A 230,686-nucleotide genomic window follows, 5' to 3' on the forward strand; every position below is an offset into this window, starting at 1 on the left:
TCCGCAACACCTTCTATATAATCTTTGATATCCTGCACCGCAGCCTCATACACCGTTCGCTGCTCAGTACCCATTTCGCAATAAATCACCATTTCCGTTTTATCCGGCAATTCTTTTGCCACCTGCTCTTTAGTTCTGCGCAGAATAAAAGGGCTAATCCTTTGCTGTAATTCCTTTGCACGCTTTGTCTCCTTAAACTGATCAATAGGTACAGAGTACAATTCTTTAAACTGCTGCTTGCTCCCCAGTAATCCCGGACAGGCAAACGACATCTGTCCATACAAATCAAAAGTATTATTCTCTATCGGCGTACCCGTTAAAGCGACTTTGTTCCGAGACTGTAAAAGCCGTACTGCCTTGTAACGCTGAGAATCAGGGTTTTTAATCGTCTGCGACTCATCCAAAAACACATAATTAAACCTATAGGCTTTCAGAAAGTTGATATCAGCCAATAAAGTTCCGTAAGAAGTAAGAATAAGCTCGTATTGATCAAATTCATGACTATTTTTCAACCTGTCGGCACCATAAATGGTCCGTATTTTAATAGAAGGGGCAAATTTAGCAACCTCTGCCTGCCAGTTAAAAATTAAAGAAGCTGGCACCACAACCAGATTGGTGTTATGTGCCGATTTCTCCCTTTGAGTAAGTATAAAAGCAATGATTTGGATGGTTTTACCCAATCCCATATCATCAGCCAAACAGGCCCCGAAATTAAAATCATCCAGAAAGTTAAGCCAATTTACCCCATCGTGCTGGTATCCCCGCAACTCTGCATTTAAGGTATCTGGTATTTTTACCGGAATAATACTTTCCGGCCCAGATAATTTCCCACGATACATCGCCAGCTGATCTTTTACCGCTTCATCAAAAAGCTGCTCTTCATACAACTCCGCGATCATATTGTAATTGATCTTATGTGTATGAATAGTATCATCAACCACCTCTCCGGCACTAAAGTAACTGGTAAATTTCTCTACCCACTCATCCGGCAAAATCCCCATCGTTCCATCATCCAGCTTGATAAATTTACTCTTGTTGCGGATAGATTTGTGTAGGTGTTTTAAAGAGATGGCCTCACCATTATATTCAACTTTTGCAACCGTCTCAAACCAATCAATACCACTAATCACCTTAATCGATATATCAGCTTTAAACTGACTCAGGTTATTATTATTCAACTTATTGAAGCCCATAATGGTAATACCTTTACTTCGCCAAGCCTCAAAAGCATCTAAAAACCATCCTATATCCAGGAAATGTTTGCGGTGCATATAAAAGCAATCCATTTTCATTTCCTCATCCAATTGTTCTTCAAAAAAGGGATGTTGTTTCGCAATATTGGATACAAATTGCAGCTCTTGCTCTTCGTCTCTACGCAATTTAAATGTATTCCCATATTTATCCTTCCCAATGATTTGTTTTCTAGAAAGCACAGGGATTTCGGTATTGCTGTAACGCATTACAGGCGTAATCAGCACAAAATCTTCCGACTCGGATAAATAAATCAGTTGCTCATTTTCCAGGTCATACCCCTTTTCTTCGATCTGCGTTTTTGTAGCTGGTTTTAAATACGAATAATTGATTTTAACCTTCTCTTCCAACTTCGAAAGAATAGTTTCATAAAACTCATCAAACTTCGATTTATGAATCAGCATCTTATCATAATGCTTTTTAAAGAAATCAATTACCCGTAAAAAAGCAGGATTATCAATCAGGTATAAGTTGTTATCTAACCGAATAAAATAATGGTGCTTAATCACCAAATCCTCGATGGCTAGCGACTGTCCATCCAACATCAACCTACCCGACACCTCATAAAAATCCCCCTTTTCATTAACAGACAAAATCAGGTCGATACCGAGTACATTAAGTTTTACCCTAGTGATGGAACTAGCCGATATATTGGGCGACACCTTGCTGTCGTGCATGTAGATATCCAACCCTAGCGGATTTTTAGCCAAGGCCTTTAAGCCTTCCAAATCAGATTCAGAAGCCTCTGCATTATAATTGTTCTGAAACTTTAATATCCCGTTTAGGAATTTTAATTCGCTGCTATTTTCTGATCGCCAGATCATCTCTGATGGATCAAGGCTTTTTAAAGGGTTCTTTATCTTACCATCCTTGCTCGCCAAACCTTCGTAAAGGGATACAGTTAGGTGACTGTAAAAACGATGCTGACTAAAAACAACTATCGTTTTTACATCCTTCTTAATTAAACCGCCTGCTGATATTGGCCATTCTTTAGCTGGCAGCAGCGCCTCGCCGAGTTCCTGCTTCGTTTTTTTATTAATTGGAAATAAGGCTTTCACTTTGGGGCTGATCTCCAGCGCACCTTTTATATAATCGATCTGAAAATGATCATCCAGGTGCCCCTCATTTTCCAGTCCGTAATCAATTGCAAATTCTTTCAGCTTTTTAGACCGCAGAGTTTCATCAAAAAACAAGCGCAAGGGCTGCCGGTTCATGATGTTGTACAATACTTTGGCCTGGTACTCACACAATCCATTACTGCCCGACATACAGGTACATGACAACATTACCCGATCCCTGGTTTGGGTAATGGTTACCACCTGACTAGTCATCGAAACAGATGTATCATTAAAAACCGAGAAGTTTACCGCAATCTCCATTGGCGAAAGCTCATAAAACCCCTTCACTCCTGTATCCGCACCAACTTTACTATGTTTTAATATCTCCGATATGGTTAATGCCGAAATGTTAAAATTCGCTAAAGTATAATCATGTGTTAGGGCATTGATTTCTTTCTCCACCTGCAATTCTTAATGTAATCAATAAAAAAACTAAAATACGCTACGATACTTCTAAATCGATTTAATAATCTGTTTATTTGTATATACTAAACACACAAATATAAACTTCATTGTTATGCTACTGAGTATTTTAAACTCCATTTTTTGCATTGCCTTTATTTTATTCGCTTATGTAAACCTAAATGATAGTGATTCCTGGCTCTGGGTACCGATTTATATGATTGCATCCATCTGTTGTGGATTTGCCGTATTTAATCATTTTTACCCTACTGTGTACCTTGCGGCCATATCCTTCTATGTGATTTATGCTATAATCTTATTTTTTGTTAAAGATGGTGTACGAGACTGGATACTACGCTATAAAAGGCCTAGCCTGGTAGAAAGTATGCAGGCTACAAAACCTTATATAGAGAAAACCAGAGAATTTTTCGGCTTACTAATCATTAGCGGAGCGCTTGCAATTAACTATTTTGTAGCTGTTAACTAAGTAAAATGCCTGTAATAGATATAAATCTGTATAAACTTTTCCAGCAAATCATTAAACGAAACCTAAGCAGTGATGCCTGGGACTGGCTGGAAAAAAAGATCAATTTAGTAAAGGCTGAAGAAAGGTCAATGCAACTGAATCTTAGCTTTTCTCAGCTTTCAAGATTAACAGGAAGGAATATTGTTGAGCTAAATAGTAATGAAGTAACAGAGATCAACCTATCCATGTCCGGTCTGGAGCTTAATAACTGGACAATCGACAGGCTGTGTCGCGTTTGGCTTTTGATGCAAGTCCCGGCAGGAGACAAAGAAAACTATTTAAAAAAGATTAACGGCTTATTTGCGACTGCAGAGATGAATGAACAAGTAGCGTTATATTCTGCCCTACCCTTTTATTGTTACCCCGAAGAATGGATTGCAAGATGCGAAGAAGGGATAAGAAGTAACATAGGAACCGTATTAGAGGCCATTATGTACCACAATCCCTATCCCGCTAAATTCCTATCCACACCTTCATGGAACCAACTGGTGCTTAAAGCCTTTTTTACTGAAAAAGAGGTGGACAAAATCTACGGACTTTACGAAAGAATAAACCCTGCCCTGTCTGAAACCTTAATGGATTATATACAGGAACGTTTGGCTGCGCATAGAACTGTAGCACCAGAGATTTATCAATTGACACAACAAATGAACCCACAAATATAAAATGAACTATGTGCTGTAATGAGAATTTTGAGGAAAGAAACAAGGGCGAAAAAATACAAACTACCCTTGACCTGAACGATATCAGCGGAATGAAGTTCTTCGATCCGCATGTACACATGACCTCCCGAACTACGGATGATTATCAGGCCATGGCCGATGCCGGTATTGTAGCCCTGATAGAACCTGCCTTTTGGCTTGGACAACCGCGAACCGGTGTAGACAGCTTTACCGATTATTACAGTAGCCTGATTGGTTGGGAAAGATTTAGGTCATCGCAATTTGGCATTAAACACTACTGCACAATAGGACTAAACTCCCGTGAAGCCAACAATGAAAAACTGGCTGAGCAGGTCATGGAAATTTTGCCGCAGTTTATTTTTAAAGAAGGTGTAGTCGGAATCGGCGAAATTGGCTTTGATGATCAGACCGCAGCTGAAGAGAAATATTATCGACTGCAACTGGATCTTGCCCTTGAAGCTGGCCTTCCGGTACAAATTCATACCCCACACCGCGATAAGAAAAAAGGAACACAACGGAGCATGGACATAGCCATCGAACAGGGTTTGGCACCACATATGGTCATTGTAGACCATAACAATGAGGAAACGGTAAAAGAAGTACTCGATAGAGGCTTTTGGGCTGCCTTTACCATTTACCCTTTTACAAAAATGGGAAATGAACGTATGGTAGAAGTGGTTAAACAGTATGGATCGGAAAGAATCATGATCAATTCTGCTGCCGATTGGGGCATTAGCGATCCTTTGGCTATTCCTAAAACTGCCGCTTTAATGAAAAGATCGGGCATTAGCCTTGCCGATATTGAGCTAGTTACTTATCGCAATGCCATTACCGCATTTGCGCAAAGTGGACAAATCAATGAAGATGACTTTACTACGATTAAAAATATTGATCAAAGTCAGAAGTTTGCAAGCAACTCCATCCTACGTGGGGGGCAACAACCAAGAGTAGACAAGAATTCAATCATTATTTCATAATCTTATCATGAAAAAACTATTGGGATACCTGAGGCTAATGCGCCCAGCCAATGTGATTACAGCGGTTGCTGATGTAATGGCTGGAATGGCCATTGCAGGTTATTTTATACAACTGGCTCCTGGAACTTTCGGTTGGGGTACTGGGCCACAAATTTCTTTGCTCCCTGTTATCCTATTGTGTATATCTACGATAGGACTTTACAGTGGTGGAATTATCCTTAATGATGTTTTTGATGCAGATCTGGATGCCAAAGAACGTCCCGAACGCCCTATTCCGAGTGGACTAATCTCCAAAAAAGCGGCAACGATTTTTGGCGGCATCTTTTTCTTTATCGGCATTTTTGCAGCGGGCCTTTACAATTCAAATTCGCAATACCTGGCAGTGGCGATCATGGTAAGCTGCCTGATTTATAACAAATTCTTAAAACACAGTGCAATTTTCGGTCCCTTAAATATGGGGTTATGCCGTGGTTTAAATTTACTATTAGGCATAAGCATCATCCCTACAGCCATACAACAGTGGTGGTTTTTAGCCATTGTTCCAATCATTTATATCGCTGCAATCACCATGATTAGCAGAGGGGAAGTACATGGGGGCAGTAAAAAAACACTTTACTTTGCTTCAGTGCTTTATACTGTGGTTATTGCGGCTATTTTAGTCATTGCACAAACCAAGGGCAACCTCCTGTCTGCACTTATTTTTATAGTTCCATTTACCTTGATGATCTTTACGCCCCTACTCATCGCCATCCAGTTTCCAGTTGGTAAAAACATAGGAAAAGCCGTGAAATCAGGTGTTATTGCCCTAATTTTAATGAATGCATCCTGGGCCGCAGCCTTTGGTGTATGGAACGTTGCCATATTTATCGTCATTTTATTACCCATATCCATACTATTAGGCAAAGCATTTGCCGTTACTTAGTTCGCATTTTTATGAGTTTTTTAGAACAGTCTTTTAGTGTCAAATTTGACTACAAAATATATTTTACCAATTCCCTTTTCCAAAGCACCAATACTATCCTTGCTGACTTTTTTAAAGGAAGACCGGCAGAAGGAAGCCAAAAAATATTCTTTGTGATTGATGAAGGTGTAGCCATTGCACACCCAAATTTGACCAAGGATATCAAAGCGTATTTTGAACTGCATCGTCAAGTAAACCTGATCAACGATATCATGATCATTCCGGGTGGCGAAGCCTCAAAAAACGATCCCCAGTTATTTGAGCAACTGGTTGATGCGGTAGATGTTCATGGTATAGACCGGCACTCCTATATTGCTGCCATCGGTGGAGGTGCTGTACTTGATTTGGTCGGTTATGCCGCCGCAGTATCGCACAGAGGGATTAAACACATCCGTATCCCGACTACCGTATTGTCGCAAAACGACTCAGGAATCGGCGTTAAAAACGGCATCAATTACAAAGGGAAAAAGAACTTCCTAGGAACATTTTCCCCTCCTACCGCCGTATTTAACGACGAACAGTTTTTACAAACCCTAAGTGACAGAGATTACCGATCCGGAATTTCGGAAGCCATAAAAGTTGCCCTCATTAAAGATCCAGCGTTTTTTTACTGGATAGAAGATCATGCAAATGAGTTGGCTTCAAAGCATACAGACAGCATGAACTACCTGATTAAACATTGTGCAAAACTACATCTAGACCATATTGCCGGGGCGGATCCTTTTGAAACCGGATCTGCAAGGCCATTAGATTTTGGCCATTGGAGTGCACATAAACAGGAACAGCTGAGCCAATTTACGGTTTTACATGGCGAAGCTGTAGCAATGGGGATCGCACTTGACAGTACTTATTCCTTTTTTGCAGGTTTACTAACTGAGGATAAATTGCAGCGCATACTATCTGTAATGCTACAGCTGTCCTTCGAAATCACCGATCCTATCATCCAGATTAAGGATACTCAATCACCTATTTTAAAAGGATTAACAGAATTTCAGGAACATCTAGGCGGTAAACTAACGATTACACTGTTAACAGACCTGGGCACTGGAAAAGAAGTACATGAAATGGATCATCAACTCCTGATTAAAGCGAGTGATTATGTAGCCAATTTTGCGAAAAACAACCTGGTTTTAAACTCCATAAATCACTAACATGAAAGTAAACACAGGCCATTTAACCTATTGTACAAACATTCATGCAGGCAAAAACTGGGAGGAAGATTTTAATGCCTTAAAACAAAACTTCCCTGTTATAAAACAAACCATTGCCCCGAACGAACCATTAGGGCTCGGATTAAGACTTTCTAATGAAGCCAGTCTGGAATTGAGAAATGAGGAGACTTTATTGCAATTTAAGCAGTGGTTAACAGAAAATGACGCCTATGTTTTTACCATGAATGGTTTCCCTTATGGAGATTTTCATCATACCGTTGTGAAAGAGCATGTACATACACCGGACTGGACTACCGATGAGCGCAAGGATTATACCATACGGCTGTTTCATATCCTGAAAGCATTACTACCCCAAGGTATGGACGGCGGCATTTCTACCTCTCCTCTTAGTTACCGACATTGGTTCAGAAATGAGGCAGATTTTAACAATGCAAAAGAAGCGGCTACGCTAAATATCATAACCCTGATTGGCTTATTGATGACCATTCATCAGGAGACCGGACAGCTATTACATCTCGATATAGAACCTGAACCAGATGGGATACTGGAAACGGGAAGAGAGTTTATCGATTGGTTTGAAAACGACCTTCTGGTTTTGGGTGCTCCAATCCTGGCAGAACAATTCAACATTTCAACTCAGCATGCTACAGATCACATAAAAAAGCACCTATGCTTGTGTTATGATGTATGCCATTTCGCCATCGGTTACGAAAACCATGAAGCGGTGCTCGCAGAACTGGAACAAAAAGGAATTGGGGTTGGCAAGATCCAGATCAGCGCTGCACTAAAGGCCGATATAAAGGGATCAATAGCAGAAAAATTAGCTATAAAAACGAGTTTCTCTACATTTAATGAATCTACCTACTTACATCAGGTGGTGGCCCTAAAAAAAGATGGTTCCTTAATCCGATACCCCGACCTGCCACAGGCGCTTGAAGACTTTGACCGCGAAAATATTGAACAATGGCGCTCGCATTTTCATGTACCCATTTCAATTAAAGAAATCGGATTACTACAGTCTACACAGGATGACATTACCACCCTACTTCAGCTACAAAAAAACAAACCTTTTACCAACCACCTGGAAGTCGAAACCTACACTTGGGAGGTATTACCTGAACAAATAAAATTACCGATTGCCCAATCGATCAGCAATGAGCTAAACTGGGTGATTGATACCTTGGCATAGATACAATTTATTTAGATGAAGAAAACTGTAGTTATAGACGTTGTTGGACTGTCCGCAAACTTGATTGGAAAACATACGCCATTTTTAGAGCAGTATATTAAAAATAAAAAACTGAGTACCATAGCTCCTATGTTACCTGCAGTAACCACTGCAGTACAATCAACCTACTTAACAGGCAAGCAACCTACCGAACATGGTATAGTTGGCAATGGATGGTATGACGAAACCGATGCCGAGATTAAATTCTGGAAGCAATCAAACAAGCTCGTGCAAGTTGAAAAGATCTGGGATCAGGCGAAAAAGGAAAACCCAAACTTTACCTGCTCAAATATGTTTTGGTGGTACAATATGTACTCCAATGCAGACTATTCGGTAACACCACGTCCAAACTACCTGGCCGACGGCAGAAAAATGCCAGATTGCTACTCAGAACCAGCAGAACTACGCGATATTTTACAAGAAAAACTAGGTCAGTTTCCTTTGTTTCAGTTTTGGGGACCAGGAGCAAATATAAAATCATCGAAATGGATCGCCGATGCATCAATGCTAACCGATGAAATTTACGATCCCACTTTAACGCTAATCTATTTACCACATCTAGACTATTGTCTGCAAAAATTTGGCCCCGACTTTAATCATATTGGCAAAGAATTAAACGAAATAGATGCTATACTAAAAGAATTAATTGGCTTTTATGAAAGCAAGAATGCCAATGTGATCGTTCTTTCAGAATATGGCATTACACCTGTAAACAACCCTGTACATTTAAACCGTGCTTTTAGGGAACAAGGACTATTGCAAATCCGTACAGAACGTGGATTGGAATTGTTAGATGCCGGTGCTTCAAAAGCATTTGTTGTTGCCGATCATCAGATTGCCCACGTTTACATCAATGATAAATCTGTAACAGAACAGGTAAAAACTATACTCAATCAGAGTCCAGGTATTGCACTTGTTTTGGATGAAGAAGGTAAAAAAGCACATGGTATTAACCATGACCGGGCGGGAGATTTTGTATTGGTTGCCAAACCAGAAAGTTGGTTTACCTATTACTTTTGGCTCGACGATGCCAAAGCTCCCGATTATGCCAGATGCGTTGATATCCATAAAAAACCGGGTTATGACCCCGTTGAAATGTTCATGTCATCTAAACCAAGGGCTGCTTACAAACTGCTTAGAAAAAAAGCTGGCTTCAGATACATCATGGATGTGATCCCATTGGATGCAACACTGATAAAAGGCTCACATGGTAGCCTAAATACCCCTCCAGATTTCCATCCTGTTTTAATTACCGAGCCAGAGTTAAACTCGGAAAATAGAACTGCAACCCAAGTTTACGATGTCATTTGGAAGGCTTTGCAGGGTTGATCATCTAAACGAAAAGATCATATTTATATAATAAACACAGCATTTTTTTATATAAAGATTATTGTTAAGTTTGGTTTTGAACACCAAGCAAAACCAAATGAACTCAAGAAGGGATTTTCTTAAAAAGGCAGCAATATTATCAGGCGCAGCAGGTTTACCTAATGTAATTCCGATGTCCATTCAAAAAGCCATGGCGATTAGCGCCGATCCGGGGAGCACTTTTCAGGATGCAGAGCATATTGTGTTTCTAATGCAGGAAAATCGCTCTTTTGATCATATGTTTGGGAAGCTTAAAGGTATACGCGGCTTTAACGATCCTAGAACTTTTACCCTTCCTGATCAAAATAAAGTGTGGCTACAAAAGGATGATATAGGCAATACCTATGCACCTTTTCATGTTGATATTAATAAAACCAAAATCACCTGGCAAGGTGGATTACCGCACTCCTGGAACGACCAGTTAGCAGCACGTGACAGAGGTCGTTATGATAAATGGGTCCCTGTAAAAACTGTAATGTCACTGGCCTATTATGACCGGACTGACGTGCCTTTTTATTACGCCATGGCAGATGCCTTTACCATTTGCGATCATCACTTCTGTTCGTCATTAACAGGTACAACCCCTAACCGCTTATTTTTTTGGTCGGGCACCATCAGACCTGAGCAAAACGGAACAGCTACCGCAGCTGTAAACAATAGTCAGGCCGAATCAAGAAAAAATGTCTATGTAGACTGGCATACTTTTCCAGAACTTTTAGAAGACCATGACATCAGTTGGAAGATCTACCAAAATGAATTGTGGACTTCGGATCTGAAAGGCGAAGGTATAGACGACTGGCTAGGAAATTACGGCGATAACGCCCTTGAATATGTAAAACGTTACCACGTTAAACTATCTGCTTATTTTAGAAAAAACGGCGATGATACGGCAAATCCACCATTAACGTCCGAACAGGTTAGAGCCAAATACGATAACCTATCTTCCAAAGAGAAGAACCTGATCGATAAAGCATTTGCGACAAACATTAATGCTCCAGAGAATTACCTGGCGCTAACCCCTTTTACTTTTAAAGATGACAATGGTCAGGAACAAACCATTGCCATCCCTAAACACGATATATTTCATCAATTCAGATCTGATGTGGATCATGGGAAGCTACCCACAGTCTCCTGGTTGGTTGCTCCCGAAAAGTTCTCTGACCACACCAGCTCGCCTTTATATGGAACCTGGTACGTTTCTGAAGCAATAGATATCCTAACCAAAAATCCGGAGGTGTGGAAAAAGACCATTTTCATCCTCACTTATGATGAGAATGACGGTTATTTTGATCATGTACCTCCTTATGTGGTACCTAAACCAAATGCTGCCGATACTGGAAAAGTTTCTACTAAGATTGATGTTGCTGTAGATTATGAATTGAAAAAAGATAGTCCAATTGGACTGGGTTATAGAGTACCAATGCTCATTGCCTCTCCCTGGAGCAAAGGCGGATATGTAAATTCACAGGTGTTTGATCATACCTCATGCCTGATGTTTTTGGAGCAATTTTTAAGTAAAAAAACAGGAAAAACGATCAAAAGTAATAATATCAGCAGCTGGAGAAGAGCGATATGTGGTGATTTAACATCTGCTTTCAGGCCGGCTACTGGAAACCAATCAGGTGTACCGCCCCTATTAAATAAAGAAGAGGTTTTAATCAATATCACCAATGCAAGGAATAAACCGCCTCAGGTTAAACCCAATCCTTTATCACAACAAGACATAGAAAAGATCAACTCAAATCCTGCTTTCTCCCCTTTATCTTCATCCTTAATGCCACAACAGGAAAAAGGTACTAAACAGGCATGTGCACTTCCTTATGAGCTATTTGCAGCTTGCAGTCTGGATGCAAAAAAAGAAAACATAATGCTTCAGTTTGAAGCTGGGAAAGGAAATTTTGGTCAAAAAATTGTCCCTGTAGGCGCTCCATTTTTACTGCACACCTCAAATATTTATAACGGTATTGCAGGAAAAACCTGGAATTATGCGGTGCTGGCTGGCGACAAGGTCTCGGATAATTTAAAATTAGCGTCCTTTAATAACCATAACTACGACCTGAACGTTAATGGACCAAATGGCTTTTTCCGTCGCTTTAAAGGCAATGAAAATGATCCTGCCATAAATATCAATTGCCAGTATGAAAATGCCGGGACCTTAAGTAAAAAACCGACTGGCAACATCGAACTGTTTCTGGAAAACAAAGAAAACAAAGAGGTTAAACTAGAGATTGCCGACCAGGTTTACAAAAGCACCCATCCAAAGCACATTACCTTAGCACCTTTGCAGAAACTAAAGATCATAATCAATTTAAAAAACAGCAATTCATGGTACGATTTTACCGTAACAGCAGTCAAATACGAAGGCTATAGCAGACAATTTGCAGGGCATGTGGAGACCGGAGAAGTTTCTATTACCGACCCATTTATGGGCGGCTTGTTGTAACACTAGGGTCAGCATCTTCTTCATGCTTTTCAGGATCCAGCTGAACTTCTTCAGCATTTACCTTTTTAGCAAAAAAAATGGGGTATACCATCAATATTGCCCCTATTAAAAAGAGTAGACCAGAGAACTGAAGGATGTATACCGCCCAGTCTATTTTATTAGCCTCCATAATTTTATAGGCAATTAATCCTATAACACCCAAAATTATAAGGTATACAGCTTTTTGAAGTCTTAGAACTTTTATCATAATATGAGGGTTAAGTTAACTTAAAGATAATGAACAAAAATCAAACCACAATAAATAAAACCCTACAAGAAATATCCGATCATTACATTTACGCTCATATAGGTCATAACGAGTACGATCAATACACCAAATACCGTTAGCACAATCGGATGTTTGTAATCGCCAACAATTCTGGTTTTATAGGAAGCAAACAAAATTGTGGCCAGTGTAACCGGTAAAATGAAGCCATTTACTACCCCTGCCATAATCAACAAGCTAACCGGCTTACCTACAAATGCGAAAATGAGGGTAGAGACCATGATAAAAATAATGATGACCCTATTTTCATTTTTAGCGATTGCCGGACTAAAGGATTTTATAAACGAGACCGAAGTATAAGCTGAACCAATTACAGAAGTGATGGCTGCCGAGAACATCACCAGTCCAAATAACCTGTAGCCGATGTTGCCTGCTGCCAATTGAAATATAGATCCTGTAGGATTTCCCGCATCAATAACCAAACCTTTGCTGATTACACCCAGAGAAGCTAAAAATAGAAATATCCGCACCAATGAAGCTACAGAGACACCCATCACCGCACTGGTGCTTACCAGCGGCAAAACACCTTTACCTTTTATACCTGCATCAAGCAAACGGTGTCCACCAGAAAAAGTAATGTATCCACCTACCGTACCACCCACTAGCGTAATGATGGTCATGAGATCAATTTTTGCAGGAAGAATGGTTCGTAATGCCGCCTCAGCAACAGGCGGATTAGTGGTGATGGCGATATAGATAATTACAATGATCATGATAAAACCCATCACCTGTGCAAACCTATCCATTGCTTTTCCTGCTTCTTTAATCATAAAAATAGCAATAGCTATTGCCGCAGATATCAGAGCACCGGTTATGACCGGAATGCCAAACAGCGCATTTAGACCTAAGCCAGCCCCGGCAACATTCCCAATATTGAAGGCTAGTCCACCGAAAACAATAAGCAGGGAAATAAAGCTGCCTAAGCCCGGCAGCAACAAGTTTGCGATATCCTGAGCACGCTTTTCTGAAACAGCAATAACCCTCCAGATATTCAGCTGCACACCTATATCAATTAGTATAGAAGTAAGAATCACGAAACCAAAGCTGGCGCCCAGCGTTTGAGTAAATACAGTAGTTTGCGTTAAAAAACCTGGCCCAATGGCCGATGTAGCCATCAAAAAGGCTGCACCTGTTAAAACACTCCAGTCAATCTTTCCATTCATAGGACTATGGCGCTTGTAAAGCTATATTTTTCTCTTTAAACAATGTGTGGATTTTCGCTGCAAATGTAACCGCATGTGTGCCATCCCCATGCAAGCATATCGTGTCTGCCTGTATGGATATATTTCTACCACTAACCGCCGTCACTGCCCCCTCCCTTACCATTCGTAGGGACTGTGCGACTGCCCTGTCCTCATCGGTAATCACCGCGTCAGCAGATCTTCTTGATGTTAAGGTGCCATTATCCTGATAAGTCCTATCAGCAAACACTTCATTGGCTACACTCAAACCAATATGACTCCCGGCCTTTATCAGCTCACTACCAGACAAACCATACAAAACTAGCTGGGGATTTATTTTATAAACAGCCTCTACAATAGCTTCTGCCAGATTTTTATTGGTCGCTGCCATATTATAAAGCGCCCCATGGGGCTTTACATGGTGCAGCACCCCGCCTTCTGATTGAACAAAACCATTTAACGCTCCTATTTGATACATTACCATATCATAAGCTTCTTCGGCACTAATAGACATTTCCCTCCGGCCAAAACCTTGCAAATCCGGCAAGCCTGGGTGCGCACCTATTGCTACATTGTGTTTCAAAGCCAGTCTTACCGTCTTTTTCATTACAGCAGGGTCACCTGCATGAAAACCACAAGCAATATTCGCAGATGTGATATAAGGAAAAATAGCCTCATCATTACCAATCTGATAGGCACCATAGCTTTCACCCATATCACAGTTTAGATCTACTGTATACCAGCCGCTATCCATAAGCTTTATATCTGTTTTAGTGTTATCGTTTGTTTTAATTGTTTAAGCTGCATTTCTGTATGGAGCATAGCCTGGCGGGCTTCTGCTAAAGTAACTAATTTAAAGCGGATTTGTTGTCCGCTTCTCATTTGCGCAAGCTTGGTCAAGTCGGCCGTAATGACCTGTAATATCCGGGGATAGCCTCCCGTCGTTTGGTGATCGGCCATCAACAAGATCGCTGCACCATTAGAGGTAACCTGTATGGTTCCAAATGTAACTGCAGAAGAAAGCATCTCTTTAGGCTCAGTCAACAGTAAAGCTGCCCCCTCCAGTCTATAGCCCATCCGGTCGGCCTCCTTAGTAATCATATAATATTCATTGAACAAGGCGGCTATACTTTGCCCGGTAAACAATTCATATTCCGGACCTTTCATCACTCTGATTTCATTGTCGTTAAACTCAGGGTAAAGTTGCAAACCTACTGACCAGTTAAAAACGCCCCCCTTAGGTTCATATGCTTTTTTAAATGACAATTCATCTTCATTTTTCAGTGCGCGCCCCTTGTAACCGCCAAAACCTGCTTTCAAATAAGTGGAATAACTTCCTAAGACCTTTGGTAAATCAAAACCACCAGAAACAGTCAGGTAACTACGACAACCAGCTACTGCCGACCCAAAACTCAATACAGCACCTCCTGGTATAAAAACCGGACGCCACATTTTTACAGGTTTATCATCCACCATGGGGCTTAGGTTACCACCTGTAATGGCCACCAACTGATCTGTTTCAAAAAGCAATTTTGGTCCAAGTAATGTACACTCCAGACCGGCTTCAGCAGCATCATTTCCAAGCAATAAATTGCCAATTTCAAGTGCCAGCGTGTCCATAGCCCCACTTACAATGATACCGTCTTTCCGGTATCCTTTTCGGCCCAGATCCTGCACCGTCGTGAGTAACCCTCCTTTTATAACTTTAATCCCCATCCGATTGCCTTTTAATTTTTTCAAACTCAGCCGCACTAATGGCTACAAAACGCAATTTGTTTCCAGCCTTTAACAAGGCGGGAGGTTGTCGTTCTACATCAAACAGTTTTAAAGGAGTCTGCCCAATAATCTGCCATCCCCCGGGCGTCTCTATCGGATAAATTCCGGTTTGCGCACCGGCGATACCGACAGCACCCGCAGCAATTTTGCCTCGTGGCGTTTCCTTTCTTGGGACAGCAATTTTTTCATTCAAACCACCCAGATAAGGGAATCCGGGGGCAAAACCGATCATATATACCAGGTATTCACCAGCAGTATGTAAAGCGATCACTTCAGCTTCGGAAATTCCCGCATGATTAGCTACATAGGACAGATCCGGACCTTGTGTCCCACCATATAAAACAGGAATTTCTACTATTGGAGCTTCCTCTTCTTCAATCCCCTCCATAATTTCCTGCAACATCTCCTCTAAGAGGGATTGCACACCCCCATAATCCGTAACCAAGGCATCATAAAATATAGTTATCGATGTAAATGCAGGCACATATTCAATAAGCCCTTCGAAAGAGTAATCTTCCAGAAAGCTACAGATGGATGAGATGTGGTGTTGAATACTTTCAGAAATTTCATTGCCCAATTGTATCACAATGGCATTATCTCCCAGAGGATAGTACTGGATGGGTTCAACAGTTTTCATTCGATTATTTGGTTTGACACATTGTAAAGATATACAATAACCCTACACGAAAAGGACCACATCGTGATTAATGATGCAGTCCTTTTTTTTATAATATTAAACATTATTTTTCCATTACACGTATATCGATTCGACGATTTTGTGCCCTACCTTCGGGTGTCTCATTACTTGCAATTGGATGCTCCGCACCATAGCCTTCCGCATCTAAACGCTTCGCATCTACCCCCATTTTCACCAACTCGTTCTTTGCAACATTAGCTCTTTCATTAGATATCTTTTTGTTTACTGCAGCATCACCTGTATTATCCGTATAGCCTCCTATTTTTAGCTTTACATTTGGATAAGCAACTAAAATAGCATCTATATTAGCTATCTGCCCCTGTGATTCTGCTTTTAACACACTTTTCCCAGGTTCAAAATATAACCTATCAAAAGTAAACCAGGTGGTTTTATCAACAGGTTTATCCTTGTCCTCAATAAACATAATCAGTTTGTTTTCCACCGAATTTTCGGCGACTTTAATTTCTTTACCATCAGGTAGTTTTTTAACAATCACAACACCTAAATCACGTACAAAATCTCCAGCTTCATTTAATTTACCTACAATAGCAACTTGAGCGGCCTCCGCTTCCGTTTTCATGACATCTGTTGCTGAATCCATGGTGCTACCTAAAGAGTCAATATTAGCACCAACAGTATTTTCTACTTTCGGACCGTTACATCCCATTTTACCCATTAACCACCAACCTCCGAGCAGGATGATCAGCAGTGGTATCAACCATTTAAAGATGCTCCCAGACTTGGGCTCCTGAACAACGCCATAATTTACAGGCGGCACTTTCGGTAAGTCCACGTTTGGCACCTCAACCTTAGGTATATTTACACTTGGCATTTTAACATTCGCAAGTCCCAAAGAGTCACTTAAGCCTTGTGGCAGGGCTGCAGCGATATCGGCTTTGCTTTCAAAAATTTTGCCCACCAAATCAGAAATCCCCCATCCTTTACTCGCCATTAATTTTGAAATATAACCGGTAATTAATGGAACAATCATCGCCAATAACCCTGCAGATTTAGTACCACTTAATCCTGTTGATGAGGCAACAGCACCACTAACCGCTTCAGAATCATTACCAAATAAACCGCCCAACAATGACTTTCCTTTCTCTAATAAATCTCCTTGATCACCGTTTAGCACTTCTTCGGGCTTACTGCCCAAACTACTTGCTCCAGATAACATTTTGCCCAGAAAGCCCGAATCTCCGCCGACCCCATTCTTTAGAATACCAGCTAAAACCGCAGGGATACCAGCAGAAATACCAGTCTTTACCTGGTCTTCGCTTACACCTGCTTTCTGGCTTAAAGATGAAATGACATCACTGCCCATTTCATTCTTTATCATTTCAATTAAATTCATGTTTATAGTTTTAGGTTAGAAATCTCAAACAAAAGCCAATTATAAAGGACATAACAACCACGGCAACAAAAAGTTTACGGAGTATCCAAACTACTATAGGCCTGATAATTAAACATAAGCTGGAGCACATTTAAAAACACTTCAATCTTTCATTCTAAAACCTTAACTTTGCATCCTTAATTTTTGGAGATACTTGATTGATGTATAGGGAATTTAAACAACTAGAATTAGCTAAAATAGGTAAAGAGATACTTGATTTTTGGAAGGAAGAAAACATCTTTGAAAAAAGCATTTCAAGCCGTCCTGAATCAAACCCTTTTACTTTTTATGAAGGCCCACCTTCGGCAAACGGAATGCCGGGTATTCACCATGTGATGGCAAGGGCTATTAAAGATATTTTTTGCAGATACAAAACCCTTAAAGGTTACCAGGTAAAACGTAAAGCAGGCTGGGATACGCATGGCTTGCCAGTAGAACTTGGAACGGAGAAAGAACTGGGAATCACCAAAGAAGACATTGGCAAAACCATCTCTATTGAAGAATACAACGAAGCCTGCAAAAGAACGGTAATGCGTTATACTGATGTATGGAATGATCTGACTGAGAAAATGGGCTATTGGGTTGATATGGGAGATCCATATGTAACTTACAAACCAAAATACATGGAGTCGGTTTGGTGGTTATTAAAGCAAATTTACGACAAAGGCCTTCTTTACAAAGGCTATACCATACAACCTTATTCTCCAAAAGCGGGAACAGGATTAAGTTCACACGAAGTAAATCAACCAGGTGCTTACCGCGATGTGACCGACACCACGATTGTTGCCCAGTTTAAAGCATTGGCAGAAACATTGCCTGCATTTTTACAGGGATTTGGCGACATCCACCTGATGGCATGGACTACTACGCCATGGACCTTACCATCGAATACGGCATTAACTGTTGGTCCGAAAATCGACTATGTTTTAGTAAAAACTTTTAACCAATATACTTTCCTTCCAGTAAACGTGATTTTAGCGAAAAACCTGGTTGGAAAACAATTCAGCAAAGGATATTTTGAAAGCACTGATGTAGCAGATTTTGAAAACTTCGCTGCCGGTGATAAAAAGATTCCTTACCTGATATTAGCAGAATGCAAGGGCACAGACCTTGTTGGTATTAAATACGAACAACTTTTAGCCTATACCCTACCTTACCAAAATCCTGAAAATGCTTTCAGAGTAATTTCAGGAGACTTTGTTACCACCGAAGATGGTACAGGTATCGTTCACACTGCCCCAACTTTTGGTGCTGATGATGCCAGAGTTGCAAAAGAAGCAAGTCCTGAGGTTCCTCCAATGTTGGTACTGGATGAAAACGGAATTGCCGTACCTCTGGTAGATTTACAAGGTAAATTCACTTCACATATGGGCGACTTAGCCGGAAAATATGTGAAAAACGAATATTACAACGAAGATGAAGTTCCTGAGAAATCTGTCGACGTTGAAATCGCTATCCGCTTAAAAGAAGAAAATAAAGCTTTCAAAGTAGAGAAATATGTGCACAGTTACCCACACAGCTGGAGAACTGATGAGCCGCTGTTATACTATCCACTAGATTCTTGGTTCATTAAAGTTACGGACGTAAAAGACCGTATGTTCGACCTGAACGAGACCATTAACTGGAAACCAAAATCTACAGGCGAAGGTCGTTTCGGAAACTGGTTAAAAAATGCCAACGACTGGAACCTTTCCCGCTCAAGATATTGGGGAATTCCATTGCCAATATGGAGAACTGAAGACAAAAAAGAAGAAATGATCATCGGTTCTGTTGAAGAACTATATCAGGCCATCGAAAAATCCATTGAAGCCGGCTTCCAGAAAGAAAATCCATTTAAAGGATTTGAAATTGGAAACATGTCAGAAGAAAATTATGACCTGATTGATCTGCATAAAAACGTTGTGGATGGAATCACCTTAGTTTCTCCATCAGGAAAAGCAATGGTTCGCGAAAGTGACTTGATTGATGTATGGTTCGACTCAGGCGCAATGCCATATGCACAATTGCATTATCCTTTTGAAAACAAAGACAGAATTGACGGAAATAAGGATTTCCCTGCAGACTTTATTGCTGAAGGCGTTGACCAGACCCGTGGATGGTTCTATACCCTACATGCCATAGGCACACTTGTTTTTGATAAAGTAGCTTATAAAAACGTTGTTTCGAATGGTCTGGTGCTCGATAAAAACGGACAAAAGATGTCTAAGCGCTTAGGCAATGCTGCTGATCCATTTAAAACACTAGGAGAATATGGACCGGATGCAACGCGCTGGTACATGATATCGAATGCAAACCCATGGGATAATCTGAAATTTGATATTGAAGGAATTGCTGAGATCCGTCGTAAGTTCTTTGGCACACTTTACAACACCTATGCTTTCTTTGCCCTTTATGCAAACATAGATAAGTTCGTAATTGATGAGCAAAACCTTACGCCTGTTGCTGAGCGCAGCGAATTAGATCGTTGGATTTTATCTCTACTACAGACCTTAAATACTGAAGTTGATGAGAGTTACAATACTTACGAACCAACTAAAGCTGCAAGAGCAATCCAAACGTTTGTTGACGAACATTTAAGTAACTGGTATATCCGTCTATCTCGTCGCCGTTTCTGGAAAGGTGAAATGACAGCCGATAAAAAAGCAGCTTACGAAACATTATACACTTGTTTAATGAGTGTAGCACAAATGATGTCGCCAATAGCGCCTTTCTTTGCAGATTGGTTATTCCAAAACCTGGCTGTAGCAGATGATAATAATACTGCCGAATCTATCCACCTTACACACTGGAAAGTAGCTGATGCATCGTTAACTGATACAGAATTGAATGAGAGAATGCACCTTGCACAGGACATTTCATCCATGGTTTTATCCTTACGTAAAAAGACAAGCATCAATGTTCGTCAGCCTTTAGCTAAAATTTTAATTCCAGTACTGGATAATAAATTTGCAGAAAGAGTAGAACTGGTAAAAGAACTAATCTTATCAGAGACCAACATTAAAGCTATTGAGTACATCACTGATACAGCGGGATTTATCAAGAAAAAAATCAAACCAAATTTCAAAACCTTAGGTCCTAAAGTAGGAAAAGACATGAAATTGGTTGCAGAAGCGGTAAACAACATGACGCCAGAAGAACTAGCAAATTTTGAAAATATTGGAAAATTTGAGGTTAACGGCACGGATTATGTAATTGAGCTGAGCGATGTGGAAATTATGGCTGAGGACATTCCCGGATGGCAGGTAACCAGTATGGGGAACTTAACAGTGGCGCTTGATGTATCGATCACCGAAGAGCTTAAACAAGAAGGCTTATCACGTGAATTGATCAACAGGATCCAGAACTTAAGGAAAGAGCTTAATTTTGAAGTGACAGACAGAATAACGGTGGCTTTACAAAACCATAACCTGATCAGTCAAGCAGTGGCACAAAATAAAACATACATTTGCTCGGAAATTCTGGCAGATAACATTAACTTAACCGAAACTTTAGACAACGGATACACAATAGTAATCGACGATGTTGAACTACATATTTTGATTACAAAACAATAATTTTATTATGGAAAAAGAAAAAACAAGGTATTCAGACAATGAACTACAAGAATTTAAAGAACTAATTCTTGAAAAATTGAGAATGGCTAGACAAGAGTTTCTTGATCTGACCAATTCATTGAGCAGCCCTAACTCTAATGGAACTGAAGATACTTCTGGAACCTATAAAACATTAGAAGATGGTTCTGCAACATTAGAAAAAGAGCAATTGAACCAACTGGCAGCACGTCAGAAAAAGTTCATAGAGAATTTAGAAGCCGCATTGGTACGCATTGAGAACAAAACTTATGGCATTTGCAGAGAAACAGGCAAACTGATCCAAAAAGAGCGTTTACGTGCAGTTCCTCATGCTACTTTAAGTATGGAAGCTAAATTGAAGCAGTCGTAATGAAAGGCTTTACAAAACCTTTATTAGTTATATTCTTTGTTTTACTTGCTGATCAGCTTTTAAAAACCTGGATAAAAACCAATATGTACCTTGGTCAAGAATTCAAGATCATTGGCAATTGGTTTATTATCCATTTTACCGAGAACAATGGAATGGCCTTCGGGTTAGAGTTTGGTGGCGAATTTGGCAAACTGGCTTTATCTTTATTCAGAATTGCTGCTGTTGCCGGAATTGGCTATGGCTTATGCTACCTGATTAAGAGAAAGTATCATAGAGGTCTGATTCTGAATGTTGCTCTGATCTTTGCAGGTGCATTGGGAAATATTATCGACTCAGTCCTGTATGGTAAAATATATGGTTATGCAACCTTGTTCCATGGTCGTGTAGTAGACATGTTCTACTTCCCATTGGTACAAGGTGTGTTCCCTAAATGGGTACCGATATGGGGTGGTGAAGATTTTATCTTCTTCAGACCGGTGTTTAACATCGCTGATGCGGCAATATCTGTTGGCGTAATCCTGATCCTTGTTTTTCAAAAATCATACTTCAAAGAAGAAGTTGTTGAAGAAATAAGCCCTAATAATGAGATGGTTGAAGATTAATTGACCCCATTTTGAAATATTGATATGGAATTGATCTAAAAGTTTCATCTATATATCAAATACACAAATGAAAAACACCATATTATGAAAAAGTTATTAAGCCTTGCCATCGTTGCCTTATTTAGTGTTAGCGCTATGGCTCAACAAGTAGATTTACGTAAGAAAATCAATGTTAGCGGATCTGCCGAAACTGAAGTTACACCTGATATCATTTATATCAGCATCTCTTTAAAGGAATACCTAAAAGATGGCAACAGCAAGAAAAAAGTAGAAATTACAACCTTGGAGAACGAACTGTTTAAAGCAGTACAAAATGCAGGAATTGCAAAGGAGAATTTAACAATCACTAATTTATCCAGCTATACTGCAGTAGTTCAGAAAAAGAAAAATCCGGATTACCTGGCAAGCAAACAATATCGCTTAAAAGTAACCGATTTAAATAAATGGAATGCTATAATTGATGAGCTAGATCCAAAAGGTATTGCTTATACAAATATTGATAGCTACGATTATTCGAAAATTGAAAGCTTAAAAAAAGAGCTAAAAATTAAAGCACTTTTAGCAGCAAAAGAAAAAGCAACCTACCTGGTTCAAGCCCTTGGTGATAAACTAGGTAGTGCAATAGATATTCAGGAAATAAACAACGAATCTTTTCCTCAGCCAATGTATCGTGCTAATGTAATGATGATGAAAGCAGAGAGTGCGGATATGGCAGGTGCACCACCAGCTGAGATTGATTTTAAAAAGATAAAATTAAGCTACCAGATGAATGTAGTATTTGAAATCAAAGGATTCTAATTCTGAATTTGAGATCAAATAATTTTTAATCTGACCAGAACACTATACAGTTTTCTTTAAAACAATGTAAAAAACCTACCAAATCATTTTGGTAGGTTTTTTGTTTTATAACTAACTACAAAAACAGAACATTATGAAGAAGTTAATTTACTCGTTAATCTTAATATTTACACTTGGAATAAGTGCAAATACAGTTAGTGCAGCTGAAAACAATAAGGCAAAGACTGAAATGACTGCAGAACAGAAGCTTCAGGTTGAACGGATTACTAACCGTGTGCAAGAGATCAGAAATATGGATAAATCTGATTTATCCAGAGCAGAGAAAAAAGAGCTTCGTAAAGAGTTGAGAGAATTAAAATCACAAGCTCGTGCATTAGGTGCCGGCGGCGTTTACCTTTCAGTAGGTGCAATCATTATCATCATTTTATTATTAATCCTTATTTTATAATTATTATTAACTAACCCTAACATTTACCTGTTAAAAACAAAAGCTTCCCCTAGGGGAAGCTTTTTATGTTTGTATCCGTTTACATTCAGCATTAATCCTCATCTGCATGCAGTGTATTTTTATGATCTTCTGGCTTATAGGAAGCTTGTAATTCCGCCAATTTCTTTTTGCCATAGGCAAATCTGGTAATCAAGACAAACAATACAGGAACGATGAATATCGCAAGTAAGGTTGCCGATAGCATCCCTGCCGCTACAGTCCAGCCAATAGTCTGGCGGGAAACCGCACCAGCACCAGCAGACAGAATCAGCGGGATAACACCCAGTATAAAGGCCAATGAAGTCATGATGATTGGTCTAAGCCTTAACCTAACAGCTTCTATCGTAGCCGCAATAAGCTCCATTCCCCAGTCTACCCTTTCCTTCGCAAATTCGACAATCAGAATCGCATTCTTTGCAGATAAACCAATCAGGGTAATCAATCCCACCTGAGCATAAATGTTATTGTCTAGTTTTGGCAGGAAGCTTAAAGCCAGGATAGCTCCAAATAAACCTAGCGGTACCGAAAGTAATATCGAAAAAGGAACCGACCAGCTCTCATACAAGGCCGCAAGTAATAGAAAAACAAAGATGATAACCAAAGAGAAAATCATTGTAGTACTATTTCCAGCTTCCGTTTCTTCCAAACTCAAACCAGAAAAGTCATAAGCATAATTGGCAGGTAAAGTTTGGGCAGCCACTTCCTGTAACGCTTTGAGTGCATCACCCGAGCTACTCCCCGGCTTCGCTGCTCCCCCGACCTCTATAGAGCGGAAAAGGTTATAGTGACTAATGATAGATGCATTCTCTATCACCTTATAAGAAACCAATGAACTTAGTGGGACAGAAACACCCTGCGCATTCATTACCCGAAGATGTTTCAGGTTTTCAATATTTGTCCTATAATTGGTATCAGCCTGACTAACCACCCGGAAGTTCCTTCCATATTTAGTAAAATCATTGATGTAGCTACTGCCCAGATAAGTCGAAATCGTACTATATATTGCACCAATAGAAACACCCATTTTCTTCGCCTGTTCCCGATCCACCTGCACCTTATAGTTTGGTGTTCTGGAATTAAACAAGGTATAAGCCATGCCTATTTCGGGTCGTTGATTTGCCGCAGCGAGGAACTTCCCAACATTGGCTTCAAACATCTTAATGTCTCCACTCTGTTTCTCTTGAATCTGCAAACTAAAACCACCGCTAATTCCCAATCCCGGGATTGCCGGTGGCGAAACCACCAGAACGCTACCGTCCTTATCACCGGCAAACGATTTACTTACACCTGCCATGATTGTAGTCACATTCCTTTTACGCTGATCCCAATTTTTAAGCTGAACAAAGAAAGTAGCTGCATTTGATTTAAAGGACCTGTTCAGGATATTGATGCCACTTAAGGAGGTAATGTTGTGTACTTCAGGGTAATTGTTTCGGATACTGTCTGTAATTCGTTTAATAAACGCATCTGTACGAACCATAGCTGAACCTTCAGGTAAAGTTGCACCAACTAAAAAGATCCCGGCATCCTCATTAGGGATAAAACCAGTTGGTTTTTTCACAAACATAGCGCCAGTTCCCAAATAAATACAAAGCAGAATAATCATCACTAGTGGGATAGACTTTAAGCCTTTTTTAACCCCCATCGAGTAATTATGCGTAACCTTGGCAAACCACCTATTAAACTTAAAAAAGAACTTATTCAACCCTTTCGAGTCTTTATTTAAATTCATTGGGGTTAACAAGATCGAACACAAGGCCGGGGTGAGAGAAAGCGCTATAAAAGCGGAAATTAATACCGAAACAGCAATGGTAATGGCAAATTGCTGATACAGCTGTCCAACCATTCCCGGAATAAATCCAACCGGAATAAATACCGCAGCTAAAATCAAGGCAATGGCAATTACCGGTGCCGTAATGTCATTCATCGCTCTCCTGGTCGCTTCCGGAGCCGATAAGCCATCATGATCCATATAATGCTGCACCGCCTCTACCACAACAATCGCATCATCAACCACAATACCAATGGCGAGTACAAAACCAAACATGGTCAGTACGTTAATCGAGAAGCCGAAAAACGTGAAAAAGATAAAAGTACCTATGATTGAAACCGGAATGGCCAATACCGGAATCAGTGTAGCCCGCCAGCTTTGGAGGAAGAAAAACACCACTAGTGTAACCAGAACCAATGCTTCAATCAAAGTATGAACCACGCCTTCAATTGACAATTTCACCACAGTAACCGTTTCATAAGGAACGGTATAATCCAGATCTTTTGGAAAAGACTTCTTTAATTGCTCCAACGCTTTTTGAATCCCATCCGCAGTTTGTACAGCATTCCCACCCGGAGTCTGATTAATCATCATCAGGGACGCCACCTTTCCATTCACTTTTGAGTTAATAGAATAACTAAAGGCCCCCAATTCTATTCTAGCTACATCTTTCAGGAAAACGACGGAACCGTCCTGTCCGGTTTTGATCACAATGTTTTTAAACTGCTCTTCTGTATTCAAATCGCCATCAAGGAGTACAGAAAATTCAAATGTCTGATTGTTTCGTTGCGGAGGAGCACCTACACTTCCCCCGGGAACCCTAACATTTTGCTCCTGGACAGCTGCAGACACATTTGCTGGGGTAAGGCCATAATTCGCCAGTTTATTGGCATCAAGCCAAATCCGCATACTAAAAGGCTGTCCAAAAGCTTGAACATCACCAACCCCCTGAACACGTAATAAAGCATCTTTTACATACAGGTTGATATAATTTGAGATAAATTTATCATCGTAAGTCCCATTCGGCGAAAACAAACCTACCACCATCAAAATATCATTGTTCGCTTTTTTAGTCGTAACCCCCAAACGAGTAACAGCCTCTGGCAAGGATGGTTCGGCAATGCCTACCCTATTCTGCACATCTAATGCAGCGATATCAATATTGGTCCCCACCTCAAATGTAACAGTTATCGAGGACCGCCCATCAGAGGTACTGTTAGAAGATAAATACTTCATCCCAGGGGTACCGTTGATCTGACTCTCTATAGGGGTAGTCACGGTTTGCTCCACCGTTTGCGCATCAGCCCCGGTATAGGCTCCAGAAACGGTAACCGTTGGCGGTGCAATACTAGGATACTGACTGATTGGTAAGGTTGTGATGACAATAACGCCAATAACAACAATTATTATAGATATAACGATGGCCGTGACCGGGCGTCTGATAAATACTTCTGAGATCATAAGCTTAAAATTCTTTTAAAATTTTACCACGGCACCAGGCCTTACATTTTGGGATCCTTCATCGACAATCACCTCTCCAACCTTCAAACCTTCTTTCACGACTACACTTTTATCGAATTGTTTTCCAAGCTGAATGATGCGTTGTTCTGCCTTATTGCTATCAGCCACCACATAAACATTGTATGCACCCAACTGCTCTATTACTGCTTTATAAGGAATCACTACTTCGTTTTCTGTAGATTTGTTTAATACTTTCAGATTCACTGTCATCCCCGCAATCAGCTTTCCAGCTTCATTCGGATAGCTTACCCTAACCTTTATCGTTCCTGTTGCCGGATCCACTGCACGGTCTATCGTTATAATCCTACCTTGACGTGTATATAAGCTTCCATCCTGGAGTTGTATTGTTAAGAGCGAATCTTTTATCGCCCCGGGGTTGTCTTTCATTTTCTGGAAATGAGGAATATCCCCCTGATTTACAGAAATGTCTACTGCAATCGGATTGCCCTTAGACACGGTATTTAAAAGCGTGGTAGAAGGCGCAACCAAGGCCCCCACTTTCACCTGCGAGATTCCTATTGTGCCAGTTAGCGGGGCTACAATTACCGCATTCTGAAGGTCGTTATTTGCCGCAGAAAGCGTAGCTTTTGCCGAAGCCACCTGCGATTCCGCATTGGCGAGATCCGTTAAGGCGTAATCCACACGTTGCTTTGCGATCGCATCCTGAGCAGCCAGATTTTTATAACGCTCCGCATCCTTTTTAGCCTTATCACGATTAGCCTGTGCCATATTTACATTTGCTTTCGCAGAATTGTATGCAGCCAGGTATTTTGTCCGGTCAATTTCGTAAAGCTTCTGCCCCTTGCTCACTCTTTGTCCATCGCGCACGTAAATAGCAGTAATAAAACCACCAACCTGAGCTCGAATTTCCACTTCATCCAGAGCCACAACAACCCCGGGATAAGTATCCACCGTTGTAACCGGTTCAGAAACCACCTTATAAACAGATACCGGTGTTGCCGGAGGAGGCCCAGCCTGCTGTTGTGCAGCCTTATCTCCACCGCATGACGCTAAAGAAATGGACCCCAAAATAACAATGCCTAGTTTTACGTGATTAATCGTCTTCATTTCAGTACTTTATTGGTTTACGGTAATTGTGCCTAATGCTTGTTGTACATCCAATCTGGAAGAAAGAAGACTGTACAAAGAATTCAAATAATTGAGTTGAGCGGTACGCAGATCTGTTTCCGAAGTCATCAGATCCAGATAAGCTTTTATGCCCTCGTCGTATTGCAATTTGATGGTTTGATATACCTGCCGGGAAATCTCCACATTTGCCCCCGCCGTTTTCCAATCATTCAAATTGGCCTTATAAGTGGCCATCGCCTGCTCATACTGACTTTTAATCTGATTTCTGGCGTTTGCTAAATCAAGATCTATCCTTTGCTCCTGTAGCTGTGATTTTTTAAGCTCCTGAATTCTCTTTGTTCCCTGAAAAATAGGCAGACTCAATTTTAGTCCAAGTAAAGAACTCGGGTAATTTTTATCATAAAGATCGCCAAAATTATTGTTGAGGTAATTCCAATTGTAATTGATAAATCCAGAGATACTAGGCAGGAAAGACCATTTATTATAGCTGGTATTCAGGTGCTGCAATTGCTTTTGAGTTTGCAATAACCGATATTCCACTCTATTCTCATACGTCTCTCTTTGATTGGTATCGATCAGAATTTCATTTTCCATCTTTACCGCATCAAAGTTCAGGCTAAAATCTTTATCGCCCCCATACCCTATCAACTCTTTAAGATAGGTGTACTTGTATTTAATCAGTTCCTCAGCCCGCTTTTTATCCGCTTTAGAATTGCTCAGACTGATCTGCGCCCGTTGATAATCCGTTTTGTCAACCAATCCATTTTCATATTGCGCCTTCGCATCTTTGAGCTGTTTCTCTAATCGCGCAATATTTTCACCAATAATTTTTAATTGCTCCTTGCTGGTGAGCACATCAAAATATGCCTTACTTACACTAACTACGGTATTAATCTTTGCATTTTCTGTACTTTGCTTATACTGCTGTCTGTAATATTTCGAAGCTTTAGAAGCCTGAATTAGCCCAGCATCCAGAAATTTCTGATCGGCCTGTAGAGTAAATGCAGAGGTATGTTTTGTGCCGAGCACCAATAGCGAAGTCTCACCATTCATCGTCAACGTACTCACCTGTTGTTTCAGGTTGTAATTGTAGCTGGCATCACCATTAATTTGAGGAAACCAGCCCGACAGCGCAGACATAATATCCCGCTCTCCAATCTCTTCATCTATCAAAGATTGTTTAACTCCGGGCTTATTGACTAATGCATAATTTATAATCTCCTGAAGAGAGGCATTGCTGAGCACTTTATTATTATCTCCTGTTTGCCCATACGCGACAGAGCACAACATACATGGTAGACCAAGGAGAAACATTAAAATCAATTTATGTAGTCTCATATATAGAAAAATGATTAGGAGTATGCTCAGCTAGCTCACTATAAATACATTAACTACAAATAAGTTGAAATAAAGTTCTAAGGTTTTTAATAAATATAAATGGCATAAAAAAGAGGGCGATCATAAATTATGATCACCCTCTTTTTGTACATCCGTCATCCTGAATTTATTTCAGGACCACTCTTGAGTATATTTTTTTTGAATAATTGGGGCGAGATTCTGAAATAAATTCAGAATGACGACCGCCATATAAAAAAAATTAATCAATATATTCGAAGCCGGTATACTTTACCAAGGCTTCAGGAATTTTAATTCCTTTATCTGTTTGATTGTTTTCCAAAATAGCAGCAACAATACGAGGTAAAGCCAATGCACTTCCATTTAAAGTATGCGCAAGCTGTGTTTTCCCAGTCGCTCCTTTAAACCTTAACTTCAACCTGTTACTTTGATAAGTTTCAAAGTTAGACACTGAAGACACCTCTAACCAACGTTGTTGAGCAGCACTCCAAACCTCCATATCGTAAGTCATAGCAGCTGTAAAGCCCATATCTCCAGCACATAAGCGCAATACTCTATAGTGCAAACCTAGTTTTTGCAACAAAGTCTGAACATAAGCACTCATATCTTCCAGCACCTGGTAAGAAGATTCAGGATGAACAACCTGTACAATTTCTACTTTATCAAACTGATGAAGTCTGTTTAAACCACGAACATGTGCACCGTAAGAACCTGCTTCACGACGGAAACAAGGTGTATATGCTGTATTTTTCACAGGCAACTCTTCATCTTTTAAAATAACATCTCTATAAAGATTCGTAACCGGAACCTCTGCTGTAGGGATCAGATACAAACCGTCAATACCCACATGATACATTTGCCCCTCCTTATCCGGTAACTGACCAGTACCGAAACCAGAAGCTTCGTTTACAAGATGAGGCACTTGCATTTCTCTATAACCTTCTGCCGTAGCATGATCTAAAAAGAAATTAATCAGCGCGCGTTGTAAGCGAGCACCCTTGCCTTTATAAACTGGAAAACCAGCGCCGGCAATCTTTGTACCCAGTTCAAAATCTATAATATCATATTTAGCAGTTAATTCCCAGTGTGGTAATGCTTTTTCACCAACTGCAGCTGGCTCACCATGCAAATAAACAATCTCATTTTCTTCCGGTGTACTTCCAGCTTTAACCAAATGATGTGGCAGGTTAGGCAATTGTACAATCAGGTTATGCAATTTACTTTCAGCAGCAGCAAAATCCTCAGATAAATTCTTTATCTGCTCTTTATTAGATGTTGTTTCAGCTTTCAATGCTTCAGCTTCATCCTTTTTTCCGTTGCGCATCAACTCACCAATTTGTTTTGCGCTCGAATTTGCGATAGCAGAGAGATTATCTAATGAAGTTTGGATTTGTCTTCTTTCTTCATCGGTTTTAATAATTTCATCAACCAATTCTGGCTGTTTAAAGTTTCTAAGGGTTAAGCCTTCCAAAACTTTCGCTCTATTTTCACGGATATAGTTAACTTGCAGCATTATTTATTTTTTTAAACAAAGATAATAAGAGTTACGCGTTATTAGCAATGAGTTGCGAGTTTTATACAATGAAAGCAATGATAACGATAAGCGATGAGTAGTAACCTTGAACGCATAACATGACAACTGGTAAACTTTTTCTTGTTCCTACACCCATTGGTAATCTGGAGGATATGACCTTTAGAGCCATCCGGATCTTAAAAGAAGCTGATGTAATATTGGCAGAAGACACCCGCACAAGCGCCCCAATGTTAAAACATTTTGGCATTGATAAAAAAGCCTACTCCCATCACCAGCACAATGAACATCAGGCAACTACAGAAATCATCCGCTTTTTAAAAGAAGGAAAAAATGTAGCGCTCATATCAGATGCCGGAACACCTGCCATTTCTGATCCAGGTTTTTTTCTGGTAAGGGAGACCTTAAAACACGACTTACAAGTAGAATGTTTACCCGGTGCCACAGCCTTTGTACCCGCACTGGTAAATTCAGGCCTACCCTGCGATGCATTCGTCTTTGAAGGCTTTTTGCCAGTAAAAAAGGGCAGACAAACACGTTTTAAAAAGCTGGCCGACGAAGAACGGACCATGATATTTTATGAAAGTCCACACCGCTTACTAAAAACACTGGAAGAATTTGCACAGTATTTAGGAGCAGAAAGACAAGCTTCGGTGAGCCGCGAACTTACCAAACTATACGAAGAAACCGTTAGAGGCACATTAGCAGAAATTAAATCACATTTCGAAAACAATATATTAAAAGGAGAATTTGTAATTTGTATTGCCGGAGCCGAAGAGGTAAAGAAGAAATCAAAATACGATAAAGATTAATTGGGTTCAATTTTTGATACCCCTACATAAAAAAGAAACATCATGATTTTAATAGATAGATTTTTAAGTGACGAACAAGATCCAAAAGCCGTTGAGAAAGTATTAGGTAAACTGAACGACATGCTAACCAACAATGAGGAACTTATTTATATGGCAGTACAGAAAAAACCTGCCGTAAACTTGCTTCCTGATTGTATTGCCGTAAGTAACAAACGTATTTTCTATTGCGAACCCGGTAATTTTGGAATCACCATGAACTTCAAAGATATCTCCTGGAAAAGTGTGAAAGAGGTTTCCTTTAAAGAAGAAATCTTTGGTTCAAAATTTATCTGTGTACCCTTACACGGAGAGAACATCATTACAGAATACATTCCTAAAGTTCAAGCCCGCAAATTATACCAGGCAGCTTATGAGCAATTGGAAAATTTCAAAGAGCAACAAAGACAAACAGATCTAGAAGAAAGACGTTCTATCCCCTCACCAGTAACTGTAAATGCGGTTACGCCAGAACCAGCTTCAGAAGAGCCTGCAGCATTCTTCTCAGCACCAGCGGCAACGCCTAGCCATGTTGAAGAACCTGAAGATGAAACCACTTTAAAATTAAGAAAACTGAAAAGTTTGTACGACAAACACCTGATTACTCAGGAAGAATATGAAGCAAAAAAAGCAGATATATTAGATAGCTTATAAGCACCCATTAATGAATTTTAAAAATACTGCCCCTCTGGCCTTGTTAAGCTCATTTTTAATGTGGCTGGCTTGGCCACCAATCCCTTATACCACCCCAATCCTTCTTGTTGGTTTAGTCCCTTTGTTAATTGCACTGGACAAAATTCTGCTTAAAAAAGAAGGAAAAACAGGAAAAAAGGTCTTCCTTACTGCCGGTCTGACTTTCCTGGTTTGGAATACCGCCTCCATTTATTGGGTTTATAATGCCATCAGTGCGGTAAACAATCCGGTAGTATCCGCATTCGTATCCATCATCCCTTTTGGTTTAGGGGCTTTATTGATGACTTTTGCCTTCTGGTTGTATTACCGTTTACAAAGGGTAACCAATGCTAAAATTGCATACACTGGCCTGATCTCATTTTATGTAGCGATGGAATACCTGCACCAAAGCTGGGATTTAGCCTTCCCATGGATGACACTAGGAAATGGTTTATCGGGAATGCACCAATTGGCGCAATGGTATGAGTATACTGGCGTTTACGGTGGTTCAGTATGGATATTACTCAGCAATATTTTAGCTTTCGAAGCTTATAAACGTTTTAAATCCGATGCAAAAGGCTATTTAAAATTAAGACCTGCAATGCTTTGGGCTTTAGTAGTGATCCTACCAATCGGTCTTTCGCTAGCAAAATACTACCAATACGAAGAAAAAGTGGTTCCTGTAAATGTGGTCACCGTACAACCGAATATAGATCCTTATAAAAAATTCGGCAGTCTTTCTGCTGCAGATCAACTGAATATACTTACCCATCTATCTGACTCCATTGCACAGCCAAATACCGAATATTTTATCTGGCCAGAAACAGCAATCCCTAATTATGCAGACGAAGATAGAATCCGCAGTAACCCTGATTTCAATAACGTACAACAGTTTCTAGCAAAATACAAGAATGGAACTGTCATCACTGGCATAGAGAGCGTAAAATTGTACAACGATCGACAAACAGTATCCGCGAAACAAGATCAAAGTGGTGTGTTTTACGATAGCTTTAATACCGCTATGCAAGTCGAGAACTCAGCAAACGTACAATTCTACCATAAATCCAAACTAGTGCCAGGCGTAGAAAAGATGCCTTTCCCAGCTGCATTATCGATACTAGGACCTATTTTCGAAGGTTTCGGTGGTAGCGGAGGCGGATGGGGCTGGCAAGATAAACCCGGTGTATTTTATGCTTACAGCGGCATCGGTGTAGCCCCTGTCATTTGCTACGAATCTTTATGGGGCGAATGGATTGGAGAAGCTGTTAAAAATGGGGCTCAGTTCATCGCTATCATCACCAATGATGGTTGGTGGGGAAATACATCAGGCAAAGATCAACACTTAATGTATGCCCAATTAAGAGCCATAGAAAGTCGTCGTTATGTAGTCCGCTCAGCCAACACCGGGATTTCTTGCTTTATTAACCAAAAAGGTGATGTGATCCAACAAGCAAAGTGGTGGACAAGAACCGCATTAAAGACCGACATCAATCTAAATGATGAACTGACCTTATACGTTAAAACAGGCGACATCATCGCTAAGTTTTTATGCATAACAGCACTGCTATTGGCTCTAATTATCCCTTACAGAAAATGGTTTAAAAAAGCTTAGGAAAGGTACTTGCCTACAATAGGCATCCTTCTACCCATACCAAAAGCTTTAGGTGATACCCGCAGGATTGGAGGCGTTTGATAACGCTTAAATTCTGCGGAATTTACCAGCTTAATAATCCTTCTCACCAACGCCTCATCATAACCCTGTGCAATAATTCCCGATGAGCTCTTTTTTAATTCGATGTATTGGAATAAAATCTTATCCAGGACATCATAGTCAGGTAAAGAATCAGAGTCCTTCTGACCCGGTCTAAGCTCCGCAGAAGGTGGTTTAACAATAGAGTTTTCCGGAATCACAATCCCATCTTTATTGATATACTGCGCAAGTTGATATACCTGGGTTTTGTAAACATCCCCAATTACCCCTATCGCACCACACATATCGCCGTACAAAGTCCCATACCCCACTGCACACTCACTTTTGTTAGAGGTGTTTAGCAAAATGTAACCAAATTTATTAGACATCGCCATTACAATCACTCCCCTACAACGTGCCTGTATATTTTCTTCAGTAAGGTTAAAAGCAAGTCCTTCAAATGCAGGAGCCATCATACTATCAAATGCATCAGCAGCTTCCTTTATCGGAATAATTTGATGTTGACAACCAATATTATTAACCAAATCCAATGCATCCTGAATAGAATGATCTGAAGAATACTTAGAGGGCATCAAAACAGCCATTACATTTTCGGCACCCAATGCCCGACAAGCCAAGGCACAAACAACCGCCGAATCAATCCCACCAGATAAGCCCAGTACTGCCTTACTAAAACCAGACTTGCTAAAGTAATCCTTAATACCCAACACCAACGCCTCATAGATTTGATCTATATCAGGCATCGCCAGATGCTGCATCGGTTCATGCCCTTTGATGACATTGTCCTCAAATTCATAAATGCGCACCGCCTCCTCAAAATAAGGCATTTCATCAATCAGGTTACCTTTAGCATCAAAAGCCAAAGATCCACCATCAAAGATAATTTCCGTTTGCGCACCCACCTGATTTACATACAGCAGCGGCATATTATATCGCTTCGCATTATCAGAAAGCACCACCACACGCTCTTCATCGTGCAGATAAGAAAATGGAGAAGCTGCGATGTTGATCATCAATTTAGGCTTTTGCCTGATCAGCTCATCCATTGGAGAAGAGATATACAATGGGTTATTGTTGATGTTCCACAGATCCTCGCAAATGGTTACGGCGATCTTAATCCCTTTAAAATCGACACATTCAAAATGGCTTGCAGGCTCAAAATAACGATATTCATCAAATACATCATAATTAGGCAGCAAAGCCTTTTTAACTACCCTTTTTAATTGCCCATCCTCCAGAAAATAAGCTGCATTATACAAATCTTTACCCGCTAATATTTCATTCTTAACAGGTAGGCCGACAATACAAGCAATGCCTACACAATGTGTAGCGATCTCCAGGGCAGCCTTTTCGCAAAGGTCAATAAACTCATCAAACTCCAAAAAATCTCGTGGCGGATAACCACATATAGCCAGTTCCGCAAATACAACCAAATCCGCACCCTTGGCTTTAGCCAGTTCAATGTGCTCGATGATCTTATTTGTATTGTATTCGAAATTACCTATATGATAGTTAAGTTGTGCTAGCGCGATTTTCATCAGTATATAGTTTGCTTTTTAAAGGTGATGAAGCTATCAAAAATGATGGTTTCATTGAAGTATATATTTTTAGATCGGTAATAAAGAGCTGTATGAATTAGAAGAAAACACCAACATTCAGGCCAATATAATGATTTCGTACTTTACGATCATTATCATCCACAATATTGGTAAAACCATTGTTCAAGGTCAATCCAAGCGTAAGACTAGTATGGTCAGCAATGTCAATTTCACCCCCAGCACCCAATATCAGTCCAGCCCTATAAAAGTTGATCTGCTTAGAAATGTTCCGATCATCAATAGCAGGTTTTCCAACAGCCTCGGCAGATTGCTTCGCACCAATATTGAAATCATTAGATAAACCAAACTGTCCGTACCACTTTACATCACCCATCTTACCAGTTTTTAGCTTCACAGTAAGCGGAATTTCAATGTATTGAAGCTTATACTTCAAATCATAAGCTGTTTGTGTTGGCGAACCATCATAATAAGGAGCAACATTAATTTCAGTACTCTTGCCATTGATGGTAGTGATCGTTAATCCTGTTGCAAAAGCATAGTTTTCAGCAAAATTAAAATCAGCCAGCAAACCATAAGAAAAGCCTAAAGAAACACCCCTGCTTTTACCCGGTTCAGCTTTCATCCAACCAATGGTAGGATGTGCAGTCAATCCAAGTCTAAAATCATAATCGGGCACTGCAGGCATCTGCGCAAAAAGGTTACTGGTTAGAAATAAAAGCAGTAGGCCGACAAATGTTCTTTTCATAGTATTTTTATATTAAGGTGTTGAAGCTTGGATAAACTCGTTTATATTTGTTTATAATGAACTATAACGTAAAATTCAGCCAAAGCTATCTATTTTTTCTATTTATATTAACTTTTCTTTCCTGCAAACAAGGTACTAAACCTGACGTAACTGCAATACAGCTAGATGTAAAAATTGATCGTTTTGACAGAGACCTTTACCTTAGAAAAGACAAAGACATTAAACAAACAGACGAATTGCTGCAAAAGAAGTATGGTGCATTTTATGATGACTATATACACCGGATGGTAGGCAATGAAAGTTACAGCCCCGACGAAATCCTTGCTACCCTATTCAAAGATCAGGCTTACTATGATCTAAATAAAGAGGTCGATAGCATATTCCCTAACCTTGTTCCTATTGAAAAAGACCTCACACAAACATTTAAATACATAAAATATTATTACCCTAAATCCCAGGTCCCAAGGTTTATTTCCTTTGTTTCGGGCTTCTCTGTACAAACCCCTATCGGCAACGATTACATGGGTATCGGTTTAGATATGTTTTTAGGAAAAGATAGCAAATTCTATAGAGCCATTGTAGAGAGTGTGCCCCTTTACTTATCAAAACGCTTTAGCCCACAATACATCGTACCCAGGTTGACAGAAACCTATGCCAGAGAAGAACTTTTTGCCGAACGTGACCAAGACAGAACACTCCTTGCCAAAATGATCCACAACGGAAAAATCCTATATTTCATGGATAGGGTTTTGGCCGATAATGTTCCCGATTCAGTTAAAATAGGATATACTGCAAAGCAGCTAGAATGGTGTAAGACTTTTGAAAGCGACATTTGGGGCTACTACCTTCAAAATGATCTATTATTTGAAACAGATTACCAAAAAATACAAGTGTTTTTAAGTGAGGGCCCATTTACCCCCGGCTTGGGCGAAAGAAACGAGTCGGCCCCGAAATTAGGCATTTGGACCGGCTGGCAAATTGTTAGAAAATACATGGAAGAAAATCCATCAGTTACCTTACAGCAATTGATGGTCGAAAAGGATACACAAAAAGTCCTACAGGCTTCTAAATACAAACCCAAGTAAGGGGAACCAGTGCCTCACCTTCCAGAACAGGTATTGCGTTGCAGATATTAAGCTGTAAACAAAACTTCACATCCTCTTCAATATTCAATTCGGCCAGACGATGGCTATGTGATGATTTATGCAGATAGCCCCTCAAATCATCTTTAGCCAACAAATACAGATCTTCAGCAGCAACACAAGAATCACAAAAATGAGTAAAGTCTTTGCGCAGTTCGCTTACCACAGCACCAGCAAACAAGGTATCTTCCAGATTAAACTTATCTTTCCATCCGGCACAAAGCAACAAGACATCCCTTTCCTGACCTTTAAGCCAGTTGCATAAGGCTTTTAAATTTAGAAACGAACCAATCACCACCTGTGCAGACTGCGCATTAGCCATATGTAAGGCTTTAGTTCCATTTGTAGTGGTCAATACCACCGTTCTTCCTTTTACCTTATCACTGCTATAAGAAAATGGAGAATTGCCGAAGTCAAAACCTTCAACAACTTCTCCATTTCGCTCTGCTGCCAGCAAAAACCCTTTATCTGCATACCTCAAACAATCTTCTACATGAGCAACTGGTACAATTGCATCAGCACCATTATCAATGCCATATACAATGGACGATGTCGCCCTTAAAATATCGATAACAACAACAACACTTTCTTTAGTATCGTAAAGATTTAATAATGCTGGCGTTAAACAAACTTCTATGCTTTTTTTATAGTGCATCAGTTTCGATTGGGTATAAAACAGGAGGGTTTAAAATACTATTATTTATAAAAAGGGAACTTAGCTACCTTAGCCTTAATTTTTTGGTTACGGATGTTGATATAGATTTCAGTACCTTCTTTAGCCATAGCTTTATCAATATAGCCCATTCCAATCGCTTTTTGTAAAGATGGCGATTGCGTTCCAGAAGTAACCTTACCAATTACATTTCCTTCAGCATCAACAATCTCATAATCATGACGAGGAATGCCTCTGTCAATCATCTCAAATCCAATCAGCTTACGTGCTACACCAGCTTCCTTTTCAGCCAAAAGGGCCTCAGAATTGGTAAATACCTTAGAGAATTTAGTGATCCAACCTAATCCAGCAGCAATAGGAGAAGTCGTATCGTCAATATCATTTCCATATAAACAGAAACCCATTTCCAAACGCAAAGTATCCCTTGCACCTAAACCAATAGGTTTAATGCCAAAAGGTTTACCTGCTTCAAAAATAGCATCCCAAATCACATCAGCATGTTCATTGTCAAAATAAACTTCAAAACCACCAGCACCAGTATATCCAGTAGCAGAAATCACTACATTATCAACACCAGCAAATCTGCCTTTTACAAAATTGTAATATTCCATAGAAGCCAAATCAACATCAGTTAAACTCTGTAATGCCTCAGCAGCTTTAGGACCTTGAATAGCCAACAAAGAAGTTTTGTCAGAAATGTTGTGCATCTCTACACCCTTGGTATTGAATTTCTGGATCCAGTTCCAATCTTTTTCTATGTTCGAAGCATTCACCACCAACATATAAGTTAACTCATCAATGCGGTAAACCAAAAGATCGTCAACAATACCACCATCTTCATTTGGCAAACACGAATATTGAACTTTACCATCATATAGCTTTGAGGCATCATTACTCGTTACCCTTTGAATCAAATCCAAAGCTTGTTCACCTTTCAGGATAAATTCTCCCATATGACTCACGTCAAAAACGCCTACACTTGATCTAACTGTAGCGTGTTCAGCATTAATACCTTCGTATTGTACAGGCATATTGTATCCTGCGAAAGGCACCATTTTGGCGCCTAATGAAATGTGTTTATCGGTTAGTGCGGTATTCTTCATACGGTATAATATCTATAAAAACGTGGCAAAGGTATATAAATTTAGCCACTAATTAATTTTTGATAGACATTCAGCATTCTTTGAGAAATCACATTGATATCGTGATCTCTTTCTACCGTTTTGCGTGCATTCTCGCCTATTTCACGCCACTTATTGGGATTAGTGATACACTGTAAAATAGAGCGGTAAAATTCATCTGCAGTATCTGCAATCAATATATCTTTACCATGTTCGCAGCGGATACCTTCGGCAGCCATACTCGTTGCAATCACACATTTGCGCATAGCCATGCCCTCTATAATTTTAACGCGCATCCCACTTCCGGATAATAATGGAACGATCATAATGGCTTTGGAATTGATAAACTCCACCGCATCAAATATTTCACCTTCCACCACCAGGTTATCTGAGTCATATTCAAAAAACTCGTGTTGCATATTCTTTCCGGCAATATAAAAGCGCAACTCACTATTTAATTTTTCAATATCCGGCCATATTTCATCCAGAAACCAAGCCAGACCTTCCTTATTCGGCCTCCAGTCCATTGCGCCAAGGTGAAACAACGTAGGGAAACTGGTTTTAGATGGATCAGTAACGTATTTTTCAAAATCAAGTGCTACCGGAAAAACATCCAAGGCAGTTTCACAACCAAACTTTACAATATTTTGCCTATCGGGTTCACTAATCGCAAACACCTGGTGAAAGCGGTTGATCTGCTCCGTTTCATAATATTTTAAACGACGTGCTAAAAACTGAAGATACTTTCTTCTGGGCGTAAAAGGTTCTCTCAACGCGATCCGTTCCCAAACATCAAACTCAATATTGTGTGCCCGGTAAATTACTTTCGCATCACTATTGGCTTTCACTATATCCAGATAGGGTACCACAAATAACCCTTCAAATTGTATGATATCGAATGTGGTCTCTTTTAAAATGTCCTCTAACAAACGCGCAGCATCCTCATCAAAAAATCTGGAAACGTTGTACGACTCATCGGAGAAAATATTGCTGAGGGCTCCCCATACATTGACCTCAGTATCGAGGTCAAAAGAATGAAATTTGATCTGATCAAAAACAGGATCATAAATATCATCAATATCTACACGGTGCTTGTTGGTATTGAGACTGAACAACGTCACATCAACCCCAAGTTTTACCAAGCCCTTAATGGTGTTATAAACCACTATGGGATATCCGCTATTCGGCGGAAAGGGGACCCTATTTGTCAGGATGAGGACTTTCAATTCACGTGAAAATACGAATTATCCCTCTATTTCCGAAAATAGCTTTAGCTGTGGCGCACTAATATTAAAAGTTTTACGGTGGTATGGCGATAAACCATGCTCAAGAGCAGCCGTTCGATGAGCAATCGTTGGGTATCCTTTATTCTGTTTCCATTGATAATGAGGATATTCTGCCGAAATACGCTCCATAAATTCATCCCTATGGGTTTTAGCAAGAATAGAAGCAGCAGCAATATTTAAATATTTACCATCACCCTTCACAATACAAGCATGCGGGACATCCTTGTACTTTTTAAACCGATTACCATCTATACTTAAATATTGAGGCTTAATATTCAATTTGTCAAGTGCCCTGTGCATTGCTAAAAAAGAGGCATTCAAGATATTAATCTGATCAATTTCAATGTGATCAACCTCGCCAACAGCCCAGGCTATCGCTTCTTTTTCGATGATCAGTCTTAACTTATTACGCTGTTGATGGTTCAGCTGTTTCGAATCATTCAATTCTCCAGCGACAAAATCAGGTGGTAAAATTACGGCCGCGGCAAATACCGGTCCCGCCAAACAACCCCTTCCTGCTTCATCACATCCGGCTTCAATTAGTTCTTGCTGATAACAGTTTAATAACATACAGGTCAAAGTTAGTAATTAAGGGGCTAAGCTACACAGATATATTTTGTGATTTAACATCAAAAGCATCGCGCAAGCCAATAGCCAGTAAATTAAATGCATATACCGTAAGCATAATGGCCAATCCAGGCAAAAGCGCAAGATAAGCGGCATCCATAATGATATACCCATAATGCTCCTTAATCATACTCCCCCAGCTTGGCATTGGCGGTTGTGCCCCAAATCCCAAAAAGCTCAATCCAGTTTCGAGCAAAATAGCAGAAGCAAAATTGGCAGAGGCCACAACAAGTATAGGCCCCGCAATATTGGGAAGAATATGCCTGATAATCGTTCTTGAAGTGGAGAAGCCCAATGCTTTAGAAGCCTCCACAAATTCGACTTCTTTTAAAGCCATAACCTGTCCACGTACAAGCCGAGATACATCCACCCAGGTGGATAAACCAACCGCAATAAATATCTGCCAGAATCCTTTCCCCAATGCAAATGAAATCGCAATAACCAAAAGTAAAGAAGGCAAGGACCAGATCACATTCATAAACCAACTGATCAACGCATCCGTTTTCCCGCCAAAATAGCCAGCTAATGCGCCCAGACAGACGCCAATAAAAAGAGAAATAAGTACCGCCATTAGTCCCACGGACAAAGAAACCCTAATTCCTAAAATCAAACGGCTCAACATATCCCGGCCATAAGTATCTGTACCTAGCCAAAATGTTTGCTGATATTGTTGATTGGGTAACTTAGAAAATACAGACTCTTCTGCTTGTTCGTCATCACCAATATATTCCCGCACATAAACCTTATCCGCTACTTCGCGGTAAGCAGTAATGGGAACACTTTTAAAACCGGGCTCCTGACCGTGTAACATCAGTTCCAGAAAATTTACCTTTTCAACATTACTCTTCCTGCTAACGATTAAAAAGTCGAAAGTTCTGCCAGGCTTTTTATTGCTGAGCTGAAGGTGCATGGTATTCGCCATCGGACTTTTATCCGGTGTAATCAGATAGCCTAAAATCCCCATCAAGCTCATCGTTAAAATAAACAACAATCCCCCAAAAGCCATTTTATTTTTCTTAAAACGCTTCCATATTTTGCTTGAAGGACTATTATTGATCTCCATTATTTTACCATTCTATCTTTCCAATTATATTTTCCGCTGTTCCCTGCAATGCCGATATACACAATGTACAAGATATGCAACACATTCAACACCGGCAAAAGCACCAACAAACTCTTTCTTTTCGCAAATGCTGTCACATCATATAAAAACAGCCACTCCACCACCATTTTAGCCAATAACTGAACTAAGGCCAAATTGAAATAAAACGTATTGAATGCACCCAAACCAACATTTACAAGAATACTTAGGTTAAACAACCAGATGCAAACGCCCAATACAATGATCGATTTGTTTTTATACCGCGTACTTTTAGAAGCCCAACGTTTACGCTGCTGAATAAACTCTTTTAATGTCGCCTTCGCATGTGTATAAACTACAGCATCTGAATGCTTTAGAAAACCGATAGCATCACCAAAGCGCGCTGCCATTTTATGCAACAGCAACTCATCATCTCCCGAAGCCAAATCATCAATCCCCTTAAAACCGCCTACTTCATAAAAAGCATCCCGTTCATAAGCCAGGTTAGCGCCATTGCAAGTTGAGGGCTTTTTATTCCCTATTGTCGAGGCACCAAGGCCAATTAAATATAAAAACTCCAGCGTTTGCGCACGTTCAAAAAAACTCTTTTCTTCAAAGTAAGCCACAGGCGAAGAAATCATTTTATACTTCTTCTCCTCATAAAAACTGACAATGGTTTTAAGCCAACTCGTCCCCATTCTGCAATCAGCGTCAGTAGTAATGATCAAAGTCCCACTAGCCGCCGAAATCGCGGTCTGTATCGCCTTTTTCTTGTAAGAGTTAAGTGCCCGATCCTCATTCAAGCGGATTAATTTTACACCCCTGGAGGCATAAGAACTGATAATTTCGGCAGTTTGATCCGTAGAGTGGTCATCAATAAATATAATCTCGGTCAACTCCCGATCATAGTCCTGAGCAATCAGGTCTTCGATTGTTTTTGCGATATTTTTTGCCTCATTACGGGCAGCCACCAGGATAGAAACTTTAGTAGTTAAAACGGTGGCCTCAGGTTTAAAATGCACCAACTTATGCCAACCTTTGATAAAGGCAATGACCACGATGACATATAAAACCGTTAAAAAAGATGAGATATAATTAATTACGCTGAATACTTCCAAAAAAATTGAGTTTAAACACAAAATAAGAACCTAATATAGCAGGAATTATAATATTTATGAGCCATATGCTTGCAGTACACGCAATAACGGCTACCTGGTGACCTGTTATATAACTAAAAAAGTAAGAGGCGGTAACACTCCGAACGCCTATATCAAAAAGATCAAGAGAAGGAAGTGTGGATTGGACAAAAAATAGAATACTTACCATCATAAAAATGTCCAGGTAATGGATTTCTGGTATCAGCCAAAAGAAAAGAATAAAGTATTGCGTGCTAAATACAACATAGCGGGCCAGACAAAACAAGAGAATATTTAAGAGCTCCTTTTTGCTATACCTTGCAAGAATGCTATAAAACTTCTTGTACTTCCGGGTAAAACGCATGGAAAGCAAAATTCCATTTAACCATTTGATGTTAAAATAGAAGATGATAAAGAAAGCACAGAACATTGCGGCTAAGGCAATCAGCGCATAAAAAAGCCTATAATCAATAGGTTCAAAGCGGTAAATAAATACGCATAAAGCGATTGCCCCAAAAACATTGGTCAACACCATCTGGCCAATATTACCTACCGCCATAGCTACAACCCCCATAATCCGTCGTTTAGGAGAAAGAAAAAATACCCGACCACCATATTCACCAATCCGATTGGGCGTAAATACAGCCCAGGTCAAGCCACAAAAAACAGATTCAATAGCCCGCCATACACTAATCCTTTCCACTCGCGCAATCAGTCGCTTCCATTTCAAAGCTTCGAGGCCCCAGTTCAGTAGCATCAATAAACAAACCAGCCCAAGTACCGCGATAATTTCTTGCAAAGGGATCTGCTTTAGCAAATTATTAAACGCTGCTAAATTCTCATTGGAGGAAAGTTTCCTGTATACAAACCAAAATGCAAATATTACAATTGCGCCTTTTAGAACGTATGAAAGTACCTTTTTGTAATTGGATGTCAATATTTTTAATTTACTCTGTGCAAATATGCTTAATATTGTTCTATGTTGGCTGAAAAAAAGGAAAGGGTGATTATGGGGATTGATCCAGGTACCTCGATTATGGGGTACGGGGTGATTCTGGAGAAAGGAAGTAAAATTGAGCTAATCACCATGGGCATTGTAAGGATGGATCACTTGGATGATCATTTTTTAAAGCTACAACGCATCTTCGAAAAAACTACAAAACTAATCGACGAATATAAGCCTGATACTGTAGCACTGGAAGCTCCATTTTACGGGAAAAATATACAGGTGATGCTAAAACTTGGCCGCGCTCAGGGAATTGCAATGGCTGCTGCCCTGGCCCGAAATATTCCGATCAATGAATATGCGCCCAGAAAAATCAAACAATCCATTACCGGAAATGGAAATGCCGGAAAAGAACAAGTTGCAGCCATGCTGCAAAGATTACTGAATTTTAAAGAAACCCCGGAGTTTTTAGATGCCACAGACGGACTTGCAGTAGCTGTGTGCCATTCCTTTCAAAAAATACCAACCGGAGGAAAAGGAAAAACTTACTCCGGCTGGGAGTCATTTGTTAGTGACAATAAAAAGCGGATTAAATAAGCTTCCTTTGTCTTTTATAATATCTATAAGCAAAATATCCAGCGGCTATAAGCACAAGTATCGACCAGATATTTAAAAGCATTAAAATCAATTCTTTAAAGATAAACCAGCCACTCTGCAGATTGATCACTACACGCTGAAAAAAGGGCGGGCGATAATCAGAGAGGTTATCATTTCCAACAACAATTTGCTTCACCGTATGGTCCTGATAAAAGTTCAGCGTAACATCGCTGTATTGAACCCTGCTGTCAATCGACATATTTTTAACCTTCTGATCTACGTATTCATCTTTCAGCGCCAAACTTTTGCTGACATCCTTCGAAGCGATAGCTTCCTTCTTTTTATTGTCTTTCTTTTCTATTTGAGCTACGGCTTCAGCCCTGTTGATGCTCATTAATTCGCTGGTGAGGTAACTAAGACTCTGATCGTCGAACTTCAGCGATTGATGGTCCACAAAAACAGCCATTCTCGCCACCTGATTGGTAAAATCATCTAACTTTTCTGAAGGAACCCTGGCCATAATCAGTCCTTCTGTGCGATAAGCTGTAAGCTCCAACAGGGAATCTGCACTATACTTTACTTTTTCCGTATTTTGGATATTACTATTAATAGAAACCTCCCCTATCGCGCCTCCTTCTGTTTTTAATATTGCCGAAATCTTTTCTTTTGCACTTTGAACATCCTTCACCCTAAACTTCATATCAGCAGTCTTAATGATCTTCGATTCCATTACGGTATCCCCGTTCTCAATTTTGTTGAGGATATCAGCAGACTCACCCATTTTCGACGCATTGTTGCAGCCGAAAGCCGTCATTGCGAATACGCAATAAATTAAATATTTTTTCATATTGTTAAAGCTTGTATGTTTTACCTTAATACCAGATGCGATAATAAGTAACCTTCTAAAAATCGAATAACATAAATATTACAAAATCAGCATTCCATAATTTCTTTAAAAACCCGTTCATTGAGGTAAAAAATTTTACATAAAATAGGCGTTGTCAAAGCAAGTGAAAAAACAATGGGCATAATTATGTTATTCGTGTAGATGCCAAATCCACAAACCAGCATTACAAGAAACGCATAGTAAGAAAGTGATGTAAGATAAATTAATTCTACAGTTGTTTCACTATCGCTTGAGCAATTAAACACAAACTTACCTTCTCCTATTCGAGTGTGGAAGTCATACCTGGATTTCCTTCTATCACTAAATTCATCTTCAACAAAGATTATGTATCCTGAGCCTCTTTCGGTAATTCTATAAGAGTTTTTTATTAAGTAGGTGGTAATTTTCTCCTCCAAAACATCAGCTCGAACTTTGAGTATTCTTTTAATTTTATATTTAAATTTCATATCATTTAAAAGAAGATTTATTAATCCACTACTGTATTAATAAATCTGAATTGGCATAATAAGACATCACTTTTATATCCGAAGTTTCCAATTTTTCTAAACCAACCTGTTCATCAACAACGCCATCTTCATAGGTTACTTTTATTTTAAACCTATAAATTATTTTGTTACTACTCCCTGAAGTTCGAACGGTATTACTATCCACAATCAAATAGCTCTTATAATTACCAACCTTACGATTAATAAGTTTCACTATTTTACTTACTGCATTTTTTCCTGCTGTATTTACCAATGCACCACTAGTCATTAAATCTAAAGCAGCGTAATTTTTATTTGAGACACTATTGTAAAAATTATTGACACACTGTTTGCCCTCTTGAATATCATCAGCTCTATCCACGTAAGTACGACTAAAAGTGCAAGCGGAGATAATGAGTCCTGTTGCCATTATATATAAAAGTAATCCCCTTTGTATTTTTAAGTTCATCATATAACAAATCTATTATTAATTATCCTTCCCTTCAGTAGTCACCAAGACATTCCGTCTAAATAATCTAATTATCATCGAGTTTTTTCTCTTAACCAGTGAATCGCCTCTTTGAATTCTGCTATGATCAAAATCCCAGTTAGGATCGTCAAGATAATATTGAACACCGTTTATTGAAACATAGGCCTGTCTTTTGATATTAGTATTATCCGATTTCTCAGCGGATCCTACTTAGCAGCTATACAAAAACCAGCACAGTGGCTCCAGGTCTTGTTATTTAAAAGAGCATTGGGCACAAAAAGCATTTGCATACAGCTTGCCTCATTTTTGCGTCATTCTCTAAAACATATCCCACGATATGGGGTCTAAACAATAACTCTTGTAATCATTTCATTGCTTGATGCCTCTAGCGTATCAATTCTTATAAAAAGCTGTACTAATAGAGGCACTGCTATAATTACAACATAATAACTTTGAGTAATGCCTATAATTATTAAAATTAACGTTATTATAAATTCAGGAAGGAAGGAAACATAATAAATAAGAGTAATTCGCGAACCATCTTTTGAGGCGGCGATTTCAAATTTCCCTTGATCTACTTTACTTAATATTTTGTTTTTAGACCGAATTTGCCAATTGTCATCTTTAAAAGACAATGTACTTTCGGTTCTTTCTAAAATAACATAATCCTGATTAGTTAAAACGGAGACTGCTTTATCTAGTAATGCCTCTGGCTGTTTATTGGTTTCTCTGTCTATTTGATATTTTAGTTTCATTATTGTCCTCCAGAATAAGTTTGAGTCTTAATGTAAGTATTTGAATAATTCGGTTGATCTAAATGAAAAGGCGTCCCCATTAAAGTAGTATAACCAACGCTACCGGCCCCAAATAGTTTAAATGACAAGTCCAACGCCAACACCACCTCCCCAAGCATTATATGTTGATGAAGTACCGAACTGTCCTGAATAATTACCATAATTTACGGTCCCACCAAACACTGGGCCTGCCCAATCAGAAAAAGGGGTTTCTTTACTGCCCTTAATTTAAATAGCAACAAGTACAAGTATAAAAAAGAAAACTAATATTGGATATTTCATAACATCACTTATTTGCCAAATAAGGTTGTACTAGTTCTTGCTCATGGGTTACTTTCCCTCATTGGTATTTCAGTTTCTGCTTTAATCAATCAGTACATTTTCTACCCCAACCTTCGTTCGCAGTTAAATACTCAGAAACTCGACTTCCAAATGAGATTTTTAAACTACTAATTGAAAAATGCGTCATCACCTTAAAGGTTTTTGTTCACTATTTCATCTAAAAGAACTCTATTTAAACAATTTATTTTATAAATAAAATTAGCCACGAACACTATAGATAACATCAAAGCTTTATAATCTACAGTGACAGCAACAATGAAAATAATTAACAAAAAAACAAATTCTCTTAGAATAGAAACTCGGTAGACTAGGCTAACAATTGTTTCTTGGTCTAAAACAATAATCTCAAATTTACCATCAGCTACCCTTGTATAATAGTCAGATCGGGAACTTGTCCTATCACTATAAACATTTTCATCGAAAACCAATGATGCTTCGTCTCTTTCAACGACCTTATAATCAAATTTTTTCAGATATGACGTAATCTTTTCAATAATGATTTGCGGTTCGTCTTGAACGACTCTTTTTACTTTAAAGCTTAATTTCATATTAACGGCCTCCACTATAAGTTTGTGTCTTAATATATGAATTTGTGAAATCGGCTCCCATATGGAATGGCGCCCCTATGAGGGTCGTTTGCCCAATATTAAATGTCCCCGAATTGGAGATTTCCTTTGCAAAGGAAAAAGGTTTCCCGTAACTTAACGCAGCCCCAAAAGAAGTATATGTAGACGTGAACCCAACACTACCGCTTACATAACCAACACTGCCAGAAAGTCCGCCTATTGTTCCTTTCCAATCAGAAAATACTGGATGCGTATTTGGCTTAGGGGAAATATATGCGACTCCACCCGATATTGAGGGTGGATTAATACCATGAGCATAATATACCGTTGAATAACGTTGACCCCAATTTTTATTTGTCATAACTACACCATATTCTACAATAACCCCGCCAACAATTGAAACCCCAAATGAAACACTGCTCGCACTAGTGATCTCACCATACTTGGCCAACTCTTGCTCTTGGCTAAGACTACCGTCAAAAGCTACAAATTTATAAGTAGGTTTTGAATTACCCATTTTGTCATCACCATATTCATTAGTATGTTGAGCATTATGAAAAGCAATTCCATTTTGTTGATAAAAGCCCAAAACCCCATTTTCTGATTGTAGATGTCCCCCTAAAATAGCCTGCCCAGCCGCAGATCCAGGATCAATAGTTGTCCCATACTGCGCAAGAATTTGTTCTCGCTGAGCGTCAGTCGGCAGGTATTGGCCTAAATAAGAGCTCCAATCACCATGATCACCTCTAGACTCCAGCTTAGCCACCCATTTTTCATGAAAATAACGCCCATTCTTGGACAATCCACCTCCAGCACCACCATTACTAACGCCTTCGCCCATACCAACATCATTCATCATAGGCAAAGGCCTAGGTGAATCACCAAGCGGATCATTAAACATGATTGGGTTATTATTACCGTACTGATATCCTGTAACAGAAGGATAACTATCTGCTAAAGGATCAACACCTACAAACCTTCCCAATGCAGCATCATAATTTCGATAAAAAGTTTGTTGATAGTCAGGTAAATTTCCATAATCATTTTGCCATTCTGAACCACCATTATACAAATGTTTATTACCATCAGATAGCATTCCTACAGGACTATTAGCTAAAATCATCCCAAATCCATAATAACTATTCTCCTGACGTACAACTGCCATCCCATTACCATTATCTTCAATGCTAACACGTGCATTCCCCTGCTGATCAGTTATAACATATTCCAATTTCAATACCCCCTGATCATTTCTGACCCTTCCTTCCGGCATCCCAAAATAAGCCAGATTTTTAACGTTCCCGACAGAATTATTATTATAAACAAAGCCCTCAACATAATCTGTTACCAAAGTTGCCGAACCAGTCTTATAAACTTGCTTACGTAATAAACCGCCAGAGGCATCGTAAGTATAATCTATATACTGTCCACTTCCGGCATTTATGGTAATCCTATCGGTTTTATTGAGTGTATTATACTGTAGACTAAGCCCCTTATATGGATCACTCACCAGATTACCACTCACATCATAACCATAAGTACCAACACTATTACCTCCTGGGTAGATCATAAAGCCTGCCCCGCTAGCCGCTGCATCACTAACACTTTCTAGTTGATTTGGATGAGTACTGCTATAAGTATAACTTAAATTATCAATTTGAGTGTGAGAATTACTACCAGGTGTAGATGAATTACGTTGTAAAGTTAAGATGTTTCCATTCTCATCATAACTAATCCCATTTTCATTAAATCCACCTACATTATTATTAAAATTACCCGTTGCCCCGGTGCGTTCAGCATAAGCAGATGAGGTAAGTCTATTCAATACATCATAATTATATGAATAACTTCGTTCAACACTACTGATGTTATTGCCATCCTTACTCATCCATTTAACCGCTGATAACGCACCACTAAAGTACGGAGTATTTCCCAAATTTGAATCACTTTGATCATACAACAACTGCATCCCAAAAACGTCATAATTGTCGCTATTGGTAATGCCACCATCATTACTCAACGTACTGTTATTAATAGATTGCAATTGACCACGTATATTATAACGATAATCAAGAGATTGAAGCGTACTCTCTCCTATTGTGGCACTAAAAATTGCCCCATCCTGGGCATGAAATCCTGGGCCTAGTAAAATACTATTACTTGCTTTTACATGTAAAGTACTCCCATTGCTTACAACATTATTATCATCTAAGGTTAGATTTTGAGGAACTACACCTTGTCCTGGCTTAAGATCTTTCTTTATAAGTTGCCCAATTTCATTGTAATTATAAGCAGCCAAAGAAATTGCTGAAGCGCCATTATAACTCTGCTTAACTGCTACTAACCGATAAGCATGATCATAAACATAATCTGTTTGTACATTAGTTGTTGCCACTCCAGCAAGCTTGGAAACTTTAGTTAAAGTAGTTGCGCCATTAAAATCAAAGACACTGGTACTTACATCAGTTACAACTTCTGCTGTATAATTCAAATGATTATTACTTTGCTTCTGGATGGACTGACCATACTTATTATAAAACAACACATTTATTAACCAAATATTACTTAAACCATTCCCAACGGTTCTTTTTCTTAACATAGTAGGTAACCCCCTTAACAAATTCGTAGCGACAGATTCCCCGGTAAGCCCCTGAACAGCATAGCTATAATCAGGTACACCATTTTGATCTAAATCATAATCATCATAGTAACTGTAAGCGAGGGGTTCTATTGAAGTAGTAGGAAAAACTGCATTACTATAATATCCTGTTGCAGATACCGATGCTCGTTCCTCATAATAAACAGTACTGTAATCAAGTGAATTCACATAACTTTGCATATTAACAAGGCCAATATGCCCTGGATCAGTATCCGTATAAATACCCTGACTAATTGCATGTCCTTTACCATCATACTTGATATAATTCCATTGATTATTGGTCCTAAGATTTGCATCTTGCATCAAAACCGGTCTATTCACCGGATCGTAAACAATAAAAAGTGCTCCCTTAGAAGGTATAGTTTTCTGAGTTAAACGTCCACGTATATCATACTGATAATTAAATATCAGATTAACAATGGTAGTTTGAGAAAGACTCCAATTGCTGCTTTGTTGCATTAGAGAGATAGCCTTAGGCGGAACAATATATACTAATGCACCTGCTTCATTATAAAGATAGTAAGTATCAAAATACGTTTGAAAAACACCGTTAACTGTCTGATTTGCTTTCTTACGTTCTAAGATAGTTTTCCCATTTTTGTCTTTAAATACAACAACCTGCTTACCATCCTCATCAGTAGCATCTAACATCGACAATGTGGCTGCATCATAATAGCCTTGATTTACCGCATTAGTACCCCAGTCAATTACATAATCTGCATTTTGGTTAGAGCGATAGTTATATATTTTATGATGTTGATCTGGCTGAAACCCGGTTCCAATTGTCCCTTCTTTTAGTACCCTCTGTAAAGGACTATTCTCAAATATTTGCTGACTATAGGGCGCTGCATCTTGGGCTATCAATGGGTTTCCACTCTGATAAAAAGCAGGCTGTTCACTAGTAATTGCATTTGGATGATAGCTACCATCCGTTGCAGTGCTTGCATATGGTAAATAATTAGTAGTTTGCCTTCCCAAGTTGTCATAAACAACGGGTTGAACAATATCTTTTTGCGAGGGACTTGCCTGTACAGCAACCGACTGTACAATCCTACCCAAGCCATCGGTGTAAGATCTTGTGATTGTCTTTTGTGAAATGGGTAATAGAATCACTTGTTCCTCATTGGTAACACCCGCAACTTTAACCCTCTCGTTCTGTATATATCCGTTCTGGGCCAACACTCCAAGGTTAAACACCATAAACATCAGTAAAATGGAGCAATATTTTATATGATAAATCATTTTGCTTGATTCTATATAGTTATGAATTAGACCTAAGTTTTTAATTACAGTTCCCATCGCTAATTGTAATTGTCAGCGACCTGGGCTTGACTAAATTGGCAAAGAAAGTATAGCTATTACCCCCCCCATATTCCGAACAATAATTAAGATCCCCATCATTTAGATTCACACTTCCATAAGATCCAGAACAAAAAACTCTAACCCTATAAGATTGGGCTGGAACCATAACACCACCATCAAGCTCGTCGCCAGTAAAAGTATATTTTACCACTCCATTTTGAGATAGTTGGATACTGGTTATCACTCCTGAGCTATTATTTACATAAACTATAGGAATAACAAGCGGTGGTGGTGGTTCAACAGGTGGCGGGACAACTACGACGACGGCTTTTGTAGTTTTATTACTTTGACCCAAAGCACTAACAGTAAGCGTGACATTATATGTACCTGCAACAGCATATCTATGATCTAAACTAATCGTAGAACTGGTAACAAGCGGAGCGCTACCATCACCAAAATCCCAAGAGAAAGTTATCCCAGTAAACTGGCACGGATTATAATTAGTAGCATTATAAAAGCGGACATCTGTACCAGCTATAATATTATTAACCGGCGAAAAACTAAATGTAGGATCCGAAAAAGTTTGGTAAGTGTCCTGATACAAATAACTTGTACGTGCTTTAATTTGCTTATCCTGATCATAAACAAGACTTAACCTACCTAAATTATCAGACTCATAATATTCGGAAATGCCATTGGTATTAGTCTGAACAATTTTACTTAGTGTTGCCACTCTATAGTCGGAAGTGGTTATTTCAGAATTTTCCGGATAAAAAAGAACGTCAGTTAAAAACAATACCGAAGTGGTATTATGTTGAATGTCAATATTAAAAGTAGGAGATAAATTAACTACCGGTACTTTAATCTCATAATACTTCCAAGTCCCGCTATTTGCTGTAAAATTAAGCGGATAAACATGAGGTACATTATCTGTTCCAGTTAATGTTATTGAAAATGTACCACTTTCGTATGAATTGAGCCAAACGGAAAATATATAATTTTTGGCGTTTTTATTTTTCTTAATCGCTTTTGAAAAGGAAATACCTGGCTCAAGGCCACTACTTCCAGAACCAAGACCAGCGCGTCCTGCATATGGACCAGTAATGCCATTACCAATATTAAAAAATGAATTAGTAACCATATTATTAGGGTTGTAATATGCAATCTCATCCGCCGCTGCATTAGATATATTAGCTACAGGGAAATGGTGGACTGAACTAGAAAGAGAGGTTTGTACTTGTTTATGATTATCATCTTTAGTTTGAAGAAAACCACTCGAGTCGTAGATCAGATAGTTCTCAAGAGGAATATAATTAGAATCGTAAGTGAAAATTCCAGAAGAAATACTTGATGTTGTAAATCCTGTTATCCCATTTTGGCTTACAAACCCCAATTTTTGAGAAGGCATATACAATGAATAGGACCCAAAATTGAACGCTTTAAACTTCAACAAAGATCCTGAAGTAACCTTTAGGTCATTATTAGGCTTCTGAACTTGTCTATATTGTTCTATCGGTATATTCTGATTTTGCAATTTCAACTGATGTATTGCATTCACTTCAACATCGTTAATAGTTCCGGTATTATAATCCTTAACATATTTGACAAACGCCTTTTTAATCGTCCCATCACTATTTGTAACTTCTTGCCTTGTGGAAAGATGATGAAATGGGCTGTCATAAAAATAAGAACTCGAGGTTTGCTTAACCTGGCTATAAGGGGGTAAATCCGTCGTTTTCTTAACTACTTTTTTTGTTAATTCTCCGGTTGATGTAAGCACCGTATATTTTGAATAGACCTTAAATCCTGCGTTTTCATCCCACCTTAAACCAGTAATGGAGATTGGCATTCCAACGCGCTGATATAAATACTCAGTTTCGTCAACAATCCCACCTACTTCATTGTAGACTTTTACACTTTTTACCAATCCCCGTTCAAAATCATAATTTGTGGTGGGAGCAAATGGATAGGTGCTTTTATCATTAGTCATAAAACCTGCCGTACCACATCCAGGTCTGGCAATAAAAGTAATTGTCGGCGCCCAATCACTAGTGGTACAATCAAAACAGGAAGGGAAAGCACTTGTATCATAATTTGTTGCCGGGGTATAGTATTCATAAACCATATTTCCCGCACCATTTTTAGCTTCCTTAACATGGGAGTATACAATACTATGGTCATTTGGTGAGAGATCAAGTTCAGAACGAACTGTGGCATTTTTCCATAAATCCAAAGAACTACCGCTACCTGTATAAGGGCGGGTAAAACCATACACTGGCAAAGAAGTTGGTTTTCCACTCGTGATACCAGTAGAGGGGTTTGCATAGCTATAATTACTTACCATATTATGAGCTACATTGATTCCATCATAGTCAATAATTTGCTTAATGCGACCACCGCCTCCCTGTACAACAGTTCCAGCAGTGGGATCATAATAATCATGAGGTTCGTAAATCATCGTAGTTGTGCCATTATCAAGATAGGTGATCTTGCCTACCGATCCGGCAGCAGCCATAGTAGGGTCCAACCTCCTATCAGCTCCCGATAAATTAAATGAGTAAGAGGGTCTTGAAACATTATCAGCTACAATTTGATACCGTTGTAATGAACCATTTGAAGGATTAATACTCAATGCAGGCAATAGTGTACCAGATGGATTGGAATAACCATTCGCATGTCCCCAATAATCAATATTTTTTGAGGAGGAATCACCCAAAGATGTTGTATAACTATAATCGGAAAAGGTCTCGCCAATGTAAGAGAACTGATACTTTGCAGGTGAATTACATTGATCTGTTGTTATATCTCTTAGAAAGAATCGGGAATAATATCCAATTAAGGGCCTAACGCTACTATAATTTAAGAAATAATTAGCACCACTGCTTAATTTGATCGTGCTTAGTAATGGCTGAGAAGTATAATAGTTATTACTATAAATAAAAGAAGCACTAGTCCCCCCGCCCCAAACACTACTTAATAAGCTTGGAAATGACTCATCTTTAATCCAATATTGAGTTGCTTTGGCAGCAGTACCTATATACAATTCAATTGGAGTTACATTATATTTGGGTAGACCATCTTCATAAGAAAAAGTAATCTTATTATGATTTGCATCAGTAATGCTCGTCAGATACCAATTATTATATGAACTTATCCCCGATTTATATTGCAAAAACCTGGTTTTAAAATAAGAAATATTACTCTCACTAATCGTTTCCGAATTAAACGTAGATAGTGTTTGTTTTGTAGATTTAGCGCTGGATATGTTATCAAACTGATAAACCGCACCTTGATCATTCACTACTACAAATTTTTCTATCTCTCCAGAGATATTGGTAGTGTATGTAATTTTGAGATCCTGATAAGGTATAGTTTGAATTTGATGGTTTTTATCAAAAACAAAACTAATTGATAGACCTGGCGCATTGATCGAAAACAGGTCTGGTTCAGTATCAGACAGATCAGAGAAATTAGTATTTAAACTTGCTAAATCTGTAGTTTCATCTGTACATGTTGCCACATTACCATCATTTGCAATAGTAAAATTATCTATCTTAACTCCATTGTTATTATAAAGCCACCCTAAACGAATGTTGTTTGCATTATCCTGTTGACAGTCATCAGGTAAACTACGTATTTCCCTGATTATCATACCTCCACCTGACATTTGCCAGCCAATACCTCCGGTCCCTTCTACATCTTTTACCTTTACACCCACCCCCCGGTTAATAAGATTAATTTGAGTAGAAAGGGAGCCATTTTTTACCGAATAAATTGGAATAACAACACTTGCCGTACCAGAATATTGATCAACCTGTACTACATTTCTTTGCGCAACAAGTCGATTAGCTGATAGCAGTGAAATAAGAAGAATAAAAAAAGAGTAGACTTTTACCATGACGTGTTCCTGGATTTACTTGTATTATTTAACTTTCCGTTCCCTTATGCCAATTAAAATCTCGTCACAATGAGGATTAAAGGGCGGAACGATAGTAATACTAAGAAACCCCAGCGCAACAGGCATGCACTAAAGAAATATTTAACAATTTATTTTTAAGAAGCGATTTACATTAAAAAGCTACTTAAACAGATCATAAATAGCCTTAATTCATGAATGTGGTTCATAAATTTACTTTTAGTCCAAAACATCCAGTGCAAAAACAAGGCACATTAACACCTAGATTCATCTCTACTGTAGAGTACATATTACAAAAAAAACCTCACCAGCTTTAGCTGATGAGGTTTTCAATTTTAATAATATATTTTTACCGCTTAAGCGTCTAATATTTTAAATACACCTTTGCACGCTACGATTGTACCAACCGCTAAGATTGCCCAAGAAACAATTGACAATGTAGTTGAATCACCTGCAAAACGCAAATAAACACCTACTATACCGATTAGGACACCTAAAATTATCAATTTATAAATCGAAGTATCGTTAGCTCTTTTCATGCTAGGTGTATTGTGTAGTGGTCTCTCTTCCATGCTATTTATAATTATGGGACAAAAATAATATTTATTACCTAAAAAGCAGTATATAATCCATTACTTTTTAAATAAGTTATGGTGTCATAAAAAATAAAAGCTGAATTATGGATTATAGTTAGTGCTGGCATCTCTATTAAAAACAAAATCCATGAAAAGTATATATCTATTTTTGCTTATTGCTTTAAATACAAGCATCGTAAAAGCGCAACAACCACGTTTATTTCCTGCGGTATTAGAATCAGCAATCGTATATCGTGCTGGGGCAGAATTGAATCATAAAGCCCGGATTAACATCCCTACTGGCACAAGCGAAATTGTAATCACCAATATCGCCAATACACTAGATGAAAACAGTATTCAAATCAGCGTTCCTCCCAGTATTACGATACTATCCACCAGCTTTAGCAAAGATTATTTGAAGCAAGACAACAATAGTCCCGCCTATCGCATCATTGACGACAGCCTAACCTCAGCTAAAAGAGAATTGGTTAAAGTTCAAAATAAAAGCATTGTTGAAACGAACCTATTGGGTTTATTAGATAAAAACCAGACTGTAGGTGGTACTAATATTGGCGTAAATGTAAATGAATTGATCAAGGTTGCTGATTACTATAAAAGCAAACAGCTAGAACTCCGGAATAGCATAGCCACATTACAAGAAACAGAACAGCACTGGCAAAGAAAAATTGCTAAACTGCAAAAGCAACTACAGGAACTTAGTCAGGACAAATCTGGCACAACTGGACAAGTCATCATTAACGTTTTAGCCACACAACCTGTCAATGGCGATTTTAACATCAATTACTTATCGCCCAATGCCCACTGGCAGGCGCTTTATGACCTCAGAGCAGAGAACACAGCTTCACCCCTAAAGATCCTTTATAAAGCCAGCATAAGTCAGTATACAGGCATAGACTGGAAAAAGGTTAAGCTTAGTCTTTCTACAGGCAACCCTACACAGAATGGAACAGCCCCTTTACTATCTTCCTGGTTTCTTCAATTTGGGAACCCTCAATATCAACTTGCAAAACAATTAGAAGGAAGGATTGCCGGAATAATGGTTAAAGGTAAAAGCCTACAAGACCAGAATGAACTCAAAGAGGTTGCTTTTGCTGCTCCAAGTAATATCGGCAGTCATTTAACACAGGTAGAAAACCAATTAAATGTAGTATTTGATATCGATATCCCTTATGACATTGCTTCCAATAGCAAACCACATAGTGTAATGCTGAAAGAATCCGCTCAACCTGCCACATTTAAATATTACAGCATACCTAAGGTGGACAACGATGCTTTCTTAATGGCTGAGATTACAGATTACGAAAAGCTAAATCTTTTACCCGGAGAGGCAAACCTAATCTTCGAAAATAGCTACATCGGAAAATCTTATATCAATCCAAATGCTTTAACAGATACCTTAAAGTTGAGTATGGGGCGTGATAAAAAGATCATTATCAAACGCGAGAAAATAGCTGAGCAAACCGGAATAAAAACAATAGGAAGTAATAAGAAACAAACCTTCACTTACGAAATCACAATAAGAAATAGCAAGAAGGAAGCGATAAACCTACAGCTCAAAGATCAGTATCCAATATCGACTGATAAGGATATGGAAGTTGAATTACTTAGTTCAAATGGTGCTGAAGTAGATAAGGAAACAGGAATACTAACCTGGAATATAAATATGAAACCTGCCAGTTCACAAAAGATCAGAATCAGCTATTCAGTTAAATACCCGAAAGACAAGATCATCCCTAACTTATATTAATAATAAAATTCCATTGTGGTTGTTAGTACAGAAAGCCAAACAACCACAATGGAATTTTATTATTAACGCCACTTTCCAGGTCATCCATTGCTATGTATCCGTTATTAACACCTTCAATCTGCTTATTGGTCTTGCCTTTTCCACCGACTTCAAAGGTGTAAGTATCATCTACTAAGAAGTCGCCTTTTAAAGGCAAATTAATATTATGCTTGCTATTGCTAAGCTGGTTCATAAAAAATGATTCCCTTAATGATCCGGTATCAACATTTTCAGGAGCAAGTGCATAAAGCAAATTGGTGTTTTCCAGAAATATCTTATCAGGTTTTTGTAGGATACTGATACTTTTTCCATTAGCAGAAAGAGAATTGATTAGCCTGGCACTGTTTAGATAATACAGGTACTCGACAATCATATTTCTGTGAATTCCTGTTTTCTCACTTAGTTTCGTGATATTGGGTTTAAACGGGACATTGGTAGCTAGAATAGCCATTAGCTGATAGATTTTTCTAGAATGATGCGGGTTAAAGCCCGCAATAAACTGCAGATCTTCTTCAATGATTAAACGCACCACACGTTCTACACGAATCGCATAAGTATTGATATTTTCGATAAAAAATGGATAATAACCATGTTGTAAATAGTCATTAAAATGCTGGAGTGGCTTAAATTTTAAACTGAGCGCATTCGCAATTTCTACATGGTGGTCCAAGATATCGGTTAGTTTTAGTGCTTCAAATTGTCCGACTCCAATAAATTGCAAAAACTCCCGATAGGAAAGGCCAGTCATTTCATACTGCACAGCACGCCTGCTTAAGTCTGCATTTTGGCGATTAATATCTATAATGGAAGATCCTGTAAATACAATTTTAAGGTCTTTATAAAAATCATAAATGTTTTTTATTTCTTTGGCCCAGTTGGGATATTTATGCACTTCATCAATAAATAGTATTTTTCCACCCTGTTGTCTGAACTGTAGAGCCAGATCTGAAAGAAGGTGAGTAGTGAAATAAATATCATCCATTGTAATATATAAGGCTTCTTTACCTATTCCATATTTAGCCTTCAGCCTTTGTAACAATAAGGTCGTTTTTCCGGTACCTCGAGCCCCTAAAATGGCAATTAATCTATCCTGCCAGTCAATTGATTTTGCCAAAGGACGTACTATCTCCATGGATTGTTCTGAGATGACAATGTTGGATTTAATTTGAAGATTCTCCATTTTGCTATTTATTTACAGCAAAAATAGCGAAAATTGCTGCAAAAAAATAGCAATTTCAATATGAAGGGTATTTACCAAATCAAAAAAGCCCTTATCATTGCTGATAAGGGCTCTATATATTATGCTTACGCTTATTAACCGTTCAATGCAGCCGCACCACTTACAATCTCTGAAAGCTCTGTGGTAATCGCAGCCTGACGTGCCTGATTGTAAGAAAGCTTTAACGCTTTAATCAAATCACCAGCATTCTCAGTTGCTTTATCCATTGAAGTCATACGTGCTCCGTGTTCAGAAGCATGAGAATCCAATACTGCTTTATACAATTGCGTTTTAATTGATTTTGGAATCAACTGCTCAACGATCGCTTCCTGAGAAGGTTCAAAGATATAATCAGCTTTCATTGCATTTACAGCTGTAGCTTCGTGCGCTGCTTTAGGCAAAGGCAACAATTGCTCAGTTGTTAAAATCTGAACTGCAGCATTTTTAAACTTATTGTAAACCAATTCTACTTTATCAAACTCACCTTTTTCAAATCCAGCCATAATGCCTTCAGTGATTTTAGTTACATTTTCGAAAGTAAGTGCTGAGTATACTTCGTTATTGTTTCCTATAATATTGTAGTTGCGTTTCTCATAAAAATCCTGAGATTTCTTACCAATGGCTACGATACTTACATTACCTCTTTTCAACTGCTCGCTGTATTTCTCGGCAATTAAGTTGTTCGTAGTTTTAATTACGTTCATGTTGAACGCACCCGCTAAACCGCGGTTAGAAGAAACTACTACGATTAATACCTTATTAGGCTCACGTTCTTGTATAAAAGGTGATGATGATCCTTCTAAGCTACCAGAAAGATTTCCAAGGATCTCTTTCAATTTAGTAGCATAGGGACGTAATTGTACAATAGCATTGGTAGCACGTTTCAATTTAGCAGCCGAAACCATTTTCATGGCTTTGGTAATCTGCTGTGTAGATTGCACTGACGCTATACGAATTCTTACTTCTTTTAAATTAGCCATTCTTTTTTTATCTCAGATCTAATATTAATATTTACTTGAAAGCTCTTTAGCTACAGTTTCCAATACACCTGTGATCGTATCATCAAACTTACCAGCCTTTAAAGCTTTTAAAGTTTCGCCATGACGTTGCTCAAGTTGTTGTAAATATTCCGCTTCAAATTCCTTCACTTTATCGATAGGAACAGAACGCATTAAGTTTTTAGTACCTAGGTAAATGATGGCAACTTGTTTCTCAACAGTCATTGGAGAGAATTGACCTTGTTTCAAGATCTCAACGTTACGTGAACCTTTATCCAATACTGATTTAGTAGCTGCATCCAGGTCAGATCCGAATTTAGAGAAAGCCTCTAACTCACGGTATTGAGCCTGATCCAATTTCAATGTACCAGCAACTTTCTTCATCGACTTGATCTGAGCATTACCACCTACACGTGATACCGAGATACCTACGTTAATAGCCGGACGAATACCCGCGTTGAACAAGTTAGATTCTAAGAAGATCTGTCCGTCAGTAATCGAAATTACGTTAGTTGGGATATAAGCAGAAACGTCACCAGCCTGAGTTTCGATAATTGGAAGAGCAGTTAATGAACCACCACCTTTAACGATACCTTTTAATGATTCAGGTAAATCATTCATTGCCTGAGCGATCTCATCATTTGCGTTGATCTTTGCAGCACGCTCTAACAAACGACTGTGAAGATAAAACACGTCACCAGGATAAGCCTCACGGCCCGGTGGACGACGTAACAATAGAGAAACCTCACGGTAAGCTACAGCTTGTTTAGACAAATCATCATAAACAATTAAAGCTGGTCTACCCGTATCACGGAAGAACTCACCGATTGCTGCACCAGAGAATGGAGCATAAAATTGTAATGGAGCTGGCTCAGCAGCAGAAGCTGCAACAACTACAGTATAAGGCATGGCACCGTTTTCCTCTAAAGTACGAACGATGTTAGCTACTGTACTTGCTTTTTGTCCACAAGCTACATATATACAGTAAACAGGGTTACCTGCTTCGTAAAATTCTTTTTGGTTGATAATAGTATCAATACAAACCGCAGTTTTACCAATCTGACGGTCACCAATAACCAACTCACGTTGACCACGACCGATTGGAATCATACCATCGATAGCTTTGATACCAGTTTGTAAAGGCTCAGTTACCGGCTGACGATAGATTACACCAGGAGCTTTACGCTCGATTGGCATTTCATAAGTTTGGCCAATGATTGGTCCTTTACCATCAATTGGTTCACCCATTGTGTTTACAACACGACCTAACATACCTTCACCAACTTTGATAGAGGCGATTTTCTTAGTACGTTTAATAGTATCACCTTCTTTGATCTTGTCAGATGGGCCTAATAGTACCACACCAACATTATCTTCTTCAAGGTTTAAAACAATTCCTTGCAAGCCTGTTTCAAATTCAACTAACTCGCCCGATTGAACTTTAGTTAAACCATAAACACGGGCAATACCATCGCCCACTTGCAATACGGTACCAACTTCTTCAAGTTCTGCTTCTGATTTGAAGCCCGCCAATTGCTGCCTGATAATTGCCGATACTTCGTCTGGTCTTACCTCTACCATAATTTTATATTATTTCTTTTGTAAATTCAGTATTTGTTATCTCTATTTCGCTCTTGCTTAAACAATGCCTTGAGCAAATTCTTTTTTAAGTTTATTTAAACTGCTGGCAATACTAGCATCAAACTGCTTATCACCTACCTTTAAAATAAAACCACCTATTAGTTTGTCATTAACTTTTTCTTTAATCACAACCACATTGGCGCCAATTTCTTTTTTCACTATTGCTTCGATCTCTGCGCGGCTTTCAGCAGTAAGTTCAGTAGCTGAAGTTACATCTGCAGTAACAATACCTTTAATGGCATTGTATTGTGCAAGAAAAGCTTTTGCTGTATCAAATAGAATTGCAGAACGGCCTTTGTTTACCACCAACTTAAAAAAAGCACTGGTAACCTCATTAACCTTACCTACAAATAAACCATCCAGAATTCCTGTTTTCTTATTCAAAGGAACAATAGGGTTCTTAAGGATAGCTTCCAGTTCAGGGTTTTGATCTACCACCTGCACTAAAAGCACCATATCATTCTTAATTTCTTCCAAAGCATTACGCTCATTAGAAAGATCAATTAATGATTTAGCGTATCTCGATGCTGCTTTATTTTCTGCCATTTTTTCCGTTATATCTCGTTAACTAAACTATTGACTAGTTTAATTCAACATCTTTTAAAAGGTTAGCCACTAAATCTTCTTGTTTAGCTTTATCCTGAAGCTGGTTACGCAATACACGCTCAGCAATATCAAGAGATAAAGTTGAAACTTGATTTTTCAATTCAGCTAAAGCAGCTTTCTTTTGATTTTCAATTTCAATTTTAGCTTTCTCAATTAGTTTAGAACCTTCATTATGCGCTTGAGTTTTTGCCTCATTAAGGATGTTATCCTTTAAAGTTTTAGCTTCTTTCAAGATTAAATCACGCTCAGCACGTGCTTCTTTCATTAACTCCTCATTTTGTGAAGTCAAACGAGCCATTTCTTGTTTTGCTAATTCAGCTTTGTTTAAAGCTTCATCAATAGATTGCTCACGCTCTTTAATTGCCGCTAAAATTGGTTTCCATGCAAATTTTGCCAATAAAAACATTAGCAATAAGAAAGCAATGGATTGAAAGATAACTAGGCCGAATTCAGGTAATAATAATTCCATCTGTATATGTATAAAATATTTTGTTCTTTTTTAACAATAAATGGTACCAGATATCTCTACCTGGTACCGTTTAATTTCTAGCCATTACCCATTAGGGCAACAACTACTGCGAAAAGCGCAACAGCTTCAACGAAGGCAGCAGCGATTAACATTGCAGTTTGGATTTTAGATGCAGCTTCTGGTTGACGAGCAATACCGTCCATAGCTGAACCACCAATGCGTCCGATACCTAGACCAGCGCCAATCGCAGCTAATCCTGCACCAATTGCAGCAATACTTCCTGTAATCATGATTTTATATATTAATTGTTGTTAAAAAATAATTCTTATTAATGGTGTTCTTCAATTGCCATTCCGATAAACAGGGCCGACAAAATCGTAAATATAAACGCCTGGATAAATGCTACCAGTAGTTCGATCGCGCCAATGAATACTGCAAAAGCAATAGAGATCGGAGCTATATATAGACTGTTGAATACAAACACAAGACAGATCAACGACAACACCAAGATGTGTCCTGCAGTAATGTTAGCAAACAAACGAATCATTAAGGCAATAGGCTTAGTAAAGATACCGAACAACTCAACCGGAACCATAACGATATACATCCACCATGGTACGTCAGGCATAAAGATGTGTTTCCAGTAGTATTTATTACCATTGAATACAGTGATACCAAATGTTGCAATCGCAAGAATCATGGTTACCGCAATATTACCAGTTAAGTTTGCACCTCCAGGTAAAAATGGAACCAGACCCAACATATTATTGAACCAGATAAAGAAAAACACAGTTAACAAATAAGGCATGAAACGCTCGTATTTATGACCAAGATTTGGCTTAGCGATATCATCACGTACAAATAGAATAATCGGTTCCATCCATGATTGCAATCCTTTTGGAGATTTACCTTTACGTTTTCTATAACCACTAGCTACATTGAAGAACACAGCAAGCAAAACGATGATAGATAAAAACAAAGTACAAACGTTTTTGGTGATAGACAAATCAAGCGGACGTGCATTTAATGCATGATGTTTTTCATCTAATTCTACATACTGTCCGTGCGCATTCGCAATTTCAGAAGCATAGTAGATCTTCTCGTGCATTTTAACAAAACGCTGCCCTTTACGTTCCACTACTACAGTAGCTTCATCATCATGATTGAAATCTCCAGAACTGAAGGTAACTAAACCACTTGGGGTATACAAAATCACTGGTAGGTTGATATAGGTATGACCTATAACGTGCCAGCTATGAGAATCGGCAATGTGATGCAAAGCAAACTTACCGATATCAAACTTCTTCTCAGCCTTAGTCTCGGCATGAGTACTATCAGTTGTTACACTGTCAACCTGGGCAAAAGCCGCCGGTGTAGCAGAGAAAAGCGCTAAAAAAAGCGTAAAAACAACAATTAACCTATTAACTTTAAATTCAAAAACGTGGCTACAATCCATTTAGTCGCAGATTTTTACTATTTATTTTGGTGGCGCAAGTTACGTAACAAAGAGTATATTTCAAAGAAGCTGAACAATAAATATAAAGAAAAAAAATTCAGGACGAAAACCATCCCCTTTTCTTTACTGTTCACACTGTAAATCAGTACAAAAGCCATAGAGAAAATCATCTTCAGTGCAATTGATGCCATAATGGCCATTACACCCGCTTCAGGATTGCGCTTCATCCCCAGATCAGCTACTACATAAGCTATAAAAGTAATCCCAGCCAGGAATCCGAAGACCACCCAAAACTTGTTGGCCAGAATCTTAACGTCAGGAAAAACAGATGGTAATAAATAAGCGATGGCACCAAGTACCACCGTAAATAACAAATAAGAAAATGTAAATCGTGCTAAACTCAAATCAGTAAATTTTCACAAAAGTATATATTTAGCCCCGATTTATGTAATCATTTCTCTTTATTTAATTGTTTAACAACCTGATACAAGGAGATCACCACACCTAACAAGCTCAATACGGCAGTAAAAATCGGACTCTTGCTATTCCTATGGGCATCAATCTCATATCCTGCATAAGCGAACACACCAATCACAGCAATCATTTGAAAACTGATCGAGGAGTAACGGGCAAAGTTATTTACTTCCTTTTTCTTCTCATTAGGATCTATCATAGAGAAATGATTTATAAATAAAACAGGTTTTGTTAAGAAGTTAATGATGAATAAAATACTTTTGCATATATTTTGTTGTTTATAAGCACTAAACCACCCTATAATTGAAAAACTACGCTATTCACAATATAAAGGTAGTACTATTTAGTATATGCGTTTGTATAATCTACGCCTGCGGTTCACAAAAAGACAATGCAACAACCCGCAGTATGCAGAATTTGACTGCCCGTTATAATTATATATATAACTCCAATGTAATCCTTACTGCACATCAGCAAGAACTTGCCGAAAGCTTCCCGGAAAATTATGATCAGATTTTACCCGTTTACCTCGGACCAGAGATTGATGATAACTTTATGGTAAAGGAAGGTACAGGTGGTAAATCAATAGATGAAGTCATTAAAAAGGCCCAGGTCATCATCCTTGAAAAAAACTATAGCAACTACCTCGACGATGCCTATAACCTAATGGGAAAGGCTCAATTTTATAAAGGAAACTATTTTAATGCCACAGAGTATTTCGACTATACCACCAAAAACTTTAAAAAAAGTACCAATAGCTATATCGAAGCTTTAAACTGGAAAGCCAGAAGTTTAATGCAGGTAAAAAGACTTAGCGAAGCCAAACAAGAACTAGACACCTTGGCTTATGCCATTGCCGCTTCAAAGAAAAACAAAGCAGAACCTTTGGCAACCCTTGCCCAAATGGCTATTTATCAGCATAAGTACCCTGAGGCCATTTCATTTTTAAAAGAGGCCATCAAAGAGGGTAGCAATAGTCAAAACAAAATCAGGTGGACCTATATTCTGGCGCAATTGTCAGAACAACAGAAAAACTATAAAGAGGCTTTATTAAATTACAGAAGAGTCGAAAGAAGCAATGCTCCGTTCGAAATGTATTTTAATGCCAACCTAAACCAGATTAAGCTCAATGCCTTATTGAGCACTAAAAAAACCAATCGCCAGGATGAACTGCTTGCACTTCTAAAGGACGATAAAAACACAGACTATAATGACCAGGTGTATTATCAGATAGCCGAAAGTCTATCCGCAGATGGAGATTATGACAACGCGATAAAACAATACAAAAAGTCTATCCAAAAGAGTGCTAAGAACCAATATCAAAAAGGTCTTTCTTATTTAAAAATAGCCGACCTCAATTTTAAACAGTTGCATAATTATCTAAATGCCAAACTGTATTATGATAGCGCTGTAAATACACTACCCAAAAGCTACCCGGGCTACGACATTATTGTTAAAAAGACTCAAAATCTGGAATATCTAACCAGTCGTTACCAGATTATTTCAAAAGAAGACACGCTACAGGCGATCGCCAGATTACCAGAACAAGATCGCTTAGTTAAAATACAATCCCTATTCATCCCTGTGGCAAACAAACCACTAGTTATTGCTCAAAATAACGCGGTCCCATCACCATTTGGAGCTTACGAAGCTGGCAGTAAGAAAGCACCAGGTTCCAGCACCTTCTATTTTAATAATCCAGCTGCTTTAAGCACTGGTTATTCAGATTTTAAAAAGAAATGGGGAAACAGAAAATTAGAGAACAACTGGCGTCAAAGCATCCGTTCATCTGCACAAACTACCATTCAGGAGATCACAAATGTCATTAATAACCCTGCTGTTACAGATCCAGGTCAAAATGCATTGGCGCTTGCAGGTAAGGAAGCAGAAATCAAAGCCTATGCTGATGCTTTACCTGGTACTCCGGAGCTATTGGCTAAATCAGATCAAAAAATCATTGATGCCTATTACGATATTGCAAACTTCTATTTGCAGGAACTCAACGATCCCGAAGAAGCAGACGAAGTTTATCAAATTCTTTTAGCCCGTTTTCCAGCAAACAACCATTTATCGGCCACCTATTATAGCCTATTCCTCATCAATAAAAATAAAGATGAAGCCAAAGCCGAGCATTACAAGAAAAAAATATTAAAAGAGTTCCCCAACTCTGTATATGCAAAAACGATCCTTGATCCTTCTTTCTCTATCAAACAGACAGAAATGGAAACAGCGATCAATAAGCAGTATAACGACATCTTCGACCAATACCAAAAGAAAGAATTTAATAACGTTATTCAACGTGTTGATGAAGCTCAGCAAGCAAACGCAGCGAACTATCTGTCGCCACAGTATGCCTATTTGAAAGCCATTTCGATCGGACGAACCAATTCTATAGATCCGTTATTAACCGCATTGAATGGGATCACTACAGCATTCCCTGATGACAGGCTGATTACTCCGCTCGTAAAAGACCACATTGCTTATATCAATGCGCATCTGGCCGAATTCAAGAACAGAAGAATTGCATTACCTGATTTTGACCCCGGAGAATCTCCTTTCAAAACAGCACAAGTATACACACCAACGCCAACACCGGTACAGAAACCTGTCGCAACGGTAGTACCGATACCCGCGCCGACTGTAGCACCAAAACCTGTACCTGTTCAACCAGCCTTACCGGTAACCAAAACTGACACAATTGCAACCGTTAAACCAGCAGAAGAGGTCGCTGCTCCTGTAAAAGTAGAGAGCATCTTCAGTACCGCTACCTCTACAGTATACTATTATGTGATTGACGTAGCGGATGCGGCTTTAACGCTCAGCTCATCCCGATTTGGCATCGGACAATTCAATAGAGGGAACTATGCCGGATCCAACTTAAAACATCAACTGAAAGAATTTGACAATGATCAGCTGGTATATGTAGGGAACTTTAGTAATTTTGACGACGCGAAAGCTTACGCATCGGGAATTGCGCCTCAATTGAAACAGATCATGAAAGTCCCTGCTAACATCTACAGTAGCTTCATCATCAGTAAAGAAAACTTTGATAAATTAACCAGTAAAGATTTGTTAAACAAATACCTGGTATTTTATAAAAACAACTATTAGAATGAACAAACAACTTTCGAAAGAAGATATCAGGAAGTACAATTTTGGGTTATGGAAGCTATTAATAGGTGGGATCGTAGTATTTGCACTGTTCATTATGGCTATTGGATTTGGTGTATTTGGTACCCTTCCCTCTTTCAGAGACATAGAACATCCTAAAAGTAACCAAGCATCAGAAATTCTAGATGATGAGAACAAGGTATTGGGTACTTATTTTATACAAAACCGTTCCAATATCAACTATCAGGAAATTTCTCCGAATGTTATCAATGCCTTAATTGCTACAGAAGACATCCGGTTTAAAGAGCATTCTGGTATCGATTTCAAACGTACATTCACCATATTCCTATATGCCTTGGTTGGAAAAAAACAAGGTGGTAGTACCATTACGCAACAGCTTGCTTTGAACCTTTTCTCTGAAGAAGGCAGACAAAAAAACTTTGCCAAACGTCTCCTTCAAAAATTCCAGGAATGGGTGATTGCGGTGAAGTTAGAACGCAACTATACCAAAGAGGAAATTCTGGTGATGTACCTGAACACTGTTGATTTTGGTAATCAGGCGTACGGCATCAAATCGGCCGCCAGAGTTTATTTCGATACCACTCCAGATAAATTAACCGTTGCACAATCAGCTACCCTAATCGGTATTCTGAAAGGTATTAGCCGATACTCACCTACCCGCAACCCTGACCGTTCATTGGCGCGTAGAAATACGATTATGGGATTAATGGTAAAGAACGACTTATTGACTGAGCAACAATACGAGACTGAAAAAGAAAAACCACTTGGTCTTCACTTTAGTGCAGCAACCGTAAATGATGGCATTGCTCCTTATTTCAGAGCAGTCCTAAAAACCGACATCAAAAGAATCTTCCAGGAGCGTGACATCACCAATAATGGCGTGCCTTACGATTTGGATAGAGATGGGTTAAAGATCTACACCACCCTAAACTACGACATGCAGACCTATGCCGAGGAGGCACAGAGAGAATACATGAAGACACTGCAAGTTTCATTTGACAAGAGTTGGAAAGGCAGAAATCCTTTTAAAGGCAAAGAGCTGCAGATAGAACAAGGGATGAAAAGATCAGACCGTTACAAGATGCTTCAGTTGGAAGGTAAATCTGAAGAAGAGATCAAAAAAGACTTCAACACCCCTACCAGGCTAAACATCTTTACCTGGAGAGGAGACATTGATACGTTAATGAAACCGATCGACTCAGTAAAATACTATAAAATGCTACTTAGAAATGCCATGATGGCTATGGATCCTCAAACAGGATTTGTTAAAGCATGGGTTGGTGGCATCAATTATGAGCACTTTAAATACGATCAGGTAAAAATGGGAACAAGGCAAGTAGGCTCTACCGCTAAACCTTTCACCTATACCGTGGCTATAGAAAATGGTTATTCGCCATGTACTACCGTATTAAATGAGCCTGTAACCATCGAAGTTCCTGGAAGTCCGGCATGGACGCCAAAGTCTGGCGGAACAGTTCCGGGTTATATTACCCTACAAAAAGGACTGGCACTATCACAAAACTATATTGCAGCCTATTTAATGAAACAAGTGGGACCAAACGCAGTAGCTACATTGGCTAAAAAAATGGGTATTACCTCCGATGTGCCGGCTTACCCTTCTATCGCACTAGGTTCATTTGATGCTTCTGTGTACGATATGGTTGGTGCCTACAGTGTTTTTGCCAATAAAGGTGTATGGACTAAGCCTAGTTATATTGTAAGGATTGAAGATAGAAACGGTGTTGTCCTTTATAATGAAAAGCCCATTCCAAAACCGGTAATTAGTGAAGAACTTGCCTATGTGATGACCCGAATGCTTAGAGGTGTGATCACCCATGGTACCGGTTGGCGCTTGGCTGCTAAATACGGCGTTAAAGGAGCTATCGGCGGCAAAACAGGAACTACCCAAAACAACTCTGACGGTTGGTTTATGGGGATCAGTCCGCAATTAGTTGCTGGCGTTTGGACAGGCTGTGAAGACCGTGCGTTCCATTTCACCAGTACTGCTGGTGGTGATGGTGCAACAACCGCATTGCCAATCTTTGCCGGTTTCATGAGGCGCGTGTATGCCAATCCAAAGTTGAAAATTTCACAGGCAGATTTTGCTCCGCCTAAAAATGGAGAAACAATTGTTTACGACTGCGATAAATATCAACAACAGGAACAAAAGCCTGAATCAGAAGAAAAATTAGGTTTTTAATAAACCATAGCATATTATATTTCAATGAGTGCTTTCGATTATAAAAAGGCCCTGTCCGACATTCCAAATAATCCTGGTGTATACCAGTATTGGGACGTTGATGGCACGCTCATTTATATCGGTAAGGCCAAGAATTTAAGAAACAGGGTTGGCTCTTATTTTAATAAGGACAACCAGATGAACGGAAAAACCAAGGTACTGGTTTCTAAAATCCGTAACATCACGTTTACCATTGTCGACACTGAGATTGATGCCTGGCTTTTAGAGAACAGTCTGATTAAAAAGCACCAGCCGAGGTACAACATCATGCTTAAAGATGATAAGACCTATCCATGGATCATCATCAAAAAAGAGCCCTTTCCGCGTTTATACTGGACCAGGAAAATGATTAAGGATGGTTCTACCTACTTTGGCCCATACGCCTCTGTAGGGATGATGCACACCATCCTTGATTTAATTAAAGAAACTTATCCTTTACGTACTTGTAACCTTCCCCTTAATGCTAAAAACATTGATGACGGGAAGTTCAAAGTATGCCTTGAATACCAAATAGGAAACTGCAAAGGTCCTTGCCAGGCTTATCAAACAGCGGCAGACTACGACTCAAATATTGAAGAGATCAAGGATATCCTGAACGGGAAAATTGGTAACGTGATCAAAGACGTCAATCAGGTCATTAAAAAAGCCGTTGCCGATTTAAACTTCGAGCTTGCCCACCAATACCAGCGCAAATTGCTGGTGCTTGAAAAATACCAAAGCAAGTCGACCGTTGTAAACAGTGCCATTACCAATATAGATGTGGTCAGCATTGCTTCAGATGAACGCTATGCATTTGTAAATTACCTGAAAGTGATGAACGGTAGCATCATTCAAACCCAAACGATCGAGATCAAGAAGCGTTTGGATGAAACCGATGAGGAACTATTGACTATCGCCATTACGGAGTTCCGTAACCGATTTAACAGTACTTCAAAAGAGATCATCGTTCCTTTCGACATTACACTGATCGATAAGAACCTGAAATTTACCGTCCCAAAATTGGGCGAAAAGAAAAAGCTACTTGAGCTTTCACAGAAAAATGTACTCTTCTTCAAAAAGGAGAAACTGAACCAATACGAGAAGTTAAACCCAGATTTACGGACAGACAGGATCCTTACGCAAATGCAAAAAGATCTTGGGCTTACTAAATTGCCTCAACATATCGAATGCTTTGATAACTCCAACTTCCAGGGTGCCTATCCGGTTTCTGCAATTGTAGTGTTCAAAGATGCCAAACCTTCCAAAAAAGATTACAGACACTTTAACGTAAAAACCGTTGAGGGGCCTAACGATTTTGCGACAATGGAGGAAGCCGTTTACAGGCGATATAAGCGCATGCTTGAAGAAGAGGATCCGCTACCTCAACTGATCATCATTGATGGTGGTAAAGGCCAGCTTTCGTCTGCTATGACCAGTTTAAAAAAATTAGGCATCGAGAAGAAGGTAACAGTAATTGGAATTGCGAAACGACTGGAAGAATTATTCTTCCCTGGAGATCCTTATCCGCTGTATCTGGATAAGAAGTCTGAGACCTTAAAAATCATTCAGCAGTTACGTGATGAGGCCCACCGCTTCGGTATTACTTTTCACCGGAAAAAGAGAGATCAAGGCACACTCAAAACGGAACTTGAACAAATTCCCGGTATTGGAAAAACTACCGCAGATAAGTTGCTGCAACATTTCAAATCTGTAAAAAAGATCAAAGAGGCAAAGGAAGCGGAATTGGAAAAGGTGCTGAATAAAGCACAATTGAAAGCTTTGCAGGGTTATTTTGGCAGTGATGGAAAAATAAAAATGATTGACCCCACTCCACCAATTACTTAAGAAATACATTGTAAAGTTCTTTTACCTGACTAACTACACAGGCTCACTATCGAGAAATGGATGTTTTTGATTCTCAACCAAATTCTACACGAAACTTATGCTGTCATAAAATATTGTATATAGGTTATTACACAAAGTTACAATCTCCATTTCTTCCTTCTTTAAAGCGAAGCTATCTTTAGCTCCTCCCTTCCAAAAATGGTTATCGTAAATAAAGTCCTTTAAATTCACCATTGCCGGTTGATCGAAAATAGGTTGAAGTCTTGAATGATCAACCTGAATAGCAAAATCCTGGATAAGATTGATGTCAGCCAGTACTTCCAAAGAAGTAGATCTATCATTAAGAAAGCTGAATTTAAATTTAGACAACCAGGTTAGGTTATTTACGCTGTAAGCAGTACTTAAATCCTCATGCTCCACCCATTCCCTGAAGTTCATGTCATCGAGAAAAGGGGCATCAATGTCTTTAAAAGCAAGTTCAATCTGTTTTATTTCCTTAAAAGCCATTACTTTGGTGTTACTGACCAATAATTTATCGGTCTCCTTGTCGGCCATATCAGTCCCCCAAACAGTATACACATTCAACCCTCTAAATTGAAGTTCAATAAGATATTTCCTATACTTTTCTGACACATTAAAATTTTCCATTACTAGCTCATGAAAGTAGTCTTCTTTATCTGTTTGAAAGAATCAATTTGGTCCTAATCTAATATCTATAAATAATTTTATTTTTCTTTTAGGTAAATAAAATTATTTATTATAACGACCACCTTTAGCCATATCTTTAAGCATAATCTTATAATTCTTCTTACCAAGAACCGATCCTAGTCCCGCAGATTTTTTATAAAATTCCAAAGCCTTATCGTTGTTTTTTTCTACACCTCCCCCTCTTTCATAGATAACGGCAAGATTGTTATAAGCCTCAGGATGATCAACTTCAATAGCTTTATGATACCAAAAATTCCTCTTCTTTGGATTGAACAATGGATTTTCTACCCCTAAGAAACTCATGTCTTCAAATTGCTGTGCATAATCATACATAGCATCTTTATGCCCTAAGTAGGCAGCTTTTTTAAGCAATTTAAAATATTGATCATATAAATCTGTTTTGCCTTTCGTTGTTAAATTTGACTCTTCATAGAGTTTAGAATTTATCAGCACAGCTTTCGAATATATTCTTTGTCCTTTCATATTTTTTCAGCATGTGTATCATAATTGAATTCTCCAAGCTCATCCAGCAACTACTTACTCTTGGTTCAAGGACTTAAAAAGTCGGACCAAAAAACTATCATTCCGGGTATCATAAACCAGTGCCAATATTTTATTGCAGACTGAACCTCGCAACAAGGATTAAGAACGCATGCTATAGAATCTCACTAAGTTCTGATTCGCCGAGGGAAAAGATTCCACTAAATGCTCCAATTCTATCATCATTGTCATCTCTGCCCTTAAGGGTTTGCAAGCTATTAGCTATGTACTTATTTCCATTATAAAAAAATTCATTGCCTTTATTCCCTTTCTTTTCCATTGTCACCGGACTGGTTTGTCCATTGCCTCCAGATTTAAAAAATAAGTTGTTCCCATTCTTCTCTCTGTTATCTGTTGCTGAACATAGTCCCAACTTACAACACTCCCATTATCTTCGTATTCACCAGGGTTCCAATTATATTCCGCCAACATTCCATTTGGATCAGTTGCGTTTATTGGATTATTATAGCAATAATTACATGGTATATAATCTGGGATTATAGACGCCATCGGATCCACCATATACCGTCTCCAAATCACCGCGTCCCATAATCGAGCTAGTCCAAACTATTTCAAATTTTGAGAAATTAATAATTGCTGTATAAAATATGAAGATTTCGGGACAGACTTACCTTTTCCAAAAACATCATCAATCTCAAACTGAGCTTGAGTATACCCCAATTCTTTAGCTCTTAATAGATAATACAATGACATATTTCTTGTTGCCTCATCATTACTGTAAAGTTTCAGGCCATCAATAGAAACTTTATCGTTCATTATAGTAAATAAATGATAATATGCCTGTGGACAATTATATTTATTTGTCATGATTAGCGAATAATAATAAAGCTCATATATTTGAGTATTCATTAAATAAGCATTTGAGATATTAGCATATGCCTTAAAGTCTCCTTCATCAATCGCTTTCTTCCAAAGTTTAATAGTTTCTTCTTTATTTAATATCAACTTGGTGTGAGTAGGAATTTCAGGAACAAATTGTCTTTTTTTTTCGTTATTGCACGAAACCAAAAGTATCAGCATTAAACATATTAAAATAAAAGAGGTTGTTTTCATTTTAGTTTAGTTTTATGTAATTCTTTAGTTACACCCGGAGATATATAAGCTTGTTGTTTTTTAGCAACTTTCTCTCCATTCCTTATTGTAATATATCCTCCGTTGTTGTTGTTGTGATTTTGCACCCCTTTAATTTTAGCAGTTCCTTTATCCCACCCATATTGAACAAATCCATCAGCTGCTATAACGGTTACATTTGGATATGCTTCTGATATCTTCTGAGCTATTGACTTATTTCTTGTAATCTTTTTACCATTGTGCTCATAAAATTCGTTTGAACCCGCATTACAAGCATATATTGTAAGTGTTATTTCCTTGCCCTCGGCCATGGCTTTTTTCCATTCAGGGCTATTCTGAGCAAGTACAATGTTAACTTCATTGGCCGACTTTGCTAATTGCGGGACTCCATTTTCATCTACATATTGTATTCCGTCTGCATTGGCATGCCCATCTCCAACACTATACTCCCAATTCTTCGGAACTTGATGAAAAGCAGAACCTGGGTTTGCAGTGGATCCAAATAAATCTATTGGAGGTTCATCGTTATTTGTTCCTCCTGCATTGATACCATGACTAGCTAATGCTTGATCAAATGTAACTTCCTTTCCGTTATCGTAATATTTTCCATCAGCCCAATTATACTCCGCTGCCATTCCAGAAGGATCTATAAACACAATGGGATTATTCATTGTATAATTGTAAGGCGTCCACGAAATAAATTTTTCCGCTAGTGGGTCAGGCGTGTTCCACCTTCCAATTACAGGGTCATAAAACCTTGCCCCGTAATCAAACTAAGATCTTATTAACTCAATATTCCTTCCAATAACCGTATCTGTAAAAGCCATCTTCTACATTTTCGTAAAACAATGCAAGCCCTTCCCTTTTTACTTCTCCTGTTTTTGAATCATATTCCTTTCGATAAGACATAAATGTCGGTTTAACCATTACTCCATCCGCTCTTCTTACCTCTTTACTTTTATTAGATCCTTTAATATCCTCTATCAAATATATTCCTCCTTCCTGATTAAAAAAATACCAGCTTCCAACAGGTTCATCATCTTTGTAAAAGCCCAAGATATGCAGCTTACGATTCCTTTTAAAGTAATTCTTGAATACTCCATTCTTTTTCCCACCTTTATAGTAGTACTCAGTTAATCCATGGTCTTCCAAGATCAAACCATTTTTCTGGCGGCCATTCCGATCGGAAGATTCTGTATTATCCAACACTTCTCGATCCTCTAGAAAACATATAACATTATTGTTAGCTTCTCGCATTTTAAGAGGAATATTGTGATCAAATATTTGCATATAAAGATCTACGCTATCTAAAGTTGACTTTGTCAATTTTTTTGACAGAATTTCATCTCTTTTGTCTATAAAAAATATCCTATAGAATCGGTTTTTTTCTACCAATTCAGCGTGACAGATCGTACCTGCATAAATAGGCCGATTTTGAAAATCCTTTGCGTTCATACATTTACAATACTCTTCAGCAGCCTTTTTTGCATCCATCTGCTCTGTGCAGGAAAACTCTAGAATTGCTGAAATAAAAACAAGAATAATTAACGATTTTACATTCCACATAGTTTATTATCTTAAAGCATCAGGTTCTCGAGATTTTTCAGGGATTGGCTTAGGCGGCTTCCCCTCAATTAAGAACAGTCTATTAAAATTGAAACTACCCAAATTAGGGATAAGTGACATTCCTATCATTGAATCAGAAGACCTATTGGCGTCATAAAACGCCCTCATTCTACCAATGTCCATAGCTCCATTTTGAGTTGTACTGTAACTAAATTGTTCAAACGCAGCTTTCTCAAATTGAGCTCCTAATTCCACCTTACTTTCTACTTTTTCAGATTTAGCTAGCCCGTTCGTTTTAAAAAAACCATAATGTGTTGCTTCATGCATAACTGTTAAACTTGTTACAAACATCTGAAACCCTAACTCATTTCCATTTTGAGAAACAGAGGCTTTCTTGAAAGCAAGTTCTAAGGCTTCAAGTTTGCCTTGCGAAATAAATAAATCATCAGGATATCGATTAGGATCAAACTGACTATCGTCACCATATGCTGGATCATTCCAATTCCTAGAATTGGCCAATTCTGGACGCGTTGGTGTAATCCATGGTCCAGAACCATAAGTCACCATTTGATCAAACTCCGCATTTCCCATTCCTGTTGTTTTTATAAATGCATTTCTTACGACTTTATTATCTTTAAGCATTGGTAAATAATACTTCAACATTCTAGTTAGCGTAGGATATAATCTAGCAAACTGAGCATTTATCTTAAACAAACCTCCTTCGTCAACAAATGTAACAGGAGAATTACCAGCAAAAGCATACGGAGACTCCGACATATATAATCCACTCATCGGATCTATCACATTCCACCTTCCTATCACCGGGTCATAAAATCTTGCGCCGTAATCATACATCTTCTCCAGGTCCTGTTTCTCCTTGCCATTGTATTGATACTTATTTTCTGTACCAGACAAACTCCGTTGAATATCCAATCCGAACGCGTAATAATCTGTCTCCTGAATCTTCCTTGCTACCCCTCCACTAATATCAAAGTACACTCTTCCATTACCCAAGTGATCTGCCAATGTATATTCATAAGCATAATCAGTAGAACTGTTGCGAACAACTCGCCCAGCTTCCGTACTTATAAATTTTAATACACCACTCTCATATTGAATACCCCCAATATAATCATTATTTAAGCTTGTACCACCATTTACTAATTTTTTCAACTTATTACCAGAAGCATCATAAATATAACTAACCGCATTAGATCCTGCAGAAAATGCCGATGGAAGGTTCAGGTAATTGTAAGCAATCGAACTTAAATTATTGCCCGAATTTGTCGCATTTGTTCTCCCCGTCATGTTACCATTTAGGTCATAACTATAATCTGTAGTCCCAGGAAGCTGGAACAACGAATTGGTATTTCCATTCGCATCCACAACCGAACCCAACCTGTTACCGGTATTATTATAATTATACCCCAGAAGATCCACCACTACACCTGAAGATTGACGTTCCATGCTACTGATATTACCCATTACATCATAACCAATCCGCTCATCGTTAGCATCATTGCTACTGGCCACAGTTAACCTGTTTAGTTTATCATAAGTATAATTATAGTATTTACCAAGTCCCCATTCCTGTCTACTAATATTCCCATTATACTGGGAAACCACTCCATCAATTGGCTCATTATACCATAATTTTTGGGTAAATAAGCTCCCAAGCTGACTACTTAACCAGCCACGTGGATTGTAAGTATAGTTAACCGTCTCTGCAAAGGTCGGTGTTGCCGTATCAAAATTTGTACTGTGCAAACCCTTAGTTAACAGTTGGCCAACACCATTATAAGTATTCCTCGATAACAAAACCAATGGATTACCTATATTTGAATTTTCCCCAGTCCGTTGTTTGCTGTCTATCGTTCTCCCCATATGATCATAGGTATAAGCGTTCGTGATCACCAAGTCGGTTACCGTACTGCTATTGTGTGTTCGTACTGAATTCTCCAGTTCTCCCGTAAATTTATAGGTATTCACAAAACGATCCCTACCCTCCAGATGGTTCTGTGCCACACTTTCCCTTAATTCCCCTCTTTCATTGTAATAATTTACCGTCCAATACATCACCCCACTTTCCAGATTCCGCACCTTAGTCGCAGTCAACAGCCCTTTGGTCATCGTCATAGTCACATCACCAGCAGTGGAATAATAATTAGAGCCAAGATTATTAGGAATATCATAGTTATCATAATAGTTCACCGTATACAATTTGTTCCAGCTTTGCGGCCAGCTTTCCTGAGTATAACCTTCAGTAAGGGTAATGTCCCGAGACTCCCAGTTTGACAAAGCCCCAACTAAATGAGCCGCCAATGCAGCCTGATCACGGGTATCTGATACTTCTCCAGTTTGGATTATACGTCCAAACGCATCATATTTACTGAAAGTCCAAAGATTACCAACAGCCTGCATCGCATCCTGAGTTGCGACAACCTGATCCAGCTGATTGTAAACCATGCTTTCCCAGCCCTTTCCAGGGATTTTCTTTTTAATTAGCCGTTTCCTGCCATCATAATGATAACCATAAATGTAATTCAGAAAGATAGCATCACTTTCAGTAAAACTCGTAACACTTACCGCTGGTGGCAACACATACCTCAGGTTACCCAGATCATCATACACATAATAAGTAGAAACATAAGTTCCAACCCCATCCTGTACTTTCTTTAAAAGGACCTTTCCCTGCAAGTCTTTATATTCAATACTTTCATTACCATTCTCATCTTTACTCCCCATCTTATAAAGGGTTCCAGCATTGTAAGGAGATGTAACACTAGCCCCTCCAGTCCCAGAAACGGTCCAGATATTCACCTCTCCGGCGACATTTGTTTCATAACTCATTCCTATCGTATGCCCGCCACCGATCTGCCAGGATGCCCCCGGAGCCCCTTGCTCCAATACCCTGTTTAACGGAGAAGGCTCAAACCTCGACTCTGAAAAGGGTGTATTAAATCCCACAGTCTGCCCAGCTGGCATTGCTGCATAATAATCAATCACTTTAGTTAAACCATCAGCTTTATACGCCCCGTTATTATCTATACTGGCATATGGCAGGTACTTTTTGCTCTCCCTGCCAAAGGCATCATAAGCTATCGGTACAACAATATCCTTCTTATCCGGGCTACCCTTAACTTGTACAGTTTGCAATGGTCTGCCCAGACCATCAAAATACTGAATCCCAGTCTGCACCTTAGTTGGATCACAACTTGCCGCTGTTACCGCTGCTACTGTCATCAAACCCGCTTCCCTTGGAACATAAGTGGTAATGTAATTCTGATCCTGACTAGCCTCCACACAAGCCAAAGCTGCATTAACCGCAAAACTCAAGGTTGTACTATGACTCCCTGCACTGTTGTAAGCCGTAATGGTATAAGTCGTTAGTGGCGCCACAACTGTAGGGGTACCACTGATTGTTCCATCTGAATCGTTAAACACCAAACCTGCAGGTAAAGCAGGGCTGATCGTATAAGCCTTCATCAATGTCATTTTTCGGATCAGATTAGGCCCACTCTCGATCACATAAATTGCCCCATCACCACCCCTGGCAATTCCAAAAACAGAATTAAATCGCACCACAGCCCCAGTACCATTCACAGAACCAGCTGTAGTCGTGCCCGCAAAGGTACTGACCTCACCTGTTGGACTCACCTTACGAACCATATTGTTCGACTGATCCGCAACATAGATATTCCCATCCCCATCCAGCACCAAATCATTACTGGGATTAAATTTCGCAATATTACCTGGACCATCCACATAACCTCTTGGTAAACTACCCGCAAGCGTACTCACTACTCCAGCCGACGTAATCTTTCTGATCATAGCATTACCCCGGTCGGCCACATATAAATTACCCGCGGCATCAAAAGACAAACCCATAGGTAGGTTAAAACTTGCTATCCCTGCTGCTCCATTTGCTGCCCCAAGACTCCCAGAGCCAGCAAAATCACTCACCACTCCAGAAGGAGTAATCTTTCTTATTTTATGGTTACTGTAATCCGCTACATAAAGGTTCCCTGAACCATCAAAAGCTAAGCCTATTGGTGATTGGAAACTGGCAGCCGTTCCTGTTCCATTAGCAGATCCGGCAGTGCCACTCCCAGCAAAAGTACTCACCACTCCCGACGGGCTAATCTTCCTGATCCTATTGTTATGCTGATCCGAGACAAACAGGTTCCCAGAAGCATCTATTGCAATATAAGAAGGATGTTGAAAGGATGCCGAGGTACCAACACCATCCGCATACCCTGCAGAACCACTACCGGCAAAAGTCGTCACCACTCCCGAGGGAGTAATCTTACGGATACTGCTGTTACCAGCATCGGCCACATACACATTCCCAGCTGCATCTACCGCTGCATTCAGCGGATTATTAAAACTCGCTCCAGTGCCCGTTCCATTTGTTGAACCGGCAAAGCCACTCCCAGCAAGCGTTGTTGTACTTTGACCAGCCGATGAAACCGCACCACCAGTATTGCTGGGACCCACTGGACTAATGGCTGTTCCTACCGTAAAAGAAGCAGGATTGACATAAGCAATAACTGGTGCCAATCCCGAAGAAACTGGTGTCACATTGATGTTCGTGACAATATTACCCACATTTATACTGTATCCTTCCGAAACCACATAATAAGTACCCGCGGGAAGCGTCATCTGAATATAAGACTGTACCCCAGGACAAGGAGAATGCAAAGATTCATCATCATTGGTCGTAATCACTGAGCCTGAACCATCCAGCAAGAGCATATAAGTATCAAATCCACTCCCACAATGTGAGAGCGTCACTTCTGATTCAGCCCCTAGCGTAAACTGGTAGTAAATATCATTGCTGACTTGTCCGATGTTGTTTCCAAGACAATCATCCGCATTGCTGCGAGTATCTGTATAACTACCAGATCCACTAAAGCTACCAGCATAAACAGGGTTGTATATATCCGAGCCAACAGCAGGAGTACCACTGCCACTAATCACAAAGTCTAAAGCAAAATCTCCGGTATAGCTGCTGTATCCCTCCACAACAACATAATAAGTCCCTGCTCCAAGAGTTTGATTAATTGCAGAAGTATTTCCACAACCGCCATCATCATCCGAACTTACTAGATTCCCATTGAAGTCCAATAAATGCAAGTAAGTATCAAAATTACTGTTGCATAGAGAAATGCTAACATCAACAGTACTACCCAATGTAAAGCTATACCATACATCAGGGCTCGACTGCCCGTAATTGTTACTGAAACCAGAACCATTGTTTTGGTAATCCGTAAAGCTGGAATATCCGCAACCATTTACAGGAATTAAAAAAGCATCATACACCGATGTGCCACTCTGGGCCTGGGCATTCTGCCAGTTAAAATTTAACAATATAAAAAACAGGAATAACCAGTACCTGCATGAGGCTTTGGATATCGAGAAGTGCAGAACTTTCATATATGGGGCGTTAAGAGGGCCAATGGTGATTAAAGTTGTTTTATTGCTTTGGCGGGTAACCGCTCTGTACCCGGGATGATCTTCTCCTGCTGTGCAGGACTAAGCAACCCTCGAAGCTTCTGGTTCTTCACTTCCATCAATGCGCTGATCCTGGTCCGTCTTGCCGCTTCATTCAGACTGGTGTCGGCTACAATGATGTTTAGGGCAGCTTTATAAGCATTCTGGACCTGCGATACCTGTGCAGCCTTTACAGAATCTACACCAAGGCTTTTCCGATAGTAATTCCGCTCTTGCTTTTTTCGCTGCGCCGTTATTGAAACATCTTGTTTCGGATACTTTTGTTCTTGTCCATAACTGTTAAACACCATTCCGGTCAATATCAGGAAGGAAAAATAAAATAATAATTTCATGGCTTAATTCTTTTAAGGTTTATAATGGTAATCGTAGCTTTTCAAAATATTTCCTTGCTGATCTTTAATGCATTTTAACCGTTGAAAACCGTCATATTCATAATAAGTCGTCATTCCCTTAATATCTGTTTCACTGGCAATACCGATAAGCGGACTATATGTATAAGTACTGATGTGCGCCTGAGGTAAACCCACTTTCAAATCAGCTATAAATGCATCAACAGCAGTTTTATTGGGATAAGATTGCCCAAAGGCGTAGATCGCAGTCGAACCTTTAATCCCCTCAATTGCACTATAATCTGCATTCTTGATTTCTGCTACAGGGTATTGGTTGCCATAAGCCCACAAATAATTTATCTTGCTGCCCTTTTCATTAGAAAGACTTAGGGGATTGCCTAAACCATTGTACAAATGATACCTCAATCTGGTTTCATCTTCTCCTGTTGCTCGGTTCCTAACATCAAACGTTCCGGGCACAAAAAGACTATTGGACAATCGTATGTAATTGGTTCTGGTTAAAGAAACCTGCTCACTATCCTGGGCGGTAATTTCCTCAACGACGGGTGTTAAAACATGTGCAGTAATCATTTCCGAATATATTCCGTTAGGATCTTTATTCTGCGCAACCATCTCGGCCGGATAATTTTTAGTTATAGATTTACTTTTATTATTGCTTGTAACAGCAGTAATCTTATTTGGCAGCAAATGCTGGCTGTTGTTATAAACGTATAATGCTTTAGAGGTTATCGTATGGTCAGGGAGCGAAATTTCCTGCGTAATGGTAGAATCCAAAACTACCCATCTGGAATTATGTGTATACTTGTACATTTCATACCCTGCAAACTCTTCATCAATTGGCTGCGTATAATGGAGGTGAAAGCCATAATGTTTATCAACTACATAAGCAGGAATAGTATTACTGATAGCACTACTTACTGAATAATAATTTTTAACCTTCTTTATTTTAGTCAAGCCAGTTTGCCCATTTGCAAAATAGTTGGTTTCATTTTCCAATCCATTTAAATAACCTATATTCGAATACTTGTCTCCCAGTCTAAGCGTATTGCCAACTATACCTCGTGAAAACCGATCAGGAGCAATGGTAAAAACATGTTCTATTCCACCATTTTCAAAATTATCTCCCCCAAAACTTTCTATTACAGCCGAATATTGTACAGTAGACTGCCCATAGTTATAAATGCTTTTCTGCGAATGCGAGCCCAAAATTAGATTCTTGCAAATGAAATAACTCCCCCCAATGGTGCATGGGTTTAACAGACTATAGGAAGTTTTTAAATATACAGGATCTTGAAATTTTACGCCAGATGATTTGCTAAGATCATTCATCCTCGCATAGTGATACTTTTTAATTAAAGACTGTCCGTCTGTATAAGTAAGGAGCTTACTCAATCGTACCCCCCCAAGCAACTTATCTACCGGAATCTCCTCCGGATCCCCGATAGGATAAGTGAGATAAAATGTTCCAGGGATTCCTGGATACAGAGTCTCCATCCTCAAGTAATAATTGGTATTTAAAGGCAGCGTAGGCAAATTTTCGATAATCTGCTGCCCAAGCTTCAACATCCTACTAAATTCTACATAATCATCTGATGCCCTAACAATTTGCACTTCCATTAAATCCCAGTAGCGATCGATCCCCTCAGCATTTCCATCACCATCAGTAGGAATAAGCATTCCAGCAAAAACGTTGATCATCGAAGGATGATCGTAATTAATTTGAAAAACCGGTGATGTTTTAACATACGTCCCCCCTCCCGAAATTGTCCCCCTAAGAAAGGTTGTAGCCGTTGGGATGGGAGTAGTTTCTGTTGTAGCATAGGTATTCGGTTCATAAATTAAATCGTCCGTCCCTCCACCGGGATAAGAAATATGAGTCAAAATTCCCTTTTTAGCTGACTCACTGTCTATAGATCGATCAGCAGTTGCACTGCCAACAAAAATATCATGAACATATGGATTGTCTTCAATATTAGCAACAAAACTGGTATTGAATTTCCCATTATAAAAGCCATAATGATCCTGTGAAAAAGAGAGTCGTTGCGGCAACGCATCAATATCATTATAACCAAAGTAGTGTACTTTCTCCACATTTGTTGTCGCTCCTTTTTCTCTTAACAAAGCTAAAAATGGCCGGTATTTTAAAGTTTCATCCCAAGGTAAATATATGTTATTGCCGGTAGTAGCCACCGCATAGGTATACTCAAATAAGTATTTCTTAATTAGTACACCAGATGCTTTAATCTCCATGCTGCTCAACAACTTATCGCCAGCAATATCATTCCTATCTTGATAAATAAAATCAACAATGGTATTGGTATAATTAATCTGACTCAATCTTTTACCATTAGACACTGTAATATAATTAGCACAATAGGTAGTCTGGTTGGCCATACATTGACTGTTGCATAAAGTAGATCCCAGATTTGCTTTAGTATCTGATTTTAAAATAGATTGAGATATTCCTGTATAATAACCATAACTGCAATTGTCGTAAACAAAATTGATCGCCTCGCCATTGGACAAAGTAATATCTGTTAAATACCAAGAGGTTACAACAGCATTTGGATTCGGATTAGGGGCATTGATATAACAATAAGAGTCCGTAGAACTATACTCTTGATCAATAAACCTATAAACCACACCTTCAGGAGTGGTTATGATGATATTAGGGTTAAGCCCTCCTGAAAAGTTAATTTTTAAATTCGAATGTGGCATTATAACACACTGTCCAGCGTCATCAATAATAAATTTTCCAGAGTAACCGTTAAAATTAAAAATGTATTCATCCGGCTCCCCATCCCTATCGGTAAGGGTTGCCATATCGTTTAAATAATTTAACATATCGTTGTTTAAATCGGTACCATCATTTGGTGGATATTGCCTGGTTGCATACTCATCTGGCTTGCCATTGATGTTTCTGATAATCACTCCACCGGAATTTAGCACCCAACTTTGACCGGTTCGTGAAGCAACTTCATCCACCTTTAGCCCATTTGTAGAATACTTCAAGTTAATAGGAAGGGAAAAATTCTTCTTCTCTATTTTAAACAGGGGAATAGAAATCTGTACTGTACCCGTATTTAAGCCAACTTCAGGTGAGTTATAACTGATCAAGGCGTGTGACTGCGGCGATGGGGGCAAAATAACAGGTGGAGCTATCTGTCCAAAAGTGAAACTGGCCAGACATAACATACTGATGAACATAAGAATTCCTTTGCTCCTCTTCCTTGTTGCAAATATCCATTTAATCACATCTCTTTTTTTCATAATACATAAATCATCTTACAAGCTAAAAAAATCACATTCTATTATATCTGGGGCTCCCTTATAAAAGACTAACCAGATTCTCCCCATAAACTCCTAGTGATGTAGCATTTGGGGAGAAGGGGATTATTTGATTCGGATTGGAAAATCGACCCGGATCAATCTGTACAACTAAATAAAATGAATTTAACAACAGGATCGTTAAAACAGACATTTTAACTTTTGACAGATTTAATATCATTATTTATGGAGTTATATACGCTTTAGTTATTAATATTGTTTAATACTAACAAACTCCAGTGCAACTCATATGCACTAAAAAAAATAATTGAAAAAAAATCAAAGAATAGAAAACCTTGAAATCAGAGTCATAATCGCAGTATTAAGCCTGTTTTAAGAAAAAGTTCAATTAACCTCAGTGCACAAAACTGACAATCCAATTCTTAGAACTGTAGTATCCACCAGCTTAACCACCTGTATAAAGCCACCATAAAAACGCAACGATTGAGACCTTCCTACAGTTGCTGCTAAACAACCATTTCAAGATTGGAGTCCCAGAACCGCTTTCACTGCTTTCTGTACGTTCCAAACCGCCCAAAATAATCATGTCTTCATTTTTAGCTCTTACAATCGATTCGAACTTACTTGTTGAGGTTGGTGGTGGCGCATTTGCAGGTGGATCACCGATAAAGTCAGAAATATCAACCTTAATATTTAAAGTCACCTGACTATCGCCCGAAACTAAAGGCTAATCCGAATTTCCAGATTTGCATCCACCGGCGTAAACTGCTCTATTACCACAGTCTGGGCGGTGAGTGATGGGATTATATTCTGTGTTTTCGTACTGTAATATCTTTTACTACCAATACTTAAATTGGCCGTATGCCCGTTTAAAGTCGAAAGCTTAGGTACAGACCTGACTTCAACATTGCTGTTGTTTTCCAGTGCACTCAGCGTCACATAAAAATTAGGGATTACCCGCCCAATATTGATAGAATTGTTCCGCCCCAATCTGCCTAGCAGATCATTAATCGCACCCGAACCGAAGGTATAATTTAAACCAGGAAACACCGTTCCGCCCCCTTTTATACTGTCCGATACTCCAGCCATGATTCCCGTCTTAAAGGCAATAAGTAGCCTGTCTGCAACGTTGCATAAACACTTATGCAGCCTATCAGCTAATCAGCAAGCGTATACCAACGAGGGAACTTTACCTTTTCAGCTGCTTCCAATTTATTATTCAGTTACAAATCCAGAAACCCATTCATCTTGGTCTATCTTATTGTAAGAAATCTCAAAGCCCTCCTTAGAGTCTTTAAAGCCTTCTAATAATTCCGCTCTTGATTGCGCTGCTATTGCTTTATTCTCAGTACTATAAACACCCATCAACTTAACATCTTCACCACCAGGCAGTTTTTCATTAAAATGAGTATGCCACAACAAGTAAACGAATTCTATATCCATATATTTTTAATTTAAAGAATGAAAATATTCGGTTTATTTATTTCTAACCCCATTCTTTTTAAGCTTATTATACTCACTTCCTGGTCTTGTATTACTCCAGTTTCCTTTTCCATACTTTTGATCCACCCCCACAGCCGTTATCATCATCCATATCTACCAGACCCCCATTAACATCCAACAAATGAAGATAAGTATCAAAATTACTGTTGCAAAGAGAAATGCTAACATCAACAGTACTCCCCAATGTAAAACTATACCATACATCAGGGCTCGACTGCCCATAGTTGTCGCTGAAACCATAGCCATTCTTCTGTTAATCCGTAAAGCCATTATACCCGCAGCCATTTACAGGAATTAAAAAAGCATCATACATCGATGTGCCACTCTGGGCCTGGGCACTCTGCCTGTTAAAATTTAATAATATAAAAAAAAAGAATAACCAATACCTGCATGAGGCTTTGGATATCGAAAAATGCAGAACTTTCATATGGGGCGTTAAGAGGGCCAATCGTGATTAAAGTTGTTTTTTGGGTTTGGCGGGTACCCGCTCTGTACCCGGGATGATCTTCTCCTGCTGTGCAGGACTAAGCAGCCCTCTAAGCTTCTGGTTCTTCACTTCCATCAATGCGCTGATCCTGGCCCGTCTTGCAGCTTCATTCAGACTGGTATCGGCTATAATAATATTTAGGGCAGCTTTATAGCTACCTTGTACCTGAGTAACCTGTGCAGCCTTTACAGAATCTACACCAAGGCCTTTCCGATAGTAATTCCGTTCTTGTTTTTGTCGCTGCGCGGCTATTGAAGCTTCTTGTTTTGGATGCTTTTGTTCTTGTCCGTAACTGTTAAACACCATTCCGGTCAATATCAGGAAGGAAAAATAAAATAATAATTTCATGGCTTAGTTTGTTTGTGATTTGTAATGGTAATCATAGCTTTTAACAATATTTCCTTGCTGATCTTTAATGCATTTTAACCGTTGAAAATCATCGTACTCGTAATAAGAAGTCATTCCTTTAGGATCGGTAGCGCTGGTCATTCCAATCGAAGGTTTATAAGTATAAGACGTGATTTGAGCATGAACTAAAACCTGGCGCAACAAAGACATTTTTTGCTGAACAAATAAATCTGAAACATCATTGGAATTTAATTGATCGATGACCGTTGACCCTCCTAACGCATTCTTAACTTCTTCTGATCCGGCATTCACTATTTGAGCTAGAAGATACCGTCCATTGCAGCCCCATATGTAGCTTGTGGCAATCCCATTCTCCTGAGAGCTTTGCAAAGGATTGCCCCTAAGGTCGTAATCATTATATATTATTTTAGCTTTATATAAAGCTGAGGGTATAAAATTTGAAATGGCCCCTGTAAAAGGAAGCTGACCCAATGTTTTATTACTAAATTTAAATTGCTCTAATAATAAAGGTGAGCTTAGCTCTAAATTCATCATACTATTGATCTTTCCCTTACCATCAGATGAATAGTTTATAAGGTCACCTCCAACTAGTTTCCTTACGCCATTCTCTTCCGTGTATCTAGTAAGCTCTATAGGATATTCTTTCAGGTAATTCGTCTTCATGTTATTCAGAAATAAGTCCCCTAAAGCATAATCATCCGGATAGGTTATATTCATAAAAGTTTTTTTTCCATCGCTACCTGTTTTTTGGTGGCTTGTTGGAAGTAAATGGGATACATTCCCATAATCGTAAGCTTCTTTTTCCACCAGCTTAGCCACTTGTCCGTTTTTTTCTGAATAAATATTTGTAATTACTGAATCTAGTTTATTCCAGCTGGAAGCTAACTCAAACCTATTTATATCGACACCAATAATGGGTTGTCCAGGAATATCCGCCCGGTTTATTTGTGGGGAGCGGTTTCTAGCTATGTAATATTGCTTGCTCCTGCTTAATTCTGCCTTATCACTATAATACTTGCGGATCTCTTTCTTTAGTTTCCCTTCATTGTCCAGGAAGGATGTATAAAATTCCTGACCGGATTTTCTTGCACTATAGGATAATGGCGCCCCCGGGATTAGAAATTGTCGTATCACATCCGCAGTTCCATCTGTGAAATTGTTAAACTTGTGAGTAATAGAACCATTCTCTGCATTTCTTCCAAATCGTTCAACTACATCGTCATATCCAACACTATTGCCTGAGTACTGAGGAAAGTCGAAGAAACTAAATGACATATATTCCGTATACGTTGGAGTTACACCTGAAGCAAAAAAATATAAAAATGTGTTATTATAAAAAGGCATCGGGTCAGCTACAAGTGGGGACTCAATTCCATTAATTGTGTACACATAGGAAACAACCTCTTTCACCTCGTTTTTATCCATCTTCAAAATTTCCTTTACACGAAGTCCTCCAACTTCAATAAAAGGATTTGTACCGCCCGAAGGAAATTCGATTTCGAAATTACCTTGTGCAAGCCCCTTCACACCCATTACAACTGAATAGACCCCGGGGGACACACCTATATTAACATTTTTAACCTCATTTTTCCCCGCATAACCGCTATAAACCAATTGATTGCTGGCATTAAAGATATTAACTGAAACCATGTAATATTGGTCATCATATTCGATTCCTCCGATAGCCGTACAGGCAAAATGAAGCCTGACCTGCTCCGGACATGCTATCGTAAATGAATCACTGAAATCAGTATTTACTTTAAACGTAGATTCACCTGAAACGTAGACAGAGGGACGGCTACACGAGGCATTGGGGTTAGTTGCTATGTGCGGCTCAAATAAAATGCTATCTGCACCACCCGATGGAAAATGAATACCATTCAAAAGCCCTACCTGAGCATAAATACTACTTGGTGTTCTATCTCCAAAATTTGGAATACCCAATTGTACCGCTGTAACATCGCTGTTTCCCGGCTTGGGTATCAAACATAAATTATTTTTTCCATTAAAAAAACCAAACCGATCTTTCGCATATGATAATCTTGGGGGAAGTGAGTTCTTATCAATATAACTAAATGAATACGATTCTTTCCCACCACTTTCTCCAATAATATTTAATGAATCCAGAAATAACCTCTTTCCGCCGAAATCACAATATTCGCTATCATATAGGCTAGAAGTTGACTGAGAATAAGAATGATTGAATTTGATTGTTTTCAATATGTGATCTTCTTTTTCTTTAATGATCATATATTCGAGCTTTAACGAACCTGAAATATCCTCGCGATTTTGATATTGAAAAGTTACACTGCCACCTAAACTCGATGACATTTTTGCTAAGAATTTGCCCATGTTGTACTGTGTGGTTGCACAACTTCTATATGGGAAGCCCATTGGAGCACCTCCCATTGGAGCACCAGCCGCAGGATCATCGAGTCGAGACACTGTTTGAGTAACGGAGGATGAATGGCTGTATGTTTTTGAATAATATTCAAATGATATAGATTCGCCTAAAGGATGTTCAATTAGAGAGAGCAACCATGAATTAGGAATAAACACCCTATTTCCACCACCTGTTTCACAGTTATTCATTATTTTTACTTCCTCAACTTCATGAAATGAATAACGAACTCCTTTGGGGGTTGTTATCACAAAGCCACTTGCAGGATTCCCTTCTATTTTAAAATTATTTTCATCCAACTTTCGGATTGTTGTCAATGACTCTACTATAAAAGTACCTGTAGTTCCCTCCACAGAAAATGTAAACAGATCAGGCTGATTGTCAGCGTATGGCATAAGTAAATTTTCAACAAAATTATCCCAGGCCACTGGGTCAGAAAGATCATTCGGTGCCTCTATAAGACTTACATTTTCATCAGGTTGACCTAAAACTGTTCTTGAAATAAAACCTCCTGCATTCAAATTCCATCCCAAGCCGACTGTAGATGAAACCTGATCTACCTTAATCCCGTTAGAATTATAAGATATTGAAACAGGTACGTTGAGCCTTTTAGCGGTAAATGTCAATAATGGGATATTTTGAGATATAGCGCCCGTGTGCAATGATACCGAAGCATGGGCGTTTTTTGTTAGTCCTGCCACATCAGGGGTGTTGGGTAGTATTTCTATTGGCTTAAATACATTAATGTCTATTTGAGCAAGCGCCGACCTATTCCCAAGTAATCCGAGGATAATGAATAATACAATGCATTTATATTTTATTAATTGCTCCGTCGCCTTGACAAGCGATAACATACCTATCTCCTTCATTACTATTTTGTTTCATTACACTACTCGTTAATAATACAAACCTTCAGCGCAACCCACGTGCACTAAAGAAAATATTTGGAAATAATTTTTAAACTAAAAAATGGTTGCAAGCCACTAATTAAACCAGAAAAATAGGCTGTTCCGACAAACGGTATTTTTTTTCAGTGTAAAAAATCGACATAGCCGGCTGTAAAAAGTATGTGAATACTTTAAAAAAAATTCCAGTACCATAGAGAAGAAGATCAAAGAGGCACAAGAAATAGAATTGGAAAAGGTGCTGAATAAAGCACAATTGAAAACCTTGCAGGGTCATTTTGGACATGCATGGAAAAAATCAATGATTACCATTTAATATAGCACAAACCTTGTATGTTATCTGCATGATATAAATCATTTATTGAATCTCTTTCTAAGCATATTTTTGTTGAATCATCATAAGTATAACAATTTACATGAGGCAATTGCTTTGATGAGACTAACACACCCCCTATGTGAAAATCGGTTAGGCCCGAACGCAATTTAAAGGCATAACTAATATTTCTTTGAATTTTTTCACAATTTTTATTGAGAGTCTTTTTTGAAACTATTTTATAAAGAGAATCTCCTTTTTTAGCATAAATCAAATAATAAGTATTAATCGAATCAATTTTGTAAACTTTATAATTGTACAAGCCATTACTAAGTTTTTCATCTGCATTAATGTTTGCCGATTGAGTTAATTTCGATGATACACAAGCAATAAATACTAACGTTATCAATAAAAGAATATATTTCATAAATTCCTTACCTTCTATCTACATAGTTTATTAATTCGATAGATTCCCCAGAACGATTTGCCTCGACCATAAAAACTCCTTTTTATTATTCATTTCAAAGAAATTTCTTTCAAAAATTGATACCTAATAGAGTGGAGATTCACTTCGTTCTGATCAACAATTCCCACAAGAGCTTTAAACGACTCTAATCTATTTCGATAAATTGCACCTTCCGGATTAGGTAATTTTATACAACTACTCAAAGAAGATATAGTGGCTTTATTCCAGTCAATAAAGGTTTCTTTAATATTCGTGTCATTACTATTTCCAGTCATTTTTGTAAAATGACATATTACAAAAAGATATACTACAAATTTAGCCATATTGATAGTTTTAAGATTAAGTAATTAATAAGATTTGTTTTCTCTCTATAACGTTTTGTTCTCTACGTATTTGAGAATCTACTTTACGAGCCTCAATCTCATTTTTTGTTAGTACTCCTTTTCTTCCAGAATTCGGATCGGTCTTACCAGGGACAATCGCATTATTGGTTTCCCATCTACATATCTGGCGTTATGATCTCCCAACCTATTCACAATAGCTCCTGCAAAATCCTGACCAACAGCATCTCTTCTCCAATCCTCACCTGGAATATTTTCACGGTCAGATTGTTGCCAATATCTTTGAGTACCTCCAGATCCATCAGTATAATTGCCATTGCCACAATAAATGCGTACATAAAGGCTGCTAGCTGAAGAGCATTGCAGCAATGTAAAACAGCAAAGCTCAACATCTCTGTGCTTGGCATTAGTATACTCTTCACAACCCGCCGATACTATGCGCTAAAAATGGTAGACTATTTCAGGATTTTACATTATAATATCATTTATCCCTTAACAAACCACGCCCTTTTAGCTTAGAATCTATCAAACAGTATGTTTTTTAAAATATTTTTTTCTGATGTAAATAAAGAAAAATGAAAATATTAAAGCAGTAAAGTTGACACCAATAATTATCCCATTTGTAGGTCTGAAATTAAATACAGCTTCAAATGTCAGTCTTGGTGGAAACATTTTCGCTTCAATTTCATTCGTTATCTGATGAAGATGTAGAAACCCCACCCATTCAACACCTTGAGTATATTTAAAACAAAAACCATTCAAGAAAAAAGAAAATAACTGGATCAAACAAATAACCATATTAATATTTATCTCGCTTTTCCCTATTGACAATGGCCTGGATAATATGGCTGAATTTATCCATAAGGTAGTCCCAATAATAAATAAACTTACGATTAATGTGAGAATGATTAGAAATTCAAGATTCGCCACTTGATAAATTATTATAAATATAAACCATAGGCTTATTAGACTAGTTACAATCAAATAAATTGAAGTAAAAATCAAGAGTACTTTATCAAGAGTATTTAAGGCTATTTTGTTTATCATTTATTTTATTACTATTTAATTGAACATTATTTAACGTTCCTTTTGTGCATAGTCTTTCGCATTTTTAATTTGATCAACCTTAGTACGAATATACTCTTTTGCTTGATTCAAAGCGTCTATAAAAAGATTACTGGTTTCTTTAGGATTAACCGTAAGAGTAGCGGGTCCAACACTAACAGAAAGTTCTTCTGTGCTGGGCACTGCTATCCCGACTTCAGCAGTCGCCTTAACTTTTGAATCACCTTTAAAATCTGAATATGCCGTTGCTATTAGTGAAGCCTTCCCATATTTTGCCATTGCCGCAGATGCTTCAACTCCGACTGTAGGACCATTTTCTGTATTAAGAGCGACTTTAACTTCTGCTCCAACAGAGATCGGGGCTTTTTTCGCTCCAAACTCAATTCCCAAAGCCCCACTCATTGCATCATTTCCCGTACTCTTCGTAGCAATCGGTTTCATATCTTTTGCAGTGTTCGCTACAGACATAACTGTCTCCTTAATAACAGATCTAAGATTAAAAAAAGCTTTAGCTGCAATCCAAGCTGCACCCAAGGGACCGGGACCTGCTGGTGCCATTCCATCTGGATCAATGAATCTTATCGGATTATTAAATGCATAGTTATAAGGACTGTGCCTCCTCATCTGCTCAGCAAGCGGGTCTATGACGTTCCAACGTCCTATTACCGGGTCATAGAAACGTGCCCCGTAATCATACTGCCCTAACTCGTCCTGCTTCTCCTTCCCATTGTACTGGTATTTATTCTCATTACCTAAGATAGCAGCCGTCTGAACAGCCAGGCCAAAGGCATAATAATCAGTCGCCTGGATCTTTCTTGCTGCACCCTCACTGATATCAAAGTACATCCTGCCATTACCCAGATGATCACTCAAAACATACTCATACAAGTATACAGGATCCGATCCCGAACCATTCCGGGTTACCTTACCTACCTCTGTCTGAGCAAAAGCAAATGCACCGTTCTCGTAATGAATCCCAGCAATATAATCATTATTTACATTCCCGATACCGGTTACTTGTTTTCTCAATTTAGCACCATTTCCATCATAGGTATAACTCACAATGGCCCCATTAGCATTAATGTTCGTAGGCAGATTAAAATTATTGTAGACCACATCATGCATATTGTTCCCTGCACTTGTAGCGCTTATCCGACTGATCATATTCCCATTGGTATCATAACCATAATCCGTCATTCCTGAAGGTTGAAACCCCATAGATGTACTACCCGAGTTATCAAGTACAGAGGACAACCTGTTACCGGAACCATATGTATAACCCAATTGGTCTACAACATTCCCGTGCTGCTTACGTAGCAGGCTACTGATATTACCCATTACATCATAACTGATCTCTTCGTTGTTCCCCGTACTTGCGACAGCTGTTGTCAACCGATTTAATTGATCATAGCCGTAGTTATAATATTTATCTCCGCCCCATTCCTGCCTACTGATGTTTCCATTATATTGTGAAGATACTCCACTAATGGTCTCATTGTATTTCAGGGATTGGTTGAACGGCAGCGTCAACGCCTGTTGACTACTCAACCAACCACGTTCGTTATAAGCATAGCTCACATGTTCTACAAAACTGCCACCTAAATTCGTACTGTGCAGACTTTTAGTTCTTAATTGTCCAATCTCATTATAAACATGACGAGCAAGTAGTACAGGACTATTTGTAATTGTCGAACTTGTACTTGCCGTGGTCTGGTAAGTATCCGTCTTCCTTCCCATATGGTCATACTCATACTTGTTCAGCACATAAAGACTTTCAACACCACCCACATAATGTTTCCGCGTACTTTGCTTCAACCCACCCGTAAAAGTATATGCATTGGTTATTTCATCATAATTACCCGTACTGACAATCCCGTCTTTATAATGTTGCTGCCATACCTTTACGACCTCTCCACGGTCATTATAGTAGTTCACTGTCCACAGATAACTAGCGGTTCCCGATACCTTGATCTTAGTAGCAGTTAGCAGACCTTTAGTCAAATTACTATAACTTACGCTCTGGTTATTGGGAAGGTCAGGAATATTGTAGTCATCATAATAATTCACCACCTGTACATCCATATCTACCGCATTCTGCGGCATACTCAAATTACTGTATCCATGCATATGCCCCGTTGCAGTCGTCCTAACTTCCCAATTATTTTGCTGAACCTCAAACAAAGCTTCGATCTGGCCCCTGGTCAACATTCTGTTTCGCTCTTGGCCGCTAATCACTAAACGACCCAACACATCATATTTTTTGAAACTATGGTACTGCCCGGGCGTAAATCCCACAATAGTTTCGATTTGCTGTCTTGCATCCTGTGTATAAACTACCTGATCAACACTATTATAAATGATATTTTCCCAACCCTTACCAGGAACCTTCTTCTCTATCAATCTTTTCTTCCCATCATAATAATATTGATAACAATAACTATCCAATAAATTCTGATTTGGCAATCCACTATCAGGCAATGCTCCCGGCGATAACACAAAACTTAAATTGCCCACATCATCGTAAACGTAATAGGTAGAAAGCGCCTCAATCAGATTATCTTTTAGATTAAATGTTCTTTTCAAGATCATCCTTCCCTCCTTATCTTTAAATTCTTCTATTGTTCCTGCCATTCCATAAGATTCATTCCAGTTCTCATCCTTTATTGTTGTTTTATATAACTGATTGGCTTCATAATAATCTTCAAATTTTTGCGACAGGATTCTTTTGTACACTTGGCCAACTGTTTCTACAGAGATTGCATGATATTGTTTAACCTCAGAAGCCTTATTTGTTGAATAAGCTGTCCTTACTGTATGTCCCTGAGATAACTGCCAATCATCTCCAGGAGCTCCTTGTTCTTCTGAACGGTTTAAGGGGGAAGCCTCAAATCTGGTGTCTGCATAAGGAGTGGTTGTCCGAACAATTCCGTTCGGCAACTGTGTTCCTGTACTACCTAAAGGATTATAGAAATTGAATATCCCTGCTCCTACATTTAAAGCATCAGATTTATAACTACCATCATTACTGACAGAAGCGTAAGACAAATATTTTCGGGATTCCCTGCCAAATTCATCATAAGACATAGGAATTACAATATCTTTGGTGCCATCTCCGCTACCCTTGGCCTGTACAGTTTGCATAGGTCGACTCAACCCGTCAAAATACTGCACGTCTAGTCCCATCTGATAAATGCTGCCTATCTTCAATTGCTCTTCACTTAATACACCAGCTATTCTTGGTGTATAACTTTCTATATAATTTTGGTTTTGACTGGAAACGGGTGCAAGGGGAGGTTTTCCATCTGAGGGTAAAATCCAATATGTCTGGATGATCATAGTTAGGCTTCCAGCATTATTCTGATAGCCTTCTCCTACTGCGTAGTAGGTACCTGGAGGCAAAGTTAATCTAATATAGGATGTAGTAAATGGACAATTTACTCCACCAGCACTGCTATCGTCATTAGAAGCAACCAATGAAAGATCACTCCTTAACAGACTGAGATAGGTATCAAAAGTACTGTAGCATGTTGAAAGTTCGACATCTAGTGTGTCAGTAAGCGTGAACTTATACCAAACATCATTGCTAGGCTGACCATTATAATAACTCTTAATGCAATTAGATGTATTTGCACCGCCCGAAATTGCTCTACCACCAGTTAACACACCCCAGTTAAAGGCATTATCTGGTCCTGAAGCAAAAGCCCTTCCTTCTGGAGGATAAGCGACTATACTGATGTGGATATTGCCATAATTCGTATTGTAGCCTTCAGCAACCGCATAATAAGTACCTGCATTTAAAACTACCTCAATTGATGAAGAAAGTCCAGTACACGCCGGGCCGCTATCATCATTAGAAGTAATGAGGACTCCGCTACTATTCAACAAATGTAAATAAGTATCAAAGTCTGACCCACATAAAGATATATACACTTTACTACTCGCTGTTAACACAAACTTGTAGTAAATATCATGACTAGGCTGCCCGTAACTATTTCCATAACCATTTGCTGGATCATTATTCATCACTGCAATATAAGGCGGACCTGTACAGTTGTTATGGGTACCAGTATTGATAGAATTGCTCATAGAAGAACCTGCTGGCTGTGCATAGCAATATGAAACTTGTACAAAAAACAACAAGCTAAATATTATTTTATATAACCTCTCCATAAGGCTTAAGGTTTTAAGGTCTTAATATGGTCTGTAGGTAAAGCTGGCGGGATACGTTCGGTTGTTGGAATAATCTTTTGCTGCTGGTTTTTGTCCAATAGATTTTCTAACTGTCGATTCTTTTCTGAAATTAATCCAACAACCTTTAAATGTTTTTCTTCTTCTGTTAAGACCGTATCTGCCACAAGTTTTTTTATAGCAGACTTATAGGCACTCTGGATTCTACTTACTTTCTCGGCTTTGATGTCATCGATATTTAACCACTTACTAAAATGACTGATTTCTTTTTGCGGTATGGTATCCTGTGCCTGTGCCTTTCCGGAATTGCTCCCAATAAGGATTATTGAAATTGTGATGATTAAAGTGAATAAGGTTTTCATAGCGTTAAGATTATTGTTTATAATGGTACTTGTAACTTTTAATGATATTACGGTCTTGATCTCTAATATGTTGCAACCTCATAGAGTTGTCATATTCGTAATAGGTAATTTTTCCCTTAGGATCTGTCATACTCGTCATACCTACTAATTGATCGTAAGTATAAGTGGTCATTTGTGCATCTTTAGGATAGAAACGGATATCGTCTATATAATATCCGGGATTTGATATGGCAATTGCATAGCTACCATTTACATCAATATCATTAATCATTACATAATTCCATAAACCATCCGCAGAACTTTTCCAATAGCTGAGTGTATATTTTCCATTGGTCAAACCTGTAAGCGTTGTCGAAAATGCATCTTTCCTACTCCATTTTCCTGTTTTACTTTTGGCATTTGTGTAAGTGCCATAACCTTCTTCAAAACTCAGGTAAAATATGTCTTTACTCAAAGCATTAACTACCTCTGCCATCGGATACTGTTGATTATACCCCCATACATAGCTTGCTACGGGTTTATGTGCAGTATGTTGCTGTAATAAATTGGAGTACGCATCATAAACATCAAAATAGTGTCGGCTTTTATAACGATTGTCAATTGTCAGAACTTGAGACTCGATGTTTAATGGCGTAAAATTACTGATTGGTTCTTCTACGTCAATCGTCATCACACTATCCAGTAGGGGCTTAGTTGGATTATAAGCAAAGAATTGACTACTTACTAACCTTTTTTGAGTACCAGTTAAGGTACTTAGATAAAGGCTTTTCTCTAATGGTGCAAAAATATGCTTATTCTTCAAATTAGTAATCGCTTGCTGTATGGGGGTTTGACCAGGACTTAGAAAATCCATAGGATACTTTATTTCTTCAATTATTTTTTCTTTGTTACTGATTATTGTTTCTGTCCTGGTTGGCTGTAAATGCGCCAGGTTATCGTAAAAATAGGAGGTCTTTGTATCCATATACCCTCCTAAATCGTCATAAATCGTACTCGTCTGAGATTCAATTTTCTCAACTGCCGATTCTATTGGATTATTGATCAGCTCAAAAGGGAATCCATAATATTCGAAAGTACCATAGCCAATATTGGCATGGTTCATTTCCAATGGTCTGTAGTTAAAACTTGTGTTTTCATAGTCGAGACCCCAGATACGATGCATCCTTATTTGTGGGATTATTCTATAATTAAATGTATTATAAACATTTTGATCTCGCTGAATGAGTTTATAACTATTAGGAGTACTGCCCTTCTTATATACTTCTTTTGACAGCATCTTATTGCCCGTCCAATTCTTCATACGAAATGACCCCGCCGTTCCAATAAAAGCAGTTACAGTTTCAGGAATGGAATATTGATAAATCACTTTGCCATTATTTGTACCGGAAGCCGACTCCGTATATTCAGTAACAAAAGGATAATAAATCGGTTGACGATATCCTTCTGCTGCATTATCAACAGGCCTAAGAGCGTAAGAAATAATAGAATAGGCCCCAGAAAATATTACTCGGTTATCAGCAGAGAAATAGCATATATTGGATTGATAGGATCTAAAATCTCTTGCATTTGGCATATATATAAGTTTCCCCAATCCATCTTCATTAGTACCATATTTATAGGTTTTAACGATTTTATTTTCAGTACCACCATCACTAATAATTTTCCCTATTCGCAATCCTGGCCCCTCTGTTCCTGGTGTAGTTCCAGATAGGGAATATAGATTTGGCTCGTAAATAAACTCTGTATTCCCACCAGTTGGATACACAATCTTTTTCAACATGCCACTTATCTTACTAAAATAACCTGCTGATTTACAATCCACACATCCACGTTGCACCAAAGCTGGTGATTCATAAGATTCTACAGGAGTCCTATCCCCCGTACTATTAACATATCCCCACCAATCCGTTCTTTTATTAAATTCCTGTGTATCTGACGAATGAGGCAACTGATAGTTATAGTAATCAAATGTGTATTTATCTAAATCAGAACTTATATTACCCTTTAAAATGAGTGTAGACAAGGATGCACTATTGTTATTTGGCAATTCGCTTAATGTCCCAGGAGTTCGGATATAACTAAATTCAACAGACTTAACACGAACATTATTCAAATTAAAAACTTCCATACTTTGAAGCTTAAGGGTAGTGTCATCATAAGTAAAAAAAACCTTCCCATAACTAAATTCTATAGATTTTAAGTAAAGTATCGGATAATCTCTGCGAGAAGTGGTGATGTTAGATACGTTATATCCTCCCATTTCATATTCAAATTTCTGTATTGCAGGATCTACCAATGGATAGGTATTATCGAAACGAAATAAATTTCCGTAGGTTAGTACCCGGGTTGAAACAGGAGGAGATTCAATTCTATCCGTTGAAATAGTGGTCCACCTTGTGCCATAGGTAAAAGTAATCTCTTCTCCTGAAGGCAGGATTATCTTATTTAAGTGCCTGGCCATTTCAATGTTAGTTGCTTGACCATTGAAACGTATCTCTGTAAATTCAGTCTTATTAGTACCGCCGAACTCATATCGCACCCCTTTTTCATCTGTAATTCTAGCATATGAATTAATATAACAAGACGTAGATGTTAAAGGAACTGCATCTCTACCGTCATCCAGAATAAACTTTCCACTTATTCCATTCACACTGTAACTATATACATCGTGTTCTGCATCCTTTAAATATGTTGAACTCGCATTTGCAGGAATTGTTATATCTGCAGGTATCAGGTTATTATATGCTTTTAATGGATCCCAAAAACCATTTGTATTACCAATATCTGCTATAGATTTTTCCATACCCGGCGATGCAAGTTCATCAGGACGGTCTCTTATCTCTCTGGAAATGTATCCTGATGCATTTAACAGCCAACCAACACCTAACGTAGAAAACTCATAATCTGGCCTTCTGCCAGAAGCATGAAAACTGATGTCTATCGGAAACACAAAATCTTTAATCTTTATATCGTATAAAGGAATTTTTATGTCAGGCAAACCGGTCGAATAACTGACGGGATAGTCTCCATACTTCTGATAGGCCGCAATCGCAGGCGATGGTGGAATAACATGCTGTGTTTCTGAATACTGAGAGAACAGATTGGCTGAAATGCCAATATTGAGTAGTAAAATACCACACAAAGAGCGTCTAAACATAGTTTATTTGGTTATAGTTTTTAAAATACCTTCGTTTCCATAATTAATGAATAACAAAGGAAAATTAAAACTAACACCATAATAAAAGATTAATTTTAAATTAACAGATCACACTATTAAACGGATTTTCAGAGAAAATCCAATTCTTAGAACAGTAGCGTATCCATGAGGGGGCATGATACCCGCCTACGTCGGCATCACGAGTTCAGGATGACGACCACCCTTCTTTTGTGAGATCCTGAGATAAACTCAGGATGACGTAGTGCTTAAAATTGTGGCGCTTATAAAGGAACTAAAAAGGAAAGGCCCTGATGTGATACACCAGGGCCTTTTCGTTTGCCATCATTCAGAGTTTAAATTAATACTCCCACAAGCTTTGCTCGTAATCAGAAATAGATTTCTTAATCCTTTCCGACTCATGCAATTTCCTTGTGTCTTTAGGATCAGTCTGACCTAGTATATCGATAATGTTTTTATTAGCTGGGTTCGTTTCCTTCACTACATAGCTTGAGAACAAGCGTCTCACAAAGAAATCATCAAAGGTCAATTGTGATGCATCATTAAGCGGATTAGTCATACGCTTTTTGCTCAACAACTCTCTTGCATCATCATAATAGATCCAGAATACTGGTTGCCAGTTACCTTCTACCATTTTCATAGGTGCAAGACCTATAATTCTTGGTTCGAAAATAGAACGCTTGATATCCAGGATCCAGTCTTCCTTAATTCTGAATTTTAGAAACTCATCAGATCTTAGTCTTCTCAATTTTGGTTCAGCAATTTTACCAGTTGCCGAATCAGCTACCCCTTCCGTTACCCCTCTCGCGCTTTGTAAAGCCTCCTGAGCGGTTAACGCAATTCTAAATGAGTCATTGTCCTCCAAAAGCTTTCCTGCTGTTGTATCCTTAGAAGAATACACCGTCAGCTCTTCGTTACCAACTGCTTCAAGCAGAATATCGATTAGCTTTGCATTTTCCGCTTTCAATACAGAGTTGATGGTATCTCTTAAATCAATTTCACGCCAGATGCGTTTTGCATAAAAAACATCTTCTTCCCTTACATCAGCATACTGAACCATTACATTACTGTCAACGTCCGCTCTAACAGAGTAGCCATCTTTAGGAGGTGTTTTTATTTTTTTCTTCACCTTCGGTACAGTATCTACAGGTACAACCGGGGCTGTTACCACAGGAGCTGCAGTTGCAGCAGCTTTTACTGCTGGTTTAGTGGTTCGTTTCTTGTTGCTTTGCGCAAAAGAAGCCGAGCAAATAAACAGGAATAAGACTGTATACAAAACCTTTTTCATCATCTCTTCTATTTAGCAATAAATGTTATTCCATCTAAAACCTTTTGTCTACCATCAGGTCCTTCACAAACAATATCCTTAAAGATAATGGTTGCGCCTGGTTTAATAGAGTTTAAAGCTCCTTTTATTTGTCCACCAAAGCCGCCACCAGGATTTGTAATGGTAACCGCGTCAGAACGTGGGTTAATAAAAGTTGCAGCAAACCTAACTACCTTAAATTTAACATCAAAAACAAAGTCTTCCAGTTGGGTATCAATAGAACCCGCACCTTCCATCCATTCTAAAGGAACATTACCTCCAGATTTACCTTTGATGTATGCTTTTGGTGTAGGCAATGCTTTAACTCTGAATTGTTGAGCGCCCAGGTTCAATGTTTTACCTGCCTGACTTGCAGAAACATTGATACTTAATGTTTTTCCAACCTGATCACCACCAACACTTACAGCATATTTTCCGCTGCCCTCTTTTCTAATTGATCCACCAGAAATGGTAGCGTTTACACTTTCTAATGGGAAACCAGCAGCCGATACTGAGAACGGGTTTGGAATACCAGCATAAATTACATTCATTTTATCAGGAGAAACCGTTGCCGAAGGCTTGGCGACCTGATAGCTTTGTTCTGCAGTTGGATATTCTTTTACAGTACCGTCTGTTTGTTTCACACGGATTACACCTTTCCACTTAAACATACCTACCGCTCCAGTTCCGCCGGTATAAGTTCCTTTACCGTCTTTTACAGAAAGGCCACTTCCATTTACAGTGATCTGTGGGTTAGAACGGCTATCGCTAGCAGTTAAAAATACCTCAGCAGTGTAAGGCTGACCTTGTACCACATAAGAGCTTGGCGCTACAGCCACAGCCTCAAAATGATCCAAATTAACCAATGCTTTATCCATGTTACCGAATAATTTTTTAACTACTTCGGCTTCTGCATTTTTAACATCGGCTTGAATTTTACTTAAGATGGTATTGGCAGCCGTAAGTGGCGTACCCTCACCAAAATTAACGTCTACCCATTCTTTCTTACCATTTATGCCTTTTACGGCATCTTTAGCTTCTAAAGAAAAAGTTACACCAGCACGATCTTTTTCGTCCAACAGGTCGATCAATTTCTCACGGGTCTCGTTAATTTTAGCTTTTAACTTAAATCCTTCCTTACGGTTAACCATGATGCCTTGCGCAATATCCATGTTATCCCGAAGCTTGATATCGCCAGTTTCTTCATTGATACCTTCACCGGCTTTAAGGAACTCGTCTTTCAATTGTTGAACAAGATTGTTCAACTCATCAGCAAGCGCCTTTGCCTTGTTGGCTTTCTCCCAAATAGGTTGTGCTCGGGCTGGTTCGTCTTTTAATTTTGTATTTTCAAACGATGCAAATAACTGATCAATACTTGTATTTACGTTGGTTTTAGAAGAAACCAAACTGTCGTTTATATTTTTAAAGGCATTTAGTATGGTATCTGATACGTTTAAAGCGAGCATCGCTAACAATACCAAATACATGATATTGATCATCTTCTGCCTCGTTGTTTCTTTTCCTCCGGCCATTTTATAATTAGGTCTGTTTGGTTAAATAATAACTAATTGATTGCTAATTATACACGTGGCTGATTCATAGCAGACAGCATATTACCATAGATGGCATTTAATGAAGATAAGTTTTTGGCCAATTTACCAACCTCGTCTTTAAACTGTTTCGAATCTTCCATAGATTCATTAAAGTTGCCCATTGTTAATGATAGATTCTGATAGAATTTATTCATTGATTTAAGGTGTGCACTTGAATCTTGTAATTCCAATTCGTAAACTGCATTTAAAGCAGATAGATTTTTAGCTAAAGCGTTCACCTGATCATGGTATGCCGTAGCTGAAGTATTGCTTTCGCCCATTTCTGCTAACTGAGAAGTTGCTTTTTGGAAAGCACCATTCAATGAATCAAAACTTGCAGAAGCCGTTTTTACTTTAGCAGTAAATTCAGTTGTAGCGGCTGAAGTATCTGCAACGTTTGAGATTGCAGCAACTTTATCACCAAAAGTACGCAAACCGTTACCTAAGCTTTCGATCAATTCAGGACCGATTTTAGCGTTAATCATGTTGTCTAAGGCAGCAGTTGAAGAAGTGCCTGCTACAGCCACCTGAGCAACTGGAACTTGACGTTTCTCTCCATTATAATCAGCACTTAATTCAGGATATACTCTTTCCCAGGGAAGTTCTTGTTCTGGTTGTCTAAAGCCGGTTAAGAAGAATAAACAAGCTTCCACTCCCAAACCAATACCTATCGCATAGTTACCAAAGGCTCCACCAATATGTAATATTTTAAATAAGGCGCCAATAATTACAATACTGGCTCCCCAGGATATTGCAACGTGTAACCAATCGAATTTCTTTTTTGCTGCCATTTTGTTCGTTAATAAGGATGTTTGAGATTATTGAGTTTTTGGGTTTATTTTAGTTTTTATAGCTGATATCAGTACCAGGATATGCGGTTACACATCTGAAACCAATATATGATCTAGCTTGATCCTGGTACTCGTATGTACCCACAGAATTTTGAAGGAAAAAGCCAATATCTTTCCATGATCCACCCCTTACTACTTTACGTTTCATGTATTTACTGTCGCCAGTTTTAGCTACATAAGTAAAGTTAGGGTTAAAATCAAGCAGCATTGGGGCTGAAGATTGGTTATAAGCAGTTATTGTCCATTCCGCTACGTTACCAGCCATGTTATATAGCCCGTAATCATTAGGGAAATAAGATTTTACGTTTACAGTGTATAATCCACCGTCATCAGAATAATTTCCACGACCCACTTTAAAGTTTGCTTGCATGCAACCTTTTGTATTGCGCACATATGGGCCTCCCCATGGATACTTAGTCTTCACATTACCACCTCTGGCAGCATATTCAAACTGTGCATCACTTGGCAACTGATATTCAGGTCTTGAGTTTGCAGGTAATTTTCTTGAAGCGGCAACTGATTCGTAGAAACGGGTACGCCACACACAAAAAGCACTGGCTTGCTCCCATGTAACCCCTACCACAGGATACTCATCGTAAGAAGGGTGGTTAAAATAAGTTTTCACCATAGGATCATTCTGAGAATAAGAATAATCTACTTTCCAAACCAGTGTATCTGGATAAACAGGTACAGATGGGTGATGATTTGGATTAGAAGGATCAGGATTATCAGTATAAGTGATGATGAAATCCTGTCTTTTTTTAGATGGGTCTTTTCTACCTTCAACCGCTAAATCAGAGCTCACATAACTATAAGCATATTTGAGTTTTCTGATATCGATTTCATTTTTACCAGGTAAAGCATCAGCACCGCTATAATACATATCGGTTAACTTGTTGCCCATACCACCGTTCTTTTTACTCCAAAGTAAAGATCCCTTTCCAACTTTTCTCCAGTCAATATCTCTATTGGCACCTAAAGCACCTGCTCCATCTGCCCCTTTTGGTGCAGGCTTAAAGAAAGCCGGAGCTACCGTTGGACCTAAAGAGGTTACGGCAACAGAATCTCTAACCCAAGTCACAAACTGTCTGTATTCAGCGTTTGAGATTTCGGTTTGATCCATAAAAAAGGCACTGAATGAAGTCATCCTACTCGGAGAACTTTGCGAGTTATTGATGTCCTCATCAGACATCCCAATTAATGTCCTTCCAGGTGGGATATATACCATTCCCAATGGAATTTTATTGTTTCTGAATTTCCTATTATAAACTCCTACCAGTTCTCCCTGTCCCCCTTTTCCACAACTAGAAAATAATGCAGTGATAATAATAAAAGCAACGAAGTATAAGTTTCTCATAATAGCGCTAAGCAATTTTATAACAATTTTATCAATAATGATTGATATAAACAATTATTAGGTCATAAAAATGTGACCTATTGTAAAAAAGAAAGGGGTTTTGCTATTTATACCATCACCACTATAATTCACGAGAAACTTATTAAAGTAAAAGTAAATATCAAAGGCCTATTTGTTTGATTTCTTTATATAATTCTCAAGTGCCATAATCATAGATGGAGCCTCTGGTGAAGGTGCTGCTATATCTACAATCAAGTCTGCATCTTTAACAGCTTTATGTGTATTTACCCCAAAGGCGGCAATACGTGTATTGTTCTGTTTGAAGTCAGGGAAATTGGTAAATAACGACTGAATACTTGAAGGACTAAAGAAAGCGATGATATCATAAAAAACTTCTGCCAGATCAGATAAATCAGACACTACAGTTCTAAACAAAACTGCAGGTGTAACGTTGTATCCGTTCTTTTGCAAAAAGTTCATGGTATCTTCGGTAGCTACATCAGAACATGGATAAAGGAATTTCTCCTCCGCATGTTTCTTTAGTACTTCGGCCAGATCGGCTGCAGTTTGCTTGCCAAAAAAGATTTTTCGCTTCCTGTATTGGATGTATTTCTGCAGATATAATGCTGTAGACTCCGAAATACAGAAGTATTTCAAGTCTGCTGGCACATCGTATCTCATTTCTTCACAAATCCTAAAGAAGTGATCTACGGCATTTCTGCTTGTAAAAACTACTGCTGTAAAATCACCCAAGGTGATTTTATCTTTTCTGAAATCCCTGGCTGGAACACCTTCAACATGAATAAATGATCTAAAATCAATTTTCAAATTGTACTTCTTAGCCAAATCAAAATAAGGAGACTTCTCTGTTTCCGGTTTTGGTAAGGTTACCAATATACTTTTCACCTTACGTAGCCTATCTTCTGTCTGTTCTTGCATTTTACCTAATTACCGCGTTATAATCCTATTGCCTTGATTAATATTAATATAGGGCAGATTTCGAGGGCACAAAAGTACAAAAACAAATAGACTTTTGAAAACCGATAATGAGATAAAATATTAACTCCGGCTCTAATAAATTGAAATACAAAGACAATAGTTAATAGAATAAATGAAATGGCGATGTAATAAGGCCCATACTTTAAAGGAGATAGCGCAAAAGCGATCACCAAAGGGATGAACATTAATGCGATATTAAAATAACTTAAATATAATATCGACACATATTCACTTACAGCTTTTTGAACGTCAAAAAGGTAACCAAGCAGTCGCAATAAAACAATCTTTAACACATACAACACCACTATTAAAACAGAAATACTTAGATAGAAACGGAAACCACTATCGGCAAAAGACATGTGATAATATTGAGTAACCAGGTAAAAGAACATACCGATGGTAAAACCAAATTGTACAAATAGCAGCAGGAAGGGCCAGGATGTAAAAAGGTTATCTTCTTTATTGAGGTTATTCAGGATTCTGTTGCTAAAAAAAGATTGTACAATAGTCTGCAACTGCTTTGAAAAAGAGATTTTTAAGGACGCAAACAAGACCATCAATAGGGCAATTACACCTAATACCCAAAGGTTTCCTTTTGGCACAGGTGTCCCAGTACGGTATTGACTAACTTTTTCGGAGGTTTTATAATCTTTATAGCGGGTATATAAGCCCGAACGACCATATACCTGCGCTTTTAAAATACTATCGATAATTATGTTTTTATCGACTAAAGCTGGGGGCAAAATCCAGGTATGCGAAATGATAGAATCGGTTACAAATTTTTGCCTTGCATAGAAAGCAGAATCCCTTACCACACGCCTTGAATAGCTTTTTTTCACAGCAGCAGTAGTGTCTGTCAAAGGCAAAGGGCTTAGTACCTGGGCTTCTGCCCGGTTAATGCTTATTGCAAAAAACAGACAGGCTATTAAAATAATGCGGCTCCAATTCATTGCCGCAAATTTAGACAAAAACTATTTAGTTTTAGCTAAGCTTCTGCGGTACAATCAGCAGCGGGCAAGTTAAAGTATCCATCATACTTTTGCTGTGGTTCTCCAATAAAAACCTGGCAAAGCCCTTACGATGTGCACCGATTACAATCATGTAAAAATCTTCCTTTTGTCTTGCGCTTTCCACCACGTCGACAAGTCGGCCAAGTTTGCACTGGTAACTGATCTGCGGATGGAAGCCGGCATTGTGGTCTGTCTCTTCTAAATGTTTCATCAACTTTTTCAGTTCTTTGCCACTATCAGAGATCAGGGCATCATAAGCTTCAGCAGGCCATAACATATTTGCAGTTTCCGCGAAGTCAACCGCATTGCATAAGGTCACATTGGTCTCTAAATCTTTAGCGAGACGATATCCATACTCAACTGCATGGTTACCATTTTCAGAAAAATCGGTCAATAACAATAATGGTTTCATAACTAAAATCAATTAATACAAGGAATTAACACGATACAAATTTATCAGGATTGTCCCAACCAAATCATGACGCCGGTCAAAAATGGAACTGATTGTCATCAAGCTCAAAAGGGAGGCGAGTGGGGCTGGCTGTTCTATTTATGACTAAGGAATAAGTAGCTAATAAGTTTGGAATAAATATGGGGTTGCTTTACCCTTGCCTTACCCTTGCTTTAGGGTTGCTTTACCCATAGGGTAAGTCAAGGGTAAAGCAAGGGTAAGCCAACCCTAAAGCAAGGGTAAAGCAACCCTCTATTTAAACTCTATTTGTTCCCAACTTATTCGCTATTAATGTTACACTCTGTCTATTGCATTTCGGGCAGTTGTGTATTATATTTGTTTAAGCCTCAGGTAATGAGACCTATTATCTAACCAAATATTAACGCAATGGGAATTATCAACAACGGTCCGAATGGACCATTCATCGGAAGAATGGGCAACATGGTTTGTTACATGTTAAATGGTCAAAATGTATGTCGACAAATCGGATTGAATAACAAACCACCTTCGGAATTACAATTAAGAAACAGAGTGGCAACCAAACTATCTGGTGAGTTTACGTTAGTGATAAGAGATTTTATCGAAACAGGCTTTAGCATTGAGGCCAAATTAAGGAACGATAACGCTTATAATCAAACTATAAAGTACAACAAAAGTCGGATGATTGAGGGAACTTATCCAGCACTTAAGATTGCCTATTCTCAAATTTTATTAAGCAAAGGACTTTTAAAGCCTGCAGAAAATTGGAAGGTTACGCAATTCCCTATGGGACTACAGTTTACCTGGCACACAGACCCTAAGATGGCCTGGCCAGAAGCGGCTGAACAAGTGATGATACTGGCTTATTTCCCTAATGAAAAGCGGGCAGAATACCTATTGTTTGGTAATGACAGAATTTCTGGAAGCGCAACATTGGAACTTCCACCGAGCTTACAAGGGAAATATATGGAGACCTATTTATCTTTTATTGCCGCAGACAGAAAGCAAGTGGCTGACAGTGTATACACCGGCAGTTTTAACAAATCAGAAACAACGGATAACTTGTTATTAAATTCTTGACATGGGCATATTAAAATCGGGGATCATGGGTCCCATTCGCAATAAAACAGGTCCCTCAGTAGGCCGTATGCACAGAAGTATTAACGTGCTTACCGGCGCTTACCGGGCAAGTACTAAACCGCCAACAACTTCGCAATTGGATGCTCAAGGAAAATTTGGACTGCTAAGCGGCTTTTTGACCAATATTGATGATCTAATCAAGCTCGGGTTTAAGCAGTTTTCTAAAGGAAAGGACCCTGTAAATGTGGCGAGTGCTTACAACTATGACCATGCGTTTCTAGTCGATGAAACTGGTTTCACATTGAATTACCCAGAGTTGATGTACAGCAGAGGTTATATTCTCCCAGCCGAAAGTCCTGCTATGTTGGCTTTACCTGGACAAATAGAATTTAACTGGTTACCGCAACGACAATCTATGTACTGTCAATACACTGATATGGCCACTTTTCTGGTTTATAATCCAGCAAAAGGGTATTCTGTGAAAAAGGCATTAGCAACTGATCGTTATGCACAGGGATATATGCTCGACCTACGAGAAGATTTTGTTGGCGATACCGTCCATTGCTATATGAGTTTTGCTTCGAAAGATGGAAAGTTGCAGGGCAATAGCACTTACTTAGGGCAATTGAAATGCGTTTAGAAAAATAAAAGCATCGCTAAGGGCTTACCCTTAGCGGTACATTCGCTTGATTAAATTTCTTAAAAATTATGGATCAGAATAGAGATTATAGCTACGGGCACGAATTCACCATAAACAGCAATGGGATTTACTATCCAAGCACCATGCCTCTTATTGAATTACAAAAATTTGCCTCCAATTTTACGCATCAAATTATATCGGAAGTTTTTTATGCAGAAGTTAAAATAGTGCAGATAATGGACGGAAAGGGGCTAGAATGGGAAATTTCTGAATTTACAGAGGATTCGGGGAATAAGAAGATCGTATCGCTGTCTCGAAAATATACTTTTATAATTGATCCTTTTTGGAAAGTTAGTCTCTCCTATGATCACTGGTACAGTGGGGGAGTCAAAGAACGTTGTCAGCCTAACGAATATTTAGATAATATACTACAAGAAGTTGTAATAAAATTGCAGAGTGAAATTAAGACAGCGCATTGGTCACCCTCCTATTCTCCACGAATTGATAAGTATCTAAAAAATAGAAATTGGACGAATATCCTAAGTCTTAGCAAGAGAAGTTTTAGGGAGCAAACTGTTAAGAAAAACAATCTTACCGAAGGAGCCTTGAAGTTTGCTAAAAGGATCAGAAAAATCAAGAATGAGCAGAAGGATCTTTAAATTTCATCCCAAAACAAGGAATACCGGATCAATGAAAGCGAGGAATAGTTCAAAGAAAGCCAAGCTAGCTGCATTATGTGAATCATTTATTTTTCATAGATTTATGAAATATGAATAAGAATTATCAGGTTGTCCATCATGTATTTTTCTGGTTGAAAAATCCAAGTTCAAAAGAAGATCGTGATCAGTTGGTTGCGGGTGTAAAAACACTTGCAAAAATACCAACGGTACTCGAAATACATGTTGGCATTGTTGCAAGTACAGAAAAACGCGATGTTGTAGATAACAGTTGGGGCGTATCAGAGTTGATCTTTTTTAGTGATCTGGAGGGCCAGGAAACTTATCAAACACATCCCATTCACCTGGAATTTATAAAGAATCATAGTCATTTGTGGGAGAAAGTCATCGTTTATGATGCTGTCCAAGCCTAAAACTAAATCATGAAAAACTTTAATATACTACTATCTACCGCCGTTGTACTGGCACTTTCATCTTGCGGGATGAACAACAACGGTGCACAAAACAGTACTGATGCAGCGAATTCTTCGGCTACTGAAGTTGTAGACAGCACTGCTGAAAAAGGTCTATTTGCAAAGATATCGGTGAAAGACACCATTAAGCTTGGCGAATTGGTGGAACTGAAATTTACGGTGTACAACAATGCCGACACTGCACAACATTTTTGCAAATGGCACACTCCTTTTGAGCCTTTCATAAGCAAATATTTGGATGTAAAATCAGAGTCCGGCGAAGAAGTGAACTACAAAGGCGCGATGGCGAAACGAGTGATGCCACCACCGGCTAGCAGTTATATGGCTGTAAATTCTAAAGACAGTGTTTCTACTACCGTAGATCTTTTAAAAGGATATGACCTCACCAAACCGGCTAAGTATACCATTACTTACGTAGGCCAAAACATGAGCGGACTTATTGTTAAAGACAGTATTTCTTTCGTTTACGCCAAATAATCGACACTAAGCATTGATGAATGATGCTGAACATGAATATGGTGCAAAACCCAGGATACTAATTGTTGCTACTCATTATCATACAACAATTTAAATAATAAGGTGTTATTCTTTTACATACATGAATTTCAATGACATGAAACCAGTAAAAGAAAAAAAGCTAAGACCCAAACAACAACAAAGGAGTCAACCAGGTAAAGAGACTAAAATGGAACCAGCTCCTTTGTTTAGTCCAAAGGACCATTCCCTTAAATTGGCAGGAAAAGTAGCTTTAATCACTGGTGGAGACAGTGGAATAGGCAGAGCGGTTGCCCTTGCTTTTGCACAAGAGGGTGCAGATGTGATGATCAGTTATTTAAATGAGCATACAGATGCCAATGAAACATTAACTCACATTCAAAGTTACGGTAGACGCGGAGTTGCAATTGCCGGAGATATTTCTAATGAAAAGCACTGCATTAAGATTGTTCAGGAAACTATAAAAGAATTCGGTCATCTTGACATTTTGGTTAATAATGCAGCAATTCAGTTTCCAACCAGTAGCATAACAAAAATCACAGCAAAGCATTTAGAAAAAACCTTCAAGACTAATATATTTTCACACTTTTATACCACCAAGGCGGCATTAAAATATCTTAAAAAAGGAGCAAGTATTATCTGTACCACTTCTGTAACGGCTTATCGGGGCAGTGCTCATCTAATAGATTATTCGGCCACAAAAGGGGCAATTGTTTCTTTTGTAAGATCCTTATCAGCTTCTTTGGCTGACCAAAAAATCCGGGTAAACGGAGTAGCACCGGGTCCGGTATGGACACCACTTATTCCGGCAACCTTTACTCCGGAAGAAGTTTCAAAATTCGGATCAGATGTCCCTTTAAAACGAGCAGCACAACCAAATGAAATCGCACCTTGCTACGTTTTTTTAGCTTCTGAAGATGCTAGTTATATAACCGGGCAAATCCTTCATCCTAATGGCGGCGAAATCATTAATGGTTGACAAACCTATTTTTGTGTCGTTTTAAGAAAAGACAAAAGAACCTTCTCATCATTCTCTAACGCGCTTTTCATTGGCTTAATGGATGTATTTATCTTTTTCAACCACTTATTTAGCCCGTCGTTTTTATAGGCTTCCAACAGCAATGGATATACATAAGCACTTTTACAGACTGCTCTGGTGTTCCCCAATTTTTTAGCTACACAATCCAATACCTGAATCTCAACTTTCATTTTAGAAATTTCTTCAGATTGTTTTTCACAGATTGCAAATTGTCTTAAAGCTTCCAATGTACCACCCCAGGTCCTAAAATCTTTTGCTGTAAAATCACTTCCTGTTATTTCCTTAATGTAACTATTGATTTGACCTGAATCTATACTTTTATGAGTTCCGCCATCGGTATAAAATTGAAAAAGTTCCTGACCAGGAATATCTTTACATTTTTTTACAAGCGGCACTAAACGTCTATCCGTTAATGTTACCTCATGTTGAACTCCTTTTTTACCCACAAAAGATAAACGCATTGAATTCCCATTGATTTTAGCATGTTTACCCTTCAATGTACTTAAACCAATGGAGCCATATTGTTGCATATAACTTTTCCCACCTACCCTTAACAAGGTCTTCTGTAATAGATCAACACAAATCGCCAGTACTTTTTGCTCATCAAAATCCTTACGTTTTAGATCCTTTATTATCCTTTTTCTTGCTTCAGGCAATGTCTTTCCAAATTCCAGTAATCTGAAATATTTATAGTCAGATCGCCTACTTATCCATTTACCGTGGTACCGGTATTGTTTTCTATTAGCAGCGTCAATTCCCGTCGCTTGTAAATAAGCATTCGATTTAGGGGCTATCCAGACATTTTTCCATGCAGGAGGTAAAACAAGTAATTTTATCCGTTGCAAATGGTCTTCATCCGTTATTTTATTCCCCTCTTTATCATGATAATAAAATTTACCTGCTTCCCCTCTCCTATAAATTCCCGGCATAGCATCAGTAACATATGCTAAGCCACTCTCTTTAATTTCATCTCTAGTTTCTGGCATAGATCAATGTATTTTATTTAAAACAAGCACTTCCGAGAATGGTTTGCCCTCCTTGCCATGCCGGCCTTGAACTTTTTATGTTTTCCATCTCCCTGATAGTTATTAAAACTGTTTCGGCAGCTTACCTTCGTTTATAAACCTAATGATTTCAGCAAGTCGCCGATTTCTTGTCTCCTCCCTTTTGGCACTAGATAACCAGTAAAAAACAGTTTTCTTGACCGAATTGCTAAGGGCAGTAAAAAAAACTTCGCAATGGCTATGCTCCTTCAGCATTAAAGCCAGGTCTTTAGGCATTGTAAGGTTTTCGACGGCATCCAGCGCTTTCCAGGATCCATCGCGTTTTGCCGCGTTGATAGTCTTCAAACCAGCATCAGTCATTAATCCAAGATCAATTAAATTTTTAACCTTTTCCTTATTAATTCTCGACCAACCGCTTTTAGGTTTTCTTTTTGAAAAAAACTGCATAAATTTCATTTCATCGATAGGGAGTCTTTTACTATCTATCCAACCAAAACAAAGTGCTGTATCTACAGACTCGCTCCAGGATAACCCTGGTAATTCTTTTCCCTTAATCTTCTTGTTATAGATTAACCAGACGCCTTTACATTCTAAATGGTTTAACGCAAGCCATTCGCGCCATTCGATATTGTCTGTTGGATATATCATTAATCTATCTTCCATAGCTATTGTCCTCCGTATTTTTTGTAATAAGCGGCTTTAATATTAACAAATTTAAGACGACCAGTGACAACAGTATGTCATACCGATCGTCAAATCCAACTAATTATAGAATATATGTATTGTTATCTGATTCTTCCTTTAACAGCTTTCATTACGCTATAATCGCAAACTCTATTTTCAATATGTTCAATTTTATATTCTGATAGAAGTTGAGTGAGTATTTGTCTGGTCGTATTTTCATCTAGACCAAGTTTTTCTCCAAGCTCTATTTCATTACAACGGCCATTGCTTTCCTTGAAAGCATTAAAATATTTCTCTTTATTTGTCATAAATTGATTGTTTTTTTTACCGCTATCATCATATGCGGGCTAAATGGTAAAAGGTAGCTATCGTTTTCAGTGATCTGAATGAGTTCCATTAAGGTCTTTCTCTTTTTCATATCCAAAAGGTTCAAAAAGTAGTCTTTATCCAGCCAGGCCATCCCTTCAACTGCATAGGTATTTATATACGTCAAATCCAGTTTCACGAATTCATCTTTTAACTCTTTTGGTTTATGAAAATATGCTTCCGCCAGAAGCCAGGGAAAATCACTCGGGGGATTATGAACACCTGTTGTGAGTTCTTCTTTACACATTTTAAAGAAAGCACCTTTATGAATTAGTCCTTGTAAAAGCCCAACTAAAGTTGATGCAGTATAATTTATAGAAAACCCTAAAATGATACCGTCTCTTTTTACAACTCGTTTGGCTTCACGAATCGCTTTTTCTCTATCTTCTTTTTTTTGAAGATGATACAGCGGTCCGTGTAGAATTACTAAATCAGCAAAATTATCCGGGAAGTCTAAATTCCTGGCTTCTCCTAAAGAAACAAAATATTTATTTTTTAATTTACTAGCTCTATCCTTAGCTATTTGAATATGTTTAAGTACTGGCTCAATTAAGTATACCTCATGACCTTTTTTGGCAAGCCATTCTGAATATTTGCCTGTTCCTCCACCAACATCAATTATTTTAGCCGATGCGAATGGAATATATTTTTCTACGAGTGATTTGATTCTCTCAAATTCAAACACCCCCATACCTTTGTTCAGTCTGGTTTCTTCGGATGCTTTATTATAAAAGAGTTCTATATCTCTACTTATTAACTGTTTACTATTCATCTTGAATATTATTAACCCTTATCCAATTGCAGGAGATACTAATCATCTTGCAATGTGATAAAGCAATTGATTTGATAATCAATCTCTTTTGCTATTAAAAATTGTTGGAAAAAAAAGGTGTATATATTATCCGTTACATCCAGAACCAGATGGTTCCAATGCATTAGGCCTTCGATTTAAGGAGTGTATCTTACGAAGGATTGAATAATATATTAGATATAGTATAACAGATCACAAAGATAGAATTAATTAAAGAGTTTTTTTCCCTATAAACGGACTTTTACCCAACAAAAAATTAATAGCTCTTTCTATATTTCGAGTTCTACTTTCCTCTGTTTTTAAGGATGAAATATATCTTACCATCTCTTTTTGCATTGAAGGGGTAAGTTTATCAAATTTAGACTTTGCTTCTAGATTATTTTTTAATGCCTCTATTAATTTAGGGTGTGGTTTTATCGTTCTATCCGATGGGTCAAATTCAATAGTTACTTTAACGGTTTCTCCAATACGTTTGGGAGAATTTTTAAGCATTAAGGTATTAATATAAAGTAGCCAAAGACCCCTGTACTTTAGTAAGGTTTGTTGGTACGGTAGACTATTTACAGTTCCAGCAACAGGAATATGTCCTTTGTTTTTACCTGCTTGACTAAAAATTTCGGTCAAAATAATTTCCGGGACCTGGACGTATGGATTAATCCCTATTATTTCTATGGTTGCATGGAAGGAATAACTTTTCATTTTCTACTGGCAAATTTTTCGTTCGCGAACTGGAACGAGGTAAAACTACGCTTCGATTAGATAAAGTTAATCAAGTATTAAAACATTAGCTAGTTATCTTGATATCATGAGCGCTCTAGTTTTAAAAATCATTAAATTCATTTAGGTTCTGTTGAAAAGGCACAGTATGCCTTATTGCTGCGCAAAAATCTTCATATCTTGAAATCACCAAGGTCAGATTAAATTGATCGATCGGACAATTAAACCATAATATGAAAAAGCAGCTTTACCTGTGTGTGATTTTATTTGTTGTTGAACTTTGCGTTTTTTCAACAAAAGGTTATTCCCAAATCCAGGCCGATGTGGTTTGGAAAGATGTGGACGGCGTGTCAATGCCAGTCCCCCCAAAGGTTCATCCACGATTATATATTCGTGAACAACAAGTTCCTGATCTAAAAAACAGAATAAACGATCCCGAACTAAAAAAAGTTTGGAACGATATGGTCAAAATGCAGGAAGATTGGAAACCAGAGGAGATTCCGGCAGTCAAAGACTTTCGATTTTTTTTCAACCAGAAAGGACTTACGGTCAGAGCCGAATTAAAGGCCTTGAACTATCTGATGACCAAAAACCCAAAAGTAGGACGAGAAGCCATTACTATGATTATTGATACCCTCGAAACAGCAACCTTTAAGGAGGCTGGTGATATTTCGAGAGGAATTGGTCTGTTTATGGTAACAGGTGCCATTGTATATGACTGGTGCTACGACCAGCTGAAACCTGAAGAGAAAACGCGTTTTGTGAAAGCTTTTGTCCGGTTGGCCAAAATGCTTGAATGTGGTTACCCTCCGGTAAAAGACAAATCTATTGTAGGACATGCCTCAGAGTGGATGATTATGCGAGATCTGCTCTCCGTAGGAATTGCCATTTACGATGAGTTTCCTGAGATGTATAACCTTGCTGCTGGCCGTTTTTTCAGTGAACATCTGGTTGCCCGCAACTGGTTCTATCCTTCCCATAACTATCATCAAGGCATGTCATACCTGAATGTTAGGTTCACCAACGATCTTTTTGCCCTTTGGATATTAGACAGAATGGGAGCCGGAAATGTATTTCATCCTGGACAACAGTTTGTTCTTTATGATATGATCTACAAACGTCGCCCAGATGGACAGATTATGGCAAGTGGTGATGTAGATTACTCTAGAAAAAAGCCCAAATATTATTCCTTACCGACATTCCTTGCAGGTAGCTATTATAAAGATGAGTATTTGAATTACGAATTCCTGAAAGATCCTAAAGTTGAAGCCCATTGCAAATTATTCGAATTTTTATGGCGTGACACTAAACTAGGCAGTCGTAAACCGGATGATTTACCCTTATCCCGATACTCAGGTTCTCCTTTCGGATGGATGATTGCCCGCACTGGATGGGGTCCGGAAAGTGTGATTGCAGAGATGAAAATCAACGAATATTCCTTCCTAAACCATCAACATCAGGATGCCGGAGCATTCCAAATTTACTACAAAGGTCCGCTAGCTATTGATGCCGGATCATACACTGGCTCTTCGGGTGGCTATAACAGTCCACACAATAAAAACTTTTTTAAGCGAACGATCGCGCACAATAGTTTGTTGATTTACGACCCCAAAGAGATTTTCAACACCTCGGGATATGGCGGAGCAGACAAGACTGACTTTGCGGCTAATGATGGTGGACAACGTTTGCCGGGAAAAGGTTGGACCGCTCCACGTGACCTTAAAGAGATGTTGGCAGGCGATTTCAAAACAGGCCAAATTCTTGCCCAAGGCTTTGGTCCCGAAGCTCAAACTCCTGATTATACTTACTTGAAAGGTGATATTACCGCAGCTTATTCAACGAAGGTAAAAGAAGTAAAACGTTCGTTTCTATTCTTAAACCTTAAGGATGCCAAGGTTCCCGCAGCGATGATCGTTTTTGACAAAGTGGTTTCTTCCAGCCCTGATTTTAAAAAATTCTGGTTGTTACACAGTATCGAGCAACCCGAAATAAAGGGCAACCAAATTACTATAAAACGCACAAAAAATGGCGATAGCGGCATGTTGGTCAACACGGCTTTACTACCTGACCTGGCTAATTCTGACATTAAATCTGTGGGTGGCAAGGGTAAAGATTTCTGGGTGTTTGGCACCAATTACACCAATGATCCTAAGCCTGGTACCGACGAAGCATTGGAACGCGGTGCATGGCGTGTGGAAATAACACCAAAAAAGGCTGCATCAGAAGATTACTACCTAAATGTGATGCAAATTGCTGATAACACGCAGCAAAAATTACACGAGGTGAAGCGTATTGATGGCGACAAGGTAGTTGGTGTACAGCTTGCCGATAGAGTCGTTACTTTCGGTAGGACTTCGGAAACGGTAGACCGTCCTTTTAACTTTTCGGTTGTTGGGAAGGGGACATACAAATTCGTAATTACTGATCTTTTACCCGGTACCTGGCAGGTATGGAAAGATGGAAAAGTAGTTCATCCTGCGTTTTCTGTCAGAAGTGATGATGGAACCCTTTATTTCGTCGGAACTGAAGGATCGTATCGTTTTCTGAGATAAAAGACAAAAAGCCGTTTATCCTACATTACCCCCTATTCTGTTGTAAATATTTTCGAGTTTGAAGGACCTGATATTTCCTAGTCTCATATGTTTTGCAACATCATATTCCTTAAAGCCATTATTGTGCAAAAAATCTGTAGCCAACAGGTTATCTATAGGAAAAGATACTTTGTCATTAGATTTTAAATGAAGTTTTAAAAGTTCAAGGCCGGCTGATGAATTATTTGCAACAATTAACCCATCACCAAGAGCCGGCAAATAGAAACCTTCAATTGTATGATTATTAATATACACAAATCCATTTTCAAGAGAATTTTCAAGATGCATCATTCTTTCCTCTCCCGTAGTCATTTTATCAAGGATTGAAATTTCGTCTTTGAAATCTTGATTATAAGGTATTACCTGATCTGAGATCACCAATTCTTCATCAAATTTTACATCTTTAAAAAACAAGTATTCTGTATCAGTAACAAAACCCAGCTTTTCATATACTGGAGCACCGAGCTTAGTCGCGATTAAATAAATAGTCTCACATTTATTTTGCTTCGCAATATCAATCAGCGCTTGTGTAACACATTTTCCGATTCCATTACCTCTTTGATCAGGGTGGACTATAATGTGGCCAAGCCAAGCTACATCATTATGAATAATGGTTGCACCTAATCCAACAATTTTATCATCAACCACAACCTTAATTGGAAAGCAAAAGGATGATTGTACATAAAAACCGAAACTCGGTTTGATCTCATTCCACCCTTCAGGTGTTAAATCTGATATTAAATTTAATTCCTTGTATTCTAAAGCTAGTATTTTCATTGGTTTTTGGGCTATTTAATCTCAATGATTAAATAGAAATTAGATAATCTTCAAATTCTTAAACCGTAACTCATCCAGCTTGGGGTCATCACTTGGAAGTTCAGTTACTAAAACGTTAATTCCCTGCAAGCCGCAGACTACAAAAGGTTCGTTGGCACCTACTTTATTGCTATTGCTGAGCACAACTACCGTTTTCGAACCTTTTATCATTGCCTTCTTTACAGCGCCATCCTCTCTTATTGCCGAGGTGATGCCGAAATCCTTCGAGATTGCACAGGTGCCCATAAGATAAAGATCCACGACGAACTCAGCCGCCTCATCACACGTTCTGGCACCAGTATTTGTTTGTGTATCCCGGTCATAGTTCCCGCCAAGTACAATTACTTCTATGTCCCGGAACCGGGCCAACAAAGGAACCAGAGCCATATTATTGGTGATAACCCTTAATGAGGTATTAGTTGGTAAACATTCCGCAACCGCACATATCGTGGTTCCACCATCCATGAACACACTCATACCAGCCTTAAGTAATGGCTGAACCTTCATCCCGATTACCTCTTTTTCCGTAGACAGAAAATCAGTGCGGTCTTGAAAGGAAAGGGGATTTTTGTCACGCGATATCGCTCCGCCTCTAACTTTTGACAACAGACCATTTTCGTGTAGGTAGTCAATGTCTCTGCGAATAGTGTCCTCAGAAACTGACAGGTCTCTAGACATTCCGCTATAGGTGATCGTACCTGTAGTCTTTAAACTAGCGATTATATGCTCAAACCTTTTTTCTCTGATCATTTACCAACAAATGTAATTCTTTCAGTCCATTGCATAAAATCCTCCTATCATTAAAGCATTTTCTAATTCACACCAGATACAGTTATTTGCAAATTTGCAATATATTGCATTAATTTGCATGATGGATAATAACCAGATCACAACGAAAGCCAAAAAAGCGACACAATATATTTTCCTGGTATGCGGGTTTGCCCTCTCCAGCTGGGCACCCATGGTGCCTTTCGTAAAAGAAAGGCTACACTTAAATGATGCCAATCTTGGGCTACTGCTGCTGCTTTTAGGGGCTGGGGCGATTTCAATGATGCCGCTGAGTGGATATCTTTCTAAGCTTTATGGTACAAGGGTCGTCATATTGATTTCGGGACTGGTCGCTGCTATCTTCCTTCCCATATTGTTATTGATGCCAAATCCATGGATGATGGGGGCGGCACTCTTTGTTTTTGGAGCGGGGATCGGTGTCATTGATGTAGCGATGAATTCCCATGGTATCCATGTTCAGAACCAGTATCGTCGCCCCATCATGTCATCCCTTCATGGTCTTTTTAGTGTAGGTGGCCTGTGTGGCTCTCTGGGACTGGGATTATTGATGCGTGCAGGACTCAATCCATTAACTGCCGCAATTTCAATTTCGATACTACTTATAATCATCCTGCTATGGAAATATCAGTTTCTGTTCTCCAAAGAGCAAGAAGGTGATATGCAGGAAAATAATATACACCCAGAAAATAAAATAAAACCCAGATCGGGATGGCTCAGTTCCAGCGTAATTTTTCTTGGCGCAGCATGTTTTGCCGTATTTCTGTCCGAAGGAGCCATGTTGGATTGGAGTGCGCTTTTTTTAAAGGAGAGTAGAGGAATAGATGCAGAGCTTGCGGGAGTTGGGTATGCGACCTTTTCTATTGCAATGGCAATCATGCGGCTCTTAGGGGATCGCATAGTTGAGCGATTTAGTGGAAAAACAGTGGTGGTTGGTGGTGGCCTCATCGCTGCCATAGGAATCTTTATTGCTGTGGCAACGCCATGGATTCCGACTACCCTTCTTGGCTTTGCGCTCCTGGGCGTAGGTGCCGCAAACATAGTACCGGTATTCTTTAGCGAGGGCGGCAGACTTAAAGGAATACCCGCTTCAACCGCTATTCCGGCGATTAGCACCATGGGCTACGCAGGTCAGCTTGCGGGCCCTGCGCTTCTGGGATTTATCGCCTACCACTTTTCCTTAACTGCTGCACTGACCTTTACTGGGGCATTGCTTTTAAGTGTCGCTTTAACTTATGCATTCAGGAAACCTAATGTTTAATTTTTTTACATACGTCATGAAAGACGCTACTAATATTAATTGCAGCTTATTTCCCTCGTTTCAACCAGATCAAAAAACCAGTAACAGGCAAGCCAGCGGCAATCAGCCCAGCCAAAAACGTTAGTAATTTGCCACCAAGCCCCAATACACTACCCGTATGCAGGTCATAATTCATAGCGATCACCTTAGCTCCCAAAGAAAGTTGCCCAAAAGCATCTCCTTTTTGCAACAACTTTCCACTGTACCGATCAAACTTATATTGTACCCGATCATACAAACGCATATCACTCTGATAAGCTGAAACATTCACCGTTCCACTGTTGGCAGAAGGAAAATTATACAGGAAATAAGCGGTTCTGGGCGAAGCCTTTAAGGCCTGGCCAAGAATCAGGTCATTTGGCATGATCTCCGATACCTGTGTAGTATCAGACAATATCTTCGCCTTATTTTCCGTGGTCAGTTCAAAAGACCACCTCAGCCCAGTCAGCGCAATCACCATTAATGCCAGAAAACTATAGAAACCCAAGACATTATGCAGGTCGTAATTCAGTCTTTTAAATTTCGCGTTCCATTTTACCTTGAAACTTTTCTTCAATTGTTTAGGCTTCCAGTTCTTAGGCCACCATAACACTATCCCTGAAATCAACAAAATCACGAAACAAACCACCGACCAGCGCACAACGAAGTGTCCAACATTGTTTCCTAACAACAAATTCATGTGCAAAGCCAAAACCACTGTAAAAAATTCCCTTTTGGCATCCTCCTTAAATACCACTTGCCCAGTATAAGGATTCAGGTAAACCTTATCATAATACTGATAATAATTCCAATAGCCAAAAGCCTCCCTGTTTAGCTTCATTGCCCTGAACATGTACGTTCTTCCTGGTGATTGAGAAAGTTCCGCCCTCGATATCTTCCGATCTTTGCCTATCGCTTCTTCTGCGATTAATTTTAACTGGCTCAAAGGCAAACGTACTGACCCTTCAGAAACCCTTACCTGCAGCCGATCCTTATAAATCAGCTCCTTTATTTCATCTGAAAACGCATAAATCGCCCCCGTAATTCCCAAGATAAACACCACTAGCCCGGAAGCGAGTCCGAGCCAGAGGTGTATTTGTCCAATGATTTTTTTAAGGTTCAATATTAAAATTTAAATGTTAAGCTTGCTGCAATGGTTCTTGGCAGTTGCGGAGTCAATACACCCTGTCCTGCAAAATACTTTTCATCCGCTAAGTTATCAACTTTAACACCTAATCTGTATTGAGGCTTATCATAAAATATGGTTGCCGTTGCCATGATATAAGACGGTAAGGTAAATACGCCCGTAGTAAGTGTATTTGAAGTGCGGTGTTTGTCAATGAAATTAATTCCCGTACCAATCCCAAGTCCTTTTATGTTACCGCGCGGAATGGCGTAACTGATCCAGGAGTTGATTAATGTTGCCGGCCCTGCCGACGGAGGTCTGCGCCCTTCAGTTTGTACAGTTGATTTCACCAGTTTACTGTCATTATAGCTATAACCGGCAATGATATTTAATCCTTCAATCGGGTTGGCGATAAGTTCCAATTCAACTCCTTTGCTTTTTTGTGTACCATTCTGTACAGTGACCATATAATTTGTTCCAGCCACAGTTACCTGTTCTGAACGGGTCATGTCTTTCACAGAGATATCATAGGCACTGGCTGTAAAACTCAGTTTACCTTCAAATAATTCCATCTTTATTCCTGCTTCAAACTGATTGGCCTGCTGGGGTTTAAAAGTACCCGAAGCATTAGACCCCGCCGGCTGTGTAACCGGTGCTACGTAGCTAAAACCGTTCATGTAATTACCAAAAACAGACACCTTGTCTTTCAACAACTGGTACACCAGACCAAGCTTAGGAGAAACAGATGTTTGCAGATAACTACTGCTATCTGCAAGCTTAGCGATTGCCTGATTATAAGTGCCCCGGTTATGAAAGCGGTCAACACGCAGGCTTAACATGGCAGCCAGCCTATCAGTAACATTCAATACGTTGGACGCATAGGCGCTGTAAATATTGCTTTTGGTATTGTTCTTTGTTGGGGGATAGTTGTACTTCTTCGGATCCTGCTTGTACAGTCTTGCCAGGCTATCCAGTCCGGCTTCTATCGCCAAGCGCGAAATCCTTGTATAATTAGCGTCTGCTATTATACCACTTGTGTTGTCAAATACCAGGTAAGGTGAATTATTATTGTTGATCGTCTGGTTCAGATAATCAAGCCCCACAACCAACCTGTTACGCAGGCCTGCAATCTTAAAATCACCGATAAAATTTTGCTGAAGATCTGTAGCTGTATTTACAGAATTTTGCAGGGAGACGTTACGTTCCAGCATTTCATCAGATTTAGCCCCGCGAACAAACTGGTATTGATAAAACCCATCAGACTTGCGGGTGTTGCTTGAATAAATGGTCTGCGAAGTCCATTGATCCGACAGCTTATAAGTAATCTGAGCCCTTATATTTACTGTCGGATTTCTCATGATAATATCATTACTGGTGAACGAGCGTTTCCAGTCATAATTTAATTCCTTAGGTGTAGTCGCAATAAATCCACGAACGCGGTTTAAAAAAATAGAAGGAGAACTTGTCCCTTTCAGCTCGTAGAAACTGGCATTCAGATTCAGTGTTAACCTTTCAATTGCTCTATATTCAAATGCAGGGGCTATAAAAATTGACTTTTTGAATCCTGCATCCTGAAAGCTGTTCTGATTTTGGTACGCCGCATTCATCCGGAACAATAGTTTTTTGTCTTTATTCACCGGGCCATAAACATCGGCAGAAATGCGGTTCAGACCATAGCTCCCTGTGGTGTAATTCAACTCTCCCCCCAGTGTATCTACAGGCTTTTTGGTAGCAATGTTGATCAAACCACCAAAAGCTACCACGGCACCACCGTATAAAGTACCAGATGGCCCCTTAATCAGTTCCACACGTTCAATATTTACAGGATCAATCTCTCCATTGGTCTGTGAAGGCACTCCGTCTACCAGCGACGCTTCCGTACGGAAACCGCGCATAACATAAGAAGAGGCGCCATCGGTATTGATTCCTCTGGTACCTTGTATTTTATAGATCCCAGGGCTATTCTTTAATGACATACTGAACTCCGTAACCATTTGTTCTGTCAGCAAAGTCTTAGGAATGGTTGTATAGATCTGTGGATTCTCCAGGTTACCTAAAGGCATTTTAGCTGCCGTAGTTGTTCTCTTTACCGCGAACTTATTGGTGCTGCCACCGTTGATCACCACTTCTTCCAGCTGATCGTTGTTCTCTGCAAGCACAAAATCTACAGAAACCGCTTCTCCGGCAAGTACAGTTACTTCCTTTTGCTGGACACCAAGCCCTACAAAACTGGCCATAAGCTGATAAGTTCCAGCTTCCAGGTCTTTCAATGCATAATTACCACGGGCGTCAACCTGCGCGCTTCTTATCCCTTTAATACCTACCGTAACAAATTCTGCAGGCTTTCCGTCATTTGTTCTCACTTTACCTTTGATACTGCCCTTAACGCCTGAGGTCTGTATAGTTACCTGCGTACCATTTACACTTAAGCCTTTAAGCTGGGTACCGAGCAATTCCGCTAAGGCATCTTTCAGCGATTTACCTTTAAAATTCACATTCACACGCTTCTGCACATTCAGTTGTGTACTGCTGTATGAAAACCGCACTCCGGCAGCATCGCCAACAGCTTTGAGCACATCAGCCACACTAACGTTGCTCAGTTGAAGCGTTACCGGCTTTTCCAGAACGGGGTTTTGCTGTGCATCACTGCTAAGGGGCAGATACAGCACAAAGCAGATTAAAAGCAGAAATTTTACGAATTGTTTCTTTTGGGTACATCCTTTGTACATACTTTTGTTTGTTGTTAAATTAATGATGAATTGATTTTTCAATAGCCCGGTATGAAGTTTGGCGACCGAAACCGGGTTTATTTTTAGAATTGGATTGGAGTGATCAATAGATAATAAATGTCTGGCCATGCTGCTTATAATTGAACTTTACTGCGAAGCCCATACTTTCCAACACCACGCTTAGCGCCGGGTTGTTAAAACTACCTGTATAGCGCTCTTTGCGCAGTGCTTGCCTGTTAATCGTAATTTTCACATTATACCAGCGCTCGAGTACCTGTGCCACCTCTTGCATTGTTACATTGTCAAAAAGCAACTCGTTATTTCTCCAGGCAGTATATTTACCTGCATGCACCTCCTCGGTTTTCATAGATGAAACTCCTGAGCTGCCTATTTGAAACACACCGCGTTTATTGGCGGTCAGAATTTGATGCTGTTTACCCGAATCCCCACTAAACTGAACCTTGCCTTCTTCGACGACTACTGATGTCGCTGTTTCAGCTACCAGGGCCCTTAAGTTAAACCTGGTCCCCAACACTTGAACTTTGGTCTTTGCGGTATGGATCACAAAAGGTTTTGACCGATCTTTAGCTACATTGAAATAAGCTTCCCCGCTAAATTCCAGCTCCCTGAGATGGCCTTTAAAACTTACAGGAAACCTCAAAATGCTTTCTGCATTCATCCAGACGATTGTCCCATCAGGCAACGATACGCTTAGTTTCTGCCCTTTAAGTGTCTTTACTTCTTTATAAGCCAGCGTACGATTAGGATTCTCGCTTTTAAGTTTTGTATTTAGGTAAAAAAGAGTTGCCAGTACCAGCATAAGGCAAGCTGCAAGCTGCAAGATTATCCGGTAATTGAATTTAAAGCCCCTTCTTTGTTCCTGTACTTCAGGAATGTGGTAACGACTTGAAATTTTCTTCCAGCCTTTATCTTCTATAGCGTTTAAATCTATATTTTCTGGAAAGCTCATTTCCACCTCATCCGACTCCAGCCATTGTTGAACAATATCTTGTTCATCCGGACTGCATTGCCCCTGGTGGTAACGTTCAATAAGTTCCTTTGTAATCTGCATACATCCCAGGCACCACTGATGTGCCCATATACCTTAAGCCGGATAAATCGGCATTTCTCCTAGGCGGATTTGTAAAAAAAAATATTTGCGCTTTACATTATTTGACAACTACCTGAATTCCTTCAGATTATTTCTTAAAAAACTCATTGCCTTATAAAGGTGATATTCCACTGTTTTCTCTGAGATCAACAAGGCAGTAGCAATTGATTTATTGTTCATCCCCTGCTCCTGGCTTAAGCGATACACTTCCCGGCAACGGCATGGCAGCTCATCCACCAATACGTCCAGACTTCCTTTCAGTGCGTTGAAAAACACCTGTTCTTCTGTACAATTTCTGCTGCCACATAGATTTTGTAGCGCACAATTGATGTGCAGCCTGTGACTGTTACTGGTACGCAGATATTCAAAAGCTTCTAGTTTGGCTGCCCGATTTAAATACTGCTCAATGCTTGTTTTAATGATGAGCTTCTCCCGGCGCTCCCAGAGTGAGGCAAATAGATCCTGACTGATTTCTTCAGCAATTTCTTCATCATGTGTATAATGAAAAATTATACCAAATACACTTTTCCAACAACTCCGGTAGATATGCGCAAAGCCTTGCTCGTCCATTTGGTGAACAGCAAACCGAGGGTGTCGGTCTTGATTTGAAGGAGATCCAGGCACAATGATTAAATTTGCCCAAAGCTAAGTATTTAATTGGAATGAATCTAAATAATGGAGTGGTTTTATTTACTCCGAGTATTCATCTCCGTTAGGAGTTATTTTTTAACTTCGGGGCATAAACAAAATTGCAAATTAAGCTCCATTAAATGAACGCCAATCAATTACATATCAGAAGAGCTGAGCTGGAAGATGCCAACAAAATTTTTGACCTCTACAAAACCGTAAGTAAGATACTTGGAGGCCTTGCCCGGACTGAGACAGAGATCACAAAGGGCTATCAACTAGAACCTGCGGTTTTTAGACATGTTTTAAGCGAACTTACAATTGCAGTAGACCCCGACTATCAAGGTAAAGGTCTGGGGAAAAAGCTTTTTCAGACGTTGCTAGCTGATGTTCAATCCAATAGGACTGAAATTTTAAGGGTTGAACTGATTGCCAGAGAAACAAATTCAAGAGCTATTCAATTATATGAAAAACTTGGTTTTAAAATTGAAGGGAGATTTGAAAAAAGGATTAGCAATAACAGTATATCATTTGAGGCAGATATTCCAATGGCTTGGTTCCCAAATGCAATTTAGCATTAAATAGAACTAGGCGCAGAGATGTTCATCCATATCTCTTTCGTCATTTCAAATTTAATCTCTTTCTGCCCGTTGTTTCCATTTTCTACCCAACCAGATTTCCGGTAAAATTCCGCAGCCCTTGTTTTAGGACTGGTTCCTAACCAGACATTGTCTTTCTCATTAGAAAAATACCAGTTCAGCATTAAATCCTGCAATTGTCTTCCAATACCCTTTCCTTCAAACTCCGGCAATAGAAACAACGCCCAGATATTTTCTTCCTTTAAATCAGCGATAGAGAATCCAACGATTTGTCCATCAATTTCGCACACCCAGCCCTTCCCTCTTACAGTTAAAAATTCTACATAATCATGGTACGTAATCAAATCAGGATTTGACAATGCATTTTCGGTTACAGCATTTCTAACCAAATGAATTGGCGCTATGTCTTCAACTGTTGCTTCTCTAAAGTTCATAGGTTTAATAAAATTGGGACAAAATAAGTATCCATTTTCTTGATTGCAGCAAATTAGCAAAATAAAAATTAATTAAAAAAGGCTCCCTTCGGGAGCCTTTAGCTTTATATGCAATCAAAAAACTTATTTGTTATGGTTAATGCTTCCCTTTTCCATTACCCTTTCCGGCCCCATGGTCTTTCCCCTTGCCTGCATCATTCTTTTTTGAATACATTTTTTTTGCTTGTCCTGGCGGCATTCCATGAGGATGACCTTTAACTACATAGTAGCGTGGATCGTCACTATACTTGATCGCCTTTTGCCCTTTTACTTTTTTATATTTTGCATAGCGAACCCTATCATTATCAAAATTATGATAAGCGTCTCTCGAATTGATTACTACCTTATACCCATTATATAAATCATATCCGCTGTATCTGCTAGGCAGTGAAGCTGAAAAGTTCCATCTACCATTATCCAAATAGATAAACTGTTTTTTAGGTACATAATAGTAACTCTCAACATCTGGGAGATAGTAGTAATCTGCATGATCGTAACCTACAGGTCCCCATAAGGGCTGTGATCCGATATTTACGTTTATACTCACTTGCGCAGAAGCCCGGAACGAAACAAAGCCAATTGCAATAAGAAGAGTTAGAAATATTTTTTTCATAGTTGACTATTTTAGTAAGCAGTTGAGGAAGTTACGCAATTTATTGCTTAAGTGTAATCGTGCCTAAGCTGGTGTTTTGACCAAGAGCCACATTAACATTTGTAATGGTACTGTCTCTATAGCCAACAACGGGAACAAATTTTACTGAATAACTACCTGATCCTAGTCCACCAACAGTGAATTTACCAGTCAAAGGATCTGCAATTGTACCTACGGTATCAGTTCCTGCAATAACCAATACTTCGGGGTGGCTCAACAATGGCAATACAGTTCCTGATATTAAACCAGATGTCGCTGCTGTGATCCCTCTAACTACAGGTTTAAGCAAGTACTTACCATTTCCGGTACTAACGATCGATTTCGCTGCATCAAAATCAAGCAATAATGAATACGTTACCCCAGGAACCAATGATGGGTTTGCTTTAAGTTTAACTTTCCAGCCAGATGATTGTCCGCTTGGAGTAGTGAGTGCCTGTGAAACACCACCAACCACAATAGTATTTCCTGAATCGTTCAATACCAATCTTACTTCAGTGATTTCGCCACTTGGCATTTCTCCTGAAGCAACCAGAATATCAGGATTACTGCTCCCGATTCTAAAATCCAGGATATTAAAGATGTTCGTTGTGGAAGCGAACGTATAAGGCTTACCATCTGAAAATAGTACGATTTCTTTAACACTCAGGTTGATCTTGTCAAAGTTTCCAGGGGCATCAGTCATTCGGATCTCGACTTTAGTTGTTCCGCTCGCAGAACTGTTATTGTCTTTTTTGCATCCAATAAAGAGCGCAAGTCCTGCAAAAAAGCAGGCTAATCCAGAATACATGATTCTCTTTTTCATAAGTTTAGATTTTAGTGAATATTAACATTTTCGTTACTCAAAATTGAAGCACGAACATGAATTCAACATGAAATTCTGAGTTTATTTGACCCCAAAATTTCATCTTAAATTCATGTTCAGTGGAGACATTTGTTAGGGAGATAAAATCTTTATATTTACATAATGGACAGACCATTCATTTTCAAGGCATTATTAACTTGTATTTTTATTTTGGCCACTCCTTTTTTGCTTTGGGCGACTATACCAATGAAAGAAGGAAAAAAGGACCAACTACAGGATGAAGGCAAGCAAAAACCAGAGAACAAAGAAAAATCTAATCCTAAACAGGCACCTAATAAACCCGACATCAGAGAAGTACCTAAAGCCCGTAAGCAATCAAGACCACCCGTGGTTAAGCCAAATATTAAAGTAAAGCCTATTAAGGTTATCCGTCCAAAAATCAAAAGACCGTAGTATATACCCTATGAGATTCATATCCCTGCTAGTTTTGATTTTCATGGCATCCTTTAAGGTACAGGCGCAGCAAGACAGTATTGAAAAAACGACAGTCACTTTAGCCTCGCTTTACAGCAGTAACGCGAGTTATTATGGACAAGCCACCAATGAAAAACTTCCTTATATATTAGTTAATGCAACAGTCAGGTTCCCTATTGGCCTGTATTTTTCTGCAGGTTCTTATAAACTTTTAAATTACGGAGGAGGTTTATCAGAAACGGATCTGGGAGCTGGTTTTGATTATGACTTTAATGATAAGTTTAGCACGGGGATAGCTTATACGCGCTCTTTTTTCCCTTCAAACTCACCATTATTGCAGGCTGCGAATGAAAACAATGTGAATTTCTCGGCTAATTATAGTTGGCCCTGGCTCAAAAGCTCATTTAGTGCCGACTATGCTTTTGGGAAAGAGAATGATATTTTTCTCAGCCTTACTCATTCCAAAGAAATCAGTATCGGCAGCTTATTTAATGAGAAAAATGCGCTTTCATTAGCGCCTGCGATAGAATTGGTAGCAGGTACGCGGCATTTTTATGAAACCTATACCACAAAAAAGAACAATCGCGACAAATCTAATGGGAAAGGCAAAAGCCCTGTTTCACCTGGAAATTCCAATTCAACGATCACGACTACTGTGCCTGCTGATAGCTTTAATTTATTGTCTTACAATTTTAAATTACCACTTAGCTTAAGCCGGGCAAATTATATGGCGGAAATTAGTTACCTGTTATCTATTCTTGGACCTAAAGCCGAGGCTGAATTAAGACAACAGCAATCGTTTTTTGGTCTGGCTTTTTACTATCAGTTTTAATCCAAATTCCTATGAAAGTATTAATCGTTGAGGATGAAAAAACACTTGCTCATGAAATGGATTCCTTTCTAAAAAAAAGCTTTTATCTATGTGATATTGCGCATACCTTCAAAACCGGGCTGGAACAACTAGAACTGAATAAATACGACTTTATATTAATAGATTTAAGTTTACCGGATGGCGATGGACTGGAGATTTTAAAAAGAGCTAAAAAGAACAATCCTGACGCGGCTTATATCATTATTACCGCAAGAACTCAGCTAAAAGACAGAATTAGTGGACTGGATCTTGGTGCAGATGATTATCTGGCCAAACCATTTTACCTTTTAGAGCTGCAATCCAGAATGCAGGCCATTGCACGACGGAAATTCAGTATCACCGAAGAATTGTTATCTATTGGCGAATTCCATATAGATCTTCCCAAAAGAGTGGTCATGTTCGGGCAGGAAAAGATCGAACTTTCTCGCAAAGAATTTGACCTTCTGAGTTATCTCTTACTCCATAAAAATAGAGTCCTGACACGTGCTCAGTTAAGCGAACACATATGGGGTACTTTTGTCAATGATGATTATGACTCAAATTATATCGATGCTCATATTAAAAACATTCGTAAGAAATTAAATGTATGGGCTGACACCGAATGGCTGGAAACTGTCCGTGGTGTAGGCTACCGAATTAAGAAGTAACATGAAATTATCTACTAAACTTACCCTCTTCATTACCGGGTCAAAACTGGTGATTGTATTGTTGTTTGTGCTCGCGCTACCCTTCCTGGTGAAACAGATTGCTTCTGAGTACACCAATTATACTCTAAAGCAGCAGCGAAAGAAAGTCCTCGATATTGTAAAAAAGAATGGCACGGATTATTACTTTCAGGGTGAAGATAATTATGGTAGTTATACCATGCTTAAGGAAGAGTTTATTGCATTACTACCGGTAGAATCCAGTCTAAGCATGGATACCATTAAAAATTCTCAACGCCTTATAGAAAGGGATACGCTCAACTACAGAGTTCTGAGTTATACCTTTAAAGACAAGAACAAAAATTATCTGCTGGAGATCGGTAAGACAACCGCAAGTATCAACCAGTATAACAAACCCTTACAACGATTTGCCTTATATGTATTGATCATCCTGATTGGCCTGACCATACTAATTGACCTTACTTTTATCCGTGTATTGATCCGTCCGCTGGCAAAAATTATAAAGACAAAATTAATAAACCGAAAATTCCCCTTTAAAGATGGGCAGAAACGGGTTCAAACCAGTACGACTGATTTTAAATACCTGGATGAATCGCTAATCCTTTTAATGAGCCAGATCAATGAAGCCTTTTATAAAGAAAGGGAGTTTACTTCCAATGCTTCCCATGAACTGATGACGCCTATTAGCATTCTTCAGAATAAAATGGAAAATCTGCTTACGGACGAAACCCTTGATGAGCCATCTTCTATGGCTATTATAGAAATGATGAAAACAGTAGATAGATTAAAAAACATCACCAAATCTCTATTGTTGATTTCCCGAATTGAAAATGAGCAATACATTAGAAAGGAGCAGGTTAAACCGCTGCTACTGTTTAACGAGATTGTAGAGGAGATCAGTCATCGGCTCGAAGAAAAACATATCCAGATCTTTATAAATGTCTCAGCAGAGGCGATATTGGAAGGCGTTAACAAAGACTTGCTGTTTCAGTTATTTTTTAATCTGATTCATAATGCCATTAAGTTTAATCGGAACAATGGAGAGATTTTCATAACGGACAATTATTTAAACAACGGCACTTACGAGATTATGATTACTGATACCGGCATCGGAATTCCTAAAGCGGATTTACCATTTGTTTTTAACCGCTTCATGAAAACGAATCTGGAAGGGGATGTTGGATATGGCTTGGGGTTAGCCATCGTAAAAAGTATTGCGATGTACCATCAAATACAAATCAATGTTCAATCTGAGATTGGAGAAGGTACCACTTTTAAAATTGTGTTCCCAGCCATGTATTAAGCATGAAAGGCAAAATCGTAGTGTCTTTCATGCTGGTATATTCAATTACTTACTCGTTTTAATTTCAGGATACAAGACAAAAGCGATGTAATTTTCTAGGCTAAGGTAGCGCTTTGCTACGTTCTGAACGTCTATAGGTTTCAAATCTATAAGCAATTTATCATAATTAAAAAGCATTGTGGGATCCTTATGCTCCCGATAAACATCTACCAGGTAGCTATTCCAAAAAGCATTAGTTTTCAGTTGCGTTTCCATAGCTAATTTTTGTTCTGCTTTAAATTTCGCCAGTTCGTCCATAGTAATACCTTCTTTTACTAGTATTTTGATCTCCTCTTCAGCCGCTGCAATTAATGAATTAACCTTTTCAGGTGCACAGCCAAATGAGATGCCAACCCTAAATTCTGGAATAGGATACTTAGCATAGCTTACGGAAATATCAGGTGTGTAAACACCACTTTCTTTTTTCCTCAACCGCTCTAACAACCTGAAATCTAATACTTCCTGTAAAGCGTCCATTGCAATATTCTGCTGTACTCCATAATTATAATCACCGCTTAAGACCAATTGAACAGTAGCTTTATCTTCCGTGCCTTTATAAACATCCTTTCTGATGATTCCTTTTGGCGTTCTGACACCAACATCTTTCCAGCTTTCTTTTCGTTTTATGGAGGGTAAAGAAGCAATGTAGCGCTTCAGTAAAGGACGTATGGTACTATCCGTAAAATTGCCCGTAAAAATGAAGGTAAAATCAGATGCATCAGCAAACCTTTCCTTATAGATCTCGTAAGCCTTTTTAAAAGAAATTTGATTGGCTTTTGCTAAACTTGGTCCGGTTCTACGTGGATGGTAACTCCCCAACACCGCATTTGCAGTATCCGAAAATACCAGTCCCGGAATATTTTCACGATTGAGTAAACTACTTTTATAATTAGCTACTAAACCATTAAATATAGCTTCATCGGCCTTAGGCGCAGTAAAATAAAGGTAGAGTAATTGCATAGTAGTTTCAAAGTCTTTTGGAGCAGTGCTCCCTTTAAAACCTTCATAACGCTCGGAAAGGTATGGGGAGATATTCAGCAATTTACCAGACAGCATTTTTGGCAATTGTTTAGCATCAAATGGCCCCAGTCCGCTGCTTGCAACCAATGTAGTTGCATTAACTGCAGACTGATAATCATGATCTGGATAAAGGGAATTACCCCCAGGACTAAAAGCATAAAAAAGTACCTGGTCATTTTTAAAATTGGTAGGCTTTAAAACCACTTTGATTCCGTTGCCCAATACCAATTCAGTTATATCAAGCCCCTTAATTTTAGTTTCTTTAACAATCTTTCCTTCTTTTGGCACTTCTTGTAGAAGTGGTAAATCGACCAAATTATCAGAATAAGCTGAAACTTCAGTATTTTTAACTTCCGCTATCCATTTCAAAATGGTAGATTCTTCTGGGAGGGAGGCTTTTTCACTTTCAGGACCTAATACCATAATATCCCGATTGGCATCAACATAGTACTTAGCAACCAATGCATTGATATCCTCAAGAGAAATCTTCATTATTTCATCTCTATAAAAATGATATAAATATTCTTTCCCCGGACTAATTTCTCCGTTTAAAAAATGCTGCAAGTACTCCTTAACATACTGAACAGATGGCGTTTTATCTCTTTCTTTATAGACTGATTCCTGATAATTCAGCGTTTCATTTTTCACCCGATCGAGCTCAGATTGTATAAAACCATGACGTTTAACCCGTTCCAATTCTGTATAAACCGCCTTAAATCCACGTTCTAATTCATTTGGCTTTGCTGCAACGACTGTCGAGGCAACGTCTACTCCTTTGAAAAAATTGCCAATGCTGGTTCCCCCTTGCAAATAAGGGGGATTTGCTTGTTTACGCAGCTCACTAAATCGTGAGGAGATCAGTTCATTGTAGATCCCAGCAATCAGATTATCTCTCAGATCATTCCTTGTTCTCGTCACATCAGATCGGTGTTTGCTCATGATTTGGAGTACTCTTGAGGTATATTCCGGGTCTGTTACTTTTATAAACTGGTTTTTCCCATCAAGGTTAACACCATATTGAATTCTCTTTTCAACTTGGTCTGGCGCTTTAAAGTCAGAAAACTTCTCGATGATCATTTTTTCCATTACGGCAGGATCAAAATCTCCGACAACAATCAATGCTTCCAGATCCGGACGATACCAGCGCTGGTAAAAGTTTTTAATCATGCTGAGGCTTGCATTTTTAATCACTTGTTCTGTACCAATTGGCAGGCGATCTACATACCTGGAATGGTTTAGTAAGACTGGCCAATAGATTTCACGCATACGCTCCTCCGCACTCTTGCGGAGTCTTTTCTCTTCCAGGATAACACCCCTTTCCGGCTCCATTTCCTGAGCTTCTATCAATGCCGCACCTGCCCAGTCGCGCATAATTTGAATTCCTTGTTTAACCACTTCTGGGTTGTCTGTTGGAATCGGCAACTGATAAACCGTCTCATCAAAACTTGTATAGGCATTTAAGTCTGCCCCAAAACGAACACCTACACTTTGCAGGTAATCGATCATTTTATTTTTAGGAAAATGTGTCGTTCCTTTAAAACTCAAATGTTCTGTAAAATGAGCCAACCCACGTTCTTCCTCTGTTTCCACAATAGAACCAATCTTATTGGCTAGGTAAAATATGGCCCTATTTTTCGGCTCAATGTTCTTTCTGATGTAATAGGTAAATCCGTTAGGCAGTTTACCCACTTTTACACCAACATCCAGCATCAGTTGATCCTTAGCTCCTGCAGGGACCGTCTGTGCGCCTGCGCTATAAATGCAAAAAGCAGAAAGTAATACAATAGGTAATATTCTTAATAATCTCATTTTCGTTTTCTTCTAAATAAAATGGCTCCGCCCAAAACACCAATCAATAGTGGTATCAGCCCTAAAAACAAAGCTTTTTGAATGTTTATCTTATTTCTGTTCACCAAAATAGTCGTATCTACTGCTTTTGGTCTTGGATTAGAAATAGGATACTTACCATCACTAAACCATTTCATTGTTTTAATTACAAAACTTGCGTTAACGCCGTGGGTAAGACTTCTTGAAACTTCAATATTGGCCATAAAGTCGGCATCTCCCATCACCATAATCCGCTGCTCCTTCCCGGCAACTGTTCTGGTTACGGCCAGTGCTACGGGATAACTCTCCTTTTGCTCGCTTGAAGTGTCAAAAACGATCTTATCTTTAAGATCGAAAGCACCTAGCTTTCTCCAGCTTACCTGTCCGTTGCTAACGAGTATCGGTTGTTTTTTATAAGAACCCTCATTATGATAAACCAATCCTGCAACACCAGGCACACTCACTATCGCACCTTCATAAAATGACATCTTATAGGCTTCAGCTGCTGGCGTAAAAAATGACTGAACAAAATCAAGTTCGTTATTCTCACTTTCCTCCAGCAGTGTACCATCCAATATATTAACACCGAGTGTTGCCAGCAAAGGATTTAAAATCTGTTGACGGCCGGGCTCACCGGCAATCATCATATTACCACCAGCATCTAAAAACTGATTGATTTTTTGCAACTGTGCAGCAGTAAATGGAACAGTTGGGTCTGCAGCAATCAGTACAGTCAGACTATCTGGAATCTGATCGGTCTGATTCACATCAATGTCAACTACATTAAATCCCTGATTAATCAATGATGCCCTGACATTCAGCCCTTTTGTAATGGCCTGATATCCCCTGTCGCTGCTGTTATTCGCACTACGCTCATCATTTCCAATCAACATTCCAGCTGTTGCAGGTCCATCCAGCAATCTCTTAAGTGCGGCATTGATCTCCGACTCTCCTGGGTAAACAAACATGTCATGAAACATCCTCAATGGAGTCTGTTTGCCATCATATTCTATAAAACGGACAAAGCAATTCTCCTCCGGAATTAAATTAATCCGTTTTTTAATCTGCGCTGGCGTTAGCAACTCTGAAAAATTAAACCCTAATGCAGTAGCAGCCTGCTTCGTCTTTGCAATTAATGTTTTAGTAGTATCATTATAACGAACCAAAGAATCATAATAAGCTATATATTCCATCTTCATGTCAGGCTTAAAACGTTCGTACATTTCAAACCTCCCCATGTCTCCAATCCTATTATCTGGAGCACCAAACTGAGTGTTGGATTCGATAACATTACTATAAGAGACTATTTTCAGTGGTTTTGTAAAACGTTTAACGAGTTCCTGACTTTTTTCAGTAAGCGTGCGGTCTTTAAACCTTGTTGTATCAAAATAAGCCGTTAATGATGGCAGGGAACTGATGTACCCCAAGCCAATAAAGACCAGCAACACTACCGCATAGCGCATTATTTTAAATCCGGCACTTCTAATCTGTCGACCCGAATTTAGCTTGATGATGGTTAATAAAAGGAACAATGCGATGACTAGTATAAAATAAATTGTATCCTTAGTCGTGATCATTCCGTTGATCATGTTTTCCGTCCTGCCGGCCATAGAAAGCCAATGCGTAAGATCTCTAAGAAAATCAGTCCCCTTTCCTATTTCACCGATGAAATTTAAACATGCCAGTACAGCCAGTGTACTGATTGCTGCAACTACCTGATAAGCTGTTAAACCAGACATAAAGAGTCCGATGGCAGTATAGGCACAAATGAGCAGATAAATACCAAAAATACCTCCTATTACAAATGATACATCCAGTGCCTCAATAGAAGCATATCCGGCTAATGCAAAGCCCAGTAAAATAAATATCAGGATAAGGCCATAAGCCATCATGGCTAGAAATTTCCCTAAAACAATTTCAGTAACTGTAACTGGTGATGACAACAAGAGTTTAATGGAGCCACTACTGGTTTCTCTACTCAGCAATCCCATGGTCAACAATGGAATGTATAAATACAGATTTTCCAGTACGATCGTCAGCATTCCTTTTTCTCCTGCGAACAATACTTTCGACATTGGACCAAGGGCACGTTCCAGTTGCTGGTAAGTTTCCTGGCTATACAAGATGTCTGTAAAAGTGATGCCACTTTGTATAGTAAAAATGATGAGCACCAACCAGGCTATAGGAGAATAAAACAATATACTCAGCTCAAGTCGGGCTATCCTTATAATTTTTTGCATTTCCTGTTTTAATTAAATTTTAGCCGTTTTCTTAGATAACTGGGCAAAAATGCCATCCAATGAACTTTTTTCAAGATATATTTCTGCCAAAGCCCAATTTTTATCCTGACAAGTACGAATGATGGTCTTGGTTATTGTGGGACCGGTATTAAAATGCAACCTAAATTGATTGCTGTGCAGCAACTCGGCCTTAGTTATACCTGGTATTGCTTCCAATTCTGCTATTTCAGGTATAAAGTCTAATATCAGTATTAATGAATTCGGCTCTATATAGTTGTTAAAGGCATGCATAGAATCTGCAAATACAATATTTCCATGTTCTATCATGATGATGTTATCACATGTTGCCTGAACTTCTGATAAAATGTGAGTTGACAGGATCACTGATCGGTCTTGAGCAATCTCTTTGATCAATTTTCTTACTTCAAGAATCTGGTTAGGATCTAGTCCATTGGTAGGCTCATCCAATACCACCAACTTCGGATTGTGGATAATGGCCTGTGCAATACCAACCCGTTGCTGGTAGCCTCCAGAAAGGTTGCTCAACACTCTTTTGCTAAAATGAGAAATGCCACACTTAGCTTTGGCAGTTTCAAGACTGTTTTTTATTTCGTTAGCAGGTATAGAGCGCATGTATGCGCAATGTGTAAGGTACTCATCAACGGTCAGCTCCATATGCAGGGGTGCTTTTTGTGGCAGGAATCCAATCAGCTTTTTAGCTTCGACCGGATTATTACGTACATTGATGCCATCAATAAAAACATCGCCCTCAGTTTGGTTAATTACCCCGCATAGGATGTTCATTGTAGTTGATTTACCTGCACCATTGGATCCAAGTAAACCTAAAATTCCCTTTTCAGTAACTTCGAAACTGATGTCTTTAATGGCCCAGTCTCTACTGTAACGATGTGAAAGGTTTGCTATTTTAGCGATGCTTTGCTTCATATTCTATATTTTATATGTAGGTTGTATCAGTGATATATAATTGGTGCGAGATGCTGATACCGGCCTGCACCGGCATGACGAATCACCAATGCCCGAATTAATGATACAGCCTGATTTGTTATTTTCTTTTACGGTTAATTAAAATGTAGGCTGCTGATAATGCAAGTAATGCTGGTAAAATTCCCAAGAGGCCAATTTTAAGCCAGGAGATTTGCTCACGTGAAATCAGGATATGGTTGTCTGTTGATTTTGGACGGACAGTCGCAATTGGAAACTCGCCATTGCTAAACCATTTAAACAGATTTGTGGTAAATCCGGCGTTTACAATCACTTCATCCGATTTTGAAATGGTTGCATTGCTCATGAAGTCCGCATCGCCAGAAACGATAATTTTTTGTTCTTTTCCAGGCAATTTCCTCATCAGCGCCAATACCGTAGGCACGCTAGCTTTATGATCGACTGCAGGGTTAAAAGCTATTTTAACGCCAGTTGCATCAAAATCACCTAATTTATTCCATACCAACTGCGCATCAGTGGCAAGTAATGGCAGGTAAGTATATCCTTGAACGGGTTGATATTGAATCCCGACTACACCAGGCATGTTAACCACACTTTTTTTAGCATAATTAAACTTTAATGCATCCGATTCAGGCGTTAATTTAGCCTGCACCATGTTGACATCCAATTCTTTGCTTTCCTGCAATAAGGCACCTTGCATCAGCTCCACACCTAAGGGTCTCAATAATCCATTTAAGGCTGTTTGTCTGCCTGGCTCAGCGGCAATTAATACATTGCCACCATTCTGAATATAGGCCGCTATCTTTTCAAGATTTGCTGCCGTATAAGGGGTTTTAGGATCTGCAATAATCAGTACCGCAAGATCAGCAGGAATAGGCTCGGCTGCAGACAGATCTATACGTTTCATATCAAAGCCCTGGTTGATCAGCGACATCCTGCTTGACATGGTGTTCAATATGTTCTTGTAGGCCTTATCTCCTGTTTTGTCGATACTACGTTCATCATTCTGATTCAGCACTCCCACCACTGGCGGTTTTACCAGGAACCTCTTCAGGGCAGCAGAGATTTCTGCTTCTTCTGGATAAGCGATCATATCAAAATACATCCGTAGAAAAGTCCGTTTACCATCATAATTTACAGTGCGGACAAAGGAGTTGTCTTCCGGTGTAAGGTCGATTACCTTTTTAATTTCTACAGGGCTCAACAACTTGTCAAAGTCGTATCCCTGTGCCGTAGCCGCACGAAGGGCTTGCTCTTCAAGTGGCTTTGTTTTATTACGTATGTAAAGTGTAGTGTCATAATAAGGCACATAATTAAACTTCAAACCAGGTAAAAAACGCCTATATTTTTCAAATGCCCTTAATTCGAAATTTCTCATTTTTGGTGCCCCGATGTTTACAAAAGCGCCAAGTACGTTTGGATAAGTAGTAATACTTAAGGGTTTATCCAGCTGTTTGATAATCGCCAAACTTTCATCAGTTAAGGTATTGGTTTTTAATCGTGTGGTGTCATAATACCCAATAAATACAGGTAAGGATGTTACATAACCAATCATCAGTATAGCTGCGATCACCAGGGTATATCTGGTAGCGGTAGCAGCCTGACTTCTAATTTCCCTGCCAGCATTTAACCGCATAATACTCAAGGTAAGAAAGGCTGTAATCACCAAAAGGAAGTAAACGATATCATTACTGCCTATCATTCCATTAATGAAGTTGTCGGCTCTTCCAGATATAGAGATCCAATAAGTAATGTCTCTAACAAAATCATAAGCCTGACCAACGCTTCCTACAAAATTCAGTGCAGCCAGAATAGCCAGTGTGCTGATCGCGGCAACAACTTGATAAGCGGTTAGAGATGACATAAAGATACCAATTGCAGCGTATGCGCAAATGAGTAGGTATAAACCTAAAATTCCGCCCAGCACATGCATGATATCGAGGTGCTCAATCGCAAAAATGCTTGACACTGTTATTCCCAACAGTACCAGCATTAGCAAAGCACCATAACCCATCATGGCGACAAATTTCCCTAAGATAATCTGCATATTGGTTAATGGCGATGAGAGCAATAGTTTAATAGAGCCGCTACTGATTTCACGGCTCATGAGACCCATTGTTAATAATGGAATATATAAATACAATTTCTTCTGCACGGCGGCAAAGAAACCGTTTAGACCGCCAAAAATATCCGCAGTTAAAAATTCGAGATTATTTCCAAGCTGTTGTTTTGTTTCAACCTCATTGAGCATGGAAGTAAATGTGACGCCGCTTTGAATGATGAAGATAATCAGAATCAGCCATGCAATCGGGGAGTAAAACAGTATACTAAGCTCTAAACGGGCTATCTTTAATACTTTCTTCATTTGTGTGTGTTCGTTGTTTATATGAGGTTAAAAGAGGTTGTCTCATTAATCTGTATTATGCTATTTTTATACATTTCGTCATCCTAAAATAAATTCAGGATGACGATCGGATTAATGATACAACCTCTGGATGCTCATTTATTTTTGGGTGGTGATAGCAGTTATTTTACCAAAACCTCCATAGCTTTTTATGTTCGGTAGATCGATATTACCAATTCCTATATTTATCATCGGCATGATATATAACTTGCCCTCAGTTCCGTTATAGGTAGACATGATTAACTGCTTGTTATTAGTAGGCAGATATAATTCACCATATGGATAGTCACTTTGTCTATAAATCTGCAAAGTACCAATTGTCTCCCCCGCAGTCAATGTATAACGTTCCTGGAAAGTTGGGGTTGCATCACCATAAAGCATCGCATAAATCTTGTTAGCCGTTGCATAGTAAAGAACCTTTTGATTGTCTAGCAATACAAATTTCGTAGCCTCGTTAATACCAGGCGCGTTAGACATATCATAGAAAGCTTTAGGTGTCGGTGGTATGGTTACCCAGTCATCAGAATTAAAACCTCCTTTATCAAGAACATATAACTCTAACTTACCAGTAGTTTTGTCCTTAAGTACATGAAGAATATCTTCTCCTACTCCTACTCCAGCTGCAATATTCAATTTATTAGGTAAGTTACCAGGATTAAATGCCCCTCCAGATATAGATGGGTAAGGATACATTGTCCTGTCTCCATAAGTCGAAACGGAAGGCATGTAGACAAAATATCCATTCTTTTCATCGTAAAAATTAGCGGCAACCTTTACATCGTCACTGTACGCATTTATAGCTAATTGACCCGGTACCTGATATTTAAAATCGAATGGCAAACCAAATTTCTTTGTAATGCTTAGATATGAACCTGCCATCTTACCATTTTCTACATAAACTTCTGATTGCTTAACCTTATATATAGCTTCTGGTTTATAGGTTCCTACATGACCAAAGAAAAGATCATCGTTGGCGGCACTGAAAGTATAATCTAAAGTTCTAATGGTTGTGATACTCGTTGGTGTAGTTGCTATTATCGAATTTGCATTGGCCACGTTTGTATACAACATTTCCTTAATCAAACCAGGTATTGTTTTCCCATTTATGGCAGAATATACATGACGTTTAATGCTTTCAGAAGCATAATCAGGTGTAACTAAAGGGGACATTATATGACTAATATCACTTGAAATGCCGTCGGCTGAGGTCTCTGCGATTACCAATCCTTCTCCAATACTATTTCTCACATTTACTTTCCAGACTGTAATGTATTTAAGCCCAGTTGATTTATCCGTAATTATATATTTTAATTGATGGTAATCCAGGGAGTTATTTGGCTTTAACCTAATTTCAGCATCTAAATCTTTAGTTGTACCTAGTATTAAACTTGTAGTATCGCTGGGGATAATATTAATACGCCATTCATAAGTTAAATCCGTCTCCTTCAAAGATGTGGTTATTTTCGGTTTAACCACCAAATGGTCAAATTGAAAAACATTTAGAACATCCGTACCTGTAGCATCTACTACTACCCCATCAATTTTATTATTATCAAGAGAACTTAGATCCTTTTTACATGCTAAAAAACTTATAGCAATAAAAAGAAATAAGCATATTTTTTTTGTTATAGCTTTCATGTTCTTAGTCAAATTTAGAATGAGTATAATATAATGGTACTATCTCTTGTCCTGCAAGTGCGCCATCATCATGTTTCAAATGATCATTAGGATGATCCTTATTCCACTGTTTTACATAGTCCCCAAATTTAGTTCCCATAGCTTCTGCTCCAGCTGCCCCTACGACCCTATACTCCGTGATCGTAAATTTAGTTAAACCTGTGGTTTGCAAAATGATCCTATATGCGGCAGTACTTCCTTTACTTGTAAAATAGTATTGAAAATACGACCATGGATTAGGTACTAAAATCTGATTGGTCCATCCAATTATATATTCCGCAGATTCTTTATTGCCGACTTTGAAATCTTCAGAATCTACCAATCTTAATTTTAAAACTACTTTGCTGGTATTTAATTCTGCGGAGTTTTTAAGCTTTACGTTAAGCTTACCAATAAATTCGCCTGCTTTTACTTTACCCTCTAAAATTTCATACTGGCTATCTTGTGCAGTAGTTGTGGCATCTTTTACAGCCACGGCTTTTAAAATCCTGTCCCGCGGTTCAGTATTACCAATTATTATCACCTCAACTTCTTGTAAGTACTCAGGATTAGGATTAGTCATAAAAGAATACTCTGTAGAATATAAGGGCTTAGCAGGCGTAACCAGAAAATTTATAGCGGGCTCTGCTGTAAATGAACCAACCTCATCTTTCTTACAAGCGCTTAACATTAACGTCATTGCGATAATTAAGCTGAACTTATTTCTTAAATTTTTCATAATTTATATCGTTAAAATGTTAATTACTGTATCCTGTTACCAAATTCAATTTCACTTGCCGGATAAGGAAGTACGTAGATATTATCGTTAGCAGTAACAGCAGGGCCTAAACCAGGAAATGTAGTTTTTCCTAATCTTTTGTAGTAAAAGAATAATTGACCCTCCATAATAAATTCCTTACGATATTCTTTTTCCAACTCAACTTTTATGGTTTCTGCATTAGCCATTGTAGGTATATTTTGAATAATCCCTCTATTATTTCTTATGTTGTTGAGGTATTCTATTGACTTAGATGGATTAGTACTAACATATGCTTCGGCTGCTATATAATACATTTCAGGCAGTCTGATTAAAGGCATATTATTCCTGGAAGCTATAGATAATTTTTGCTGAAGTTTAACAATGGCAAAGCCTCTTGTTTGTTGAGATAATAAAGTGTTATAACGATAATCTACCAATCCTATTTCAGAATTTGCAGTTTCATATAATTCAGCTGCTCTTGCATTGGTTAAATAAAGTGCTTTTGCATTCGCTGCAGCTAGATCTAAGTAAGGATTTATAATATCTACAAATCCTAGTACATTCAACGTAAACAAGTGTTCTGGATATAATGCTGGGTCAGCGAGTGCTGCAGAAGCAGAATTTACTAACTTGGCAGAAGAATATTTAATTACTTCTTCAGCTGATAATGCTGCATTAGATAGATTTTCATTTCCGCCTTCCCATAATAAAATCCTAGCCTGAAGTGCTCTTGCAGCATAATAATTCATGCGCTGCTCTCTTTTATTGTAAAATCCGTCCCTGTTTATCTCGGCATAATACGTTGCCGGCTTTTTAGGATTATTATAAATAGGATCTTCTTTCAATAGCACAATGGCATCACTAATATCCTTGTTCAGTAATTCGAAGGTTTTAGCGTAAGAAAGCTGAGGAGTAATTTCTTTTTTAAATTCATTAACATAAGGAATCGCGAATTTACCGGCTAAATCAGATCGATTGGAAACATTGCCATAACCATATAAACGCATTAAATCAAAATGTAAAAAGGCCCGTAAACCAAGTAGTTCTCCCTTAATTATGGAATAGCTAATGGGATGGAGTACTACCTTATTTTTATCTATGTTTGAAAGTGCATTGTTAACATTTGCAATTGTATTATAGCTTTGATTCCATGCAGATTCTATAATTGGATCAACAACGATATTTTTGTAATTATAAGTCTGGAAATATGCATATGGAGCTGAACTACCTACTGGCAATGCTGCATATTGCTGCCCCATAAGATCAACCATATTCCAGGTCATATCCTGTGCATAAGCACTTTTCTTGGTCATACCCAGGTACACGCCCATCAGCGCATCCTTGAAACCACTTTCAGACTTAAACTGCTCCTCAGATCTAACCTCTGAGCCCGAAGTCACGTCCAGCCATCCTTTTTTGCAGGAGCTGGCAAACAGCACTAACATTAGTGCAAGAGTGATATTTTTTAGTGTTGCATTCATGTTCTATAAATTAAAAGGTTGCTGATAAATTGAATGACAATGTTTTAGCAAATGGATAAGAAGTTCCTCGTTCAAGCTTTATAGACGAAAAGGTAGCCACTTCGTTCATATTAAATCCAGCTTTGAGTCGCTGAAGACCAAGTCTATCGGTGAATTGCTTATTGAATAAATAATAGACATTTACAGCAGCAATTGTTAACTCATTTCTATCCTGTACAAAACGGGTTGTTGCACGTGTTTTTTCATCAAATGGGGTAAATGAACCATCTTCATTTCGTTTGTCATACTTGCCTAAACGTTTAAATAATGCATTCTGACCGGGTGTTGTCCATCTTCCTGTTAACACTCTTTTATCTACATTATAATTCATATCCACATTTTCAACACGGTCAACCAATGTTTGGTTATAAAGTTGTCCGCCCCCCAGATACCTTGCTGTAACACTCAAACCTATGCCTTTATGTTCAGCTGAAAATCCAAATGTCCCCTGGTAATCTGGCACTGAATTACCAGCAACTACCATATCGTTCGCATTCCAGATATAGGTTGTGTTCCCATTGCGGTCAACATAAATTTCTTTTCCAGTAGCAGGATCGATACCTAACGACGGAACTGCCCATATGGCATTCATAGACATGCCGTCGACATATTTTTTAACTGGTGCACTATTGCCCTGATCAGCTGCTTGTTTATCCATAATCTCATTATAAGATTTCATGGCATTAGATAATTCTACAATCTTGTTTTTATTGGTTTCTATCCCAAAATTTAAAGTAAAGAAGCTGCTTTTACGCGACCACACCATATAAGAGGCATAGAGTTCAAAGCCAGTATTTCGCACCTTTCCCAAATTGTCTTTTACGGAATTAAAACCTGTTGAACCGGGCGTGGTTACATTTGTAATCAGATTTTTAGTATCGGCCAGGTAGTAGTCAAATTTTAAGCTCAGATTATTTATATTCAAATCGAGACCAGCATTGTAATCAAATTTGGATTCCCACTGCAAACCTGAATTTGCGAGGTTAAGTAAATAGGAGCCAGGAAATCCCTGATAGGTAGTTTCTGTATAATAACCATAGGTCGCCACTGCCTGATTGGTCATGAAATTCGAATTACCTGTTGAGCCAAGAGAGCCTCTCAATTTCATTTGTTTAATTGCCCCCAAGTTCTTCATAAACGATTCGTTATGAATATTCCAGCCCAAGCCAAAACTCCAGAATTTAGCCCAGCGGTTATCGGTTCCAAATTGAGAAGATGCATTGGTGCGAACAGTTAAGTCCGACAAATACCGATTGTCATACATGTAAGAAAATGCGCCCAAGAAACCCAATTCACGAGTTATAGCAGAGCTCCCAGTAGGTTTAGAATCTATTGCATAGGCCCGTCCAGATATAATATTATCCATTCTGTCACTTGAAAATCCTTCAACTTTATGTAACACTTCGTTAAAATTATATTCACTAACGTTAAATCCTCCATTGGCAAACATCACGTGTTTATCAATCTGCTTAGAGTAATTAAGGTTAAAATCGCCAGAAAGATTCTGGCTTTTACCATTGTTTACCTGGTAGGATCCTTTTCTATTTGCATCATCAACATAATAACTATCAAACATGGTATGTCCTGCAGGATAAAACTCATCAGCATCGGAACTCTTGATATCGACTCCTAAACGTGTAATGGCTTTTAGTTCAGGAATTATTGCCCATTCCAGATAAAAATTATTTGTAAAATTAAAGTAGCTGGTAGCCACCTTAGAGTTTAACGTAGAATTGTATAATGGATTGGTATATTTGTAGTCACCAATAATTTCTGCATAGAAAGGGATTGTACCATCTGCATTAACTGCTCTCCAGTAAGGGTTCATTTTTGCATAGTCGGCAAAAGTGCCATAAGGAGATTCTTTGGCGTTATTTTGGTTAGCACTTGTTATATTCCTGAATAATAGATTCTTCAAGCGATATGACGTGGTAAAACTACCGGAAATATTTTTACGATCAGACCCAATCATTGCTCCTTTCACATCTCTATAAGATAGATCTGCCAAAACATTCAGTCCTGAACCACCAAGCTCTACCGTTATGCTGTGCTTTTGACCTATCCCAGTCTGAAGTGGTTTAGCTAACCAGTAAGTATCTAAACCTTCAAGCGCTAGCTTTCTTCTAGAATTATACAATTGTTCTAATGCAACAGAATTTTCCGGGAAACCAGAGTTTCCTTTTGGATATAGATAAAATCCATCTATCCTTTCAGCTTCTAATTTTTCTAAGGAATTGGTTAAGTTGTAACTGCTCAAATCAGGTAATTCCAAATCTAAACTAGCATTATAGGTCACCATTGGTTTAGAAGATATTAGCTTCTTTGTTTCAATAACCACAACCCCATTCGCCGCTTTTGAACCGTAAATGGCTTTTGATGCCGCATCTTTAAGGATCGTTACACTTTCAATGCGATTCATGTCGAGGTCAAAAATCCTTTCAATATTTGCTTCAAAGCCATCCAATATAAACAAAGGTTGATTTGGACTTCGCTCGTAGTTTCCTTTCAGTCCTACTGCAGTGTTATCTCCTGCCGGAAATGTAGAAGTACCTCTTAACTGAATATCAGGCAACGCGTTTGGATTTGATCCCATAGTAAAATTATCCAATACCATGGAAGGCGAGATGTTTTTCAGAGACTGGAAGAAGTTAGCATTCCCTACCTTTTTCAAATCTTCACCTTTAATAACCAAAGTAGAACCGGTGTAACTATTGGCCTTACGGGTATAGATACCTGTATTAATCGTCACTTCATTTAAACCTCGGACCTCCTCTTTCATGACTATATTGATGGTTTTTCTACCAGCCACAGGTACATTTTGCGTAATATAACCAAGCGAAGAAAAGCTAATCATGTCCTGATCAGAAACAGTAGAGAGTGTATATTTCCCGTCTTTATTGGTAGTGGTTACATGTTCTCTGGTCTCCAAAACCGGATTATCAGCTGGTTCTGTTGTATTGGCTTTTTTCATCTTAAAACTAATCGAATTGGAGACCAGTCTAACAGTTACACCTGGTATGGGTTTTCCAAGGGTATCCCTTACCGTTCCCTGTACATCAATAACACCCATATTACGAACAGTGCCCATCGCAATAACAATATCGTGTGTAGGCTTTAAGGTGATGTTTTTACCAATAATCTGGTATGCAATACCCATTGGCTTGAAGTATTTGTTCAATACTTCCGTAATTGTTGCATTATTGGTGGTGATACTGAGATTATTGACAGGAAAACTGCTCTCATTATATAAAAACACATATCCTGATTGTTTTTCAATAGCTTCCAGCACCTTGGTCAGAGGTGCATTTTTTTCGTTGAGCGTAATTTGACTATATCCCTTGGCACTGACCTGCACCAAGGAAATGAATAAAATTATCGTTGTTAACTTCATAACCTGGAAGAGTTGTTTTAGCGGCAAATCGACGCATAGCGGGATGCCCTTAGTATTGGAACTAAAATTCATTACATTTGTAAATGTTGGGTTAAAAACAAGGAAATAATCGCAAATTATTTATCTGTTAGGCTCTCGCCAATACAGAAGGGTTAACCCAATAAAATGATACGGAGGTGTTAGAAGCGCCTCCGTTTTTTTATGGCTAACCAAATGAATTTTAATTCTGCTGTCGTAGATTTTCGATCATAGTTGGTTGTTTAGGTTCTAGTTAATGGATTTATATATTATTGTTTTTCAGGTTCTATGATTACTTTATTATTTTCGACACGGTACTTAATGCCTATGTATCCGATGCTTTTCAGGGCTTCCTGCAGGTTTACATTTCTGTAGATTTTTCCTGTAAATGAGATTTCAGGAACCTCTCCTTCATAAGTAACTTCTACATTGTACCAACGGGAAATTTGCCGCATTACAGTTTCTAAATCAGCTCTTTTAAAACTAAACAAACCGTTTTTCCATGCTACAACCTGTTCTGTATTTACAGAAACGACTTCTATTTTATCCCCCGAACCAATTATCGACTGTTCTCCAGGCCTAATAATTTTGCTACTACCTTTGCTAGATACTTTTATGCTACCTTCAACCAACGTGGTTTTTACAAATGGTTCATCGGTATAATTGTTCACATTAAAATGCGTGCCCAACACTTCTATAAGCTGATGATCTGATAGGACACGAAAAGGTTTAACAGGGTTTTTAGCAACCTCGAAATAGGCCTCACCTTTTATCTCAACCGTACGCTCATTTCCTGCAAATCTTGTCGGGAACTTTAATTTGGATGCCGCATTGAGCCAAACAGAAGAACCGTCTGGAAGAATCACCTGATAAGTACCAGAACGTGGGGTTTCTATCGTATTGTAAGTAATTTCAGATCCTTTGGTAGCAGCAGTGCCGGAAAGATCATAAATCAATTGTCCGTCTTTAGATTTTTTGATTAAAACATTACCTTCTTTAGCCAATGCACCAGACTTGGCATCCTTTAGGTCTATCTTGCTCCCATCTGCCAAAATTAATACAGCTCTATTTCCTCCAGGGCTAACATCCGTGATATGAGATAGCTTCTGCTCTGCTTTTGGTTGAAGATAGAAAAAATAAAAAGCAACGCTTAAAAAGAATAAAACTGAAGCAGCAGCAGCGATCTTAGGCCACAACTTCAGAGTCGCCCTTTTTGTTAAGCCTAAAGCCTCGCTCATTTCTATTTCCACAGCTTTCAGTTCCAGTTCAGATAATTCTGGTTCGTTCTCTGCATTCCAGTTCATATACCAGCTTTCAAGCCAGGCTATTTCTTCTGGCGTACATTGATTGGCTTTAAATTTCGCTAATAACGCGCTGGCACTTTTCTTTTGTATTCTTTTAGACATTACTTATCCATTGTTACCTACTAGACGGGATGTGAGAGGTCAAGGGGGATAATTATTTCATTTTTTTTTTAAAACGAGAATAAAACTGGCAAAAAGAGGCTAAAACTTGTAATTGAGCAAGAATATTAAGTATATCACCAAGCCAAGTTTAGTTCTAAGAATTTTCAGGGCCTTTTTAATTTGATCTGTAACAGTTTGCTGTGAAATCCCCAATTCCTCTGCAATTTCTTTATGACTCATGTATTTTTTTCTGCTTAACTCAAAAACCAGACGCATCCGTGGTGGCAGTGCGGCAATCTCCTTTTCAATTATAGCGACGATCTGTTTTTCACGGATCACATGATCTGTTACAGCAGTTCCATTATCCAGAAAATTTTGTAATGAGCCTAAATATTTTGATTCAACGGTTTGATGCGAAATAAAATCAAAAATCTTATTTCGAACAGCCGTATATAAATAACCTGTCAAATTAGATTTAAAATCAATTTCATGCCTTTTAGTCCACAATAAAGCAAACACATCTTGAATTACATCCTTAGCTTCCTCTCGATTCCTAAGCTTTTTATATGCGTGACTATATAAAAGACCATTATACCGTATAAAAATCTGACTAAATGCACTTTCGTCACCCGAAAGAAGCAAACTAGCCAGTTCCCCATCAGTAAAGGAATCATATGAAGCCATTTTTTATTATATTATGTATTATTCAGCCAATTAACTTGCTAAAACTACAAGATTAATTCCATTTTTTAGCTAGCAACTACTAAAGTCATCGAAACTTGTAGCCCAATACGGGAGTATTGAGCTAAAATTTTATTCTCTTATCTGATCATATTACTAGCGACAGGATAACTCGGGTCTTCATAAATATTCACATCAATTACTTCATCTGCATTTTTCAATAGCAAACGGCAATCATCACTCAAATGTTTTAAATGGAGTTTTTTGCCGGCTTTCTTATAGCGCTCTGTTAATTTGTTCAAAGCCTCGATTGCGGACATATCAGCAACTTTACTATCCTTAAAATCGACGACGACTTCTTCTGGATCATTTAGTACATCGAATTTTTCGTTAAAAGTTGCGACCGAGCCAAAGAATAAGGGGCCATACATTTCATAATGTTTTACCCCATTTTCATCAATGTACTTCCTTGCTCTAACTCTTTTTGCGCTTTCCCAGGCAAATACCAACGCAGAAATAATAACACCAATTAAAACGGCTAAAGCAAGGTTATGAAGCCATACCGTAATAACGGCCACTAAGATTCCAACAAAAACGTCTTGCTTAGGCATCTTATTGAAAATTTTAAAGCTGATCCATTCAAAAGTACCTATAGCAACCATGATCATCACGCCTGTTAATGCCGCCATTGGTACCTGACCGATGATCGGTGCTCCAAATAGTATAATTAAGAGAATAGTTAAGGAAGCGATGATTCCCGATAGCCTTGCTCTTGCACCAGCAGATAGGTTTACTAAAGTCTGTGCAATCATAGGGCAGCCACCCATCCCAAAGAAAAAGCCATTTAAAATATTAGCGCTTCCCTGAGCAATACATTCTTTATTGCCATTGCCTCTTGTTCCGGTCATTTCATCTACCAGATTTAAGGTCAAAAGGCCTTCTGTTAAACCAACACCTGCCATAATCAAAGCGTAGGGAAAGATGATTTGTAAAGTATCAAGGTTAAGCGGGATATTCGGAATATGGAAAGGAGGAAAACCACCACTTACTGAGGCAATATCACTCACAGTTTTGGTGTGTATATCAAAGCCCAAGACAATAAGAAAAACTACAATAATGGCAACTAATGAAGGTGGTACTGCTTTAGTAATTTTAGGGAATAAGATCACAATAGCAATAGTTAAAGCGACTAAGCCTACCATGATCAACAGTGGCTCACCGGTTAACCAACTTATTTTCCCATCCACGATTGTTTTAAACTGTCCGAGTTGTGCCATAAATATAACAACGGCCAATCCATTCACAAACCCATACATTACGGATTGAGGTACTAATCTGACGAATTTCCCTAACTTGAAGAGGCCGACCAGAATTTGAATTATACCTGCTAATGCTACTGCAGCAAATACATATTCGATACCATTGGATTTCATCAGCGCAATCAAAACGATCACCGTAGCTCCTGCACCACCAGAAATCAGGCCTGGTCTACCTCCAAAAATAGAAGTAACGAGCCCCATTATAAAAGCTGCATATAAACCAACTAAAGGAGGAAAACCTGCTAAAATGGCAAAAGATAAAGATTCGGGCATCATGGTCATCGCCACAGTTATTCCCGCTAAAATTTCGGTTCTATAGTTTACTTTTTGCGAAAAGTCGAAAAAACGTGTGGCTGAAGGCATGCTTAAATTTAATAAGCATCAAAAGTATAAAGATTATATCTTCTTCGCTGTTAAACGTTCTAGAAAAGTTACTGATCGTTCCAGTGCAAGTTTACCTGCTGCCTCATCCAGATTAAACTGATATTCATGAGGCAAGGCTGGTTTATAGTCTGGTTTAAAAAACAATGAATCCAGGAGAACCTTCAATGCGGTTAATTTCTCTGCTAAAGCTTCAGAATGGGTCAGTAGCGGATCGTCATTTCCAACGGATATAAAACAGGGCGGATAATCCGCGGTGATGTAATTGATCACTGAAGCCGTTTTAAACAAAGGGGCATTCACAAAATCTTTTTCACCACTATAGGACCACAATACCGTCTTCAGGAAAACACCAAAACCACTATTCAGATCTATTCGTTCTGCATCATATGCGCCACAATATAATAGAAGTCCAGATAATTGATTACGGTTAATACCGGCTTTAACCCCAATCAATTTGGCATAGCTGGCACTACTGATCAGATTAGCTGTTTGCGCTGCAATGTGTGCTCCTCCAGAATCTCCGGCAAGAATAAAATGGGTAGTATCTGCATGAAATCGTATGGCATTTTTGCTGATGTACTCCAGTGCGCGGTTAGTTTGATTAAGCGGTATTGGATAATGCTTTTCTGGTGCTAACGAATAATCGATCGCAACCACTGCATAACCTTTCGAGGCCAGGATCTTGCAATAGTTGGCGACTTGAGCTTTACTCCCTGAAATCCATCCGCCTCCATGAATCCAAACCACCACAGGAAGCCGCTGACTGGTATTGGCTATTGCTTCGGGATAATAAACATCTAGTTTTGCATCTTTATCGCCGTCAATGTAGGACTGGTCTAATATTGCTGAAATACCATTAGGCACATGTTTTAATAGCGCCTGGTTAACCTTTCCTCCCTCTTTATTGAAATAAGACCTGATCAACATTGCAGTTGGCCAGGGGCTTAATTTATAGGCTATAAAGCTTGATAGGGCAAGAACGACAAGCGCAGTGCCGGTGATGACTAAAATTCTTCTTATCATAAGATTCGTTAAAGAAACTATAACAAGAATATGTAATTATTTTGGAAATATCCCTAACAAAAAAGAGCCTGTATCATAGATCCAGTCGTCATCCATACCAAAATGGCATCAGACAATCATCTTTCTTATCTTACATCAATGCCGGGCAAACTGGTCGTACCTATATTTGTTTCACACAATAAGAAAGGAAATTTATGGCACAGTTTGTTTTACATAAAGGGAGCACCAGAGGACACGCCAATCATGGCTGGCTGAACGCGCATCATACGTTTAGTTTTGCAAATTATTACGATCCGGAAAGAATGCACTTTGGTGTATTGCGGGTTTTAAATGATGACAGTATTGATGGGGGAATGGGATTTGGTACGCATCCACATGACAATATGGAAATCATTACCATCCCTCTAGAAGGTGCACTGGCACATAAAGATAGTTTAGGGACGTCCTCAGTCATACAACATGGAGACATACAAGTGATGAGTGCAGGCACAGGTGTACAACATAGTGAGTTTAACGCTAATGCCGACCAGGTAGTAAAACTACTCCAGATATGGCTGTTCCCCAATAAAAAAAATGTGACTCCCCGTTATGGACAGATTACGCTGGACATTGCCAAAAGACACAATAACTTCCAGCAGATTTTATCTCCGGAGCCGGATGATGCGGGAGTCTGGATACATCAGGATGCCTGGTTCTCTTTAGGCACTTTTGATGAGAATTTTGAAACCGACTACCAGATCAAAAAACAAGGAAATGGAGTTTATGCTTTCGTTATTAAAGGCAGTGTAACCATTGATGGACATGAATTGACTTCCCGTGATGGACTGGGTATATGGGATACGGATAAAATTAGCTTAAAGTTCAATACGCGAGATACAAAAGTCCTGTTAATGGATATACCCATGGAACTATAAATCCGCTATGAAAACCCTGACCATTTTATACATCGGCCGTAACCAGGAGATTACTGATACAATGAACCGCCTTTTAAATGCAAGAGAGGAGTGGAAAGGAATTACAACCTGCCTGGAAGAAGAAGCACTGGTAATGGTTAAGGATATCCCCATAGATCTGGTATTGCTGGGTAACGGGATCTCTGCTGCTGCAGAGGAAAAATTAAGGGCTGACCTGATACGCATCAGGCCAGCCCTTAAAATTATACAGCATTACGGAGGCGGCAGCGGATTGCTTTATAGCGAAATTATGACAGCAATTGCATGAAATATTTTATTCCACTCATCATATCTATTCAATCAACGAATAAAGCTATAGCTGCAGATGAACAATTAAGAGGGTTAAAAAGCAGTTTTGTTAGCAATAATATAGATTTCTTTCTTTTGCATATTGATGGTGAAGTTATATCTGCTAATGAGACCGACTCCTACAGAACCATCAAATCCCGGATTCCAGCTTTCGCTTTGTCCACCCCCGGCCATCAGGGTTACAGACATATTTTTAATAGGCCTTACCGTTGAAAAGGAAAATGCAGAGGCCATACCGGCAAAGGTTGGTGTGTTCATGCCCATACTTACAGTACTACCATGGCTATCGGCCTTGAAGCCACTAACCAGCAGTTTATGCTGTTTTACAAAAGGGCGGAAACAAATCAGGTTATAGGCAGCTCCTGTATCGAACACAAAATTGCCGGTATGGGGCTTGTCGGCCGTAATGCTCAACGTACCTGGAATGATGAATAAACCGGAAGGTATGCTGAACGGAATGGCTGTCCCCCCTTTTTCTTCATATTCGCCAAAATTGTACAATAGTAATTCTTTACGGTCATAATCCACTTTTACAATGTAATGTCGGGCAAGTGTGTTACCAATGATGCCATCTGTACCTTCCTTATTCATCTCTTTAAATATCGCGACGCTCTGGTTTTTGAAATTGAAATCCCCCATATGAACAGTGTTACCACCGGATACAGCTATGTCAACGGAACCACCCACTACGGACGCCTTTTGTGTCCGCGTTACTTTTAAACCTATGGAATCGGCAAGTCCCTGACCAACAGCCATGCCATCAGCTCCTGTATCAAACAACAGCTTTAACGGGCGAGGGAAATCGTTGAGCTTTACAGTAAGAATAATAGTGCCGTTACGACTTTCAAAGGGGATTCGTACAACTTCTTTTGCATTTGCAAATACACAAAAACACAAGGCGACCATTAAGGCGATAGCCTTTTTGTTCATTGACTTCATATTTGATTTGTTAACATTAAAAAGCCCGGTTAGAAATTATCAAAACCGGGCTCTCGCTTTATTTATTTTTCTGCCAGCGTTTTTTCGAGTAAAGCCTTAAGGGCCGGACTTGAAGGTCTTGGAGAATCAACTGTTACAATCTTTCCTTTACGGTCAAAAACCAGGAAACGCGGAATAGTATTGACTTTATAGTATTGTGAAAACTCATTGCCGGGGCCACCTGCAAATAATTGTGTACCACCTAAGTTTTCATCTTTGATCATCTTCAGCCATTTTTCTTTGTCTTTAGGGGCGTCGGTAGACAAGCTTATAATTTCGACATCCTTTCCCTTCATCTCCTCTTCCAACTTCTTAAGATGAGGAATTTCAGCTTTGCAAGGGCCGCACCAAGTGGCCCAAACATCTACCAGGACAACTTTACCTTTCAATGAAGCCATAGACACTGTGTTACTTTCTTTGTCTGGATAAGAAAATGCATAAGCATCATCACCAGGCTTTAGGGTAAGCAAGGGAGTAGCAATATCCAGGTTCCTTTTCTTCTGCCCTGCTGTAAGGATATATTTTCCGTAAGCATCCATCAGGTCTTTATAGTCAGTATAATTTTTATACCTCAAAGCAGTTTCCAATATAGCATCTCCTTTAAGCGTATCGTTGGGTATAAAAGAAAGTGTACTTTTAAGCCCTTCCAAACCAGGAGCATATTTTATATTCTGCTGTCTTAAGTTTACACTGATGGTCGCACTTAAAACCCTACTGCCCCATGGATAGCTATATAATAGGCTTGTATTTTTTGCCAGATCCTGTGCTTTAAGTCTAGCATAGTAAGGACTATACTCTTCAACAGACGGATGCGCAGAACGCGGCGTGTTCAGAAAATTAGTGGCATAGTTTACCATATCTAATTGGATGATGTTCTTCATCTGCTGATTGAACTTTCTATTTTTGGTAGCTTTTCCGTTTAAAAATGTTCTGGATTGGACAGCAATTGTTTCCAACTCGGGGAAAAAGTCTACGAATGTGCTGTTTACGCCCATAAAATTAATAGACTTCTGGTAAATGGGATCGCTAAGCTTATTCCATTGATCCAGCAAAACATTTTCCTCGCTATTGTTTTTTCCTGTAAGCTCATAATTTTTCTCATCAAGTATTAACGATAGCTTATCCCCAGCCTTCAGGTAAAATCTGTAATTTTCGTTAGGGCTTACTGCCGTTCCGGTGCCAATTACATACAAACCTTCATATCCTGGAAAAAACAAGAAGCCGAATTTGCCATCCTGTGTTGGTGCGGAACTGGCAATTTCTACTGTTTTACCTTCATCAACTTTAAATAATTTTACAGTAGGACGTTTCTTTTTTAACAAGCCGGTAACTTCAACCGGGGTTTGGGCAAGGGCAGTGACTGTTGCTAAAGACAACAACGCGATACCGCAGAGTTTTTTAATCATACTGGTTTAGTTTTATTTATATGTGAGTTATTTAAAGCCAGGCGCAAATAGGGCCTGGCTGTTGTGTTTTATCTTTCCCTGTAAGTCAGGCTCTGAACTTTTCCGAACCCACTAAAAGTCTTATACAATTGCAAATCGGCATTTAAAGGAGGAACGGTATACAAATCCATATTACCATTGCTTCCCTCAGGCAATACCGGATCATAACTGCAAACAATCAGTTTATTGCTTTCCGTATACTTAGTTGCCCTGAACACATGGAATTTGAGCATTGATATTTTACCTGCACCCTTATCTACAACCAATTTCGTCGTTTTAAGGAAAATGTCATATTCATAAACTTTTGAACCGACATTGTAGAAAATATATGCCAGATCAGGGCTGATTGCATACTGTTCGGCCTTGTCAAAATCAGTAGCCACAATTTCGGCGTAGTATGACTGCGCATTGGATGAATTTGCAAATCTGGCCAGGAATCTTTTGGTTCCGGTTGGTTGTTTCAAAATAGCGAATACCTCTGGGCCATTGTAACGGATACAGTCCATATAAAGCAAATCCATTCCGGTACTGAAGCTAAACATTTTCTTATCGTCAGAAGGGTCTGGCAAAGTCGTACAGGAAGCAGCCAATCCAGTATGTTTGACAAAACGTCTATTATCTGTATCATAGAAGATACCGGGCAAAGTTGAATTATACTCGTCAATACCTATGTAAGGTGCTACTGTAAAGGCTTTTTTCTCTGCATCGATATAATTAAGCGGGGTAGCATAATAAGCATTCTGAGGACGATCGTATACGTAAACATTTCCTTTACCTAGCATATAGGCACTGTTACTAGTACCTCCCCTGCTTTTCATTGCCTGCACATAAAAGTCTGCAGGAATTTCACCAAACATCTCATACGTAATGTCCATGGTCTTTGTCCATTTGTAGGTGTTTGGATCAATCTTCGTCGTCCCCTGGTCTGTTCCCAGGTAAAGCCCATAGGATATTGCATCAGGACCAATCAACAATCCAGTCGGATAAGTATACGCCATTACGGGCTTACCTTTTAATGTTAAACCTGATGCCGTTGTCTGCAGCAGATCGTTTACATTGACAAAACTACCATCCGCTTTTTTTGATAATACATCTAATCGTGCCGTACCATTTACATCACACATCAGAAACCAACCTTCATTGATTTCATTCTGTACTGTTATGGTAAACTTATGACGATATTTTACACCACTCACCTTGTCTGTAACACCATAGTAAAAGGTATAACCCCTGGCTACCAGTGTCATTTTTACATCGAGATTACGAGTGGTTGCCAGTATAAACATTTTCTCTCCTCCAAGCCCATTTGGTCCGATATAAGCCCATTCATAGCTGTACTTTGTGGTATCTGTGCCTTGATCTGAAGTAAAACTAAGTATTGGTTTAATGGTAAACCGACTGCCGTAAATTGCAACGGTGTCATTTACCCCCTTAAATTGTTCCACTTCATTAACAGAATTATAGTCATAATTCCCAAGATCTTTTTTACAGGAATACGCCAGCATTATCGTCAAAACGATTAAGTAAACATATATTTTAGTAAACATAAATTTCATTTTTTTTAATGGTTAACACTATTGAACTCCCGGCCCCATGATCATTTCCGTACCGTCATCTTCGAAAACGGTTTTACCTGCAGCCTTCTGGTCATTTAAATAACGTTGCATATATTTGCCATATGCACCAAGGATACCCAAAGACGGCTGTCCGACAAAAAAACTAGGTTGTACATTTAACACGTCGACCATCAAAAACAGTTTTTTACGACTGAATACCCCCAGATAAGTATCGAACCACCCGGAAGGTCTTTTTACGATGTCATTGATATAAACTTTATAGGTAATATAACTGTACTTTTTTCCTGTAGTTTTGTTAATGACTTTATCTGCCATCGAGGTTACAAAATTCTCGTTGGCCTGAAGATTCAGAATTAGGGTAGACTCCGTGGTCTGCAAATCAACTGTACGATGCATCTTCAATAGCACAGTATCTTTCAATTTGTTTTTCCTGATGGTAAAAGATGTCGGCAAAGCATCGTAGTGTTTTCCGGAAATCGCTGTCGACTTTGGGTCTATCTCCAGTTTATAAGTTCTGTCGTGATCTGCCTTTGCCCCCGTGACACCTATTATGATTTTTGAAATGGAGTCAGTAACCGTGGAATAGGCGAAAGAAACGATGGTTGAATCCAAAATAATATCACCTGGAAGGGTAGGTAATCTTGTTGCATCATCGAAATAAATATCAGGCTGCCCTTGATAGGTAATCAGGCTACTCTTTTTACAAGCTCCTACTACCAACAGTATCAATATGCTTAAACTATATACAATATTTTTCATATTTTTCTCCTTTTTTATTGACGGTATTGGGTTTCGGACAGCGGCAATGGCAGCACATATTTGCTTGCACTCATGGTCACATTACCACTGCCAGACGAGCCATTAGGTATGTTAATCAGATTTCTGCGTTTATAATAATAGAACAATTGTCCTTCGCCAAAGAACTCCTTCTGGTATTCCTTTTGCAATTCGGTAGTTAAATTTGCAGTAACAGCAAGACTTAACAATCCCCTGTTATTGCGCACGCTATTCAGATAACCTATTGCGGTAGCCGCAACCGGCTCGCATTCAGCCGCGATTAAAAACATCTCACTGATTTTGATCATGGGAATACTAAAACGGAAGGCCATCTTTTTATCAACGATATCAGCGTATTTATAGAATGTTCTGTAGGTTTTGCTTCCATTTCCCGGAACAACCCACTGTGGATTATACCTATAATCATTTTCGTTGGTTTCAAAGAGGGTGGTTAACCGGCCAGCGATAGGAGCAAGTATATTTTTTTCCTCTAGCTCAGGAGCGAAATATTTAAGGTAATTGTTATACAGCTGAGAATTTTGGATACCCAATATCATCTCCTGGGTGTAAACCCGATCAGGATTCGTTTTCTCACTCACCGCAGCTGCCAATGTTATCCAGGGAAATTTAGCTGCATTTTGTATCAATACCTTGGCTGCTTCCAATGCAGCCGATTTATTCCCCCTGTACATGTTGGCCCTTGCCTGAAGTGCCTTTACTGCATAATAATTTAAACGATAGTTCCTGTTGCGTAAAAAATTATTCGCCCCATCAATAAATTCGGGCATCACACCATTCGTAATTATCGGATCGTTTTTAAGCAATCCTTCCGCCTTTGCCAGGTCACCCATGATGAGCGACATCACTTTGTTTGCCGGCAAAAGCGGATTGGCCGAAGACTCGACCTTGGTATAATAGGGAATAGCCTCTTTAACTGAATCAGCCGAATTATACATTGGCCCAAACAAGCGTAGCAAATCCAGATGCAACATTGCCCTTATGGCGATTGCTTCTCCACGGTATATGGAATCAGTTTTGGCATCCAATACACCTGTATATTTAGCCAAATTGTTTTCTAATACATTGGCATTTAAAATACCAGTATATGCAGCACTCCACATGCCATCTATTTTCTCCACTGCAGGTTTTGTAGCATAATCATAAGTAGACAGCGTAAGTAATGTATGTGAGCTGGGTACATTGTAGCGTTGAGCAAGAATGTCAACTGTTGTCAATGTAAGGTTATCTCCATACAAATCATTTTTGGCCAGGTCAATGTACAAGCCATTCAGTGCTGTATTTATGCCCTTTACTGAAGCGAATGCATCTGCTTCAAGGATTTTATCTTCCGGTTTTACGTCCAGGAATTTTTTACAGGATGCCAATACCCCCAGGGTCATTAGCAGGGTCAATATTTTTATGTAATTTCTTTTCATGATTCGCTTCTGTTTAAAATGATGCCCTTAAACTCATTGAAACCGTTTTTGCAAAAGGATAATCTACGCCGCGTTCCCTTAATACACTTGATATCTGAAAGATATCATTGGCAATAGCAGTTAAAGTAAGCGTACTTAAACCTACACGTTTTAACCAGGCCTGTCGGTCAAACATATAACCAAAGCTGATCGATTCTCCGGTAATGGTATTGTTCCTTTGTACAAATCTTGATGACTGCGGAGTGATACTGGTTTGGGAAATGGCCTTGAAATACGAAATATCACCAGGATTCCTCCATCTATCATACAAAGCTCTCTTATCCTGATTGTTGGCTACTGAAGCATAGGTAATATTCTCTACTTTGTTGTAAAGCGCGGTGTTGAAGATGTCGCCACCAAACTGGTATCTAAGATTCACACCTACGTTAAAACCTTTATAAGAAAAATAGGTTGAAGCAACGCCTTCTACCACAGGATTGGTATTTCCTACTGCAGATAAAATTGCGGAATTGTAATCGAAAGTATATTGCCCGTCAGGCCTTAGAAACATTTCGCGTCCGGTACCTGGATCTATGCCCAATGATTTTGCGGCCCAGATATCATCAGGACTATACCCATCATTAAACTGAAGCAATTTGGTCGTAACTGTTTGGTTCTGCTGATTCTGGGTATTTAATCCTGCCAATGTCGAGCCCAATCCACTATATTTACTTTTATAGCTGCTGCCCGTTACATTAAAGGTCCAAACAATGCGATCTTCGAGTCTGAAAATAGGTGAATAACCAATTTTAATTTCCGCACCTAATGTATTCATTTTACCTACATTAAAGGGAAAGGCAACCAATCCTGTAGAGGAAGCCAGATCTACAGCAACAACCAATGGGTTGGTACGTTTGTTATAGGCATTTACGTAACCCGTTAAGCGGTCCTTAAAGAATGAAAAATCAATTCCTCCACTAATCTGGGTTGTTTTTTGAGGTGCTAGGTCTGGATTTCCATAAGTACTTAACGTTATTCCCTGTCCAAACTGGTTGTAGTTGGTATTGGAATTGTAATCGTAAGTAGAAGTAGAAGTAACTGAGCCATAATTCTGATTACCTGTAACCCCGATATTACCATATACTCTTAAACGATTTACCCAGTCTCGGTTTTTAAGAACCGCTTCATTATGAAGGTTCCAGCCCATACCTGCAGACCAGTAAGGAGAAAACTGCCTGTTACTACCAAAGGCGGTTGATCCGTCGAGACGATAAGAAGCGTCAAAAAGGAAGCGCTGGTCATAGGCATAGTTAACCGAAGCAGTAGCATTTGCTGTCCGGAATACACTTGAGGAGGCTGATGGGGCACCATTGGCCTCATAAGTATAAGCAAATCGTGGATTACCTGTTGCTCCTTCAGGAAAACCTTCTGCTATTGTTTGGAACGAACGGAATTCTCTGTTGTTGATTTCAACCCTTGCATTAGCAGTAAATGAATGTTTTTCTGCAAATACCTTTCCATACGTTAGTAAGGCATTGGCCTGATAAGAGAAATTATTACGTTCAGTCTTCGTATACTTTCCTTTTCTGAGTAATGGTGTTTCCTCAAAAGAGCTGTGTTCAGGGGCTAAAAACAATACATTATCTGTACCTCCTTTTATCAGTTGTACACCTCCGCTCAATCGAAACTCTGAGGTAATATCGTAATTAAGCTGTAGGTTGTTTTGTACCTCGAGATTGTTCTCTGAATTGATATTCGGTAATAACGCATTGTAAAGTGGATTTGAAACCCTTAGCACCGTTCCCCTTGCGGTATGTGTCTGCTCCAGGTAAGCTGAGGTTACATCCTTTTTAAAATATGGGTTTGCATTTACAAAATTTGAAAATGACCCATAAGGAGATTCATTTGCCCCATAGCCTCTAACAAACAAGTTGTTATTAATATTCAATTTATTTTTGCGGTAGGTCAGATTGATGTTTCCGCTCCAGGTATCCCTACCCGATCCTTTCATAGCTCCCGTCTGGTTCTTATAATTGACACCTACACCATATCTGAAACTATCATCACCGCCTTGTGCGAAGATGGAGTTGTTTTCGGAAAATCCGGTTCTTACCGGTTCATTTAACCAGTAAGTATCCACCCCTTCCTGCACTAGCTTTAAGTGGTTGTTGTACAATTGATCAAGCTCGATCTGAGCAGCCACTGACGCGGGAGTACTGATGTATCTCCCCGACAACACCTCAAACTCCAGTTTTTCCTTAGCATTCATCATGTTGTAAACTGACAGTATTGGCATTTCTACTCTAAAGTCATTTGAATAAGAAAATTGGAGTTTACCTGGTTTTGGTTTTATTGTTTCTACGACGATAACCCCATTTGATGCTCTTGCCCCATATAAAGCTGTAGAAGCAGCATCTTTCAATATGGTAACCGATCCGATCCGGTTAATATCCAGATCGACAATATTTTGCAAAGTAGTTTCAAAACCATCCAGAATAAACAGGGGTTGATTGGGATCTGCTCCAAACTGGTCTTTTAAAGTAGCGATAGGTACGCTTGTTTTACCACGAACCTCAATATTGGGCAAAATGTTGGGATTGGCTCCGGCAAAATTATTTTCCATCTGGATAAAAGACGGATCCAATGTCCGCAGACTCTGGATAAGGTTGTTGTTTCCGATACTTTTCAACTGATCGCCACTAAATGTAGCTGTCGCACCGGTAAAACTGTTTTTGTTACGGGTTATGCCGGTACCGGTAATTACCACGTCTATCATGTTATTCTCCTCAACTTTCAATTTAATAGTTAAAGGAGACTTAGCCCCTTTAACCTTAATTTCCTGGCTAACATAGCCGATATAGGAAATAACCAGAACATCATTTTCAGAAGCAGGTATAATTAAAAAACGCCCCTCCTTGTTACTAACAGTTCCTCTACTTAAATTACCTTTAATCTTAATCGAGGCCCCTGAGATAGGATTATTGCTTTCGTCAAGTATAACCCCACTTACAGAAAATTGCTGTATCAATATCAGTTCAGGTAGCTTATTTTTGATAATAATGGATTTATCTTTTATTTCAAAGGTCAGGTTCTGCCCATATAGGCAATTCATCAACGCATCTGCTAAGCGTGTATTCTTCAAATCGACATCAATCGGATGCACCGATTTCATAATTTCCGCATCATACAAGAAATCATAACCTGTTTGATTTCTGATTTCCTTAAACACTTTTTTAAGTGTAATATTCTTTTCAGAGAGCGTGACGCGTTGGCCGAAAGAAGCGGCATTGACCTGCAATAAAAACATGGTCATCATAATTATGATCATTTTCATAATCAATAATAATTTGGGCGGAAGCCAAAAATTCGGCATGCCTAGGTTAAAAGCATTTGATTTCATACTTTTGAAATGGTTTGAGTTGATATTGAATGGTTGGACTAATTATTCTTCTCTCCTTTAAGAAGAGAAAGGTTACCTCAAACTTTTGCCGGATTGTGCTTCCAACACTTTCCGGTTTTTTTATTTAAAGCCACCTCGTTTTTCAACTCTAACCTGGTTTGTGTAGTAGTTTCTTCATTCTTATTGGTTTTTATATTTAGGTATTTAGTTAATTACTATTTAGTTACGACAATCCTTCTTCCTTCTATGGTAAAGTGAACTTTGCCTGTTGATTGGATAAGTGATAAGACTTCTGAAATACTCTTAGTGCGTGAAACTAATCCTTCCAAGGCTACATTTTTCGGCACATCATCGCGATAAACAACATCGACATCATACCAGCGAGCTATTTTACGCATAATACTTTCGAGACTTTCTTCCTTAAAAACAAAATCTCCATTTTTCCAATCTATTTCGTCCTCTACCTCTACTGTAAGAACTTTCAGCCCACTGGGTTTCAATTCTGCCTGCAGCCCTGGCTTCAGTATGACTCCAGAAATGCTACTTGATTTAGGGCTCACTTGTACGCTACCTTCCAGTAAGGTAGTTTTCGTACTGTTGTCATCGGGATAACTTTTTACATTAAAGTGTGTGCCTAAGACTTCTACTTCCTGCTTATCTGTTGCGACAATAAATGGTTTTCGATTAGCTTTTTTTACCTCAAAATAAGCTTCGCCCTTTAGCTCAACTCTTCTTTCATTCATCGCAGTAAGATTAGCCGGGTACCTTAAAGATGAGGCTGCATTTAACCAGACTTTAGATCCATCCGGTAAAAGGATTTGATACTGACCTCCCTTTGGCGTTTCGATGGTATTGTATAATGATGACCCCGCAGCATTTTGAGAATCTTCGATGGTGTAAATCAATTGCCCATCTGCGGTTTTTGTAATTTGTATACCTGCTTGCTCTCCCAAATCACCAGTTTTTGCCTCTGTCAGGTTGATGACTTCACCGTTCGCCAGGGTTAAGGTTGCTTTATTGCCTCCAGGGGCGATATCATGCTTCGCTAATTTAGGCGCTAAGCCATTATCCTTAGTTACATAAAAAAACAATCCTGCAGATAAAGTAAATAATAAGATTGCCGCAGCTGCCATGCGCGACCAAAAATATGTTTTACCAGGTTTTTGCTGGCCTTTTTTGAGACGAGTCAATACAAGATCAAGATCCTTCGAACGTTCTTCCAATCCAAACTCATAAGGCTCAGGCTCCTGATATTTTAAATACCAACGCTCAAGCAATGCTTTTTCTGCTTCGCTTGCGGTCCCGTTTTTATAATTGTCCAGTAAGGCTTTAATTTCTTTTTCTTGCATAAACATATGAAGCCCCAATGTGGCTTATATTGAGTAAGACAAGATGATCGGCAGGAAGAGGTATTGGATTTAAAAAAAATAATAAAAATAAATTAGCGTGCCCAATTTCTTCCTCAGCACCTTCAAAGTATTGGTCATTTGCTTTTTAACGGTTTGTTCGGTAGTGCCCAAAAGTTCAGCAATCTCTTTATGACTTAGGTTTTCTCTACGGCTTAACAGGAATACTTCTTTCATTCGTGGTGGCAAAGCACCAATTTCTTTTTCAATCAGTGCTTTTAATTGATTTTCTCTGACCAGGTGATCTGCAATAACCGACTCCTGATCTACAAATGATTGAATAGAAGCAATGTATTTGTTTTGCACCTCTTTATGAACAATCTGGTTCAGAATATAGTTTCGCAAACTGGTATACAGATACCCAGATAGGTTGGTATTTACATCGAGTGTTTCGCGCTTAGCCCAGAGCATGGTAAATATCTCCTGAATAATATCCTGACTTTCTTCTCGATTACGGGTTTTGTTCCAGGCATGGTTATGCAGGACAAACTTATAGCGATGGTAAATTTGTTCGTACGCTGCCCTATCCCCTACCTTAAGCAGTAGTAGCAACTCCTGATCTGAAATATTTTTTAAATCTACGTCTTGCATTTATCCCCGGGAGATCGAAATGCGCACATTCCCAGTGCAATAATAGGAATTTATATGCTTAAGCGTATAAGATTTTATAGCCCTCCAAGTACTTCGTCAAGATTAGTTAAAAAAGATGCTGCATTTTCGATATTAAATACCATTGGCGGTTTAATTTTTAAAACATTATGAAATGGCCCATCTGTACTAATCAAGAAACCACGATCTCTCATTTGTTCTACAACGACATCAATCTCTGGCACTGCGGGCTCCAACGTTTCCCTGTTCCGTACCAGTTCGGCACCAACAAATAACCCTTTGCCTCTTACATCACCAATGATCACATGTTTCTCCATTAGCTTTTTAAGCCCCTCAATAAGATAATTGCCCGTTTCCAGTGCTCTTTGCTGCAACCCCTCCTCAGAGATCACATTCATCACTGCAATGCCTGTTTCCATAGATACCGGATTACCGCCATAGGTATTAAAGTACTCTAATCCATTATTAAATGCAGCAGCAATTTCTTCGGTCAATACAACCGCAGCAAGTGGATGACCATTTCCAATTGGTTTCCCGAGCACCACAATATCAGGTTCTACATCCTGCAATTCAAAGCCCCAGAACTTTTCACCCACTCTTCCAAAGCCAACCTGTACCTCATCGGCAATACATAAAGAAAGAACACGGCTATAAAACAATTTATTCTCGGCATTTATCCTTATTTTTCTTTCTTAAAACGAAATTACAATATAGACAAAATAGGTATTCAATCTTTTATTTCTCTTATAATTGCATTAACAATCAAAGAATTATGGATTTTTCCGGGTATGTAAATACTGTTCAATTAGATCTGCCTGAGGATATACCTACAGATTATCCTTTTAACATTCCAACCATACAGCATTTTAAAAAAATAATCTTTCATCCAAAAGTGACCTATTTAATTGGTGAAAATGGGATGGGTAAGTCGACATTATTGGAAGCAATAGCGGTTAATTTAGGTTTTAATGCAGAAGGTGGTAGTAAAAATTTCAACTTTGACACACAGGCTACTCACTCGAGCCTACATAATTATTTGAAAATTTCTAAGGGTGTTCATAGGATGCGCGACGGTTTCTTTTTAAGGAGTGAAAGCTTTTACAATCTGGCATCTGAAATAGATTCGAGAGACTCAGAACCAGGAGGAGGACGCATCATCGATTCCTATGGCGGCAAATCTCTGCATCAGCAATCTCATGGTGAGTCGTTCTGGGCATTGTTCATGAATCGTTTTGGGGGCTCGGGGCTTTATATTTTAGATGAACCGGAGTCTGCATTGTCCATTACACGCCAGATGGCCATGCTTTCGCAAATGGACAAATTGGTGAATAAACGTTCTCAATTCATTATTACCACACATTCACCAATTATATTGGCCTATCCAGATGCGACCATTTATCAGATGACACCGGACGGAATACATAAAGTGAAATATAAAGAGACTGATACTTATCAATTGTATAAAGGATTTCTAGATAACCCCGAACAAATGACATCGATCTTATTGGATGATTCAATATAAGTTCCCACTTTTGTTGGAATTCTGAGTGATACTCATATTGTAATTGAATAAACACCATACATATTGAAACCAACCAACGAAAAACCTGAGGATCAAAAACTCAAAAGAGGTTTGCAAAACAGGCACATTCAGTTAATAGCTCTTGGTGGAGCCATCGGGACAGGATTATTTCTTGGCATTGGTCCAGCCGCTGTATTGGCTGGTCCTTCAGTAATCTTAGGTTATGCACTGGCAGGCATTATTGCCTTTTTTATTATGCGTCAATTAGGTGAAATGGTGGTTGAAGAGCCTGTTTCAGGTAGTTTTAGCCACTTTGCCAATAAGTACTGGGGATCTTTTGCCGGCTTTGCTTCTGGTTGGAACTATTGGGTGTTATATATCCTGGTCAGCATGTCGGAGCTGACTGCCATTGGCATTTATGTACATTTCTGGTGGCCCGAAATCCCACTGTGGTCATCGAGTCTTTTCTTTTTTATAGCTATTAATGCCTTAAACCTCACTTCTGTTAAGGTGTATGGCGAGGTAGAATTCTGGTTTTCAATCATAAAGGTTGTAGCCATTATTGCCATGATCATTTTTGGTGTTTATTTACTTTTTAGTGGTAGCGGTGGCGAACAGGCAAGCATTCAAAACCTATGGAATGATGGTGGATTTTTTGCAAAGGGCTTGTTTAGTGGAGATGGAAAAGGGGGCTTTCAGGGATTATTTGCTGCAATTGCATTAATTATCTTTTCATTTGGTGGACTGGAATTAATAGGGATAACAGCAGCAGAGGCAGAAGCACCAGAAAAAACGATCCCAAAGGCTACCAATCAGGTGATTTACCGGATTCTGATTTTTTATGTAGGTGCACTCGTGATCCTGTTTTCACTATCCCCATGGAAAAACATTACGACTGACAGTAGTCCTTTTGTGATGGTTTTTGAAAGTTTAAAGGGCTTTCAGTTTACCCTTATGGGCAAAACTATCTTTTTTACAAGTGTGATCGCTAACGCGCTTAATGTGATTGTGTTGACAGCAGCTTTATCCGTTTACAACAGTTGTGTTTACAGTAACAGCAGGATGTTGTTTGGATTAGCACAACAAGGAAATGCACCTTCTTTTTTATCGAAGCTGAATAAAAATTCAGTACCGATAAATGCAATTCTAATATCAAGCCTATTTGCGGCGATTTGTATTATAGTCAACAAGCTCATGCCGGAGAAGGCATTGGAGATTTTGATGTCGCTGGTCGTATCCTCGCTAATTATCAATTGGTTGATGATCAGCATTACCCATTTAAAATTTAGAAGGAGTAAAGAAGCAGATCAGGTAAAAACCAAATTCCCTTCTTTTATCTATCCCCTATCAAACTATATATGCCTGATTTTCCTGGTAGGTATTTTAGTGATCATGTGGATAACAGGCTTGAAAATATCTGTCGAGTTGATTCCTGGATGGATTTTACTACTATACATTTGCTACTTGTTGGTTAGTAAAAAGAAAAGCAAAGAATACAGTAAAATACAATAAACGGGCTAAAGGAATTTAACTTCATTATCTTTGCCAAATGTCCGGAATTTATATCCACATCCCTTTCTGTAAAAAGGCCTGTACCTATTGCGATTTTCATTTCAGCACCTCGTTAAAGTATGTTGATGAAATGACTGATGCCATTTGTGCAGAGATCATTAAAAAAAAAGACAGGATAACCGACCAGGTGGGCAGCATTTATTTTGGTGGCGGAACACCCTCTGTACTGCCTTCAAAAAGCTTTGAAAAGATCTTTAATACACTAACACAACATTTCTCCATCTCATCGGATGCTGAAATTACGATAGAAGCTAATCCTGATGATCTGAATGCTAGGAAAATAGCAGAGCTTAGACGGCTGCCTGTAAACCGTTTTAGCATAGGTATACAATCTTTTTTTGAAGAAGACCTGATCTGGATGAACAGGGCCCACAATGCAAATGAAGCCGAAGATTGTATAAAACGTAGCCAGGATGCCGGATTTGAAAACCTAAGCATTGATCTCATTTACGGCTATCCCTTACTAACCGACAGTAAATGGCTTAGCAATATCAATAAAGCTATTGAATTTCAAACCCCTCATATCTCTGCCTATTCACTTACGGTTGAGCCCAAAACTGCTCTTGCAAGCGCAATTAAGAGAGGGCAACAGCCACCTATTAATGACGAGCAAAGTGCAGCCCAGTTTATCACGCTAATAGAGAAACTAAAAGAAGGCGGTTTTGAACAATATGAGATTTCTAATTTTAGCAAGCCTGGGAAATATGCGGTTCACAATACCAATTACTGGCGTGGCATCCCATATCTAGGCATAGGTCCTTCGGCTCATGGTTTTGATGGCCAAACCCGATACCTGAATGTTGCCAACAATGCACAGTACCTGCAGCATTTAGAAAAAGGCGAACTCGCAGAAACTATTGAAGAGCTTGACCAATATGACAGGTTTAATGAATACATCATGACTTCCTTGCGTACCATGTGGGGCACTGATTTAAATAAAATTGCTGCTGATTTTGGCCAATTGTTCTTGACAGATACATTAAAGGCAATAAAGCCATTTATAGAACGGGCCTGGCTAACAAAGCAAGACAACCATTTGGTTCTGACACAGGAAGGTAAATTATTTGCAGATTACATTGCTTCTGAATTATTTTTGATTCAGGATGACCATCTTTAACCATCAATATAATAAACATGAAGAATAAGGTTGTTTGGATTACCGGTGCATCATCCGGTATTGGTGAAGCACTAGTATATGCTTACGATAAAGCAGGTGCTAAACTTATCCTGTCATCTCGCAACAGGGATGAACTTTACAGAGTTAAAAGCAACTGTAAAAGCCCCGTTAACGTCCATGTACTGCCATTAGATCTTGAAAATACAGCATCTCTGACAGATAAAGCTGAAGAAGCAATTCGCATCTATGGTCATGTAGATATACTCATCAATAGTGGCGGGATCAGTCAACGCAGTCTTGCATTAGAAACGCCCCTTCAAACAGAGCAGCGTCTGATGAATGTGAACTTCTGGGGAACAGTTGCACTTAGTAAAGCTGTATTGCCAAATATGATTGCCAAAGGCGGTGGGAAAATTGTTTGTATCAGCAGCCTTGTAGGCAAATTCGGCACGCGCTTTCGTTCTTCGTATTCGGCTTCAAAACATGCTTTACATGGCTACTTTGATTCTTTGCGTTCGGAAGTATTTGATAAAAACATCCAGATCACATTGATTTGTCCAGGGTTTGTTAAAACAAATGTAACATTAAATGCTTTAACAGCTACCGGAGCTCCTTATGGTATAAATGATCATGGTGTGGAAACCGGGATCACAGCCGAAGATTGTGCTAAACAAATGATTAAAGCCATCAATATCAATAAGGAAGAGGTCTACATTGGCGGCAAAGAAGTCAAAGCTGTTCTGTTTAAACGCTTATTCCCTTTACGTTTCTCTAAATATCTAAGAACCGCTAAAGTAACTTAACGCAAACGTTTGTGTTTTTTTTATAACGATCAATTAGCAACACATCTAAAGCCTGTGTTTTCTAATCCTGTATCAACAGAAGACTTCATTTTAGAACTCACTCTGTAGCCTTTGCAGTAAGATGAATGGCACATAAATGATCCGCCCCGGATAATCTTTTTAGGGATAGTAGGCTCATCAGGGTCAAAACTTTCTGCGGATCCTTTAGGATTGCTTTGTTTACCTTTTTGAGTTTTATAGTAATCAGGCGTATACCAATCGGCAGTCCATTCCCAAACATTTCCAGACATATCATACAATCCGTATCCGTTTGCAGCAAATGACTTTACAGGGGCTACACTTGCAAACCCATCCGTTTTTAAATCTGTATAAGGAAATTCGCCCTGCCAGGTATTTGCTTTGACCTTACCCGTAGCTATATCCTCATCACCCCAAGGATACTTTTTACTTTTAAGTCCACCACGAGCTGCGTATTCCCACTCCGCTTCGGTAGGCAAGCGCTTACCGGCCCATTTGGCATAAGCCGCAGCATCTATCCAGGATACTTGCGTAACGGGGTAATTGTCTTTGCCGATAATATTGCTTTTAGGCCCTTGTGGATGCTTCCAACTAGCGCCTTCAGTCCAGCTCCACCATTGCGACACATCGTTAATATTTATACGTTTAACAGGCTTTTTAAATGTTAAAGAAGCTGGCTGCAACAATTCTTCAGCTGGTTTAGGTGTTCCCGGTGGCAACTGTTTTTTTAATTCCTCCCAATCTGGCTTCCGCTCGGCTTGAGTGACATAGCCTGTAGCTTTTACAAAACGTGCAAACTGCGCATTGGTAACTTCGCTTTCATCAATCCAAAAACCATTTACAGCCACTTCATGTGAAGGATATTCATCAGGTCGACCTTCGTTATCTGATGCTCCCATCGCAAAATCACCGGTAGGAATAAACTTCATTCCCTCATGCGAAGTCTTACCCTCAGCCTCTTTTGAGCCTAGGGAATCTATCCCCGTAATTGCTCCAAACCTTTTAGGTAGTTTCGCATCACAGCAACTTAAATCTTTCTTTTCAGCGGCAGCAGACTGCTCATTTGTTTTATTTTTTTGCTTACAGGAAACGATAGAAAGTACTGCAAACAAGGATAAAATAGCTATTCTCACAGCGCTAAATTAATGATAAAAAGGATAGTACGAAAATCGGCTACCTCATTACACCAATTTTGTTACCTTCCCAATCCGGAAACAGCACCTTATCGTTATTGATGTTCAGGTGCTTATCAGCCACCTCACTAAACACACTTCTAAAATCAGTAGTTACGGCAAGATCCCTACCATCTTCAAGGTTTTCGACAGCCAGTGGATTTACAAGACCATGTACCAAGCCGCCATTAACACCATTGCCCAAAATAAAGTTGCAAGATGCCCTTCCGTGATCCGTTCCACCAGTACCATTTTGTTTTACAGTACGACCAAATTCAGTCATTGTCATTACCGTTAAGTCATCCTGATAAGTCCCCATATCTGCCCAAAAGGCCATCATACTCTGGCTCAAATCATTTACATTCCTGGCAAAAATACCGGTGTCTGCACCCTGATTAAAGTGGGTATCCCAGCCTCCAGATTCAGCAAAGGCAACCTCCATTCCAACATCCATTTTTATTAACTGAGCGATCTGTTTCAACGAATTTCCCAGTGCCGAATTAGGATATACAGCATTGTTTGATGGTTTATAGTTTTTTGTATCTACCTTTTGAAGCATTTTCATGGCATCAAAGCTTTCCTTTCCTGTCTCTTTCAATAAGCCAGACGAGGTGGTATCATATAGATCTTCAAAACTTTTTGCAGCCATATTTGCACCTTTAACATTACCTCTTAATTGTATGTTAAAATCCTGCAGGTTGCTAATCGCCACTGCGGGGTTATCACCATAGAATGATCTTGGCAAGGATGAAGTTAAGCTAACGCCCTGGAATGGAGTTGCGGCTTCATGCCCCAACAATCCGACTGCACGGTTTAACCAGCCACTATCTGTTCCTTTTCTAAAAGGGGTACCAGATTCCATATAATCCTGTGCATCAAAATGCGAACGGGTATTATTTGGGGAGCCTATACCATGTACAATTGCCATTCTCTTTTCCCTAAACATACTTTCGAAAGCCGCCATTGAAGGATGCAAGCCAAAACGACCATCCAGATCTATCAACGGTGTTGTTTTGCCTCCTTTAGCAGCACTCATAAACAAGGTTGGTCGGGCAGCCTTTAAGTAATTATCAGTAAATGGAGTTACAGCCATTAAGCCGTCCATTGCCCCACGCTGAAAAATGCACACCATTATCTTTTTCCTTTTAAACAAGCCCGGAGCTTTTGTTCCGGCAACAGCTTCGGCTAAAAAGCCAGGAATACCACCCATTCCGATGCCAAATAAGGCCAATCCCCCTGCTTTTATAAATCCTCTTCTTGAAGTCATGATTATATATTTAAGGTTTATTTACGTTGAAATTCTGGAGAGCCAATAATTACACCTACTACCTGAGCCAACATGGTATTGTTACCTGTGGCGTAGGCAATTTTATTTGCTTTCTTACCCTTGCCTTTGTTGGCCACCTTGGCTTCCTTTTTATCCATTTGATCCATGCTTTGCATATCACTACCAGCCATCGTATCCACAGTTTGTGGTGGTGCAGCTTTTGCCGCAGCGCTTTCCACCTTATTTACCAGGTCGGGATCGTTTAACATAGGTTTTAACCGCTTAACCGTTTCCTGAACATCGCGTTCGGGCATAATCAGCTTGCAATAAATCAGCAATGCTGCATCTGCACTTTCCGGTTCATGGTTGTTGTTTAACGAAGCCAGATTTATCTTAACTCCGGGAATCCTTTGCGTAGCTAAAGCCAGCCCAAAATTCATCCTATTTAATAAAGAGCCTGTATTGATCCAATATTGCCCTTTATCTGGAAAACCTGTAGGAGCTTGATAATAATACATCTTTTGGCCCATTTTATTGATCCAGGTATACAACTGATAAGGTTGTGTAATCTCGGCATTCAAACTACGTACTGCACTAATGGCAAGCTCGAAAGGAGATTTTGTTTTTTCTCTTAAGGAATTCTTACTCCAAAATTCTGGGGAAGAAACCATGGCAATCATCACATCTTTAATATCTCCATTCGTTTTAAGGAAAGTTTTAGTCATCTTATCTACCAATGAAGATGCAGGATTGTCATTAACAAACCTTGTCGCAATCTTTTTTGAAATGAATTTTGCTGTTGAAGGATGATGTGCCAGCATGGTAAGTAGCTCTACGCCTTCATCGTACCCCTGACCTGCTGGAAAACGTTTACCCAATACTATTTTCTCACCATTATCGTGACGTGTTGGCATAAACAAAAAGTCGCCATCGTGTACAAAACCACGTTTCTCTAGCGTATTAGCATCCATTTTCTCTAAGATATTTCTCCCGGCAGAACCATAACCATTATCGCCCATAGGTGCAATACCCCAACCAGTTAATACTCTTGCTGCTTGGGTAACATCACTTTGAGAATACCCTCCATCTACACCCAAAGTATGTAGCTCCATTACCTCACGGGCATAGTTTTCATTCAACCCACCTTGTTTCTTTTTCTGTTGTTGCTTTTTAATAGCTGCAGCATTTGCAAAAGGTCTGCCATTTGGACGTTTATTTACTTGTCTGATAGCACCCATTTCCAGAGCCATATTCCCATCATTACTGGCTAACGGAGTTCCACTGCTGGAAGAATTGTCCAGATACATCAACATGGCTGGAGACTTTGCTGTAGCCAACAATAAAGTTTGAAACTTACCCGTCACATTGGGCCTGATGATATCCCGCTCATAAGCCGGAATAAATGATGCACTTTGATTTTTGGTTAGAGAAACATTGAAATGATTAAACCAGAAATCGGTTAGCAATTCATGTAGTTGATTATTGGTGTAGGCTGCCCTAAGTATTTTTTGATTAAAAAACTGACGAAAAAGCTCTTGTTGAGGCTTGTAACCTTTCGATTCCATAAAAGCTTTTACCTTTTGTCTGTATTCTTTTCCATCGGTTTTATTGACAGAATCCTTATCGATTACTCCTTCCTTAACAGCCATTCGTACAGCCAGTCCGTTACGAGGATATTTATTTTCGACCTCAGTATTACTCAAATTGATGTCATCGTATTGACTTAAAGATTTATTTAAAGCTTCGTCATCGATCTTTCCGTCTAACTGTTTCAAAAACCATTTTTCCAATCCCATCTTAACCACCTCATCAATATCTTCGGGTTTTGCTCCATAAGTAAACCTACTTAAAAGATGCGCTGCCGCTTGTCGCTCGTCCAAGCCAGCTTGTTTATAAGGGAATGCAAATTTTACCGCAGCTGCCTTTTCCTTTTGAAAGGCTGAACACAATACGGTGATAAAAAGCACAACTACAAATGAATAGATAACTTTTGTCGGTGTTTTCATACTAAGTTACAATTTGATTATAATGCTATGACAATAGAAATCCAATAAGGATTAAACTGAATGCAAAAAAAATATTACTATAACTAAAAATACAAAAAATAGACCGTAAAAAATCCACCGTAAAGCTTTCCTCGTATCTGCCTTTATAAAACAGAAACCATGAAACGAATATTTCTTTCAGTAATTGCCTTAGTAGCTATGGCATGCACGACACAAGTCTACGCTCAAAAAAATCCTACTGTTGGTGGAGCGGCCATGTATGCGACTAAAGACATTGTAGACAATGCAGTAAACTCTAAAGACCATACTACATTAGTTGCAGCGGTTAAAGCTGCAGGCCTGGTTGAAACCTTAAAATCAGCTGGACCATTTACAGTTTTTGCGCCAACAAACGAAGCATTTGATAAACTACCCGCCGGAACTATCGCGACCCTATTAAAACCTGAAAACAAAGCCACTTTAACAAAAATATTAACCTACCATGTAGTAGCAGGTACTTGGACTGCTGCTGAGATTGAAAAAGCCATCAAAAAAGGAAAGGGCAAAGCAGAATTAACCACCGTTAGCGGCGGTAAACTTTGGGCCTGGATGGAAGGTAAAAAGTTAATGATCAAAGACGAAAAAGGTGGTAGCACAACCATTACCATTGCCAACGTAATGCAAAAAAATGGTGTGATACATGTAGTAGACACCGTATTAATGCCTAAATAAAAAAGAAGTTGAGGGGGATTTGTGAAGGCCGGCCCTGGGGAGGTGCCGGCCATTTTTATTTAAAAAATATAGAGAAGATGAGCTCATTTGTCAAGTGTTTTTAATTTTTGAGCTAACAATTTCCTCCCAATTTCTGTTTATATAATTTTGCTTCATCTTAACATCTTATTTATATGAAGTTTGACTTAACTCCTATTGATATCGTTAATGATATCAACAAAACAGATTTTGAAAAACATTATTTAAATCCGCGCAAACCACTTATCATAAAAAATAGGTCTAAGACATGGCCAGCTTATGATAAATGGAATCTAGATTACATGAAAACAGTAGTGGGTGATCAAACCGTACCACTCTACGATAGCTCCAAAGCAGATCCATCTAAGCCGATTAATGCTTCGGCAGCAGAGATGAAGTTTGACGACTATATAGAACTGATAAAACATACACCAACAGACTTACGTATATTCCTTTTCGACCCAATTAAGCAAGCTCCCAAACTATTGGAAGACTACAGAGCCCCAAAGGATTTAATGGGCGGCTTTTTAGACAGCTACCCGAATATGTTTTTTGGCGGCAAAGGCTCCGTTACATTTTTACATTACGACATTGATATGGCCCATATTTTCCATACCCACTTTAACGGGCGTAAACATGTGATCTTGTTCGAAAACAAATGGAAAGAACGTCTATACCAAATACCTTACGCTACCTATGCACTGGAGGATTATGATGCAGAAAATCCCAATTTCGATAAATACCCTGCCTTAAAAGGCGTTAAAGGGGTAGAAGCATTTCTTGAACATGGCGACACGCTGTTTATGCCTACTGGATACTGGCATTGGATGAAATATCTGGATGGTTCCTTTTCTATCAGTTTAAGGGCATGGGACAAATCCTGGGCTGTAAAAGCAAGAAGTTTATACAACTTAACCCTCCAACGCAAGTTCGATGACTTTATGAAGGCCAATTTCAGAGAAAAATATATGGGCTGGAAAGAAGAACTGGCTATAAAAAGAGCCAACCGTGCACTAAAACGAAAAAAACCTAATGAATAGATTACAAAAAAAATCTCTAAGTTTGTTTTAAATAGGATCAGTAATCGGCATTAAGCCGCTAACAGGTATCGTATTATTAAACATATGAGCTTTATTTTAAAGCCGGTAGACACCGTTGAAAGCATCAGCCCTGCTGATTTTAAAAAAAATTATCTGGATGCCCGTCGTCCTTTAATCATTAAAGGCTTAACCAAGACCTGGCCTGCCAGAGAAAAATGGACAACCGACTACCTGAAGCAAATAGCAGGAGATGTGAACGTGAGTTTGATGGACAACTCCAAAGCCGACCCCTCTAAGCCCATCAATGCATCAGTTGCAGAAATGCGCTTTGGCGATTATCTGGACCTGATCAAGTCTAAACCAACCGAACTCCGAATCTTTTTCTTCAACCTATTTAAGCACGTGCCTAACCTTGTGGATGACATTGTTATTCCTAAAGACTTGATGGGGGGCTTTATTGAAAGTATGCCGGCCATGTTCTTTGGCGGTTCAAATTCTGTTACTTTTTTACATTACGATATTGATCTGCCCCACCTTTTCCATACCCACTTTGGCGGCAGAAAACACATTATATTGTTCGACAATAAATGGAAAAAACGCCTGTATTGCATCCCGAATGCAACTTACGCATTAGAGGATTATGATGTGGCCAATCCTGATTTCGAGAAATTCCCCGCTTTAAAAGGTGTAGAAGGATATGAAGTATTCCTTGAACATGGTGATACTTTATTTATGCCAACTGGCATGTGGCATTGGATGAAGTACCTGGATGGTTCTTTCTCCCTAAGCCTTAGGGCCTGGGATGCCTCTTTAACCAGAAAAGCACAAAGCGTTTTTAACCTTGCTATTAAAGGTGGACTAGACAGTGTATTAAAAATGGCTTTTAAGGCTCCGTACGCAAAATGGAGAGAACGTTTAGCAATAAAAAGGGCAGAAAAGGCTTCAGCTAACGGCGAACCGAAATAATTAACCGCCCGGTATTTTTACAACGACATAACATTACTGATACCAGAAACTTTTACCTTCGATAAATCGTTTATATCGAGAGTATGAGAGGGTACCATTTTTCTGACTATAAGCCTGATGACTCCCCAAGCGGAGAATTTAATGAGTTGCTAAATTTATTTACTCAACTGCTCAATTATACGTCAGGTGATGCCGGCGAAGCATTGGCATGGATGAATGAATTGGACAAGCAATACAAATTGACCAATAATGAGTATGCTATGGGTGATTTTATTGATGACCTGAAGGATAAAGGCTACATCACAGAATCTCCAACAAATGGAAAGATCAGCATCACCGCTAAAACGGAACAAACCATACGTAAGTCGGCCCTGGAAGAGATCTTCGGCAAACTAAAAAAAGCAGGAAGAGGGAATCACAATAGTAACCTGTCTGGTATTGGCGAAGAAAAAAATGCTGATAGAAGGGAATACACATTCGGGGATAGTCTGGATCAAATAGATATGACGGCCTCTATTCACAATGCACAGATCAATCATGGTATCGGTAACTTTACGTTAACAGAACGGGATCTTGAAGTAGAGGAAAAGGATTTCAAAACGCTAACTTCGACTGTGCTCATGATTGATATCTCTCATTCTATGATCTTATATGGTGAAGACAGAATAACGCCCGCCAAGAAGGTAGCCATGGCACTTGCTGAGTTAATTAGAACACGTTACCCGAAAGACACCTTGGATATTGTAGTTTTTGGTAACGATGCCTGGACCATTTCGGTTAAAGATCTGCCTTATTTACAAGTTGGCCCCTACCATACGAACACTTATGCGGGGCTTGAATTGGCAACAGACTTACTGCGCAGACGTAAAACACATAACAAACAGATTTTTATGATCACCGATGGTAAGCCTACTTGTTTAAAAGAAAACGGGCGTTACTATAAAAACAGCATGGGGCTGGACAGGAAAGTGATCAGTAAAACCCTAAATATGGCTGCGCAGTGTAAGCGGCTCGGCATCCCCATTACAACCTTTATGATTGCTCAGGATCCATACCTACAACAGTTTGTCCGGGAGTTTACACAAGTAAACGGCGGAAGGGCATTTTACAGTTCCCTAACTGGATTAGGAGAGTATATATTTGAGGATTATATTAAAAATAGAAGAAAAACTGTAAGATAAATAAGGATTAAAGAACAAAGATATAAATGGACCACAACACGATAAAAACGCTTGGCGACCTAAAAGCAGCCAAATATAAATCCTTATCCGTTAAAGATGAGCTCCGTAAAAACCTGATTAAGCAACTCAAAGCCAGATCGGATGGGTTTCAGGGCATTTTAGGTTATAACGACACTGTTATACCCGAACTGCACACTGCTATTTTATCCCGTCACAATATCCTGTTACTCGGTTTACGTGGACAGGCAAAAACCCGTATTGCTCGCTTAATGGTCGATTTATTAGATGAATATATCCCATATGTAGGTGGAAGCGAGATCTTTGATGATCCTCTTAACCCCATTTCATGGTATGCCAAGCATGAAATATTAATACATGGCGACAATACACCTATCGGCTGGCAACACCGTTCGGAACGTTATACTGAAAAGCTAGCTACGCCAGATGTTACAGTGGCCGATCTAATTGGCGATATAGATCCGATTAAAGCTGCTACGCTAAAACTTACTTATAATGATGAACGTGTAATCCATTTTGGATTGATACCAAGAGCCCATCGAAGCATCTTTGTAATTAATGAATTACCCGATCTCCAAGCCAGGATTCAGGTAGCACTGTTTAATATGCTACAGGAAAAAGATATCCAGATCAGGGGGTTCAAACTTCGTTTACCACTTGATGTTCAATTTGTGTTTACTGCAAATCCAGAGGATTATACCAATCGCGGTTCTATCGTTACCCCTTTAAAAGACCGTATTGAAAGCCAGATCCTTACCCATTATCCTAAAACAATAGAAATTGCTAGAGAGATCACCCGTCAGGAAACCAGGATAAGTCCAGAAAGGCTGAAACAAGTTCATTCCGACGGATTGATCAGAAACCTTATCGAACAAGTAGCTATTGAAGCTAGAAAAAGTGAGCTCATTGATCAGAAATCAGGTGTTTCTGCAAGACTTAGCATTGCTGCTTTTGAGAATCTAATCAGTACCGCAGAACGAAGAATGCTCCTTAAAAGAGAAAAAAACACTGAAGTCCGCTTATCAGATCTTACCGGAATCATTCCTGCTATAACCGGAAAAATCGAACTGGTTTATGAAGGTGAACTGGAAGGCCCCGCTAAAGTTGCCCACACACTTATCGGGAAGGCCATCAGAACGTTCTTTCCCAATTATTTCCCCGACCCGGAAAAAGTTAAGAAAGAGAAGCAAGGCAATCCTTATGAAAAGATTACACACTGGTTTACAGAAGGCAACACATTAGATCTAGCCGACAACTTAAACAACATTCAATACCAAAAGGAATTGATGAAAGTTGATGGACTATTTGAATTGGTAAAGTTTTATCATCCAAAAGCATATGAAAACCAAATATTCTTGCTGATGGAATTAGTCTTACATGGACTAGCCGAATACTCTCAACTCAATAAAAAATACCTGGTTGGAGGCTTTGGCTTTTCAGACATGTTCGACAGTCTGTTTAACATTAATATGCAAGACGAAGACTAACAAACAACAATTTCAATTAAAACAACATATTTAACTATGGGCCGATTACCCCTAATCATATTTTTATCCGTTTTCCTTTTAATATTCGACTATTACTGCTACCGTGCCATATTATCAGTTTTTAAAAGCTGGAAGCCAAGTACAAAAAAACTATTTACCATACTTTGGTGGACTTATACCATTGGCCTGGTAGTAGGTGTTTTTGCGGGGATTTATCTAAATCTATACCTTACCGTAAGAGCTGTTGTTCTGGTGGCCTTCTTTTTAACTGTCGCCTGCAAGGTAGTCATGTTACCCTTTTTATTGATTGACGACCTAAGAAGAGGTTTTATTAAGCTCATAAGATTAGCTAGAAAAGAAAAACAGACAAGTCCATCTACTACCGCTATAAATGCAGCTTCACCTATTAGCCGCTCGGCTTTTATTGTTAAAGCAGGAATGCTTACCGCTGCAGTACCGCTAGCCTCATTAAGCTGGGGAATTGTATCTGGCGCCTATGATTACAAAATAAAACGTAAAACCCTTATCCTTCCAAATTTACCAAAAGCTTTTGATGGTATAAAAATGGCCCAGATTTCCGACGTCCATTCGGGTAGCTTTTACAACCCTAAAGCGGTACTTGGTGGTGTTGAAATGTTGCTTGGAGAAAAGCCTGATTTTGTGTTCTTCACAGGTGATTTGGTCAATGATATGGCTTCAGAAATGCGCGGGTATCAGGATATCTTTTCAAAAATAAAAGCGCCACTAGGGGTATACTCAACACTGGGTAATCACGATTATGGAGATTACCACTTTGGCAAAGCTCCATCTGCTGCCAAGGCAAAGAACTTGCAGGATGTGATAAAAACACACGAAATAATGGGCTGGGATCTGTTGATGAACGAAAACAGAAGGCTAAAAGTCGATGGTGAAGAAATCGGTATCCTGGGCATCGAAAACTGGGGAATGGGCCGTTTTCCAAAATACGGACGCATGGACCTTGCAGTTAAAAATACCGACGATCTACCGGTTAAACTACTCCTTTCCCACGACCCTTCGCACTGGCGTGGACAGGTACTTGAAAAATACCCACAAATAGATGCCATGTTTAGTGGCCATACCCATGGGATGCAATTTGGAGTAAGAACTGAGAGGTTCCAATGGAGCCCGGTGCAGTATATTTATAAGGAATGGGCTGGCTTGTATCAGGAGCAAAAGCAGCAACTTTATGTAAATGTTGGCTACGGCTTTTTAGGCTACCCAGGAAGAGTTGGAATCTTGCCGGAAATAACGATATTTGAATTAAAGCGAGCCTAATTCAAACCAAATACCAAACATGATTAAAAAAGTGCTCTTGCCAATTCTTGACTTTTTGCTTTTCAGCAATTTGTTTATTGCCATTTGCGCTGTTGCTCAAGGGCTGATCACTTATCACTTATTAAATGTAGCGCCCGACAAGTACATTCTGGCTATTATATTTTTCGGCACTATCGGCATCTATAATTTCAGTATGCTGCTGTCTAAGCCTCAAGACCCCAAAAACTCACCATACGTAAGGGTACGATGGATATTTTCGCATCATAGGCTAATCATATCCATTACCCTCATATCGGTACTCTGTCTAATCCCATTAGGCCTGCTTTACCTCAGTATTGAGGCTCAACTACTCATGATATTTACTGCAGTACTTGCTTTAGGCTATAATATCCCCTTTTTAACGCTTAACAACCAAAAAATCGGTCTGCGGAATATTCCGGGTATCAAACTATTTTTAATCGCTCTGGTATGGTCTGTAAGCTGCGTACTGCTCCCCGTGGTAGAGCTGGAACATAATTATCAGATCAATATTTCAACAGCAGAAACCTTATTACTAGTTGCCAAGCGCTTCCTGTTTGTAGCCGCAATTACCATCCCATTTGACATCAGGGATTTATTTCAAGACAAACTTTATGCCTTGAAAACCATCCCTGTAATGCTAGGCGAAAAAAAAGCATATATCTTCTGCCAGTTCCTACTTGTAGGCTACTTAGCGTTATTATTGCTGTTTAGGCAAGCTTCTATTTCAGATATTATTGCACTAACCTTAACCCTCCTGCTTACAGGCTGGTTAATTTTCAAATCCAATATCAAAAAGAATGAATATTACTACTTCTTTTATATCGATGGAACCATGTTATTGCAATACGTGGTGCTGATACTAGCCAGTTACCTGGCGGCTTTAATTTAAGCCGGATTAAAACGGTATCCCACTCCCCTAACCGTTTGCAGCAATTGAGGGTTATCAGGGTTCAGTTCAATCTTTTTACGTAAACGTACAATATGCATATCAAGCGTACGTGTATTTACATCAGAATTGTATCCCCAAACTACCAACATCAATTCATCTCTGTTGATGACCTTATTCGGGTTGCGTAAAAAATAAAGCAATATCCTATTCTCCAGAATAGTCAACTCAATCTTTTTACCGTCTCTAAATAAAGTATGAATATTAGGATGATGTTCCATATCGCCAAAACGATGCACTTCAGAGCGGTCGTTGTGTAAAATAAACTTCACCTTACTATCAAGCATAGCAACCAACACATCCATATTAAATGGTTTTGTTACATAATCCGAAGCCCCAAAATTATAAGCATCAATCTTATCTACATCCTGCGCTTTTGCGGTCATCATAATAATCAAATTATCGAAACCTTGTTTCCGCACATCTTCACATATCTGGTCTCCCTGTTTGCCAGGCAACATCCAATCCAACAAAACGATATCCGGTTTTTCCGCTAATATGACCCGTTCTGCTTCTTCTCCATCTCCAACTTCAGAAACTTCATATCCTTCAGATTTTAAACGATGTACTACTAAGAAACGTAAGTTCTCATCATCTTCAACTATCAGTATTTTAACTCCTTTCGACATATCTTTAATCATTATATGGTAATACAATTTTAAATTCTGATCCTTTATTTACTTTGCTCTTCACCGTAATCTCCCCTTCCATAAAATTAACCAGTTCCTTACAAAAAGCCAGCCCCAATCCCACACTTCCATTTTGGTTGTATTGATTTTGAACACGGAAAAACTTCTTAAATATATTATTAATTTCCGACGCAGGTATACCTATACCATGATCCGTAAACCTAAACACCACTTTCCCTTTAATTAATCGGGCACTGATGTGCAATTTTTTACGCTCCGGTGGAGAATACTTATAGGCATTCTCGGCAAGGTTATCAAATAAGCTGCCAAGCAGTACTGGGTCAGTCACAAATGTGCTAAAACCACTCACCTCGTAAGTAAAATTAAAATCAGGATGCTTTAACCGATGGGACTCTACAGTGCTTTCAATAAAATCTACTATACGAATCCGATCCCGATTTAACTGTATCGATTTATTCTCTATCTGCGTAAACGCAAGTAGCTTATTCATCAATCCATTCAACTTATCCGCCTCTTCATCCAATATTTTACCATACAGCTTAAGTTCCCTTTCGGTAAGTGTAACGGCACTTTTAATGTTATTCCCTGCTATCTTTATCACGCTGACGGGCGTTTTAAACTCATGCGTCAGGTTATTTACAAAATCATACTGTAGTTTAAACATCTTCTGGTTAATGTTCAAGTTCCGGTAAATTAAAACAGCCACCAGTACCAATATGCCGTAAAAAAATAGGATCGCCAACGCAATAGGGAAAAAATAACTAAAGATCTCTTTATCAATAAAGGATTTTGAAGAAATAAAGAAAAGTTTATAATCAGAAAATGGTCCCGGCAAAGTAATCTCCGTACTTAAATACACCGCTGTGGTATCTAAAGGATCATAAGTAAGTGGAGTTATTTTAATATATTGGTACAACAACGGACGCGGGTTGATGATCTTTATCTTATAAGGATCTAGCTGAAAAGACAGCATGTCCTGCTGATAAACAGGACTGGGATCTAATGTTTTCCGCAACATGTCCTTATAGATCTTCAAATCCTCCAACCTTGGAATATTCAAGTAAGTGATCTTGTTGCTGCGAACATTGCTAAAATTACTAAACAGCTCATCCTGTGTAGGAATACGAGTCGTATCCAAGCTTTCAATATAAGACACCAGTTTTAGCGCCAGCGCATTAAAATCATCCCCAACAATAAAATTACGGGTATCATTTCTTGAAAACAGCCGAATAGAATCACTGGGAACAAGGCTTCCAAACTGGTAAATATTTTTTGGCCCAAAGGAGAATTTACCTGTATTTAATCCGTCATTAACCGGCGTATTACTCACCTCAGAATCATAAAAAATAACCTTTGATACGAAAGGATATTCCAACAAAACCGTATCTACAAACCTCGAAGCTGTTGCCGAATCGAGATATCCGTTATAGAAAGAAACTTCAGGTAGCTTTTTTTGAAAGAAATCATTATAAGGTTTAATACTTTGCTCGAGTACCTTTACCTTTTCGGAGACAAATTCGTTTTCGATATATTTAGTACTAAATCTATAGGCCAATCCCAAAGAGAGTAGAAACAGCACTGACATCAACACGATGAAAGTGAGTATCAACGAAAAATTCTTACGGTAACCGTCTTTCTTCTCTGAAGCCATAGGAGGGTGAATTTACTTCCTTTTCAGGTTAAATTCTAAAAACTCATCCAGCGTAGTGTAAAATTTATGCCTTAACGCTCCATTCTTGCCAGCAAACATATCACCTTGATTTTCGATATAAGTAACACTTATATCGCGTTTTTTTAGGTTCTTAACAAACTGCATAGTTTCACTCGAGTTGTTATTCGGATCTTTAATATTTTGAGCCAATAATACGGGTGCATTAATTTTATCCGTCTGGAACAATGGCGACACCTGCCTCATTTTATCTATATCTGTAAGCGGATTACCAATAATTTCGTAATACATCTGCAAAATAGGTTTTTGATAAGGCGGAATCGATTTTAAGTAAGTGAATAAATTAATTACACCGGCATTCGATGCTGCACAAGCATAAGTGTCGGGATGTAAGTACAAGCTATTTAAAGCAATATAGCCCCCAAAACCGGTACCATAAATGCCAACTCTTTTGGGATCGGCAATTTTATTGCGAACAAGCCATTTCACACCATCATCAATATCATCCTGTATTTTACTACCCCATTGCTTAAATCCTGCGGCTACAAAGTTTTTCCCATACCCAGAAGAGCCTCGGTAATTTACCTGGAATACGGCATAGCCTCTATTAGCCAAAAACTGAACTTCCGGATTATACCCCCATAAGTTCCTTTCCACGGGACCATCATGGGGCAGTACCACAACCGGCAAGTTTTCTGCTTTTTGATTGAGTGGAAGGGTCAAGTATCCATGAATCAATAAACCATCCCTTGATTGGTAGCTTACATGCTTCATTTCGCACATTTCCTCCTCCCGGATTGACGAATTAAAATCACTTAACTTCCTTACTTTACTTCTATTTGCAAAATAAAGATAATAAGAGCCTGGGTTTTTGTCAGTAAATGTCCTTAGTATAAATACATTTTCTGCTTCATCCCAGTCAAAAATCCTCGTTTCCGTTTTCGGCAAAAGCTTATCCAAATTAGCATACACCTGTCTCACCGAATCATCCAAAAAGTACTTTTCCTTCTTCCAGGTTTCGTAAACCACAAAAGACATTTTTTGCTTCCTTCTTGAATATTGTGCTTCAGTAATGTTTAAAGTATCATTGCAAAAAAGGTTCTTTACTTCTTTCCCTGTATTACAATCCACCTCAACCAAAGCTGTTTTATCTCTGTTAATGTCAGATATGGCATAGATGATATTGGGCCTATTGTGGCTAAAAGCGATGGGTCTAAACGTATCTTTAAAATTACTAGTCAATACGCGTTTAAAAGGTTGGGTTTCGCTAGCCCTGTAAAGAATAGTGCTATTAACGCCATCACTACTAATAGCCAGCCTCAGTTTCCCTTCCGCATCTGTTCTCCAGTCGATAATATTTCCTGGATTCTTAGCCGCCATTTCCATGGCTCCATTACGTACATTTAAACGATAAACATCAAATGCCGTCGAGTCTCTTTTATTAGAGGATACCAGCAAGTATTTATCATCCATCAGCTGATCATCAATAATTCTTAACCGACTCTTTTCATTTTTGACCAGTTGGCGTTCGTTTTTTCCTTCTTTGTCAATAATATACATATCAGACTGGTTGCTAGCTGCATCTGTCTCTTTATAATAGATCAGTTCATTATCGCTCACCCAGCAATAAAAAACAATATTTATCCCCTTAAATTGAGTAATAATCCGCCCCTCACCACTTTCAATATCTTCAATGTAAATGTTCCTGTCTGCTCCCTTTAATTTAAGGTAAGAAAGATTTTTCCCATCTGGAGACAATCTATATCCTACCTTATTTTGTGATTTAAAAAAATCATCAACAGGTATGGTTCGTGTCTCTTTCTGGCGCTGGCAAGCAAAGGCAAGGAGCACCAAAACAAGGAAAAAGTATTTTTTTAATCCAATCATATCATTAATTAGCTTACAAAGCTACACAACGCCAGCATTGTAAACAGGCAATACACCAATATTGTTACTTTAAAATCTTAATGTTACGTTTAATCATTTTGCGATCAATCTTAACATTTCTTCATACCGGGTTCACACCAAATCTACAATCAGGTACCTTTTTGTGAAGAATGTCTGTAGAATGTGTACATCATGTGAGGCTTTAGCCTTACCTATAACACAGATCACGAACGCTTCCTACAAGGATTTAGTTAAAAATCGTTAATTTTAAATCCCGGAACTTTAATCCACCAAATGAAAAAACTGGTCATAATCGTTGTATTTTGTTTTGTAAACCTCTTTTGCCTTGCACAAGACAATGTAGATGATGCGCTGGCCTACCAATATTATCAGCAAGGTCAATATCAACAAGCGGTGGTTTTGCTCGAAAAACTATTTAACAAGACAAAAAGCGACACGCATTTTGAGCTCTATTTTAACACCCTGCTTAAACTAAAAAAATATGATGATGCTGAAAAGCTAGTCAAAAAGCTAATCAGACAAGATTCAAAGAACTTAGAATATGGCATTGCATTAGCAAGAATTTATCAGGATAAAGGACAAACAGAAGCGGCCAATAAACTATACATGCAGGTGATCAACAACCTCCCTGCTGATGAATTTAAAATCAGAGAAATTGCCAACCATTTTTATGGTTTTCAGGCTTACGACCTGGCCATTTCAGCCTTTTTACAGGGACGTAAAATATTAAATGACGACAAACCCTTTACTTACGAGCTGCTGAGTATTTACCGTTACAAGAAAGACAAAAATATGCTGGTTCAAGAATACCTGAACGCGCTACCTGGAATGCCTCAATTACTCCCACAGGCAGAAAGTGTATTGTCAACCGTATTTGAAGACAACGACGACTATCAGATTTTACAATCAGCCTTACTCAAAAGAATACAAAAAGAACCACAAACAGAAATTTACGCAAAACTACTCATCTGGCAATACCTGCAACAACAGGAGTATGACATGGCCTTAAGGCAGCTTATTGCGCAAGATAAACGCATCAAGGATGATGGGTCCATCTTATTTAATACTACAGGCACATTTTTAGACAATAAAGCTTATCCGGTAGCCATCAAAGCCTATGAGTATTTGTTAACCAAGGGGAAGGAAAACCTGTACTATTTGCCTTCAAAGGTAGAGATGATCAATGCGAAATACCAACAGGTTATAGCCAGCCAGATTGATAAAAAGGCAATAACAGAACTAGCCGCGGAATATCAGGCTATAATTGATGAATATGGCAAAAATCAACAAACACTTTTTGCGCTAAAGAAGCTCGCCAACTTACAGGCTTACTATCTCAACGACCATAAAAAAGCGGAAGCTGCACTCGAAAACATATTAACCATCCCTGGTATTCCTGCAGCCGAAATCGGGCAAATAAAACTAGAACTCGGCGATGTTTACATATTAACGCAGCAGCCCTGGGAAGCATTTTTGATTTATGAACAAGTGGCCAAGCAATTCGAGAACCAAGATGTAGGTAATGAGGCTCGATACCGATCAGCCAGACTCTCCTTTTATCAAGGGAACTTTACTTATGCCAAATCGCAGGCTGACATATTAAAAGCCTCTACCTCGCAGTTAATCGCAAACGATGCGCTAAACCTTAGTTTACTGATCACAGACAACCTACAATCGACTCTAGATAGCAATGCGCTTAAAATGTATGCAGACGCTGAAATGCTTCAATTTAGTAACCGTCCTTCAAAAGCACTGGCAAAACTAGATAGCATCGCAATTGCCTTTCCCGGCAATAGTCTTGTTGATGATATCTTAATGGCCAAATCAAGGATATATATTAAAACCAACAACATCAGTAATGCGGTAATTACACTTAAAACACTGACGGAGCAGCAAGCGACCAGCATTTGGGCAGACGATGCCTTATTTACGCTGGCTGATCTTTACGAAACGAATCTGAAGGATATAGAACAGGCTAAAAAACTATACCAGAAATTAATTAATGATCATCCAGGCAGCATGTACACCAATGAAGCGCGCAAGCGTTTCCGAAAACTTCGCGGTGATAATATTGGCACATAGTGTTATCTTTGCACCATGCTATTATATAATGTAACTACAATAATTGAAGACGCAGCTGCGGATAGCTGGCTGAAATGGATGGAGGAGACACATATTCCTAATGTTATGGCATCGGGAAAGTTCGTTTCTTATCGTTTGCTAAGGGTCTTAGACTCACCTAATGAGGGGATAACCTATTGCGCCCAATATGTTGTTGACCACATGGCTGATTATCTTGATTACCAAACAAACTTCGCTCCAGCATTACAAGCCGAGGTGAAAGATCTTTTCGAAAATAAACTTGTCTCTTTCCACACTTTAATGGAATACATCGCTTAATTAATTATGCAAATTACTCAAACACCAATAGAAGGTCTATTAATTATCGAACCTAAAGTATGGAGAGATAACCGTGGTTACTTTTACGAAAGTTATAATGCTAAACTCTTTGCAGAGGCGGGTATAAATGTAAATTTTGTTCAGGATAACCAATCCTTTTCGCAAAAAGGAGCCCTGCGGGGATTACATGCACAAGCCCAACCTTTTGAACAAGGAAAATTAGTCCGCGTACTGCAAGGCGCAGTTATGGATGTTGCTGTCGACATTAGAAAAGATTCCCCTACATACGGACAACATTTCGACATTGAGTTAAGTGAAGAGAACCATAAACAACTTTGGGTTCCCGCAGGATTTCTACATGGATTCTTAACACTGGAAGATCATACTATTTTCACCTATAAAGTAAGTAACTACTACGATAAAAATTCGGAAATAGGTGTAATGTGGAACGATCCAGACTTAAATATTGAATGGAGCAGGGATATCCATGAATCTGAATTCTTATTATCAGATAAAGATCAGGTACTTTCTCAGTTTAAAGATTTTGAAAGCCCTTTTTAAATAAAAACGCTCTTAATAAAAAACGCCTGTATCACAAGAAATGATACAGGCATTTTTTATTTTATTGCTTAATTAAATTGTACAGCTCATCCAATTTTGGCGAAAGCACAATCTCAATTCTGCGGTTTTTACTTCTGCTCTCAGCCGAGGTATTTGGACCTAATGGTTGGAACTGGCCTTTACCAGTTGCCGTCATCCGCACCGCTTCAACCTTGCTTACTTCAGTTAAATACCTTACCACCGAGGTAGAGCGCAATACACTCAAATCCCAATTGTCTTTAATCTGACCAAGATTGGTTATTTTTTGAGAATCAGTATGACCTTCAACAGCTATATTAATTTCTGGTTGTTGTTTCAACACATCTGCCAATTGGCTCAATGCTTGTTTTCCCTTTTCATCAATAATAATACTGCCCGAAGGGAACAATAGTTTATCCATCAATGAAACGTATACTTTTCCATTACGAATTTCAACAGTTAAGCCATTTTGAGTAAAGCCCAATAGCGCTTGTTGTAGTTTTTCTTTTAACTGATTCGTAGCCTCATCACGCTTACGCAAAATCTCTTCTACCTCTTTAAGTCTTTGCTCCCGTTTCTTAAGGTCCGCAGAGAGCTTATTAATCTCATTAGAGCTGTTACTACGTAACTTTGTATAATTGTTATCCATCTCCGAGTACCTACCCTTTAAATCGCTTAATGAGCCGTTTAATCCACTAGTATCTTTTCGCAGTTTGGCAATTAGGCTTTCAAGGCTCTCGTTCATTAACTGTGACTCATTCCAGCCCTTGTTTAAGGAATCTTGTTTTGCCAATAACGTCTTATACTTCTGAGGCGACAGGACCACGCAGGAACTGAATGCACTGGCAAACAATCCGACAAATAAAAACAAACTGATTTTCTTCATTAGTGTATATTGAATGTTAAGGATTATACTCCGCTTAAGCCCAATTGAGCTTTAAAGAAGCAGAAATTATGGTTCATTTGGTTTTAGGACTTAATTTAATGGAGGCAAAAATTATTGCTCAACTGCTTTTCTCAAAAATAGAATAAAAGGATATACACTTTCAAAAGCATTTTTCAACTTATTAACGATCCCGGGTTTAAAAAACTCTTCGTCCTTAATAGGAAAGGTAGCAATAAAGCTTTTTAGCTTCAACAGTTCTATCTGAGCATGATCTGCTTCATAACCTTTAGGAGCCTTTTTCAATTTATCTTCCTGACTCAGTGTAAAGATCTTTTTGAAATCTGCTGCATTGATAATTTCCAAAAAATCACTGGTATTGTAATCGATCTCTTCTCTAATCTTTTTCAGATCCGACGCTTCCGGCATCCAGAATCCTGCCGCAAAAAAACAGCTTCCAGGTTGTATATGCAGATAATAGCCGGGTTCGTCTATCCCTCTACCTTTTACACCAAAAGATATACCGTAGTTGTTTTTATAAGGATCTTTATTTTTACTAAAACGTACATCTCTGTAAATACGCATCAAGCACTTTTTTGCCTGTGTTTCGATAGAAAATTCCGGGTCGGCAGCAGCAAGGACTGGGATGAGCTGATCAACAAAATTCAACACATCAGTTTTAGCAATTTCGTACCTTTCTTTATTTTCAGCAAACCATTCGCGGTTATTGTTTTCCGCAACGTCTGTTATAAAGGCAAGTGTTTCTGGCTTAATCATGGCTTATCGTAATACGCGTTATACTTTATTTTTGGAGATAGCCAATGTAATAAAATCACGCGGGAATAGCGATAATTGAAGGGGGATAAAAGTAAACATCCTGTAAAAATTACACCTAGATAGAGCCAGAATGAGTCGAAATCTAAACGACCACCAGATAAAACATAGGTCGCAACGCCGAGTGAAATCATTTCCGCACAGTTCATGGCATAACTTACATACATCGCTGCATAAAAATAGCCCGGTTCTATTTCAAACCGCTGTCCACAATGTGGGCAAACTGTATTTGTCCGTTGCACATTAAAGCCATATAAACTCCCGGTAAAAATATCGCCTCTACGACATTGTGGGCATTTACCATGTATGATTGCATAAAGCTTTGATGTTTTCTGCATAGGAGATCTGTAGGCTAAGAAATGCCTTGCGTTGTGTTTTTACGAAATTTCATATACCATAAAACACCAATACCAGTAAGCAAAACATATGGAATAGCCAAAAGATATAATATACCTGTATTTAGGCCTTTACCTTGAGTATTACCATTTTTTACACTTTGCTCTGCATTAACAGAACACATAGCACATTGCGCATTGGCCGTGTTACTTACACTAATGGCCGATAGCACGATAAAAACGAAGACAAATGCAATCCTTTTCATATTTACAAATATAGACAAACTATCTGATTAAGGGACGCTTAATAGCTATAATAAGGGGAAATCATCAGGTATACCACTACACCAGTAATGGCAACATATACCCATAGCGGGAAAGTAATTTTAGCAATCTTTTTATGCTTGTCAAAACGCTCAGCCAAAGCCCTCACGTAAGTAATCAATACCAAAGGTATAATCGCAATAGACAAGAGGATATGCGTAAGCAAGATAAAGAAGTAAACATATTTAATGGTTCCCTCACCACCAAATTTAGTAGATGGAGTGGTCATGTGATAGGCAATATACATCCCCAAAAATAACAAGGAACAACCAATTGCACATTTCATTAAATTCTCGTGCAATTTACGTTTCCCGTTCTTAACAGCGATTACCGCTATAATCAATAAAACTGCCGTTATACCATTTATAGTCGCATATATGGGCGGCAAAAACGGCAATGGTGTGGCATTGGGAATCTTAACGTAAAACAACACGGCTACGGCCAATGGAATAACGATGGAGAGCAAAATAATCCATTTATTATATTTTTGTTCAATTGGGGTGTTGTTATTCATAGCTCATATAACGGGTTATCGTCCGTCGTTATTGTTTCTTAATTCTTCGATGATCAATACTTTGATCTCATCATCTAATTTATTCAGGTCTTCCTTACTAGTGGCTTCGTAATAGCCTCTGATGCGATGTTTGTAATCCAACAATACGAACATATTGCTATAAACAAATTTCTTTTCGCCGTTAACTAGTTCCTGATGAGCATCTACAGATAGTCCCTTATTAATAAGGTTATAAATTTGCGTGCTGTCTCCAGTTAAAAGATCCCATTTACCAGGTTTAGCCGAAAGCTGTTCCGCATACGGTTTTAAGCGTGTTGGTGTATCGTATACAGGGTCTATACTTAAGCTGATTAGATTCACCTTCTTATTAGGTCTGTAAGTGAATTCAAAAGATTGCATTGCTTTATTTGCAATATCAACTGAAGCGGTATTTCCCTGAGTATAAAACAGGTTTACGACCAGTATTTTACCGTCATAATGTTTTTTGCTAACAGTATCCCCAGCCTGATTGACTAATTTAAAATCACCCAACTGGTGATAGATGGTATCTGGGATCTGTTTTCCACGAACCGAATGGAAGGTTGTGGCTACTTTTTTTGGACCAAAAAATGGCAATGGCTTATACCTGTTCTTGCCTTGTTCCTGTAGTAAATAATATAAAAATCCTGGTACCGCTAAAATGGTGACCAGGATTAAAACTTTTTTTATTGAAGTACCCTTCATTAAACCAGAGGCATATGTAAGTGTAAATATCCGCCTTCAATTAACATTAAAACGATAAAGTAAAATATGAAAATGAAAACAACAGATAAACAAACCTGAAGACCAACCTTCTCAAATTTAAGGTGCATAAAATAAGCAACAATGTAAAAGGCTTTCAATAACGTTAATGCGATGTAAACATAGTTCCCAATATGTTGAGTCATGTGTTTACCTGGGATAGCCCACAAAGCAATGATAAACTCAATTACTGTAATGGCTAACAGGATACCAAATACCTGCCAGATTTTCTTTTTGCTTAAAGCCGCATGCTCACCGTGTGCATGCTCATCATGCGTATGTTCTGTATGTTGTGACATAATATCTTACTTGAGAAAAATTAAACTAAATAGAAGAAGGTAAATACGAATACCCAAACAAGGTCTACAAAGTGCCAGTATAAACCAACCTTTTCAACCATTAGGTAATGTCCGCGTTTTTCAAAAGTACCATTAATCGTCATGCATAAAATGATGATGTTAATGATTACACCACTAAATACGTGGAATCCGTGGAATCCTGTAATGGTGAAAAACAAGTTCGAGAACTGCAAAGCAGATACTGTAGACACTTCCCCATCAAACAAATGATGTAAAGTTTCCATTGGAGGAATTTTACCCCATCCAAAACCTTCGTGGAATAAGTGAGTCCATTCTGCAGCCTGACAGCCAAGGAACATAAAACCACCAATGATGGTACCTACCATCCACCAGATCACTTCCTTTTTAGATCTTCTGTGTCCTGCCTCAACAGCCAATACCATTGTTACAGAGCTCATGATCAGGATAAAAGTCATGATACCAACAAATACCAGTGGGTATCCACCTTCTGCTATACCTGGAACCGATTGAAAAACCAAATCCGGATCTGGCCAGGTAAGTTTACTAAAGCGTTGCGCTCCGTAATAAATCAATAATGATGAAAAGGTAAATGCATCAGAAACTAGAAAAAACCACATCATTATTTTGCCGTACTCTACTGACCACGGCGAGCGGCCTCCGCTCCATGGAGTGGTTTTTACCTGATCTAATTGTGATAATGAACTCATTTTATAAATTGTAATAGTTTGTTAAAAAGTCTAACTGTTCAAAAGTAAAAAAACATACAGATATATCCATAATATATCTATAAAATGCCAAAATATAGAAGCAATATCCATTCGGAATTTGCTCTTCTCTGCCGAAATACCCATGTAAGCACCAACTAAGGTACTTGTCACGAAACATAAACCAGCAAAAATGTGTAACAGGTGAAGTCCTGATACCACGTAAATCATAGAAATTGCTGCATTGTTGTTTACAAAAGCCGCACCTGTATGGAACAAAGTCCCCCAGGCATCAACCTGTAGATAACCAAAAATACAGCCCAATACTAATGTCCCCCAAAGTAATAATTTTTGGCTACCAATATTACCATCCTTTAACGCCTTTGAGGCCAGAAATAAGCAAATGCTGCTGGCAATTAACACTGCCGTACTGTACATAAAAAGATCCGGCAATACCAAACCATGCCCTTTACCTTTTGATGCTGCAAAAACAATATAGTAGCTCGTAAAACCACCAAACATAATCGTTGATGAAACTACAAATAACCATACTACAAATTTCCTCGGCTTAGCATTAAAGGCCGCTTCCATCTTTAAATCCTCTTCTTTTAATGTGTGTACCATTTAAAATTTATTTAACTATAAAATCAAACAATAAAACCAGCTGAACCAAGGGTAAGTAGAAAAACGAACAGAACATTACTTTTCTGGCACTGTCCAAATCCATCTTTAACCACAACTTAAATCCAAGCCAGGCAAAGACAAGGCCCGCTAACAACGAAACCCCGCCAATATAATATCCCCCGAAACCATCTATGGTAGGCAACAAGCTTACCGGAATCAAGATCAATGTGCTTAAAAATGTAATAAAAGCACTTATTTTATCTCTTTTTGTCGTTGGCAAAAGTCTAAACCCTGCCTTCTTGTAATCATCATCCAAAACCCATGCAATAGCCCAGAAATGTGGGAACTGCCATACAAATTGGATCAAAAACAAGATCACCGCTATTTTATCAATCTTGCCATGCGCAGCTACATATCCAATTAGTGGAGGTAAAGCTCCTGGAATTGCACCAACAAATACAGCAATTGGAGATTTACGCTTTAAAGGCGTATAAGCAAAGGCATAAAGGAAAATAGAAAATACTGAAAGTAAACCCGTCTCGATATTTAATTTACCTAGTAAGTAAGTACCCAATAAGCCCATAACCAATCCTGAAACCAGTCCCTGACCAGTAGTCATATGACCAGCAGGCATAGGACGATCCTTAGTCCTGGTCATTAATTTATCAAGATCTACTTCGATGACCTCATTAAAACAATTCGCGGCAGAAGTAACCAAAAATCCCCCTATGATTAAAATCACCCAATTAGTCCAATTGATCCCAGGAATGACACCATCAATCGGCACTTGAGAACCAATTAAAAAAGTAACTGACGCAGAGAACACTACCAGGAACGTTAACCTGAATTTTATGAGCTTAGAGAAATCTGAGAAAAACCTTTTCAATTTGTATATAATTAATTCTGTTGATTGTAAGTACTAGTTCCGTAAACTAATAAGTACAGGTAATATTGTAAACTAAACAAGAGCGTTGAGAACAAAATATGCAATGCCTGTGCATAAGGTGGAAGCGCAAAGTTAGACAATAAAAGGCCGGTTACAATTTGAATGATCAAAACAATTCCAATTGAGCTACCTACCCTTAAAGCCGTAGTTTTACCGTTAAACTTATCCTTAACAATTTTATAAATGATGATATTTACAATCAACACCAACATGGCCAGATCACGGTGATAAGAAAATAGATCCCCTACCTTCGAAACCCAACTGTGTCTACCATTGTATAACATCGCTTTAGATATCGCATCTATGGCCTCTCTAACCTCCGTACCGATTACAATTTGTATCACACTCAATACCACAGATCCGATAGTTAAAATTTTAAGCCAACCTATCTTACCCATAATGATCGTAGTCTCTTTATGCAACTGTTGGGTATAATTATAAGTATAAACCAAAATACCCAAGATCACCAATGCCAATAACATATGTACGGTAACTATCCAAGGCATTAAATTAGTAGAGACAACAATTGAACCCAACCAAGCCTGAAAACCAACAATGATCAGATTTGAAAGACTAAGAATGATAATTCTATTTGCTTTACCCTTATAGGTAAATGAATATACTGCCAAGCCTAACAACAAGAATCCGGTAATTGCACCCATCAACCTGTTTATGTATTCTGTCCAGGTCTTCCCGGCATTAAATGTTTCTGGTTGAAGAATAGAGGTATCGTGTCTAATGCTGTCTGCCAGATGCCCCTTTCCCATTCTATCGAGGGTTTTCGCAAAACGTTCATTCTTAGCGACACGTTCAGCTACATATTTCTCTTTATAATTGGCAGGTAATTGCGAAACAGAAGTTGGTGGAACGTATTGATCAAAACACTTAGGCCAATCCGGACAGCCCATACCAGAACCCGTACTACGTACTATCCCACCCGCCAAAATTAGCAGTAAGGTTACAACTATTGTAATAAGGTTTAGCCTGATAAATCTCGTTTCAGATTTAGGAACCATGGTATGTGTTAGATTAAAAAAAATGAGGTATCTGTTGTAAGTATTTACTTACTGCAGATACCTCATCGTATTAGATACTACGTATTTTCTATTTTGACGAATCTACAGAAGGGTTTTCTTCTTCCCATTCTCTTTGTATACGTTCAGACTCGCTATTGCCTTCAAAATCATGAGGCATATTAGAACTCATTGTTTGTGAGAAAGGAACCGTTTGAGGGATAAAATCTGCCTCAGCTCCTGGCTTACTGTAATCATATGGCCAACGGTATACCGTAGGAATTTCTCCTGGCCAGTTACCATGTAAACGTTCAACTGGAGTTGTCCATTCTAAAGTATTTGCTTCCCAAGGATTTTGAGATGCTACCTTACCTTTAAAGATGGAGTAGAAGAAGTTGAATAAGAAAGCAACCTGAGCTAATGCAGCAATAATTGCAGACCAGGTAACTAAAATATTAACAGTAACCCACTTTTGCATAAACTCAAACTCAGTGAATGCATAATAACGACGTGGAACCCCATCTAATCCTAAGAAGTGTAAAGGGAAGAATACTAAATAAGCACAAGCAAAAGTAATCCAGAAGTGAAGGTAGCCTAACTTGCTGTTCATCATTCTTCCGAACATTTTAGGGAAGTAGTGATAAACACCAGCAAGCATACCAAATATCGCTGCAGAACCCATTACCAAGTGGAAGTGGGCAATTACAAAGTAAGTATCGTGTAAGTTGATATCCAATGAAGCATTACCCAAGAAAATACCAGTTAAACCACCAGAGATAAAGAATGAAACCATACCAATAGCGAACAACATTGCAGGAGTAAACCTGATGTTACCTCTCCATAATGTAGCTAACCAGTTAAAGGTCTTAACCGCTGAAGGTACCGCAATGATCAAAGTTGTGATCATAAATACACCACCCAATAACGGGTTCATTCCAGTTACAAACATATGGTGACCCCAAACGATAAACGAAAGGATAGTAATACCGATCAATGAATAGATCATCGCATGGTAACCGAAGATAGGTTTTCTTGCGTTTACAGACATAATCTCTGAAGACAAGCCCATCGCTGGCATAATTACGATATATACCTCTGGGTGTCCTAGGAACCAGAATAAATGTTGCCATAAAATTGGGGATCCACCTTCATTAGGAAGGATCTGAGTACCCATAACAATATCAGAAAGGTAGAAACTAGTACCGAAACTTCTATCGAATATCAATAATACAACACCTGCAACTAGAACAGGGAAAGATAAGATACCTAAAATTGCAGTTAAGAAAAACGCCCAGATTGTTAAAGGCATTTTCCAAAGGTCCATACCTTTAGTACGCATGTTTAAGATAGTACTTACGTAGTTGATACCACCCATTAAAGACGAAGCAACGAAAAGTACCATACTGATTAACCATAAAGTCATACCTAAACCAGAACCGCTAATCGCTGTAGGCAAAGCCGATAATGGCGGATAAACCGTCCAACCCGCACTCGCAGGTCCTGTTTGTATAAAGAATGAACCCATCATGATTACACAAGCAGTAAAGAAGAACCAGTAAGAAAGCATGTTCAGGAATGGAGAAGCCATATCCCTTGCACCAATCTGAAGTGGTATCAGTAAATTACTAAAAGTACCACTCAATCCTGCTGTCAATACAAAGAATACCATGATGGTACCATGTATAGTTACTAGAGCAAGGTAAAAATCAGGTTTAATACGACCACCTTCAGCCCACTTTCCTAAGAAAGTCTCTAAAATAGGGAAGTCTTTATCTGGCCATGCAAGTTGTAAACGAAACAATATCGACAGTCCCATTGCAATAACAGCCATAATAATACCTGTTATCAGGAACTGCTTGGCAATCATCTTGTGATCCTGACTAAAGACATACTTCGTTAAGAAGGTCTCTTTGTGATGCCCATGATCATCATGGTTATCGTGGTTATGTGTATCGTGTAATGATATAGTTGACATAATGTGCTATTCCAGTATTATTAATTTTTTAAAGCTAATTGTTTTGTTTTAACTGCTGAAGTGTCCTTTGCTGTTGTATCAGCTACTACAGTAGTTGCAGCAGGGGTTACAGGAATGTTAAATTCTTTTCTCAAATCGTCAGTTAAATAAGCTGGTTGTTCTTTTACCCAAGCTTCATACTCAGCCATAGAAACAACTTTAACCTCTTTTTGCATTTTATAGTGACCATCACCACAGATCTTGTTACATAAGAACAAATATTTGAATGTAGGGTCATTTGTTTTAGCCTTCATTTCTTCAGTAGTAATGGTTGGCGTAAATTCAAAGTAAGAAGTCATACCCGGTACAGTGTTCAATTGAACCCTGAAGTGTGGCATATAAAAACTGTGAATTACATCTTTACTGGTCAAGATTAAACGTACTGGTTTGTTAACCGGAATAACCATTTCATCTGCCGACTGATCATCAAGTGTATTTTTATCTTTAAAGTCAATACCTAAAGCATTAACAGAAGTGATCAGTTTGTAATTTTTAGTACCTACTACACCATCAGCACCTGCATAACGGATTGCCCATGCAAATTGAGATGAAGTAATCTCGATGCTGATAGGCTTGTTATTAGGATCTTCGATTTTGTAGAAAATTGATCTCCAGGTAAGGAAACCCATCAATACCAATATCGTTAAAACGAATGCAGGAACAATTGTCCAGATACGCTCAATGGTATTGTTGTGTGGTAAGTAATACGCTTTTCTTTTGTTCGTGTATCTATAGATATAAGCGAAAGCAAATAAAAGAATGTGAGTAATAACGAAAACTATAGTAGTAAGAATCAACGTAATGTTAAACATCTGGTCAATTTTCTTACCGTGCTCTGATGCCGCTTCAGGTAGGATCATGTTTCCATGAACCGTATACTCCCAGTATACACCATATAAACCTACAATAAGGAACAATGCAAAAAGCACTCCGTTAACTGTATTCCAGTCAATTCCTTTTGGTTTATCCTGAGCCTCACGGGTCAATTCATATACCTTTAATGCTTTCCCGATGATTGCTATGAATAAGCAGACCAATAAAAAGGCCATGGCATAAAATATCACCGATTTATAAATCGGCCCCATATCAATGGGCTTTTTAGCGGTCTCAGCGGCTGCAGCTTGTGCAAAAGCGCTGGTGTTTGCAAATGCAGTTAAAATCACTGCTAGTGCCGCTATCGTTTTGTTACTTATAAATTTTCTTAAACTCATTTCCTTAAAAGTAGTAACGCTGTACTTCTATTATACTATTATTTTTTATTCTCTATTAAGACCACCAATTACAACTGGTGATGTAAACTTTCTTGTAAAAACGGGTGGTTTTTAGCGATCAATGCTTTTTTGCTTAATGCACTTAATACGGTAAAAGTAAACAAACCTACAAAACCTAATGCAATACCAACCTCAATAAAACCAAATGCATGGTGTTCTTCTACTGTTCCTGGCATAATCATTTGGTAATAATCTACCCAGTGACCACATAAAACAACTATAGATACCGTCAATAATATATTTTCATGTCTCTTGTTATCTCTGTCCATTAGCAGTAGTACAGGAGCTAAAAAGTTTAATACTAAATTCAGGTAGAACCAGAACTCATAGTGCTCAAACCTTTTGTAAAAATATACAGTCTCTTCTGGCATGTTTGCATAGTAAATCAAAAGAAACTGACAAAACCATACATAAGTCCAGAAGATAGAGAATCCGAAGATAAACTGTCCTAAGTTGTGTAAGTGACTATTATTTACCCAGCTCATGTAACCTGCTTTTCTCAGAAGGATAATGATAATGGCCATAGTAGCCAAACTGCTTACCCACATTGCAGCGAAATTGTACCAGCCAAACATGGTTGAGAACCAATGTGCTTCCAATGACATCACAGTATCAAAAGCAAAGATTGGCGTAGTAAATCCATAAATAACAAGGAATATACATGAATATTTAAAACTCTTTGTATAAGAATTTAAACCACCCTGTAAATCTTCGTTGTTAGATAGTTTAGACAGATACACAGCGAAAAAGCTATATATTGCTAAAAAGACAACCTGACGTCCCATAAAGAAAGGTACATTCAGGAACGCTGACTTACCAGCGATTAACTTATCATAGTTTGCACTGTTTGGATCAGTTAATCCATCTGCATGCCAGTGATGATATAAGTTATGAGTATATAAACCTGCACCCATTACAACAATTAAAATGACTACCGCAATTGGTAACACTTTAGCCATTGCCTGAGGCACACGTAGTATAGAAGCAGACCAACCAGCCTGTGCTACGAATTGAACTGCCAAGAAGAATGCTCCTGACATACAAACACAAGCGAAGTAATAAGCCATTAGCAACAGGTTTGCAAAAGTACGCTCATGAAGCGCCTCAGCAGAAAAACCGTAACCTATAGCCGCTATTCCTATTACAATAGCGATTATACTTAAAGTTTTAGCCTTGCCTGTAAACTCAAACTGCTCAGTTAAATTATAATTGTGAGTTCCCATCTATATTGTGCTTATTGTATTTTTTGTAATTGTTGAACATACATCACTACTTTCCATCTTTCTTCTGGAGATAGCTGAGAGGCATGTGATCCCATATTATTTAAACCATACTCAATAGTATGATAAATTTTGCCCGCCGTTAAATCTTTCATCAGACCGCCACGTGAAGAAGCTGCATCACCATGATAAGAAGGCACACCGTTGAATTTTTCAATTTTAACCAGGTGACCTTGTCCATCGCCCTTTTCGCCATGACATGGAGCACAAAATACAGTGAAATAATGCTTCCCTGATTCTAGGTTTGCTTCAGTTAAAGCAAGTGGATTAACTAAACTTACACCTGCTGCTTCATATCCTTCTTTAGTGTTAGGATAATTATCAAACTTATCAAATCCTACTGGAGTAGTATTTGCTGGTGGAACCTGTGCAGTTGCTCCATTCTTAAAATTCTTGTTCGGTTGATCTGGATTGTATGCAATCGGATCATACATATTCCTGGCGTATTCTAAACCTGTACTTCTTTTATCCTTACATGCCGTGAATAAAACAGCTCCTGTAAGTATACAAAACGAGGCTAAAACTACTTTACTTTTATTCATAGCTAATATACTTCCTTTCATTATGCTTTACTTCCAAAGCACCAGCTTCCTTTAATAAATCATCAATCTTATTGTGATCAGTATTCTCTTTTGCATCAATTGCAATGATAAACCTGTCATCTGTAGCTCTTAAGTCCATTACTCTTGGTGCTCTTCCCGGAAATAAGTGGGTTGATGCATAATAAGAACCAACTAAACCAAAAGCACAAAACAAAATGGTCAACTCAAAGGTAATTGGAATAAAATCCGGTAAAGCGAAGTGTGGCTTACCCCCGATATTAATTGGCCAGTCATATGCTGCTGCAAGATATACAAACGTAAGCATCGTACATGTTCCTGTTATTCCAAAAAAGAAAGCCGCAATATCTAATCTTGAACGCTTAACCCCTAATTTAGCTTCTATGCCGTGAATAGGCATTGGTGTATAAACATCATGTATCTTAATGTTGTTCTCCTGCAATTTATCGATGCCATGCATCATTTCATCAGGGTCACCAAAACTGCCTAAAATATATTTGATATTGTTCATTGTTATATTTTTGCGTATTCTTCTTGTTTAACACTATCAAATTTATCCAAAGACTCCACGTATTCTGATACATGTGTCGGATCCAAATGACCTTCCTTAATTTGCTCTAACTTAGCTTGCTCACTTGCACTTTTCAGTAGCAATTTAACCTCTGCAATTGCAATTGAAGGTAGTACCCTTAAGAACAATAAGAACAAAGTAAAGAACAAACCTATCGATCCCACAAACACACTCACATCAACCCAGCTTGGATAGAACATCGCCCAACTTGAAGGAATATAATCACGGTGTAATGAAGTTACGATAATTACGAAACGCTCAAACCACATACCGATGTTTACTACAATAGATAAAATCCAGGTAGCAGCGATGCTGGTACGGATCTTCTTGAACCATAACAACTGTGGAGAGATTACGTTACAAGTCATCATCATCCAGTAAGCCCACCAGTATGGACCAGTTGAACGGTTGATGAAAGCATACTGCTCATATTCAGAACCTGAATACCATGCGATAAAGAACTCAGTGATGTAAGCCACACCCACGATAGATCCTGTCAAGATGATAATCTTGTTCATCGATTCAATGTGGAACATGGTGATATAGTTCTCAAGACCTAATACTTTACGTGCTACCAATAACAAGGTTAACACCATCGCAAATCCTGAGAAGATCGCCCCAGCCACAAAATATGGAGGGAAGATCGTAGTGTGCCATCCCGGAATTACCGAGGTAGCAAAGTCCATGGATACAATCGTGTGTACCGAAAGTACTAGGGGTGTAGAGATACCCGCCAAAATGATAGATACAGCCTCAAAACGTTGCCATGTCTTCACATTTCCAGCCCATCCAAATGATAGTATAGTATAAACTCTACGTTTAACACCTGTTGCACGGTCACGAATAGTTGCGATATCAGGCAGTAGACCTGTATACCAGAATAATAGTGATACCGAGAAGTAAGTTGAGATCGCAAACATATCCCAAACTAGCGGCGAGTTAAAGTTTACCCATAATGATCCGAATTGATTTGGTAATGGAAGCACCCAGTAAGCCAACCATGGTCTACCCATGTGAGATACTACATACGTTGCCGCACAAATAACGGCGAAGATTGTCATCGCCTCTGCCGAACGGTTAATCGAGTTACGCCAGTTCTGACGGAAAAGTAATAGTACTGCAGAAATCAGTGTTCCTGCGTGACCAATACCTACCCACCATACGAAACCGGTGATATCCCAAGCCCATCCTACTGTTTTATTTAATCCCCATGCACCGATACCAAACCAGAAGGTATAACTAACTGCTACTACCCATAGTAAAGCTCCGCATAGTGCGACGATAAATCCTATCCACCAAGCCCTATTTGGCTTGTTCTCTACCGGCAGTAAAATATCATTCGTAATCTTTGCATACGTGATATCCGTGCCGGTGATTAGTGGTTCTCTTAATATTGATTCGTTATGTCCTGACATAATTTATTTTCTTTTAATATCAGCTATCCGCTTACGCTTGTACTGTTGTATCTGTATTTCTAATTTTCGTCATATAACCTATACCCGGTTGTACGTTAATTTCTTCCAACACATAGTAAATACGCTCACTACGTAATGCTTTAGAAACTTCCGATTCAGGATCATTTGCATCACCAAAGATGATTGCATTTGCAGAACAAGCTTGTTGACATGCCATTTTGATATCACCATCTTTCAATGGACGTTTTTCAATTTTAGCTTGCAATTTACCTGCCTGGATACGCTGAATACACATCGAGCATTTTTCCATTACACCTCTTGAACGAGTAGTTACATCAGGGTTAAGTACCAACTGAGTAAATTCATTATTCAAATAGTTGTCAAAACGTGAATCATTCCAGTAGTTGAACCAGTTGAAACGACGTACTTTATAGGGACAGTTGTTTGCGCAATAACGAGTACCTACACAACGGTTATAAGCCATATGGTTTAAGCCGTCTGATGAATGCACAGTCGCCAATACTGGACAAACAGTCTCACATGGAGCGTGATCACAATGTTGACAAAGCATAGGTTGGTGTACAACCGATACATTGTTCATTTGATCTTCGTTCAAATGAGCGATCTCTTTCTCTTTCGTTACAGCGTTAATCGCGCTATGACCATGAGCACCTTCTGCATGAGCTTCACCTTCCTGGTTAAAGCTGTAGTAACGGTCAATACGGATCCAGTGCATCTCTCTGCGTCTGCGTACTTCGTCTTTACCTACAACAGGAATGTTATTCTCTACGTTACAAGCAACAATACAAGAACCACAACCAGTACAAGCATTCAAATCGATTGCCATTACCCAGTTGTTACCTGGTTTTTCGTATTTATCCCATAAATCGTAAGTTTTATGTTTAGCATGGTCGTTACCCGAACCAGCAGCAGGATTCTTTTTGTATTCCGTAAATGTAGCCTCACGGATAACATTTCTACCTTCAAAAGAATAATGCGTTTGTGTTTGAGCAAGTTCTTCTCTTCTGCCAGTACCTGCTAATTTAACAGTTGTAGCATACTTTAAAGTACCATTGCTAAAGCTTACAAATGGATAAGCATTTTTACCTACATTATCTCCAGCTTTACCAACTTTGGTACGGCCATAACCTAATGCAATGGATACAGTACCTATCGCTTGCCCCGGTTGAATCAACAAAGGAAGCTCAATAGTGTAACCATTATCTGCTTTCACAGAAACGATATCAAATTCTTTAAATCCTAATTTCTCAGCATACTTAGGCGCAATAGCTACATAGTTGTCCCAGGTTACTTTCGAAACCGGATCAGGAAGCTCTTGCAAGAATGCATTGTTAGCATGTTTACCATCACGCATCGGAATACTTTCATATACCTGAAGCTGGATGTCTTTTGCTAATGCCTTGCTGTTGTTTAAAATAGATGGAGCTACAGCAGCTAAAGAAAGATTGAAAGTATATGCACCAGCCGGTTTTTCAGCAGCTGCAAATACACCCTTTTGTAAAGCTTCTTTCCAGTTTGAACCTACTGCAGGTAATATATTTTTCTCCCAGTTGTTACGAACATACTGGTAGTATTCTTTAACAGCATTGTCAGACCAAATCAATAAACTCTCTTCTGCCTGACGTGAGTTAAATACAGGGTTAATTGTTGGCTGTACAATAGAGTAAACTCCTTCGTACGAACTTGCATCACCCCATGCTTCTAAATAGTTATGGTTAATTGCAATCACATCACACAAAGTAGAAGTCTCATCCTTACGGTCAGAAAACGACACTTTCAAGGCAACTTTCGCTAAAGCATCTGTAAACGCTTTAGTGTTTGCTACATCATAAGCCGGATTGCTATCTAAGATGAAAACAGCAGCAACTTCGCCTCTGTTCATCTCATTGATCAATTCAGCAAATTCCGCATCATTACCTGCATAAAGTTTACAAGGATTATCCAAATCAATAGTAGCACCATAACTGCCGATAGCAGAGTTAATGGCATTTACTAAAATTTGAGTAGAAACATCATTTGATCCTGAAACTACAAGTGCTTTACCTTTATTTTGTAAAAGCTCCTTACCAACTAATTTCAATGCCTTATCAGCATTAACGTTATCTGGTAAAGTACCACCAGCTAAGCCAGCACCTGTAATTGCATTATATAAGGCAATCAAAGCGGGACCTTCTTCCGATAATTTTACTGGAATACGGGTATCTGCATTTGTACCTGTTAAGCTCATGCCTGCCTCAAATTGGAAGTGACGGGACATTTTGCCGTTTTTCAACGATTTATGATTTCTGTTAGAAACATATTGAGCAGTAAACTCTTCACCACTAATCCAAGTACCTAAAAAGTCAGCTCCGAAACTTACAATCAGATCTGCTTTATCAAACTTGTACTTAGGAACAACAGCTTTACCGAAACTATTCTCATTCGCTTTAATGATACCAGTATAAGAAACCGCATCGTATTGAACGTGTTTAGTATTAGGATATGCAGCGGTGAAATCAGCAATAACTGCTTTTGTAGAAGGACTGTTTACAGAAGAAGAAATCACGCGGATTTTCTTTCCTGATGCTTGAGCTTTGTTCAACTCCCCTTTTACAAACTCATCTACCTTAGTCCAGGTACTTTCGTTTTCTTTTAATAAAGGCGATTTTAACTTAGATACATCATACAGATCCAACACTGAAGCCTGTGCCTGCGCATCAGTACCACAGTTAAATGCACCAGCATTTGTATTTGCTTCTATTTTAATTGGTCTACCTTCTCTGGTTTTAACCAAAACCGGATGACCGTTAAAACTTGAAACATAGTAGTTAGGGATACCCGGAACAACCTCTTCAGGTTTAATTACATAAGGAATTGCCTTATGAACAGGGGCTGTTTGACAAGCCGCAAGTGTCACCGCACCTAATCCAAAGCCTAAAGCCTTTAAAAAGTCACGGCGAGGAGTTACGGTACTTAACCCCGCTTCATTTAAAACATCTTCTATTGGAAGTGGCTCAGCAAATTCGTTCTTGTTGTTTTCAACAAAATCCGGAGTGTTATTATACTCTTCTAAGCCTTTCCAGTATTTTTTATTGCTTTCCATTTAAGCTATATTACTGTTATCGAACGTTCTTTGTTATTAAACTCTATTAATAGTGACATTTACCACACTCTAAACCACCTAGCAATGCAGGAGTGATTTTCTCGCCTTTTTTGATTTTCTCATGGGCTTCGATCACTTTAGTATAGAATGCGTTGTCTTTACCTGAAACCTCTGCATCTTTATGACAGTTGATACACCATTTCATGGTTAGTGGAGAAAATTGATAAATTTCTTCCATTGTATCTACCGGACCGTGACATGCAAAACATACAGGCTCGTTAGGTTTTAAACCTCTTTCTTTTCTGATGGCTTCTTCACCAACTACAACGTGTTGTGAGTGATTGAAGTAAGCAAAATCAGGCAAGTTGTGTACACGTACCCACTCAACCGGTTTTTCTTTCGATTTATCGTAAGTAAGCGTATTCGGATCATAACCGATAGCGGTGTAGATTTTTTGAATCTCTGGAGAAATCTCTCCATTATACTTTTCAGTAGCTTGTACAGATTTGTGACAGTTCATACAAACGTTAACTGATGGAATAGAAGCATTTTTAGATTTAAATGCACCAGAGTGACAATATTGACAATCAATCTGATTAACCCCAGCGTGTAACTCGTGAGAGAACTTGATAGGTTGTACCGGCTGGTAACCAGTATGTACACCTGTATCCCACATTCCCATCCAGCCAAATGAACCTAAGGTTACAATTAAACATAGGATGAAGAAGAATACAAACTTCTTGTTCTTAAACATTTTACGTGTGCCGTCTGCAAAAGAAACTGGTTCTTCTTCAACAACCTCAACGCCTTGTTTCTTAAGAATCAAACGCTCTAACATTTTCACTGCACGGCCTAAAACAACCAATACAACGATAGAGATGATGATAATTAAGGCAACCCCTGCGATAGAGAATGACGAAACTTCGTCAGAACCCGCTGCTACAGCTGCACCCGCCGCCGCTTCTTTTTTCGGCTCGCCTGCTTTTGCGTAAGCAATTACACTTTTAATCTGCTCGTCAGTCAACGTTGGAAACGTTGTCATTTCAGCAGGAGAGAATTTCGCTGCCTCGATTGCAGTTTTATCACCGGCGTCAACTAATGACTTCCAGTTTCTAATCCACTTGATGGCGAAAGCTTCATCCAGCTCGGTCAGCTTTGGTGTTAATGCTGGACCAGTACTGTTACGGTCCAATTGGTGACAAGAAGCACATTTATCTTTAAATATTTTTCTTCCCTCCACTACATCTTGTGCTTGTGTTGCAGAAACGATTAAAACAGATAGAGCCGTAAACATGAACGCCGACTTCCAAACTCTTCTAATGATCAATGAGATATCCCTCATAATGAGTATTTTATGCTATTTTTTAAAAAACTTTATAACCGTTATTGATGTTTAAACCCAAGGCCTTCACCAAAACGTCCACAAAAGTAAAATTTATTAACGTACCAATGACAAAGAAATGACAGTAAATACAATTTATAATCAATCTAAATAATGCCCTTTTAATGCTTTAAACAAAGAAAATCACCAATTTCTTGCAAAAATTGGTGATCATCCAAAGGCAACAGAATATTACCTCATTTGTTATTTTGAATTACATTTTTAATATCCATGCAAATATCAGTGGAGCCACTATAGTTGCATCAGACTCCACAATAAATTTAGGCGTATCGATATCTAACTTACCCCAGGTAATCTTTTCATTAGGCACTGCACCAGAATAAGAACCATATGAAGTAGTCGAATCCGAAATCTGGCAGAAGTAGCTCCAGAACGGAATATTAGGCATTTCCATATCCTGATATAGCATCGGTACTACACAGATTGGGAAATCACCAGCAATACCACCACCAATCTGGAAGAAGCCAATTCCTTTACCTTCACTGTTCTTAATATACCAATCAGCTAAATAACCCATATACTCAATACCACCTTTTACAGTCGTCGCTTTTACTTCACCTTTCATTACATAAGAAGCAAAAATATTACCCATTGTCGAATCTTCCCATCCTGGTACTACAATTGGCAAGTTCTTTTCTGCTGCTGCAAGCATCCATGAGTTTTTAGGATCAATCTCATAGTACTGCTCCAAATCACCACTTAACAACATCTTATACATAAACTCATGCGGGAAATAACGCTCTCCAGCTTCTTCTGCATCTTTCCAGATTTTATTGATGTGTTTTTGCAACCTTCTAAATGCCTCCTCTTCCGGAATACAAGTATCCGTAACACGGTTGTAGTGGTTCTCTAATAGATCCCATTCATCCTGTGGACTTAAATCACGATAGTTAGGTACACGTTTATAATGTGAATGTGCAACAAGGTTCATGATATCCTCTTCCAGGTTAGCACCTGTACATGAAATGATGGAAACTTTATCCTGACGGATCATCTCTGCCAGTGAAATACCCAATTCCGCAGTACTCATTGCACCTGCAAGGGTAATCATCATTTTTCCACCTTCATCTAAATGTGTTTCGTATCCTTTAGCCGCATCCATCATAGCTGCTGCATTAAAATGGAGGTAATTACGCTCCATAAATTGAGATATCGGTCCTCTCGTTGTACTCATCTTAATCTATTTTGTTATGGCGGCAAAAATAGCTAAATATTATTACTTAAAACTATTTGGCGTTAAACTTGCTCTGCAGACAACGATATTTAAATCCTTTCCACTATTTTAGGCCGATGAAAAGACTTTCCATTTGCACCATATTCGTTTTAATCACTGTAAACGCGATAGGGCAAAAGAAACTGATAGAAAAATACTTATCTAACAAAACTGATACCACCCGCAAAGCGAGCTTTATGCCACTTCCTGTATTCAGGTACAGTCAGGAAATAGGTTTAGAACTCGGATTAGGTTCCCTTTATTCTGTTTATCTGGATAAAAATGATCCTACTAACAGAAGCTCCAACTTCACGGGAATACTCTCCGCCTCTACTAAGGGGCAATACAATGTGTCGTTAAAAAGCGACATCTGGACAAAAAAAAACAAATACCATTACATTGCTGAAGCTAAACTCAGACGTATGCCCTTTAATTTTTACGGCATTGGTAACGAAACTTTGCATACAGATGAAGACCGTTTGGTTCAGGACCAGCTAAAGCTGGTTTTAGAAGCAGCCAAAAAGCTCGCTCCAAATCTGTATACAGGATTTTTACTCGGATTTGAGCATTACAGCTTTAAAGATAAAGAAGTAGGAGGAATCTTCAACACCGACCCACACTTAATTGGTATAGCAGGTGGTAACGTTGTTTATGCTGGCCTTTCTCAAAGTTACGACACCCGAAATTCCAACAACTACCCTACGAAAGGATTTGTAGGAAAAGTAAGTTATCAATATGCGCCCGACTTCTGGGGCGGAGAAAATTTCACAGGAAGTCTCATAAAAGTAAACGCGAGCAGTTTCTGGTCCCTATCCCCTAAGTTGGTCTTTGGTTTAAACGGACTGTTCCATACCATACAAGGTAAAAACACCCCATTCTATTTATTACCTCAAATGGGCAATGACGAGATGATGAGAGGATATTATACGGGTCGTTATCGTGATAAAAATCTATTAGCTGCACAAGCAGAGCTCAGATACCGATACAACAACCGTCTTGGCGTTGTGATATTTGGTGGCGCCGGACAGGTCTTTGATAATGGCGGATTGGCGATTAAAAGTTTCAAACCTTCCTATGGTGCTGGCGGAAGGTATTTCTTCGATCCCGAAAAGGGTTTAAGTATGCGTTTAGATTATGGCATCGGTGAGAAACGTCCAAATGAAAAACGTCAAACCGGTTTTTACATCAGTCTGGCAGAAGCATTTTAAGCCATTGCAATTTTAAAACTTAATCTTAAAATGCTCTTTTACCTGCCCTTTTCTAAAGTAAACCAATCCTATCCAGAATAAATCAATGGTTACCGTTACATCAGGGTGGTTCTTTATTTCCGTCCAAGCCTCTTTCATGCCCTTGCTCCAGTAAATGTCATCAAAGATCAGTAAGGATCCTTCATGCACCTTAGGCAGACACCATTTAAAATAGTTAAGCGTAGCATCTTTTCTATGGTTGCCATCAATATAAACAAAGTCCAGTTTTTCCCGACCTGCGATAACTTCTGGTAGCAATACATCAAAATTACCGACTTGCAATTCAACATTCTCCAAACCTAACTCCTGGAAATTACGATAAGCGACCTTTGCAGTTTCAGGGCAGCCCTCAATGGTCACCACATCAGCATCTGGACAAGCCTTAGACAAGTAAGCGGTGGTAATACCCAGACAGGTCCCCAACTCTATAATACTCGAAGGGCGACAATCCTTTGCAAGACGATAAATCAGCTGAGCCAAAGCCGGACTTTTCAATGCATTTTTTGCGATCTGTTTTACCTTTTTAGTTCGGTCTTTATTTAAGTGAGACCCTGCCCCAAGGTCTGTAACCGTGATTAATGAATCGTCATTGAAAAGTTTTTTTCGCTGCGCTTCAATATTTTTGTAGTCTATTTTGGAGTTAAAATCGTAAATTACCTCATCAGTAAGTTTATATACAAATGGGGAATGCGTACCGTGTCTGCTTTTAGCAGTCAAGCGATGCTTTAGAAAATCACCGATAAAATTAAAAACCATAGCCGCAAAAATAGGCATTCAAAGTTGCATGTTGTAATGGAAAATAGTAAAGAAATAAATGCATTAATAAAACTGCTTGACGACCCCGATCAGGAGGTTTTCGAGCATGTTGAAAAACGCCTGATCGAATATGGAACTCAAGTAGTTGATTATTTAGAAAATCAATGGGAGCATTCTCTAGATACGACACTTCAGGAACGCATAGAAAATATAGTACACAAGATACAATTCAACAGTGTAAAAGAAGACCTTAATTTGTGGTACCATAGCGGGGCATTCGATCTTTTGCAAGGCGCTCTTGCCATTAACCGTTATCAATATCCTGATCTCGACGAACAAAAGCTTATCATTCAGATAGAAGACATAAAAAGAGAGATATGGTTAGGACTACAATACGAAATGAGCTCCATTGAGAAGATAAAGCTCATTAACCATGTATTTTACAACGTGTACGGCTTTAGCGGAAACACCAAAAATCATAACGATCCTCAAAACTCCTATATCAGCCAGGTGCTGGAAAGTAAAAAAGGAAACCAGATATCTCTGGCCATTATCTATTCCACCCTTGCTCAGAAACTGGACATCCCGGTATATGGGGTAAACCTACCTCAGCATTTCATTCTAGGTTATATCGATGAGAGTAAACGTGATGAACAAGAGTTTGGCGTGCTATTTTACATCAATGCTTTTAACAAAGGTGCTATTTTTGGCAAACACGATGTGGATCAGTTCCTTCGCCAGCTAAATCTTGACCCGCTGCCCGGATTTTATGCGCCATGCAGCAATGTCGAGATCATTAGAAGGATCATTCGCAATCTTATTTCAGCCTACGAAAACCTGGGATCAACAGAAAAAGTTGAGGAGTTGAAACAGCTTCAAGAAATCCTGAACAGTGATAACCTATAAAAACTTATTGACCTTCATCCAATTCTCCAGACTGCTAAACCACTCTTCTTTAGTGGTTTTATTTTTCAGCCCAAAACCATGTCCACCGGCCTGGTAGATATGCAATTCACCCTTAACGTTTGCGTTTACCAAAGCCTGGTTAAATAGAATGCTATTTTGTACCGGAACCGTACGGTCATCATTCGCATGAACCATAAAAGTTGGCGGAGTTTCTGCATTTACATGCTTATCATTAGAAAAATATACTTTCAGCGCTTCATCATTACCAACCAAATTCTTAGCAGAGCCAGCATGGGCAGATTCAGTAAATGAAATGACCGGATACATTAAAATTGAAAAATCAGGACGAAGACTAACACCCTCCTTATCTTCAATTTTAACATCTTTATAATGTACGGTTAAACTTGAGGCAAGATGTCCACCTGCCGAAAAACCCATTATACCTATTTTTGATGGATCGACACCCCATTTACCTGCATCTTTTCTTACCCGGTACATGGCCTGTTCCACATCCTGCAGCGGCCCTATAGATCTATTCTCCATAATTGCGTCACTAGGCAAACGATATTTAAGTACAAAAGCGGTTACTCCTATTGACGCGAACTTTTCCCCAATCTGATAGCCCTCATGGCCCATAGCCAATCCTGAATAACCACCACCGGGACAAACGATCACAGCAGTTCCATTCGCCTTCCCTTTTTCAGGCCGATATACCGTAAGTGTCGGTACTGACACCTTTGTGATGCCAGCTCCTCTTTCCCCCCGATCCACGGTCAGCTCCTGATAATCCGCTGGTGTTGGCTTCGCTCCAGGAATTTTCCCAGAATAAAGTGGTAATACCTCCTGGGCCAACAGCCCATTTACAGATAACATTAACGTCATGAATAGTCCGCTTAAATACTTCATTTTTAAAACTCCATTAAATATGCTTTCAAAAAGTCATTCAACTCCCCATCTAGCACAGCTTGAGGGTTTGAAGATTGGAAATTTGTTCGGTGATCTTTTACCCGTCTATCATCCAGCACATAGCTTCTAATTTGCGAGCCCCACTCTATTTTCTTTTTATTGCCCTCAATTAATGCCGTTGCCTCCATGCGCTTACGCATTTCAGCTTCATATAACTGAGATTTCAATAAACGAATTGCATTCTCTTTGTTTTGTAGTTGAGACCTCGACTCCTGGTTCTTAATAATAATGCCCGAAGGTTTGTGGTGCAAGCGCACGGCAGTCTCCACTTTATTTACATTTTGTCCACCCGCTCCACCAGAACGGAATGTTTCAAACTCGATCTCTGAGTCTTTTACTTCAATCTCAATTGTATCATCCACCAAAGGATAGACATAAACAGAGGCAAAAGAAGTATGCCTACGGGCATTCGAATCAAAAGGAGAAATTCTTACCAAACGATGAACACCGTTCTCCCCCTTTAGGTAGCCATAAGCAAACTCACCAGAGAACTGTAACGTTACAGATTTAATACCTGCAACCTCACCCTCCTGAGAATCTTGTTCCGTAATTTTATAGCCGTTCTTTTCACCCCACATCATATACATACGCATCAGCATATAGGCCCAGTCGCAGCTTTCGGTTCCACCTGCTCCCGCAGTAATTTGCATTACGGCAGGCAACTGATCCTCCTTACTTTTTAACATATTTTTGAGTTCCAGATCCTCGATGGCTTTTAAACAGAGCTGATATTGCTCATCCATCTCTTCCTCCGTTGCGTCTCCACTTTGAAGGAAATCAAAAAGCACCTGTGTATCTTCCAGCAAGGCGTTTGCCTTTTGCCAGGCATCGGTCCATACCTTTTTAGCATTAATCTCTGCTATATGCCTTTCCGCTTTCTTAGGATCATCCCAAAAATTCGGCTGCAAGGTAAGCTCCTGTTCAATACGAATGTCTTCTAGTCGATTATCAACGTCAAAGATACCTCCTCAGCGACGTTACCCTGTCCCTTAAATCCTGAATTTGTTCTTTTGTCATAAAGACAAATATATAATATTTATCATACAAAAAGGGTTGAATCAAAAGTACTTTCAATCCAACCCTCTTGCAATTTTATGTTGTTACCTTAGCTAAAAAGGCCCTTCAATTTATCAACGACACCCCCTCCAGCTTCACCTTCCTTACCCCCACTGAAAAGATCGGTAATGTCCGACAACTGGAACTTACCATCAGGTCCTGATATTTTACTAATCACATCCTGAATATCAAATGAACTATCATTCGGGTCATTAGTCTTATTTACAAACTTCCCAACAATAGAAGGGATTACTGACGCTGCAATATTTTTAGCCGACTCCAAATTGATCCCCATTCCGGCCAACTTCTCGGTAAAACCAGTTGTAGCATCCTGCGCAACCGAACTGCCTTCTGCATTTCCGCCCTTAAAAGCATCAACAAGGCTGCTTAGGTTACCAGAAGATAGATGTTGCTTAATTGCATCAACAATTGACCCCGAAGCAGCAGAAATAGCAGCTTCATTTTGCTCGTTAGGCACATCACTATTGTTCACAATAGCGTCCTGAACATTTTCCTTAACCAATTGATTTAAATTCTCTAACATAGATATTTTTTTAAAGGTTTTTATAATCTAATATACCATTAATAATCCGTCCTTTATAGCAAACGTAACAGCAGCCTATTCTGTTTTAGAATATTGACTAAATAAGTAGATAGGACTTTATGAAATAAAATAAACTATTACATTTACAAAAACATTAACATTATGCTACCTACAGTAAACTTCACAGAAACCGCTGCGTATAAATACCTTGCCGATCATTTCATCGACATCAACAAGAAAAGTATTAAAGACCTTTTCACAGAAGATGAAGCTCGATTTGACAAATTCTCTCTTTTATTTGAAGACATCCTGGTAGATTATTCTAAAAATAGAATAGACGACACCACCATTGCATTGCTCATCCAACTGGCTAGAGAATGCAAGCTAGACGAAGCCATTAAAGCGATGTTTAGCGGCGAAAAGATCAACCAAACAGAAGGCAGACAGGTACTTCACATCGCCTTACGCGATCAAAGTAACGATGAAATTTTGGTAGAAGGTAAAAACGTAATACCTGAAGTATATAAGGTTCTTGATAAAATGGAGAAGTTCAGCCAGCAGATCATCTCCGGAAGCTGGAAAGGATATACCGGAAAAGCCATTACTGATGTAGTAAATATTGGTATCGGAGGTTCTGATTTAGGTCCTGTTATGGTTACCGAAGCCTTAAAAGCATACAAGAATCACCTCAATATGCATTTCGTATCCAATATCGATGGTACGCACATTGCAGAAACACTTAAAAAGGTAGATCCTGAAACAACATTGTTCCTAATCGCCTCTAAAACTTTCACTACACAGGAAACCATGACTAACGCCAATACTGCGCGCGACTGGTTCCTTGAAAATGGTGCAAAAAAGGAAGATATAGCCAAACATTTCGCTGCATTATCTACCAATGCAAAAGATGTATCGGCATTTGGTATTGATACCGAAAACATGTTCGAATTCTGGGACTGGGTAGGCGGTAGATATTCTTTGTGGAGCGCTATCGGCCTTCCCATTGCCTTAAGCATCGGTTACGACAACTTTAAACAGTTGCTTGCTGGCGCGCATGCTGCAGATCAACATTTTGAAAGCGCCGAGTTCGAGATCAATGTACCGGTAATATTGGCACTAATTGGTGTATGGTACGTCAACTTCTTTGATGCAGAAACACAGGCCATTTTACCTTACGATCAATACATGCATCGTTTTGCAGCTTATTTCCAACAGGGAGATATGGAAAGCAATGGCAAACATGTAGACCGTAATGGAAATGATGTGACTTATGAAACTGGCCCAATTATATGGGGCGAGCCTGGAACAAACGGACAACACGCGTTCTATCAGCTCATTCATCAGGGTACACGCATTATTCCATGCGATTTTATTGCCCCAGCGCAAAGCTTAAACCCCATAGGAAATCATCACCCTATCCTACTTTCAAACTTCTTTGCACAAACGGAAGCATTAATGAATGGTAAAACTAAAGAAGAAGTCGTTGCCGAACTAAAGAAAGAGGGTAAATCTGATGCAGAAATAGACAAACTGGCTCCATTCAAGGTATTTGAAGGAAACAGACCAACCAACTCTATCCTATTGAAAAAAGTCACCCCTTACAGCCTTGGAACCCTGATTGCCATATATGAACATAAGATATTTGTACAGGGCATCATCTGGAATATATTCAGTTTCGATCAATGGGGTGTGGAATTGGGCAAGCAACTTGCCAAAAGCATCCTACCAGAACTAGCTAGCGATGCGGCTATTACCTCTCATGATGGATCTACCAATGGTCTCATCAATCAGTATAAAAGCTGGAGATAAAATCATTAAACTTTTTTAATGATTTTTTGTTCTATTACAATATATTACCTAATACAACATTAAGAATAAATGCCTGCACGATTTATGGAAAATAGCTTGTGCAGGCATCCTAATTAAAAGGAAACAGTTAATCTGTACTTATAATATTGTAAAATCATTAAAAAACATAAGATGAAAGCAATTAAAAACATTTTAGTAGCAGCCACATTGCTGATTGCGGTGCAGGCAAATGCACAAACAGACAAAGAAACTACGATTAAGGTAATTAACAACCAGCATTACGTTTTCAATGCTACGTCTGCAATGCCAATGGCTAATAATGATGTTAATCGAGTGCTTAGCAGAATGCCAGGGGGCGCAGGCGGTGGAATGATCCAGCTTAGCGGATCGCAATACCAGCTTATTGTGACTAAGGATAGCGTAGAATCTTACTTACCCTATTACGGAAGGGCTTATACCGCAACCATGAACCCTGATGATGCTGGTATTAAATTCAAGTCTAAAAAATTCACCTATAAAGCTGAAAAAAAGAAAAAAGGTTCGTGGTTAATCAGCATGAACTTTAAGGACACCAAAGACACCCAATCTATGATCTTAAATGTGTCTGAGAATGGCTATGCAACACTTAGTGTGAATAGCAATAATAGGCAGTCAATAACCTTTAACGGCTTCATAAGCGAACCTAAGGAGAAAAAGAAATAATACCGATATAAGGATGACGATGGAGTATACAAAAATGGCCTTGCAAATCTGCAAGGCCATTTTTGTATCCCTTATTTTTTAGCTACCAGCTTTACTTCAAACATCTTTGGCCATTTCTTTCCGGTTACAAACAACCTTTTCCCTGCACTATCCCAAGCTATACCGTTCAATACGTTATTTGCGCGATCATTGTCGGTCTTAAAGTAATCAACTGGGAGCAAGCCCGAAAAATCAATCTGCTGCTCTATAACACCTGTTTTAGGATCAATTACGACAATAATATTCTTGGTATACACATTGGCGTAAATCTTACCATCAATGTACTCTAACTCATTCAGCGAATCCATCGGTCCGTTGTTATCATACACCTCAATAGCGGATTCTTCCCTATATGTATCCTTGTTCAGGAACCAGAGCTTATTTGTTCCATCTGACTTGATCAATTGAGTCCCGTCAAAACAAAGACCCCAGCCCTCCGCACTTGACTGATACGGAAACGTAGACAGCTGCTTAAGTGACTTCGCATCAAATACCAATCCCAAATGGCTTTCCCAAGTCAACATAATCACTTTATCACCGACCAGACTTGATCCTTCGCCAAAATACTGGTCATCCAATTTAATCTGTTGCAATACTTTTCCAGATTTCACATCCACCCAACGCAATGTCGAATGTTTCTCCTGTCCGGTACTTTCCAAAAACCTTCCATTATGATATTCCAGCCCCTGTATGTAGGCCGAAGTATCGTGCGGCATCGTATTCACAATCTGATAGCCATAAAGTGCGGGTTTAACCGCCGATTTAAGCTCTATGTTAATCGTTAAGGTATCTTTTGCGGCCCCATCATCTACAATCGCAGTAACCAGTTTATAACCTAAAGAAAGGTCCGTAGTACTTACAGAAATCGCTTCTGCATTATTTTTTACACCTACCTCTTTACCATCTAATAAATAGGTTGCAGAACTAAGTTTTGTCCCTTCAGGAACATCTAATTCAATCTTTACCTGATCTCCAAGTCCAAAAGACTGACCTTGCTCGGGCAGCTTAAATGAAAAAGTCGGAGTCGATGATCTCTCCTTACAAGAAACTGTAAACAATAAACTAAACGATAAGCAACTCAACATTGCTCTACTAAATATACTTTTAACTTGGCCAGAATGCATCTTCAATATGATTAATTTTATAAAGGTCTTTATTTTCAAAAACAATTGCAATAACGTCAAAACGAATCTCCCCCTCATGCTGCTTCATCTCTATATAGGCTGATGAGGCAAACTCAAGTTGCTTTTCTTTTTTATAATCCACAAACTCTTCCGGATGCCCATAATCCACAGAACTTCTTGTTTTCACTTCTACAAAAACTAGCGTCCCCTGTTGGTCTGCAATCACATCAACCTCTGCCCTTGCACATTTCCAGTTCGTATTTAAAATCTTGTACCCAGAGTCTTCCAAATAAGCTATTGCGATTTCTTCGCCCCGTTTGCCAAGATCATTGTGTGTTGCCATTCCTATTTTAAGATCGTAATTCCTAAATGCTTAGAGATTTCCTTTTCCACACCTTTCATTGCCATAAACTTATGCATTAAGATTTCTAAGTTCGCCGGATCTGCTTCCGTTTTAATTTCGTTGGCAATATCGGAAAGAATTCCAGCTATTTTTGCTTTTTTCAGGTGAAATAAACCACCCAAAATAGTCGATTTTAGATTTACACTTTCATCTTTAACATAAATATCATGCTTGTGCTCCCAATTCTCACTTAAAGAATAAGGCGATGTAGAAAGTGTAATCGCCAGGTCAGCAACATCACGGTCCTTACTCTGTATAAATTGACTGGCAACAGGCAAGTGTCCATTCTCAATTTCGGCTCTATACGTCTCAATGATAAGACCACAAAGCTTATCTTGAAAAACTACATCCGTTAAATTCTGGATAATGAACGATCCGATATACATATTATCAATACCGCCCCAGGTAACCAGTTCGTGTCCAAAAGCCAACAATAACCGTACAATTTCCTTTTCCTGAACCTCATCAATACTTGTCTCCACGGTTGGAGCAGGGGCTTCATAAGGCCCTGAGGTTTCAAATAAGTTATCTGGCGGCCCATCTTCATAAGGCTGATAAGCGTTGCTTTGATGTTGCTGAAAAGATTGCGTCTGTGGACTTGGCGAATTCCCCGAAGCTTTCTTAAACTTTGCAACCCGCATCTTATTGAGTTCAGAAAGTAAGGTCCTTTCCTCAACCTGCAATAAGCTACTACATTCTCTTATAAAAACCGCAGCCTTAATCTCATCAGGGATCTTGGCAATACTTTCTATAATATCTCTGATGATCCCAGCCCTTTTTATCGGGTCGGTACCAGCCTCCTTCATCAAGATGGTGGCTTTATATAGAATAAAGTCCCTACGAGTGGTTTCTATGTACTTTTTAAACTCTCCCGCCCCTACATGGTGCATGTAAGAATCAGGATCATGACCATCCGGGAAAAGTACCACTTTAACATTCAGGCCTTCTTCCAGGATCATATCCAATCCACGCAAAGAAGCTTTGATCCCCGCAGCATCCCCATCGTAAAGAATGGTTACATTTTGCGTAAACCTTCCAATCAGTCGGATTTGTTCGGTAGTTAAAGACGTTCCTGATGAGGCCACTACGTTCTCTATTCCTGCCTGATGGACAGCAAGTACATCCGCATAACCTTCCACCAAGTAACAATTGTCAAACTCCCTAATGGACTTCTTCGCATGATACAAACCATACAGCACATTAGATTTATGGTAAATATCGCTCTCCGGAGAGTTTACGTACTTTGGAACATTCTTATCTGTCTTTAAGGTCCGACCTCCAAAACCGATTACCCTACCGGTAAAGTTATGGATCGGAAACAATACACGACCTCTAAAGCGGTCGTACAACTTGCCTTTATCATTTCTGATGGCCAGTCCTGTTTTCTCCAGGTATTCTTCTCTATGCCCAGCACCAACAGCACTGTTAATCAGCGCATCCCAGGAATCAGGCGAATAGCCCACCTGGAACTTCTTAAGAATATCCTCCCTAAAACCACGCTCTTTGAAATAGCTTAAGCCTATTGCACGGCCATCACTACCTGTCCATAACTCATTAGAGAAATAGTTAGCAGCATACTCCGAAACAATGTAAAGGCTTTCCCGTGCGTTTTGGGCTTCAATATTTTGGGGCGACTGTACCGTCTCCTCTACTTCAATATTGTATTTCTGTGCAAGGTACTTTAGCGCTTCCGGGTAAGAATACTTCTCGTGGTCCATAATAAAATGGACAGAGTCTCCCCCTTTACCGCAACCAAAGCACTTATAAATCCCTTTAGTAACCGAAACGTTAAAAGAGGGTGTTTTCTCATTATGAAAAGGGCAGTTTCCAATTAAACTGGTACCCCGCTTTTTTAGCGCAACAAAGTCACCCACCACTTCTTCAATACGGGCGGTGTCCATTATTTTGCTTATGGTATCCTGGTTAATCATTCTCGCTTAAATCTCTGTTCTATTTACCATTTTTCATTTTATAGCGGCTGTCTTTCCCAACAGCCGCTGCAATAACTTATTTCACTAAAGGCAGTAAAGCGTCTGCTAAAGTCCGGTTTCCTTTATCATTCAAATGTACCCCGTCAGAAGTTAAAATACCTTTTGCCAAATCCTCTGGATTGTTTGCCATATCGTAATCCGTAAACAGCTTTCTCAAATCAGCAATTGGAAGATTATTCTTTGCCGCTAACTCTCTTACTGCGGCCGAGTATTTATCCAACTCCGTATCCATTACATTTGCGCCGTTCTTTTTCTCGCCGATCACAGCGGGTGTGCAAAGCACAACCTTAGCGCCGCCAGCCTGTATTTTATTAATCAGACCTTGATAAAATTTAACAAACTTATCATAGTCAGTACCCGTTTTAGAGGTCAACTTATGCCAAACATCATTCACTCCGATGTAAATCACCACCAGGTCTGGCTTTTTATTCAGTACATCATCCTCCATTCTCAGGTATAGATCATATACTTTATTACCGCCAATACCGGCACCAATAATTTCATATTTAGCAGGATCTAAATCCTTTTTTATCAAATCAACATAACCGCCCGGCTTTATTCCAGCCGCGGTAATGGAGTCGCCAAAGAAAATAATTTTTTTAGACTTACTTTTCATCGCAGAGAAAAGCACCGCCAAGATTAGTGCAGGCAACAACAACAATAATTTAAAAGAAGATTTCATCATTAGGTTCATTATATATGGTTTAGGGGTTAAATAACTACGACTAAGTTAAAAAATTACTTCCCTTTTCCAAGACGGTAATCTCTTTGCAATACCAGCACACTTGCTTTTTCCGGCTTCTTCATTGGAACATTCCAATTGCCTTGATAGCTCACCTTAGCCGGCAACTTCTCCTCCCCAAAATAACCCATTTCAATATTCATTTGTACATTAAAATCAAAAAGCATATTGCTGTATTTCATATCTACATAACGACCTAAAATTTCAAAGTTGCGTTTATCAAAAATCGTTGTTAGCTCTTTAATCATCAGCCCATCCTTAGTCCAATTGCTTAGATCAGGCTTTACTGTAACCTTAAAACGGTAGACAGGAATAGAATCCAGATAGGTCCCGCTGAAAAAGCTATAATCATAATACTGCCGCATATTGGCTGTAAAGATCTCTGTTTTGCTTCCTATAAAAGGCAAACCCTTAACCGGTCGACCGGGAGAAAAGATCAACGTTTTCAGTTTATCCTTATATCCGGCAATGGCCCCGTCAGACTTTCCCACAGCAGATTCTGAAGAATAGGAAGACTGATAAGCATTCATAAAAATGTAGTCAAACATCTCAACCGTATAAAGATTGTATTTCCCGTTTTTCTTAAAAAGCTTACCGGTGTCTTGCTTTACCAGGTATTCCAACCATGGAGCGGCATTGTTCCGTTTCACCTTACGGTATAAACGTCCGGTTACCTTATTCTTTTTGTCATAGGTATAAATACTATTTTCGGCTACAAAGGAGTACTTCTTCATATTGCGAAAAGCCTGATAGAAGCTCGTATCAGTGGTTACAGCCCTAATAAAAGTCTCCACGCTTAAACGCTCCGAAGTAATGTTTACCGCAGAATCCAGCTGAATGGTTTTAATTGTATCCGGATTAAAGCGGGGAATAACCTGCCCAAAACCATTAAAACACAACATCACAAATGCCGTAAACAAAACTATTTTCTTCATTAATTACCCAGCTGTTTCACTGCCATATAAGCCATTAAGCCTGTCGACAACTTCAAAGCATCCTCGTCAATGTCAAAATTAGGTGTATGTACAGAATAATAGGTATCCTTGGCCTTATTACCGGTACCCAACCTATAGAAACAAGCATCCGTAATTTGCGAGTAATACGCAAAATCTTCCGCAGCCATCCAGATATCCAGATCAAGTACATTTTCCTTACCTAAATAATCTTCAGCACAAGCGCGGGCATTTGCCGTTACCTGCTCTTCATTGATCAAATAAGGATAGCCATCCATGATGGTAAACTCACAACTACCGCCCATGCTTTCGGCAATACCTTCTGCCATTTTCTTCATCAGGCGTTTAGCCTCTTTACGCCATTCTTCATTCAATGTTCTGAAAGTACCTTCCAGTTTTACTTCATTAGGAATGATATTCGTTGCACCATTGGCAATGACTTTACCAAAAGAAAGTACAGATGGCAAACGTGGATCCGCATTTCTGCTCACGATCTGTTGTAAAGCCACAATAATATGCGAAGTAATCAATACAGGATCTATATTTTGGTGTGGTTGTGCACCATGTCCGCCTTTACCGCGAACCGTCACATACAATTCATCTGTAGAAGCCATATAAATACCTGAGCGGAAACCAACCTTACCAGACTCAATCAAAGGCATCACATGCTGCCCTATGATATGCTGAGGCTTAGGATTCTCCAATACGCCTTCTTTAATCATAATGCTTGCCCCACCAGGCAACATCTCTTCTGCAGGTTGAAATATTAGTTTTACTACCCCTCCAAACTCTGCTTTCAGGCTATTCAAAATATAAGCCGTACCCAGCAAAGAAGAGCTATGCACATCATGCCCACAGGCGTGCATAACACCTGGGTTTTTAGAAGTATAAGGCTTATCATTAGCCTCCAATATCGGCAATGCGTCCATATCTGCACGCAAGGCGATGACCTTATCCGAAGGGAGCTCACCCGTAATCAATCCTACAACACCAGTATTGGCCATTTCAGTAAAAGGAATACCCCAGTCTGTCAAAATACCTTTAATAAATGCCGAAGTCTGAAATTCCTTGAAAGAAAGCTCCGGATTAGCATGCAAATGCTGACGGTAACCAACTATCTGCTCAAAAATATCACCGGAAAGTGCCTGAATCTTATCTTTAATTATCATTGCTGTAATTTAAATTAGGTGCATTAATCTTTTCCCTAAAAATAAATAAGGTAGGGAACATCGGTCTAAGTTCATTCAATAAACGCTGTGCTTCCAGCCGCGTCCTGAAATCGCCAACCCGTAAATAATAATTTGGTTGCTTATAAGTAATGTAGGTATTTAACTCAGGGTAGCTTGCATTGAACTTACTCTGCTCGTTAAAAACCTCACGCCTGTCAGATCCATAAAAGATCTGAACCCGGTATCCCATTTGCGAAACAATTGTTGTTCCCGGCTTAGCACCCACCGCGCCCGAAGGGCTAGTAGCTGTAGACTTTAGGCTCAACTCTATGCGTTTGGCAATTAAACTGTCTATCATAGGGTCCTTTACTACCGAAACCACCCCCCTTGTTTGGGCAAATGCCATAGTAGAAAAACAACACAATAAACCAGTTAACAATTTCTTCATGAAAGGATATAAAAAAAGAATGCCGAATTCTTTACAAAACTCGGCATTCTATATGTTTAATACAAATTACAATCCTGCACCGTGGCAGTTTTTGTATTTCTTACCGCTACCACAAGGGCAAAGGTCGTTTCTACCTACAGTAACTTCTTTACGTATTGGTTGTTGAGGGGCTAGTTCACGGGTATCATCCATGACATCAGCAGTGCTACTTGACTGTCCAAACTCAGGCTTAGACATTTTCAATTTGCTTGGTGCAGGTCTTGGCGCCTGTGCTTCTCTGATATCATTAGGGTCTGCCTGTACAGGAATTCCGCCTTTGTATAAGAAGCTTACTACCTCTTTGTTCACCGCATTCAGCATGTTTTTGAACAAGTTAAAGGCTTCCATTTTATAAATGATCAATGGATCTTTCTGCTCGTAAACTGCATTTTGTACCGACTGCTTCAACTCATCCATCTCACGTAAATGCTCTTTCCATGATTCGTCGATCAAGGCCAACACAATCGTTTTTTCAAACGACTTGGTAATCTCACGACCACCATTGTCTATCGCCTTTTTAAGGCTAACAGGCACTTGGATGCTACGTAGTCCATCTGTAAATGGAACAACGATTTGTTCAATCTGCTCACCACGTTCAGCAAATACCTGGTTCAATACCGGCATCGCCTGACTGATAATTGCATCTGATTTCCTTGCATAGAAAGCCGTAACCTCTTCAAACAATCTATCCGTTAAATGATGAATACCTTTAGAGGTGAATTCTCCTTCATCAATAGCTGTATCAGCAGAGAAGTTTTTAATTACTTCCAGTTTAAACCCTTCGTAATTGCCTTCTTCTTTATATTCAGTAACGATATCTTCAGCAACATCAAATGTCATATTGCTCATATCTACGTCCAAACGATCGCCAAACAAGGCATTTCTACGTTTTGAATAGATCACCGTACGTTGTGAGTTCATTACATCATCATACTCTAACAAACGCTTACGAATACCAAAGTTGTTCTCTTCAACTTTCTTCTGTGCACGTTCAATAGATTTGGTAATCATCGAATGCTGAATCACTTCACCGTCCTCAATACCCATCTTCACCATGATGCTAGAGATCCTTTCAGATCCGAATAATCGCATTAAGTTATCTTCAAGAGATACGAAGAATTGAGATGAACCTGGATCACCCTGACGACCAGCACGACCACGCAACTGTCTGTCTACACGACGAGACTCATGACGCTCAGTACCTACAATCGCTAAACCACCAGCATCTTTAACGCCTGGGCCTAATTTAATATCCGTACCACGACCAGCCATATTGGTTGCAATCGTAACCTGACCTGCCTGACCAGCTTCAGCAACAATATCAGCCTCTTTCTGGTGCATTTTCGCGTTCAACACATTGTGCTTAATTCCACGAAGTTTTAACATTCTACTTAGTAATTCCGAAATCTCTACCGAAGTCGTACCCACCAATACCGGACGGCCTGCTTGCGTTAGTTTTACAATTTCTTCTGCCACTGCATTGTATTTTTCGCGTACTGTACGGTACACGTAATCTTGATGGTCTTTTCTTGAAATTACTCTGTTAGTAGGAATCTCTACTACATCTAATTTATAGATGGACCAGAACTCACCTGCTTCCGTAGTTGCAGTACCCGTCATACCGCAAAGCTTGTGGTACATTCTAAAGAAGTTCTGTAAAGTAACCGTAGCATAAGTTTGTGAAGCATCTTCTACTTTCACATTCTCTTTAGCCTCAATTGCCTGATGTAAACCATCAGAATAACGACGACCATCCATAATACGGCCAGTCTGCTCATCAACAATCTTGATCTTTCCTTCGTCAATGATGTATTCTACATCAATCTCAAACAAAGTATAAGCTTTCAACAACTGGTTTACAGAGTGAATACGCTCCGCCTTGATTGAATAATCGCGCATCAAAGCATCTTTCTTTGCAATTTTCTCTTCGCTGCTTAATGATGATTTCTCGATCTCAGCAATCTCAGTACCTACATCAGGCAATACAAAGAAATGTGCATCCTCACCAGATTTGGTGATCAGCTCAATACCTTTTTCAGTCAATTCAACCTGATTATTTTTCTCATCAATATAGAAGAACAGCTCCGAATCTACCTTAGGCATATTCTTAGACTGATCAGCCATGTAATGATTCTCAGTTTTCAATAAGGTTTGTTTTACACTACCCTCACTCAAAAACTTAATCAAGGCTTTATTTTTAGGCAAACCACGGTGCGCACGCAAAAGCGCTAAACCACCTTCACCTTCTTCGGTTCCGGCTTTACCATCATTAATTAATTTCTTAGCTTCATTTAAAGCTCTGGTTACATATTCTTTCTGAGCATTTACCAGGCGTTCAATCCTCGGTTTTAACTCATGAAACTCATGCTGATCACCAAAAGGAACTGGTCCAGAAATGATCAAAGGCGTACGGGCATCATCAATCAATACTGAATCGACCTCATCCACCATGGCAAAATGCAATTTACGTTGTACCAGTTGGTCCGGAGTCTGCGACATGTTGTCACGGAGGTAATCAAAACCAAATTCGTTGTTTGTACCATAAGTAATATCAGCCAGGTAAGCATTTCTACGCTCTTGTGAGTTCGGCTCATGCTTATCAATACAATCTACCGAGATACCGTGGAACTCAAATAAAGGACCGTTCCACTCCGAGTCACGACGAGCAAGGTAATCATTCACCGTTACGATGTGTACACCTTGTCCAGCTAATGCGTTCAGGTATGCAGGCAATGTACTTACTAAGGTTTTACCCTCACCAGTAGCCATCTCGGCAATTTTACCGCTATGCAACACCATACCACCGATCAACTGTACATCATAATGTACCATGTTCCAAATCACCTCTACACCGGCAGCTTCCCAACGGTTTGACCAAAGTGCTTTATCACCTTGAATTACTACATTTTTCTTACGCGCAGCATAATCACGGTCAAACTGTGTAGCAGTAACCTCTAATGTTTCATTTTCAGACAGACGTCTCGAAGTTTCTTTAACTACAGCAAAGGCTTCTGGCAAGATTTCCTGCAAAACCACCTCTAGTTCTTTATCACGGTCTTTAATCAAAGCATCAATCTGATCGTACAAAGCTGTTTTTTCAGCTAATGACAATGTCTGACTTTCGCCATCGGCTTTTAAACCCGCAATTTTACCATCAATTCCCGCTAATGTTTTAGCAATAACATCTTTAAAGTATACTGTTTTATTACGCAGCTCATCATTACTTAATGACGACAGCTTTGCATATTCTTCGTTTATTTTTACGACAATCGGCTGTAATGCCTTTATATCTCTTTCTGATTTGCTTCCAAAAATCTTGGTTAAAAATCCTAACATATTATGTTTTGTGTTTATATTTCTTTTAAAATGATCAAATTACAACAACCAAGCCATGTAGCCAAATGAGCCACAATGTCAGTTGCAGGGTACGAAAAGTACAGCATACACTATACTTGGGGCGGTTAGCCCGTATTTTATTTAAGAGGGAGGGGATTAGGGACTGTTATTTTTAGTCTGCTCTTTTATGGTCAGATCGACTATAACATAATTATTGATCCTTTGTTTTTCAATCTTTTTCTCAGGCAACAAACCTATTGAGGTCAATTCACTGGCAGACAAAAAGAAAGGATGTCTCTGGTCATCAGGTAAATTCAACCTGACAGATGCTGCATCTTTATCTACCTGCTGACTGTTACAAAATTTTGTTACGAGGCGCAATCCTTCAATCCGATCAGCCTTTGCGAGGTTGGTCAGACTAAAAAAGACTAACGAAAGAGTAACAATATGTTTCATGTTGGCGGCAAAAAATTAGTTAATATGCAATGCTCCAGCCCTCAAATCTAATTTTAATCTTTTAAATAATGAAATTCAGGACTCACAAATTACATTACCAGCCCTATAAATTCCATCATTTATTGAGGATTTAGCTCTTTCAATTCCTCAAGATCTGCTCTGAAGCCTTTTTCTTCTTCTCCCAAATTAGGCCATTCCGGTTTCTTTCCGGCGTAATAATAGGAAAAAACCATCACCGCAGCCAAACAGAGTATGGAAATAATTGCTCCCGATATTCCTGATTTCGGTATGTGGATTATAATCCGCCCAAAAGAGAG

Annotated in this window: 195 protein-coding genes and 1 pseudogene (2 of these 196 running past the window's edge); 56 read left to right on the forward strand and 140 right to left on the reverse strand. The window is 38.9% G+C overall.

Annotated elements, in window-relative coordinates; genetic code table 11:
• Positions 1 to 2,771 carry the 5' portion of a DEAD/DEAH box helicase gene (locus FBD94_RS14360; RefSeq protein WP_235884480.1) on the reverse strand. The gene continues 610 nt to the left of window position 1, outside the view, so only the first 2,771 of its 3,381 coding nucleotides appear in the window; its start codon is at positions 2,769 to 2,771; its stop codon lies off the left edge, out of view.
• 115 nt (positions 2,772 to 2,886) lie between these two features.
• On the opposite strand from FBD94_RS14360, the gene FBD94_RS14365 reads away from it, so the two are divergent.
• From FBD94_RS14365 to FBD94_RS14400, 8 genes are all read left to right on the forward strand, one after another.
• Positions 2,887 to 3,258: a transmembrane 220 family protein gene (locus FBD94_RS14365; RefSeq protein WP_131608257.1), complete on the forward strand. Its 372-nt coding sequence runs from the start codon at positions 2,887 to 2,889 to the stop codon at positions 3,256 to 3,258.
• Positions 3,259 to 3,263: 5 nt separating this feature from the next.
• Complete coding sequence (locus FBD94_RS14370; RefSeq protein WP_136880680.1) at positions 3,264 to 3,962, forward strand: EboA domain-containing protein; 699 nt, start codon at positions 3,264 to 3,266, stop codon at positions 3,960 to 3,962.
• An 8-nt stretch (positions 3,963 to 3,970) separates the two neighbouring features.
• Positions 3,971 to 4,957: a TatD family hydrolase gene (locus tag FBD94_RS14375; protein ID WP_136880681.1), complete on the forward strand. Its 987-nt coding sequence runs from the start codon at positions 3,971 to 3,973 to the stop codon at positions 4,955 to 4,957.
• Between the two features lie 7 nt (positions 4,958 to 4,964).
• Complete coding sequence (gene eboC / locus FBD94_RS14380) at positions 4,965 to 5,879, forward strand: UbiA-like protein EboC (protein WP_131608254.1); 915 nt, start codon at positions 4,965 to 4,967, stop codon at positions 5,877 to 5,879.
• 11 nt (positions 5,880 to 5,890) lie between these two features.
• Complete coding sequence (locus FBD94_RS14385; protein ID WP_136880682.1) at positions 5,891 to 7,069, forward strand: 3-dehydroquinate synthase; 1,179 nt, start codon at positions 5,891 to 5,893, stop codon at positions 7,067 to 7,069.
• Position 7,070: 1 nt separating this feature from the next.
• Positions 7,071 to 8,279, forward strand: a complete 1,209-nt coding sequence (gene eboE, locus FBD94_RS14390) for a metabolite traffic protein EboE (protein ID WP_136880683.1) — start codon at positions 7,071 to 7,073, stop codon at positions 8,277 to 8,279.
• A gap of 15 nt (positions 8,280 to 8,294) precedes the next feature.
• On the forward strand, positions 8,295 to 9,647 hold the full coding sequence (locus tag FBD94_RS14395) for an alkaline phosphatase family protein (protein ID WP_136880684.1): 1,353 nt from the start codon (positions 8,295 to 8,297) through the stop codon (positions 9,645 to 9,647).
• 97 nt (positions 9,648 to 9,744) lie between these two features.
• Positions 9,745 to 12,129 carry a phosphocholine-specific phospholipase C gene (locus tag FBD94_RS14400; protein ID WP_136880685.1) on the forward strand — a complete coding sequence of 795 codons (2,385 nt, stop codon included), beginning with the start codon at positions 9,745 to 9,747 and terminating at the stop codon, positions 12,127 to 12,129.
• On the opposite strand, the gene FBD94_RS14405 is transcribed toward FBD94_RS14400, so the two are convergent.
• The 6 genes from FBD94_RS14405 to FBD94_RS14430 form a co-directional block, all read right to left on the reverse strand.
• Complete coding sequence (locus tag FBD94_RS14405) at positions 12,110 to 12,376, reverse strand: isoleucyl-tRNA synthetase (RefSeq protein WP_136880686.1); 267 nt, start codon at positions 12,374 to 12,376, stop codon at positions 12,110 to 12,112. The two genes, FBD94_RS14400 and FBD94_RS14405, sit on opposite strands and share 20 nt — an antisense overlap.
• Before the next feature lie 62 nt (positions 12,377 to 12,438).
• The gene (locus FBD94_RS14410) at positions 12,439 to 13,617 is read right to left on the reverse strand and encodes an NRAMP family divalent metal transporter (protein ID WP_136880687.1); all 1,179 of its coding nucleotides are present in this window, start codon (positions 13,615 to 13,617) and stop codon (positions 12,439 to 12,441) included.
• A gap of 4 nt (positions 13,618 to 13,621) precedes the next feature.
• Positions 13,622 to 14,389, reverse strand: coding sequence for a 5-oxoprolinase subunit PxpA (gene pxpA, locus FBD94_RS14415; RefSeq protein ID WP_136880688.1), 768 nt, complete (start codon positions 14,387 to 14,389; stop codon positions 13,622 to 13,624).
• A 5-nt stretch (positions 14,390 to 14,394) separates the two neighbouring features.
• On the reverse strand, positions 14,395 to 15,351 hold the full coding sequence (locus FBD94_RS14420) for a 5-oxoprolinase subunit C family protein (protein WP_136880689.1): 957 nt from the start codon (positions 15,349 to 15,351) through the stop codon (positions 14,395 to 14,397).
• Complete coding sequence (gene pxpB / locus FBD94_RS14425; protein WP_131608245.1) at positions 15,341 to 16,048, reverse strand: 5-oxoprolinase subunit PxpB; 708 nt, start codon at positions 16,046 to 16,048, stop codon at positions 15,341 to 15,343. Before pxpB ends, FBD94_RS14420 begins: the two co-directional genes overlap by 11 nt.
• 103 nt (positions 16,049 to 16,151) lie before the next feature.
• Complete coding sequence (locus tag FBD94_RS14430) at positions 16,152 to 17,462, reverse strand: OmpA family protein (RefSeq protein ID WP_169472312.1); 1,311 nt, start codon at positions 17,460 to 17,462, stop codon at positions 16,152 to 16,154.
• A 200-nt stretch (positions 17,463 to 17,662) separates the two neighbouring features.
• Between FBD94_RS14430 and ileS the strand changes: the two genes are divergently transcribed.
• From ileS to FBD94_RS14455, 5 genes are all read left to right on the forward strand, one after another.
• On the forward strand, positions 17,663 to 21,055 hold the full coding sequence (gene ileS / locus FBD94_RS14435; RefSeq protein WP_136880690.1) for an isoleucine--tRNA ligase: 3,393 nt from the start codon (positions 17,663 to 17,665) through the stop codon (positions 21,053 to 21,055).
• 7 nt (positions 21,056 to 21,062) lie between these two features.
• Entirely contained in the window at positions 21,063 to 21,443 is a 381-nt protein-coding gene (locus tag FBD94_RS14440; RefSeq protein WP_090785375.1) for a TraR/DksA family transcriptional regulator, read from the forward strand.
• On the forward strand, positions 21,443 to 22,045 hold the full coding sequence (locus FBD94_RS14445; RefSeq protein WP_131608242.1) for a lipoprotein signal peptidase: 603 nt from the start codon (positions 21,443 to 21,445) through the stop codon (positions 22,043 to 22,045). The genes FBD94_RS14440 and FBD94_RS14445 overlap by 1 nt, the downstream gene beginning before the upstream one ends.
• 84 nt (positions 22,046 to 22,129) lie before the next feature.
• On the forward strand, positions 22,130 to 22,843 hold the full coding sequence (locus tag FBD94_RS14450) for an SIMPL domain-containing protein (protein ID WP_131608241.1): 714 nt from the start codon (positions 22,130 to 22,132) through the stop codon (positions 22,841 to 22,843).
• Positions 22,844 to 22,976: 133 nt separating this feature from the next.
• On the forward strand, positions 22,977 to 23,291 hold the full coding sequence (locus FBD94_RS14455; RefSeq protein WP_136880691.1) for a hypothetical protein: 315 nt from the start codon (positions 22,977 to 22,979) through the stop codon (positions 23,289 to 23,291).
• A 91-nt stretch (positions 23,292 to 23,382) separates the two neighbouring features.
• Here FBD94_RS14455 and FBD94_RS14460 read toward each other — a convergent pair whose 3' ends face one another.
• The 4 genes from FBD94_RS14460 to serS form a co-directional block, all read right to left on the reverse strand.
• Positions 23,383 to 26,562 carry an efflux RND transporter permease subunit gene (locus FBD94_RS14460; protein ID WP_136880692.1) on the reverse strand — a complete coding sequence of 1,060 codons (3,180 nt, stop codon included), beginning with the start codon at positions 26,560 to 26,562 and terminating at the stop codon, positions 23,383 to 23,385.
• 15 nt (positions 26,563 to 26,577) lie between these two features.
• A complete protein-coding gene (locus FBD94_RS14465; protein ID WP_131608238.1) occupies positions 26,578 to 27,690 on the reverse strand; it encodes an efflux RND transporter periplasmic adaptor subunit in 1,113 nt (370 codons plus the stop codon).
• A 9-nt stretch (positions 27,691 to 27,699) separates the two neighbouring features.
• Positions 27,700 to 29,049: a TolC family protein gene (locus tag FBD94_RS14470; RefSeq protein WP_136880693.1), complete on the reverse strand. Its 1,350-nt coding sequence runs from the start codon at positions 29,047 to 29,049 to the stop codon at positions 27,700 to 27,702.
• Positions 29,050 to 29,308: 259 nt separating this feature from the next.
• The gene (serS, locus tag FBD94_RS14475; protein ID WP_136880694.1) at positions 29,309 to 30,580 is read right to left on the reverse strand and encodes a serine--tRNA ligase; all 1,272 of its coding nucleotides are present in this window, start codon (positions 30,578 to 30,580) and stop codon (positions 29,309 to 29,311) included.
• Positions 30,581 to 30,699: 119 nt separating this feature from the next.
• Between serS and rsmI the strand changes: the two genes are divergently transcribed.
• The 3 genes from rsmI to lnt are packed head-to-tail and all read left to right on the forward strand — an operon-like array spanning position 30,700 to position 33,730.
• Positions 30,700 to 31,410 (forward strand): 16S rRNA (cytidine(1402)-2'-O)-methyltransferase, encoded by a 711-nt coding sequence (rsmI, locus tag FBD94_RS14480; RefSeq protein WP_090785400.1) that lies wholly within the window; start codon positions 30,700 to 30,702, stop codon positions 31,408 to 31,410.
• 42 nt (positions 31,411 to 31,452) lie between these two features.
• On the forward strand, positions 31,453 to 32,100 hold the full coding sequence (locus FBD94_RS14485; protein WP_136880695.1) for a PH domain-containing protein: 648 nt from the start codon (positions 31,453 to 31,455) through the stop codon (positions 32,098 to 32,100).
• 10 nt (positions 32,101 to 32,110) lie between these two features.
• Entirely contained in the window at positions 32,111 to 33,730 is a 1,620-nt protein-coding gene (gene lnt, locus FBD94_RS14490; RefSeq protein ID WP_136880696.1) for an apolipoprotein N-acyltransferase, read from the forward strand.
• Here the strand turns inward: lnt and FBD94_RS14495 are convergent.
• Together FBD94_RS14495 and FBD94_RS14500 are read right to left on the reverse strand one after the other, a co-directional pair.
• Positions 33,727 to 35,367: an NAD+ synthase gene (locus FBD94_RS14495; protein WP_136880697.1), complete on the reverse strand. Its 1,641-nt coding sequence runs from the start codon at positions 35,365 to 35,367 to the stop codon at positions 33,727 to 33,729. The genes lnt and FBD94_RS14495 overlap by 4 nt on opposite strands.
• 97 nt (positions 35,368 to 35,464) lie before the next feature.
• Positions 35,465 to 36,133, reverse strand: a complete 669-nt coding sequence (locus FBD94_RS14500; RefSeq protein ID WP_131608232.1) for a porin family protein — start codon at positions 36,131 to 36,133, stop codon at positions 35,465 to 35,467.
• A gap of 56 nt (positions 36,134 to 36,189) precedes the next feature.
• On the opposite strand from FBD94_RS14500, the gene gldB reads away from it, so the two are divergent.
• Positions 36,190 to 37,218 carry a gliding motility lipoprotein GldB gene (gldB, locus tag FBD94_RS14505; protein ID WP_136880698.1) on the forward strand — a complete coding sequence of 343 codons (1,029 nt, stop codon included), beginning with the start codon at positions 36,190 to 36,192 and terminating at the stop codon, positions 37,216 to 37,218.
• On the opposite strand, the gene FBD94_RS14510 is transcribed toward gldB, so the two are convergent.
• The 7 genes from FBD94_RS14510 to FBD94_RS14540 are packed head-to-tail and all read right to left on the reverse strand — an operon-like array spanning position 37,199 to position 44,136.
• Positions 37,199 to 37,930 (reverse strand): 2-phosphosulfolactate phosphatase, encoded by a 732-nt coding sequence (locus tag FBD94_RS14510; RefSeq protein WP_136880699.1) that lies wholly within the window; start codon positions 37,928 to 37,930, stop codon positions 37,199 to 37,201. The genes gldB and FBD94_RS14510 overlap by 20 nt on opposite strands.
• Before the next feature lie 41 nt (positions 37,931 to 37,971).
• Positions 37,972 to 39,051, reverse strand: coding sequence for a glycine cleavage system aminomethyltransferase GcvT (gcvT, locus tag FBD94_RS14515; RefSeq protein WP_131608229.1), 1,080 nt, complete (start codon positions 39,049 to 39,051; stop codon positions 37,972 to 37,974).
• A 41-nt stretch (positions 39,052 to 39,092) separates the two neighbouring features.
• The gene (locus tag FBD94_RS14520; RefSeq protein WP_131608228.1) at positions 39,093 to 40,295 is read right to left on the reverse strand and encodes a glycosyltransferase; all 1,203 of its coding nucleotides are present in this window, start codon (positions 40,293 to 40,295) and stop codon (positions 39,093 to 39,095) included.
• A gap of 18 nt (positions 40,296 to 40,313) precedes the next feature.
• A complete protein-coding gene (locus FBD94_RS14525; protein ID WP_136880700.1) occupies positions 40,314 to 40,925 on the reverse strand; it encodes a ribonuclease HII in 612 nt (203 codons plus the stop codon).
• A 31-nt stretch (positions 40,926 to 40,956) separates the two neighbouring features.
• Entirely contained in the window at positions 40,957 to 42,045 is a 1,089-nt protein-coding gene (locus FBD94_RS14530) for an ABC transporter permease (RefSeq protein ID WP_131608226.1), read from the reverse strand.
• On the reverse strand, positions 42,045 to 43,181 hold the full coding sequence (locus FBD94_RS14535; protein WP_169472313.1) for a glycosyltransferase family 2 protein: 1,137 nt from the start codon (positions 43,179 to 43,181) through the stop codon (positions 42,045 to 42,047). Before FBD94_RS14535 ends, FBD94_RS14530 begins: the two co-directional genes overlap by 1 nt.
• Complete coding sequence (locus tag FBD94_RS14540; RefSeq protein ID WP_136880701.1) at positions 43,159 to 44,136, reverse strand: lysylphosphatidylglycerol synthase domain-containing protein; 978 nt, start codon at positions 44,134 to 44,136, stop codon at positions 43,159 to 43,161. The genes FBD94_RS14535 and FBD94_RS14540 overlap by 23 nt, the downstream gene beginning before the upstream one ends.
• A gap of 42 nt (positions 44,137 to 44,178) precedes the next feature.
• Between FBD94_RS14540 and ruvC the strand changes: the two genes are divergently transcribed.
• Positions 44,179 to 44,742 (forward strand): crossover junction endodeoxyribonuclease RuvC, encoded by a 564-nt coding sequence (gene ruvC, locus FBD94_RS14545; RefSeq protein WP_131608224.1) that lies wholly within the window; start codon positions 44,179 to 44,181, stop codon positions 44,740 to 44,742.
• On the opposite strand, the gene FBD94_RS14550 is transcribed toward ruvC, so the two are convergent.
• The 9 genes from FBD94_RS14550 to FBD94_RS14590 form a co-directional block, all read right to left on the reverse strand.
• Positions 44,735 to 45,589, reverse strand: coding sequence for a DUF4349 domain-containing protein (locus tag FBD94_RS14550; protein ID WP_136880702.1), 855 nt, complete (start codon positions 45,587 to 45,589; stop codon positions 44,735 to 44,737). The two genes, ruvC and FBD94_RS14550, sit on opposite strands and share 8 nt — an antisense overlap.
• An 86-nt stretch (positions 45,590 to 45,675) precedes the next feature.
• On the reverse strand, positions 45,676 to 46,095 hold the full coding sequence (locus FBD94_RS14555) for a hypothetical protein (RefSeq protein ID WP_136880703.1): 420 nt from the start codon (positions 46,093 to 46,095) through the stop codon (positions 45,676 to 45,678).
• Between the two features lie 28 nt (positions 46,096 to 46,123).
• Positions 46,124 to 46,585 carry a hypothetical protein gene (locus tag FBD94_RS14560; RefSeq protein ID WP_136880704.1) on the reverse strand — a complete coding sequence of 154 codons (462 nt, stop codon included), beginning with the start codon at positions 46,583 to 46,585 and terminating at the stop codon, positions 46,124 to 46,126.
• A 362-nt stretch (positions 46,586 to 46,947) separates the two neighbouring features.
• On the reverse strand, positions 46,948 to 47,358 hold the full coding sequence (locus FBD94_RS14565; protein ID WP_136880705.1) for a hypothetical protein: 411 nt from the start codon (positions 47,356 to 47,358) through the stop codon (positions 46,948 to 46,950).
• On the reverse strand, positions 47,358 to 47,558 hold the full coding sequence (locus FBD94_RS14570; RefSeq protein WP_136880706.1) for a hypothetical protein: 201 nt from the start codon (positions 47,556 to 47,558) through the stop codon (positions 47,358 to 47,360). The genes FBD94_RS14565 and FBD94_RS14570 overlap by 1 nt, the downstream gene beginning before the upstream one ends.
• 312 nt (positions 47,559 to 47,870) lie before the next feature.
• A complete protein-coding gene (locus tag FBD94_RS14575; RefSeq protein ID WP_136880707.1) occupies positions 47,871 to 48,287 on the reverse strand; it encodes a hypothetical protein in 417 nt (138 codons plus the stop codon).
• Position 48,288: 1 nt separating this feature from the next.
• Positions 48,289 to 52,206 carry a DUF6443 domain-containing protein gene (locus FBD94_RS14580; protein WP_136880708.1) on the reverse strand — a complete coding sequence of 1,306 codons (3,918 nt, stop codon included), beginning with the start codon at positions 52,204 to 52,206 and terminating at the stop codon, positions 48,289 to 48,291.
• A 40-nt stretch (positions 52,207 to 52,246) separates the two neighbouring features.
• Positions 52,247 to 56,164: a PKD domain-containing protein gene (locus FBD94_RS25945; RefSeq protein ID WP_169472314.1), complete on the reverse strand. Its 3,918-nt coding sequence runs from the start codon at positions 56,162 to 56,164 to the stop codon at positions 52,247 to 52,249.
• A 374-nt stretch (positions 56,165 to 56,538) separates the two neighbouring features.
• Positions 56,539 to 56,721, reverse strand: coding sequence for a hypothetical protein (locus tag FBD94_RS14590; protein ID WP_235884482.1), 183 nt, complete (start codon positions 56,719 to 56,721; stop codon positions 56,539 to 56,541).
• Between the two features lie 184 nt (positions 56,722 to 56,905).
• Between FBD94_RS14590 and FBD94_RS14595 the strand changes: the two genes are divergently transcribed.
• The gene (locus FBD94_RS14595) at positions 56,906 to 58,525 is read left to right on the forward strand and encodes a DUF4139 domain-containing protein (RefSeq protein WP_136880710.1); all 1,620 of its coding nucleotides are present in this window, start codon (positions 56,906 to 56,908) and stop codon (positions 58,523 to 58,525) included.
• Between the two features lie 22 nt (positions 58,526 to 58,547).
• On the opposite strand, the gene FBD94_RS14600 is transcribed toward FBD94_RS14595, so the two are convergent.
• The 9 genes from FBD94_RS14600 to FBD94_RS14640 form a co-directional block, all read right to left on the reverse strand.
• Positions 58,548 to 59,744, reverse strand: a complete 1,197-nt coding sequence (locus FBD94_RS14600; RefSeq protein WP_136880711.1) for an ATP-binding protein — start codon at positions 59,742 to 59,744, stop codon at positions 58,548 to 58,550.
• A 134-nt stretch (positions 59,745 to 59,878) separates the two neighbouring features.
• Positions 59,879 to 60,763 carry an ATP synthase F1 subunit gamma gene (atpG, locus tag FBD94_RS14605; protein ID WP_136880712.1) on the reverse strand — a complete coding sequence of 295 codons (885 nt, stop codon included), beginning with the start codon at positions 60,761 to 60,763 and terminating at the stop codon, positions 59,879 to 59,881.
• A gap of 24 nt (positions 60,764 to 60,787) precedes the next feature.
• Positions 60,788 to 62,362 (reverse strand): F0F1 ATP synthase subunit alpha, encoded by a 1,575-nt coding sequence (gene atpA / locus FBD94_RS14610; protein WP_136880713.1) that lies wholly within the window; start codon positions 62,360 to 62,362, stop codon positions 60,788 to 60,790.
• A 57-nt stretch (positions 62,363 to 62,419) separates the two neighbouring features.
• Positions 62,420 to 62,968 (reverse strand): ATP synthase F1 subunit delta, encoded by a 549-nt coding sequence (gene atpH, locus FBD94_RS14615; protein WP_131608218.1) that lies wholly within the window; start codon positions 62,966 to 62,968, stop codon positions 62,420 to 62,422.
• 34 nt (positions 62,969 to 63,002) lie between these two features.
• The gene (locus FBD94_RS14620) at positions 63,003 to 63,497 is read right to left on the reverse strand and encodes a F0F1 ATP synthase subunit B (protein ID WP_131608217.1); all 495 of its coding nucleotides are present in this window, start codon (positions 63,495 to 63,497) and stop codon (positions 63,003 to 63,005) included.
• Positions 63,498 to 63,574: 77 nt separating this feature from the next.
• Positions 63,575 to 63,784, reverse strand: a complete 210-nt coding sequence (atpE, locus tag FBD94_RS14625) for an ATP synthase F0 subunit C (RefSeq protein WP_062551197.1) — start codon at positions 63,782 to 63,784, stop codon at positions 63,575 to 63,577.
• 41 nt (positions 63,785 to 63,825) lie between these two features.
• Complete coding sequence (gene atpB, locus FBD94_RS14630; protein ID WP_131608216.1) at positions 63,826 to 64,953, reverse strand: F0F1 ATP synthase subunit A; 1,128 nt, start codon at positions 64,951 to 64,953, stop codon at positions 63,826 to 63,828.
• A 17-nt stretch (positions 64,954 to 64,970) separates the two neighbouring features.
• On the reverse strand, positions 64,971 to 65,357 hold the full coding sequence (locus FBD94_RS14635) for a hypothetical protein (RefSeq protein ID WP_131608215.1): 387 nt from the start codon (positions 65,355 to 65,357) through the stop codon (positions 64,971 to 64,973).
• Between the two features lie 47 nt (positions 65,358 to 65,404).
• Positions 65,405 to 65,626: an AtpZ/AtpI family protein gene (locus tag FBD94_RS14640; protein ID WP_136880714.1), complete on the reverse strand. Its 222-nt coding sequence runs from the start codon at positions 65,624 to 65,626 to the stop codon at positions 65,405 to 65,407.
• Between the two features lie 104 nt (positions 65,627 to 65,730).
• Between FBD94_RS14640 and porW the strand changes: the two genes are divergently transcribed.
• The 3 genes from porW to uvrC are packed head-to-tail and all read left to right on the forward strand — an operon-like array spanning position 65,731 to position 72,622.
• The gene (gene porW / locus FBD94_RS14645) at positions 65,731 to 68,538 is read left to right on the forward strand and encodes a type IX secretion system periplasmic lipoprotein PorW/SprE (protein ID WP_136880715.1); all 2,808 of its coding nucleotides are present in this window, start codon (positions 65,731 to 65,733) and stop codon (positions 68,536 to 68,538) included.
• A 1-nt stretch (position 68,539) separates the two neighbouring features.
• Entirely contained in the window at positions 68,540 to 70,759 is a 2,220-nt protein-coding gene (locus FBD94_RS14650; RefSeq protein ID WP_136880716.1) for a penicillin-binding protein 1A, read from the forward strand.
• Between the two features lie 24 nt (positions 70,760 to 70,783).
• Positions 70,784 to 72,622, forward strand: a complete 1,839-nt coding sequence (gene uvrC, locus FBD94_RS14655) for an excinuclease ABC subunit UvrC (RefSeq protein ID WP_136880717.1) — start codon at positions 70,784 to 70,786, stop codon at positions 72,620 to 72,622.
• Positions 72,623 to 72,706: 84 nt separating this feature from the next.
• On the opposite strand, the gene FBD94_RS14660 is transcribed toward uvrC, so the two are convergent.
• From FBD94_RS14660 to FBD94_RS14710, 12 genes and pseudogenes are all read right to left on the reverse strand, one after another.
• A complete protein-coding gene (locus tag FBD94_RS14660) occupies positions 72,707 to 73,270 on the reverse strand; it encodes a hypothetical protein (protein WP_136880718.1) in 564 nt (187 codons plus the stop codon).
• Between the two features lie 102 nt (positions 73,271 to 73,372).
• Entirely contained in the window at positions 73,373 to 73,813 is a 441-nt protein-coding gene (locus tag FBD94_RS14665; RefSeq protein WP_136880719.1) for a tetratricopeptide repeat protein, read from the reverse strand.
• Between the two features lie 172 nt (positions 73,814 to 73,985).
• Positions 73,986 to 74,243 (reverse strand): hypothetical protein, encoded by a 258-nt coding sequence (locus FBD94_RS26120; RefSeq protein ID WP_205945886.1) that lies wholly within the window; start codon positions 74,241 to 74,243, stop codon positions 73,986 to 73,988.
• Between the two features lie 194 nt (positions 74,244 to 74,437).
• Positions 74,438 to 74,944: a hypothetical protein gene (locus FBD94_RS14675; RefSeq protein ID WP_136880721.1), complete on the reverse strand. Its 507-nt coding sequence runs from the start codon at positions 74,942 to 74,944 to the stop codon at positions 74,438 to 74,440.
• A pseudogene (locus FBD94_RS14680) lies at positions 74,941 to 75,720 on the reverse strand (RHS repeat domain-containing protein); the annotation flags it as partial. The pseudogene FBD94_RS14680 and the gene FBD94_RS14675, both read right to left, overlap by 4 nt.
• Before the next feature lie 31 nt (positions 75,721 to 75,751).
• Complete coding sequence (locus FBD94_RS14685) at positions 75,752 to 76,528, reverse strand: toxin-antitoxin system YwqK family antitoxin (protein ID WP_136880723.1); 777 nt, start codon at positions 76,526 to 76,528, stop codon at positions 75,752 to 75,754.
• A 6-nt stretch (positions 76,529 to 76,534) separates the two neighbouring features.
• The gene (locus tag FBD94_RS14690) at positions 76,535 to 81,964 is read right to left on the reverse strand and encodes a DUF6443 domain-containing protein (RefSeq protein WP_136880724.1); all 5,430 of its coding nucleotides are present in this window, start codon (positions 81,962 to 81,964) and stop codon (positions 76,535 to 76,537) included.
• A 29-nt stretch (positions 81,965 to 81,993) separates the two neighbouring features.
• Complete coding sequence (locus FBD94_RS14695; RefSeq protein WP_136880725.1) at positions 81,994 to 82,374, reverse strand: hypothetical protein; 381 nt, start codon at positions 82,372 to 82,374, stop codon at positions 81,994 to 81,996.
• A gap of 12 nt (positions 82,375 to 82,386) precedes the next feature.
• A complete protein-coding gene (locus FBD94_RS14700; RefSeq protein WP_136880726.1) occupies positions 82,387 to 85,662 on the reverse strand; it encodes a hypothetical protein in 3,276 nt (1,091 codons plus the stop codon).
• A 463-nt stretch (positions 85,663 to 86,125) separates the two neighbouring features.
• Complete coding sequence (locus FBD94_RS26280) at positions 86,126 to 86,383, reverse strand: type II and III secretion system protein (protein WP_235884487.1); 258 nt, start codon at positions 86,381 to 86,383, stop codon at positions 86,126 to 86,128.
• Between the two features lie 17 nt (positions 86,384 to 86,400).
• Positions 86,401 to 86,769 (reverse strand): hypothetical protein, encoded by a 369-nt coding sequence (locus FBD94_RS26285; protein ID WP_235884489.1) that lies wholly within the window; start codon positions 86,767 to 86,769, stop codon positions 86,401 to 86,403.
• Positions 86,770 to 86,895: 126 nt separating this feature from the next.
• Positions 86,896 to 87,123, reverse strand: coding sequence for a hypothetical protein (locus FBD94_RS14710; RefSeq protein WP_136880727.1), 228 nt, complete (start codon positions 87,121 to 87,123; stop codon positions 86,896 to 86,898).
• Between the two features lie 181 nt (positions 87,124 to 87,304).
• Here FBD94_RS14710 and FBD94_RS25950 point away from each other — a divergent pair, with 181 nt between their 5' ends.
• Positions 87,305 to 87,481: a hypothetical protein gene (locus FBD94_RS25950; protein WP_169472315.1), complete on the forward strand. Its 177-nt coding sequence runs from the start codon at positions 87,305 to 87,307 to the stop codon at positions 87,479 to 87,481.
• 156 nt (positions 87,482 to 87,637) lie between these two features.
• Here the strand turns inward: FBD94_RS25950 and FBD94_RS14715 are convergent, their stop codons facing one another.
• The 15 genes from FBD94_RS14715 to FBD94_RS14785 form a co-directional block, all read right to left on the reverse strand.
• Positions 87,638 to 88,018 carry a hypothetical protein gene (locus FBD94_RS14715; protein ID WP_136880728.1) on the reverse strand — a complete coding sequence of 127 codons (381 nt, stop codon included), beginning with the start codon at positions 88,016 to 88,018 and terminating at the stop codon, positions 87,638 to 87,640.
• Positions 88,019 to 88,021: 3 nt separating this feature from the next.
• Positions 88,022 to 91,309, reverse strand: coding sequence for a hypothetical protein (locus FBD94_RS14720; RefSeq protein WP_136880729.1), 3,288 nt, complete (start codon positions 91,307 to 91,309; stop codon positions 88,022 to 88,024).
• A 341-nt stretch (positions 91,310 to 91,650) separates the two neighbouring features.
• Positions 91,651 to 92,085: a hypothetical protein gene (locus tag FBD94_RS14725; protein ID WP_136880730.1), complete on the reverse strand. Its 435-nt coding sequence runs from the start codon at positions 92,083 to 92,085 to the stop codon at positions 91,651 to 91,653.
• An 89-nt stretch (positions 92,086 to 92,174) separates the two neighbouring features.
• The gene (locus tag FBD94_RS14730; protein WP_136880731.1) at positions 92,175 to 92,447 is read right to left on the reverse strand and encodes a hypothetical protein; all 273 of its coding nucleotides are present in this window, start codon (positions 92,445 to 92,447) and stop codon (positions 92,175 to 92,177) included.
• A 108-nt stretch (positions 92,448 to 92,555) separates the two neighbouring features.
• On the reverse strand, positions 92,556 to 92,834 hold the full coding sequence (locus tag FBD94_RS14735) for a hypothetical protein (RefSeq protein ID WP_136880732.1): 279 nt from the start codon (positions 92,832 to 92,834) through the stop codon (positions 92,556 to 92,558).
• A gap of 708 nt (positions 92,835 to 93,542) precedes the next feature.
• The gene (locus FBD94_RS14740) at positions 93,543 to 97,700 is read right to left on the reverse strand and encodes a DUF6443 domain-containing protein (RefSeq protein ID WP_136880733.1); all 4,158 of its coding nucleotides are present in this window, start codon (positions 97,698 to 97,700) and stop codon (positions 93,543 to 93,545) included.
• 5 nt (positions 97,701 to 97,705) lie between these two features.
• Positions 97,706 to 98,080: a hypothetical protein gene (locus FBD94_RS14745; protein ID WP_136880734.1), complete on the reverse strand. Its 375-nt coding sequence runs from the start codon at positions 98,078 to 98,080 to the stop codon at positions 97,706 to 97,708.
• Between the two features lie 10 nt (positions 98,081 to 98,090).
• Positions 98,091 to 101,237: a hypothetical protein gene (locus FBD94_RS14750; RefSeq protein ID WP_136880735.1), complete on the reverse strand. Its 3,147-nt coding sequence runs from the start codon at positions 101,235 to 101,237 to the stop codon at positions 98,091 to 98,093.
• A gap of 358 nt (positions 101,238 to 101,595) precedes the next feature.
• Positions 101,596 to 102,546, reverse strand: coding sequence for a type IX secretion system ring subunit PorN/GldN (gene porN, locus FBD94_RS14755; RefSeq protein ID WP_235884490.1), 951 nt, complete (start codon positions 102,544 to 102,546; stop codon positions 101,596 to 101,598).
• Positions 102,547 to 102,551: 5 nt separating this feature from the next.
• Positions 102,552 to 104,093, reverse strand: a complete 1,542-nt coding sequence (gene porM, locus FBD94_RS14760; protein ID WP_136880736.1) for a type IX secretion system motor protein PorM/GldM — start codon at positions 104,091 to 104,093, stop codon at positions 102,552 to 102,554.
• Between the two features lie 47 nt (positions 104,094 to 104,140).
• On the reverse strand, positions 104,141 to 104,944 hold the full coding sequence (gene porL, locus FBD94_RS14765; protein ID WP_136880737.1) for a type IX secretion system motor protein PorL/GldL: 804 nt from the start codon (positions 104,942 to 104,944) through the stop codon (positions 104,141 to 104,143).
• Between the two features lie 49 nt (positions 104,945 to 104,993).
• On the reverse strand, positions 104,994 to 106,361 hold the full coding sequence (gene porK / locus FBD94_RS14770; RefSeq protein WP_136880738.1) for a T9SS ring complex lipoprotein PorK/GldK: 1,368 nt from the start codon (positions 106,359 to 106,361) through the stop codon (positions 104,994 to 104,996).
• 168 nt (positions 106,362 to 106,529) lie between these two features.
• Entirely contained in the window at positions 106,530 to 107,300 is a 771-nt protein-coding gene (locus tag FBD94_RS14775) for a uroporphyrinogen-III synthase (protein ID WP_131608202.1), read from the reverse strand.
• 17 nt (positions 107,301 to 107,317) lie between these two features.
• The gene (locus FBD94_RS14780) at positions 107,318 to 108,310 is read right to left on the reverse strand and encodes a DUF4271 domain-containing protein (protein WP_131608201.1); all 993 of its coding nucleotides are present in this window, start codon (positions 108,308 to 108,310) and stop codon (positions 107,318 to 107,320) included.
• Between the two features lie 31 nt (positions 108,311 to 108,341).
• Positions 108,342 to 108,782: a universal stress protein gene (locus tag FBD94_RS14785; protein ID WP_136880739.1), complete on the reverse strand. Its 441-nt coding sequence runs from the start codon at positions 108,780 to 108,782 to the stop codon at positions 108,342 to 108,344.
• A 426-nt stretch (positions 108,783 to 109,208) separates the two neighbouring features.
• Here FBD94_RS14785 and FBD94_RS14790 point away from each other — a divergent pair, with 426 nt between their 5' ends.
• The 6 genes from FBD94_RS14790 (at position 109,209) to FBD94_RS14815 (ending at position 113,144) form a co-directional block, all read left to right on the forward strand.
• On the forward strand, positions 109,209 to 109,880 hold the full coding sequence (locus FBD94_RS14790) for a DUF6266 family protein (protein WP_136880740.1): 672 nt from the start codon (positions 109,209 to 109,211) through the stop codon (positions 109,878 to 109,880).
• Between the two features lies 1 nt (position 109,881).
• Positions 109,882 to 110,520: a DUF6266 family protein gene (locus FBD94_RS14795; protein WP_136880741.1), complete on the forward strand. Its 639-nt coding sequence runs from the start codon at positions 109,882 to 109,884 to the stop codon at positions 110,518 to 110,520.
• A gap of 68 nt (positions 110,521 to 110,588) precedes the next feature.
• Entirely contained in the window at positions 110,589 to 111,179 is a 591-nt protein-coding gene (locus FBD94_RS14800; protein WP_136880742.1) for a hypothetical protein, read from the forward strand.
• A 110-nt stretch (positions 111,180 to 111,289) separates the two neighbouring features.
• Positions 111,290 to 111,610 (forward strand): Dabb family protein, encoded by a 321-nt coding sequence (locus FBD94_RS14805; RefSeq protein WP_136880743.1) that lies wholly within the window; start codon positions 111,290 to 111,292, stop codon positions 111,608 to 111,610.
• Between the two features lie 9 nt (positions 111,611 to 111,619).
• A complete protein-coding gene (locus FBD94_RS14810) occupies positions 111,620 to 112,147 on the forward strand; it encodes a protease (RefSeq protein ID WP_136880744.1) in 528 nt (175 codons plus the stop codon).
• A gap of 136 nt (positions 112,148 to 112,283) precedes the next feature.
• A complete protein-coding gene (locus FBD94_RS14815; protein ID WP_136880745.1) occupies positions 112,284 to 113,144 on the forward strand; it encodes an SDR family oxidoreductase in 861 nt (286 codons plus the stop codon).
• Positions 113,145 to 113,149: 5 nt separating this feature from the next.
• Here FBD94_RS14815 and FBD94_RS14820 read toward each other — a convergent pair whose 3' ends face one another.
• From FBD94_RS14820 to FBD94_RS14840, 5 genes are all read right to left on the reverse strand, one after another.
• Positions 113,150 to 114,190, reverse strand: coding sequence for a DNA topoisomerase IB (locus FBD94_RS14820; RefSeq protein WP_131608193.1), 1,041 nt, complete (start codon positions 114,188 to 114,190; stop codon positions 113,150 to 113,152).
• Positions 114,191 to 114,292: 102 nt separating this feature from the next.
• Positions 114,293 to 114,871 (reverse strand): YdeI/OmpD-associated family protein, encoded by a 579-nt coding sequence (locus FBD94_RS14825; RefSeq protein ID WP_136880746.1) that lies wholly within the window; start codon positions 114,869 to 114,871, stop codon positions 114,293 to 114,295.
• 122 nt (positions 114,872 to 114,993) lie between these two features.
• Positions 114,994 to 115,200 (reverse strand): hypothetical protein, encoded by a 207-nt coding sequence (locus tag FBD94_RS14830; protein WP_136880747.1) that lies wholly within the window; start codon positions 115,198 to 115,200, stop codon positions 114,994 to 114,996.
• Positions 115,197 to 116,030, reverse strand: a complete 834-nt coding sequence (locus tag FBD94_RS14835; protein ID WP_136880748.1) for a class I SAM-dependent methyltransferase — start codon at positions 116,028 to 116,030, stop codon at positions 115,197 to 115,199. The genes FBD94_RS14830 and FBD94_RS14835 overlap by 4 nt, the downstream gene beginning before the upstream one ends.
• 249 nt (positions 116,031 to 116,279) lie before the next feature.
• Positions 116,280 to 116,768 carry a YdeI/OmpD-associated family protein gene (locus FBD94_RS14840; RefSeq protein WP_136880749.1) on the reverse strand — a complete coding sequence of 163 codons (489 nt, stop codon included), beginning with the start codon at positions 116,766 to 116,768 and terminating at the stop codon, positions 116,280 to 116,282.
• Between the two features lie 251 nt (positions 116,769 to 117,019).
• Here FBD94_RS14840 and hepB point away from each other — a divergent pair, with 251 nt between their 5' ends.
• The gene (gene hepB / locus FBD94_RS14845; RefSeq protein ID WP_136880750.1) at positions 117,020 to 119,338 is read left to right on the forward strand and encodes a heparin/heparin-sulfate lyase HepB; all 2,319 of its coding nucleotides are present in this window, start codon (positions 117,020 to 117,022) and stop codon (positions 119,336 to 119,338) included.
• A gap of 15 nt (positions 119,339 to 119,353) precedes the next feature.
• Here the strand turns inward: hepB and FBD94_RS14850 are convergent, their stop codons facing one another.
• Positions 119,354 to 120,154 (reverse strand): GNAT family N-acetyltransferase, encoded by an 801-nt coding sequence (locus FBD94_RS14850; RefSeq protein WP_136880751.1) that lies wholly within the window; start codon positions 120,152 to 120,154, stop codon positions 119,354 to 119,356.
• Positions 120,155 to 120,193: 39 nt separating this feature from the next.
• Positions 120,194 to 120,943 (reverse strand): DeoR/GlpR family DNA-binding transcription regulator, encoded by a 750-nt coding sequence (locus FBD94_RS26455; protein WP_136880752.1) that lies wholly within the window; start codon positions 120,941 to 120,943, stop codon positions 120,194 to 120,196.
• Between the two features lie 121 nt (positions 120,944 to 121,064).
• Between FBD94_RS26455 and FBD94_RS14860 the strand changes: the two genes are divergently transcribed.
• The gene (locus FBD94_RS14860) at positions 121,065 to 122,240 is read left to right on the forward strand and encodes an MFS transporter (protein WP_136880915.1); all 1,176 of its coding nucleotides are present in this window, start codon (positions 121,065 to 121,067) and stop codon (positions 122,238 to 122,240) included.
• A gap of 46 nt (positions 122,241 to 122,286) precedes the next feature.
• Here FBD94_RS14860 and FBD94_RS14865 read toward each other — a convergent pair whose 3' ends face one another.
• The 4 genes from FBD94_RS14865 to FBD94_RS14880 form a co-directional block, all read right to left on the reverse strand.
• Positions 122,287 to 123,381: a PepSY-associated TM helix domain-containing protein gene (locus FBD94_RS14865; RefSeq protein WP_169472316.1), complete on the reverse strand. Its 1,095-nt coding sequence runs from the start codon at positions 123,379 to 123,381 to the stop codon at positions 122,287 to 122,289.
• A gap of 2 nt (positions 123,382 to 123,383) precedes the next feature.
• On the reverse strand, positions 123,384 to 126,242 hold the full coding sequence (locus FBD94_RS14870) for a TonB-dependent siderophore receptor (RefSeq protein WP_235884494.1): 2,859 nt from the start codon (positions 126,240 to 126,242) through the stop codon (positions 123,384 to 123,386).
• On the reverse strand, positions 126,217 to 127,185 hold the full coding sequence (locus FBD94_RS14875; protein ID WP_136880754.1) for a FecR family protein: 969 nt from the start codon (positions 127,183 to 127,185) through the stop codon (positions 126,217 to 126,219). The genes FBD94_RS14870 and FBD94_RS14875 overlap by 26 nt, the downstream gene beginning before the upstream one ends.
• Positions 127,186 to 127,293: 108 nt before the next feature.
• Positions 127,294 to 127,794, reverse strand: a complete 501-nt coding sequence (locus tag FBD94_RS14880; protein WP_136880755.1) for an RNA polymerase sigma-70 factor — start codon at positions 127,792 to 127,794, stop codon at positions 127,294 to 127,296.
• 200 nt (positions 127,795 to 127,994) lie between these two features.
• Between FBD94_RS14880 and FBD94_RS14885 the strand changes: the two genes are divergently transcribed.
• Positions 127,995 to 128,426 (forward strand): GNAT family N-acetyltransferase, encoded by a 432-nt coding sequence (locus FBD94_RS14885; RefSeq protein ID WP_136880756.1) that lies wholly within the window; start codon positions 127,995 to 127,997, stop codon positions 128,424 to 128,426.
• A gap of 2 nt (positions 128,427 to 128,428) precedes the next feature.
• On the opposite strand, the gene FBD94_RS14890 is transcribed toward FBD94_RS14885, so the two are convergent.
• From FBD94_RS14890 to FBD94_RS14900, 3 genes are all read right to left on the reverse strand, one after another.
• A complete protein-coding gene (locus FBD94_RS14890; RefSeq protein ID WP_136880757.1) occupies positions 128,429 to 128,884 on the reverse strand; it encodes a GNAT family N-acetyltransferase in 456 nt (151 codons plus the stop codon).
• Positions 128,885 to 129,020: 136 nt separating this feature from the next.
• The gene (locus tag FBD94_RS14895; protein ID WP_136880758.1) at positions 129,021 to 129,536 is read right to left on the reverse strand and encodes a hypothetical protein; all 516 of its coding nucleotides are present in this window, start codon (positions 129,534 to 129,536) and stop codon (positions 129,021 to 129,023) included.
• A 40-nt stretch (positions 129,537 to 129,576) separates the two neighbouring features.
• Positions 129,577 to 130,377 carry a DUF4382 domain-containing protein gene (locus FBD94_RS14900; protein ID WP_136880759.1) on the reverse strand — a complete coding sequence of 267 codons (801 nt, stop codon included), beginning with the start codon at positions 130,375 to 130,377 and terminating at the stop codon, positions 129,577 to 129,579.
• A gap of 246 nt (positions 130,378 to 130,623) precedes the next feature.
• Between FBD94_RS14900 and FBD94_RS14905 the strand changes: the two genes are divergently transcribed.
• From FBD94_RS14905 to FBD94_RS14920, 4 genes are read left to right on the forward strand one after another with little or no spacing between them, the layout of a single operon-like run.
• Entirely contained in the window at positions 130,624 to 130,830 is a 207-nt protein-coding gene (locus FBD94_RS14905) for a hypothetical protein (protein WP_136880760.1), read from the forward strand.
• 10 nt (positions 130,831 to 130,840) lie between these two features.
• Positions 130,841 to 131,683 (forward strand): hypothetical protein, encoded by an 843-nt coding sequence (locus FBD94_RS14910; RefSeq protein ID WP_136880761.1) that lies wholly within the window; start codon positions 130,841 to 130,843, stop codon positions 131,681 to 131,683.
• An 11-nt stretch (positions 131,684 to 131,694) separates the two neighbouring features.
• On the forward strand, positions 131,695 to 132,369 hold the full coding sequence (locus tag FBD94_RS14915; protein WP_136880762.1) for a response regulator transcription factor: 675 nt from the start codon (positions 131,695 to 131,697) through the stop codon (positions 132,367 to 132,369).
• Position 132,370: 1 nt separating this feature from the next.
• Positions 132,371 to 133,690: a sensor histidine kinase gene (locus tag FBD94_RS14920; RefSeq protein WP_136880763.1), complete on the forward strand. Its 1,320-nt coding sequence runs from the start codon at positions 132,371 to 132,373 to the stop codon at positions 133,688 to 133,690.
• A gap of 45 nt (positions 133,691 to 133,735) precedes the next feature.
• On the opposite strand, the gene FBD94_RS14925 is transcribed toward FBD94_RS14920, so the two are convergent.
• From FBD94_RS14925 to FBD94_RS14980, 12 genes are all read right to left on the reverse strand, one after another.
• The gene (locus tag FBD94_RS14925) at positions 133,736 to 136,558 is read right to left on the reverse strand and encodes a M16 family metallopeptidase (protein WP_136880764.1); all 2,823 of its coding nucleotides are present in this window, start codon (positions 136,556 to 136,558) and stop codon (positions 133,736 to 133,738) included.
• A complete protein-coding gene (locus tag FBD94_RS14930; protein ID WP_136880765.1) occupies positions 136,555 to 138,816 on the reverse strand; it encodes a Gldg family protein in 2,262 nt (753 codons plus the stop codon). Before FBD94_RS14930 ends, FBD94_RS14925 begins: the two co-directional genes overlap by 4 nt.
• A 12-nt stretch (positions 138,817 to 138,828) precedes the next feature.
• A complete protein-coding gene (locus FBD94_RS14935) occupies positions 138,829 to 139,761 on the reverse strand; it encodes an ABC transporter ATP-binding protein (RefSeq protein WP_136880766.1) in 933 nt (310 codons plus the stop codon).
• A 118-nt stretch (positions 139,762 to 139,879) separates the two neighbouring features.
• Positions 139,880 to 142,144 (reverse strand): Gldg family protein, encoded by a 2,265-nt coding sequence (locus tag FBD94_RS14940; RefSeq protein WP_136880767.1) that lies wholly within the window; start codon positions 142,142 to 142,144, stop codon positions 139,880 to 139,882.
• Positions 142,145 to 142,282: 138 nt separating this feature from the next.
• Positions 142,283 to 143,821 carry a PKD-like family lipoprotein gene (locus FBD94_RS14945; RefSeq protein WP_136880768.1) on the reverse strand — a complete coding sequence of 513 codons (1,539 nt, stop codon included), beginning with the start codon at positions 143,819 to 143,821 and terminating at the stop codon, positions 142,283 to 142,285.
• 4 nt (positions 143,822 to 143,825) lie between these two features.
• Positions 143,826 to 144,578: a DUF4843 domain-containing protein gene (locus FBD94_RS14950; RefSeq protein ID WP_136880769.1), complete on the reverse strand. Its 753-nt coding sequence runs from the start codon at positions 144,576 to 144,578 to the stop codon at positions 143,826 to 143,828.
• A gap of 23 nt (positions 144,579 to 144,601) precedes the next feature.
• On the reverse strand, positions 144,602 to 146,080 hold the full coding sequence (locus FBD94_RS14955; RefSeq protein WP_136880770.1) for a RagB/SusD family nutrient uptake outer membrane protein: 1,479 nt from the start codon (positions 146,078 to 146,080) through the stop codon (positions 144,602 to 144,604).
• 10 nt (positions 146,081 to 146,090) lie between these two features.
• Positions 146,091 to 149,510 carry a SusC/RagA family TonB-linked outer membrane protein gene (locus tag FBD94_RS14960; protein ID WP_136880771.1) on the reverse strand — a complete coding sequence of 1,140 codons (3,420 nt, stop codon included), beginning with the start codon at positions 149,508 to 149,510 and terminating at the stop codon, positions 146,091 to 146,093.
• Between the two features lie 287 nt (positions 149,511 to 149,797).
• Entirely contained in the window at positions 149,798 to 150,934 is a 1,137-nt protein-coding gene (locus tag FBD94_RS14965) for a FecR family protein (RefSeq protein WP_136880772.1), read from the reverse strand.
• A gap of 99 nt (positions 150,935 to 151,033) precedes the next feature.
• The gene (locus tag FBD94_RS14970) at positions 151,034 to 151,618 is read right to left on the reverse strand and encodes an RNA polymerase sigma-70 factor (protein WP_131608155.1); all 585 of its coding nucleotides are present in this window, start codon (positions 151,616 to 151,618) and stop codon (positions 151,034 to 151,036) included.
• Positions 151,619 to 151,755: 137 nt separating this feature from the next.
• Positions 151,756 to 153,297 carry a SulP family inorganic anion transporter gene (locus FBD94_RS14975; protein WP_136880773.1) on the reverse strand — a complete coding sequence of 514 codons (1,542 nt, stop codon included), beginning with the start codon at positions 153,295 to 153,297 and terminating at the stop codon, positions 151,756 to 151,758.
• 33 nt (positions 153,298 to 153,330) lie between these two features.
• On the reverse strand, positions 153,331 to 154,341 hold the full coding sequence (locus FBD94_RS14980; RefSeq protein ID WP_136880774.1) for an alpha/beta hydrolase: 1,011 nt from the start codon (positions 154,339 to 154,341) through the stop codon (positions 153,331 to 153,333).
• Between the two features lie 194 nt (positions 154,342 to 154,535).
• Here FBD94_RS14980 and FBD94_RS14985 point away from each other — a divergent pair, with 194 nt between their 5' ends.
• Together FBD94_RS14985 and FBD94_RS14990 are read left to right on the forward strand one after the other, a co-directional pair.
• Entirely contained in the window at positions 154,536 to 155,255 is a 720-nt protein-coding gene (locus tag FBD94_RS14985; RefSeq protein ID WP_136880775.1) for a pirin family protein, read from the forward strand.
• Between the two features lie 7 nt (positions 155,256 to 155,262).
• Positions 155,263 to 155,562 carry a hypothetical protein gene (locus FBD94_RS14990; protein WP_136880776.1) on the forward strand — a complete coding sequence of 100 codons (300 nt, stop codon included), beginning with the start codon at positions 155,263 to 155,265 and terminating at the stop codon, positions 155,560 to 155,562.
• A gap of 74 nt (positions 155,563 to 155,636) precedes the next feature.
• Here the strand turns inward: FBD94_RS14990 and FBD94_RS14995 are convergent, their stop codons facing one another.
• From FBD94_RS14995 to FBD94_RS15035, 9 genes are all read right to left on the reverse strand, one after another.
• The gene (locus tag FBD94_RS14995; RefSeq protein WP_136880777.1) at positions 155,637 to 156,542 is read right to left on the reverse strand and encodes a retropepsin-like aspartic protease; all 906 of its coding nucleotides are present in this window, start codon (positions 156,540 to 156,542) and stop codon (positions 155,637 to 155,639) included.
• A 62-nt stretch (positions 156,543 to 156,604) separates the two neighbouring features.
• Positions 156,605 to 157,987 carry a TlpA family protein disulfide reductase gene (locus FBD94_RS15000; protein ID WP_169472317.1) on the reverse strand — a complete coding sequence of 461 codons (1,383 nt, stop codon included), beginning with the start codon at positions 157,985 to 157,987 and terminating at the stop codon, positions 156,605 to 156,607.
• A gap of 68 nt (positions 157,988 to 158,055) precedes the next feature.
• The gene (locus FBD94_RS15005) at positions 158,056 to 159,582 is read right to left on the reverse strand and encodes a PKD-like family lipoprotein (RefSeq protein WP_136880778.1); all 1,527 of its coding nucleotides are present in this window, start codon (positions 159,580 to 159,582) and stop codon (positions 158,056 to 158,058) included.
• Positions 159,583 to 159,600: 18 nt separating this feature from the next.
• Positions 159,601 to 160,362 carry a DUF4843 domain-containing protein gene (locus FBD94_RS15010; protein ID WP_136880779.1) on the reverse strand — a complete coding sequence of 254 codons (762 nt, stop codon included), beginning with the start codon at positions 160,360 to 160,362 and terminating at the stop codon, positions 159,601 to 159,603.
• Between the two features lie 14 nt (positions 160,363 to 160,376).
• Positions 160,377 to 161,816, reverse strand: coding sequence for a RagB/SusD family nutrient uptake outer membrane protein (locus FBD94_RS15015; protein ID WP_136880780.1), 1,440 nt, complete (start codon positions 161,814 to 161,816; stop codon positions 160,377 to 160,379).
• 13 nt (positions 161,817 to 161,829) lie between these two features.
• Positions 161,830 to 165,129, reverse strand: a complete 3,300-nt coding sequence (locus tag FBD94_RS15020) for a SusC/RagA family TonB-linked outer membrane protein (protein ID WP_169472318.1) — start codon at positions 165,127 to 165,129, stop codon at positions 161,830 to 161,832.
• Positions 165,130 to 165,410: 281 nt separating this feature from the next.
• Complete coding sequence (locus FBD94_RS15025) at positions 165,411 to 166,544, reverse strand: FecR family protein (protein WP_136880782.1); 1,134 nt, start codon at positions 166,542 to 166,544, stop codon at positions 165,411 to 165,413.
• A gap of 69 nt (positions 166,545 to 166,613) precedes the next feature.
• The gene (locus FBD94_RS15030) at positions 166,614 to 167,192 is read right to left on the reverse strand and encodes an RNA polymerase sigma factor (protein ID WP_136880783.1); all 579 of its coding nucleotides are present in this window, start codon (positions 167,190 to 167,192) and stop codon (positions 166,614 to 166,616) included.
• Positions 167,193 to 167,266: 74 nt separating this feature from the next.
• Positions 167,267 to 167,869 (reverse strand): aminotransferase class III-fold pyridoxal phosphate-dependent enzyme, encoded by a 603-nt coding sequence (locus tag FBD94_RS15035; protein WP_235884495.1) that lies wholly within the window; start codon positions 167,867 to 167,869, stop codon positions 167,267 to 167,269.
• 113 nt (positions 167,870 to 167,982) lie between these two features.
• Between FBD94_RS15035 and FBD94_RS15040 the strand changes: the two genes are divergently transcribed.
• The 4 genes from FBD94_RS15040 to FBD94_RS15055 all read left to right on the forward strand — a co-directional run bounded on the left by FBD94_RS15040 (position 167,983) and on the right by FBD94_RS15055 (position 172,224).
• Positions 167,983 to 168,732 carry an AAA family ATPase gene (locus tag FBD94_RS15040; protein ID WP_131608133.1) on the forward strand — a complete coding sequence of 250 codons (750 nt, stop codon included), beginning with the start codon at positions 167,983 to 167,985 and terminating at the stop codon, positions 168,730 to 168,732.
• 63 nt (positions 168,733 to 168,795) lie between these two features.
• Complete coding sequence (locus tag FBD94_RS15045; protein WP_136880785.1) at positions 168,796 to 170,244, forward strand: amino acid permease; 1,449 nt, start codon at positions 168,796 to 168,798, stop codon at positions 170,242 to 170,244.
• Positions 170,245 to 170,281: 37 nt separating this feature from the next.
• On the forward strand, positions 170,282 to 171,421 hold the full coding sequence (gene hemW / locus FBD94_RS15050) for a radical SAM family heme chaperone HemW (RefSeq protein WP_136880786.1): 1,140 nt from the start codon (positions 170,282 to 170,284) through the stop codon (positions 171,419 to 171,421).
• A gap of 17 nt (positions 171,422 to 171,438) precedes the next feature.
• Entirely contained in the window at positions 171,439 to 172,224 is a 786-nt protein-coding gene (locus FBD94_RS15055; protein WP_136880787.1) for an SDR family oxidoreductase, read from the forward strand.
• Positions 172,225 to 172,253: 29 nt separating this feature from the next.
• Here the strand turns inward: FBD94_RS15055 and FBD94_RS15060 are convergent, their stop codons facing one another.
• The 3 genes from FBD94_RS15060 to FBD94_RS15070 are packed head-to-tail and all read right to left on the reverse strand — an operon-like array spanning position 172,254 to position 176,687.
• On the reverse strand, positions 172,254 to 173,375 hold the full coding sequence (locus FBD94_RS15060; RefSeq protein ID WP_235884496.1) for a formylglycine-generating enzyme family protein: 1,122 nt from the start codon (positions 173,373 to 173,375) through the stop codon (positions 172,254 to 172,256).
• Between the two features lie 40 nt (positions 173,376 to 173,415).
• On the reverse strand, positions 173,416 to 174,681 hold the full coding sequence (locus FBD94_RS15065; RefSeq protein ID WP_136880788.1) for a DUF1501 domain-containing protein: 1,266 nt from the start codon (positions 174,679 to 174,681) through the stop codon (positions 173,416 to 173,418).
• A gap of 17 nt (positions 174,682 to 174,698) precedes the next feature.
• The gene (locus FBD94_RS15070; RefSeq protein ID WP_136880789.1) at positions 174,699 to 176,687 is read right to left on the reverse strand and encodes a DUF1800 domain-containing protein; all 1,989 of its coding nucleotides are present in this window, start codon (positions 176,685 to 176,687) and stop codon (positions 174,699 to 174,701) included.
• Positions 176,688 to 176,846: 159 nt separating this feature from the next.
• On the opposite strand from FBD94_RS15070, the gene FBD94_RS15075 reads away from it, so the two are divergent.
• The 7 genes from FBD94_RS15075 (at position 176,847) to FBD94_RS15105 (ending at position 184,314) form a co-directional block, all read left to right on the forward strand.
• Positions 176,847 to 177,398: a fasciclin domain-containing protein gene (locus FBD94_RS15075; RefSeq protein ID WP_131608127.1), complete on the forward strand. Its 552-nt coding sequence runs from the start codon at positions 176,847 to 176,849 to the stop codon at positions 177,396 to 177,398.
• Positions 177,399 to 177,571: 173 nt separating this feature from the next.
• Positions 177,572 to 178,456: a cupin-like domain-containing protein gene (locus FBD94_RS15080; RefSeq protein ID WP_136880790.1), complete on the forward strand. Its 885-nt coding sequence runs from the start codon at positions 177,572 to 177,574 to the stop codon at positions 178,454 to 178,456.
• An 84-nt stretch (positions 178,457 to 178,540) separates the two neighbouring features.
• On the forward strand, positions 178,541 to 179,422 hold the full coding sequence (locus FBD94_RS15085) for a cupin-like domain-containing protein (protein WP_136880791.1): 882 nt from the start codon (positions 178,541 to 178,543) through the stop codon (positions 179,420 to 179,422).
• An 83-nt stretch (positions 179,423 to 179,505) separates the two neighbouring features.
• Positions 179,506 to 180,603 carry a vWA domain-containing protein gene (locus FBD94_RS15090; RefSeq protein WP_136880792.1) on the forward strand — a complete coding sequence of 366 codons (1,098 nt, stop codon included), beginning with the start codon at positions 179,506 to 179,508 and terminating at the stop codon, positions 180,601 to 180,603.
• 26 nt (positions 180,604 to 180,629) lie between these two features.
• Positions 180,630 to 182,108: a sigma 54-interacting transcriptional regulator gene (locus tag FBD94_RS15095; protein ID WP_136880793.1), complete on the forward strand. Its 1,479-nt coding sequence runs from the start codon at positions 180,630 to 180,632 to the stop codon at positions 182,106 to 182,108.
• Between the two features lie 36 nt (positions 182,109 to 182,144).
• Positions 182,145 to 183,404, forward strand: coding sequence for a metallophosphoesterase (locus FBD94_RS15100; protein ID WP_136880794.1), 1,260 nt, complete (start codon positions 182,145 to 182,147; stop codon positions 183,402 to 183,404).
• A 19-nt stretch (positions 183,405 to 183,423) separates the two neighbouring features.
• On the forward strand, positions 183,424 to 184,314 hold the full coding sequence (locus tag FBD94_RS15105) for a UbiA prenyltransferase family protein (RefSeq protein ID WP_136880795.1): 891 nt from the start codon (positions 183,424 to 183,426) through the stop codon (positions 184,312 to 184,314).
• Here the strand turns inward: FBD94_RS15105 and FBD94_RS15110 are convergent.
• Genes FBD94_RS15110 through FBD94_RS15120 form a run of 3 tightly spaced genes read right to left on the reverse strand, consistent with a single transcriptional unit; the run spans position 184,311 to position 188,577 of the window.
• A complete protein-coding gene (locus tag FBD94_RS15110) occupies positions 184,311 to 185,000 on the reverse strand; it encodes a response regulator transcription factor (protein ID WP_136880796.1) in 690 nt (229 codons plus the stop codon). The genes FBD94_RS15105 and FBD94_RS15110 overlap by 4 nt on opposite strands.
• A gap of 4 nt (positions 185,001 to 185,004) precedes the next feature.
• A complete protein-coding gene (locus FBD94_RS15115) occupies positions 185,005 to 186,672 on the reverse strand; it encodes a sensor histidine kinase (protein WP_136880797.1) in 1,668 nt (555 codons plus the stop codon).
• 12 nt (positions 186,673 to 186,684) lie between these two features.
• Positions 186,685 to 188,577 (reverse strand): S9 family peptidase, encoded by a 1,893-nt coding sequence (locus tag FBD94_RS15120; protein WP_131608118.1) that lies wholly within the window; start codon positions 188,575 to 188,577, stop codon positions 186,685 to 186,687.
• Between the two features lie 294 nt (positions 188,578 to 188,871).
• Between FBD94_RS15120 and FBD94_RS15125 the strand changes: the two genes are divergently transcribed.
• Genes FBD94_RS15125 through rfbC form a run of 3 tightly spaced genes read left to right on the forward strand, consistent with a single transcriptional unit; the run spans position 188,872 to position 191,559 of the window.
• Positions 188,872 to 190,680: a tetratricopeptide repeat protein gene (locus tag FBD94_RS15125; protein WP_136880798.1), complete on the forward strand. Its 1,809-nt coding sequence runs from the start codon at positions 188,872 to 188,874 to the stop codon at positions 190,678 to 190,680.
• A gap of 15 nt (positions 190,681 to 190,695) precedes the next feature.
• Positions 190,696 to 190,998 carry a DUF4286 family protein gene (locus FBD94_RS15130; protein WP_131608116.1) on the forward strand — a complete coding sequence of 101 codons (303 nt, stop codon included), beginning with the start codon at positions 190,696 to 190,698 and terminating at the stop codon, positions 190,996 to 190,998.
• 6 nt (positions 190,999 to 191,004) lie between these two features.
• Positions 191,005 to 191,559, forward strand: coding sequence for a dTDP-4-dehydrorhamnose 3,5-epimerase (rfbC, locus tag FBD94_RS15135; protein ID WP_136880799.1), 555 nt, complete (start codon positions 191,005 to 191,007; stop codon positions 191,557 to 191,559).
• Positions 191,560 to 191,620: 61 nt separating this feature from the next.
• On the opposite strand, the gene FBD94_RS15140 is transcribed toward rfbC, so the two are convergent.
• The 20 genes from FBD94_RS15140 to FBD94_RS15235 all read right to left on the reverse strand — a co-directional run bounded on the left by FBD94_RS15140 (position 191,621) and on the right by FBD94_RS15235 (position 211,644).
• Positions 191,621 to 192,463, reverse strand: a complete 843-nt coding sequence (locus FBD94_RS15140; RefSeq protein ID WP_131608114.1) for an OmpA/MotB family protein — start codon at positions 192,461 to 192,463, stop codon at positions 191,621 to 191,623.
• A 111-nt stretch (positions 192,464 to 192,574) separates the two neighbouring features.
• Positions 192,575 to 193,237, reverse strand: coding sequence for a DUF2461 domain-containing protein (locus tag FBD94_RS15145; RefSeq protein ID WP_136880800.1), 663 nt, complete (start codon positions 193,235 to 193,237; stop codon positions 192,575 to 192,577).
• Complete coding sequence (locus FBD94_RS15150) at positions 193,234 to 193,632, reverse strand: DUF983 domain-containing protein (protein WP_131608112.1); 399 nt, start codon at positions 193,630 to 193,632, stop codon at positions 193,234 to 193,236. Before FBD94_RS15150 ends, FBD94_RS15145 begins: the two co-directional genes overlap by 4 nt.
• Before the next feature lie 14 nt (positions 193,633 to 193,646).
• Entirely contained in the window at positions 193,647 to 193,895 is a 249-nt protein-coding gene (locus FBD94_RS15155) for a hypothetical protein (protein WP_131608111.1), read from the reverse strand.
• A 38-nt stretch (positions 193,896 to 193,933) separates the two neighbouring features.
• Entirely contained in the window at positions 193,934 to 194,467 is a 534-nt protein-coding gene (locus tag FBD94_RS15160) for a DUF420 domain-containing protein (protein ID WP_136880801.1), read from the reverse strand.
• Between the two features lie 15 nt (positions 194,468 to 194,482).
• Complete coding sequence (locus FBD94_RS15165) at positions 194,483 to 195,190, reverse strand: SCO family protein (protein ID WP_136880802.1); 708 nt, start codon at positions 195,188 to 195,190, stop codon at positions 194,483 to 194,485.
• Positions 195,190 to 195,546 carry a cytochrome C oxidase subunit IV family protein gene (locus FBD94_RS15170; protein ID WP_136880803.1) on the reverse strand — a complete coding sequence of 119 codons (357 nt, stop codon included), beginning with the start codon at positions 195,544 to 195,546 and terminating at the stop codon, positions 195,190 to 195,192. The genes FBD94_RS15165 and FBD94_RS15170 overlap by 1 nt, the downstream gene beginning before the upstream one ends.
• A gap of 20 nt (positions 195,547 to 195,566) precedes the next feature.
• Positions 195,567 to 196,274, reverse strand: coding sequence for a cytochrome c oxidase subunit 3 (locus FBD94_RS15175; RefSeq protein WP_090781179.1), 708 nt, complete (start codon positions 196,272 to 196,274; stop codon positions 195,567 to 195,569).
• A gap of 30 nt (positions 196,275 to 196,304) precedes the next feature.
• On the reverse strand, positions 196,305 to 196,895 hold the full coding sequence (locus FBD94_RS15180; protein WP_136880804.1) for a cytochrome c oxidase subunit 3: 591 nt from the start codon (positions 196,893 to 196,895) through the stop codon (positions 196,305 to 196,307).
• Between the two features lie 7 nt (positions 196,896 to 196,902).
• Positions 196,903 to 197,781: a heme o synthase gene (cyoE, locus tag FBD94_RS15185; protein WP_131608106.1), complete on the reverse strand. Its 879-nt coding sequence runs from the start codon at positions 197,779 to 197,781 to the stop codon at positions 196,903 to 196,905.
• Positions 197,782 to 197,792: 11 nt separating this feature from the next.
• Positions 197,793 to 198,857, reverse strand: a complete 1,065-nt coding sequence (locus FBD94_RS15190; RefSeq protein WP_136880805.1) for a COX15/CtaA family protein — start codon at positions 198,855 to 198,857, stop codon at positions 197,793 to 197,795.
• An 88-nt stretch (positions 198,858 to 198,945) separates the two neighbouring features.
• Entirely contained in the window at positions 198,946 to 200,829 is a 1,884-nt protein-coding gene (locus FBD94_RS15195) for a cytochrome c oxidase subunit I (protein WP_169472319.1), read from the reverse strand.
• 20 nt (positions 200,830 to 200,849) lie between these two features.
• Positions 200,850 to 202,079, reverse strand: coding sequence for a cytochrome c oxidase subunit II (locus tag FBD94_RS15200; protein WP_136880806.1), 1,230 nt, complete (start codon positions 202,077 to 202,079; stop codon positions 200,850 to 200,852).
• Between the two features lie 68 nt (positions 202,080 to 202,147).
• Positions 202,148 to 203,362 (reverse strand): quinol:cytochrome C oxidoreductase, encoded by a 1,215-nt coding sequence (locus FBD94_RS15205; RefSeq protein ID WP_131608103.1) that lies wholly within the window; start codon positions 203,360 to 203,362, stop codon positions 202,148 to 202,150.
• A gap of 11 nt (positions 203,363 to 203,373) precedes the next feature.
• A complete protein-coding gene (locus FBD94_RS15210; RefSeq protein WP_131608102.1) occupies positions 203,374 to 203,982 on the reverse strand; it encodes a c-type cytochrome in 609 nt (202 codons plus the stop codon).
• Positions 203,954 to 204,490: a DUF3341 domain-containing protein gene (locus FBD94_RS15215; protein ID WP_131608101.1), complete on the reverse strand. Its 537-nt coding sequence runs from the start codon at positions 204,488 to 204,490 to the stop codon at positions 203,954 to 203,956. The genes FBD94_RS15210 and FBD94_RS15215 overlap by 29 nt, the downstream gene beginning before the upstream one ends.
• A 2-nt stretch (positions 204,491 to 204,492) precedes the next feature.
• Positions 204,493 to 205,965: an NrfD/PsrC family molybdoenzyme membrane anchor subunit gene (gene nrfD / locus FBD94_RS15220; protein ID WP_131608100.1), complete on the reverse strand. Its 1,473-nt coding sequence runs from the start codon at positions 205,963 to 205,965 to the stop codon at positions 204,493 to 204,495.
• A gap of 31 nt (positions 205,966 to 205,996) precedes the next feature.
• The gene (locus FBD94_RS15225) at positions 205,997 to 209,068 is read right to left on the reverse strand and encodes a TAT-variant-translocated molybdopterin oxidoreductase (RefSeq protein WP_136880807.1); all 3,072 of its coding nucleotides are present in this window, start codon (positions 209,066 to 209,068) and stop codon (positions 205,997 to 205,999) included.
• A gap of 46 nt (positions 209,069 to 209,114) precedes the next feature.
• Entirely contained in the window at positions 209,115 to 210,410 is a 1,296-nt protein-coding gene (locus FBD94_RS15230) for a c-type cytochrome (protein WP_136880808.1), read from the reverse strand.
• A 253-nt stretch (positions 210,411 to 210,663) separates the two neighbouring features.
• Complete coding sequence (locus FBD94_RS15235; protein WP_131608097.1) at positions 210,664 to 211,644, reverse strand: deoxyhypusine synthase family protein; 981 nt, start codon at positions 211,642 to 211,644, stop codon at positions 210,664 to 210,666.
• Between the two features lie 116 nt (positions 211,645 to 211,760).
• On the opposite strand from FBD94_RS15235, the gene FBD94_RS15240 reads away from it, so the two are divergent.
• Positions 211,761 to 212,891, forward strand: a complete 1,131-nt coding sequence (locus FBD94_RS15240) for a BamA/TamA family outer membrane protein (RefSeq protein ID WP_131608096.1) — start codon at positions 211,761 to 211,763, stop codon at positions 212,889 to 212,891.
• A 12-nt stretch (positions 212,892 to 212,903) separates the two neighbouring features.
• Here the strand turns inward: FBD94_RS15240 and FBD94_RS15245 are convergent, their stop codons facing one another.
• Complete coding sequence (locus tag FBD94_RS15245; RefSeq protein ID WP_235884497.1) at positions 212,904 to 213,704, reverse strand: O-methyltransferase; 801 nt, start codon at positions 213,702 to 213,704, stop codon at positions 212,904 to 212,906.
• An 18-nt stretch (positions 213,705 to 213,722) separates the two neighbouring features.
• On the opposite strand from FBD94_RS15245, the gene FBD94_RS15250 reads away from it, so the two are divergent.
• Positions 213,723 to 214,592, forward strand: a complete 870-nt coding sequence (locus FBD94_RS15250; protein WP_131608095.1) for a transglutaminase-like domain-containing protein — start codon at positions 213,723 to 213,725, stop codon at positions 214,590 to 214,592.
• On the opposite strand, the gene FBD94_RS15255 is transcribed toward FBD94_RS15250, so the two are convergent.
• From FBD94_RS15255 to FBD94_RS15265, 3 genes are all read right to left on the reverse strand, one after another.
• Complete coding sequence (locus FBD94_RS15255) at positions 214,587 to 215,498, reverse strand: alpha/beta hydrolase (protein WP_131608094.1); 912 nt, start codon at positions 215,496 to 215,498, stop codon at positions 214,587 to 214,589. The two genes, FBD94_RS15250 and FBD94_RS15255, sit on opposite strands and share 6 nt — an antisense overlap.
• Positions 215,499 to 215,500: 2 nt before the next feature.
• Positions 215,501 to 216,575, reverse strand: a protein-coding gene (gene prfB / locus FBD94_RS15260) for a peptide chain release factor 2 (RefSeq protein WP_131608093.1) whose coding sequence is annotated in 2 segments (ribosomal slippage) — positions 215,501 to 216,514 and positions 216,516 to 216,575 — 1,074 coding nt in all. Because the reading frame shifts where the segments join, the coding sequence is not laid out codon by codon here.
• Between the two features lie 88 nt (positions 216,576 to 216,663).
• Entirely contained in the window at positions 216,664 to 217,158 is a 495-nt protein-coding gene (locus FBD94_RS15265) for a DUF937 domain-containing protein (RefSeq protein ID WP_131608092.1), read from the reverse strand.
• Between the two features lie 162 nt (positions 217,159 to 217,320).
• Between FBD94_RS15265 and pgi the strand changes: the two genes are divergently transcribed.
• Both pgi and FBD94_RS15275 read left to right on the forward strand, forming a co-directional pair.
• Complete coding sequence (gene pgi / locus FBD94_RS15270) at positions 217,321 to 218,967, forward strand: glucose-6-phosphate isomerase (RefSeq protein WP_131608091.1); 1,647 nt, start codon at positions 217,321 to 217,323, stop codon at positions 218,965 to 218,967.
• 171 nt (positions 218,968 to 219,138) lie between these two features.
• Positions 219,139 to 219,669, forward strand: a complete 531-nt coding sequence (locus FBD94_RS15275) for a DUF4251 domain-containing protein (protein ID WP_131608090.1) — start codon at positions 219,139 to 219,141, stop codon at positions 219,667 to 219,669.
• A 71-nt stretch (positions 219,670 to 219,740) separates the two neighbouring features.
• On the opposite strand, the gene FBD94_RS15280 is transcribed toward FBD94_RS15275, so the two are convergent.
• From FBD94_RS15280 to FBD94_RS15325, 10 genes are all read right to left on the reverse strand, one after another.
• Positions 219,741 to 220,832 (reverse strand): glutaminyl-peptide cyclotransferase, encoded by a 1,092-nt coding sequence (locus FBD94_RS15280; protein ID WP_136880809.1) that lies wholly within the window; start codon positions 220,830 to 220,832, stop codon positions 219,741 to 219,743.
• The gene (locus tag FBD94_RS15285) at positions 220,813 to 221,175 is read right to left on the reverse strand and encodes a YraN family protein (RefSeq protein ID WP_131608088.1); all 363 of its coding nucleotides are present in this window, start codon (positions 221,173 to 221,175) and stop codon (positions 220,813 to 220,815) included. The genes FBD94_RS15280 and FBD94_RS15285 overlap by 20 nt, the downstream gene beginning before the upstream one ends.
• A gap of 2 nt (positions 221,176 to 221,177) precedes the next feature.
• Positions 221,178 to 223,166 carry a DNA primase gene (gene dnaG / locus FBD94_RS15290; protein WP_136880810.1) on the reverse strand — a complete coding sequence of 663 codons (1,989 nt, stop codon included), beginning with the start codon at positions 223,164 to 223,166 and terminating at the stop codon, positions 221,178 to 221,180.
• A gap of 76 nt (positions 223,167 to 223,242) precedes the next feature.
• Positions 223,243 to 223,911, reverse strand: coding sequence for an SGNH/GDSL hydrolase family protein (locus FBD94_RS15295; protein WP_165503552.1), 669 nt, complete (start codon positions 223,909 to 223,911; stop codon positions 223,243 to 223,245).
• A 53-nt stretch (positions 223,912 to 223,964) separates the two neighbouring features.
• Positions 223,965 to 224,903: a hypothetical protein gene (locus tag FBD94_RS15300; protein WP_131608086.1), complete on the reverse strand. Its 939-nt coding sequence runs from the start codon at positions 224,901 to 224,903 to the stop codon at positions 223,965 to 223,967.
• Positions 224,903 to 226,090 (reverse strand): M20 metallopeptidase family protein, encoded by a 1,188-nt coding sequence (locus FBD94_RS15305; protein ID WP_131608085.1) that lies wholly within the window; start codon positions 226,088 to 226,090, stop codon positions 224,903 to 224,905. Before FBD94_RS15305 ends, FBD94_RS15300 begins: the two co-directional genes overlap by 1 nt.
• Positions 226,080 to 226,538: an SPOR domain-containing protein gene (locus FBD94_RS15310; RefSeq protein WP_165503551.1), complete on the reverse strand. Its 459-nt coding sequence runs from the start codon at positions 226,536 to 226,538 to the stop codon at positions 226,080 to 226,082. The genes FBD94_RS15305 and FBD94_RS15310 overlap by 11 nt, the downstream gene beginning before the upstream one ends.
• Before the next feature lie 66 nt (positions 226,539 to 226,604).
• Positions 226,605 to 229,913, reverse strand: coding sequence for a preprotein translocase subunit SecA (gene secA / locus FBD94_RS15315; protein ID WP_136880811.1), 3,309 nt, complete (start codon positions 229,911 to 229,913; stop codon positions 226,605 to 226,607).
• A gap of 156 nt (positions 229,914 to 230,069) precedes the next feature.
• Positions 230,070 to 230,369, reverse strand: coding sequence for a hypothetical protein (locus FBD94_RS15320; RefSeq protein ID WP_136880812.1), 300 nt, complete (start codon positions 230,367 to 230,369; stop codon positions 230,070 to 230,072).
• 119 nt (positions 230,370 to 230,488) lie between these two features.
• A protein-coding gene (locus tag FBD94_RS15325) for a hypothetical protein (protein WP_136880813.1) crosses the window boundary here: on the reverse strand, positions 230,489 to 230,686 show its 3' portion. It continues 429 nt past the right edge of the window; only the last 198 of its 627 coding nucleotides appear in the window; its start codon lies beyond the right edge, outside the window; the stop codon is at positions 230,489 to 230,491.

The sequence above is a fragment of the Pedobacter hiemivivus genome, from assembly GCF_005144565.1.
GTDB lineage: Bacteria > Bacteroidota > Bacteroidia > Sphingobacteriales > Sphingobacteriaceae > Pedobacter > Pedobacter hiemivivus.

What these genes read in the sequence shown, in the direction of transcription:
- FBD94_RS14835 (WP_136880748.1), bottom strand. Translation starts at nt 116,030, where the DNA reads ATGAATAGTAAACAGTTAATAAGTAGAGATATAGAACTCTTTTATAAT.
- FBD94_RS14805 (WP_136880743.1), top strand. Translation starts at nt 111,290, where the DNA reads ATGAATAAGAATTATCAGGTTGTCCATCATGTATTTTTCTGGTTGAAA.
- FBD94_RS15040 (WP_131608133.1), top strand. Translation starts at nt 167,983, where the DNA reads ATGGATTTTTCCGGGTATGTAAATACTGTTCAATTAGATCTGCCTGAG.
- FBD94_RS14650 (WP_136880716.1), top strand. Translation starts at nt 68,540, where the DNA reads ATGAACAAACAACTTTCGAAAGAAGATATCAGGAAGTACAATTTTGGG.
- FBD94_RS14780 (WP_131608201.1), bottom strand. Translation starts at nt 108,310, where the DNA reads ATGAATTGGAGCCGCATTATTTTAATAGCCTGTCTGTTTTTTGCAATA.
- FBD94_RS15115 (WP_136880797.1), bottom strand. Translation starts at nt 186,672, where the DNA reads ATGGCTTCAGAGAAGAAAGACGGTTACCGTAAGAATTTTTCGTTGATA.
- atpA (WP_136880713.1), bottom strand. Translation starts at nt 62,362, where the DNA reads ATGGTAGAGGTAAGACCAGACGAAGTATCGGCAATTATCAGGCAGCAA.
- FBD94_RS14365 (WP_131608257.1), top strand. Translation starts at nt 2,887, where the DNA reads ATGCTACTGAGTATTTTAAACTCCATTTTTTGCATTGCCTTTATTTTA.
- FBD94_RS14725 (WP_136880730.1), bottom strand. Translation starts at nt 92,085, where the DNA reads ATGAAATATATTCTTTTATTGATAACGTTAGTATTTATTGCTTGTGTA.
- FBD94_RS14825 (WP_136880746.1), bottom strand. Translation starts at nt 114,871, where the DNA reads ATGGAAGATAGATTAATGATATATCCAACAGACAATATCGAATGGCGC.
- FBD94_RS14930 (WP_136880765.1), bottom strand. Translation starts at nt 138,816, where the DNA reads ATGCAAAAAATTATAAGGATAGCCCGACTTGAGCTGAGTATATTGTTT.
- FBD94_RS15320 (WP_136880812.1), bottom strand. Translation starts at nt 230,369, where the DNA reads ATGAAACATATTGTTACTCTTTCGTTAGTCTTTTTTAGTCTGACCAAC.
- pgi (WP_131608091.1), top strand. Translation starts at nt 217,321, where the DNA reads ATGCTACCTACAGTAAACTTCACAGAAACCGCTGCGTATAAATACCTT.
- FBD94_RS15120 (WP_131608118.1), bottom strand. Translation starts at nt 188,577, where the DNA reads ATGATTGGATTAAAAAAATACTTTTTCCTTGTTTTGGTGCTCCTTGCC.
- FBD94_RS15075 (WP_131608127.1), top strand. Translation starts at nt 176,847, where the DNA reads ATGAAACGAATATTTCTTTCAGTAATTGCCTTAGTAGCTATGGCATGC.
- FBD94_RS14960 (WP_136880771.1), bottom strand. Translation starts at nt 149,510, where the DNA reads ATGAAGTTAACAACGATAATTTTATTCATTTCCTTGGTGCAGGTCAGT.
- FBD94_RS15015 (WP_136880780.1), bottom strand. Translation starts at nt 161,816, where the DNA reads ATGAAAAGAAATTACATAAAAATATTGACCCTGCTAATGACCCTGGGG.
- FBD94_RS14420 (WP_136880689.1), bottom strand. Translation starts at nt 15,351, where the DNA reads ATGGGGATTAAAGTTATAAAAGGAGGGTTACTCACGACGGTGCAGGAT.
- FBD94_RS26285 (WP_235884489.1), bottom strand. Translation starts at nt 86,769, where the DNA reads ATGGCTGGAGTATCGGACAGTATAAAAGGGGGCGGAACGGTGTTTCCT.
- FBD94_RS14430 (WP_169472312.1), bottom strand. Translation starts at nt 17,462, where the DNA reads ATGAATTTAATTGAAATGATAAAGAATGAAATGGGCAGTGATGTCATT.
- FBD94_RS14685 (WP_136880723.1), bottom strand. Translation starts at nt 76,528, where the DNA reads ATGTGGAATGTAAAATCGTTAATTATTCTTGTTTTTATTTCAGCAATT.
- lnt (WP_136880696.1), top strand. Translation starts at nt 32,111, where the DNA reads ATGAATTTTAAAAATACTGCCCCTCTGGCCTTGTTAAGCTCATTTTTA.
- FBD94_RS25945 (WP_169472314.1), bottom strand. Translation starts at nt 56,164, where the DNA reads ATGGTAAAAGTCTACTCTTTTTTTATTCTTCTTATTTCACTGCTATCA.
- FBD94_RS15245 (WP_235884497.1), bottom strand. Translation starts at nt 213,704, where the DNA reads ATGCCTATTTTTGCGGCTATGGTTTTTAATTTTATCGGTGATTTTCTA.
- FBD94_RS14775 (WP_131608202.1), bottom strand. Translation starts at nt 107,300, where the DNA reads ATGCAAGAACAGACAGAAGATAGGCTACGTAAGGTGAAAAGTATATTG.
- FBD94_RS14950 (WP_136880769.1), bottom strand. Translation starts at nt 144,578, where the DNA reads ATGAAAAATTTAAGAAATAAGTTCAGCTTAATTATCGCAATGACGTTA.
- FBD94_RS15225 (WP_136880807.1), bottom strand. Translation starts at nt 209,068, where the DNA reads ATGGAAAGCAATAAAAAATACTGGAAAGGCTTAGAAGAGTATAATAAC.
- FBD94_RS14955 (WP_136880770.1), bottom strand. Translation starts at nt 146,080, where the DNA reads ATGAATGCAACACTAAAAAATATCACTCTTGCACTAATGTTAGTGCTG.
- FBD94_RS14815 (WP_136880745.1), top strand. Translation starts at nt 112,284, where the DNA reads ATGAAACCAGTAAAAGAAAAAAAGCTAAGACCCAAACAACAACAAAGG.
- FBD94_RS15010 (WP_136880779.1), bottom strand. Translation starts at nt 160,362, where the DNA reads ATGAAAAATATTGTATATAGTTTAAGCATATTGATACTGTTGGTAGTA.
- FBD94_RS14870 (WP_235884494.1), bottom strand. Translation starts at nt 126,242, where the DNA reads ATGGCCAGACATTTATTATCTATTGATCACTCCAATCCAATTCTAAAA.
- FBD94_RS14795 (WP_136880741.1), top strand. Translation starts at nt 109,882, where the DNA reads ATGGGCATATTAAAATCGGGGATCATGGGTCCCATTCGCAATAAAACA.
- FBD94_RS15195 (WP_169472319.1), bottom strand. Translation starts at nt 200,829, where the DNA reads ATGTCAACTATATCATTACACGATACACATAACCACGATAACCATGAT.
- FBD94_RS15250 (WP_131608095.1), top strand. Translation starts at nt 213,723, where the DNA reads ATGGAAAATAGTAAAGAAATAAATGCATTAATAAAACTGCTTGACGAC.
- FBD94_RS15155 (WP_131608111.1), bottom strand. Translation starts at nt 193,895, where the DNA reads ATGAAAAGGATTGCATTTGTCTTCGTTTTTATCGTGCTATCGGCCATT.
- FBD94_RS15140 (WP_131608114.1), bottom strand. Translation starts at nt 192,463, where the DNA reads ATGAAGAAAATCAGTTTGTTTTTATTTGTCGGATTGTTTGCCAGTGCA.
- FBD94_RS15190 (WP_136880805.1), bottom strand. Translation starts at nt 198,857, where the DNA reads ATGGTTCCTAAATCTGAAACGAGATTTATCAGGCTAAACCTTATTACA.
- atpB (WP_131608216.1), bottom strand. Translation starts at nt 64,953, where the DNA reads ATGGATTGTAGCCACGTTTTTGAATTTAAAGTTAATAGGTTAATTGTT.
- FBD94_RS15300 (WP_131608086.1), bottom strand. Translation starts at nt 224,903, where the DNA reads ATGAAGAAAATAGTTTTGTTTACGGCATTTGTGATGTTGTGTTTTAAT.
- FBD94_RS14710 (WP_136880727.1), bottom strand. Translation starts at nt 87,123, where the DNA reads ATGGATATAGAATTCGTTTACTTGTTGTGGCATACTCATTTTAATGAA.
- FBD94_RS15080 (WP_136880790.1), top strand. Translation starts at nt 177,572, where the DNA reads ATGAAGTTTGACTTAACTCCTATTGATATCGTTAATGATATCAACAAA.
- FBD94_RS15215 (WP_131608101.1), bottom strand. Translation starts at nt 204,490, where the DNA reads ATGAACAATATCAAATATATTTTAGGCAGTTTTGGTGACCCTGATGAA.
- FBD94_RS14840 (WP_136880749.1), bottom strand. Translation starts at nt 116,768, where the DNA reads ATGAAAAGTTATTCCTTCCATGCAACCATAGAAATAATAGGGATTAAT.
- FBD94_RS15090 (WP_136880792.1), top strand. Translation starts at nt 179,506, where the DNA reads ATGAGAGGGTACCATTTTTCTGACTATAAGCCTGATGACTCCCCAAGC.
- rsmI (WP_090785400.1), top strand. Translation starts at nt 30,700, where the DNA reads ATGACAACTGGTAAACTTTTTCTTGTTCCTACACCCATTGGTAATCTG.
- FBD94_RS14850 (WP_136880751.1), bottom strand. Translation starts at nt 120,154, where the DNA reads ATGAAAATACTAGCTTTAGAATACAAGGAATTAAATTTAATATCAGAT.
- FBD94_RS14880 (WP_136880755.1), bottom strand. Translation starts at nt 127,794, where the DNA reads ATGGACGAGCAAGGCTTTGCGCATATCTACCGGAGTTGTTGGAAAAGT.
- FBD94_RS14790 (WP_136880740.1), top strand. Translation starts at nt 109,209, where the DNA reads ATGGGAATTATCAACAACGGTCCGAATGGACCATTCATCGGAAGAATG.
- pxpA (WP_136880688.1), bottom strand. Translation starts at nt 14,389, where the DNA reads ATGGATAGCGGCTGGTATACAGTAGATCTAAACTGTGATATGGGTGAA.
- FBD94_RS15310 (WP_165503551.1), bottom strand. Translation starts at nt 226,538, where the DNA reads ATGAAGAAATTGTTAACTGGTTTATTGTGTTGTTTTTCTACTATGGCA.
- FBD94_RS14665 (WP_136880719.1), bottom strand. Translation starts at nt 73,813, where the DNA reads ATGAAAGGACAAAGAATATATTCGAAAGCTGTGCTGATAAATTCTAAA.
- FBD94_RS14525 (WP_136880700.1), bottom strand. Translation starts at nt 40,925, where the DNA reads ATGTTATTAAACTGTTATCAGCAAGAACTAATTGAAGCCGGATGTGAT.
- FBD94_RS14910 (WP_136880761.1), top strand. Translation starts at nt 130,841, where the DNA reads ATGAGATTCATATCCCTGCTAGTTTTGATTTTCATGGCATCCTTTAAG.
- FBD94_RS15180 (WP_136880804.1), bottom strand. Translation starts at nt 196,895, where the DNA reads ATGGTACACACATTAAAAGAAGAGGATTTAAAGATGGAAGCGGCCTTT.
- FBD94_RS14580 (WP_136880708.1), bottom strand. Translation starts at nt 52,206, where the DNA reads ATGATTTATCATATAAAATATTGCTCCATTTTACTGATGTTTATGGTG.
- atpG (WP_136880712.1), bottom strand. Translation starts at nt 60,763, where the DNA reads ATGGCTAATTTAAAAGAAGTAAGAATTCGTATAGCGTCAGTGCAATCT.
- FBD94_RS15170 (WP_136880803.1), bottom strand. Translation starts at nt 195,546, where the DNA reads ATGTCACAACATACAGAACATACGCATGATGAGCATGCACACGGTGAG.
- FBD94_RS15030 (WP_136880783.1), bottom strand. Translation starts at nt 167,192, where the DNA reads ATGCAAGACGTAGATTTAAAAAATATTTCAGATCAGGAGTTGCTACTA.
- FBD94_RS14895 (WP_136880758.1), bottom strand. Translation starts at nt 129,536, where the DNA reads ATGAAAAAAATATTTCTAACTCTTCTTATTGCAATTGGCTTTGTTTCG.
- FBD94_RS15025 (WP_136880782.1), bottom strand. Translation starts at nt 166,544, where the DNA reads ATGCAAGAAAAAGAAATTAAAGCCTTACTGGACAATTATAAAAACGGG.
- FBD94_RS14945 (WP_136880768.1), bottom strand. Translation starts at nt 143,821, where the DNA reads ATGAAAGCTATAACAAAAAAAATATGCTTATTTCTTTTTATTGCTATA.
- FBD94_RS14965 (WP_136880772.1), bottom strand. Translation starts at nt 150,934, where the DNA reads ATGTCTAAAAGAATACAAAAGAAAAGTGCCAGCGCGTTATTAGCGAAA.
- FBD94_RS14440 (WP_090785375.1), top strand. Translation starts at nt 21,063, where the DNA reads ATGGAAAAAGAAAAAACAAGGTATTCAGACAATGAACTACAAGAATTT.
- FBD94_RS14830 (WP_136880747.1), bottom strand. Translation starts at nt 115,200, where the DNA reads ATGACAAATAAAGAGAAATATTTTAATGCTTTCAAGGAAAGCAATGGC.
- FBD94_RS14990 (WP_136880776.1), top strand. Translation starts at nt 155,263, where the DNA reads ATGAAAACCCTGACCATTTTATACATCGGCCGTAACCAGGAGATTACT.
- FBD94_RS15055 (WP_136880787.1), top strand. Translation starts at nt 171,439, where the DNA reads ATGAAGAATAAGGTTGTTTGGATTACCGGTGCATCATCCGGTATTGGT.
- FBD94_RS14620 (WP_131608217.1), bottom strand. Translation starts at nt 63,497, where the DNA reads ATGGAATTATTATTACCTGAATTCGGCCTAGTTATCTTTCAATCCATT.
- FBD94_RS15280 (WP_136880809.1), bottom strand. Translation starts at nt 220,832, where the DNA reads ATGCATTCTGGCCAAGTTAAAAGTATATTTAGTAGAGCAATGTTGAGT.
- FBD94_RS14400 (WP_136880685.1), top strand. Translation starts at nt 9,745, where the DNA reads ATGAACTCAAGAAGGGATTTTCTTAAAAAGGCAGCAATATTATCAGGC.
- FBD94_RS14730 (WP_136880731.1), bottom strand. Translation starts at nt 92,447, where the DNA reads ATGGCTAAATTTGTAGTATATCTTTTTGTAATATGTCATTTTACAAAA.
- FBD94_RS14695 (WP_136880725.1), bottom strand. Translation starts at nt 82,374, where the DNA reads ATGAAATTATTATTTTATTTTTCCTTCCTGATATTGACCGGAATGGTG.
- FBD94_RS14555 (WP_136880703.1), bottom strand. Translation starts at nt 46,095, where the DNA reads ATGAAATTTAAATATAAAATTAAAAGAATACTCAAAGTTCGAGCTGAT.
- gcvT (WP_131608229.1), bottom strand. Translation starts at nt 39,051, where the DNA reads ATGAAGAATACCGCACTAACCGATAAACACATTTCATTAGGCGCCAAA.
- FBD94_RS14510 (WP_136880699.1), bottom strand. Translation starts at nt 37,930, where the DNA reads ATGCACTATAAAAAAAGCATAGAAGTTTGTTTAACGCCAGCATTATTA.
- FBD94_RS14885 (WP_136880756.1), top strand. Translation starts at nt 127,995, where the DNA reads ATGAACGCCAATCAATTACATATCAGAAGAGCTGAGCTGGAAGATGCC.
- FBD94_RS14905 (WP_136880760.1), top strand. Translation starts at nt 130,624, where the DNA reads ATGAAAGAAGGAAAAAAGGACCAACTACAGGATGAAGGCAAGCAAAAA.
- FBD94_RS14450 (WP_131608241.1), top strand. Translation starts at nt 22,130, where the DNA reads ATGAAAAAGTTATTAAGCCTTGCCATCGTTGCCTTATTTAGTGTTAGC.
- FBD94_RS14660 (WP_136880718.1), bottom strand. Translation starts at nt 73,270, where the DNA reads ATGGAAAATTTTAATGTGTCAGAAAAGTATAGGAAATATCTTATTGAA.
- FBD94_RS14820 (WP_131608193.1), bottom strand. Translation starts at nt 114,190, where the DNA reads ATGCCAGAAACTAGAGATGAAATTAAAGAGAGTGGCTTAGCATATGTT.
- FBD94_RS15100 (WP_136880794.1), top strand. Translation starts at nt 182,145, where the DNA reads ATGGGCCGATTACCCCTAATCATATTTTTATCCGTTTTCCTTTTAATA.
- serS (WP_136880694.1), bottom strand. Translation starts at nt 30,580, where the DNA reads ATGCTGCAAGTTAACTATATCCGTGAAAATAGAGCGAAAGTTTTGGAA.
- hemW (WP_136880786.1), top strand. Translation starts at nt 170,282, where the DNA reads ATGTCCGGAATTTATATCCACATCCCTTTCTGTAAAAAGGCCTGTACC.
- FBD94_RS15000 (WP_169472317.1), bottom strand. Translation starts at nt 157,987, where the DNA reads ATGATTAAAAAACTCTGCGGTATCGCGTTGTTGTCTTTAGCAACAGTC.
- FBD94_RS14595 (WP_136880710.1), top strand. Translation starts at nt 56,906, where the DNA reads ATGAAAAGTATATATCTATTTTTGCTTATTGCTTTAAATACAAGCATC.
- FBD94_RS14460 (WP_136880692.1), bottom strand. Translation starts at nt 26,562, where the DNA reads ATGATCTCAGAAGTATTTATCAGACGCCCGGTCACGGCCATCGTTATA.
- FBD94_RS14410 (WP_136880687.1), bottom strand. Translation starts at nt 13,617, where the DNA reads ATGAATGGAAAGATTGACTGGAGTGTTTTAACAGGTGCAGCCTTTTTG.
- FBD94_RS15150 (WP_131608112.1), bottom strand. Translation starts at nt 193,632, where the DNA reads ATGCAGAAAACATCAAAGCTTTATGCAATCATACATGGTAAATGCCCA.
- FBD94_RS14700 (WP_136880726.1), bottom strand. Translation starts at nt 85,662, where the DNA reads ATGAAAAAAAGAGATGTGATTAAATGGATATTTGCAACAAGGAAGAGG.
- FBD94_RS14675 (WP_136880721.1), bottom strand. Translation starts at nt 74,944, where the DNA reads ATGAAAACAACCTCTTTTATTTTAATATGTTTAATGCTGATACTTTTG.
- FBD94_RS14970 (WP_131608155.1), bottom strand. Translation starts at nt 151,618, where the DNA reads ATGGCTTCATATGATTCCTTTACTGATGGGGAACTGGCTAGTTTGCTT.
- FBD94_RS14860 (WP_136880915.1), top strand. Translation starts at nt 121,065, where the DNA reads ATGGATAATAACCAGATCACAACGAAAGCCAAAAAAGCGACACAATAT.
- FBD94_RS15295 (WP_165503552.1), bottom strand. Translation starts at nt 223,911, where the DNA reads ATGATGAAATCTTCTTTTAAATTATTGTTGTTGTTGCCTGCACTAATC.
- FBD94_RS14550 (WP_136880702.1), bottom strand. Translation starts at nt 45,589, where the DNA reads ATGAAAAAATATTTAATTTATTGCGTATTCGCAATGACGGCTTTCGGC.
- FBD94_RS14405 (WP_136880686.1), bottom strand. Translation starts at nt 12,376, where the DNA reads ATGATAAAAGTTCTAAGACTTCAAAAAGCTGTATACCTTATAATTTTG.
- FBD94_RS14995 (WP_136880777.1), bottom strand. Translation starts at nt 156,542, where the DNA reads ATGAAGTCAATGAACAAAAAGGCTATCGCCTTAATGGTCGCCTTGTGT.
- FBD94_RS14810 (WP_136880744.1), top strand. Translation starts at nt 111,620, where the DNA reads ATGAAAAACTTTAATATACTACTATCTACCGCCGTTGTACTGGCACTT.
- eboE (WP_136880683.1), top strand. Translation starts at nt 7,071, where the DNA reads ATGAAAGTAAACACAGGCCATTTAACCTATTGTACAAACATTCATGCA.
- atpH (WP_131608218.1), bottom strand. Translation starts at nt 62,968, where the DNA reads ATGGCAGAAAATAAAGCAGCATCGAGATACGCTAAATCATTAATTGAT.
- FBD94_RS14890 (WP_136880757.1), bottom strand. Translation starts at nt 128,884, where the DNA reads ATGAACTTTAGAGAAGCAACAGTTGAAGACATAGCGCCAATTCATTTG.
- FBD94_RS14560 (WP_136880704.1), bottom strand. Translation starts at nt 46,585, where the DNA reads ATGATGAACTTAAAAATACAAAGGGGATTACTTTTATATATAATGGCA.
- FBD94_RS14530 (WP_131608226.1), bottom strand. Translation starts at nt 42,045, where the DNA reads ATGGAGATCAATAATAGTCCTTCAAGCAAAATATGGAAGCGTTTTAAG.
- FBD94_RS15070 (WP_136880789.1), bottom strand. Translation starts at nt 176,687, where the DNA reads ATGAAAACACCGACAAAAGTTATCTATTCATTTGTAGTTGTGCTTTTT.
- FBD94_RS15130 (WP_131608116.1), top strand. Translation starts at nt 190,696, where the DNA reads ATGCTATTATATAATGTAACTACAATAATTGAAGACGCAGCTGCGGAT.
- FBD94_RS14940 (WP_136880767.1), bottom strand. Translation starts at nt 142,144, where the DNA reads ATGAAGAAAGTATTAAAGATAGCCCGTTTAGAGCTTAGTATACTGTTT.
- FBD94_RS14385 (WP_136880682.1), top strand. Translation starts at nt 5,891, where the DNA reads ATGAGTTTTTTAGAACAGTCTTTTAGTGTCAAATTTGACTACAAAATA.
- FBD94_RS14500 (WP_131608232.1), bottom strand. Translation starts at nt 36,133, where the DNA reads ATGAAAAGAACATTTGTCGGCCTACTGCTTTTATTTCTAACCAGTAAC.
- FBD94_RS14800 (WP_136880742.1), top strand. Translation starts at nt 110,589, where the DNA reads ATGGATCAGAATAGAGATTATAGCTACGGGCACGAATTCACCATAAAC.
- FBD94_RS15125 (WP_136880798.1), top strand. Translation starts at nt 188,872, where the DNA reads ATGAAAAAACTGGTCATAATCGTTGTATTTTGTTTTGTAAACCTCTTT.
- FBD94_RS15020 (WP_169472318.1), bottom strand. Translation starts at nt 165,129, where the DNA reads ATGAAAATGATCATAATTATGATGACCATGTTTTTATTGCAGGTCAAT.
- FBD94_RS14590 (WP_235884482.1), bottom strand. Translation starts at nt 56,721, where the DNA reads ATGAAAAGAGCTAACGATACTTCGATTTATAAATTGATAATTTTAGGT.
- gldB (WP_136880698.1), top strand. Translation starts at nt 36,190, where the DNA reads ATGAACTATAACGTAAAATTCAGCCAAAGCTATCTATTTTTTCTATTT.
- ileS (WP_136880690.1), top strand. Translation starts at nt 17,663, where the DNA reads ATGTATAGGGAATTTAAACAACTAGAATTAGCTAAAATAGGTAAAGAG.
- FBD94_RS15005 (WP_136880778.1), bottom strand. Translation starts at nt 159,582, where the DNA reads ATGAAATTTATGTTTACTAAAATATATGTTTACTTAATCGTTTTGACG.
- FBD94_RS14915 (WP_136880762.1), top strand. Translation starts at nt 131,695, where the DNA reads ATGAAAGTATTAATCGTTGAGGATGAAAAAACACTTGCTCATGAAATG.
- FBD94_RS15160 (WP_136880801.1), bottom strand. Translation starts at nt 194,467, where the DNA reads ATGAATAACAACACCCCAATTGAACAAAAATATAATAAATGGATTATT.
- FBD94_RS14495 (WP_136880697.1), bottom strand. Translation starts at nt 35,367, where the DNA reads ATGAAAATCGCGCTAGCACAACTTAACTATCATATAGGTAATTTCGAA.
- FBD94_RS14980 (WP_136880774.1), bottom strand. Translation starts at nt 154,341, where the DNA reads ATGATAAGAAGAATTTTAGTCATCACCGGCACTGCGCTTGTCGTTCTT.
- FBD94_RS15235 (WP_131608097.1), bottom strand. Translation starts at nt 211,644, where the DNA reads ATGAGTACAACGAGAGGACCGATATCTCAATTTATGGAGCGTAATTAC.
- FBD94_RS14370 (WP_136880680.1), top strand. Translation starts at nt 3,264, where the DNA reads ATGCCTGTAATAGATATAAATCTGTATAAACTTTTCCAGCAAATCATT.
- porM (WP_136880736.1), bottom strand. Translation starts at nt 104,093, where the DNA reads ATGGCCGGAGGAAAAGAAACAACGAGGCAGAAGATGATCAATATCATG.
- FBD94_RS15085 (WP_136880791.1), top strand. Translation starts at nt 178,541, where the DNA reads ATGAGCTTTATTTTAAAGCCGGTAGACACCGTTGAAAGCATCAGCCCT.
- pxpB (WP_131608245.1), bottom strand. Translation starts at nt 16,048, where the DNA reads ATGAAAACTGTTGAACCCATCCAGTACTATCCTCTGGGAGATAATGCC.
- FBD94_RS15230 (WP_136880808.1), bottom strand. Translation starts at nt 210,410, where the DNA reads ATGAGGGATATCTCATTGATCATTAGAAGAGTTTGGAAGTCGGCGTTC.
- FBD94_RS15105 (WP_136880795.1), top strand. Translation starts at nt 183,424, where the DNA reads ATGATTAAAAAAGTGCTCTTGCCAATTCTTGACTTTTTGCTTTTCAGC.
- FBD94_RS15240 (WP_131608096.1), top strand. Translation starts at nt 211,761, where the DNA reads ATGAAAAGACTTTCCATTTGCACCATATTCGTTTTAATCACTGTAAAC.
- FBD94_RS25950 (WP_169472315.1), top strand. Translation starts at nt 87,305, where the DNA reads ATGAAGATAAGTATCAAAATTACTGTTGCAAAGAGAAATGCTAACATC.
- FBD94_RS14465 (WP_131608238.1), bottom strand. Translation starts at nt 27,690, where the DNA reads ATGAAGACGATTAATCACGTAAAACTAGGCATTGTTATTTTGGGGTCC.
- FBD94_RS15110 (WP_136880796.1), bottom strand. Translation starts at nt 185,000, where the DNA reads ATGTCGAAAGGAGTTAAAATACTGATAGTTGAAGATGATGAGAACTTA.
- FBD94_RS15285 (WP_131608088.1), bottom strand. Translation starts at nt 221,175, where the DNA reads ATGGCAACACACAATGATCTTGGCAAACGGGGCGAAGAAATCGCAATA.
- FBD94_RS15095 (WP_136880793.1), top strand. Translation starts at nt 180,630, where the DNA reads ATGGACCACAACACGATAAAAACGCTTGGCGACCTAAAAGCAGCCAAA.
- hepB (WP_136880750.1), top strand. Translation starts at nt 117,020, where the DNA reads ATGAAAAAGCAGCTTTACCTGTGTGTGATTTTATTTGTTGTTGAACTT.
- FBD94_RS14565 (WP_136880705.1), bottom strand. Translation starts at nt 47,358, where the DNA reads ATGAAACTAAAATATCAAATAGACAGAGAAACCAATAAACAGCCAGAG.
- porN (WP_235884490.1), bottom strand. Translation starts at nt 102,546, where the DNA reads ATGATGAAAAAGGTTTTGTATACAGTCTTATTCCTGTTTATTTGCTCG.
- dnaG (WP_136880810.1), bottom strand. Translation starts at nt 223,166, where the DNA reads ATGATTAACCAGGATACCATAAGCAAAATAATGGACACCGCCCGTATT.
- rfbC (WP_136880799.1), top strand. Translation starts at nt 191,005, where the DNA reads ATGCAAATTACTCAAACACCAATAGAAGGTCTATTAATTATCGAACCT.
- FBD94_RS15275 (WP_131608090.1), top strand. Translation starts at nt 219,139, where the DNA reads ATGAAAGCAATTAAAAACATTTTAGTAGCAGCCACATTGCTGATTGCG.
- FBD94_RS14455 (WP_136880691.1), top strand. Translation starts at nt 22,977, where the DNA reads ATGAAGAAGTTAATTTACTCGTTAATCTTAATATTTACACTTGGAATA.
- FBD94_RS14485 (WP_136880695.1), top strand. Translation starts at nt 31,453, where the DNA reads ATGATTTTAATAGATAGATTTTTAAGTGACGAACAAGATCCAAAAGCC.
- FBD94_RS15145 (WP_136880800.1), bottom strand. Translation starts at nt 193,237, where the DNA reads ATGATTAAGCCAGAAACACTTGCCTTTATAACAGACGTTGCGGAAAAC.
- FBD94_RS14470 (WP_136880693.1), bottom strand. Translation starts at nt 29,049, where the DNA reads ATGAGACTACATAAATTGATTTTAATGTTTCTCCTTGGTCTACCATGT.
- FBD94_RS15165 (WP_136880802.1), bottom strand. Translation starts at nt 195,190, where the DNA reads ATGAAGGGTACTTCAATAAAAAAAGTTTTAATCCTGGTCACCATTTTA.
- FBD94_RS14975 (WP_136880773.1), bottom strand. Translation starts at nt 153,297, where the DNA reads ATGCCTTCAGCCACACGTTTTTTCGACTTTTCGCAAAAAGTAAACTAT.
- FBD94_RS14395 (WP_136880684.1), top strand. Translation starts at nt 8,295, where the DNA reads ATGAAGAAAACTGTAGTTATAGACGTTGTTGGACTGTCCGCAAACTTG.
- ruvC (WP_131608224.1), top strand. Translation starts at nt 44,179, where the DNA reads ATGTTGGCTGAAAAAAAGGAAAGGGTGATTATGGGGATTGATCCAGGT.
- secA (WP_136880811.1), bottom strand. Translation starts at nt 229,913, where the DNA reads ATGTTAGGATTTTTAACCAAGATTTTTGGAAGCAAATCAGAAAGAGAT.
- FBD94_RS14575 (WP_136880707.1), bottom strand. Translation starts at nt 48,287, where the DNA reads ATGAAATTAAGCTTTAAAGTAAAAAGAGTCGTTCAAGACGAACCGCAA.
- FBD94_RS14985 (WP_136880775.1), top strand. Translation starts at nt 154,536, where the DNA reads ATGGCACAGTTTGTTTTACATAAAGGGAGCACCAGAGGACACGCCAAT.
- FBD94_RS14600 (WP_136880711.1), bottom strand. Translation starts at nt 59,744, where the DNA reads ATGGAGAATCTTCAAATTAAATCCAACATTGTCATCTCAGAACAATCC.
- nrfD (WP_131608100.1), bottom strand. Translation starts at nt 205,965, where the DNA reads ATGTCAGGACATAACGAATCAATATTAAGAGAACCACTAATCACCGGC.
- FBD94_RS15305 (WP_131608085.1), bottom strand. Translation starts at nt 226,090, where the DNA reads ATGATAATTAAAGATAAGATTCAGGCACTTTCCGGTGATATTTTTGAG.
- FBD94_RS26455 (WP_136880752.1), bottom strand. Translation starts at nt 120,943, where the DNA reads ATGATCAGAGAAAAAAGGTTTGAGCATATAATCGCTAGTTTAAAGACT.
- porL (WP_136880737.1), bottom strand. Translation starts at nt 104,944, where the DNA reads ATGGCAGCAAAAAAGAAATTCGATTGGTTACACGTTGCAATATCCTGG.
- FBD94_RS15065 (WP_136880788.1), bottom strand. Translation starts at nt 174,681, where the DNA reads ATGACTTCAAGAAGAGGATTTATAAAAGCAGGGGGATTGGCCTTATTT.
- eboC (WP_131608254.1), top strand. Translation starts at nt 4,965, where the DNA reads ATGAAAAAACTATTGGGATACCTGAGGCTAATGCGCCCAGCCAATGTG.
- FBD94_RS14445 (WP_131608242.1), top strand. Translation starts at nt 21,443, where the DNA reads ATGAAAGGCTTTACAAAACCTTTATTAGTTATATTCTTTGTTTTACTT.
- FBD94_RS14925 (WP_136880764.1), bottom strand. Translation starts at nt 136,558, where the DNA reads ATGAGATTATTAAGAATATTACCTATTGTATTACTTTCTGCTTTTTGC.
- FBD94_RS14720 (WP_136880729.1), bottom strand. Translation starts at nt 91,309, where the DNA reads ATGAAGGAGATAGGTATGTTATCGCTTGTCAAGGCGACGGAGCAATTA.
- FBD94_RS14715 (WP_136880728.1), bottom strand. Translation starts at nt 88,018, where the DNA reads ATGAAATTATTATTTTATTTTTCCTTCCTGATATTGACCGGAATGGTG.
- FBD94_RS14570 (WP_136880706.1), bottom strand. Translation starts at nt 47,558, where the DNA reads ATGGTAATTATTCAGGACAGTTCGGTACTTCATCAACATATAATGCTT.
- porK (WP_136880738.1), bottom strand. Translation starts at nt 106,361, where the DNA reads ATGAGAAACTTATACTTCGTTGCTTTTATTATTATCACTGCATTATTT.
- FBD94_RS14935 (WP_136880766.1), bottom strand. Translation starts at nt 139,761, where the DNA reads ATGAAGCAAAGCATCGCTAAAATAGCAAACCTTTCACATCGTTACAGT.
- FBD94_RS14875 (WP_136880754.1), bottom strand. Translation starts at nt 127,185, where the DNA reads ATGCAGATTACAAAGGAACTTATTGAACGTTACCACCAGGGGCAATGC.
- FBD94_RS15255 (WP_131608094.1), bottom strand. Translation starts at nt 215,498, where the DNA reads ATGAAGTATTTAAGCGGACTATTCATGACGTTAATGTTATCTGTAAAT.
- FBD94_RS14920 (WP_136880763.1), top strand. Translation starts at nt 132,371, where the DNA reads ATGAAATTATCTACTAAACTTACCCTCTTCATTACCGGGTCAAAACTG.
- FBD94_RS14740 (WP_136880733.1), bottom strand. Translation starts at nt 97,700, where the DNA reads ATGGAGAGGTTATATAAAATAATATTTAGCTTGTTGTTTTTTGTACAA.
- FBD94_RS15175 (WP_090781179.1), bottom strand. Translation starts at nt 196,274, where the DNA reads ATGAGTTCATTATCACAATTAGATCAGGTAAAAACCACTCCATGGAGC.
- FBD94_RS14900 (WP_136880759.1), bottom strand. Translation starts at nt 130,377, where the DNA reads ATGAAAAAGAGAATCATGTATTCTGGATTAGCCTGCTTTTTTGCAGGA.
- FBD94_RS15205 (WP_131608103.1), bottom strand. Translation starts at nt 203,362, where the DNA reads ATGGGAACTCACAATTATAATTTAACTGAGCAGTTTGAGTTTACAGGC.
- FBD94_RS14745 (WP_136880734.1), bottom strand. Translation starts at nt 98,080, where the DNA reads ATGAAAACCTTATTCACTTTAATCATCACAATTTCAATAATCCTTATT.
- FBD94_RS14375 (WP_136880681.1), top strand. Translation starts at nt 3,971, where the DNA reads ATGTGCTGTAATGAGAATTTTGAGGAAAGAAACAAGGGCGAAAAAATA.
- FBD94_RS14785 (WP_136880739.1), bottom strand. Translation starts at nt 108,782, where the DNA reads ATGAAACCATTATTGTTATTGACCGATTTTTCTGAAAATGGTAACCAT.
- FBD94_RS15210 (WP_131608102.1), bottom strand. Translation starts at nt 203,982, where the DNA reads ATGAAAGGAAGTATATTAGCTATGAATAAAAGTAAAGTAGTTTTAGCC.
- FBD94_RS14690 (WP_136880724.1), bottom strand. Translation starts at nt 81,964, where the DNA reads ATGAAAGTTCTGCACTTCTCGATATCCAAAGCCTCATGCAGGTACTGG.
- FBD94_RS14750 (WP_136880735.1), bottom strand. Translation starts at nt 101,237, where the DNA reads ATGTTTAGACGCTCTTTGTGTGGTATTTTACTACTCAATATTGGCATT.
- uvrC (WP_136880717.1), top strand. Translation starts at nt 70,784, where the DNA reads ATGAGTGCTTTCGATTATAAAAAGGCCCTGTCCGACATTCCAAATAAT.
- FBD94_RS15265 (WP_131608092.1), bottom strand. Translation starts at nt 217,158, where the DNA reads ATGTTAGAGAATTTAAATCAATTGGTTAAGGAAAATGTTCAGGACGCT.
- FBD94_RS14640 (WP_136880714.1), bottom strand. Translation starts at nt 65,626, where the DNA reads ATGATAGATCCTAATGAGAAGAAAAAGGAAGTAAATAACTTTGCCCGT.
- FBD94_RS15200 (WP_136880806.1), bottom strand. Translation starts at nt 202,079, where the DNA reads ATGAGTTTAAGAAAATTTATAAGTAACAAAACGATAGCGGCACTAGCA.